Here is a 227,076-nt window from a genome sequence, read left to right on the forward strand (position 1 = left end):
CAGGCGATGGCCGCCTTCGTGCGCGTCGTGGAGACCGGCTCCTTCTCTGGAGCGGCCCGGCAGATCGGGGTCGGGCAACCGGCGATTTCGAAAACAATCGCGCAGCTTGAGGACCGGCTTCAGGTGCGGTTGCTGGTGCGTTCGACCCATGGCCTGACGCCGACGGATGCAGGGCTCCGCTTCTACGAGCGCGCCAAGACGGCGATCCGCGAAGCCGACGAGGCGGAGTTGGAGGCGCGGGGCGCGGGAGCTGGCCTGACCGGTCAGCTTCGCGTCTCGGCCGCGACGACCTTCGCCAGGCTTCTGGTCGTGCCGCGGCTGCCAGAATTCCTCGCCCGGCATCCCGATCTGGAGATCGACATCGTTCTCGACGACCGCGTCATCGACCTCGTTTCCGAAGGAGTCGATGTGTCATTGCGGATGGGCCAACTGTCGGATTCCTCGGCGGTGGCAAGGCGGCTTGCGCGTGGGCGCCGATCCGTCATCGCAACGCCCGCCTATCTCGAGCAGGCCGGGATTCCGGCTGTGCCAGCCGAGCTCGCGACGCATGAGGCGATCGTCTACAGCCAGCTCGAAAACAACTGGATGTTCCGAAAGGATGGCACCGAAGCATCGGTCGCAATCCGTGGCCGCGTCCGGGTCAGTGCCGCCGAAGGGATCCGCGCCGCGGTGCTCGCCGACATGGGGCTGACGGTCAACTCCGACTGGATGTTTGCACCCGAGCTGGAAAGCGGCGCCGTCGTTCGCGTGCTGAAGGACTGGGAGCTTCCGCCCGTCGATCTGTGGGCGGTCTTCCCGACTGGACGGCTGGCAAGTGCCAAGGCACGGGCCTTCGCCGATTTCGTAGAAGCCGCAATAGGCGACCAGATCCCCAACGCAGCGTCTGAAAGAACGCCAGTGCCACCATCGACTAGAACCAGATAGCGAAAGCCATCGCCGAAACTGCGATATCGCCGCCGGTATCCGTCACCCCCATTCGATGATCTTGCGCGCAATTAAGACATCGATCCTGAAGGCTTTTGCCGAGATACCGCCTCGGGACGCGGATTTCGAGCCCGACGGTTTTCTTTCGTCCTGATTCCACAGAGATACTTTGCGCGCTCGACGTCGCGACGATTCTGGAACGCGCCGCAAGGAGAGCCGATCAAGGCAGCTCGGCGACACGATGACAGGCGACGTAGTGGTGCGGTCCGATCGTATCCAACACCGGAAGACGCTGCGTGCATGTATCGATCACGGCCGGACAGCGCTGCGCGAAACGGCAGCCGGGCGGCGGGTCGACCGGACTCGGCGGATCGCCCTTGACGAGATGGCGGCGCTTCAGCTCGTCGCGCATGGGTCCGGGCGGCGCGGCGGCCGCAATCAGCGACCAGGTATAAGGATGGCGCGGCGCGGCGAAGATCTCGGCGGCCGGCGCCTGCTCGACGATCTTGCCGAGATACATCACCGCGACCTCGTCGCAGAATTTCTGGATCACGCCAAGATCGTGCGAGATGAAGATGTAGGTGAGATCACGCTCGCGCTGCAGCCGCTTCAACAGGTTCAGGATTTGCGCCTGGATCGCCACGTCGAGCGCGGACACCGCCTCGTCGCAGACGATCAGATCCGGCTCGGGCGCCATCGCCCGCGCGATGCACAGCCGCTGCCGCTGGCCGCCCGAGAACTGATGCGGAAACAGATCGGCGGCCTGCGGCGGCAGACCGACCTCCGAGAGCAGCCTGCGCACCCGCTCGTCCCGCTCGCTACGCGTTCCAATTCCGAGCAGATCGAGCGGCTCGCGGATCTGGTCGCCGGCGCGGCGGCGCGGGTTGAGCGCCGAGAACGGGTCCTGGAATACGATCTGCAGATGCCGCCGGACCTCGCGCAACGGCCGCCCGGTGAGGCCCGCGATGTCGCGGTTGCCGAACACGATCTGGCCGGACGTCGCCGGCACCAGCCGCATCACCGCCTGCGCCGTGGTCGACTTGCCGGAGCCGCTCTCGCCGACGATGCCGAAGGTGGTGCCGCGGCGAACGCGGAAGCTGACGCCGTCGACCGCATGCACGAAAGACGGCTTGCCATCGCGGCGGCCGGCCGGAAAATGCACGACGAGATCGTTGACGTCGAGCAGCACCTCGCGCGCCGCCATCGCGTCGATTGCCTCCGCCACGCTCATGCGGCGATCTCCGTCTTGCGCCAGCAGGACACGGCGTGGCCCGTTGCAATCGGCTCCAGCGCAGGCTGCGGCTTCGTACGGCAGACGTCGCGGGCCTGCGCACATCTTGCCAGAAAGGCGCAATCGGTGCCGCGCGCACCGAGCGGCGGCACCATGCCGGGAATCTCGCCGAGATCGACCCAGGGCTGCGGCGCCTGCCCGAGTTCCAGATGCGGCACGCAGCCGAGCAGACCGCGCGTATAGGGATGTCGTGGCGCCTTCACGATCTCACCGGATGCGCCGGCCTCGATGCAGCGTCCGGCGTAGAGCACGAGAATCTGGTGGGCGAGTTCGGCGACCGCGCCGAGATCATGGGTGATCAGCAGGATCGCCGTCCCGGTGCTGCGCTGCAGTTCGGCCAGCAGGTCGAAGATCTGTGCCTGCACCGTCACATCGAGCGCGGTGGTCGGCTCGTCGGCGATCAGCAGCTTGGGCCGTCCGGCCAGCGCCATCGCGATCATCACGCGCTGGCGCATGCCGCCCGAGAGCTGATGCGGATAGGCGTCGATCCTCTGCTCGGCGGCCGGGATCTGCACCGCACGGAGCAGTTCGACGGCATGCGACCGCGCGGCGGCCCGATCGAGCCCGCGGTGCCAGCGCAGCACCTCGCCGATCTGGTCGCCCACCGTGAACAGCGGATTGAGCGCGGTCATCGGCTCCTGGAAGATCATCGACATGGCGCTGCCACGCAACGACCGCATCTCCTGCGGCGGCAAGGTCAGCACGTCCCTGCCCTCCAGCACGATACGGCCCGATGTGATGACGAAATCCTCCGGCAGCAGTCGCATCAGGGCCAGCGCCGTCATGCTCTTGCCGCAGCCGGACTCGCCGACCAGCGCCAGGGTCTGCGCCGGCGCAACCGTGAACGACAGGTTCTCGATGACGGGCACGAGGCGGCCGGAGCCGTTGCGCATGCTCACATTGAGCTTGTCGACTTCGAGTAGCGCACCCATCACGACCTCCGTCGCAGACGCGGGTTGATCGCATCGTTGAGACCGTCGCCGACCAGGCTGGTAGCGAGCACCGCGAGGAAGATCGCAGCACCCGGAAACATCACCGCCCACCATGCATCGAGAATGTAGTTGCGATTCTGGCCCAGCATCAGCCCCCAGCTCATGACGTTGGGATCGCCGAGCCCGAGGAAGCTCAGTCCGCCCTCGAACAGGATGGCGACACCGATCGCCAGCGTCGCCGACACGATCACGGCGGGCAGCGCATTCGGCAGCAGCACCCACAGGATCAAGTTGGCGCTGGACGCGCCCGCCGCACGCGATGCCTTGACGAAATCGAGATCGCGCAGCCGCATGAACTCCGCCCGCGTCAGCCGCGCCACCGAGGTCCAGCTCACCCCGCCGATCGCGAGCGTGATGGTGGTCAGCTTCGGCCCGAACAGCGTGACCAGCACCATCGCGAACAGCAGCGGCGGCAGGACCTGGAAGAACTCGGTGATCTTGACCAGCCCCGCATCGATCGCCCCGCCGAAGAAGCCGCCGATGGCGCCGACGACGAGCCCGATCGCGATCGTGATCAGTGCCGCCACGGCGCCGACCGCGAGCGTCGCGCGCCCGCCATGGATCAATCCAGCCAGCACGTCGCGGCCGAGATAGTCGGTGCCGAACCAGGCGTCGGCATCGGGCGGCATGAGCGGTGCGCCGACGAGATCCAGCGGGTCGACCGGATAGAGCAACGGTCCGATCGCGGCGACCAGGATGATCAGGACCAGCATGCAGGCCCCGGCAACACCGGACGGGCTCTTCATGAATTGCCGCAATGCCACGCGCGCGGGCGACACGGCGGCCCGCGCGGGAAGGTCGATCTGCGGCGCAGGAATCGGCGAGGAAGCCTCCATCGTCGTCATCGCCGCCCCGTCCGGATGCGCGGGTCGACGAGGCGGTAGATCACATCGGTCAGGATGTTTGCAGTCATCACGATCAAGGCTGAGAAAAACAGGACGGCCATCAGGGTCGGATAGTCGCGGCGCAGGATGGAATCGAACACGAGCCGGCCCATGCCGGGCCAACTGAATACGGTCTCGACCAGCACGGCTCCGGCGAGCAAATTGCCGAACTGATGACCGGCGACGGTCACGATCGGGATCAGCGTGTTGCGCAGCGCGTGCTTGCCGACCACGAGCCATTCCGGCAGGCCCTTGGCGCGAGCGGTGCGGACGTAGTCCGCCGAGAGCGCGTCGATCATGTTGACGCGCGCCAGACGACTGTATTGCGCGATGAACACCAGTGCCAGCGTCAGCGACGGCAACACCAGATGGCGGGCGACGTCGAGCGCATAGGCAAGGCCATGCCTGGGATTCACCACGTCGGCCATGCCGACCACGGGAAGGATCGGCCAGACCGAGCCGAACAACAGCAGCAGCAGCAGGCCGGTCCAGAACACCGGCGCCGCATAGCCCGCCAGCGAAACCACCGTGACCGCATGGCTGAACAGGCCATTCGGCTTGCGCGCGCTGACGACCCCGAGCAAGGTGCCGATGGCGAGCGCGCCGACCAGCGCGCACAGCGCCAGATAGAGCGTCGCCGGCAGCCGCTGCAGGATCAGTCCAAGCACCGGCTGGTTGAAATAGTACGAATAGCCAAAATCGCCGACGGCGACGTTGCCGAGATAGATCGAGAGCTGCTGCATCAGGCTCTGGTCGAGGCCATATTTGGCGCGCAGCTCCGCAACGACGTCAGCGGATGCGCCGCCCATCTCGCCGGCGATCACCTGGACGGGATCGCCGGGAGCAAGGTGGATCAGGCAGAAGTTCAGCACCAGCACGGCGATCAGCAGGGCTGCCGCGTTGATGACCTGCCTGGCCAGATGGGTGGCGAATGCCATGGTGCAGCGGCTCTCCTTGCAGCTCTCGTGAGGCGAATGTCCGGTCGGGCCAGCGTCAGGTCTTCGGCGGCGTTTCCCAGTACAGCTCGTCGAGCGGCGACATCATGCCCCAGATCGAGGTCGGAAGGTTGCCGAGCCCCTTGGCGAAGGCATTGTAGTACGGGGTGACGTTGATGAAATAGATCGGAACGTCGGAGACGACGATCTTCTGGAACTCCGAGTACAGGGCCTTGCGCTTCTCGGGCGAGGTCTCGACCGCCGCCGCCTGCAGCAGCTCGTCGACCTTGAGGTTGGAGTATTGCTGCGTGTTCGACCAGATGATGCCCTTGCGGATGTTCGACGTCAGGTAGGTCCGGTTGACGCCGATCACCGGGTCGCCCCAGTTGTAGACGGTATCCATGGTCAGGTCGAAATCGAAATTGGAGACGCGCTGCGCCCAGGTCGGGAAATCCGGCGCGGCGCGTACCTCGAGATTGATGCCGACGCGCTTGAGCTGCGAGCGCATGTACTCCGCGACGTTGCGCTGCTGCTCATCCCCGCCCGGGATGTAGTCGATGGTCAGCGAGAAGCGCGAGCCGTCGGCGCCCTTGGCGTAGCCCGCCGCATCCAGCAGCGCCGCCGACTTCGCATAGTCGACCTTGTAGGGTTCGACGCCGGCCTCGGCGAGCGGCGAATCCGGTGCGATCGGACCGAGCGCGGGCGTCGCCTTGCCGCCCATCAGCTTGGAGACGATGAAATCGCGGTTCGCGGCGTAGGCGATCGCCTGGCGCACACGGACGTCGTCGAGCGGCTTCTTCTTGGTGTTGAAAGCGAGCCAGTTGATCGGGCCGACGCCGGCCATGCCCTTGTCGGTCACGACCAGGTTGGACGCCTTCTGCAGACGGTCGATGTCACGCGCTCCGGCGATGAAGGGAAGCGCGTTGAAATCACCGCGCTCCATCGAGACCACGGCCGCATTCTGGTCCGACACCAGCCGCACCACGATCTTGTCGAGCTTGGGCCGGCCGGGGATGAAGAACTTGTCGAACTTCTCCAGCGTATAATATTCGCCCTGCTTGTACTCGGTCAGCTTGAACGGGCCGGACCCGATCGGCTTCAGGTTTGCAGGGTGCGTCTTCAGGTCCTGGCCGTCGCCATAGATGTGCTTGGGCAGGATCGGCATCAGCGCCGGCGACATTGCCAGCAGCAAAGACGGGCTCGGATTCTTCAGTCGGATGATCGCGGTCGATGGATCCGGCGTCTCGACCTTGTCGACCGCCGCCAGCATCGTCTGGAATGGGTGATTGGCCTTGATCGCCATGATCGAGAAGGCGACGTCCTCCGATGTCACGGGGTGGCCGTCGTGAAACACCGCGTCCTTGACGAGGTGCAGCGTGACGGAAAGACCGTCAGCCGCGACCTCCCACGACTGAGCCAAATAGGGCTGCGGATTCCACTTGTCGTCATAGCGCAGCGGGCTCGCGAAGATCTGGGCCGTCGGCATCGCCGTGGCCATGCCCGATTGAACGGCGCCGTTGAAATGGCGCGGCACCTGCGTGGTGGCGACCACAAGCGTATTGCCGCCGGGCGATTCCGCCTGGGCGGACGGCGACGCGGCCGCGGCCGCAACGAGACCGAGAGCTCCCAGCACAAAATGTCGTCTGATCAACATGACTATCCCGCTTTCCTGGTTCACGACCGGGTGGATGATGAGAAAGTGGCTTGGTGGTCGAATGTCATCGATGTCGTCACGCGGCGGTCAATGCGCGGTCGAGGATCGCGTCGAGCTCGTGATCCGATATAAGATCGACGGTGCCGACCCCCGCAAGCGCGATTCTCTCCGCGGCCGCCGTCGTGTCCTGTTCCGCGGGCGTCAGCGACCAGTCGCGCGACACCAGCTGGAACACTTGCGCCCGCGCGTCCCCGTCGATCATGCAGGTGCCCTTCAGGCGCAGCAATTGTTGCGGCAAGGCGCGTACCGCGATGGCCAGCCTGTCACGATCGAAACGGCCGTCGCGCCGATAGGTCCAGCGGCGGAAGTCGCTCTCGTGATCTATCGTCTCCGCGACTGGCTCGGCGCGGAAGCGTGCGGTCCGCCCACGGCCGAACACGACCGTCTCCGCCGGGGTGGCGGCCGACAGCGGCTCGATCGACACGTCAGGCCGGATGGCACGGATCACCGCGCACGCCGCCTCGCGCTGGATCTCGGTCACCAGATCGCACTTGCTGAGCAATACGACGTCGCATTTGGCGAACTGATTGCGGATGGTGTCGCCGATATGCCGATCTTCGCTCTGCGCCGCGATGCGGGCCGCATCGGCCAGCACGACGACGCCGTCGAGCCGCAGCGACGGTTCGACCAGCGCGATCTCCGCGATGCGCCAGGGATCACCGACACCGCTGGCTTCGATCACGACGCGGTCGAAGCGACCGACATCGTCGAGCAGCCGCGCCAGCGTGTCGAGGAATCCCGCCCCGATGCTGCAGCAGACGCAGCCATTGGTCAGCGACATCGTCGTGCCGTCATGGCTCCGGATCAGAGCGGCGTCGACATTGATCTCGCCGAAATCGTTCACCAGCACCGCACAGCGCTCGGTGCTGCCGGACAACAGTCGATTGAGCAGCGTCGTCTTGCCGGCGCCGAGGAAGCCGCCGATCACGGTGAACGGAATGGGCGCGGACGCCGTCATGCGCGCGGCGCCTCCTTGACGACGCCGCCGACGACCGTTCCCCAGACCGGAACGTCCTTCAGCGCCTCGGGCGCCACTGAGAGCGGATCCTGCTCGAGCACCGCGAAGTCGGCATATTTGCCGGTCTGGATGCTGCCGACGAGATGATCGAGCTTGAGCGTATAGGCCGCACCGATCGTGATGGCGCCCAGCGCCTGCTCCACGCTCAGCGCCTCGGTCTCGGCGCCGAGCTTGCGCCCCGACGACGATACGCGGTTGACCGCGCACCAGGCGGTGAACAGCGGCGACAACGGGGTCACCGGCGCATCGGAGTGAATCGAGAATGGAACGCCGATCCGCTGCGCGGTGCCCGTGGCGTCGAGACGCCCGGCGCGCTCCGGCCCCATCGTCAGCTCGTAGTGGGAATCGCCCCAGTAGAAGACGTGATTGGCAAACAGGTTGACGCACATGCCGAGCGCCTTCATGCGGCGGAATTGCGTCGCATCGGCCATCTGGCAATGCTGCAGCGTATGGCGATGATCGGGGCGCGGATGCGCGGTCTGCGCCTTCTCCACCGCGTCGAGCGCAAGCTCGGTGGCCTCGTCGCCATTGGTGTGAATGTGAAGCTGGATGCCGGCCTTGTGGTAGAGATCGACCAGGCGCGGCAGCTCCTCCGGTGCGATGTACCAGAGACCGTTCGGCGCGCCATTGTGATAGCCGGGCCAGCGCAGTCGCGCGGTGAAGCCCTGGATCGAGCCGTCGACGACCAGCTTGACGATGCCGTAATGCAGCTTGTCGTTGCCGGCCTGGCGCAGCGCCGCGATCTTTTCGATCGCCTGCTCCGGTCCGTGCGTGGCCGAGGCCAGCGCGGGCACGAGGCGTACGCCGAAATCCGCGCTCTGCGTCGCCGAGCGGTAGAGGTCCAGCGTATTTTCGGTGAGATCATTGTGCAGGTCGGTGATCGTGGTCACGCCCTGCACGCAGGCCGACGACGCATAGCGCTGCACGTCGGCCAACGTCAGCAGCTCGGACAACGGATTGCCCACCAGGCGGAACGCCCGCAGCCGTGCCGCGATGCCTTGCAGTTCGCCGGAGGCCAGTCCGTCGGCTCCGGCGACGACGCCGGAGATGTCGGTGGCGCGCAGGAGCTGGGTGCGCTCCAGCACTAGGGTGTTGACCACGCTGATGTGGAAGCTGGCGTGGATCACCATGATCGGCCGCGTGGTCGACACCCGGTCCAGTGCTTCGCGCGTCAGCTTTTGGCCGCCGATGTGCAGCGGATCGAAGCCCCAGGCGAACAGCGTCGCGTTCGGATCGGCCATCCCGGCTTCGGCCTCGCGGAGCCGCGCGACGATGCCGTCGATGTCGGGAACGCCGGCGACGGCCCTGCCCTCCGGCGAGCGCCGTTCGAAGGCTCCGACATAGGGCAGCGACCACATGATGCCTTCCATGATGTGGCTATGGCCTTCGACGAAGCCGGGCAGCAGCACCTTGTCGCTAAAGCGCGCGTCGATCCGGCCGTCCGGCGCGAATTGCGCGATCTCCGCTTCGCTGCCGACCGCAACGATCCGCCCCTCCCGCACGGCAACATGCGTCGCGAAGGGCCGCGACGGATTCATCGTCACGATTCTGCGGGCCGAGTAGACGACCGTATCTGAGCTCACCGTGAACTCCCACAACTTCCCAAGAGCCGTTTTGGGAAGCCTGCGGTCTCGAATGGGTCCAGGCCAGCGCCAGATGCCATGCACAAATGGAGCCAGCCCATGCGAAACACGGCCGTAAGCATTCCGCTATGGCGCAGTTTTTGCTTTAGTTTCGTGCATCTACCAGCTCTCAGGACCAAGTATCTCGATGGCAAAATTCGCTCCCCTGCGGCGATCCGAAGCTGCTGGACCGACGGTTCCGCTCCACGACGTTCTGTTCTGGGGCTCGCTGTTCGACGGGCTGGATCGCGGCGGCACCTTCCTCCAGCTTCAGATTCGGCAGATGATCGTGACCGCGATCGAGGACGGTCGTCTGCCGCTCGGCGTCCGCATGCCATCCAGCCGCGACCTCGCCGCGCTGCTCAAGGTCTCGCGCAACACCATCGTCATTGCCTACGAGCAGCTCGTCGATCAGAACTTCCTGGTGTCGCGCGAACGCAGCGGCTACTTCGTGGCCGGCTTGCCCAAGCAGATCGGCGAAGCGAAGCAGCCGGCGACGGAAGTCTACAGCCGGCGCTGGACCGAGCGGTTCGCGCTGCAGCCGTCGGCGCTTCGCAACATCGTCAAGCCGCTCGATTGGCAGACCTATCCCTACCCCTTCATCTTCGGTCAGTTCGATCCGAGCCTGTTTCCCACCAATGACTGGCGTGAAAGCGCGCGCGCGGCGCTCAGCGTCCCCGAGATCAACAATTGGGCGCGCGACATGATCGACGGCGACGATCCGGCGCTGATCGAACAATTGCAGCGGCAGGTGCTGCCGCGCCGCGGCATCCGCGCCCGCGCCGACGAGATCATGCTCACGATCGGGGCGCAGCATGCCCTCTATCTGATTGCGAAGCTTTTCCTGCAGCCCGATACGCCGATCGGCATGGAGGATCCCGGCTATCCGGATGCACGAAACATCTTTGGCATGATGACGTCGCAGGTCGTGCCGCTGCGGCTCGACGGTCAGGGTCTTGTGCCAGACGAAGCTTTCGCGCGCTGCGCGCTGGCTTATGTGACCGCGAGCCACCAATGCCCGACGACGGCCGCGATGTCGCGGGCGCGCCGCGAGGAGATCCTCAAGGTCGCTCGCGAGCGCGACATCGTCCTGATCGAGGACGACTATGAAAGCGAGCTGATTCCGGAGGGCAGCAGCCTGCCGCCGCTGATGAGCCTGGACCGCGACCAGAGCGTGCTCTATGTCGGCAGCCTGTCGAAGGCCTTGGCGCCCGGCCTGCGGCTCGGCTATGTCGTGGCGCCGGCGCCCGTCATCCGCGAGCTGCGCGCGCTGCGCCGGCTGATGCTGCGCCATCCGCCGCTGAACAACCAGCGCGTCGCGGCATTGTTCATCGGCCTCGGACACTACCGGTCGCATCTGCAGCAGGTCGGCCGCGTGCTGCTCGAACGCGCCGCCCTGCTTGACGAGCTGCTGCCGCAGGCCCTGCCGGACTGCACCTGGTCGCGCGGCCCCGGCAGCACCAGCTACTGGATCGCCTGCCCTGAAGGCGCCGATGCGACGAGACTTTCGCATGCGGCGCGCGCCGAAGGCGTCGTCATCGAACCCGGCGATGTGTTCTCGGTGAACGCGGACGCCACGCGGCATTGCTTCCGTCTCGGCTTCTCGTCGATTCGCACCGATCGCATCGCCGCCGGAATCGCCAAGCTGGGCGACGTTTTCGCGCAGCACATGTCTTCAAGAAGCGCATCGGCGGCTACAGCAGGTCGCTCAGCCCCTTGAGGGCGCTGCCGAGTGCCACCACTGCGAGGCTAGCCATCGACACCCGGCGGTGCAGCGTGTCGCTGCCGCGATGAAAGCCGAGATCGCCGAGCCGGGTGCCGACCAGCATCACGGGAATGCCGAGCGCGGTGAGAACCGCGATATGCAGGTCCAATAGTCCAAACCATGCGAGGCTGGCGGTCGCAACGATCGACGAAACAAGGAAGAACACCATCATCGAGGCGCGCGCGGCAACCCGGCCGAATGCCCCCGCGTTGTAGTAGACGATCACCGGCGGTCCGGGCATGCCCGCAAGGCCGTTGAACAGACCGGCGGCGAGACCGACCAGCGCCGTGATCCAGCCCGCGGGCGCCGCGGCCAGCCGAAATCCCGTATTGAGCAGCACGACAGCGCCGACGGTGATCAGCGCGATGAGAATGCGCGCCGCCGATGCGGATACCAGGCTCAGCACCAGCGCGCCGATCGGCGAGCCGATCAGGCCGCCGAGGATCAGCCAGCGCAAGGAGGGCCAGTCGCAGACACGCGATGCGCGCGGAAAATCGCTGAGCCCGATGAGAAGCTGCAGGCAGACGGCGACCGGCACCGATTGCGTCGGCGGCATGAACAGGCCCAGCAGCGGCACCGCGGTCAGCGCGAAGCCGAAGCCGGTGAAGCCGCGCACCAGCGCCGCGGCAAAGATCGACAGCGCTGCGGCCAGCACCAGGGCCGGGCTCGGCAGCGATGTGGCGGCGATGTCGTGGACGGCAACGGCCAGTTCCTGCAGGGCCATCGTCAGCGTGGGGCGTAAGAACACAAGGGCGGGGTCATCGGGCCAGTCAGCAAGTCCGTGACAGCGACGAAAGGGCCAGCCTGTGCCCGATCACCGGACCAGTTCTGGCCGCAGAGGTCCCCCGCCCTGGTTCTAGGGCCTGCGCCCGATCGCGTGGCACATGCGAAGCCACACCCCGCAGACGTCGCGGCGTGATGCCCGAGGACACGACATGGCCGAAATCGAAACCGTCCGGCGAAAACTGCTCGACACGCTGTTTGCCGCCTTCAACCGCCACGACGGCGCAGGCGTGATGGCCTGCATGACCGACGACATTGTGTTCGACGCGGCCGCCGGCCCCGACATCTGCGGCCGTCGCATCAGCGGCGCCGCCGACGTGCGCGCCGCGTTCGAGGCGACCTGGGGCGGCATGCCTGACGTGAGCTGGGAGTGTACGCGCCACGCGGTGTTCGGCGATCGGGCATTGTCCGAATGGACGTTCCGCGGCACCGCGCCGGATGGCCGGCGCATCGAGGTCCAGGGCTGCGACCTGTTCAGCTTCCGCGGTGACCGGATCTGCGCGAAGAGCGCCTTCCGCAAGGACCGGCCGCCGCAGCCGGCCGCAACCGGGAGTGCCGCACGATGAACATGCACGCTCTGCCGGCGGCCGCCTATGATCCGCACTACGATCCGCTCGTCTCCGACGGACCCGGCCGCAATCGCGACTACGCGCCGACCTACTGGATCGCGACCGCCGGCAAGCCGCCGGAGAGCGACGGTCCGATCACTTCCGACACGACGGCCGACGTCGCCATCATCGGGTCGGGCTATACCGGCCTTGCCTGCGCGATCTTCCTGGCGCGCGAGCACGGCATCAAGGCGGTCGTGCTCGAAGCCAACCGCGTGGCCTGGGGTTGCAGCACGCGCAACGGCGGCCAGGCACAGAACGCCTCGGGCCGCCTGACACGCTCGCAATGGATCAAGCGCTGGGGCCTGGACGTCGCCAAGCGCATGCACGCCGAGGTCACCGAGGGCTTCGAGACGTTCGAGGAGCTGGTGCGATCGAGCCCGATCGATGTCGAGCCGCACCGCGGCGGTCACCTCTACATCGCTCACCGCCAGCGCAATCTCGACAAGATCGCAGCGGAATCCAAGGTGCTCAACGATGTCTTCGGCTACGCCTCGCGGGTGATGTCGCGTGAGGAGTTGGCGCGCGACTTCGTGGACGAGAACGAAGCCGTCGGCGCGGTGCACGAGCCGCTCGGAACGGGCGTGCATCCGGCCAAGCTCGCCTTCGGCTATCTGCAGATGGCGCGCGCACTCGGCGTGCGCGTTCATACCGCAAGCCCGGTGACGCGCATCGAACAGCGCGGCGGCAGGTTCATCCTGCGCACCCCCGGCGGCAATGTGACCGCGAACGGCGTCGGCATCGCCACCGGCGCCTATACCTCGCTGGGGCTGACGCCGGAATTGTCCGGCCGCTGCATGCCGATCCTGTCGAACTCGCTGGTGACGCGCCCGCTCACTGCGGCCGAGCTCGCGGCGACCGGCTTCAAGACCCGGCAGGTGATCACCGACACGCGCACCTTGCGCTTCTACTACCGGCTGCTGCCCGACGACCGCGTCCAGATCGGCAGCCGGAGCGCCATCACCGGCGCCGACGCTGCGCATGACCGGCACCTCCAGCTCCTGATCGACGGCTTGCATCGCAAGTTTCCCGCGCTCACAGGCATCAAGATCGATTATTCGTGGTGGGGCTGGGTCGATGTCAGCCACGACATGATGCCGCGCATCGTGCGTCCCGATGCCCAGGCGAAGCTGGTCTATGCGCTCGGCTATGGCGGCAACGGCGTCTCCTATTCGGCGCAGGCCGGCCGCCGCATGGCGCAGATGCTCGCGGGCCAAGCCTTCAAGGGGCAGGATCTGCCGATCTTCACCTCGGCGCTGCCGACGCATCCCTTCGCGCCGTTCCGCCGCATCGGCCAGCGCCTGCTCTATCGCTGGTATCACCTGCGCGACGAGGCGAGTTGAGGCGCCTCTCGCCGCCGCATGTCGGTCCGACGAGCGTGCGCCTGCAGCAGCAGGGGTTCATGCCGTCGCTTCCCTGATCTCCACACGGATCGGAGTCGGATCGAAACCGTTGCATGGATTGTTCACCTGCGGACAGTTCGAGATCACGAACAGCACGTCCATCTCCGCGGTCACGTCGACGTAGTTGCCCGGCGCGGACGGGCCGTCGAGCACGGTGAAATTGCCGGAGGGCTCGATCGGCACGTTCATGAAGAAGTTCAGGTTGGAGACGATGTCGCGCTTGGTCAGGCCGTAGCGCGACAACTCCAGGATGAAATTCTCCCGGCAGGCATGCAGGTAGCGCGTCGCCTCGCCGAAACGGACCGCATTGCTCTCGCAGGAGCAGCAGCCCGCAGAGGTGTCGTGGCGGCCGCAGGTGTCGGCGGTGATCCGCGCCATCACCCGGCCGCGATTGGAGATCAAGCACGTGCCGAGTTCGAGATAGGCGGAACCCTGGACACGCAACGTATCCTGCGCGCTGTAGCGCTCAGCGGTGTCCTCCGCGACGTACATCAGCGCGTCCACCGCCTGCTCGCCCTCGCTGTCGATGATGCGCAGCGTCTGGCCCCTCTTGAGCACTCGCGACCAGGGCTGCTCGGCGGGAATGTCGAAAGCATAGATCGGTTGGCCCGTATCGATCTCAGACATCGTCGCCCTCCTTCAAACGAACAGCTGATCGGTGAAGGCATAGGCGCGCGCTGCTTCCGGCGATGCCGTGCGGCAGACATCGTCGGTCGCCGGTGGCAGCAGGCGGTGCCGGATCAGCGTGACCGGCGCCGTCGCCGCGGGACGCGCGGGATCGAGAGGATGAGCGCAATTCGACACCGCGACAATCAGGTTCGTCTCGGCGCGCAGATCGACGAAATCGCCGGAGCGTTTGCGCTCCGCGTGCCAGACGAACCGCCCGGCCGCATCTGTCGTGACCGGCGCGAAGAACGTCACGCAGGGCGGGATGTCGCGCAGGCCCAGCCCGATCTTGGCCGCGGCCGAGATGAAGTTCGCCTGCGTGTTGCGCGTCACCTCGCCATAGGCCGCCAACGTCGAGTCCGCGGTCGAGCCGCCGACCAGCAGATCATGCGCGCCGGAGGTATCCTCGATCACCGACAGCAGAACCCGTCCCATGTCCGACAGGATCATCCGTCCCTTCGACAGCGCTGCGCTCCACTGCACCTTCACAGTGTCGGCGCAGTTGATGCGCTCGCTCGGATCCTCGCTGCGCCACGCCAGCAGCGACACGCTGGAGCGGCCAAGATCGTCGCGGAGCCGCAGCGCTTCTCCGCGCGACAGCCGAACCGTCGCGTGCCACCCCGGCGGCACCTGCTCGGACTGCACGATCGCGTCCTCCGCGACCGGCGCGCCATCGAGCGCCGTTGGCGGCGGCATCTGCTTCAGCTCCTGCCCCGCCGCGCGCAGTTCCTCATAGCGGCGGCGGTTGGCCGCAGCCTGCTCCGCCTTGCCTTCTCCGCTCATGCTGATGTCACCGTGAAATGTGCCTCGACGGGCTTCCCAGCCTTGCCGTTGATCGGCAGGATGTCCTGCGGACAGGCCGAGAACGCGATCACCAGATCCATCTCCGCGCGCAAGCGCACATGGCCGCCGGGAACGGGGCGCGGCGGCGCGGCAAAGCCCAGCGTGCCCTCGGCATCCCACGGAATGTTCATGAACAGGTTGAGCGGGCTTGGCACCTCCGGCGGCGTCAGGCCGAGTTCGGCCATGCCGGCGAACAGGTTATCAGTGCAATTGTCGTGATGGCCCTCGTGCCCGAGAAACGCGTAGCGATAGCGGTCGCAGGCCGCGATCAGGGTGTCGTGAATGCCGCCCGAGGTGTCCTCGATCAAGGTCAGGATCGGCCGGCGCCTGTTGGTGCGGAGCACGTCGCCCGGCCGCGGCACCAGATGCAGCGAATGCGCGCGCGTGTGCTCGTTCGACATGAACTCGGAGAGGTCGGCGCGATTGAACGCCCAGGTGTCGACCACCTGCTCGCCATGGGTATTGATCACGGTGACGACCTGGCCGGCCGCGACGAGCGCCGCCTTGCCGCGCCGCGCGGGAATCTCGATCGGATCCATCGCTCTCTCCCTCAGGGCTTGTAGGCGACCATGTCGATCTCGACGATGCCGCCGCGCGCCAGATCGCAGACGCCGATCGTGGTCCGGCCAGGCCGGTGCGCATCGTCGAAATGACTCGAGAAGATCGCATTCATCGGCGCGTAGTCGCGCTTGAAATCGGTCAGGTAGATGCGGGCGAACACGATGTTCGCAAAGGTCATGCCGCAACCCTTCAGCACCCGCGCGAGGTTGTCCATCACCTTGCGCGTCTGCGCCTCGATGCCGTCGGGAAGCGGCAGCGCGTCGTCATCGGGATCGGTCGCGAGCTGGCCGGTGACGAACAGGAACGGACCGGCCTGCACCGCATGGCTATAGGGAGTGACCGGCTTCGGCGCATCCGGGAGCAGATGATAGATCGGATCCATGGCGTGTCTCCTCGCGTTGTTTCTGGCTCATCCGGCGGCGTAGCGCTGGATGAACTGGCGCGCGCGTTCAGTGTCCGGGTTGACGAAGAAGCGCTCTGGAGGCCCGGTCTCGACCACGCGGCCGCGATCGAGAAACAGAATGCGGGTGGCGGCGTCGCGAGCAAAGCCCATCTCGTGGGTCACGATCACCATCGTGCGGCCCTCGCGCGCAAGCTCGCGCATCACCACCAGCACCTCGCCGACCAGCTCCGGATCAAGCGCGCTAGTCGGCTCGTCGAACAAGAGGACGTCCGGCTTCATCGCCAGCGCACGCGCAATGCCGACGCGCTGCTTCTGCCCACCGGACAGCCGCGCCGGGAACACATCGCATTTGTCGGAGAGCCCGACCTTGGCGAGCAGCGTCATCGCCTCCTCGCGCACCTCGGCCACGGGACGCTTCTGCACTTGCACCGGCGCCTCCATGAGATTCTGAAGGACCGTCAGATGTGGCCACAGCGCGAAATGCTGGAACACCATGCCGATCCGCGTGCGGACCCGCGACAGCTCGCGGTCGGACATCACGACGCCACCGTTGTTGATGCCGATGCGGTCGCCGTTGAGATAGATCTGGCCGGCATCCGGCCGCTCCAGCCAGTTGATGCAGCGAAGCAGGGTCGACTTGCCGGAGCCGGACGGGCCGAGCACGCAGACCGTCTCGCCGCGCGTCACCGTGAAGCTGATATCGGAGAGCACCTCGAGCTCGCCGAACCGCTTGGAAATGCCGGCGACGTCGAGCACGGCCATGTCATCGGTCATCCCAGGCTCCCTCTCAGCGCCGCGCCGCGGCCAGCCGGTCGATGCCGCTGACACCCGCCTCGATCACGAGGCAGAGCCCCCAATAGAGGATCACGGCGGTGATGAAGGCGGCGAACGGCACGTAGTGGCGCGACTGGATCGAGCTCGCGGCATGCGTCAGCTCGGGCAGTGCGATGATGGTTAGAAAAGCGCTGTCCTTGACGATCTGGATCATCTGGTTGCCGATGACAGGACCTGCGGCGAGCAGCAGCGGCGGCAGGATGATGCGGCGGAACAATCGCGCCCCGGAGAAGCCGAAGGCGACGCCGGCTTCGATCGGCTCGCGCGGCTGCGCCGCCCAGGCGCCGCGCAGAATCTCGGCGAGATAGGCGGCGTGATAGACGGTCAGCGCCACCAGCCCCGAGCTCCAATTGTCGAGCCTAATGCCAAACGAGGGCAAACCGTAGTAGACGATGTAGGCGAACAGCAGGAACGGCACGCAGCGCATGCCGTCGACGAACACGCGCACGGTGAGCGCCAGCCAGCGCCGCTTCGACATCAGGGCCGGCGTCAGCACGAAGGCGATCACGAGCCCGGCGATCGCCGACAGCACCGAGAGGATCGTGGTGTTGCCGAGACCGCTCAGCAGCAGACCCCGCTCGCTCCAGACGATGGCGAAATCCCGGATCATGCGGCCTCGGCTGCGAGCTGGCGCCGCTCGATGAAGCGCTGAAGCGACACCAGCGCGAACACGATCGGCGCATACATCGCGATCGCCACCAGGAACGGTGGCAGCGGCTCGTAGGTCTCGGCGCCGATACGCACCGCGGCGCGGGTGATGTCGACGACGCCAACCACCGCCAGCACCGGAGTCACCTTGATCAGCAGCGACATCTCGTTGACGAGGCCGGGCAGACTGACGCGTACGATCTGCGGCAGCACGATGCGGCGGAAGCGCAGGCTGGCATGCATGCCGACCGACTGCGCGGCCTCGTACTGCTCCTTCGGGAAGTTCATCAGCGCGGCGCGCCAGACCTCGCAATTGAACGCCGAGGTGTTCATCACCAGTGCCAGGATTGCCGCCGACACCGGACCGATCGCGATCCCGACATTGGGCAGCGCGAAGAACAGCAGCAGCAGCAACGTCACGAGCGGGGTCGCGCGCAGCACCGAGACATAGACGGCGACCACGCGGGCGACGATTGGAACGTTGGCCCAGCGCAGCAGCGCCAGGCCAAGGCCGATCGGCAGCCCGATCAGGATGCCGATCAGGGACAGCGTCACCGTGACCACCGCGCCCTGCAGGATGGCCAGCACGTCGGCCGCGCTCATCGCCGTCCATCCGTGGCGTCGCCGAGCAGCCGCGTCCAGTCGAGGGTCAACTCGCCGTCGAGCGGACCGGCGCGCAGCGATCGCCACCCGCACATCAGCTGCACCCCAACCGCGGCGTCAGAATTCCGGCTCGAACGTGACCGGCAGATCCGGGAAGGCCTCGCCGAACCATTTCTTTTGCAATTCGGCGAACCGGCCGTTTTCCTTCTCCTTGGCGATGAAGCCGTTCAGGAACTCCACCAACTCAGTGTTGCCCTTGGCGACCGCCCAGGCCGGATAGGATTTGCCGGAGACGGGCTGGCCGACCGCGAACACGTTCGGCTTCTCGGCGACCAGCGCCTTGATGTTGATGATCGTGTTGACCACGTAGTCGACGCGGCCGAGCGCGAGATCCTGATAGGCCTCGGGATAAGAGGTGTATTCGACCACCTTGCCGAGCTTGCCGCCCTCCTTCTCCAGCATGGCCTGGAGCTCGGGCAGACGGCCGAGCAGCGCGCTGCCGGCCTGCACGCCGACGATCTTGCCGCTGAGATCCTTGATCGCGGAGATGCTCTTGTCGTCCTTGCGCTTCACGTAATAGTGCGTCGCGTCGGCGATCGGGCTGGTGAAGTCGAGCGACTTCTTGCGCTCCTTGGTGATGATTGCCGCGGTGATGGCGACATCGTACTTGCCGGTGGAGACGCCGGCCAGGATGCCTGTCCACGGCAGGATCTGCTGCTTGATCTCGAACGGCGCGTATTTGCGCAGATCCTCGATCAGTTCGTTGTCGAAGCCGGTCGGCTTGCCGTCCTTGACGAACTCGAAGGGACGGAAATCGTCCTCGGTGGCCACGATCAGCCCGCGCTTCTTGATCTCGTCGAGGCTGCCGGCCTTGGCGCTGAACGCGGCCGGCAGCGTCAGCGCGGCGGCCAGCAGCGCAAGCGCGAAACGCCGCGACGGTGCCGACAGGCGGGGAAACGAAGGCTTGGTCATCTCGGATCTCCTTACATGAACTGATCAGTCGAAGCTGAAGCCGTGCGCGCGCAGATAAGGTGGGAAGGCAGCCCCTTCGGCCTTGGCGGCCTGACGCGCCTTGTCCTCCGACCAGCCGTAGAAATCGGCCTCGCCGAACTCGGCATTGCCGCGCTGCTGCTCCTTCGGAATCGCGTGCCGCGCATGGCGCCGCCGGTCGTAATCGTCGAGCGCCGCAGGCAGTGCATCGTCGCCGTAGCAGTCCACATGGGTGGTGATGCTGCGCGACAGCCGCAGGCTGACATGGCCTTCTGCGGCGGGATAGCCGAGACACAGCCCAGCGACGGGAAACACCATGTCGGGCAGCTCCAGCACATTGGCGACCGTGTCGATCTCGTTGCGGATGACGCTGATCGGACAGGTGCCGAGGCCAGCGGACTCCGCGCACAGGATCATGGTCTGCAGCGCCAGCGCCGCATCGACCGAGGCGTTGAAGAAGCCTTCCAGAGTGCCGTTCCTGACTGGCTTGCCGCGCAGCTCGCCGATCCGCTGCAGCCGCCGCGCATCACCCAGGAAAACGAAGAACACCGGCGACGCACCGATCCAGGGCATGCTCGGAAACAGCCGGCCGATCGCCGCCCGCTTGTCGGCGTCGCGCACGCGCATGACCGAGGCCTGCTGGAAATCCGACTTGGCCGAGGCGCTCAGCGCGCAGGCGACGAGCAGGTCGAGTAGCCCCTCCTCCGGCATCCGGTCGCTGTAGCGGCGCACCGTCTTGCGTGACAGCACGCCGCGCACAAACGCACTGGCTTCGACGTCGCCGCCATCGGGCCCGCCGTCTCCGAAGCGTGTCGCGATGAGATCGGCATGCTCCGACATCACGGCGCCTTTTTTCCGTCGCGCGCGGCGCAGCACGTCCAACGGACGCCGTTGGCCAGGGCAATGATCGGCGGATCCCGCCGCGGCAGACATCGCATCGCTCTCTCCACGCACTGCGACATCGATGTCGCCGCCCCGGATTCATGTCGCCGCAGTTTCTCGCGCAGCGCTTATGAGAGATGTCAGCAAGGGACATGCCAGAGCTCGTGGAGCCCGGCGCAGCGCAGCATCCGCGCACCCGCTGTCGCGGCAATCTCCGATGAAATTGAGCAGCCACGAGCGCCGTTTGCTAAAGAAAACGCAGTAGCAGGGAATGCGGAGCATGCTTCGTAGTTGCGGTAGCGCACACCTCGCCCCGATACCGCACTTCGGCGATGCGCTGCTTTTCGGGCAGCACGGTGCCCATTATCTAATCGGAGCGCGATGCGGTCAGTCCGGCGATCGTGTCGCGTCGAGCCTCTGCCCCTGCGCCGCGACGATCGCCTGCATCATGGCGATGAACCGTTTCTGGTCGGCCTTGCTGAGATCCGCGATCGTCGCCAGATGCGCCGCCCGCGCGGGGCGCTCGATCTTGCGCAGCAATGCCGCGCCAGACCGGGTCAAACGACAGGTCCGGGACCGCCGGTCGTGCGGCCCGATGCTGCGATCGACGAAGCCGCGCGCCTGCAGCCGTTTCAACGCACCGGTCGTGGTGGTCCGGTCGAGAGCGATGTCCTGGGCGAGTGCGGTCTGGTCCGCAGTTCCCCGTTTCGCCAGCGCCGTCAACAGGCTGTACTGCAAGGGCGTGACTTCATAGGCAGCACATTTTTCCTGGAACAGGGCGACGTGGATCTGGTGCAGGCGGCGGATCAGATAGCCCGGACGTTCCTCGAGCGGCCACGACACATCTGCTTTCGTCTTGTTCCTTCCGGCCATCGAACGGCTCCCCGCATAAGCACTCATCACGCTGCATCAATTTGAAGCTGTCTATGGCACGGATCTTGATGTAATGCGAAGTATGCTTCGTAAATCGGTCGGCGCATCATCCGCGCCGGCTCGTCGAGGACAGCTTTGACCGGGACAAACAAACAACCCGGATAAGGAGAGCTTGCATGTCCGTGAGCGCCTCGTTTGACCTGCTGCTGCGCGGCGGCCGCGTCATTGACCCCGCCTCCGGCATCGATGGACTGAAGGACGTTGCCATCCGCGATGGCCGCATTGCGGCCGTCCAGTCCGACATCCTGCCATCGAGTGCCAAGGACGTCGTCGACGTCACCGGCCAGCTCGTGCTGCCGGGACTGATCGACACCCACGCCCATGTCTATCAGTACGTCACCGGCCGCTTCGGCATGAATGCGGACATGGTCGGCGTGCAGTCGGGCGTCACCAGCCTGATCGACCAGGGCGGCCCCTCCTGCATGACCCTGCCCGGCTTCCGGCACTTCGTCGCGGAGCCGGCGCAATCGCGTGTCTACGCGTTCCTGTCGGCCTATCTGGTCGGCGGCCTCGAGGGCCACTACTACCCTGATCTCTACCGGCCCGACTGCGTCGACATCGACGCGACGGTGAAGTCAGCTATCGCCAACCGCGACCTCGTCCGCGGCATCAAGGCGCATGCCGAGATCGGCGGCTTCGCGCGCTGGGGCATCCGGGTCATCGAGATGGCAGCGGAGATCAGCCGCCGCGCCGAGCTCCCCGTCTATGTCCATTTCGGCCAGCTGTGGGGCCTGCCCGCCAGCGGCACCAACGGCGAGGATGTCGACACCATCCTGGAGCGCGTCATCCCGCTGCTGCGTCCGGGCGACGTGCTGGCCCACCCGTTCACGCGGCATCCCGGCGGCTTCGTCAACACCAGGGGCGAGGTGCATCCGGTGATCCAGGCCGCGCTGGCCCGCGGGCTCAAGGTCGACGTCGGCCACGGCAGCCATTTCTCCTATCGACTGGCGCGCAAGGCGATCGACGCCGGCATCGTGCCGCACACGCTCGGCGCAGACATCCACGGCTACAACACGCATGTGCCAGCGCCGGCCGGCACGCCGGACGAGCATGCCGACGACGAGAACCATCCGTTCGCGGGCCAGGCCAAATTCAGCCTCGTGCAGGCGATGAGCTCGCTGATCGCGCTCGGGCTGACGCTGGAGCAGGTCGTGCCGATGGTGACGTCGAACCCCGCAGCCATGCTCGGACTATCCGATCAGATCGGCGCGCTGCGTCCAGGCATAGAGGCCGACGTGAGCGTGCTCCGCGAGAAGCAGGGACGCTTCGTGCTGCGCGACAACGAGAAGACCGAGGTGATCGCCGAGAAGCTGCTGCAGCCGGTGTTCTGCCTGCGCGCCGGCATCCGCCACGACGCCAAGGCGCCGATCCTGCCCGCAGCGGTCGCGGCCTGACGTGACGGACGCGGCCCCGACCGCCTCGGATGCCCGCGCACAGCGCGGTGTCGGCGCGCGCTTGCCGCGCAAGGAGGACGACCGTTTTCTGCGCGGCCGCGGTCAATACGTCGCCGACATCAGGCTGCCGGGACTGAAGGACGTCGCCTTCGTGCGCAGCCCGGTGGCGCATGCCAGGATCATGGCAATCCATATCCCTGACGCGTACCGCGACGTCGTCTTCACGGCCAACGACCTCGCCGGCATCAAGCCGATTCGCGCCGTCTCCGGCCTGCCCGGCTTCAAGATCTCTGAGCAGCCGGTGCTGGCGACGGGCAAGGTGCGCCATGTCGGCGAACTCGTGGCGATGTGCGTCGCGCGCAGCCGCGCCGAGGCCGAGGACATTGCCGCGTCCGTCGAGCTCGATCTGGAGCCGCTGCCTGCGGTGCACGACATGCGGCTGGCGCGCGAGGCCGGCAGCGCGCTGGTGCATGAGCACTGGGGCGACAACGTCTTCCTGGAAACGAACTTCGAGGTCGACATATCAGCTGCGCTTGACGCGCCGATCAAGGTGACGCGCGAGATCTCGACCGCACGCCAGTGCATGGCGCCGCTGGACGGCCGTGGTGTCGTCGCGACCTTCGATCACCGGCTGGATCAGCTCACGCTGCATACCGGCTCGCAGATGCCGCACATCGTGCGCAACGGCCTGTCCGACTGCCTCGGCGTCGACCAGGGCCGCATCCGCATCATCGCGCCGGATATCGGCGGCGGCTTCGGCCACAAGGGCATCCTGCTGCCCGAGGAGGTCTGCCTGAGCTGGCTCGCCATGGAAAAGGGCTGGACGGTGCGCTGGCTCGAGGACCGGCGCGAGCATTTGAGCGCGAGCGCGAATTGCCGCGAGCACGCCTATCACATCACCGTCTATTCCGATCGCGACGGCCGCCTGCGCGGCATCGACTGCGTGGCCACCGTCGATTCCGGCGCCTATTCGTCCTATCCGTTCTCGGCCTGCCTCGAAGCGGCGCAGATCGCGAGCATCCTGCCGGGGCCGTATCGGATGCCGGCCTATCGCTGCCGCACCTACTCTGTCGCGACCAACAAATGCCCGATCCTGCCCTATCGCGGCGTAGCCCGTACCGGCGTCTGCTTCGCGCTCGAGCTGCTGCTCGATGCCGTCGCGGCCGAGGCCGGACTCGAGCCCGGCGAGGTCCGGCTGCGCAACTTGGTGCAGCCGCAGGACATGCCGTTCGACAACATCACCAACAAGCATTTCGACAGCGGCGACTATCCCGGTGCGCTGCAGCGGGCGCTGACGGCGATCGATGTCCCCGCGGTGCGCGCGCGCCAACAGCGCTGCGAGCCGGATGGCCGGCTGGTCGGCACCGGCGTCTCGATCTACTGCGAGCAGGCCGCGCATGGCACCTCGGTCTATGCCGGCTGGGGTATCCCCATGGTACCTGGCCATGAGCAGGCCACGGCGCGCTTGACGCCCGACGGCGGGCTCGAGCTGCGCGTCGGCGTTCATTCGCACGGCCAAGGGCTCGAGACGACGCTCGCCCAGATCGCGCACGAGATCCTCGGCGTCGATCCCGGCAACATTCGCGTCGTGCTCGGCGACACCGCAATGACGCCGTACTCCACCGGCACCTGGGGCTCGCGGTCGATGGTGATGGCCGGCGGAGCCGTGGGCACCGCCTGCGCGCAACTCGTCGCGCGCGCCACGCGCATTGGCGCCAAGCTGCTGCAGCTCGCGCCCGAGGCCGTTGTGTGGCGCGAGGGCCGCGCCTGCGGACCGAACGGCAGCGTCAGCCTCGCCGAGATCGCCCACACCTGGTACCGCAGGCCGCAGGACCTTCCCGCCGACGTTGACCCGGCCGGCCTCGAGGTTACCAGCGGCTACAAGCCGGTGCGCGACAGCGGCACCTTCTCCTACGCGGCGCATGCCGTCACGGTCGCGGTCGATCCGGATCTCGGCGAGGTCGAGCTGCTCGACTACGTCATCGTCGAGGATGGCGGTGTCCTCGTCAATCCGATGATCGTCGACGGCCAGATTCTCGGCGGCCTGGCGCAGGGCATCGGCACCGCGCTGTACGAGGAGATGCCCTTCGACGCCGCCGCGCAGCCGCTGGCGACGACGCTGGCCGACTACCTGCTGCCGGGTCCGACAGAAGTCCCCGAGCCGCGCCTGTTCCACATGGAGACGCCGTCGCCCTACACGATGTTCGGCGTCAAAGGCATCGGTGAGGGCGGTGCGATCGCGCCACCGGCGGCGATCGCCAACGCCGTCAACGACGCGCTGCGGCCCCTCGGGGCAGAACTCATGCAGTCGCCGCTGTCCCCCCGCCGAATTGTCGCCGCGGTGCTGGCCGCCAAGCGGGCGAGCTCGTCGTGAAGGCCGCATCGTTCGCCTATGAGCGTCCCCACAACTTCGGTGCGGCACTCGACCTGCTCGCCAGGGCTGACGGAGCAAGGATCGTGGCGGGCGGGCAGTCGCTCGGCCCGATGCTCAATCTGCGTCTGGTGCAGCCGCCGCTCATCGTCGACGTCGCCGGCCTCGCCGAGCTTCGCACTGTTGATCGCGATGGCGACGATCTCGTGATCGGCGCCGGCGTCACCCATGCCGACATCGAAGACGGTCGCATCCCCGACGTGACCCATGGCGTGCTGCAGCGGATCGCCCGCGGCATCGCCTATCGCGCCGTGCGCAACCGCGGCACCATCGGGGGCTCGCTCGGTCACGCCGACCCGGCTGCCGACTGGGTGACGACGCTTGCAGCCCTCGGCGCGGGCGTGCGGCTGACGAACTCCACCGGCCGACGTGACCTCGCCGTGACGGAGTTCATCCAGGGCGCGCTGCAGACGGCGCGGCGTCCCGGCGAGCTCCTCACCGCAATCCGCCTTCCCTCCCTGTCGTCCACGGCGCGCTTCGGCTACGTCAAGGCCTGTCGCAAGCCCGGCGAATTCGCTCATGCGATGGCCGCCGTCCTGATCGAGCCGGACAAGTCCCGCAGCCGGGTCGTGATCGGCGCCATCGACACGACGCCGATCGTCGTCGACGATTCATCCCTGTTCGGCGGAACGCTCACCCATCTCAGGCAGCAATTCGATCGCGACCTCGCCGACCGCCTGCTGATGCAGGCCGGCGTGACCGATCCGGCCGCCCGCCACATCCACGTGAGCGTGCTCGCGCGGGCGATCGCGGAGGCCGACGCATGACGACGATCCAGCTGACCGTCAACGGGCGCGCGACCGAGGCCGACGTCGAACCGCGCACCCATCTCGCCGACGTCCTGCGTGATCAGTTCGATCTGACCGGGACGCATCTCGGCTGCGAGCACGGCGTCTGCGGCGCCTGCACGCTGCTGCTCGACGGCGCTCCGGCCCGCTCCTGCATCACGCTCGCGGTAGCCTGCAATCGTGCCGCCGTCACGACCATCGAAGGCCTGGACGAGGATGAGATCGCAGCCGAGCTACGCACGGCCTTTGCGCGCGAACATGCACTACAATGCGGCTACTGCACGCCCGGCATGGTCATGTCGGCGCGAGACCTCGTGATACGTCTCGACAATGCTGACGAGCAGGCCATCCGTGTCGGGTTGAGCGGCAATCTCTGCCGTTGCACCGGCTATGCCGGGATCGTGCGCGCCGTCCGCGCCGTCATCGAGGCACGACGAAAACGAGGCATCGCCGCCGCGATCGGCGCAGGACGGACATCGCTCGGTCCTGTGGGATCACAGACGGGCGCGGTCGCGACCACCATCTCGTCGGCGCTGACAGCGGTGACGGACATCAAGATCTCCCGCGGCATCGCCCTGGGTTCGCTCGATCCTCCCGACACGCCCGCCAAGAGCTTCGATGCGTCGTTCACGGTGAACGCCGCGCCCGAGCAAGTCTTTGCGCTGTTCGGCAGGCCTAAGACCCTGGCCGCATGCTTTCCCGGAGCCACCATCAACGCCATGCCATCCCCGAATTGCATCGAGGGCGAGATCAGGGTTGCGCTTGGCCCGCTTGCTGCCGTGTTCCGCGGCGCCGCACGGATCGAGCGCGATGACGCAAGTCTGTCCGGCCGGCTGATCGGCACCGGACGTGACCAGCAGAGCCGCAGCTCGACCTCCGGGCAGATCAGCTGGCGCATGCTTCCGATCGACGAAGGACGGGCAACCCGCGTCGAGCTCGCCATACGCTATAGCCTCTCCGGTCCACTAGCGCAGATCGCGCGCGACGGTTTGGTGCGCGATCTGGCGGCGCGTCTCACGACGACGTTCGCGCAAAACTGCGACCGGCATCTCAACGGGACGTTGAATCCGGCGGCGACTGCCGAGCCGCAGCGCCTCAACGCACTTGCCCTACTGATGGACATCGCACGGACACGTCTTATGGCCTTCGCGCAGCGCCTGCGCGGGCAATGAAGCCGCCTCTCACCGGCGGACTGGTTCCCGTCCACGGTCAGCTTTGAATGAGCGCCGAACGCCAGCGCGGAACATCGTCCCGGCACCTGTCTCCACGTTTCAAACAGCGGACAAGCTGAGCTTTCTCGCGGCGAGTGCGCCGAGCTTTGCCATCAGTCGACCTCTTCCTCCGAAGAAGAGGCACAGGGAAGACCGGGTATCGGCTGATACAGTTCACACCACGGATCGACGTTAACAGCATCTATTCAGCCGTGGCCGGCCGCAGCATGGCGCGGATCTACCAATGCTAGTGATTTATCCGCAGAGACGGTCTTCGGTCTCCAAGGTCCGCGCCTCTATCGACCTCGCCGTCCCGCGGCCGAAGAAGCAATTCGCGCTGCTGGCGGATAGCACGGCAAGCCGTCGTAAGTCCGCGGCCACGGCTGTGTCGCCTCGCCCCCCCCCAGCGCGGCCTTCCCTCGAGAACCACATGAAATGTAGTATCCCGTTAACACGTCCGACCTGCGGGACGATTGATCCTATCCCGCATCGCACGCTGCTACGCTGGACGCATTGATGTTTCGGTATGTCGTGGGTTTCCACCGTTCGGATGGCGCGCATGTCAATGTCGCTGGACAGAAAACATGCGCGTTCAAATTGTCGCATGATTGATCGGCAACGCGATGAGTTCGGCTTTGCGCAGTTGACCAACGCGTATAAGGTCAGACGTTACCAGCGTCCACGAAGCGCTGGAACGTCGGGGATGTGAAACGCGAGCAAGGTGGTTGACGGGCCGAGCTCGTCGCCCTCGTCGTCGTACGCGCGGCTGTCTTCCGACATTTTGGAGGTATCAGGTTCGATACGCTCGAGCGATTCGACGATTGCGGCTGATGAGCGGCCGGTTGGCCACGACATTCGCAGCAGACGTTTGATCGCGAGGCGAGTGGGCAGCGGGCATCGACACGTTGGAGGAACCGGAATGGACCAACGAGACGTACGGGCCGCATGGCAAAAATTCGTCGAGCGCGGCACGCTGTCGGGCGAGCTGAGATCGACGGTGGCCGCGTCGTGGCAGCGGTCCAGGCAGCACCGCATCACGGTCGATCGCGCCAAGGCGCCGCTCGTTGCGGAAGCGGAATTGTTTCGCCAGCGCTCCAAGAATGCCTCGCTCCGCCAGGCCGCCCGCTGCGCGCTGCAGAACTCGAAGACGTTCCTGAGCGAGGCCGGCTCGATCATGATCCTCGCCGATCCCACCGGCCTGATCGTCGATACCCAGGGCGATGCCAGGGTCATCGATGCCGGCCGCACGGTGCATCTGGAGCATGGCGGGCGCTGGAGCGAGGCCGATATCGGAACCAATGCAATCGGCGCGGCGCTGGCTGAATCACGCCCGGTCCAAATTCACGGCGCGGAGCATTTCTGCACCGAGGTCCAGCGCTGGACCTGCGCCGCCGTTCCGGTTCACGACCCGAGCGACGGCGAGCTGCTCGGCGTTGTCGACATCTCGGGCCCGGCGAGCACGTTCAATCCGCAGAGCCTGGCGCTGGCGGTTGCGGTCGGCCATCACGTCGAGAGCGTGCTTGCGCAGCAGGCGCGGCAGGACAAGGAGCAGCTGCTGTGCGATTTCATCGCCAAGCGGGCGTCGTGGGCGACGGAGGAATGCATCCTGCTCGACCGGCGCGGCGCCATCCTCCATGCGACCGAGCGCGGGCTGCGCGCCATGAAGGACAACGGGCTCAACACCGACGGCGACGCGCCGACGCGCTTCCTGAAAGCGGTCCAGTTCGAAGACTGGCCGGCCAAGCTCAGGGAGATCCTGCCCCATGCGAGCTTCGAGCTCGTCAAGAACGGCAGCACCGGTGTCGGCGCGATCGTCGTCATGCATGCCCGGCGGCGCGCAGTGGCGGATCGCAGCAGCCTCAACGCGAGAGAGACGCGTCAGCGCGGCGACATCCCGCCGTTGGCTCCGTCGCGAAACGCGCAGACATCGCCTCCTCCAGCGAAGCCGACAAGCAACAAGAGTCCCGGCTTCGTCGCCCAGGACCCGAACGTGATTGCGATCGTGCGGCGCGTCGAAGGTGCGGCGGTGCGCAAGATGCCGATCCTGATCCGCGGTGAGACCGGCACCGGCAAGGAGCAGCTGGCGCGACATGCGCATGCCGCCAGCGGACGCACCGGCGCGTTCGTTGCGATCAATTGCGCCGCCCTGCCCGACAGCCTGATCGAGGCCGAGCTGTTCGGCTATGCCGACGGCGCGTTCACCGGCGCGCGCCAGGGCGGCGCCACCGGGCTCGTCAAGGAGGCGAATGGCGGCACGCTGTTTCTCGACGAAATCGGCGACATGCCGGTCGCACTCCAGGGCGTGCTGCTGCGTCTGCTCGATGACTGGACGGTGCGGCCGGTCGGCGGCACCGCCTACAAGGTCGATGTCTTCCTGGTGTCTGCGACCAATGCCGCGCTCGACCGGGCCATCGCCGATGGCCGCTTCCGCGCCGACCTGCTCTATCGCCTCAACACGCTCGAGGTCAGGCTGCCGCGCCTGCGCGATCGCTGCGATTTCGATGCCATAGCACGCCAATTGCTGCGCAAGATCGATCCCGGCTGCGACATCACGCCGGAGGCGCTGCAGAGACTTGCGCCAAACCATTGGCACGGCAACATCCGCGAGCTCGGCAACATGCTGGCCCGCCTCACGCTCGGCGTGTCCAATGGGCTGATCGACCAGGCCTGCGTCGACACGATGCTCGGTGCGGCCCCTGCACCGCCGGCAGCAGAATCGCTCCAGGACGTCCAGCGCGCCCGCATCCTGATGGTCTACGCGGAAACGTCGGGCAATGTCAGCGAGACCGCACGGCGTCTCGGCGTATCCAGAAATACGATCTACCGCGCGCTCGGACAGCCGCGGCCATAGTCCGGCGTGCGCGTCATCCCACGCATCCCGTGAAGCCGGACGTGGACGTCCGGCGTCACGGCTCACCTGCAGCGTAGGCCAAGCGGCTCAAAGTCGCTCGGCGCCCCCACCCAGGGCCGGACCAGCCGTGGGGTCATAGTCGTCCGGCTTCTTCGCGATCAACGTCTGCGTTGTCAGGATCAGCCCGGCGACGGAGGCTGCATTGCGAACCGCGCTGTAGCAGACCTTGACCGGATCGACGATGCCGGCCTTGACGAGATCGACCGACGCGCCGTTGCGCGCGTCGAGACCGTGGCCGTTGGCACCCTTGGCGACCTTCTTGACCTCCGCCTCGGCATCCAGGCCAGCGTTGGCAGCGATGTGAAACAGCGGGCGGCTCAGCGCGCGCTGGAGCAGTTCCGCGCCCTGCCTCAAGCTGCCATCAAGGCCGTTGATCAGGTCGTCGAGCTTTGGCGCCGCCTTCAACAGCGCAAAGCCGCCCCCTGGAACGATGCCCTCCTCGATAGCGGCCCGCGTCGCATTGATCGCATCCTCGATCAGCTGGGTGCGGCGCTTCTGTTCGACGGGCGTCGCTCCGCCCGCCAGGATCATCGCGGTGCCGCCGGACAGCTTGGCAATGCGCTCCTGGAATTTGTCGCGCTCGATATTTTCCGGCGCCGCATCATATTGCCGCATCACCTGCTCGCGGCGCGCGGCAATCTTCACCGGATCGCCTGCTCCTGCCGTGATTAAGGTTTTGGAGGCGGAGATCCGCACCTGACGCGCTGCGCCGAGATCCTGCAGCTCGGCCTTCTCCAGCCGGCCGCCCAGATCGACCGAGATCACGCGGCCACCGGTGGTGATGGCAATATCCTCGAGCATGGCCTTGCGCCAATGGCCGAACTCCGGCGGATGGATCGCGGCGACCTTGAAGTTGCTCTTCTCGCGGCGCGCCAGCAGCTGCATGATCACGACCGGCGCGACCTCCTCGGCGATGATCAGCAGCGGCCGGCCGCTCCTTTCCACCAGCGAGATCACGCCGGCGAGCTGCTCGCCGCTCTGGATCTTGTGGTCGGTCATCAGGATGAACGGATTGTCGAGAACGACCTGCATGCGCTCGACATCCGTCACCATGTGATGCGAGAGATAGCCGCGCTCGAAGGCCATGCCTTCGACGACTTCGAGCGTCGTCTGGACCGTGCTGCCGTATTCGACCGCGACGATGCCGTGCGTTCCCGCGCGCTCGAACGCTTCCGCGACCATGTCGCCGAGCGCGGCATCATTGGCCGCGATGCTCGCGACCGCCCGCAGGCCTGCCGATCCCTGCAGAGCCATCGCGGATCGTTTCAGGTTCTTGATCGTTTCAGCCACCGCCAGCTCGAGGCCTTCCACCAATTCCACCGGATTCGCGCCGGCGGCGAGGCTCTTGAGGCCATCCTGCACCAGCACGTCGGCCAGCACCGTCGCCGTCGTGGTGCCGTCGCCGGCGGTGTCGTTGGTCTGCTTCGAGACCTCGCGCAGCACCTGGGCGCCCATGTTCTCGAACGGGCATTCGAGCTCGATCTCGCTCGCGATGCTGACGCCATCGCGCGACACGATCGGTGTTCCGATCGGTCGATCCATGATCGCGTTCATGCCCCTCGGCCCCAGCGTTCCCCGCACCGCCTTGGCAAGCTTGGCAACGCCGCGTCCCAATGCCGCTCGCGCGGCTTCGTCATGCAGCATGATCTTCGGCATGTTCTCAACCTCCCATTGGCCTGGTCGTTCGCCCCCATCATGGCCGGCGCGACCGTTGTTGTTGTCCCCCGGCCGATCAGGCCGAGACTCGCGTTTTCGGAACGAAGGGCGTCTCGAGATCGAACCGCACCGACAGCAAACCGCGGCACAGCGCACTGTTGAATTCGGCGTTGACGCCGACACGCCTCAGCCCTGAGACGTAGGCGGAAAATCCACCGGCGCGCAGCGGCGATCCCGCAGCATCGACGAAGGCCGGCATCTGGTCGCGGGCGGCCGCCACCACATCGCGCCGCTCGAGATAACGCCGCCGCAGACGATCGCCTTCATCATCGACGGGAAGGCAACGAAGCTCCGCCAAGGTGAGCGCGGTGATCGTTTCAGGCACGTGTCCGAGCTCCGTGAGATGATTGAGCAAGGCGACCTGGCGGCGCTGGAAGGCCTTGAGGAGAAACGTCCGGCGCAGATCGTCCAGGTTGCCATCGGCCTCGACGCCGAACGTCTCCTGAAACGACAGGCCCTGCGCCAGCCCGGCGTTGATCTTGTCGGCAAACATGTGCTCGCCGAGGACCACGCTGACGCTTTCCACCCAGTCGAGCGCGCTGACGGCACGGCGCATGTCGTCCGCCATCAGGAACGAGAAGTTGGCGGCACACCAATAGGTCGGCAGCCGGAATTCGATGTCGACATGATTGCCCGCGTCGACATCCGCCCTGATGACGAAGTTGAGATCGACCACCGATTCATCGAGCTCCGGGTCCGTCACGCCGCGCAGGCAGGCCCACAGCTCGGCCTGCCTGGTCTCGACGTGCCTCGCATAAGCCTGCCGGTCCCGTTCCGGCAGACTCCTTGCAACGCGCCCGCTCATGACGCTCACGCCGGCACGGGTTCAGACAGATGCGCGTAGCCGCCGCCGGCCCGGATCTTCTGCTTCTGGGCTTCGACATCAATTCCGTAGAGCCGCGCCGCGTTGAGGCCGAGAATCTTGGTCTTGGTCTCCAACGTCAGCACCGAGCCGGTTTCCCTGGTGATATCATCCGGAATCTCGAACGCCATGAACTTGTCGATCAGCCATTTCGGCGTCCAGATGCCGTAGTCGCTGCCGTACAGGATCTTATCCGGCCCGAGCCAGAACAGCAGCTCCGACATCACGTGAGCGAAATAGCCGGGACGCGAATGAATGAACGGCAGCGCCACCGCGATCCCCGCATAGACATTGGTCTCCTGGGTCGCGATCCAGCAGAAATCGTCCAGCCGCGGAAGCCCGCAATGCTCGACGATGAAATTCAGATCCTGGAACGAGGTCGCGACGTCGTCGATATCGGCGACATCGAACGCATCACGATTCAACGGGATGATTGTCGGCCCCTTGTGGACGTGAACGTTCTTGATGCCGAGCTTCTGCGCCGCCTCGAGGTAGCGGTAGGACTCCTTGTCGGACAGCTTGTAGCCCTTGGACTCGCCGCGCCATTCCGCCGTGTACAGCTTCACGCCTTGGAGCCTGTGCTTCTCTGCCAAGGCATGAAGATCCTCCAGGCCCTTGCTGCCGTCCCGCGGATCGAACGCGCCGTTGAGGATGAAACGGTCCGGATGGCTCTTCTTCATCGCGGCGTTGCGTTCCGTCGTATTGAAACCGTTCTTGTAGAAATCCGTCAGATAGGTCGGCTGCAGGATCGCCATGTCGTCATAGCCCGACACGAACAGGTCGTCGAACATCGTCTTGGCGTCGTACTTCTCGAACTTCGCCTTTTCCCACTTCTCCGATGGCGGACTGAGATTGGAATGATAGGCATAGAAGCAGTCGATGAACTGCTTGCCGTGAATGTTCTTCTGGTTCGCGGGACTGCCGTCCCAGAAATGGGTATGGCCGTCGATCACGAAAATCTCTTCACCCTTCGCCGTCCTGTACATTGTGCGTCTCCCGCTCCCAAATTGATGTTATGAGGCTCGCCGTGACGGCGTCGCCGATTGGCCCGGCCGGCCTGAGGTCGGCCGGGCGTTCTGCGCGGTCGGATCAGACGATGTATTTCATCATCTCGTTCATGTCGCCGAACAGCATCACGGTGTTGTCGTCGATCATGACCATCCGTCCGTAGTGGGTCGAGGTCGAGATTTCGAACAAATGCGGCGTCATCTCGCGGCCGAGCTCCTCCGAGATCTCGTCCATCTTGAATTCCATCTTGCCGGTGCCGTCGATCCGGATCATCGCCGGCATGTGGGTCACGGTGATGTGGTCGTGGCGGCTCATCACCTCGGCGATGGCGCGCGCCTCGACACTGTCGTTCATCGTGACCCCGCATTGATGAGACACCGTGTCCTCGAACGTGATGTCCTTCATCGATTTGAAGATGTTGTCGGCTTCCTGCATCATTGTCGCTCTCCTGACGGTTTGACTGATGGTCGTGGGGTTCGGCTACGAGGCGAGACCGGCCGGAACCGTCAGGCCAAGCTCGGCGGCAATGCCTCTGATCCGGTTCTTGGCCTGCGCAAGGGCATCACTGAAGGTCACGACCTTGACGCGCGGCTGCGACCAGATCGGCTGGAGGCGGTTGGCCGCGTCGAGCGCGAGCTCGGCATGCTTGGCCAGCCATTTATTGAACAGCGCGATGTTGTGCGCCGAATGCGTGGCATCGGTACCCAGGATGTGGAACAGCTCGACCGTGTTGGCGAGATTGCGCTCGTAGTCGGCCTCCGCAGCCGAGACCACGGCCGGCGTGATGAAGTCGTTCTGTGCCGAGGCGGCCTGCATCAGGAAGCCGGACCGGAACAGCTCGCCGACCAGGGGCTCGAAGACGACGTTGGTGGCGAAATACTGCTCGAGATAGTCGTTCGAGCCCATCACCGACTCGATCGACTTGCGCACGCCCTGCCAGATCGGATCCTCCAGCCAATGCTGCTTGCCCGCGTTGACGTCGAAGCCGGGAAGGTCGAGCGCGATTTCACTCAGATAGAGCGTGATGTCCTGCGCGAAGCGCAGCTTGTAGGACGAGTTGGTCAGAATCGCATTGTTGACCATCTGGGTATAGCCATAGCGCTGCGCCTGCATGGTCGACGTTCCCAGCCCGAACTCGGCGTGCTTGTAGGCGCCGAGATGGTTCTGCAGGATCTTGACCCAGGCCGGGTCGAAGCGCGACGGCGCGCCGGACTTGCGGCCGTTCTCGATGGTGTTCTGCACCATGCCGCAGATCGTCGACTGCCGCTGATAGTGCGTCCGCTCCCATTCCTGATCGACAGCACGGAATTTGTGCCAGTTGGAGCTCTTCGCCGCCGTCCAGTCCTTGCTGTAGGTCGGCGTTCCGTCAGGAAAGGAGATGATCCAATCCTGCAGCAGATAGCGCTCCGGATCGGGCTGGACATCGACCGTCATGTCCTCGTAGTGCGTCGCCTTGCGGCCCTTCGGCTCGAAATAGTTGTATTTGCGGCTATCGGAGCCGGGAAAGACTGCGGATCCCGCCGCTCCCGATTTGACGGCTGACGGCTCCGCCGCGACTCTGCCTGCTTGCATGCTCATGATGGCCTCCCTCTTTTGCTCTTGTGTTGCGACGATTTTCGAACGCCGTCATCGCACTGCCGGCGTAAACTTGTCGAAATAGATGTGGTCCGGCTCGACACCATTGCCCTGCAGGATCGGCAGCACGGCCTCGATCATCGGCGTCGGGCCGCAGGCATAGGCGTCGATCGTTCCCGCCAGCCGTTCTTCGCGCAGATGCCGCGCGACCACCTCGTGGACGAAGCCCGTCTCGCCGTCCCAATGGTCGTCGGGACCGGCATGCGACAGCGCCGGCACGAACTTGAAATCCTCGAGTTGCTTGCCGATCGCCATGAGCTCGTCGAGGTAGAACAGATCGGCGCGCGTCCTGGCGCCGTAGAAGAAGCGGATCGGCCGCTGTTCGCCGCTCGCGATGTGGTCGGCCAGAATTGACCACAGCGGCGACATGCCCGACCCGCCGCCGATCAGCAGCATCGGACCGGTTCGCTCCTCGCGCCGGAAGCAAGTGCCATAAGGGCCCTTCGCGATAACCACGTCACCGACGCCGAGCCCCCCATCGAGCTGCGCGGAAAAGGCGCCATTGGGATATTTCTTGATGATGAAGCGGAGCCTCACGTCTTCGCCCGGCGCGTTCGCCATCGAGAATGCGCGGGTGATACGGCCGTCGTTGATCGTCAAATCGACATACTGGCCGGCCCAGAACTTCATCGGCTTGTCGATGTCGATCTCCAGCAGACGGATGTCCGACGTCAGCGCTGTGATGGCCGCGACGCGGCCGTGAACCGTCTTGACCGCGATCGATCGCCTGAGCAGGTCTTCGTCGTAGTTGAGCAGCTCGAAGCTGACATCGCTATAGGCGTGCGTCCGGCAGAGCAGCACGTGCCCGTTTTCGCTCTCATAGTCCGGCAAAGCGAAGGTCGAGTATTTCATGAGCTCGATGTCACCGTCGACGAGCTTCGACTTGCAGCTTCCGCACTGGCCTTCCTTGCAGCCATGCATCAGCGAGATGCCCTGGCGGAACGCCGCATCGAGCACGGTCTCGCCTTCCTCCACCTCCATCTCGATTCCGACGGGCTCGAAACGAACCTTGTGAACCTGCACGTCCGTCATGACAGCCCCTCTACCAACCGACATCGACAACCTCCCCGACACACGCAAGCTGATGAGAGCAGGGAGCCGGCGAACCGGCCCCCTGCTCTCGCATCCTCAGTGGCAAGGATTGATGGTGAAGCCCTTGCGATAGTCGGCGACGGCGACCTCGCGCTCGATCGGCGACAGCGCACGGAAGCCGCGTAGCGGGCTGCCGAGCTGGTGGCCGCGCACGTCGTCAAGCGTCCACATGTCCTCGGCGTCGAACCGCAGATGCGGCTGGGCCGTCAGGGTCTTGCCGTCCGGACGGACGAAGCCGAGATCCTTGATCGCGTCGGCAATGTCCCAGCCGTGATAGCAGTCCTCCCATTCCCGGCGACCGCTGAAGCGGCCCATCGCCGGCGTGGCGCGGCCTTCATACTCGGCGGCGAACGCCACCTTGTGGGTCCAGCGGCAGCCCTCCGAGCAATAGGTGTACATCTTGCCGTCGACCTCGTCGCAGACGAAGTCTTCGCGGATCAGGCACGGCACCATGCAGCTCCAGCAGCGATGCGGGTAGACGTAGCCGACGTCGCTGTTGAACAGGATGTTGGTCTCGCCCGGCACGCTCAGCTTCGCATACCACTTCCAGAAATCGCCGAACTCGGCGTACCAGCCCGGATATTTGTGCTCGAACCACTCGAAGTCCTTTTCGGTCTGGGCTTCGATCCGCCAGAAGTTCGCCGACCAGCCGACTGCGAAGAACTGCGCGGTCTTGTGGACATAGTTCTTCTTGACGATCCGGTCCCACGCGGCGGCGACGTCGTCGTGGTGGATCTTGATGCCGTATTTCTCCAGCGGCAGCATGTAGGTGCGGTAGTAATCTTCATAGATCCAGCGGTGCCAGAGCTCCGCATAGGACTCCTTGTTCTTGTCGCGGTTGGTGGTGCCGTATTCGATGAAGGTGCCGATCGCCGCATCGACGATCGCATGGTTCTGCCAGAACGCGTATTTTAGGTCGCGCTCGAGCAGCTGGTGGTTCGACGGATCGTTGATCATCGCCATCAGCATCGAGTGGCCGTTGCCGATGTGGCGCGATTCGTCCGACTGCACCGAGAGAAAGACGGTCGGCAGCGCGTAGTCGCCGTTGCGGGCCGCTTCCGACGGCATCGCCACGAACAGGGTGTTGGTGAACGCGGTCTCCGCGACCACTGTCAGGTAGACGTTGGCTGCGGTGATCGCATCGCCGGTCAGGAAGCCCTCGGCGAACTGGCGGCCGATCGTCGTCGCGTAGCACTTGCCGAACGCCGCCTCGGTGATGTCGAACCCAGCCGGGTCGATGTAGTTCTCCATGTACCACTTCTTGAGGTTCATCTGGATCGTCGAGTGCCGGAACTCGTCGACCATCTGCATCGTGAAGCCGGTGCGCAGCTCCTCGCCGGGCGCCAGCCGACCGACCATCGCCATCGACCGCGCGGCCGATATCTCCGGGAACGGGATGATGGCCAGGAACAGCTTCATCCACTCGACCCAGCGCGGCTCGACGTTGCGGAACATGTCGCCGCGCAACGCAGCGTCGAGCGCGCCGTAGACCCGGTTGTCCTTCTCCTCCTGCATCGGGAAATACGATCGCAGCACCTGCTTCATCGGATCGCGCGGAGTCTTCGAAATCTTGTAGTCGGTCGGGAAGGTCATCGCTTCCTGGACGTAGCTCGGCGTCCAGCCGAGATCCGCGACCCGGTTTGCGGCCTCGGCAATCGTGATGCCCTTCTGGGCCGTAATCTTATTCAGCGTTAGACTTGCAGACATTTCCTTCTCCTTTGAACGTTGCACCAGTTTTCTGCATTCAGGCCTTGATCATCCGATCACGGCAGCGGCGACCAACGGCTGCTTCCGCGACGTCTCCTGCAAATTCACGTCAGCCCATCAACTTTGAGTTTCGAAAATTGACTTTCACTCCCGCAACGAATCGGCATTTCAGACCGGCTTGGCAGCGCTGCCGGTGTCCGCGCCGCGACTGGCCAATGGCCGGCCTTCCGCGACGAACTTCGCCGCCAGCACCAGCGTGCCGGTGGCAAACTCACGACCGTGCCGCGCGATCATCGCCTCGGCGAGCTCGCCGACCTGCGCGAAGAACGCGTCCTTCGACCGGTCTTCTTCTGCTTGCTCAGCTTGCTGAGGCGGCGGCACGGCCGAGATCGGCGCGCCTGATGTCCTGAGGTTGAGCCTGCTCATGTCGACCTTGCTCATCATGCGTGTCCCGTCCGTTTTTGGTCGTCGTCCGTGGGCGTGCTGTCGAATTCCAACAGAGCGTGGTTGAGCCATTCGCGCTCGGCGACGAGCCGCGCATGCTCGTCGCGAAGCTTGCCGAGACGCTCGACGACCCTGTCAAACTCGTCCCGCGCGGCGCTGCCGCCTTGCGCCCCCGCAAGGTCGCCTTGTGCGCACGCCAGCTCGATCTCCGCACCGCCGCGAGCGCTCTCGTTGCGGAGCTGCAGCTCGTTGTTGCGGATGATGCCCTCGATCAGTCTGTGCCGGGCGATCATCCGCTCGTGCGCCAACTGCAGCCGGGCCGCTTCCTCGGCCGTCATCTGTGGCTTGCGCTCGTCGGAGTCCACACGCGTCACTCCCGTTCGATGATGGGGTCCGGGCCCGAGCATCTCGCCGCGCACGCATCAGGGAATCAGCACCGCGCGCCCGTGGATGCGCCCATGATGCAGGTCATGCAGCGCATCATTGGCCTCGCTGAGCCTGTATTCCCTGGTGTGCAGGTTCACGAGGCCGCGGTCGGCCAGCGCCATCAGCTCGACCAGCTCGGCATAGGTGCCGACGAGATTGCCGACGATGGTCTTTTCCGTCGTGATCATGTCGATGGTCGGGATGTCGATCTTGCCGCCGTAGCCGACGATGTAATAGGAGCCGGCATTCGCCGTCATCGCGAGGCCCTTGGCGATCGCGTCGCCCTCGCCGACGAAATCGATGACGGCCTCGGCGCCGCGGCCGCCGGTCAGGGCCAGCACGGCCTCGACCGCGCTCTCGCCGGCCTTCACCAGATGATGCGCGCCGCAGGTCCTGGCGAGCTCGAGCGAGTCGGCGGAGCGGTCGACGACGATGATCTCGGCCGCGCAAAGTGCTGCGAGCACCTGGATGCCGATATGGCCGAGGCCGCCGGCCCCGATCACCACCGCATACTCGCCCGGCAGCAGATGACGCGACGCCTTCTTGGCGGCGCGATAGGCGGTCAGGCCGGCATCCGTGTACGGAGCGACGTCCTTCGGCGCCAGCGACTTCGGCAGCTTGATCAGCGCGCGCTGGCCGGTGAGCAGATATTGCGCGTAGCCGCCATTGGCGTTGATGCCGGGAAAGGAGCTATCGAGCGCATGCATGTCGTTGCCGCGCCGGCACGCCAGGCAATGGCCGCTGGTCACCAGCGGATGGCAGATCACGCTGTCACCGACCTTGACGCCTTCGACGCCGGGACCGACGGCCTCGACCCAGCCGGCGTTCTCGTGACCCATGATGTAGGGAAGCTTGACATCGACCTTGCTGCGCCAGATTCCTTCGACGATGTGCAGGTCGGTGCGGCAGACACCGGCGCCGCCGATCCGCACGATCACGTCCATCGGACGCGCGATCTTCGGATCGGTGACCTCCTCATATCTGACGAATTCCTTGGCCGTCAGCGTTTCATCGAATGCACGGAGAACAGCGGCCTTCATCGAACTCCCCCGGATATTTTTGTTTTGCACGGCAACTTGATCAGCGTGCCATTGATCAGGGCTGAGCAAGAGCTATGCCAGCGAGCTAACAAGCTGATAATCCGGACGTTCTGCCGCGCGCTCGCGCCGTCCTTCGGTCCGCCGCGGAGCAAAGCTGATTGCACAACTGTTCCGAGACGGAGCAGTTTTCGCGATGCAAGGACGTTACGGTCGAAATTTGGATTCCGGCTCGATTGCTCTATGATGAGTCGAGCAGCACCACAGAACTAACAATCAAGCGGGCTGCAGCGGACGGGGAACTGCAAAGCCCTCGGAGCGGGAGGATGGACGATGCTGCCAGCCAGCCGGCGCGTCGACGGCGCGTGGATGAAGCTCGACGATCAGGGCCATCTGCCGGCCGATGTTCTGTCGGCCGACATCTACGACAGCTGGATGCGCTGTATCAGCCTCGGCCTCGATGCGCTGCGCCCGCCCTCGCCCGAATTTGTCGACGCGGCAGTGCTGCGGCAGGAGCAGCAGCGCTGCTCGCTGGTGCGCGGCCTTGCGCTGGCCGAAATGCACACGCTGCACCAGCAGATCGCCGGCTCCAACTTCATGATCGCGTTCGCGACGGCGGAAGGACTGCTGCTCGACATCATTTCCGACACCAGCTTCAGCTGCGCATCGGACGCGGCCTGCATCCGGGCCGGCGCGATCTGGACCGAGACGATCTGCGGCACCAACGGGCTCGGCACCGCGGCCCATCTCAAGCGGCCGATCGTCGTGCACGGGCGCGAGCACTTCTTCGCCCGCTACAACAATCTGACCTGCGTGGCGGCGCCGATCTTCGCACCGGATGGCGAAGTCGCCGGCATCCTCGACGCGTCCTCCGACTGCATGTCGCGCCAGGCCCACACCCAGGCTCTCGTCGCGATGGCCGCGACCCAGATCGAGAACGGGCTGTTCCGCGAACAGCATCGCGGCAACATCCTGATCGCCTTCCACAACCGCGGTGAATATCTGCACACGCTCAGCGCCGGGTTGCTGGCGGTGGACAATGACGGCCAGATCCTCGCCGCGAACCGCGCCGCCCGGGTTCTGCTACACGGGCTGCCGGCCTCCGCCGGCCGCCGCTTTGGCGATGTCTTCCGCGCGAGGTTCGCAGATTTTCTCGACGAGGGCCGGCGCAACGAGCGCCAGCGGCTCGAGGATGACGTCGGCAGCCAGTTCGTCGCGACGATCGAGAACACCCGCCAATTCCCGATGACGCATCGCCTGCCGGCCCCGCGGCCGGCGCCGCCGAAGCACGCTGCAGCGGCCTTCGTCTCCGCCGATCCGCGGATAGCGGCCATCGTACAGCGCGTCGCCGTCGCAGCTTCACGCAAGATGCCGATCCTCATTCGCGGCGAGACCGGCACGGGCAAGGAGCAGATGGCACGCCACGCCCACGCGGCGAGCCGCCGCACGGGATCCTTCGTCGCCGTCAACTGCGCGGCCCTTCCCGACAGCCTGATCGAGGCCGAGCTGTTCGGCTACACCGAGGGCGCCTTCACGGGCGCCAGGAAAGGCGGCTCGGCGGGCCTGTTCAAGGAAGCCGATGGCGGCACGCTGTTCCTCGACGAGATCGGCGACATGCCGGTGACCTTGCAGGCGGTGCTGTTGCGCTTCCTCGATGACTGGACGGTGCGGCCGGTCGGAGGCAGCAAACGCGAGGTCGACGTGCTCCTCGTCTCGGCCACCAACGCCAATCTCGACGACGCCATCGCCAAGGGCCGGTTCAGATCCGACCTGCTGTTTCGCCTCAACACGCTCGAAGTGACGCTGCTGCCGCTGCGCGAACGCACCGACTTCGCCGACATCGCGCGCCATCTGATGCACAAGATCGACCCGTCGATCGCGCTGTCCGAGGCTGCCATTCAGCGGCTGGCGCAACGGAGCTGGGACGGCAACATCCGCGAGCTCCGCAACGCGCTGGCGCGGCTCTCGCTCAGCGAGACCAGCCCCGTGATCGACGCCGCCACCGTCGAGGCCGTCATCGGCGCCGGTGGGCCTGAGCGCATGGCGCCGAACATTACGGTGGACGAATGCGCCCCTGCCGACCTGCACGAAATCCAGCGCGCCGTTGTGCTCGCCGCTTTCGCGGAAGCCGGCAACAACATCAGCAGGACTGCGCGGCGGCTCGGCATCTCGCGCAATACCGTCTACCGCGCGCTGCGCGGCAAGCCGGGCTGACGCGCGCGCCGCAATGAGTTGATCAATCCCAAGGGAGGCCACGATGTTCGAACCGGAGAACAGTCTCGAAGCGCTGATGCAGGCGGCCGGCCGCGATCCGGCGATCATCCCGCGGTTCTACCGCGCGCTGCTCGAGGCCGAGATCTATGTCCTGACACCGGAGGCCCCGATCGAGCCCGGGCAGCACCGCTCGCTCGCGCGCCAGGAGCGCATCAACGTCGCGAGCGTCGAATTCCAGGGCCTGACCTGGTTGCCGGCGTTCACCTCCAGGCAGCGCATCTCGGACTATGTGAAGGCGCCGGAAGCCTGCCTCGGCGCTTCGGCCCGCGATCTGTTCACCATGCTGCCGAACGCGAACTTCTGGTTCAACCCGCTGTCCGAATGCCAGAAGCCGATGCCGGCCAGCGAAATCGCGCTGCTGATGAACGGAACGATCTTCGACAAGCTCCCGATGGCGGCCGCAGCCCGGCACGCTGGCCGGTGATCCCACCCTCGCCACCGAGCCGAGGGGAACGAGTCGCGGAGTGGCGGACTCAGGATCGGTCTGGTCCTTCAACGAAGTCGAGGCGAGCGGGGCCTGGACGATGATCATCATTCGCGGTCGGTCGGCGACGCAGGCCCAGGGGCGAACGATCGTCGATCTCTTTCCAGCCAGCCATGATGGGATGCAGGATATCGTCACGGCACCTCTCTCCACGTTTCAAACCGCAGGCGTGACGACGCGATCTCGCGGCCGCCTGAGCCCGAGTTGTTGTCTCCATTCAACCGCCTCTCAACGAAGAGGCGCAGGGAAGACCGGGTATCGGCTGATACCCGCGGTCCGCGTGCAGCAAAAAGCACGCGGCAGAACCACAGGTTCAGCCCAATATCCGGCCTTCCCTGCGCGACGGTTTTGCGACTTATAGGCGCTCTCCCCGGGGACCGGCTGTCTTGCCCCCGTCGCCAGCGGATCATCATCCCCGCCGGCTTGGTCTCAGCGTCGGGAGACCAGGACCACGCCACTTCGCCGTCGCCTCGCTCCGTCCGTCGGCACGGGCTGTGACACCCGGCTGCGGAGCAATGCGCCCGTCGCCTCTCCGGCTCGACGCTTCATGACGACCGCGAAACGTCCCTCTTCAGCGAGCCGGGATGCGCTGATATGTGCAAGTGATTTGCCCGACGTAGCAAGGGATAAGTGCGCGACAAACTGGCACGACGGGTAGTTGGCGCATGCGGGGCATGCGAGGATTGCCCGTCGGGCAGATCCCCCTATTGAATGCGGCAGCGAGGAGTTTCGACAGCGCGCGAGGTGCAGGAGCTTTGTGCACTGTCACCGCAATGCCTTCTCGTAATGACGGATGGAGCGCACGCTCGCCCCCGTCCTTTTTGCAACGTCTCCGATCTTCATCCGCCCTCCTGCCGCATCTCGTAACCCCAGACATCAATGTCAGGGTCAAGGGCAAGTCGATCAAGGAGCAACCGCGTTCTTTTCCGTGCCGACCGGGTGCTGCATGCGGGAACTGACCGCGATGCGGTTCCAGATGTTGATGGTTCCGATAGCGATCGTCAGTTTGGCGATGTCGGCCTCCGAGACGATGGCGCGGACGGTTTCAAACGCAGCGTCGGGAATGCCCGTCTCGGCGGCGAGCGTCACGCTTTCGGTCCATTCGAGAATTGCCCGGTCGCGCGCGTCGAAAAACGGGGACTCGCGCCAAACGGCGACGAGGTGCAGCAATTGGGCGTCCATCCCGTCGGCCAGAGCGCCCTTGACATGCAGATCGACGCAATAGGCGCAGCCGTTGATCTGCGAGGCGCGCAGCTTGACGAGGTGAAGCGTGCGCTTGTCGAGGCCCGACTTGGTCACGGCACCGTCGAGGGTACGAACGGCCTGATAGAGCTCGGGCGCCAGGGCGGCGATGTTCAATCTGGGATGCATGGAGGCCTCCTGTCTCGAATGGAGTTGGCGTGAAATCGTGGATAATATATATCCATGATTAGCCGCGATCCAAGAGCGGAGTGGGAGACGGCGATGCGGCGCATGAGCGACGGGGTGGAGGCAGCGCTGCACTGCGCTCTGGTGCTGGCCGGATTGCCGGAGGGTAAAGTACTTCCTGGCAAGAGCCTCGCCGAATTGCACGGCGTCTCGGAAACCTATCTTCTGAAGCACCTGCGGGCGCTCGCTGCGGCTTCCGTCATCGATGCCGTGCCGGGGCCGCGCGGTGGCTATCGGCTGGCGCGCGACCCGGAGCGCATCACATTGCTCGACATCGTAGAAGCGATCGACGGGCGGGAGCCCGCCTTCGTCTGCCGCGAAATCCGCCGGCGCGGTCCCGGCAAGGCGAAGGACCCGTGCGTCTACAAGGCGGACTGCTTCATCAAGACCCGCATGATCGCCGCCGAAGAGGCTTGGCGGGCTGTCCTGAAACAGCAGACCCTCGCCGATCTTGTTGCCGATGGAGCCCAATTGATCGACGCACACAACAAGAAGGCGGTGGCGAATTACGTTGAGAAGACACAGCGCTGAGCGCTATCGACCGGCCTGATAGCGAATATCCAATCCCGCCGATCACAGCTCGGCGATGCGCGCGCATTCGCCCGGGCGAGCGCCGAACGCTTGTCGTCATACGTCGCCACGCGCTTGAGCTTACGCGGACCGGGCCTGGGACCGCGCTTGCGGTTCAATCCCTCTGGCCCGTGCGCCTTCCACACCTTGATCCAGTCGTGCAGAAGCTTGCGCGCTACGCCGAGGTCACGAGCGACGGGCAGAACGCCTTCGCCTCGCTCGACCCGCTTGATCGCCTTCAATTTGTAAGCCGTCGGGAACTGACGGGTCTTTCCTCGTACTGCCACAGGTCATCCTCGGAATGCCTGTCACTGAAATTATCGTGTCTCACTTGAGGGAGGCAGTCCAACACTGTCACCGCAATATCGAACCCTATCCGCCATCTCACAGTGAATGCCGGTCGCAAATCCGCCAGCCCCATGGTCGACAGAACAACTTCATTTTCATTCTTTCTACTTTTGATTGCATTTTTTTATAGTTCACCTCATACTGCGACGCGCATATCTCCGAAGAAGTCACTTATTAGCGGCCGGACGATCCGAGCCAGCCACACACCGACGTGCACGACACAAGGCCACTTAGTCCGCAGCATGGCCGACGCGCCTGTGACGATTAGATCCTGAAAATGATCGACCAATTCTCTTCAGTTCGCACACGACTTGGGGGAACCACATTTTTATGAAGGGATTCACTGCGATGACCGAAGAATTCTCGTCGGACTCCATCAGCAAATGGGCGACGCGGATTGCAGCAGAAATCGAACCCGAGAGCGAAGCTCTCGCGCCAATGATGATGGAGGCCTATCTGCGTGGCGGTCGAGACCGACGGCAGCTCTTTGAGAATAGAGCGGAACTCGGCGGTTTTCTGCCAGATGGCGGAGCCTTGCTTTTGCCTTTTGCTTATATGGCACTCAGCTACATCGCAAAGGGGCTGCTCAAGCTGTATCAATCAGGCGGGCTCAGCGGAATATCCAACCTGCTGAGCATCTGGAAAAACGCCTCCGATCTCATCAAGACCCGGAAAGCACGTGAAGAAGCACATGCAGCCACGGAAACGGAGGCACGACGCAGTCTGCGCCATACCCTGGACGAGGTGCAGCGCGCTCTTAGGGAACAGGGCTTGTCGACAGATCAGTGCGAGCTGATCAGTTACCGAGTGATGATGGTTCTGCTCGACGAGCCTATCGAGGGAGCACAACTGGTCAGGACATTCCAGAGTGAAAGCGCATAGGGATGACCGAGCCACAGCGACAGAACTCCGACGCGGGTCTGCCACCGTGGCTCTTGCTATTCCTGACGTTGTTAATCTTCGGACTTCCGCAGAGTTATCAGACGATACGCGAAGATCTTGGCGATTTTCAGAAGATCGACGAAATGAACCGGCTGGAGCTCGCTGTAGCAAATGTCGAGGATGTCAGCTCGATCGTCGCCCAAAGTGACGCTCAGCAAGTGATGCAGCATCGTGCGCATTTGCTGAATTGGCTAAGAAATGGCGCATGCATCCGGTTCCGAGCGGAACTAGACCGGGCCCTTGCCGCCATTGAACAAGCGAACTTTCTTGAAGACGACCTGCGGGGCCTTTACCGTCAGCAAGTTAAACTCAAGAGAGATGCGATGGCTCTCATCTTGGAGATGCTTGACGACGACGAACGCTCCGAACTTGTGCAGATCGAGGGCAAACGACCGCCGCCGACGGCAAGTAAAGCCGAGATAATCCATTATCTGCTGGAACCGAAAGAAGACCAGCGCCAAACTATGAGCACGAATTGGCGAACGCTCGCCCCGCAGGCGCGCCCGACCTTGGACACGGGAGATCAGGGCCATATATCCATGGATGACGTATGGCGGTCACGGATCTCCCTGATCTTGAGCAAACCCGCCTTCCTTGTAGATCTAGGAATCACCTTGATCCCGATTTTCTGCTTGTTGACGGTAGCGTTTCCCCGTTGGCGAGCTTGGCACGTGGAAAGGACATTCGGGCTCCGGGAGTATCTCGGAGGGTTTCCGGAGATCGACGAACTACAGGCATTTGTAGCGACGAGCGCTCCGCGCATCGAACTGCGGGTCAACCTGCTGCGTTCGGGCTATGCATTTGTCTATCCACGGAGCTATCGGCGCCCGCGCCTGGCAGTGCTCGGCGGAATGTATGTGCTTTGGAAACGTGATCCCGTGACCGCGAGGGGCATATTGCTGCATGAAATGGAGCATGTCCGCCAAGGGGACCATCTTGTCGTGGGGTATGGAAGCTTCTTCTCGGGGTATCTCAAGTGGCTGCCTGTCATCTTCATCCTAGTGATGGCGATGACCCTGATCTCCTCCATGGCGCTTTCCGTGAGATCGGTCGGTTTGCATATCGAGCACCAGGCGCAGCTCTTTGGGCGGACTGCACTGATGGCGTTATGCTCAACCGCATCGCTCTTCTTCCTGATCATAGCTTCGATTACAAAGCCGCTCGTGGCTATCTGGGCCCTGGAGCTGAACGCAGACTACGGCGGGAGCCGCGCGCAGGTCCTGCACGTCGAATGCGGCACCAAGGCGATGGGAGCCGGTGGACGGATATCCCGAATGCTGGGAACTCTGAGCCATCCGCCGGTCTGGCTGAGAGCATGGTTGATTAGGCGCGACGACTGGATGAGAAGACTACTGCGACAGATTCTCTTTCCAGCCTCGTACCTGATCGCGATCCTGATGCTCTTTCTCATGGGCTTCTTCGCGACGCTACCGGACCATGGACTACGTGCCGAGAGGGTGAAATGGCTCTTAGGCCTATCGTTGGACTCCCTTGAACGCAATTATTGGAAGTTCGGCAGCATGGCGGCGCTGTTGCTGGCATGGCCATGGCTGTCCGGCTACTGGGAGCTATTCTTCATCGGAGCAGCCCGGCAGTACAAATGGTGGGATGGAGGAAGATGGGCTGCGGCGCTACTGCTGACAATATTGGCAATTTTGGCGTGGTTTGGCGGCCGATCGTCTTGAGGCGGCCCAGGCCTGATTCGTGCGCTCGGAACGGAGGCCAACGTCCAAAGGACATTGAATTCACGCCAGATGCCACCGATGAAGAACGTCCCTATGGCGCGATCGGCAACAAGCCGCCTGGAGCGTCAGGCTATTCAAACTCGGCGATGCGAGCATTTGCGCGCGTCAGCGCAGACCGCTTGTCGTCATAGCTTGCTGTAGCTTTGAGCTTCCGGCACTACGGTAATAGTGCACAAAACAACAAAGGCCGCGCAGGGCCGTCAGATCAGCACCTTGAACGAGGCCATGAACTTCCGGTCGGCCGCGTCCCAGCCCTCCAGCGGCTTGCGCTTCATGACCTGCACGAGGAAGCTGTGCGGTCCGGAGACCGTCGTCAGGCCGCCTCCCCATACCTTGTCACTGCTGAAGGTGAAGCGCTTGGCGGGGAGCATCGCGCCGCTGGACGACTTGAACTCGGTCTTGTCGATCGAGAGAAATTCGCCCGACACGCGCTCCACCAGTCCATCGAGCATGGACTGCATCATCAGGGCCGGCTTACCTTGGATCGGCCAGGCCGCATGGAAAACGGCGAACGCCTTGTTTCCGTCCGTGGCCAGAAACGTCGTCGACGAAAGTCCAAGCAGGCCGCTCGACTTTTCCTCCGGCGGGGTCGGAAACTCGACCGAGAAGAAATGCTCGGCCGGAGCGAACGCGTGGCCAGCGAAGGCCGATGCCGGGATGACGGCGCCACTAAGGATGGCCAACAGATGGCGTCGCGATATCCCGCTCATGACGGCCTACCCTACTCCCACTCAATCGTCCCGGGCGGTTTGCTGGTCACGTCATACACCACCCGGTTCACGCCCTTGACCTCGTTGATGATGCGCGTTGCGGTGTTGCCCAAAAACTTCATGTCGAACGGATAGAAGTCCGCGGTCATGCCGTCGGTGGAGGTGACGGCGCGCAGGCCCACGACGTAGTCGTAGGTGCGGCCGTCGCCCATGACGCCGACGGTCTTGACCGGCAGCAGCACAGCGAACGCCTGCCAGATCGTGTCGTAGAGGCCGGCCTTCCTGATCTCGTCGATATAGACAGCATCCGCCTTGCGCAGGATCTCAAGCTTGTCCCGGGTGATCTCGCCGGGACAGCGGATGGCAAGGCCCGGGCCCGGGAACGGGTGGCGGCCGACGAAGATCTCGGGCAGGCCGAGTTCGCGCCCCAACGCGCGGACCTCGTCCTTGAACAATTCGCGCAGCGGCTCGACGAGCTTCATGTGCATACGCTCGGGCAGCCCGCCGACATTGTGGTGCGACTTGATGGTGACGGAGGGACCGCCGGTGAAGGAGACGCTCTCGATCACATCGGGATAGAGCGTGCCCTGCGCCAGGAAATCGGCGCCGCCGATCTTCTTGGCTTCGGCATCGAACACGTCGATGAAGAGCTTGCCGATGGTCTTGCGCTTCTGTTCGGGATCGGTGACGCCGGCGAGCTCGCCGAGGAAAAGTTTCGATGCATCAACATGCACGAGCGGGATGTTGTAGTGATGCCGGAACAGGTCGACGACGGTCTGCGCCTCGTTGAGCCGCAGCAGCCCGTGATCGACGAACACGCAGGTGAGCTGATCGCCGATCGCCTCGTGGATCAGCACGGCGGCCACGGCCGAGTCGACGCCACCGGAGAGGCCGCAGATCACCCTGCCCTTGCCGACCTGCGCGCGGATCTTCTCGATCGCCTCCTCGCGGAAGGCGCGCATGGTCCAGTCGCCGGAAAGGCCGGCGACCTTGCGCACGAAGTTGCGCAAGAGCTTGGCGCCATCGGGCGTGTGCACCACCTCGGGGTGGAACATCAGGCCGTAATATTTGCGCGCCTCGTCCTGGATCACCGCGAACGGCGCGTTGGCCGACACGCCGGCGACGGAGAAGCCCGGCGGCATCCTGGTGATGCGGTCGCCATGGCTCATCCACACTTCGTGCTGCTCGCCCGTTTTCCAGACGCCGTCGAACAGCCGGCTATCGGTCTTCACCTCGACGTCGGCGCGGCCGAACTCGCGGTGGTGGCCGCCTTCCACTTCGCCGCCGAGCTGGGCCGCCAGGGTCATCTGGCCGTAGCAGATGCCGAGCACCGGGACGCCGGATTCGAAGATCAGCTGCGGCGCGCGCGGCGAGCCTTCCTCATGGACCGACTCCGGCCCGCCGGAGAGGATCACGGCCTTCGGCTTCATCTCGCGGAAGGCGGCCTCCGCCTTCTGGAACGGCACGATCTCGCAATAGACGCCGTCTTCGCGCACCCGCCGGGCGATCAGCTGGGTGACCTGGCTGCCGAAATCGACGATCAGAACCTTGTCATGCGCCGAGGCGACATGGAGCGTCGGGTCGGCGGCATCGGGGGATTTTTGTGGGGCTGTCATGGCAAGGAATTACGCCGCCGGGGCGAGTCCTGCAAGGCTTGAGGGTATCGCCCTCCCCGTCATTCCGGGGCGCCCGCAGGGCGAGCTCGGAATCCATGACCACGACCGGGCGTATGGATTCCGGGCCCGCGCCAAGCGGCGCGTCCCGGAATGACGCCGAGGGTGGGGTCAGACCTTCCGCAACACCGAAACGAAGAACCCGTCCGTGCCGGTGCGGCGCGGGGTCATCAGCCAGCCTTCGGGCGAGGCCAAGGCGGCCTCGCTGAAGGCCTCGGCCTTGTCCCACAAGACGCTCGCCGTCTGCTCCGGGGGCTGGACCGAGAATTCCGGGTGGCGGGCGACGAAGCCGCGGACCTGCTCGCCATTCTCGGGATTCAGCACCGAGCAGGTGATATAGGCGATGCGGCCGCCCGGCTTGACCATTCCGGCCGCGCGCTCAAGCACTTCTGCCTGGTCCTTCAAGCGGATTTCGAGCGCGCCGGGACGCATGCGCCATTTGGCGTCGGGGTTGCGGCGCCAGGTGCCGGTGCCCGTGCAGGGCGCGTCGATCACGACCAGATCGGCCGAGGCCTTGATGTCGGCGAGCGGCTCCTCCTCGCCCTTCGGCGAGCGCACCTCGGCATTGTGGACCCCGGCCCGCGACAGCCGCTCATGGATCGGCGCGAGCTGGCGCTTGTCCTGGTCGGTGGCGATCAGCCGGCCCTTGCCCTGCATCAGCGCGGCGAGCGCCAGCGTCTTGCCGCCGGCGCCGGCGCAGAGATCGATCACCTGCTCGCCGGGCTTGGCCGCGGTGAACAGTGCCGCGAGCTGCGAGCCTTCGTCCTGCACCTCGATGTGGCCCTTGATGAAGTCCTCCTCGGCATGGATGCCGGGATTGCGGGCGTCGGCGCCGAGCTCGATGCGGAGGCCGATCGGCGACCACGGCGTCGGCGTGGGCCTCAGATGGCTCAGCGACTTCATCACCTTCTCGCGGCCGGCCTTCAGCGTGTTGACGCGCAGGTCCAGCGGCGCCCGGCTCGCCATCGCGGCGGCCTCGAGCGCACGGTCCGCGCCGAACACGGCGGCGAGATACGGATCGAGCCATTCCGGATAATCGCCCGCGACATGCGGCGGCGCGCCGTCGGCGGTGCGCGAGGCCAGCGCGCTGCGCTCGGCGTCGGTCAACGGCGCGGGCGCAAAGCGGCCACCGTCGCACAAGGCCTCGATGGTCGGCACGTCGAGCCCGCGCTCGACCTTGAGCATGCCGAGCACGCGGGCGCGCGGGCTGTCGTCGTCCATCACGTAGGCGCTCGAGGCGCGCCGGCGCAGCACATCCCACACCAGCCCCGCGATCGCGGCGCGGTCGCCGGACCCGGCGAAGCGATGGCTGGTGCCCCAATCCTTCAACGCCTTGGCGGCGGGCACACGCTGGGCCTCGATGGTGTCGATCAGTTCAATGGCGGCGGACAGCCGGGCGGCGGGGGTCATTTCAAACTTTCAGAACAAACTAAATCAGGATCAGGATCTTGAGCGCGAAATACAGCCACATCGCCAGCAGCACCAGCGCGCCGGCGAGCCACGCCATCGAACGCTGCCGCGCCTCGGCGGCGCCCACCAGCACCCCGGCATGGACGAAGCGCGTCACCACGAACACCCACGACAGCATCACGATGACGAGATCGGCGTGGCGGATCGGCAGCGTCAGTGCGATCAGCACGTAGAACAGCACGGGCAGGTCGAATTGATCGACCGGACCGTCACCGTTGGTGCGCGACCGCGATAGCCACAACAGCAGTGCGAAGGTCAACCCGACCTGCACGAACACCGGCAGCAAGACCATCTGTAGCGACATCGTGACGTCCTTTCGTTTGCTGCCGGAACTCGCGCAGGCCTGATCTCAGAGCTTGTCCGGCCCGACGCGGACCAGCTGCTTGCCGAAATTAGCACCCTTCAACAGGCCCATGAAGGCGTCCGGCGCATTCTCCAGGCCCTCGGTGACGAACTCCTTGTACTTGACCTTGCCCTCGCGCACCCAGCCTGACATGTCGCGCAGGAAATCGCCATGGCGCGCGGCGAAGTCGGAGACGATGAAGCCGCGGATCGTCAGCCGCTTCGTCAGCACATTGCGCATCAAGGCGCCGGCCCATTTCGGCGCCACCGACTGGGTGTCGTTGTAATGCGCGATCAGGCCGCACACCGGCATGCGCGCGAAATTGTTGAGCAGCGGGAACACCGCCTCGAATACGGGGCCGCCGACATTCTCGAAATAGACGTCAATGCCCTTCGGGCAGGCCTCTTTCAGTTTCGCCGCGAGGTCGGGGTCGCGATGGTCGATGCAGTCGTCGAAGCCGAACTCGTTTTTGACGTAGTCGCATTTGTCCTTGCCGCCGGCGATGCCGATGGCGCGGGCGCCCTTGATCTTGGCGATCTGGCCGACCGCCGAGCCGACCGCGCCCGACGCCGCCGCGACCACCACCGTCTCGCCCGGCTTGGGCTGGCCGATCTCGAGCAGGCCGGTATAGGCGGTCATGCCGGGCATGCCGAGCACGCCGACGGCGGTCGAGATCGGCGCGATGTTGGGATCGATCTTGCGCAGGCCGGCACCATCCGACAGCGCGTGCGTCTGCCAGCCGGCGCGCGCGAGCACGATGTCACCCTTGGCGAAATTCGGATTGTTGGAGGCGACGACCTCGCTCACGGTGCCTGCCTCCATCACGCCACCGACCGGCACCGGCTGGGCATAGGACGGACCGTCGCTCATGCGCCCGCGCATGTAGGGATCGAGCGACAGCCAGATCGTGCGCAGCAGCACCTCGCCCTGTCCGGGCGTGGGCACGGCGAAGGTCTCCAGCCTGAAATCGCTCGGCTTGGGCTCGCCGACCGGGCGCGATGCGAGAACGATGCGTTGGCCTTGGGACATCGGTGTTTCCTCTTTTGTTGTTAGCTTCGTCATTCCGGGACATCGCGCAGCGATGGACCCGGAATCCAGAGGTGAGGGGCAAGACAATTTCGAGATTCCGGGTTCACGCTTCGCGTGCCCCGGAATGACAGCAAGGTCACACCCCGCCCGGATAGTTCGGGCTCTCGCGGGTGATGGTCACATCGTGGACGTGGCTTTCGCGCAGGCCCGCGCCGGTGATGCGGACGAACTGGGCCTTGTCGTGGAACTCGGCGAGGTCCTTGGCGCCGACATAGCCCATCGCGGCGCGCAGGCCGCCAGCGAGCTGGTGCATGACGTTGCCGACCGGGCCCTTGTACGGCACCTGGCCCTCGATGCCCTCCGGCACCAGCTTGAGCGTATCCTTGATGTCCTGCTGGAAATAGCGGTCGGCCGAGCCGCGCGCCATCGCGCCGACCGAACCCATGCCGCGATAGGCCTTGTAGGAGCGGCCCTGCCACAGGAACACTTCGCCGGGGGTCTCGTCGGTGCCGGCGAGCAGCGAGCCGACCATGGCGACGTCGGCGCCGGCGGCGAGCGCCTTGGCGAGGTCGCCGGAATATTTGATGCCGCCGTCGGCGATCACGGAGACGCCGGCCTTCTTGGTCGCCTCCACCGCGTCCATGATCGCGGTGAGCTGCGGCACGCCGACGCCGGCCACGATGCGGGTGGTGCAGATCGAGCCCGGGCCGATGCCGACCTTGACCGCATCGGCGCCGGCGTCGATCAGCGCCTGCGCGCCGTCACGGGTCGCGATGTTGCCGGCAATCACCTGCACCCCGTTCGACAGCCGCTTGATGCGGTTGACCGCATCGAGCACGCGCGAGGAATGGCCGTGAGCGGTGTCGACCACGATCAGATCCACGCCGGCGTCGATCAGCCGCTCGGTGCGCTCGAAACCGCCCTCGCCCACCGTCGTCGCCGCGGCCACGCGGAGGCGGCCCTGCGCATCCTTGCAAGCGAGTGGATGTGCGACTGCCTTCTCCATGTCCTTCACGGTGATCAGGCCGACGCAGCGATACTGATCGTCGACCACGAGCAGCTTTTCAATGCGATGCTGGTGCAGGATCTTCTTGGCTTCGTCCTGGCCGACGCCCTCGCGCACCGTGACGAGGTTCTGATGCGTCATCAGTTCGGAGATCTTCTGCCGCGGATCGGTGGCGAAGCGCACGTCGCGGTTGGTGAGGATGCCGACCAGCTTGCCCGGAATGCCCTTGCCGCCGCCGACCACGACCGGAATGCCGGAGAAGCCGTGATCGTTCATCAGCGCCAGCGCATCGGCGAGCGTCGCGTCAGGACCGATGGTGAGCGGGTTCACCACCATGCCGGATTCGAACTTCTTCACCTGCCGCACCTGGGCGGCCTGGCCTTCGGGATCGAAATTGCGGTGGATGACGCCGATACCGCCGGCCTGCGCCATGGCGATCGCCATCTTGGCCTCGGTGACGGTGTCCATGGCGGAGGCCATGATCGGTATATTGAGTGGGATCGCCCGCGTCACCTGCGAGCGGATATCCACATCGGAGGGAAGGACGTCCGATAGACCCGGCTTCAGCAGCACGTCATCGAACGTAAAAGCTTCGCGAAGTCCCTGCACGGTCGCCATCGTCAACTCCTTGTCTGCGGCGGTGCGGCCGCGATGCGGTTACGGATGAGCGGCGCCGTCAGCAGACCTCGTGATCCGCAGTCGAATCGATGCCCATCGGTGGGGTTGACGCGGGTCGATAGCATGGCCCTGTGACGAATCAAAGGGCCAGCGGCGGGAAATCCCGCAAATGCGAACGACGTGGTCGACATCAGCGGGATATGCGACGGAATAAAAGATCGCGCAGCGCGGGATTCCGGAACGGAAAGTTCCCCGCCCGGCCCCGCCGGTCGCCATCCAGCCTGGCGCTCGCCTCACAGGCTCGTCATCGCGCCTGTCCGATCCCCGAAATCTGACCCGAGTCCCGCTGGGTCCAGGGGGCCATGCGGCCCGGACAATGGTTCCGGCGATGGCAGGATGATAAAGCCGCCCGGCCCGCCTCCCCTCCCGTCAAGCCCGACTTTCGATGAACAAACAACGCGTCATTCCGCTGATCGTCGCCGCCGCCCTGTTCATGGAGAACATGGACTCCACCGTGATCGCGACGTCGCTGCCGGCGATCGCGGCCGATATCGGCACCAGTCCGCTGACGCTGAAACTCGCCATCACCTCCTATCTGCTCTCGCTTGCCGTCTTCATTCCGGCGAGCGGCTGGACGGCCGATCGCTTCGGGGCGCGCAAGGTGTTCAGCCTGGCGGTCGTCGTATTCATCCTCGGCTCGATCGGCTGCGCGCTGTCGCAATCGGTGGCCCATTTCGTGTTCGCCCGCATCCTGCAGGGCATCGGCGGGGCGATGATGACGCCGGTCGGACGGCTGGTGCTGCTGCGCTCGGTCGACAAGAGTGCGCTGGTCGGCGCCATGGCCTGGGTCACGGTCCCGGCGCTGGTCGGCCCCGTGATTGGACCGCCGCTCGGCGGTTTCATCACCACCTATTTTTCCTGGCATTGGATCTTCCTGATCAACATCCCGATCGGCCTTGCCGGGATCGTGCTGGCGCTGCGCGTGATCGCTCCGATCAAGAGCGACAATCCCGAGCCGTTCGATCTCACCGGCATGGTGCTGGCGGGCATCGGGCTCGCCGGCATGGCGTTCGGGCTCTCCGTGGCGGGTCTCAACCTGTTGCCGTGGTCGATCGTGATCGCGCTGATCGGCATCGGCGCCGTGTCGATGACGCTCTATGTCATCCACTCCCGCCGCACCAACTCGCCGGTGCTCGACTTCTCGATGCTGCGGCTGAACACGCTGCGCGCCAGCCTGATCGGCGGCTTCCTGTTCCGGCTCGGCATCGGCGCGATGCCGTTCCTGCTGCCGCTCCTGATGCAGATCGGCTTCGGCCTGTCGCCGTTCCAGTCGGGCCTCGTCACCTTCGGCTCCTCGGCCGGCGCGATGGGGATGAAGACGCTGGCAGCGCGCATCATCCGGACCTTCGGCTTCCGCTACCTGATGACGATCAATGCGCTCGTCAGTTCGGTCTTCCTGGCGGCGTGCGCGCTGTTCACCCCGCATACGCCGCTGCTTCTGATCCTGATCATCCTGGCGGTCGGCGGCTTCTTCCGCTCGCTGCAGTTCACCGCCATCAACACTGTGGCCTATGCCGAGGTCGAGACCGCGCAGATGAGCCGCGCCACCACGCTGACCAGCGTCGGCCAGCAGCTTGCGATTTCGGCCGGCGTCGCCGTCGGCGCCTTCTCGGTGGAAACCACGATGTGGCTGCATCACGCCGCCGAGCTCAGCGCCGACTCCTTTGCGCCGGCCTTCATCGTGGTCGCCATCACCTCCGCGCTGTCATCCATCCTGTTCTGGCAGATGCCCGATGACGCCGGCAGCGAAATCTCCGGCCGCAAGGTCACTGCGATCGCGAGCCGCAAGGGCGCCGAAAAGGGCGCGGAGAAAGCCGCGACCAAATCAGCATCCGAGACCACACAGGACGCGCGGGACCAAAGGCTGGGATAAGCTCCGCTACCACAACTAAGGAAAGTATCGCCCGCTCTCGAAAAGATGCGATCTGAGACGATCAAGGCACGAGCCTACCCTGTGGCCCCGCGAAACAGCCTCGCTGTCGGGCCGGGCCACCGCTAGGAACGCGCCAGTTCAACGCCTCCTTTCAACCGGGCTCCTGGTCGATCGCGACCTCTCCGTGCCCGGCTTGAGCGAGCGCGGGGCGGCGCATGTAGTAGAGCACCGTCAGCATTCCCAGCCAGACAGGACCGACAACCAGCGCGACGCGGGTGTCGGGGAAATAGGCCATCACGCCGATCACCAACGCCAGAAAGGCCAGAGCGAACCACGACCCGTACGGCCAAAGCGGCATACGGAATGTCAGGTTCTGGCGCTCGATAGCAGACAGCGTCGAACGGAACTTCAACTGCGTCAGAAGAATTATTCCCCACGTCCAGATCGCCCCGAAGGTCGAGATTGCGGTTACCCAGATGAATATCTTCTCCGGGACAGAGTAGTTGAGCAGCACGCCAAGAAGCAGGGCTATCGCCGAGACCACGATGGCCGGGACAGGCACGCCTCTGGATGTCGTTGTTGCAAACGTGCGCGGCGCCTGCCCCTGTTGCGCCAGATCATAGAGCATGCGGCCTGTACTGAAGAGACCGGTGTTGCATGACGAAAGTGCGGCAGTGAGGACCACAAAGTTGATGATACCGGCCGCCGTCTTGATGCCCAGCCGTTCGAAGATCATGACGAATGGGCTGCCCTGCGTGCCGATTTCGTTCCATGGGTAGATCGACAGGATCACGAACAGCGCGCCGCCGTAGAAAACCACAATGCGCCAAAAGACAGAGTTGATGGCCTTCGGAATCGAGTTCGTTGGATCTACTGCCTCACCGGCAGTCAGACCGATCATTTCCACGCCGAGATAAGCAAACATCACCATTTGCAGTGACATGAGCAGGCCGAGTGCACCATTCGGAAGAAACCCACCCTGCGTCCATAAATTGGAAATGCCGGTGGCAACGCCGTTGTTTCCCAGCCCGAATACCATCATGGTCAACCCGGCGCAGATCATGAGTACAATGGTCACGACCTTGATCAAGGCAAACCAGAACTCGAATTCACCGTAGGCTTTGACTGTCACGAGGTTGACTGCCCCCATCGCGCTCAGTGCAGCTAGCGCCCAGATCCAGCGTGGCGCTTCCGGAAACCACATCTCCATATAGATGCCGACCGCGGTAATTTCCGCAATGCACGTCACGACCCACAGGAACCAGTAGTTCCAGCCGGTCAAGTAGCCTGCGAGCGGCCCCAGAAGGTCTCTTGCATAACGACTAAACGACCCTGCGACGGGATTATGCACCGCCATCTCGCCCAGTGCCCGCATGATGATGAAGATGACGGCGCCGCCGATGATGTAGGACAGAATGATGCCCGGACCTGCCATCTTGATCGCATTGGCCGAACCAAGAAATAGGCCGACGCCGATGGCTGCGCCAAGCGCCATGAGTCGCATCTGACGCTGACCCAAGTCGCGTTGCAATCCCTCTTTCCTCCCAGACATTTGTCGCCTCCCTTTATGTTTGGATGTTTGGTTGCGCGACGGCTGAGCACGTGAACCGCCCGAAAGTTCTGACCGCAGCAACATTGACGTAGATGTGATCCCGCGCGAGGTCGTCAGCCCAATCAGCCTTACTTCCCGCGCCCCTTTAACAGTGACGAAGCCGCTTGATTATTGCGCAGCCGCCGCCGTTCGCTTGGCTGGGCAGCTACCGCTTTCTCAATCATCTGTGCAGCTGCAAACACCCCTCCCGCAGGGTCGATGACGGTCGTGCCGATCTGACAACATGTTTCATCAGAGGCTCCAATGCCTTCCCCTCCCTGTTCCGACAATGACGCTTGGTCCTGCCTTGACGTATTCTCGAATGGCGGGCGTAAGGGCTCATTGGATAATCCTGGTTCTTGATTTCCTCAGGGATCTACCATCGACCTGCGGTTTATTTCTCAGCAAACCTCAATCGAGGATCGTCTGCTGGCGCAGGATTCCTGCGTCTGCCTGCTCTAAGACGAGAGAGTTCGGCAGAACGGCAATTTTCATCCGAGCTGCCGGCCCTTCCATCCTGATTGCCGCACGCCAGTCGCTGGACGATCTACGAATGCGCGAATGAAAGGAGTCGGGGTCAATCCCGGCTCATGTCGATGATTGCCAAACATTGCTGCGGTGCTCCCCGCAACCTCGCCCATCAGGACGGTCGAGGGACGGGTCACCGGCGACCTCAGGGATCAGATCCCGGCCTGTTCGATCGCTGAGAATGGCAGGCCGAGACTCTCGGCCACCGCCCTATGAGTGAGCCGGCCCCGATAGACATTGAGGCCGGCGCGCAGATGCGGATTTTCAAGCACAGCTGAAAATCCCTTTTTGGCGAGAGCCAAACCAAATGGCAGCGTGGCGTTATTGAGTGCATGGCTTGAAGTCAGTGGGACAGCTCCCGGCATATTGGCCACACAATAATGAATGACGCCGTCCACTTCATAAGTTGGATCAGCATGGGTGGTCGCGTGCGAGGTCTCAAAGCAGCCACCTTGATCAATGGCGACGTCAACAATTACCGAGCCTTTGCGCATCCCGCTCAACATGCCACGGCTGACGAGTTTCGGCGCGCCTGCTCCGGGAACAAGGACCGCCCCGACTACGACGTCTGCGGCAAATACCTCTTCCTCAACTGTGTCGATCGTCGAGAACCTGGTATGAACGCGCCCGCCAAACAGTTCATCCAGCTCGCGCAGCCTCGGTATCGAGCGATCAACGATTGTGACCGAAGCCCCCAGACCGACCGCCATGCGTGCCGCATGCGTACCGACAACGCCGCCTCCAATCACAACAATTTGGGCAGGCGGAACACCGGGCACCCCGCCAATCAATATTCCCCGCCCGCCAGCATCCCGCTTCAGGGCCGCACCTGCCGCCTCGATCGCAAGCCTGCCCGCGACCTCGCTCATCGGCGCAAGCAACGGAAGTCCGCCCTGCGCATCAGTTACGGTCTCGTAAGCGATTGCGGTGCACCCCGACCTTAAGAGCCCCTTAGCCTGCTCCGGGTCCGGCGCCAGATGCAGATAAGTGAAGAGGATCTGGCTCTCTCGCAACTGCTCCCATTCGGACGGCTGGGGTTCCTTGACCTTTACGATCATTTCGCTCGATGCAAATACCTCGCGACCCGACCCCAGAATCGTTGCACCGGCCTTCCGATAATTGTCGTCCGTTGCGCCAATGCCGGCGCCGGCATTGGTTTCGACTGCCACGTCGTGGCCGGCCGACACGTATTCGCGGACTGCTCCGGGCGTAAGGCCCACGCGATATTCGTGTGTCTTGATTTCCTTGGGAACACCGACCTTCATTTGCATCTCCCTAATTGGCAAACCGTTTGTAGTCGAAAGAGCGGTTCGTTTTCCTGCAAACTTGCGCACCGAAGGTCAATTGGTGCAGAATTTCAATGATTCCGACAGCGACGCGCAGGATTCCAAACAGATGGACACCGATAAGATTGATATGACAATCCTAGCCGAACTAAGCACCAATGCGCGGATCAGTCAGACTGAACTCTCGAACCGAATGGGATTGTCCAGCACTGCGATCGCGCGTCGACAGCGCGCGCTGGAGGAGGAAGGATACATCACTGGATATCAGGCGATACTTGACCTGACTCGATTTGGTCTCAGCACCACGGTGCTGGTCAGGGTCACGCTCGACGGTCAAAGTGACGAGGCGCTGAATCTATTTGAAACTGGGGTCGTCAAATGCCCATCAGTGATCCGCTGCTTTCTGATGTCGGGGACCGATGACTATCTTCTCGTCGTCCTGGCTCGCGATATTGAAGACTTTGAACGAATCCACCGGACTGAACTGTCACGCCTGCCAGGTGTTTCACGAATCCAGTCAAATTTCGCATTGCGGGAGATCGTCAATCGTGCAATCCCGCCGACCATCTTTCGCGTAGCGGGGCGTTCCGTGCGCAGACAATCTGCAGAGCACGCTGGTCGCATGAAAGCAGAGCGATAAGATATATTGAGGACGCGAAAGCGCCGGCCGCCTGCGAACTGGTTCGAAAAGGGCGCGGAGAAAGCCGCGACCAAATCGGCGTCCGAGACGACGCAGGACGCGCGGGACCAGCGGCTCGGCTGATCGCTTCTCCGCTCAAGGCCGGCTCGCAGCGGACGACTTCCGTTATAGTCGCGCCGTATGGAACAGGACCGAATCGAAGCCCCGCCGCCCGCCGCCTCGGCTTTGACCTCCAAGGCTTTGGCGTCCAAGGCTTTGACATCCATGGCATTGAACTGTTGGCCGACGGCGCTGCTGCTGGTGGCAACGGTGCTGGCGGCCGCGGCACTGGGCGGCCTGGTCAGACCGGTTTTCATACTTGGCTGCGCAGCTGCCGGCTGGTTCGCTTGGCGGCGCAGCGCCGAGGCTCACGTCCAGTCGGCGGTCCTGCTGTTCGCCTTCGCGCCCTTCGTGCGGCGTCTCGTCGATCTGGCTGCAGGCTTTGACACCTCGGGCATCCTGCTGAGCGGCCCGCTGCTGTTCATCCTGGCGCCCGCGCCGAGCCTCATCTCCTCGCTGTCGGACAAGGACCGGCCGAGCAACCCATGGCTCGTGCCGCCGGCGATCATCCTCGGCTGCATCGTCTATGGCGCGGCCCTTTCGATGTTCCAGAACGACTGGTTCAACGCGGCCTACGGCGCGATCAAATGGAGCGCCCCCGTGCTCTACGCGGTGGCGCTCCAGCAGCGCGCGCGCTCCGACGGCGCGCTGCTGGAGGCCACGACACAGATCTTCCTGCTGGTTCTGCCGCTCACAGGCCTCTACGGCGTCTGGCAATATGTCGATCCGCAAGCGTGGGATCGGTACTGGATGGAAAATGCCACCATCACCTCGGCCGGCTATCCCCTGCCCTATATGGTGCGCGTGTTCAGCACCATGAACGGGCCCGCGAGTTACGCCACCTTCACCGCAACAGGCCTCTTGCTGGTGGGCTTCCTGCGACCGGGCTGGCAGTCGATCGCCGTGATGGCGCCCGCAGCCCTTGGCCTGCTGCTGTCGCTCTATCGGACGAGCTGGGTCACGCTGGCCGTAAGCGTGCTGTTCTGCATGATTTTCCCGGCGACGCGAAGCCGCGCGCTGTCGATCACGGTGGTGCTGGTTGGCGCGGTCGTCGCGGCCGTCGTGCTGACGCCGTTCGGCGAGGTCATCACCACGCGCCTGGAAACGCTGGGGAGCGTGTCGCAGGATTCGAGCGGCAACGAACGGCTGGACGAGTTCATCACCTTGTGGAATGCGCCCTACAGCATGGTGCTGGGCGCGGGCTTCACGATCACCGACGTCGGGGTCGCCGGCGCGATGCCGATCGATGGACAGATCATCGCGAGTTGGATCACGATGGGCATCCCGGTCGGCCTGATCTGTCTCGCCGCCTATGTCTGGGTTGCGCTCTGGGGCACTGGCGCGGCCTGGCGAATGCCGACGCGCGAGGGCGTTGTTCTCGGCGCGCTCGCCCTCAGCGCGCTGCTGATCCAGATGCCGCTGAGCGGCGTGGCATCGGGCGAGATCTCGGCACTGTTCTGGATGCTGGTCGCCATGGCCTGCCCGATCGATCAGATCGCCGGCGCACCGCCGACCATCGTTGCGGAACAACAACCGACCGGCGCCTAATCCGCCGCTACGACGCGCCGCGCCTATGTGCGCGAAGCCAAATTCGGCAGCACAGCCTCGGACATGATCGTCCTGATGACGCGCGCCTGCTCCATACCGGAGCGGTTGTAGTTGCCGCAGTGGATCACGGTGACGACGTCACGCGCCGGAACCACATAGAGGCGCTGGCCACCCCAGCCAATCCCACCGAACCAATGATCCGGTTGCGGCGGTGTGCCGACGCTCATATCGCCCATGTACCACTGATAGCCGTAGGAACGCCCGGCATCGATTTTCACCACAGGCGTCGTCACGCGCTTGATCCAGTCTGCCGGCACGACCCGGCGCCCGTTCCATTCGCCGCTCGCGAGCATCAGTTGCCCGATCTTCAAAAGATCCGGTGGCAGCAAGCGCAATCCCGAGGCGGCGATGGGATCGCCATGCCGGTCGCGATGCCACTCGAACGCGCCGAATTGCAGCGGATCGAACAGGACGCGCCGGCAATAGGTTGGCAGATCATCGCCGGTGCCCTTGGCGATCAGTCGCCCCAGCAATGCAGTTGCGCCGCCGCAATAGGTCCATTTCGTCCCGGGCTCGGTGACGATCGGCTGCTCGAGGATGTAGCGGAAGCGATCGGGCGCCGCATCCATCGCATCCTCGCTGTTGCCCGGTGTGCCATAGGGAATTGAGAGCTCGTCCCATTGCAGCCCGAGCGTCATGCTGAGCACGTTGTGGATCGTCAGCCGGTCGCGGCCCGGCTGACCGGCGAGATCGGCATATTCCGGGAACTGCTCATAGAGCTTGGCCTCCGGCGGCGGCACCTTGCCGTCCGCGAGCGCGATCCCATAGGCGAGGCCGACGATGCTCTTGGACACCGAGCGAAGGTCGTGCAGCACGTCGGGCGCAAAGGCGACCTCACCAAGCGGCCGGCCGCGGGCTTCGTCATTGCCCTTTTCATAATGCGCGAAGACGAGCTTGCCGCCCTGGTTCACCAGCAACGCATGCAGGCCGAACACGCGGCCACCCTGCTCGGCCTCGGCGAGGCGTTGCGCGATATCCGCCGATACTGGTTGTGCGTGGACGGAACGCGCTGCGATGAGGCCGCCACCAAGCGCGATCAGAAGACGACGGCGATTGAGACTGACCATGACGATTTTCCTCCGGCGAGCCGGCTGCATCCGGCCCGAACCATATCGTCTTTTGGCGCAATGCGGCGACAAATTGATGATATTAGCCTGTTAGGAACCCGCCTCCGGGAGACCTGAGGGACGCCCTCGTTTCAGGACTCCTTGCGCGCAACTTGGAACCGCAACGTTCCAAATCGCTTACAGGACCGATCAATCAGCCCCCTGCGAGGAGAGCCCTGATGACTGAACGCCGCGTCGCATGTTGCATCGTCGGCGGAGGTCCGGCCGGCATGATGGCCGGGCTGCTGCTCGCGCGCGCCGGCGTCTCCACGCTGGTGTTGGAGAAGCATGCCGATTTCCTGCGCGATTTTCGCGGCGACACGGTGCACCCGTCGACCTTGGAGATCCTCGACCAGCTCGGCCTCTACGACGCATTCCGCCAGCGGCCGCATACCGAGGTGACGCGGCTGCGCGGCCGCTTCGGCGATATCGAGGCAACCTTCGCCGACTTCACCCATCTGCCGACGCGCGCCAAATTCGTCGCGCTGATGCCGCAATGGGATTTCCTCGATTTCCTCGCCGCGCATGCGCGCAAGTACCCAGGCTTCGAGCTGCTGATGCAGGCCGACGCGACCGCGCTGCGCAGCGCCGACGGCAAGGTGATCGGGGTCGAGGCAAAGACGGCAGCGGGACCGCTGCAGGTCACGAGCGATCTCGTGCTCGGCTGCGATGGGCGTCATTCCATGGTGCGGCGGGAAACCCGATTGCCGGTCAAGGATATCGGCGCGCCGATGGACGTGCTGTGGTTCCGGCTGTCGCGCAAGCCCGGCGATCCGGACGATCTGGTCGGCAGCTTCGGCGCCGGCCATATCCTGGTGGGCATCAACCGCACCGAATATTGGCAATGCGGCCTGGTCATCGCCAAGGGCACGCTCGAGCAGATCAAGACGCGCGGGCTCGACACCATCCGCCGCGCCATCACCAACCTCGTGCCGTTCCTGGCCGATCGCACCCATGAGATCACGAGCTTCGACGATTTCCGCCTGCTGACGGTCGGCGTCGACCGCTTGACGACATGGCATCGTCCCGGTGTGCTCTGCATCGGCGACTCCGCGCATACGATGTCGCCGGTCGGCGGCGTCGGCATCAATCTCGCGATCCAGGACGCGGTGGCGGCGGCCAACCTGCTGGCGCGACCGCTCCGGGAGAGGCAGGTGAGCGAGGCCGATCTTGCCGCCGTGCAGGCACGGCGGCTGCGCCCGACACAGCTCGTGCAGGCGCTGCAGGTGCAGATCCAAAAGCGCGTCATCTCCGGCGTGCTTGGCAGCGCCCGGCAACCCGAGCCGCCGTTGCTGCTGCGCCTGGTCGCGCATTTTCCGGTGCTCGCCCGAATTCCGGCGCGCCTGATCGGCCTCGGCTATCGCAGGGAGCGGGTCCAGGAGAGCTGACGCGCCTGGGGATCACAACCCCAGAAACTTGAAAGGCTTGCTCTCCTTGAACTGATCGTTCGCGACGCCGGAAAACGTATTGGTCTGATTGGGCCCGAGGTCGAGCATCTTCACCTTGCCGGAGGCTTCCGAGAAATCGATCCTGCTCAGATCGACCCAGAAGACATTCGGCGTCAGGGCGGATTCGAAGAAATAGAGCTTGCGCTTGTGATCGGCCACCGTGCGCCAGCGGGTCGACGAGATGTTGGGCTCGTTAGGGGTGGTGATGCCGTACGGCACCGATGCGTTTCGGATCACGCTGAAGACGCTGGCGATCGCCTCGACGGGATTCTCCGTCTTGGGAATGGCGTTCACATAGAACGAGGCCCGCGCGAAGCGATCGGCAGCCCGGTTCGTGCCCGGCAGCATCACGGTGCCGCCGATCTGCTTCCAATATTCATTGAGCGCGAGCTGCTCGTCGAAGGTCGGCGAGTTGGTCATCACCTGATATTGACGGCCGTGATGGATGACCTGACGGCCGCCGATATATTCGACGATGGCGCTGTCGCCGCGGGCGTCCGACATCGACAGATGCAGCGTCGCCAGCCGGTCCTCACCCGGGACCATGTCGGTCACGATGGTGAACGGCTCCTTTGCGAGCGCGTCCACCGCTTCTTCGACCGTCGCAAAATTGTCGAGGACATATTGTGTCCACGCGGCGATCGAGAGCCCCGGCTTCGCGCCATCGTATTTCGGATAGGACGACTCCACCAGCCAGAGTACGTTGGCGACCAGGCCGGCCTCGTTCATCCCGTCAGTGGTCGAAATGTCGTAGGCCGAGGCGATGACGCTTCCATAGCGCGAGGTCCATTGCAGCGAATTGGGTCCCGCTTCGCCCGAGCGCTTCATGCCGCGCGGAAAGATCCACAGATTAGTCCCGATATCGCGCTTCCAGTCCATGGAGCGCGCGGTAATCACCTGATCGTCAGCTCCGAGATAGACCAGCCGCGTGCACGCATCTGCGGCAACGGCAAGGAGGTTGGCGGCGAGGACGATGGCCGCAGCTGCTGCGACGACATGGTGCCTGGAAGCGATCATGGCTTGCCCTCTTGCGCGCGCCGCTTCAATCACGGCACTTCAAGCTGTCCGGAACAATTCTACCCAGACCGCCTCGTACAAGCAAAGGTGGTAAGCGCTTCGCAGAAGCGATTGCGGAGCAGTCAAGATCCCGTAAAAACGTGCGCCGGGCCAGGACGGCCGGCCCCCTTGAAGGGATGGTCTCGGCTGAGTCAGATCGAAGGGCGTGACGGTGCGGCAACTCACCGCCCGACAAGCCCGCGTCGCGCCAGGCCGGCCAGGGCGCCGCGAAGGCTCGCCTCGCTCGTGATGGCACCGCAGGAGGAGCTGAACAGCTGCACCACCAGTCGGCGGCGCTGTTCGAAATCCGGCTCCAGGCGCACGAGCAGCAGCGCGTCCGCACGCGAGACGATCGTGACGCTGGTCCACCCCAGCCACTCCAGATGGAGGTGGACTCGCGACCCCGGCCGGTCGGTCGGATAGCCGCGCGAACAGACGAGTTGCGCCGAGGACAGCGACAGCGCCGCAACGCGGCATGGGCGCAGTTCGTCATCGGCCGCGAGCCAGCCGTCATCGCCGGCCGGAAACATCTCCTCGCCACGCGGCAGCTCGAAGCAGACCAGAAACGCGACGAAGGCGACGAGCATGGCGATGGCGGCCCACGGCAGGTTGAAGAAATCGATCGCCGAAATCTCGCTCGCCGCATAGGGCGAGACGAAGGCCCAGACGATGCTGGCCGCAGAGCTCGCCGCGATCAGCCCGAAGGTCGCGGCGAGCCTGCCGTGCACGCGCGGCCTGGAGCGGTCGCCGCCTTTGTCAGTGATCTTGAACGGCCGGCCGAACTGCTTGACGATCGAGCTGAGCAAGGTCGCGGTGATCGCAAAGCAGGTGACGGCATGGGTCGCCTCCATGAACAGCGGCAGTGTCCGCGACCGGGATACCCAGCCCATATAGATGATCTGCGCCAGCAGCGCCGGCACGCCGTAGCGCAGGAACGACAGATAGTCCGCCTCGAACGCCGGCAGGCCGGCGAACCAATAGATCGGCGGCGCGATCAGCAGCAGCACCATGAACGGCTTGCAGAACCAGTTGAGCACGCCGTGGAGGAATTGCCAGCGCTGGGTGAAGTTGTAACCGTGCCCGAGCAGTGGACCCGAGCGCAGAAGCGCGACCTGGAACCGCGGCGCCTACCTGGTCGAAGGATTGGCCCATTGTGGCGCCTGCCATACCCCGCGCAATGCGCTCGGCGCCGAGCGCACCGCCGCCACGTTTGCCGGGGGCGAAGCCGAGAACTGGGTCGCCTATGCCCTCAATGCGCAGTCGCCTGCGCCGGTGCCCTGGACCGCGGACGCGCTGTTCGACTACCTGCGCAACGGCTGGCAGAAAGACCACGGCGTTGCGCGCGGGCCGATGGCGGAGGTCGTCAACAATCTGTCCTCGGTCGACGCCGACGATGTCCGGGCCATTGCGATCTACATGGCCGGGGTCTTCGGACCGCCTTCGCCCTCGCGCATCCAAAATGCCGAGGTCGCGCGCACGGAAGCCGCGCAGCCGCGATCCGGCAACGCGCAAGCATCAAGCTCGACCTCCGCGCCGAATGCGACCACCCCGGACGATAAGGATGGCGCTGCCATCTACGCCGCGGCCTGTGCGAGTTGCCACGAGACCGCCCGCGCCCTGCCCTACGCCGGCGTCGACCTGCACCTGTCGACCGGGATCAGCGCCCCCGATCCGCGCAACGTCGCCAACACCATCCTCTATGGCTTGCCGGCGCGGGACGGCGAACGCAGTCCGATCATGCCCGCGTTCGCAGCGAGCATGACCGATACACAGATAGGCTCACTGCTCGCCTATCTGCGCGCACGCTTCAGCAAGCAGCCCGCCTGGAGCAATGTCGGTCAAACCATTGCCATGGCGCGGGAAGCGCAGGCCGCATTTCTGCAGACCGCGGCAGAGCCGCCGAACATCACAATCCACGTGCCGCCGCGAGGCCAGCCATGATGACATTGAAGATCAACGGCCGGGATCACCAGATCGACGCCGAGCCGGACACGCCGCTGCTCTACGTGCTGCGCGACGACCTCGAGCTCAACGCCGCCAAATATGGCTGCGGGCTCGGCCAATGCGGCGCCTGCACCGTGATGGTCAACGGCAACGCGGTGTTCTCCTGCGTCACCCCGATCCTGCTCCTGAAAGACAAAGAGGTGACCACGCTGGAAGGATTGGGCACCGTCGAGAAGCCGTCGCCGATCCAGCGCGCCTTCATGGAGGAGCAGGCGGCACAATGCGGCTACTGCATCGCCGGCATGATGATGCGGGCGCAGGCGCTGCTGCAGCGTCATCCAAATCCGAGCGATCAGGAGATCCGCGCCGAGCTGGCCCCGCCTCTGTGCCGCTGCGGCACCCACATGCGGATCCTGCGCGCAGTGCTTCGCGCCGCGGAGATGATGACCCGGGCCGAAACCACGGATCATGGAGGCACGCTATGACCGCCGCCTTCACCGTCGATCGCCGGCAAGTGCTGCTGGGCGGCGGCGCGCTGCTCGTCAGCTTCTCGCTGCGCGGCGCCGCAGCGCAGGAAGGAGCCGCGACGCCGAAGCGCCCGGGCAGCCTCGCGACCGCCCCCTATCTCGATTCCTGGATCAGGATCGATGCTGACGGCCACATCACCGTATTCACCGGCAAGGCCGAGCTCGGCCAGGGCATCAAGACCGCGCTGCAACAGATCGCGGCCGAAGAGCTGGATGTGCCGTTCGAAAGCATCAATCTCGTCACCGCCGATACCAAGCTGACTGCCAACGAGGGTTACACCGCGGGCAGCCATTCGATGCAGGATAGCGGCACCGCCATTCGCAATGCGGCAGCACAAGTCCGCGAACTCCTGATCGCGCAGGCGGCAGAACGTCTGAACCGGCCGGCCGACGGTCTGCGCGCCGAGAACGGCGCCGTGGTCGCCACCGACGGCACGCGGCTCGGCTATGGCGAACTGGTCGCGCCCGAGATGCTGCACGTCGAGGCGCAGACGACTTCGAAACTCAAGGACCCCGCAAGCTTCAAAGTGATGGGTCAGCCGGTCCCGCGCGTGGACATCCCCGCCAAGGTGACCGGTGGCGCGGCCTATGTGCAGGACATGCGACTGCCCGGGATGCTGCATGCGCGCATCGTGCGGCCGCCGAGCTACGGCGCAGAGCTGAGGGACGTGGACACGGCGTCGGTCGAGAAACTGGCCGGCGTCGTCACGGTGATCCGCAACGGCAATTTCCTGGCCGTGATCGCAGAGAAGGAATTCCAGGCGATCAAGGCGATGCTGGCGCTCGCCGCCGCGGCCAAATGGCAGGAGCACGCGCAACTGCCGACCGACCGCGGCGTGCGGGAGTTGCTGACCAGCCTGCCGTCGCAGGATTCGACCATCCTCGATGTCAGCGATCCCCAGGCCATCGGCCGGCGCTCGATCGAAGCGAGCTACACACGGCCGTACCAATCCCATGGATCGATCGGCCCGTCATGCGCGGTGGCGCAATTCAGCGACGGCGCGATGACGATATGGACCCATACGCAAGGGGTCTATCCCGACCGCCGGGCCATCGCGGAGATGCTGAACCTCGGACCCGACAGCCTTCGCGTGATCCATGTCGAGGGCTCCGGCTGTTACGGCCATAATGGCGCGGATGATGCTGCGGCTGACGCCGCTCTGATCGCGAGCCTGCTGCCGGGACGCCCGATCCGGGTACAATGGATGCGCGAACAGGAGCATGCGTGGGAGCCGTTCGGACCAGCCATGCTCACACAGGTGAAGGCATCGCTCGATGCCGACGGACGTGTTGCGGACTGGCATTTCGAGGTGTGGAGCAACACGCATTCGACGCGTCCGGGCACCGCCGGCACGCTCCTCGCCGCGCGCCACAAGGAGCACCCGTTCGCAGAGCCCGCGCCAAAGCCCCTGCCCTTGCCGGAGGGCGGCGGCGATCGCAACGCGATCCCGATCTATGCGTTTCCGAATGCCAAGGTGGTGCACCACTTCATCAGCCAGATGCCGCTGCGGATCTCGGCGATGCGCTCGCTCGGGGCCTATCACAACGTCTTCTCGATCGAGAGCTTCATGGACGAGCTGGCTGTCATTACGGACAAGGATCCGATCGAATTTCGGCTGGCGCATTTGCAGGATCAGCGGGCACGCGACGTGGTGCAGAAGGCCGCGGAGGGATTCGGCTGGGCCAAAGATCAAAAACCACCGTCCGGCCGCGGCTATGGCTTTGCCTTCGCCCGCTACAAGAACCTCGCCGCCTATTGCGCGATCGCCTCCGAGGTCGAGGTCAATCGGGACACGGGCCGCGCGCGCCTGGTGCGCGCGGTTGCCGCCGTCGATGCCGGCCAGATCGTCAATCCCAACGGGCTGATCAACCAGGTCGAAGGCGCGATCGTGCAATCCTCGAGCTGGACCCTGTATGAGAGTGTCACCTTCGACGAGACCAGGATCACCAGCATCGATTGGCAGACCTATCCCATTCTGCGCTTCAACGCGGTGCCTGAGAGCATCGAGGTTCATCTCATCGACAGGCCGGGTCTGCCGTTCCTCGGCGCCGGCGAAACCGCACAAGGCCCCGCGGCCGCCTCGATCGCGAATGGCATTGCCAACGCCATCGGCAAGCGTTTGCGCGATCTGCCGCTGACCCGGCAGCGCATCCGGGCGGCCATCGAGGCCTGAGCTTGCAAAGCGCCGCGCCGGAACAGTTATCGGCAGACGCCGTTGCCGCTTGCGGCAGCGGTCCGGCCGTCAGCCGCAGGTCCAGACGGCGCCGATCGGCGTACGTGTCCAGCAAGGGCCGAAACTGCCGCCGTTGTAGTGCCCGCGGTAGAAGCCAGGGCGACCGAAATAGTGCCACTCGCCATTATAGAGGTAATAGCGCGGCGTCGGGTCGATGTACCAATGGCGGCGTTTGGAATTAGGCGGCTGGCGCATCGCCTCCTTTTGCGCATAGAGCGGAAGGCTGTTGTTCACCGGCTGATGGTAGCCGGGCAGGAAGCCATAGCCGTGCCAGCGTTGCGCGCGCTTATGCGCAGGCGCGGCGAAGGCAAGCGCCGGCAGCAAGAGAACGAGGAGTCCAGTGGAGACCGACAGGATGCGCGACATGCGCGCATCATAGACAGGCAGCGGCTCGAAAGCGATTCAAATCGAAAAGCGCTTCGACCGGAGAAACAAATCGAAATGAAATTGGCAGCGACGACGGAAGTTGTTGCCAAGTTGTCGCTATGTGTCCGCCCAGACAAGCAAGAGCTACGCAAGCAGGAGAATTGTTCAGTAGGCGTGCCGGTGGCGCCGGTGAGCCCGCAGCGGCCTGACCGGAGGCGGGGTGAAATAGGGATTGAGCACGCACATCGCCGCCCGTCCGGACGCCGAAGCCTGGCACTGCGGCAGCGAGGCGTAGCTGCAATCGATCCATTCGCCGCCGCCGAACGGCCCGTCATAGACCTTCATGCACACGGGCACGCGAGGATCGTAGGTCTGGGCTTTGGCCGGAATGGACAGGGCGGCGGCACACACGAGAAGGCTCCAAACCAGAACACGCATTGGATTCTCCGAATTAGCGGTCGTCGCCGGATAAGCCGGCAAGATCGGCTCGGCACTTTGCTTTGAATCAAGAAATATCATGAAACGCTCGGTGTTCTTGCCTGAGAACCGCCGAAGCGATTGTTGAGCTGTATCAATACACGGCGAGAGCAGGAAGGCAGAATCTAATTAATCGTGATCAAATCAGGATTGTCGCCATGATCGAACCGAAGATTGTATTGATGATGGTGCTGATGGGACTTCTCCTGCTGTCGCTGCATGCTCCGGAGCATCCCTTGCGGACTTTGCCGGTCCGATTGCATGGCCGACGTGGTCGCAATCGCACTGCTATTCGGCGTCCGCGGTCCGATCGCCCCTGAAGCCCATCGCCAGCACGTAGCGCTCGGAGGAATCCTGGCGGCTCGCCGCCGGCTTGATGTGGCGCACATTTGAAAAATCGCGCTTGAGCTGCGCGAGAAGGTCGGCATCGGCGCCACTCTGGAAAGTCTTGGCGAGGAAGGTACCGCCGGGCTTCAGCACCTCGCCGGCGAAATGCGCCGCGAGTTCGACGAGACCAACGATGCGGAGCTGATCGGTCTTGCGATGGCCGGTGGTATTGGCGGCCATGTCCGACATCACGACATCGGCGCGGCCCCCGAGCATCGCGACGAGCTTCTCCGGCGCATCATTGGCGTGGAAGTCGAGCTGGGTGAAGGTGACGCCGGGGATTTCGCCCATCTCCAACAGATCGATGGCGATCACCCTGCCCTTGCCTGCGTCGGCGCCGACACGCTTTGCTGCGATCTGGCTCCAGCCACCGGGCGCCGCGCCGAGGTCGACCACGGTCATGCCGGACTTGAGCAGATGATATTTGTCGTCAATCTCGATCAGCTTATAGGCCGCGCGTGAGCGATACCCCTCGCGCTTGGCCTGTGCGACATAGGGATCGTTGAGCTGGCGTTCCAGCCAGAGCTTTGAGGACAGCTTGCGCTTGCCCCCGGTCTTGACCTGCACATGCATGCGGCCGGTGGTGTCTTTTGCCATGGTCCAAAAGTCCGATGTATGGGCCTCATGGTTCGAGACGCGCGGCCTTGCCGCGCCCTCACCATGAGGGTCAAAAAATCCTGCCGCGCGTTCAGCCCTTATCCTGAGAAGCACCGTGAAACGATACATCTAGATAGGTCGGCAGCGGAGAGCTCGCACAACGAACAGAGCTTCCGCTGGCTCACGCGCAAATCGGTTCGCAATTTGCCGAGGCGCATGCGCCCCGGAATGACGCCTACGCCGTCCGCAACGCGCCGTCCTCGCGCATCATTTCGACTAGCATGCCCTCGCGCAGACCGCGATCGGCGACCCGCAGCCGCGGCAGCGGGAACGCCTGCCGGATCGCGTCCAGGATCGCACAGCCCGCGAGCACGAGATCGGCGCGGTCGACGCTGATGCAGTTGTTGTCGGCGCGCTGCTGGTAGGTCATGGATAGCAGCCGCGCGATCGTCGTCGTGATCTCGGCGTCGTTGATCCAGATGCCATCGACACGTCGGCGGTCGTAGCGCGGCAGATTGAGGTGGATGCCGGCAAGCGTGGTCACGGTGCCGGAGGTGCCGAGCAGATGCATGCCGGCGAGATCTGAACCGTGCTCGGCGGCAAAGGGCGCGATGTGCTGCTCGACCGCCTCCACCATCGCCGCGTAGATCTCGGGTGTCACGTCCTTGCCGCCGAACCGCTCGGCCAGGGTCACAACGCCGAGCGGGATCGACATCCAGGCCTTGATCTCGGGTTCCGCATCCCGGTCCGCCGGATCACGCTGGATCCGCACCAGCTCGCTGGAACCGCCGCCGATGTCGAACAGGATGGCGCCACGCCCGGTCGGGTCCAGCAGCGGTGCGCAGCCTTTCACGGCCAGGGCCGCCTCGGTCTGCCGGTCGATCACCTCGAGCTGGATACCCGTCTCGGCCGCAACCCGGTCGCGGAACCGGTCGGCGTTGGCGGCCGCGCGGCAGGCTTCGGTCGCGATCAGCCGCAGGCGCCTCGCCTTGCGCGACTGGATCTTGTCCCGACAGATGCTGAGCGCAGCGATGGCGCGCTCCATCGCCGGTTCGCTGATACAGCCGGTGGTCGAGATTCCCTCGCCCAACCGGACAATGCGTGAAAACGAGTCGACCACGCGAAAACTATCGCCCGACGGGCAGGCGATCAGGAGCCTGCAATTGTTGGTTCCGAGATCCAGGGCCGCGTAGACGCTTCCCGCACCATGGGTGGAGGCGCAACCTACCGCGGCCGGGTCCAGTCCCGGAGCAAACTCAGGCTCGATGTTCCCGCGCGGCGCGAGGCTTTCCTGCAGCCGCGTGTCATTGATCATTCATTGTCTTTCCGCCGGCCAGACGGCCGACATGGAATTTCGCTTTCCTGAAACATTAGCAGTGCATAGCCCCTGTGCAACAGTCCCGAACGAGCCCATCGCCTGGACGTTACGAACCATTCCTAATCGGGCGTTGTCGGGGGAAAGGGGGCGGACTATCTGGGACAGCACGCAGTCTTCGCGATCGTCCAGCCTTTTGGGTTCAATTCCATGCAAGATTTCACCTCCCCGGCCGCCCTCGAAAACGCCATGGCGCTGCAGAAATTCGGCGTCGGGCAGCCGGTGCGCCGCAAAGAGGACGACACACTGGTTCGCGGCCAGGGCAAATATACCGACGATGTCAACCTGCCCGGCCAAGTCTACGCCTGGATCGTCCGTTCGAGCCACGCCCATGGCCTGATCAAGGGGATCGACAGCACGACGGCCAGGGCCATGCCGGGCGTGCTCGGGATCTGGACCGGCGCTGACCTTGCGGCCGCCAATTACGGGCCCTTCACCTGCGGCCTGCCGCTCAAAAACCGGGACGGCACCCCGCTCAAGCAGACCAACCGCACGGCGCTGCCGACCGACAAGGTGCGCTTCGTCGGCGATCCCGTGGCTTTCGTGGTCGCCGAGACCATGAACCAGGCCCGCGATGCCGCCGAGGCGGTCGAGGTCGACATCGAGCCCCTGCCCGCGGTCACCAATGCCGAGGAGGCAACCCGACCCGGCGCGCCCCAACTCTACGACCACATCCCGAACAATGTGGCGTTGGATTATCATTATGGCGACACCGCCAAGATCGAGGAGGCCTTCGCCAAGGCCGCCCATGTCACCAAGCTCGACATCGTCAACACCCGCGTCGCGGTGGTGCCGATGGAGCCGCGGGTTGCACTCGCCTCGTTCGACAAGGAAAACGAGCGTTACACGCTCCAGGTCCCGACGCAGGGCGTCTCCGGCAACAAACTGATGCTGGCCAAGATCCTGAATGTCGCCCCGGAGAAGGTGCGCATTCTCACCGGCAATGTCGGCGGCTCCTTCGGGATGAAGAACGTCGGCTATCCCGAATATGTCTGCATCCTGCATGCGGCCAAGGAACTCGGCCGTCCCGTGAAATGGCGCGACGAGCGCTCCGGCAGCTTCCTGTCCGACAGCCACGGCCGCGACCAGATCATCCATGGCGAGCTCGCGCTCGACGCCGAGGGCCATTTCCTGGCGGTGCGGCTGTCCGGCTACGGCAATCTCGGCGCCTATATCACGGGGGTCGCCCCGAGCCCGCTGTCGCTGAACACCGGCAAGAACCTCGCCAGCGTCTATCGCACGCCGCTGTTGTCGGTCGACATCAAGACCGTGCTCACCAATATGACGCTGATGGGCGCCTATCGCGGCGCCGGCCGGCCCGAGGCGAACTATTTCATGGAGCGGCTGATCGATACTGCCGCGGACGAGATGGGCATCGACCGGCTGGCCCTGCGCAAGCGCAACTTCATCAAGCCGAACCAGATGCCGTTTCCGGCCGCTTCCGGCGTGACCTACGACTCGGGCGATTTCGCCGCGGTGTTCCAGAAGGCGATCCAGCTGTCCGATTTCGACAACTTCAACAAGCGCAAGCGCGAGAGCCGCAAGAACGGCAAGCTGCGCGGCATCGCCGTCGGCTCCTATCTCGAGGTCACCGCGCCGCCATCCGGCGAGCTCGGCAAGATCACCTTCGACGCCGATGGCGGCGTGACGCTCACCACCGGCACGCTGGATTACGGCCAGGGCCACGCCACGCCGTTCGCGCAGGTGCTCTCGGGCCAGCTCGGCGTCCCCTTCGAGAAGATCCGGCTGGAGCAGAGCGACTCCGATCTGGTCCGCTTCGGCAACGGCACTGGCGGCTCACGGTCGATCACCGCGACCGGACAGGCGATCGTCGAGGCTTCGCAGCTCGTGATCGCCAAGGGCAAGCAGGCGGCCGCGCATCTGCTCGAGGCGTCCGAGGCCGACATCGAATTCGCCGACGGCCGCTTCACCATCGCCGGCACCGACCGCACCATCGATATCATGGAGCTGGCGCAGCGGATGCGCGAGGGCAAGACGCCGGACGGCGTGCCAGCCTCGCTCGACGTCGATCACGCCACCACCAGCACGGAATCGGCGTTCCCGAACGGCTGCCATGTCGCCGAGGTCGAGGTCGATCCTGACACCGGCGTGGTGCAGGTGGTCGCCTATACCGGCGTCAACGACTTCGGCACGGTCGTAAATCCGATGATCGTCGCCGGCCAGCTCCATGGCGGGGTCGCGCAAGGCATCGGCCAGGCGCTGATGGAGCATGTGCGCTATGACGAGAGCGGCCAGCCGATCACGGGCTCGCTGATGGACTACGCCCTGCCGCGCGCCTCCGACATTCCGATGATGGCGGTCGGCGATCATCCGGTGCCGGCCAAGACCAATCCGCTGGGCACCAAGGGCTGCGGCGAAGCCGGCTGCGCCGGCTCACTCTCGACCGTGGTCAATGCCGTGATCGATGCGCTGTCCGAGTATGGGGTCAAGCATCTCGACATGCCCTTGACGGCCGAGAAGGTCTGGCGCGCGATCCAGGACGGAAAGGCAAGCAAGGCGGCTTGACTGTTCGGCGCGAGATGAAAGGCGCGCCGCGGCCGCCCATCATCAAGTGTCATCGCCCGCGAAGGCGGGCGATCCAGTATTCCAGAGACGATCGTGATTCACCGAGAAGCCACGGCGTACTGGATGCCCGCCTACGCGGGCATGACGAATTTTTGTGTAGAGCTGGCGTGCGTAGCCGCTTCAATTACGCCGCGGCCTGCTCGCGCGGCCGGTAGATCGCGACATGGTGGCAATGCGCGAGCGGTGTCGTGCCGTTCGCGATCACCAGCGCATCGAGCTCGACGAAGCGGTGGCCCTTCTTCTCATAATTCGCGGTCACTTTCGCGCGCGCCGTGATCTCATCGTCTTCGAAGAAGGCCGACAGCAGCTGCATGCGGCTGCCGACGTGAATCCAGGGCCCGAGGATCACATTGTCGACCAATAGGCGATTCATCACCCGCTGCAGCATGCCGGGATGGCCGAGACGGCTTTCGGCATAGATCGGCTCACGCTCACGGATCTCCCGAAGATAAGCCGCGGCCGCCGGCCCGGGCCACGCCCGCGCCGCCGTGCCGAGCCAGCTTCCTTCCGCGAAAGTATCAGCGCCGACCGGCTTGCGCCTGGCCACCGCACCGACATCTTTGTAGTCGGCCAGGGCCACCAGGGGCGCCGTGGACGGCAGCGAGGCCGCGCCGGTGGCGCAAACCTCGCCACGGCTGCGAACCTCGAGCGCGAGCGCACCATCGCTCTCGCTCGCCCGGACCTCGGCGATTTCGCCGTCATAGACCGGCTTGACGAAGCGCGCCTCGATCAGCCCCCGCTCCAGAAACTCGCGTCCCCATCGCGCAACCGGCATGTGCACCATATAGGCCATCACCTCGACGCCCGGGACCAGTCCGCCGGTGAAGCCGAAGCGCCGCGCCACGGTATCGTCATGCATCTTGTTCTCGGACTGCTTGGCCGTGTTGTAGGCCTCGATACGATAGGTCTCGAGCCGGCTCCCCATCCGCGTTTCCCCTGTTTTGTCGTTGTCTGCGCGCGATCGTAGCGGCTCGAAATGCGCCGGCCAAGCCGCTCCTTTGGCTCGCAATTCCCCATGCGATGGGGTACCACCCGTGGCGCCCCACGCCACCGGAAGACGGCCAAATTGAACCCGACCCGCATCTATGTCGACGCTGACGCCTGCCCTGTGAAGGACGAAATCTATCGCGTCGCGATCAGGCACGGCGTACCCGTCAGCGTGGTGGCCGGTGGCTTCATCCGGGTGCCGCAAGACTCCCTGATCGAGCGCGTCGCCGCGGGTTCCGGGATGGATGCGGCCGACGATTGGATTGCGGAACGGTCGGGCCGAGGCGACATCGTCGTCACCTGGGACATTCCGTTGGCAAGCCGCTGCGTCAAGACCGGAGCCGAGGTGATTGCGCCGAACGGCAAGCCGTTCAGCGAGGACTCGATCGGCATGGCACTCGCCATGCGCAACCTGATGACCGATCTGCGCTCGTCAGGCGAGGTGACCGACGGCCCGAAATCGTTCACGCCGCGCGATCGCTCCGCGTTCCTGTCGGCGCTCGATCAGACCATCCGCCGTCTCCAGCGCCAGCGCGCAGAGCAGTCCACACTGCAGCAGAAGTAGAATTTTAGAGCGACGTTCATGGCGCCCCCACTAATTCAACTCAAGGACATCAAGCTGACCTTCGGCGGCACGCCGCTGCTCTCGGGTGTCGAGCTCTCGGTCTCGCCTGGCGAGCGCGTCTGCCTGATCGGCCGCAACGGCTCCGGCAAGTCGACCTTGCTGAAGATTGCGGCCGGCCTGGTCGAGGCGGACAGCGGCACGCGTTTTGTTCAACCGGGAGCCACGGTGCGCTACCTGCCCCAGGAGCCGGATTTTTCCGGCCATGCCACCACGCTCGCCTATGTCGAAGCCGGCCTCGGGCCCGGCGACGATTCCTACCAGGCGCGCTATCTGGTCGAACAGCTCGGGCTGACCGGGCAGGAAGATCCGGCGCATCTGTCGGGCGGCGAGGCGCGGCGCGCGGCGATCGCACGGGTGCTGGCGCCCTCGCCCGACATCCTGCTGCTGGACGAGCCGACCAACCATCTCGATCTGCCGGTCATCGAATGGCTGGAGAACGAGCTCGACGGCCGGCGCTGCGCGCTGGTCCTGATCAGCCATGACCGCCGGTTCCTGACCAACCTGTCGCGCGCGACCGCCTGGCTCGACCGCGGCCAGATCAAGCAGATCGACCGTGGCTTCGCCGCGTTCGAAGCCTGGCGCGACGAGGTGCTGGCCGAAGAAGAGCGCGAACAGCACAAGCTCGACCGCAAGATCGTCAACGAGGAGCACTGGCTGCGCCATGGCGTCTCCGGCCGGCGCAAGCGCAACGTCAAGCGGCTCGCCAATCTGCATGCGCTGCGCCAGCAGCGCCGCGACTATCGCGGCACCGCTGGTGCCGCCAACCTCGCGGCAGCGGAAGCCGACAAGTCCGGCAAGCTGGTGATCGAAGCCAAAGGCGTCAGCAAGGCCTTTGGCGAGCGCAAGATCGTCGACAATTTCTCCATCCGCATCCAGCGCGGCGATCGCGTCGGCATCATCGGCCCGAACGGCGCCGGCAAGACCACGCTGGTCAATCTGCTGACCGGCGGCGACACGCCGGACAGCGGCAGCGTGCGGCTCGGCGTCAATCTCGAAACGGCGACGCTCGATCAGCATCGAGAAAGCCTCGATCCGAAAACCACCCTTGCGGAGGCGTTGACCGGCGGGCGCGGCGACCATGTCATGGTGGGCGGCAAGCCCAAGCATGTCGTCGGCTACATGGAAGACTTCCTGTTCGCGCGCGAGCAGATGCGCACCCCGCTGGAGGTGCTCTCGGGCGGCGAGCGCGGCCGGCTGATGCTGGCGCGCGCGCTGGCCAAACCCTCGAACCTGCTGGTGCTGGACGAGCCGACCAACGATCTCGATCTCGAAACCCTCGACGTGCTCGAGGACATGCTCGGCGATTACGAAGGCACGGTGATCCTGATCAGCCATGACCGCGATTTCCTCGATCGCGTCGTCACCTCGGTGATCGTGCCGGAGGGCGACGGCAAATGGATCGAATATGCCGGCGGCTACAGCGACATGCTGGCGCAGCGCGGCGCCGATCTGAAGCGGGAGACGCCGAAGGCCGCAGTGCAGGACGACAAGAAGGAAGCCAAAGCTTCCACGGCGCCGTCCAGCGCACCGAAACGCAAGCTCTCCTTCAACGAGAAGCACGCGCTGGAGACACTGCCGAAGACGATCGCCAAGCTGCAAGCCGAGATCGCGAAGCAGCAGACGATCCTTGCCGACCCCGAACTCTACACCAAGGACCGCAAGAAATTCGAAGCAGCGTCTGTCGCCGCCGCCGCCGCCCAGGCCGAGCTCACCGCCGCCGAAGACCGCTGGCTTGAGCTGGAAATGCTGCGCGAGGAGATCGAGGGCGCGTGAGGGCGACAGTGCCACTCTTAGCCGTCATTTGCGAGCGAAGCTCCTTGTCCGCCATAGCCCAAAGGGCGACGGCGGAAGCAATCCAGAGCTACCCCCAACACTCTGGACTGCTTCGTCGCTATCGCTCCTCGCAATGACGAACAAATAACAACGGAGTAAACACATGACTACGCCGCTCGCCGCCAAGATCGCACGTGAATACGGCACCCCCTGCGCCGTCATCGACATGGACAGGGTCGAGCGCAACATCGCCCGCGTGCAGGCGCAATGCGAGGCGGCCGGAGTTGCCAATCGCCCGCACATCAAGACGCACAAGAGTCCTGTGCTGGCGAAGCTGCAGATCGCGGCCGGCGCGCAAGGCATTACCTGCCAGAAGATCGGCGAGGCCGAGATCATGGCAGGCGCCGGTATCGACAACATCCTGATCAGCTACAACCTGATCGGCGAGGAGAAAATGGCGCGGCTGGCGGCGTTGCAGGCCAAGGCCGACATGACCGTCGCCGCCGACAATGCGACCGTGATCGAAGGCCTGCCGCAGGCCGCGAAGCAATCGGGACGCACGCTCTCGGTCGTGGTCGAATGCGACACCGGCCGCAAGCGCGCCGGCGTCGAGACGCCCGCAGAAGCGATTGCACTTGCCAGGCAGATCGCCGCCTCGGAAGGCCTGCGCTTCGCCGGCTTCATGCTGTATCCGACCGAGAGCGGCTGGGACGAGGCGCAAAAATTCTACAACGAGGCGCTCGCCGGCGTGCGCGCCGAAGGCCTGGATGCTGCGATCGTCTCGACTGGCGGCTCGCCCAACCTGAAGAACCTCGGCAAGCTCAATGGCGCGACCGAGCACCGGCCCGGCACCTACATCTACAACGATCGCATGCAGGTCGCAGCCGGCGTCGCGAGCTGGGATGACTGCGCGCTGCACATCTATTCCACCGTGGTCAGCCGCGCCGCTCCCGAGCGCGGCATCCTCGATGCCGGCTCCAAGACGCTGACCACGGATACCGGCGGGCTCGACGGCCACGGCCTGATCCTGGAGCATCCGGAAGCGAAGATCGCCCGCTTCGCCGAGGAGCACGGCTTCCTCGATCTGTCCCGCAGCAACACCAGGCCGAATGTCGGCGACGTCGTCCGCATCGTGCCCAACCATGTTTGCGTGGTCGTCAACATGATGGACGAGGTGGTGATGGTGCGGGGCGAGGAGATCCTGGGCACGCTGCCGGTCGCGGCGCGCGGGAAGTTGCGGTAGGGCGAAACTCTCGCCATCGTCATTGAAGGGTGCGCACGCTGCGCTTTGCGCGCCCCTACGATCTCAATTATCATTCCGGGGCAGCCCGTAGGGCTGAACCAGGAATCCATAACCAAGGTCCGGGGTTATAGATTCCGGGCTCGACGCTTGCGCGTCGCCCCGGAATGACACTGAGTTTGTGGCTACAGGCCCAGCCACCTCATCACGCCCTTCCCCGCGGCCACGCCGGTCGCAAACGAGGCCTGCAACAAATAGCCGCCGGTCGGCGCCTCCCAATCCAGCATCTCGCCGCAAGCGAACACGCCGGGCAATCGCTTGATCATGTAGTCGGCGTCGAACTCGTCGCGCGCGATGCCGCCAGCCGTCGAGATTGCGCGGGCTAGCCCGGCCGTGCCGGTGAGCTTGAGCGGCAGGCCATTGATCAAGGTCGCGAGTTGCTCCGGCGACGCGGACGACAGAGCGAGGCCAGAGGTCTTCGCCACCTCCTGCACCAAACTGATCGCGAGCGGCGAGAGTTGCAGCGCCTTGCGCAGGAAGTTGGAGAAGGATTGCTTGCCGCGTGGTGCCTTCAGCCGTTCCATCAAGTTCCCGGCCGCAAGATCTGGCCGCAGCGCGATCAGCAATCTTGCTTCGCCTTCAGAGGCGATGGCTTCGCGCAGTTCGGCCGAGAGCGCATAGACCGCGCCGCCCTCGATTCCGTCGCGGGTGACGACCGCCTCGCCGCGCACCGTGCGCGAGCCGAGGCTCAAGGCGATGCCCTTCAGCGGCTGGCCCTCGAAGCGGTCGCGGAAGATATCCGACCAGCCGACGGTGAAGCCGCAATTGGCCGGGCGCAACGGCGTGATGGCGACGCCCTTTGCCGCGAGGATCGACACCCAGCCGCCATCCGAGCCGAGCCGTGGCCAGCTCGCACCGCCGAGCGCGAGCACCGTGGCCTCGGCCGCAATCGCGCGCGTCCCGGCCGGCGTTTGGAACGTGAGCCGTCCCTCGCCGTCCCAGCCGGTCCAACGGTTCCGCAATTCAAAGCGCACGCCCTGCGCGGCGAGCCGGCGCAGCCAGGCGCGCAGCAGCGGCGAGGCTTTGAAACTCTGCGGAAACACCCGACCCGAGGAGCCGACGAAGGTCGGCTCGCCGAGCGCCTCGCACCAGTGACGCAGCCGCTCCGGCGGAAAGGCGCGGATCGCCGCTTCGAGAAACGGCGCCGCCTCGCGGTAACGCGACAAGAATGTCGTCAGCTCTTCGCTATGCGTGAGATTGAGCCCACCGCGGCCGGCCATCAGGAATTTGCGCGCGACTGACGGCATGGCGTCGTAGACGGTGACGGCGGCACCGCTCTCGGCCAGCACCTCGGCGGCCATCAGCCCGGCCGGGCCGGCCCCGATGATGGCGATGTGTTTTGTCAGCGAGGACATCGCGCGAGCAGCGATCCGACGAAGCCGTATCCGCAAAAGAGGTCGTCATTCCGGGGCAGCCCGCAGGGCTGAGCCCGGAATCCATACGCCCGATCGTCGTTATGGATTCCAGGCTCGCGTCTTCGACGCGCCCCGAAATGACAGCTCAACTTAGAGCTTGATCCCAGCCCTTGCCGCGGCCTGCGCCACATATTTCTGCGTCTGCTCGAATGCGCCCTGCAGCGCCCTCGCCTTCGACATGTCGCTGATTTCGGCAAAATGCGCCGCGATCGCGTCCGGCGTCCATTCCGACTGCGGCAAGTTGATGCCCTCAGTTTCGAGGATCTTGATCACTGCGAAGGAGCCGGCGCCCGCCCCCATGATGGTCCTGGTCGGTGCGTCCTCGCTGAGGAGATATTCTACCGCCGGCGTGATCGACTCTGGCTTCATCAGCGCCAGCGCCTGCGGCGGCAGCAGCTCTTCGGTCATGCGCGTCGCCGCGGTCGGCGAGATCGTGTTGACGCGAATGTTGTTCTTGCGGCCCTCTTCCGCCAGCACGTTCATCAGCCCGACCATGCCGGCCTTGGCGGCCCCGTAATTGGCCTGGCCGAAATTGCCGAACAGACCGGACGACGATGTCGTCAGCACGATGCGGCCGTAGTTGCGGTCGCGCATGCCGGCCCAGACCGCCTTGCAGCAGTAGAATGAGCCGACCAGATGCACATCGAGCACCTTGGCAAAATCGGCAACCTCCATCTTGCCGAACGACTTGTCGCGCAGGATACCGGCATTGGCGCAGAGCAGGTCGACGCTGCCCCACTCCTTGGTGGCACGCTCGACCATCGCGGTGACCTGCTCGAAATTGGAGACGTCGGCGCCGTCGGCCATCGCCGTGCCGCCGGCTTTGCGGATCTCCTCGACCACGGTCTCCGCCGGGCTCAGCGAGCCCCCGGTCCCGTCGCGCGCGCCGCCGAAATCGTTGACCACGACCTTGGCGCCGCGGCTGGCGAGCCCCAGCGCATGGGCGCGGCCGAGACCATTGCCGGCGCCGGTGACGATGGCGACGCGTCCGTCGAATCTGATTGCCATGTTCGCTTCCTACATCTTGTTGTCAGGTCACGCCTGGGCAAATGCGCGAAGCGCGTCTTCGTGCGAAATGCCCTGGGCGTCCATCAGAAAACTGATCAGTCTTTCATCAGTGATGAATTGCCAGGTCAAGCGTTTAGCAGACGCGCTTCGCGCTTTAGCCCGGCAATGGCAGAGGGGTTTAGGTCAGATAGATCAGGCCGATCCAGTCGGCGACCAACGCCGGCTTATCCTCGCCCTCGATCTCGACCGACACATTGGTCAGCGACTGCAACTCCTTCGGCCGACGCAGCTCGGCCTTCGCCAGCGTGAAGCGCCCCCGCACGCGCTTGCCCGATTTGACCGGCGAGATGAAGCGCAGCTTGTCGAAACCGTAATTGACGCCCATCGCCGTGCCCTCGACCGCCGGCATCACCTCGTAGGACATCACGCTGAGCAGCGACATGGTGAGAAAGCCGTGTGCGATGGTGGTGCCGAACGGCGTCGCCTTGGCCTTCTCGGGATCGACATGGATGAACTGATGGTCCTCGCACACGTCGGCATAAGCGTCGATGCGCTTCTGATCGATCAGGTGCCAGGACGACACGCCGATCTCCCGCCCGACCAGGGCTTGATACGATTCGAGAGAAATCGGCGGCTTCTTCCAGATTTGATTCATTCTTCTTCCTACCCCTCATGCCCGGCCGGCCGCGCACGCTGCAGTTCCGGGAAATCCTCTTCGCGAAATTCGACGCCGCGCAGATGGTCGGTGCGGTCGTCATCATGCTCAAGCCGGCGCAGTTGCACGCGGCGAATCTTGCCGGAGATCGTCTTCGGCAACTCGGTGACGAGCTCGAGCCGGCGAATGCGCTTGAACGGCGCCAGCCGCGCCTGCAGATGCTCGAAGATCGACAGTGCCGTGGCACGCGAGCGCTCGGCGCCGGCGACCAGGAGTACATAGGCTTTCGGAATCGCCAGCCGGATCGGATCCGGGCTCGGCACGACGGCCGCTTCGGCCACGGCGTCATGCTCCAGCAGCACGCTCTCGAGTTCAAAGGGAGAGATGCGATAGTCCGACGATTTGAACACGTCGTCGGAGCGGCCGACGAAGGTCAGATAACCGTCGTCGTCCTGAAACACGACGTCGCCGGTCCGGTAGCGGATGCCATCGGTGCCGGAGAGCTTGCCGTCCTCGGTTTGATAGCCCTGCATCAATCCCGCGGGCCGATCGGCACCAAGGGCCAGCGTGATCTCGCCCTCCTTCGCAAGATTGCCGTCGATGTCGGTGACCTCGACACGATAGCCCGGCAGCGGCCGGCCCATCGAGCCGATCTTCACCTGCTGTCCCGGCGAATTGCCGACGATCGCCGCGGTCTCGGTCTGGCCGTAGCCATCGCGGATGGTGAGGCCCCAGGCCGCGCGCACCTGGTCGATGACTTCCGGATTGAGCGGCTCGCCGGCGCCGCAGGCCTCGCGCAACGAGACCTTGAAGTCGGACAGATGCTCCTGGATGAACAGACGCCACACCGTCGGCGGCGCGCACAAGGTGGTCACGCCACAGCGGCCGACGGTGGCGAGCAAGGCCTTTGCGTCGAAGCGCGGCTGGTTGACCACGAAGATGGTGGCGCCGGCATTCCAGGGCGCGAAGAAGCAGCTCCAGGCATGCTTGGCCCAGCCGGGCGAGGAGATGTTCAAGTGGATGTCGCCCGGCTGCAGGCCGAGCCAATACATCGTCGAGAGATGCCCGACCGGATAGCTGCGATGGCTGTGGCGCACCAGCTTCGGCTTCGCGGTCGTGCCGGAGGTGAAATAGAGCAGCATCGGGTCATCGGGCTGCGTCGGAGCATCGGGCGCGAAATCCTCTGCAGCATCGGCCGCCTGCGTGAATGGCAGCCAGCCCTCGGGCGCGACGCCGTCGCCGACCACGATGCGGACGAGATCGTCGGCGCCAAGCGCCGCAAATTTCCCAACCTGGTCCTGTGCCGCGACCACCGCCTTGGCGCGGCCGCGCTCGAGCCGGTCACGCAGTTCATCGGTGGTCAACAGCGTGGTGGCGGGGATCACGACGACGCCAAGTTTCATCGCAGCCAGCATGGTCTCCCACAGCGGCACGACATTGCCTAGCAGGAGCAGCAGGTGATCGTCGCGCTTCAAGCCTTGCGCGCGTAGGAAGTTGGCGACCTGATTGGAGCGGCGCGACAGAGCGGCAAAGGAGAGCTTGGTCTGGCGGTCGTGCGCGGCGTCCACGATCCACAGCGCCGTGCGATCGCGGCTTTCGGGATCATGCGCAAGCTCCGCATCGAACCAATCCAGCGCCCAGTTGAACGGCACCGGATCCGGCCAGCGGAATCCCTTCACCGCCCCCTCGTAGTCGGTGCGATGCTGCAGCAGAAATGCGCGCGCTTCCTTGAAGGTCGTCATGGTTCGGCCAATTTGCGAACGTGCTGGATGACGCCCGAAAAGTCGACGCCACCATTCCCGGCGGCATCGAAGGCCTTGTAGATCTCCTGGGCGTGCTGCCCGAGCGGCGTCGCCGCGCCGGCCGCCTTCGCCGCATCCTGCGACAGCGTCAGATCCTTCAGCATCAACGCGGTGGCGAAACCCGGCTTGTAGTCGTTATTCGCGGGCGAGGCCGGCACCGGCCCCGGCACCGGGCAATAGCTGGTCAGCGACCAGCACTGCCCCGAAGAGGTCGAGGCGACGTCGAACAGTGCCTGATGCGACAGCCCGAGCTTTTCGCCGAGCGCAAAGGCCTCGCTCACGGCGATCATGGAAATGCCGAGGATCATGTTGTTGCAGATCTTGGCCGCCTGCCCCGCGCCAGCGCCGCCGCAATGGACGATCTTCTTGCCCATCTTTTCGAGGATCGGCTTGGCCTTGGCGAAGGCACCCTCCTCGCCGCCGCACATGAAAGTCAGCGTCCCGGCCTTGGCGCCACCGGTGCCCCCGGACACGGGCGCATCGACCGAGGCGATGCCGTGCTTGGCCGCGAGCGCATGCGCAGCGCGCGCGCTTTCGACGTCGATGGTGGAGGAATCGATGATCAGCGCGCCGTTCGACATCGCCGGCACCACATCGTTCCACACGGCCAGAACGTGCTTGCCCGCCGGCAGCATCGTCACCACGACCTCGGCGCCCTTCACCGCAGCTGTCGCGCTCTCGGCAATCTCGGCGCCGTCGCGCTTTGCCTGCGCCCGCGAGGCTTCAGCCAGATCAAACGCGAGCACCTTGTGGCCGGCCTTGACCAGATTGGCTGCCATCGGACCGCCCATATTGCCGAGGCCGATGAATGCGATCGTCGTCATTGTTGTTTCCTCCCCTCGGATATCAGTCTTATTTGCCTTGCGGGAATATCAGCTCGTCGGCGCCGATCTCGGCCAGATACGGCGCCAGCATCTCCGGCGTCACCTGACTGATGTCGGGCGGCGACCAGCGCGGATTACGGTCCTTGTCGATGATCGCCGCGCGGACGCCCTCGCGGAAGTCATCGCTGCGGAAGACTTCGAGCGCGGCGCGATATTCCCGCACCAGACAGTCCTGCAGCGAGCCTGCTTTGCGCGCCAGCCGCAGGAGCTTCAAGGTCACCACCATGCCACGCGGGGACTTCTCGCGCAGCGTCTTCAATGTCGCCAGCGCGAGCTCCGACCCGTCCTGCTCCAGCGCGACGACGATGTCATGCATGCTGTCGTACGCAAACCAGCGGTCGATCCGGTCCTGCAGCGCCGCGACCGGCCCCGATGCCTCGCCTGTGGCGACCCCGTCGATCAGCCGTTCGATGTCGCTGGACTGGGTACCGGGCTTTATCTTGGTCAGCACCTCGCGCAGCGCCGGCCATTTTTCCGACGGCACCACCGCGTCGGCAAAGCGGGCATGAATGGCATCCGGTCCGTTCATGGTCTGACCGGTCAGGGCGAAATAGGTGCCGAGCTCGCCGGGCGCGCGCGACAACAGCCAGGTGCCGCCGACGTCGGGGAAGAAGCCCAGGCCCACCTCCGGCATCGCGAGCTTGGTCTTCTCGGTCACGATGCGGTGCCGGCCATGGGCCGACAGTCCAACGCCGCCGCCCATCACCAGCCCATCCATGTAGGCGACATAGGGCTTCGGAAACGCGGCAATGCGCGCGTTCATGACGTATTCCTGGCGCCAGAACCGCTTGCCGAGATCGCCGCCGGCCCTGGAGCTTTCATAGAGCCCGCGGATGTCGCCACCGGCGCAGAGCCCGCGCTCACCGGCGCCTTCGAGGATCACCACCGCGACGTCCGGATCTGCCTCGAAGCGGTCGAGCGCGGCATCGATGCCGAGCGACATCTCCAATGTCATCGCGTTGATCGCCTTGGGCCGGTTGAGCCGGATGATACCGGCCGAGCCCTCGCGGCGCACGATCAGATCGCCTTCCGCCGCCTCGCTCACCGCGCACCCTCGATCAGCTTGCGCGACACGATCAGGCGCATGATCTCGTTGGTCCCTTCCAATATCTGATGCACCCGCAGGTCGCGAACGATCTTCTCGATGCCGTATTCGCTCAAATAGCCGTAGCCGCCATGTAGTTGCAGCGCCTGGTTGGCGACCTCGAAGCCGACGTCGGTGCCGAAGCGCTTGGCCATTGCGCACAGCATGGTGGCGTCATGATCCTTTCGGTCGAGCGCTGCCGCCGCGCGCCAGACGAAGGTCCGCGCGGCCTCGAGCTCGATGACCATGTCGGCGATGCGGAACTGCAAGGCCTGGAATTCGTCGAGCCGCTTGCCGAACGCCTTGCGTTCTCTCGTATAAGCCAGCGTCTTGTCGAGCGCGCTCTGCGCCCCGCCGAGCGAACAGGCCGCAATATTCAGGCGGCCGCCGTCGAGGCCGGCCATCGCGATCTTGAAGCCGATGCCCTCTTCACCCAGCCGGTTCGCCACCGGCACGCGCGCATTCTCGAACATCACCGCGCGGGTCGGCTGCGCATTCCAGCCCATCTTGCGCTCGTTGGCGCCGAACGAAACGCCTGGCGTCTTCGCATCGATGACCAGCGTCGAAATGCCGCCCGGCCCATCGCCGCCGGTCCGCACCATCGCGACCAGGATGTCGGTTGCCCCTGCCCCGGAGATGAACTGCTTCTGGCCGTTGAGCACATAGTCCTCGCCGTCGCGGACCGCGCGCGTGCGCAAAGCCGCAGCGTCCGAGCCGGCGCCCGGCTCGGTCAGGCAGTAGCTGGCGATCAGCTCCATGGTGCAGAGCTTCGGCAGATAACGCTGCCGCTGCGCCTCGGTGCCGAACGTGTCGATCATCCACGAGGCCATGTTGTGGATCGAGATGAATGCCGACACGGTCGGGCAGCCCGTGGCGAGCGCCTCGAAGATCAGTGCCGCGTCCAGCCGGCCGAGGCCCGAGCCGCCCACATCGTCGCGGATGTAGATGCCGCCCATGCCGAGGCTGGCGGCCTCCCGCATCACATCGACCGGGAAATGCTTCTCTTCATCCCAGCGCAAGGCATGCGGCGCGATCTTCTCTGCGGCAAAGGAGCGCGCCATATCGCGCAGTGCGATTTGATCCTCGTCGAGAGCGAAATGCATTCGTTCTCCGCGTTTCCCTGCTTTGTTGCTTGCCTCAGTCTATGACGCGCACACCGTCATCGCGAGGAGCGAAGCGACGAAACAATCCAGGCTGTCTCTGCGGAAACCTCTGGATTGCTTCGCTTCGCTCGCAATGACGGACAGAGCATCTTGACGAAAATGGGAGCCCTCACGGGCTCCCATCGTCGTCAACGCATCGTCGGGATCGAGAACTCCGCGCCCTCCTTGACGCCGGACGGCCAGCGCGAGGTCACGGTCTTGGTCTTGGTGTAGAAGCGGATCGAATCCGGCCCATGCTGGTTGAGGTCACCGAAGCCGGAGCGCTTCCAGCCACCGAAGGTGTAGTAGGCGATCGGCACCGGGATCGGCACGTTGATGCCGACCATACCGACATTCACCTTGGCGGCGAAATCGCGCGCGGCGTCGCCGTCGCGCGTGAAGATCGCAACGCCGTTGCCGTAATCGTGCTCGGAGGGCAGCGCCAGCGCCTCGGCATAATCCTTGGCACGCACCACCGACAGCACGGGGCCGAAGATCTCTTCCTTGTAGATGCGCATGTCCTTGGTGACGTTGTCGAACAGACAGCCACCCATGTAGAAGCCGTTCTCATAGCCCTGCATCTTGAAGCCGCGGCCGTCGACCGCCAAGGTCGCGCCTTCCTTGATGCCGATCTCGACATAGTTCTTGACGCGCTCGACGGCCTCCCGCGTCACCAGCGGTCCGAAATCCGCGGACGGATCAACCGAGGTACCGATCTTCAATGCTTCGACCCGCGGGATCAGCTTTTCCATCAGCCGGTCGGCGGTGGTCTTGCCGACGGGCACCGCCACCGAAACGGCCATGCAGCGCTCGCCGGCCGAGCCGTAGCCTGCGCCGATCAGCGCATCCACCGCCTGGTCCATGTCGGCGTCGGGCATCACGATGGCGTGGTTCTTGGCGCCGCCGAAGCACTGGCAGCGCTTGCCGTGCGCCGCGGCGCGCTCATAGATGTATTGCGCGATCGGCGAGGAGCCAACGAAGCCGATCGCCATGATATCCGGGTCTTCCAGGATGGCGTCAACCGCCTCCTTGTCGCCGTTGACGACGTTGAGGATTCCCGGCGGCAGGCCGGCCTCGATCATCAATTCCGCGAGCTTCATCGGCACGCCCGGATCGCGCTCCGACGGCTTCAGGATGAAGGCATTGCCGCAGGCGATCGCGGGCGCGAACTTCCACAGCGGAATCATCGCCGGGAAATTGAACGGCGTGATCCCGGCAACGACGCCGAGCGGCTGGCGCATCGAATAGATGTCGATGCCAGGACCGGCACCCTCGGTATATTCACCCTTCATCAGGTGCGGAATGCCGCAAGCGAATTCCACCACCTCGAGGCCGCGCTGGATGTCGCCCTTGGCGTCCGGAATCGTCTTGCCGTGCTCGCGCGCCAAGAGTTCGGCGAGCTTGTCGTAGTCGCGCTGGGCAAGCTCCAGGAACTTCATCATCACGCGGGCGCGGCGCTGCGGGTTGGTGGCGGCCCAGGCCGGCTGCGCGGCCTTGGCGTTTTCCACTGCCGCACGCAACTCGGCGCGAGAGGCCAGCGCCACCTTGGCCTGCACGTCGCCGGTCATGGGCTCGAAGACATCGGCCGTCCGACCAGACGTGCCCTTGACCTCGCGGCCGCCAATGAAATGACCGATCGAACGCATGCGTTTCCTCCGAAAATGAGCAGTGCCAGTTGGCCGGCATCTTGCAGTCTTTGAGGCGTTTGGGAAGGGCCTAAGCGCTGGACGGAGCTGCGAAAATGCCGCCCCTTGGCTGGGGGCCGAGAAAGTTCGCCCGCTGAGCTGCCATGTCGGCCGACTTCAGCGCTTCCGCGCGGTCGTCGCCTTTCCAGTCGTGCGCTTCTTGGCAGGCGCCGCCTTGGCGGTATCGCCGCCAGCTGTCGCGTTGGCCAGCGCCGCCTCGCGCCCGGCAGCCAGGACTTCGTCGGAGAATTCGCTATTGCCGGCGATGCGCGCCATCACCAAGGCCCCGATCAACGTCGCCAGCATCGCAGAGGCCCGCTTGCGCGCGGCCTTGCGCGAGACGCCCGGCACCTGGTCGGCAAACAGCTCGACCATCTGCTCGAGCTTGGCCGCAAATGCCTTGCGTGCCTTGGGGCCCTCACGGGCGATCTCCGCACCGAGTGCCGGCACTGCACAACCATGGCTCGCGTCATCGCGGTGCTGCGCATTCAGATAGCCATCCACGATCGCCGCGACCCGCTTCTCCGGCGCGAGATCAGCCAGCATCTTGTGCCATCCCTCCATCGAGCGGTCCATGGCATAGGTAAAGGCTTCGACGACCAGCGCCTCACGCGAGGTGAAATGCGCATAGAACCCGCCATGGGTCAGCCCGGCCTCCTTCATCAGGTCGGCGACGCCGACGCCGTGTGCTCCCTTCTCGCGCAGCCGCATCGACGCCTTGCGTACGATACGGGCGTGAGTCTCAGCCTTGTGTTCCGGAGAATACCGCATGGTCGTCCTAAGGAATGTTCCAGATCATATAATAACAGCCGCGAGGCTGAAGCGCTGCAGCTATTTCTTTGGCCGACGTTGATCTGGATCAAGATCATTGACATTTGTGCGATCAGGTGCGGAATTTCTGTCGCGTTGATGACCATAGGATTACGGGAACGACGATGGACATGTTCAATTCCCACTGTGGCGTGAACCGCGATGACCGCGGCGTCGTTCGGCTCACGATCTGCAACGCCGGCGCCCTGAACATCCTGAACTCTGCCGTGATCGAAGGCGTACGCGCGGGAATCGAGACGCTCGCGGCCGATTCAGGCATCCGCGTGCTCGTTCTTTGCGGCGCAAGCGAAAGAAGCCTGATCGGCGGTGCCGACATCCGGGAAATGGCTGGCCTCGATCAGACATCCGCGGAAACATTCATCGCGCGCCTTGCCGGTCTGTGCGAGGCCGTCCGCGCATTTCCTGCTCCCGTCATCGCGCGGATACCCGGCTGGTGCCTCGGCGGTGGGCTGGAGGTCGCGGCCGCCTGCGATCTTCGCATCGCCGCGGATACAGCGAAGTTCGGCATGCCAGAGGTGCGCGTCGGCATTCCCTCGGTGATTCATGCGGCGCTGCTGCCGCGGCTGATCGGCTGGGGCCGCGCGCGCCGGCTGTTGTTGACCGCCGAACTGATCGATGCGCCGACCGCACTCGCCTGGGGCCTGGTCGACGCCGTCGCGCCGGAAGAAGGTCTCGACGCCGAGGTCGAGCGTACGGTGCAGTCCCTGCTCGCCTGCGGAACAGAGGCGCTGCGCGCACAGAAGGCCTTGCTGCGACAATGGGAGGAACTGCCCCTGAAAGAGTCGATCGAGGTTTCGATCGGCGCTTTCGGGCGATCGTTCCTGACCGACGAGCCAAAGCGGCTGATGCGCGCGTTCATCGAGAGGAAGCGATAGGCCGGCCCCGCTGGCCCGGATCTGCTCGAAATCACCTTCCCCTTATGGACGCGCTGGGCAGACCGGCCGCGCCTCACGTCAAGTTGAGCCTCTCCGTCGCATTGCCTTTTTGGCGGCGCATTATATTATGATCATAATTTAATCGATCCAGGAGCTTCGCCATGGCCGCCTCGTCCGATCCCATCGTCATCGTCTCAGCCGCACGCACGCCGCTCGGCCGCTTCATGGGCGAATTGTCGCCGTTCAGCGCCAACAAACTCGGCGCGCATGTGATCAAGGCGGCCTTGGAGCGCGCGACGCTCGCACCGGAAAAGGTCGACGAGGTTTTCATGGGCAATGTGCTGCCGGCCGGCCAAGGCCAGGCGCCGGCCCGGCAGGCCGCGCGCGGCGCAGGTCTCCCGGATGCCACCGGAGCGACGACCGTCAACAAGGTCTGCGGCTCCGGCATGAAGGCGACCATGCTCGCGCACGACATCATCCATGCGGGATCGGCCGAAATCGTCGTCTCCGGCGGCATGGAGAGCATGACCAACGCGCCCTATTTGCTGGCGAAGGCCCGCGGCGGCTACCGCGCGGGCCATGATCGCATCCTCGACCATATGATGCTGGACGGGCTGGAAGACGCCTACGAGACCGGCCGTTCGATGGGCGATTTCGGCGAGGCCACCGCGGAGGCCTATCAGTTCACTCGCGCCGACCAGGACGCTTACGCGATCGAGACGCTGACTCGCGCCCGCCGCGCGGTGGAGGGCGGCGCGTTCAAAGCTGAGATCGCGCCGATCAGGGTGGTCGAGAAGTCAGGCCCGCGCGACATCGCCGACGACGAACACCCGCTCAAGGTCGATCCGGCCAAGATTCCGGCGCTCAAGCCGGCATTCCGCGCCAGCGGCACCATCACGCCAGCCGCCTCCTCTGCCAATGCCGACGGCGCGGCCGCGCTGGTGCTGGCGAAGCGCTCGCGGGCCGACCGCGACGGCCTGCCGGTACTTGCCGAGATCAAAGGGCACGCGACCCACAGCCAGGAGCCGCAATGGTTCACCACCGCGCCGATCCCGGCCATCCGCAAGCTGCTCGACAAGATCGGCTGGAGTGTCGGTGATGTCGACCTATTCGAGATCAACGAGGCCTTTGCCGTGGTCGCGATGGCGGCGCAGCGTGATCTCGGCATTCCGCGCGAACGGCTGAACGTCAATGGCGGCGCCTGCGCGCTCGGCCACCCCATCGGGGCCACGGGCGCGCGGCTGATCGTCACCCTGCTGCATGCGCTGGAGGCCCGCAACCTGAAGCGCGGGGTTGCTGCGCTCTGCATCGGCGGCGGCGAAGCCACCGCGATCGCAGTCGAGCGCATCGCGCGTTAGCGGCGATGTCCAAAAACGAGGGAAGTTCGCCATTTATGTCGGACAGACATCCCGCCAAGATAGCGCGCAACCTGTCACACCGACCTTCCGAGGCGATATGATTTCGAACTGGCTCGCGGCCGCGCTGTCCCGCCGCAACATCCATTACGGCTGGGTGATGGTCGCCGTCACCTTCTTCACCTCATTGGTCTCGGCCGGCACAGTGGGCGCGCCGGGCGTCTTCATCGTGCCGCTGCAGCACGAGTTCGGCTGGAGCACGGCGGAGATCTCCTCGGCACTGTCGATCCGCTTCATCCTGTTCGGGTTGATGGCGCCGTTCGCGGCCGCGCTGCTCAATCGTTATGGGCTGCGCAGAATCACCGTGCTGGCGCAATTGATCGTGGTCTCGGCCCTGCTCGCTTCGCTCGCGATGACGAAAGTCTGGCACCTCGTGGTATTGTGGGGCGTCGTGATCGGGATCGGCACCGGCATGACGGCGCTGGTGCTCGGGGCCACCATCGCCGCTCGCTGGTTCGTCGCACGCCGTGGTCTTGTTGTCGGCATCCTCACCGCAAGTGTCGCGACCGGCCAGCTTGCGTTTCTGCCGCTGCTCGCAAGCCTCACCGATCATCTCGGCTGGCGGATCGCGCTGGGGCTCGTCTGCATGATGCTCGCGGTGTCGGCGACAGCCGTAACGCTCCTGATGCGAGACCGGCCGAGCGATGTCGGCCTGCGGCCGTTCGGAGACAAGGGCACCGACCCCGTCGTCGCCCCAGCGCCGGTCACGGCGCCGATCCTCGGGGCCGCGCTCGGCACGCTGCGCGACGTCTCGCGCTCGACGGTATTCTGGATCCTGTTTGCGACGTTTTTCGTCTGCGGTGCCTCGACCAATGGGCTGGTGCAGGTGCATCTGATCCCGATGTGTCTCGACTTCGGCATTCCGCAGGTCCAGGCCGCCAGCCTCCTGGCCGCCATGGGCATCTTCGACTTCTTCGGCACGATCATGTCGGGCTGGCTGTCGGACCGCTACGACAATCGCTGGCTGCTGTTCTGGTATTACGGGCTGCGCGGGCTGTCGCTGGTGTTCCTGCCCTTCAGCGACTTCTCGTTCTACGGGCTGTCGCTGTTCGCCATGTTCTACGGGCTCGACTGGATCGCGACCGTGCCGCCGACGGTCCGCCTGACGGCACAACGGTTCGGAGCCGAACGGGCGAACCTGGTGTTCGGCTGGGTCTTTGCCGGCCATCAGCTCGGCGCCGGCGCGGCCGCGTTTGGTGCGGGCCTGTCGCGCACACTACTGGCGAGCTACCTGCCCGCCTTCTTCATCGCCGGCGCTCTCTGTATCGTCGCTGCGCTGCTGGTGCTTGCGATCGCGCGACAGGTCAAGCCGGCAGTCGCCTGAGCGAAGCCAATCGCGAGTGGCGGATCCGGTCCGCCATTCGCTATGTCCTCCTATTCGCCGCTACGGCCGCGTCGACATCGCGGCCGGTGGACCTGGCGTTCGCAGCGGCTCGGCCAGGCGCGCGAACTCGCAGAGCAGCGCGCGGGTCTTGCGCGGATCGATGATCTCCTCGACCCAGAACTTCTCGGCCGAACGGAACGGCGAGCGCAGCTTGTTCAGCCGTTCCTCGATCTCCTTCAGCTTCGCGGCAGGATCGGGCGCAGCGTCGATCTCGGCGCGATAGGCCGCCTCGATACCGCCCTCCAGCGGCAGCGAGCCCCAATAGGCCGACGGCCACGCATAACGGATCGAGAAGCGATCGGCCGGCTGGTGCACGACGCCCGCCACACCGAAGGCGTTGCGCATGATCACGGTGCACCAGGGGACCGTCGACTGGTTCACCGCCGCCATCGCGCGCACGCCGTGGCGGATGGTCGCCGCTTTCTCCGCCTCCAGCCCGATCATGAAGCCCGGGCAGTCCATCAGATAAACGATCGGCAGATGGAAGGTCTCGGCGAAGTCGACCCAGCGGATCACCTTCTGGCAGGCATCCGCCGTCCACGAGCCGCCATAGTGGAACGGGTCGCTCGCGAGCACCATCACCGCGCGCCCCTCAAGGCGCGCGAGGCCGATGATGATCGGCTTGCCGAAATTCTGCGCCACCTCGAAAAACGAGCCGTTATCGACCACCGCCTCGATGATCGGCCGCATCTTGTAGACTTGACGACGGTTGCGCGGCACCGCGTTGAGCAGCGCCTCATCGGCGCGCTGCGGATCGTCATGGCACGGTATGGCCGGCGGCAGCTCATAGACAGACTGCGGCAGATAGGACAGGAAGCGCCGCGCGCAGGCGAACACCTCCTGCTCGGTGTCGACGGCGTGATCGACGGCGCCGGCCCGGGTCTGGATGTCGGCGCCGCCGAGCTCCTGCTTGCCGAGATCCTGCCCCAGGCGCTTCACTACCGGCGGTCCGGCGACGAACATGGCCGACGACCTGGTCATGATCGAATAGTGGCTCGCAGCCAATCGCGCCGCGCCCAATCCCGCCACAGAGCCGAGCCCGAGCGCCACCACCGGCACACGCGACAGGTTCTCAGTCGTGAGCCGATACCAGCGATTGCCGCCAATGCCGCCCGGCAGATTCGCCGCGCCCTTGGTTTCGATCGTCCTCACCGAACCGCCGCCGCCCGAGCCCTCGATGATGCGGATGATCGGCAGGCGGAAATCATGCGCCATCTCTTCCGCCATCAGGGGCTTGGCGGCAATCGACGCATCCGCGGAGCCGCCGCGGACGGTAAAATCGTCGCCGACCACGACCACAGTGCGGCCGTCGATACGGGCGCGACCGAACACGCAGTTCGCGGGCGTCACATGTTTCAGCTCGCCCTGCTCATCATATTCGCCGAGACCGGCGATCGCGCCGATCTCGTGAAAACTTCCGGAGTCGATCAGCCCGTCGATCCGCTCGCGAACCGTGAGCCGGCCCTGGTCGCGCTGCCGCTTGACCTTGTCAGCCCCGCCCATCTCCCGCGCGAAGGCTTCGCGCCGGGCCAGTTCCTCGAGTTCGGGCCGCCAATTCATCCGCATCCTCCGTCCTGGTGATCTTATTGTTCTTGTGGCTGCGCTTTGCGGTCACCGGAAGCGGCTTTCTCTCCATGTGATTGTTGAACACGTCCCTTTCCGCGCCCTGCAGCAAAGCGCCGATGGTCCGGCCGAGTTCGAGCATCGGCGGCGCGACCTCATCGTGGAGCCGCTTCTCGTCGTACATCGCGGCCAACAGCCCGATCGTCAGCACGACGTAGGTCTGGTATTGCGGCGACCACAGCGGCAGCGCCAGCCCGTTGATATGCGGGCTCCACAGGCCGCAGGCCACGACATAGCCGTGCTCCTTCAGAAACTGCCGGTTATGCTCCAGCCGCGGCCGCAACAGCCTCGCCGCCTCCGGCATCTCCCGCTCCATTTCGGCCAGCAGCGCATTGCCCATTTCGGGCTCGAGAACCGCCATATAGGCGTGGCCGGCGGCCGTGCTCGCCATCGAGATCCGGCTGCCGGTCGTCTCCTGCAGGCCGACCGAATTCTCGGCGCGGCCGAACTCCAGATAGACCAGATGGAAGCGGTCGGGGATCACGAAGCCGATCGTGCCGGGCAATTGCTCGGCGACATCCTGGAGCCGTTGCCGGATCAAATGCCGCAGCTGCAAGCCACGTGTCAGAGACGTGCTCATCGCGACCGCACTCGGACCGATGCGGTATTTCTGATCGCGCGGCAGATAGACCAGCTGCCCCATTCGCGTCAGCGTGTGGGTCAGGCGCGAGACGGTCGAACGCGGCAGGCCACAGCGGTTGGAAATTTCCAGGTTCCCGAGCCGCGACTCGTGCCCTTCGAAACAGCGGAGCACATCGAAGGCCCGCGATACCACCTGAATGACCTCTCCCTCGCCGGCGATATCACCGGGGAGCATCCCCACCCTGCTCAGTCGCTCCGACCGTCGTCCCATGCGCTTCCCGTTCAATTCCGTATTGCGAAATAATATTCCGCTTGCAGAACAAGCTACCTCAGGCACTTTGCAGCTACAACAAGAAGCCGCACGCAAAACACGCGCGTTCCAGCGTGTTGGCACAAGACGTTCATGGGGAGGAGAGCGGGATGCCCGAGATCAAGATCATCACTGATGTCGCGGGGCGCGTGTGCGCGCTGGCCGCAGAAATTGGTAGTAGAATTAGTAGCGGCGACGAGATCGTCTTGGTCGAAGCGATGAAGATGGAGATCCCGGTGCCCTCGCCGACCGCGGGCACGGTGCATTCGCTGCTGGTCAAGGTCGATGATGTGGTGGCCGAGGGGCAAGTCATCGCGATCATCACGACATGACATCCGCCTGATCGGGGCCGAGGCGCAAGATTTGACCTCGCCTGCGGAAAGAGTGGGCTGGCTCGTGGTGCGGAGCTGCGACATAAACCGCCAAGATGATTCCCGGCGAGCTCGACGATGATGCCCCCACGCCCCAGACCGCCTCGCAATCCCCAGCACTGGGCCACCGCTTCGATCCCGCCGTTGCAGCGGTTTCTCTCGGCGTGCCATGCGGATTTCTGGCCCGATCATGACGGTGCGGTCGCCGACTATATCCCCGAGCTCGGCAAGGCCGATCCCTCGCATTTCGGCATCAGCCTCGCCACGCTCGACGGCCATGTCTATGAGGTCGGCGACAGCCGCGTCCCCTTCACGATCCAGTCGATGTCGAAGCCGTTCGTGTTTGCGCTCGCACTCGATACGCTCGGTGCCGACAAGATCGAACGCGTGATCGGCGTCGAGCCGTCCGGCGATCCCTTCAATTCGATTCGCCTCAACGCCGACAATCATCCCTTCAACCCGATGGTCAATGCCGGCGCGATCGCCTGCAGCGGGCTGATCCGCGAAGCCAGGGGTGACGGGGCATTCGAGGCGATCCGCGAGGCGCTCGGCCGCTTCGCCGGCCGGTCGCTCGATGTCGACGACGCCGTATTTGCCTCCGAAAGTGCGACGGGCGACCGCAACCGCGCCATCGCCTACCTGCTGCGCACCTCCAATGTCCTCCGTGAAGACGTCGCCGACGTGCTCGCGGTCTACTTCCGGCAATGCGCGGTGCTGGTCACCGCGCGCGACTGCGCGATCATGGCGGCGACGCTCGCCAATCGCGGCGTCAACCCGGTCACCGGCGAACAGGTGGTGAGCGCATATGCGGTATCGCGCACACTCTCGGTGATGACCTCGTCCGGCATGTATGACTTTGCCGGCGAATGGATCTATCGCGTCGGCATTCCCGCCAAGAGCGGCGTCGGTGGCGGCATTCTTGCGAGCCTGCCGGCACGGCTCGGGCTCGGCAGCTACTCGCCGCGGCTGGATCGGCACGGCAACAGCGTGCGCGGCATCAAGGTCTGCGAGGCGCTGTCGTCGCATTACGGACTGCACATGCTGAGCCGCAGCGACGATGCGCGAACCTCGATCATCGCCGACTACGACATCGCCGCCAACCCGTCGCGGCGCAGCCGCCGCGTGCAGGAGCGCAATATCCTCGCGCAGCATCCCGATGCCGTGCGCGTGCTCGAACTGGTGGGGACGCTGTCGTTCTCCAATGTCGATTATGTCTCGCGCCGGCTCGCCACCAATCGCCGGCCGCAATTCGTCATCTTCGACCTGCGCCGCGTGACCGCGATGACGCCCGCAGGCCTGCGCCTGCTCGCCGAGCTGTTCCATGAGCTCGCCGATTTCCATGTCACCGTCGTTCTCTCCGGCATCCGCCGCAGCTCGGCGGAATGGCAGGACATCGTCGAGCGCACTGGCGACATCAACAATGTGCGCGATTTCTTCCTTTTGGATACCGCGATCGAATGGGCCGAGGACCAGATCGTGTATCGCTATGGCGGCGCCATCGATTTCCTGGAAATTACCGAACTGTCCGAGCAGCCGCTGCTCGCCGGGCTCACGGAGGCAGAGCTTCACGAGCTTGCCGGGCTCGCGATCGTCAGGCCCTATAAGCAGGGCGAGCGCATCATCACGGCCGGCGAGCCCGCAACGAGTCTGTTCTTCCTGCGCTCCGGCGCCGTTCACGTCACCCTGCCCGACGGCATCAGGCTCGCAACCTTGACCGCAGGCCAGGCCTTCGGTGAGCTCGCGGTGTTGGAGCCGCAGCGCTCGGCCGACGTCTTCGCCGACCTGTCCGCCACGGCGTTCGAGATCGGACTTGCCGATTTCAATCGTTTTCGCGAGGCGCATCCCAAAGCCGGACTTGCAATCATGCGCAACCTTGCACAGCTGCTCGCCAGCCGCCTGGTCGCGGCCAACACGCGGCTGAACCTGCTGACGCCGAGCTAAGCCAGCGGCTTCCGCCATTCCATCACGACGAACCACGGCACGCGCCGAAAGCGCTCCTGGTGGATGGGCTCGCCCGACACGGGCGCAGGCTCGTCAAAGAAGGCCAGATCGAGCCCGCTGTCGATGAAGGCGCTCATGTAAGCGGCGAGCGGCCGGTGCCAATTCTGGATCCGGAGGCCGGACCATTCGAGCCAGAATGGAAATTCCTCGAGATAGCGGTCCACGGGGAAATGCAAATGGCGGCCGGCCTCGTCCTTGATCCAGCCTTGCGCCGCTCCGGCCGAGGTGAAGCCGGTCAGGTTGGCGATCAGCACCGCGCCGCCGGGCCGCACGACCCGCGCCATTTCGCGGATCGCCGCACGGAAGTCGGGGATATCGATCAGCGTGATGTAGCTGATGACGAGATCGAAGCTCGCCGAAGCGAATTCCATCTCTTCCGCCCGGCCCGCCCGATAATCCCCGGAGGGATCGCGCTCCCGCGCGACCTTCAGCAGATGCGCGGTCGGATCGATCCCGGTCGGCGCTATGCCCATCGATTTCAACAGGCGGCAGAAGCGTCCCTCGCCGCAGCCGACGTCGAGCGCGTTACGGAATTGCCCAGCCTCGATTCGTGCCCGCATCATGGGATCAAGCACGTGCTCCCTCGCCCAATCGCCCCGTTCTCCAACGGAATCGATCCACGCCTGAGCGGATTCGTCCCAACCATTGCTCATAACAACTCTCAATATGCGTCTCGGCCGAACGATCCATTAAGTGGTCATTATTGCATGTCCCCTGGAGCTTTGCGCCCATGAGACGACGCACGAAACAACGCACCAGGATTCGAGCGTCCCTCGATGTCCGTTACTTATAGTTGCAATTCACAGATCAATGCGCATTCAAGTAGTTCGCTGGTATCACAGACATTTGCGCTCGCTCGCCTAAACGTTACCGACAGTCCGACGCAGGACCAACATAAGCGAGCCAAATTGGCGCCGCATTAGCAACCGATCTTCCGTACCGTCGATCGACGCCGAGTGGGGACTCGCGAAGCGGTCATCGACGCGGGGTGTTCCGAGTAAAAATTCCAGCCAGCGTTTCGCGTGTGTTTTTGCGCAACGGTGAGTCGTGTCCAGATCCAGGGAGGAAACGGCATGAAGGAAGCCACTGAGAGGGCGACGTCGGAAGCATTCGCGCACATGCTGGCGGTGACAGCCCTGCTCGTCATCGCCAGCGTCCTCTTCTACGGGCGGTAACGTGCTGTTTCTTGGTTCTGCGTAGCAGTTCTCCATCGCTGGTCGGACGGGGCGTGAGCCAGACGAGGCTCATTCGGGGAGTAGGTTCGGGTCCTGCGTAAAGAGTGCGTATTAGTAAGTAACGAGTAAGCGTACTGCGTAACGAGTAAAAGTACCGAGTAACGAGTAGAAGTACCGAGTGTAAAGGGGTATCGCGCGCGCACGCTGCGATACGGGGCGGGACGAAGAATAGCGTATGGGGTATCGTCCCGCCCCGGCTACCCCGGGCCTATTGGCATATGGCCCGAATTGGACCGGGCCTCATGGTTCGAGACGCGCCGCACGAGGCGCTCCTCACCATGAGGGTCCGTCATTTCGCCGCAAAACAAGCTCTCGTCGGTGAGAGATTTTGACCGCGACCTTGCCTCAATGATCGGCCCCGCGAGCACCATCAATACGACTTCGGTAGACCGAGCACCTTCTCCGCGACGAAGCTCAGGATCAGTTGCGGACTGATCGGCGCGATGCGTGGAATCAGCGATTCACGAAGATAGCGCTCGACGTGATATTCCTTGGCGTAGCCGAAGCCGCCATGGGTCATCACCGCCTGCTCGCAGGCGTGAAAGCCGGCCTCTGCCGCCAGATATTTTGCAGCATTGGCCGCCGGTCCGCAGGCCATGCCCTGGTCGTACTGCCACCCCGCCTGCAAGGTCATCAGCCACGCCGCTTCCAGCTCCATCCAGTTCTTGGCAAGCGGATGCTGGATTCCCTGATTCATGCCGATCGGGCGATTGAAGACATTGCGCGCCTTGGCATAGGCGGAGGCGCGCGACAGCGCGAGATGACCAAGGCCCACGGCCTCGGCCGCGATCAGGATGCGCTCCGGATTCATCCCGTGCAGGATGTAGTCGAAGCCGCGCCCCTCTTCGCCCAAGCGATCCTCGACCGGAATCTCGAAATCCTCAAAGAACAGCTCGTTGGAATCGACGGCCTTGCGCCCCATCTTCTCGATCTCGTGCACGGCGATGCGGCTGCGATCGAAATCCGTGTAGAACAGGCTGAGGCCGTGGGTCGGGCGTTTCACCTGATCCAGCGGCGTGGTGCGCGCGAGCAGCAGGATCTTTTCCGCGACCTGTGCCGTGGAGATCCACACCTTCTGCCCATTGACGACATAGCGGTCGCCCTTGCGCACGGCGCGCGTCTTGAGCTGCGTGGTGTTGAGGCCCGTGTTCGGCTCGGTCACCGCAAAGCAGGCGCGCTGCCGGCCATCGACGATGCCCGGCAGCATGCGTGCGCACTGCTCCCTGGTGCCGAACACCACGACCGGATTGAGCCCGAACACGTTCATGTGGATAGCGGACGCGCCGGACATGCCGGCGCCGGACTCCGAGATGGTGCGCATCATGATCGCCGCATCGAGGATACCAAGGCCGGCGCCACCATACTCTTCAGGGATGCAGAGACCGAGCCAGCCGGCGTCTGCCAACGCCTTATGGAAGTCGGCTGGAAAGCCGCCTTCCTTGTCCCGCTTCAGCCAATAGGCATCGTCGAAGCGCGCACAGATCTTGGCAACGGCCTCGCGGATCGCGTCCTGGTTGGCGGAGAGTGCGAAATCCATGACGTCAGTCCTTCTTTGCGGGTGACGGCGTCGTCACGCCGTCGCGGACCATGGCGGCAATCGCGTCGGACGAAAATCCAGCCTCGCGCAGGATCGCCTCGCCATGTTCGTTGAGCCGGGGCGCTAACCGCGCTGGCTCCGCCCTGGTCTCCGACCAGTTCGCCGACACTCGCATGCTGCGGATCGGACCTTCGGTCGGATGATCGACGACGTGAAAGAAGTCGGTCGCAACGAGATGCGGGTCGTCAAGAATGCTGGTCAGATCGTGCATCGGCATGACCGGCACGTCCGCCTTCGTGAGCAGCTCGGTCCATTCGGCCGTCGTGCGGGTCAGGAAGATGCGCGCGAGTTCGGCATAGACGACATCGATGTTGGCGGCGCGCCCGGCGAAGGTCGCAAAGCGAGGATCGTGGCGCAGATCCTCGCGGCCCGCGCCGTCGAAGAAGGCATTCCACTGCTTGTCATTGTAGACGATCACGCAGATATAGCCGTCGGCAGTTTTGTAAGGCCGGCGGTCGCGCGACAGATGCCGCGCATAGCCGCCCTTGTCGAGCGGCGGCTCGTAGGTCAGCCCGCCCATATGGTCGCCCATGACGAAGCTCGCCATGGTCTCGAACATCGGGATATCGAGCCGCTGGCCGCGGCCGGTGCGATCGCGATGCACGAGGCTCGCGCAGATCGCCCCGACCGCAGTGAGGCCGACGATGCGATCGACCAGCGCGTTCGGCACATAGCGCGGCGTGCCGTCGCCTGCGACCGCCATCAGATGCGCCAGCCCCGCGCCGCCCTGGATCAGATCGTCATAAGCAGGCTTGGCCGCATAGGGCCCGTCCTGACCGAAGCCGAACACGCCGGCATAGATCAGCCGCGGATTGATCTTCGAGACGACATCATAACCGAGTTCCAGGCGCGCCATCGCCTGCGGCCGGACGTTGTAGACCAGCACGTCGGCATTCTCGATGAGGCGCAGCACCGCCTCATGCCCCGCGGGCTTCTTCAGGTCGAGGCAGATCGAACGCTTGCTGCGGTTGGTGTTGAGATAGACCGGACCCATGCCGGGATGCCTGGTCGGTCCGATCAATCGGGTGACGTCGCCCTCGGGCGATTCCACCTTGATGACATCGGCACCGTAATCGCCGAGCATCTGGGTGGCATAAGGCCCCATCAACACGGTGGTCATGTCGATGACCTTGATGCCCGCAAGCGGTCCCATGGCGGCGTCGGCTCCCTCTGTTCGTTGCTGCGAGCTAACGGCAGCGCGGCGACGAGATCAAGCTCGGCCGGCGTATGGGGCTATGCGCCGAGACTGGTCGTCACCTGGCCTGAACCTGAGAAAGGCATGGGCGGCGTCGCCGTCCGCGGCCGTGATCAACCGCTGTCATTTGAATGCCGAGGCGCCAATGCTAAAGCATCGGCAGAACCGGCCAGTCATCCAATGCAGATTACGATCGTCGTCAAACTGCTCACGCTGCTCACTGTCGCGAACGGCGTACCGGTCATCGCCAAGCTCATCATGGGCGAGCGCTGGTCCTGGCCGCTCGATGGCGGCTGCCGCTTCCTCGACGGGCGGCCGCTGCTCGGTGAATCGAAGACGGTGCGCGGACTGGTGCTGTCCATCGTGACGACTGGCGTCGCTGCGCTGCTGCTCGGCCTCGACGTGAGCACGGGATTTCTGGTGGGCGCCGCCGCCATGGCCGGCGATCTGTTCTCGAGCTTCGTCAAGCGCCGGCTTGGACTGAGGTCGAGCAGCCGGGCCACCGGCCTCGACCAGATCCCAGAATCGCTGTTGCCGACGCTACTGTGCTGGTACGAGCTCGATCTGACGGCTGCCGACGTCGCCGCTGTGGCCGGCATCTTCCTCGTTGGCGAGATCGTGCTCTCGCGCCTGCTGTTCTGGCTGAAGATACGCGACCGGCCCTATTGATCGCGCGGGACGCTGCGATGCAGCCGATGCAAGGTGATCTCGGGCGGACAGTTGAGCCGGATCGGAACCACCGACGATCCGACGCCGACCGAAGTGTAACCGGTCATGTCATGATATCTCCACACACCCGATCCGAGCCGGCGCGGCAGCGCGGAATCCAGCGTGATCGGAACGGAGCCCGGCAAGCAGATCTGCCCGCCATGGGTATGCCCGCCGAGCAGCAGGTCGAAACCGGCGTGCGCCGCCTGACGATAGATTTCCGGCGTATGCGACAGCAGGATCGTGAAGCTCGCCGGCGGGATGTCGGAGGCGGCCTTCTCGATATTGTCGACGCGATAGAAATGGGCATCGTCGATGCCGCAGAGGTAGATGCGCTCATCGCCGCGCGCGATCGTCTCGCACTCGTTCAGCAGCATCCGAACCCCGAGGTCCTCCAGACCGGGGACCAGCCGGATCGTGTCGTGATTGCCGAGCACACCGTAAACCGGCGGCTTCAGCGCCGCGCAGATCCGTTGCATGCCCTCGAGCACGCGATCGAACCGGCCGAAGGTGGCGCCGCGAAAATCGCCGGTCAGAACGCAGACGTCATAGGTGAGCGTCGGCAACAACTCGATCATCCGCTGCATGGCGCGCTCGTTCATGTCGACATGCAGATCGCTGATGTGGAGCAGTGTGAAGCCCTCGAACGCCGACGGCAGCGCGGCGAAGCCGAGATCCGTGATCCTGACCCGCACGTCGGCCGCATTGCGCAATCCGCGCCAATAAAGCCCGCTGAGCTTGAAGACGCCGCGGATCACCGCATGGACCGAATACCAGTTTTCCAAGTGGAAGAAGTTCAGTCCCTGGCCGAAGATCTGGGCCTCGTGGTCCGCCTCGATGCCGAGCCGCTGGCGCGCATGCAAGCGGCCAAGGCGCTGCTCGAGACGGTTCACCAGACTGGCTTCATCAGCGCCCAACTTGCCCCCCGAGAGTCGTACCGCCGACGACGGGTCACTGCATTCCTCTATACGACCTTTGCGTCGGTTTGGCATGGCCAATAAATGCGGCGCTCCATCTTGACGGCTCCACGGGAAACACCGTCAATGACAGCAATGGCCACGGCCGAACCTCGCGAGCCGCCGTGAACACGATCACGTCACGTCTTGCTCCTCGGCTAGGTCGCCTAAACCGGTCGCCCGCAAAGATCGACCTGCAGATTCGGCCAGCGCCGTCCCATCAGTTCGGCAACCATGCTGCCCGGATAGACGCCGGATTGCCAGGTACCGTCCTTGCCGAGAAACCGAGTCTCGTTCTCAATCAACCTGTAGCCGCTGGAGGCATAGACGCGCGGCTCCAAAGGCGAACAGGATCGAGAACGGGATCTGCCGCTGGCGCAAATAGCCGTGAGCGTTGTCGACGAGTGCGCGAGCGTGCCCTCGTCCGCGGTGTGAGGCTGCGACTGCAACCTCGCCTATGAGCCCGACCGTCACCTCTTCGGCGCCACACCTGATCTGGCGTTCGTAGATCGCGAGATGACCAACGATCCGCTCATCGGATCGGACGAGCAGCGTCGCATGAGGGTGGCCATGCCGCGCGTAATACTGGCCGAGCTCGTCGGGAGCCCCCTCCGGAAACGCCTCGTTCACAAGCTCCCGCACATCGGTTTCATACGGATCGCCGGCGCGGACATGCGAGATTGGGATCAGCTCGACCACACGAGGCTCCTGACCTGATCAATGCCGGCCCGCTGCGGCGGCGCGCGCCCGGTGACGCCGCGCTTTCGCGACGTTGACGGGACAGAACAAGTCGCGCAACCCGCGCGGTCATGCGTACGCCGCGCGGACCACTTGGCCGCTGGCCGCTGACCTAAAACCGCCCTCTCCGGCCGACATGCGAGCGGCACAACGGAGTATGGTCCCGGCTTTCACCGGGACCTCTATCGGATGCGATGACCGCTTACGCCTTCGCCGGCTCCAGGATCGAGACGTAGTTGGCCACTGCGGCGCCGCCCATGTTGAAGATGCCGCCGAGCTGCGCATTCGGCAGCTGCATGCCTTCCGGCGCCTGACCCAAGAGCTGCATCGCGGTCATCACGTGCATGGAGACGCCGGTGGCGCCGATCGGATGGCCCTTGGCCTTCAGGCCGCCCGACGGATTGACCGGCAGCTTGCCGTCCTTCTGCGTCCAGCCCTCCTTGATCGCGCGCGCGCCCTGCCCCTTCGGCGTCAGGCCCATCGCTTCGTATTCGATCAGCTCGGCCACGGTGAAGCAGTCATGGGTCTCGACGAAGGAGAGATCTTCCAGCTTCACGCCCGCCTTCTCCAGCGCGCGCTGCCAGGCCACGGTGCAGCCCTCGAATGCGAGGATGTCGCGCTTCGACATCGGCAGGAAATCCTGCGCATGCGCGGTGGCACGGAAGTTCACGGCCTTGCGCATGCTCTTGGCCGTCTCCGCGTCCGCGAGCACCAAAGCAGCCGCGCCGTCCGACACCAGCGAGCAGTCGGTGCGCTTCAGGGGGCCGGCGACATAAGGATTCTTCTCACTCTCGGAGCGACAGAACTCGAAGCCGAAGTCCTTGCGCATCTGCGCGTAAGGATTGGCGACGCCGTTCTTGTGGTTCTTGGCGGCGATCATCGCCAGCGCATCGGACTGATCGCCATACTTCTGGAAATAGCCTTGCGCGATCTTGCCGAACACGCCGGCGAAGCCGCCGACCGTGTCGCCATCCTCAGGCAGATACGAGGCCTTCAACAGGTTCTTGCCGATCTCGGGTCCGGGCGTGCGGGTCATCTGCTCGACGCCCACCACCAGCACGATCTTCGCGGCCCCCGCCTGAATGGCGCGCAGGCCCTGCTGCACGGCGGCCGAGCCCGTCGCACAGGCGTTTTCCACCCGCGTCGCAGGCTTGAAGCGCAGCGCCGGATCGGCCTGCAGCACCAGCGAGGCGGTAAAGTCCTGCGGCGAGAAGCCGGCGTTGAAATGGCCGAGCACGATCTCGTCGACGTCGCCGGCGGCGATGCCGGCATCTGCCATCGCCTCATTGGCGACCTTCACCACCAGGCTCTCCACCGTCTCGGCGTCGAATTTGCCGAACGGCGTATGCGCCCATCCCACGATGTTGGCTGTCATCATCTTGCTCCTAAATTCTCTTCGAGGCGATCAGGCCACGAACTTACCACCGAGTTCGTCCTCGATGTGAATACGGATGATGTCATCGAAGCTATGTTCTTCCGTGGTGAATCCAAGCTCGCGGGCGCGCCTGGCCTCGAAATTGCGCGGCCAGCCGTCGACGATGCCGATGATGAAGGGATCCGGCACGCGCTTGATCCGCGCCGCCACCTTTTCTCCGGCGACACGCTTGAGCGCGGCAATCTGCTCGCCGACTGTGGCGGAGAGCCCGGGCATGGTGAGGTTGCGGCGCGGGCCGATCCTGGCGGTGTCCATGGTCGCGGCATGCAGCAGGAAGCCGACCGCCGAACGTGGCGTCGCATGCCAGTGGCGGACATCCTCGGACACCGGCAGCACCGCTTCCTTGCCCGCCAGCGGCTCGCGCAGGATGTTGGAGAAGAAACCGGACGCCGCCTTGTTGGGGAGCCCCGGCCGGATGCAGATGGTCGGCAGACGGATGCCGACGCCATCGAAGAAGCCGCGGCGGGTGTAATCGGCCAGCAGCAGCTCGCCGATCGCCTTCTGGGTGCCATAGCTCAACAGCGGCGTATGGAAGAATTCGTCGCCGATCGCCTCCGGGAACGGCGCCCCGAACACCGCGATCGAGGAGGTGAAGACCAGGCGCGGCTTGTAGCCGTCGCCGATCAATCTGATAGCGTCGAACAGCATCCGGGTGCCGTCGAGATTGATGCGATAGCCCTTATCGAAATCGAGCTCGGCTTCGCCGGAGACGATCGCGGCGAGATGGAAGATCACGTCGGGACGCGCAGCGACGAGCTTCTCGGCAAAGCCGGGCACGGCGAAGTCGCCGGCCATGACGTCAACGGGACAGCCGGCCTTTTCGGGCTTGGTCGGTGCCACGACGTCCTGCAGCGTCATGCGGGTGATGGGGGTGTTGCCGAGCCGGCCGTCGCGCACGAGCCGCTCGACCAGTTTGCGCCCGACCATGCCGGCGGCACCGAGAACCAGGATATGCAAGGGAAAACTCCTTATCTATTCTTCTCTTCTTGTCTTCTCGTATGGATCCAGCACCGGCGGTACCGATGAATGCGCCCTCTCCCCTTGTGGGAGAGGGCTGCACCGCCCCTGCGCCTGCCGTAGCGTGGGCAAAGCGAAGCGTGCCCACCATCGTCGAGCGCGTCAATATAGCGGTGGGCACGGCGCATGCGCGCCTTTGCCCACCCTACGACTACGCGGCTTCGATTACTCCTTCACCGCGCCGGTCATCGCCGACACATAATGCTCGACGAAGAAGGCGTAAAGGATCACGAGCGGCAGCGAGCCGACCAGGGCACCGGCCATCAGCGAGCCCCATTTGTAGACGTCGCCGTCGACGAACTCGTTGACGATCGCGACCGGCACCGTCTTGTTCGGCGTCGATTGCAAGAAGGTCAGCGCATAGATGAACTCGTTCCAGCACAGCGTGAACGAGAAGATGAAGGCCGAGATCAGCCCGGGCACTGCGAGCGGCACCACGATCTTGACCAGGATCTGCCAGCGGCTAGCGCCGTCGATCAGCGCGCATTCCTCGAGCTCGAAGGGGATGGTCTTGAAGTAGCCCATCAACAGCCAGGTAGAGAACGGGATCAGCAGCGTCGGATAGACCAGGATCAGCGATAGCGGCGAGTCGAACAGGCCATAGGCCTGGATCACGGAGGCCAGCGGGATGAACAGGATCGACGGCGGCACCAGGTAGGCGAAGAAGATCAGGATGCCGACCGTATCGGCGCCTTTGAAACGGAGACGCACGATCGCATAGGCTGCAAGCACGGAGGCGATGATCGACAGCGTGGTGGCGCCGACAGCGACATACATCGTGTTCCAAAGCCAGCGCGGATACTCCGTCTCGAACAGGAGCTTGTAGATGTGCTTGAAGGTTGGATGCACAACCCAGAACGGGTTGTAGGTGTTCATGTCGATCAGCTGCTCGTCCGGCTTGATCGAGGTCAGTCCCATCCAATAGAACGGGAACAGCAGCACGACCAGGATGATGAACAGCGGCAGATAGAGCGTCACCAGCCGTCGCGGCAACGACTCCAGATAGCTCATGCCCTCGCTGTCGTCGGAGGCTGCAAGAGCGGCAGCCGCAGCAGCGGTCTTCGTTTGCAGCGTGGTATCGGTCATTGGTCGGCTCCTTGCTGCCATTTGCGCCGTTGCATGCCGAACCAGGAGATCGCTATGGCGGCGACCAAGAACGGGATCATCGCGGTTGCGATCGCGGCGCCCTCCCCTAACCGCCCGGAGATGATGCCACGTTGATAGCTGAGCGTCGCCATCAGATGCGTCGCGTTGACCGGACCGCCGCGAGTGAGCGCCCAGATCAGCTGGAAGTCGGTGAAGGTGAACAGAACCGAGAACGTCATCACCACCGCGATGATCGGGGTAAGAAGCGGATAGGTGATGTAGCGGAAGCGCTGCCAATTGGTGGCGCCATCGAGGGTGGCCGCCTCGTAGAGCGAGGGCGACACGGTCTGCAGGCCCGCGAGCAGCGTGATCGCCACGAACGGCACGCCGCGCCAGATGTTGGCGATGATGACCGAGGCGCGCGCCCAGTTGGCGTCGCCGAGGAAGTTGATGTTGTGGCTGATGACGCCGAGCTTGATCAGCGACCAGGAGATGATCGAGAACTGCGCATCATAGATCCACCAGAACGCGATCGCCGACAGCACCGTCGGCACGATGAAGGGGATCAGCACGATGGCGCGGATCATCGCCTTGAACGGCATGCGCCGGTTCAGAAGCAGCGCGAGATACAGCCCGATCGCGAATTTGATCGCGCTCGCGACGATGGTGTAAAGCAGCGTGTTGAACACCGCGAGCCAGAAGATCGCGTCATCCCACAGCCATTCATAGTTCTCCAGCCCGACGAAGATGCCGCTACGGCCGATCTTCTCGTCGGTGAAGCTCATCCAGACGCCGAGCCCCAGCGGATAGGCCAGGAACAGGATCAGGAAGGCCGCGGCCGGCAGCATGAACCACAGTGCGATGAAGTTGCGGTTGGTCTGCAGCCGCGACCATCTGGACGGCTCGCCGATGCCGGCGGCGCGTGGCAGTGAAGTCTGAATGGTACTCATTCGCAGTGCAGCTCCAATCTGAACTGTAGGGTGGGCAACGCGAAGCGTGCCCACCGATATGTCCCGTCGAGTAGATGGTGGGCATGGCGCTCCGCGCCTTTGCCCACCCTACGCCGTCTCGCTCACCTCGGGATCCCGGGTCCGATGCCTCGCATCGCCCTCGGAATGACAGCACGTACGCAGGGCAGGCAAAGCGAGTCACGCCCACCCAGCGTCCAGGTCACGTTCTCAGCGGAAGATACGTTTGGCCGAACGCTCCGCCGTGGTCATCGCCGTCTTCACATCCTCGCGTCCCGTACAGTAGTTCGCGAACATGTCGACCACGACGAAGTCGGCGATGGCCGCTGCCGGCCCCTCGCCCATCTTGCCAACGCCGGCCGGTGTCACCGCCGTCGCCGCGACGTCGCGGTATGGCGTATTCTTCGGATCCGCAGTCCAGATCGGGTTGGCGTCGTAGGCCTTGAGGAAGTGCGACAGATAGCCCTGCGCCGCCTCGATCCAGGGGTTGAACTGCGCCGGCTCCAGCAGGAACGCGGTGAACGCCTTGCAGGTCTGCGGATATTTGGTGAAGTTGTAGACCAGGATCGGGAAGCCAAGATGCAGCTCGCGCGTCTTGCCGTCGAGACCGGCCGGCAGATGCGCGTGGTTCATGTCCTCGGCGACCTGCGGATTGTCCTTCTTCGCCGCGACATAGATCGAGATGCCGTTGACCGTCAGATAGAGCTGGCCGGCGACAAAGGCCTTGTTGTTGGACGAGTCGTTCCAGGACGCGGTGCCGGGGACGAAATTGTCGTACAGGCCCTTGACGTATTCCAGCGCCTTGGCCGTCTCCGGCGAGTTGATGACGACCTTGTTGTTCTTGTCGATCAGATTGCCGCCATGGGCCCACAGCGCCCAGTGCAGCCAGCCATTGGCGTCGCCCGAGGCATGCCCCAGAGCCATGCCGGCCGGCGTGCCGTTCTTGTTCATGCCCTTGATGAGATCCGCAAAGCCCGCGAGGTCCTTCGGGAATTCCTTGTGACCGGCCTTTTCCATCGCCGAGATGCGATAGTTGACGAGCCCGCCGGTGGCGGCCACCGGAATGCCGATCCATTTGCCGTCGAGCATGCCATAGGCCTTGCCGGAGTCGGTCCAGCCGCCGGCGACCTTGCCGAGATGGTCGGCGACGTCGCTCATGTCGGTGCATTTGCTCGGGAACAGGAACGGCAACGAGTAGAGGCCCCAGACCATGTCGAGCCCCTGCCCCGTATTGGCCGCGACCGAGGCCTTGGGCTGGATGTCGTCATAGGATTCGTTGGAGACGTTGATCGTGACGTTGTTGGCCTTCTGGAAGGCGTCGACGATCTTCATGAAGGCCACGTCCTCGGCCTCGACGAAGCGCTTCCAGCGCAGCAGGTTGATCTTGGCGCCCGCTTCCGGCTTCCACGGCGAGCTCTGCGCCCAGGCCTTGGCATAGCCGAGCAGCTGTTCGCTGGACATGGTCGCAGCGGCGGCCAGCATGGTCGCTCCGCCCTTGAGCAGCGAGCGCCGGTCGGTCAGGAAATCTGCCATCTGAAGTTTTCTCCCATTTCAATATTTTGATTGTTTGTTGTTGTCGTTCGCGTCGAACGGCCGGCGGCTAAATCCTCCGGCCGTTATCCTTGTCGAACAGATGCGCCGCCGACGCGCGCGGACGCAGATGGATCTTCTCGCCGGGATTGACCTCGTGGCGATCGCGAAATACCGCGATGATGTCCTGGGTGCCGATACGGGCGACGATCTGGGTCTCCGACCCCGTCGGCTCGACAACGACCACCTCGGCTTCGATCCCGTCGCTGGCGAGTTCGAGATGCTCCGGCCGAACGCCATAGACCACCGGACGCCCATCCGAGGCCGTGGGCGCGGTCATCAGCGGCAGCTTGGCGCCATTGTCGGTCTCGACATAGGCCGATCCGTTGGACTTCAGATGTCCGTTGAGGAAGTTCATCGCCGGCGAGCCGATGAAGCCGGCGACGAACTGGTTGTCCGGCTTGTCGTAGAGATCCAGCGGCGATCCCATCTGCTCGACGATGCCGTCATGCATCACCACGATCTTGTCGGCCATGGTCATGGCCTCGATCTGGTCGTGGGTGACGTAGACGGTGGTAGTCTTCAGCCGCTGGTGCAGTTCCTTGATCTCGGTGCGCATGGCGACGCGCAGCTTGGCATCGAGGTTGGACAGCGGCTCGTCGAACAGGAACACCTGGGGATCGCGCACGATGGCGCGCCCCATGGCGACGCGCTGGCGCTGGCCGCCGGAGAGCTGGCGCGGATAGCGGTCGAGCAGCGGGGTGAGAGCCAAAATCTCGGCCGCGCGCGCGACGCCACGCTTGATGTCGTCGGGCTTGGCGCCACGCAGCTTCAGCGAGAAGCCCATATTGTCCGCGACCGTCATGTGCGGATAGAGCGCGTAGTTCTGGAACACCATCGCGATGTCCCGCTCTTTGGGCTGCACGTTGTTGACGACGCGCTCGCCGATCGAAATGGTGCCGGAGGTGATGTTCTCGAGGCCGGCGAGCATGCGCAGCAGCGTCGACTTGCCGCAGCCGGAAGGACCGACCAGCACGACGAACTCGCCGTCCTCGATCGGGATGGTCACGCCGTGCAGGACCTCGAACCCGCCGAACGACTTCCGCACGTCGCGAATATTCACAGACGACATCAATTTCCTCCTCGATGACCGGCAGCTTTTTGCTGCGTGCCGCCGGCGTTCCTGCCGTTCTTGTTCTCGGTCGCTTTTGTTGTTCTTGTTGTTTTTGTTCTTATTTTTGTTCTTCGTGTTTTGTCGTTGTCGCCGCCGTCAGACACGCCCCCCGAACTCGGCGGGTATTGTCGGCAGTTTATCCGGCTTTAGCAATGGTTCGATTAGCAACCGCGTGATTGCGCTGTCAATATCGCTTGTCAGCCGGACCGCCCATGCTTATGAGCGATCCATGGGACGGAAACGGATCAAGCACGGCAAAGTGCGGCTGACCGAAGTCGCGGAGCTTGCGGGCGTCAGCCCGATCACCGTGTCACGTTTCTTCCGCAATCCGCAGACGGTATCGCCGCGCCGGCGCGTCCGCATCGAAAGCGCCGCCAAGGAACTCGGCTACGTGCCGAACCTTGCCGCGCGGGCCCTGGCCTCGCAGCGCACCGAGGTGATCGGCGCGCTGATCCCCTCCCTCACCAACAACGTGTTCTCGGACGTCCTGCGCGGCATCTATGACGCGTTCGAGGGCAGCCGTTACAGCATCCAGCTCGCCAACACCCGCTACAGCGTGCTGCAGGAAGAGCGCCTGCTGCGGCTGTTCCTGATGCAGAAGCCGGCCGGGCTGATCGTGACCGGCATCGACCAGACTGCGGACAGCCGGTCGATCATCGAGGCGGCCGACTGTCCCGTGGTCCAGATCATGGAGCTCGGCTCCGAGCCGATCGACATGATGATCGGTTTTTCCCACGTCGACGCCTGCTATGGGGCAATTTCGCACCTTCTCGACCAGGGCTGTCGCCGCATCGGCTTCGTCGGCGCACGCATGGACCCCAGGGTGCAGCGGCGGCTGCAGGGGTATCAGAAGGCGATGAAAGATGCCGCCCTGCTCGATCCGCGCCTGATCGTCACCACGACCGCGCCGACATCGGTGACGCTCGGCGGCAGCCTGTTCTCAGACCTGATCGCCAGGGCGCCGGAGATCGATGCCGTGTTCTGCGCCAATGACGACCTCGCCATGGGCGTGATGTTCGAATGCCAGCGCCGGCACATCGCGATCCCCGATCAGATGGCGATCGTCGGCTTCAACGACATGGAGTTCATGGCGGCCGCCGTCCCGACGCTGAGCAGCGTCCGCACCAATCGCTATGAGATGGGCAACCGCGCTGCCACCATGATCGTTGATGCCATCGAAGGACACGCGCCGGACCCGCGCGTCGTCGATCTCGGCTTCGAGGTCATGCAGCGACAGAGTTCGACCTTGCACGTGCGGCCAACGATCTGCAGTCCTGCGCAGGCCGGCGCGACGGAACAAAATGGTAGCGCAATCAAATACCCGGGCTTAGAACAGACTTGAACGAAACACGTCGTCCATGTTCAAGGACGAACCAATGCTGCATCCTTGCGGCGCAAGGTCGCGCCTCGGGAAGCCAAATCGAGACGCCGGTGGTTACCAACCGGCCTTGCCACTTCGCAGTGCGGGAGGAATGAATGACAAAAACCAACGGCCACGCCGGCAATGGCGCGGACAAGAGCCGCAAGCTGCGCTCGCAGGCATGGTTCAACGATCCCACGAACCCCGGCATGACTGCGCTCTATCTCGAGCGCTATCTGAATTACGGCCTGACCCGCGCCGAACTGCAGTCGGGCAAGCCGATCATCGGCATTGCACAAACCGGCAACGACCTGTCACCGTGCAATCGCCACCACCTCGAATTGGCACACCGCGTCCGCGAAGGTATCCGCGCCGCCGGCGGCATCGCGATGGAGTTTCCTACCCATCCGATTCAGGAGACCGGCAAGCGGCCGACTGCGGCACTTGACCGCAACCTGGCCTATCTCGGCCTTGTGGAAATCCTGTTCGGCTATCCGCTCGATGGCGTGGTGCTGACGACCGGCTGCGACAAGACCACGCCGGCCTGCCTGATGGCGGCCGCGACCGTCAACATTCCCGCGATCGTGCTGTCGGGCGGGCCGATGCTGAACGGCTGGCACGAGGGCGAGCGCACCGGCTCGGGCACCGTGGTCTGGAGATCGCGCGAGCGGCTTGCCGCCGGCGAGATCGACTATGAGCAGTTCATGGAGATCGTGGCGTCGTCCGCGCCCTCGATCGGCCATTGCAACACCATGGGCACGGCGTCGACCATGAACGCGCTGGCCGAAGCCCTCGGCATGTCGCTGCCGGGCTGCGCCGCAATCCCCGCCCCCTATCGCGAGCGCGGCCAGATCGCCTACGAGACCGGCACCCGCATCGTCGACATGGTGTGGGAGGATCTGAAACCGTCCGACATCCTCACGCGGAAGGCGTTCGAGAACTGCATCGTGGTGAATTCCGCGATCGGCGGCTCGACCAATGCGCCGATCCACATCAACGCGCTGGCCCGCCATATCGGCGTCGAACTCAACATCGACGATTGGCAGAAAGTCGGCCACGACGTGCCGTTGCTGGTCAACATGCAGCCGGCCGGCTTCTATCTCGGCGAGGAATTCCATCGCGCCGGCGGCGTGCCGGCCGTGATCGGCGAGTTGATGCGGCAGAAGCGCATCCACGAGGACGCGATCACGGTGAACGGCCGCCCGATGGGCGACAATTGCCGTCAGGCGCCCAAGCCCGACGGCGACGTGATCTGGAGCTACGACAAGCCTCTGGTGAAGGATGCCGGCTTCCTGGTGCTACGCGGCAATTTGTTCGATTCCGCGATCATGAAGACCAGCGTGATCTCCAAGGAATTCCGCGACCGCTACTTGAGCAATCCGAAGGACCCAAACGCCTTCGAGGGCCGCGCCATCGTGTTCGACGGCCCGGAGGATTATCACCACCGGATCGAGGATCCCGCGCTCGAGATCGACGAGCACTGCGTGCTGTTCATCCGGGGCGCCGGTCCGATCGGCTATCCCGGCGGCGCCGAGGTGGTGAACATGCAACCGCCCGCGGCGCTGATCAAACGCGGCATCCACTCGCTGCCCTGCATCGGCGACGGACGGCAGTCCGGCACCTCCGGCTCGCCGTCGATCCTCAACGCCTCGCCGGAAGCCGCCGCCGACGGCGGTCTCGCCATCCTCAGGACCGGCGACCGGGTGCGGATCGATCTCAACAAGGGCAGCGCCAACATCCTCATTTCCGACGAAGAGGTCGCCAAACGCCACGCCGAGCTGAAGGCGAAGGGTGGCTTCCCGTATCCGGCCAACCAGACACCCTGGCAGGAGCTCTATCGCAAGACAGTTGGCCAGCACGCCACCGGCGCCTGCATGGAATTCGCCACGCGATATCACGACATCGCCGGCAAGGTCGGCGTCGCGCGCCACAACCACTGACGCTGTCATTCCGGGGCGCGCATAGCGCGAGCCCGGAATCCATACTCCCGATCGTGGTTATGGATTCCGGGCCCATCGCTTCGCGATGTCCCGGAATGACCAACAAACAGACGAGACACCCAGGGAGATACCATGTCCGACCGCCTCAAGGGCAAGCGCGCCTTTGTCACCGCAGCCGCCGCCGGGATCGGCCGGGCCTGCGCCATCGCCTTTGCCCGCGAAGGCGCCACCGTGTTCGCCACCGACATCGACGAGAAGGGTCTCGCCACGCTGAAGAGCGAAGGCATCAGTGAGACCGCCGTTCTCAACGTCCGCGACACCGCGGCCGTCAACGCGCTGGCCGACCGCGTCGGCAAGGTCGAGATCCTGCTCAATGCTGCCGGCTTCGTGCATCACGGCACCATCCTCGACTGCTCGGACGAGGATTTCGATTTCTCCTTCGACCTGAACGTCAAGTCGATGCATCGCACGATCCGCGCCTTCCTGCCGAAGATGCTGGAGGGTGGCGGTGGCGCCATCGTCAACATCGCCTCCGCCGCGGGCGTGTTCAAGGCCGCGCCCAATCGCTACGTCTATGCGGCGACGAAGGCCGCAGTCGGCGCGCTGACCCGCTCGGTCGCCGCCGATTTCGTCGGCAAACGGATCCGCTGCAACTGCATCTGCCCCGGCACGGTGGAAACGCCGTCGATGCTCGGCCGCGCCGCCGCGGCAGGTCCGAACGGGCTGGAGACGTTCATCTCGCGCCAGCCGATGGGCCGGCTCGGTACCGCCGAGGAGATCGCGCATCTTGCGGTCTATCTCGGCAGCGACGAGAGCGCGTTCACGACCGGCGTGGCACACTGCATCGACGGCGGCTGGACACTGTAAAACAATCTCCGTCATTCCGGGGCAGCCCGCGCGACAAAATGGCAAGGCCATTTTGCGCGGAGGGCTGAACCTGGAATCTCGATCTGAGGAGCACGCAAGCCAATCTCGGGATTCCGGGTTCGCGCTTCGCGCGCCCCGGAATGACGGTCACGAATAGTTTGGGGGAAGGACACCATGAACCAGATCGACCTCAATAACCGCTGCGCCGTCGTCACCGGCGGCGCGCAAGGGTTCGGCCGCGCCATCGCCGAGCGCTTCGTGGCCTCCGGCGCCAGGGTCGCGATCTGGGATCACGATCTGGCGCTCGCCGAGAAGACCGCCAGGGAGATCGGTCCCGCGGTGATCGCGCTCAAGGTCGATGTCACCAACACCGCAGCGGTAGAGACGGCACGCGACGAAACGATCAAGGCGTTCGGCCGCATCGACATCCTCGTCAACAACGCCGGCATTGCCGGCGTCAACAGGACGGTGTGGGAGACCGACCTCGAAGAATGGCGCAAGGTACTGCGCATCAATCTCGACGGCCCCTTCATCTGCTGCAAAGCGATCGTGCCCGTGATGCTCGAGCAGAAATATGGCCGCATCGTCAACATCGCCTCGATTGCCGGCAAGGAAGGCAACCCGAACGCCGCGCATTACTCCGCCTCGAAGGCCGGCCTGATCGCGCTGACGAAATCGCTCGGCAAGGAGCTGGCGCAGCACGACATCACGGTCAATGCCGTCACACCGGCAGCGGCGAAAACCGCGATCTTCGACCAGATGACGCAGACTCACATCGACTTCATGCTCTCGAAGATACCCAAGGGCCGCTTCGTGCTCGTCGAGGAGTTGGCGGCGATGGTCGCCTGGCTCGCCTCGGAGGACTGCGCCTTCTCCACCGGCGCCGTGTTCGACATTTCCGGCGGCCGCGCGACGTACTGACGCCGCCAGCCTCACGCAGCAGGCTTCGATTTGGCCGCCGGACTCTCGGTCGTCGCGATCCAAATGCCGGCGAACACGGCCACAATGCCGGCGACGAGGTTCCAGCGCAGCGGCTCGTCGAGAAGAAACGCTCCGACCAGCGACGCGGTCACCGGATTGACGGTTACGGAGATCGCGACCCGGGTTGGCGTCGTCCGCACCAGCGCGAACGCCCAGAGATAGAACGTCAGCGCTGCGCCGAGCGCGCCGAGATAGACCGCGGCAATCCATTGTGGCGCTCCGAAGGTGGCGACCGGCGCGAAGCTGCCGCGCCAGCGGGAAAGAAGGATGAGGGCGACCGCGCCGATCCCCATCGAGAGCGCGGTGAAGCCGATCGGGCTGGCGCGGCGGATGAACGGCTTCGACCAGATGCTGTAAAGCGCCATGCACAACGCGGCGCCGACCATCAGCAGATCGCCGCGCCAAGCGCCGGCGGGGGCGGACGACAACCCCGTCAGCAACGCCAGCGCGACGCCGACCGTCGCCAGCACCACGCCGGCGGACTTGCGCCAAGTGAGGCGCTCGCTGCCGAGCAGCGCGCCGATCACCATAGTCAGGAGCGGCAAGGTCGAGAGCGCGAGTGCGCCGCGCGCCGCGGTCGTGAAGATAAGGGACGCATTGAATAGGACTGGAAACAGCCCGAAGTACAACAGTCCCAAGAGCACAACGCCCAGCCAATCGCCCGCCGAAGGCCAGCGGTCGCCTCTCAGATAACCCAGCGGCAGCAGCAGCAGAACGCCGATACCGAAGCGAAAAGACCCGATGGCGAGCGGATCGATGACCGGTGCCAGGTAGCGGGTGGCGCCGATCGAGGTGCCGCCGAGCCCACTCGATAGCACTGCTGCCAGAACACCCCAGCCTTCTCCACCCAAGTCGAGTCCTCCTGTTGCGCAGATTCCGAAATTCGTATCGTTTTTCGCAGCACCTTGCCGACCAGAGTAAGAACGAGCTACCAATCAACAAATGGAATTTTATTGATACGCCTGATCACGGTGCGTGATGAACCAGCCGCCTCTCGACCCGGACCTGCTCAAAGCCTTCGTCGCCGTGGTTGACCATCGCTCGTTCACCCGCGCCGCCAATATGCTCAACCGCACCCAATCCGCCGTGAGCATGCAGATCAGGCGGCTGGAGGATCGGCTCGGCGTGGCGCTCTTCCGTCGCAGCAAGGCCCGCGTCGATCTCAGCCCGGCGGGCGAGCATCTGCTCGGCTACGCCCGCCAGATTCTCGCGCTCAACGACGAGGCGGTCGCGCAACTCGGCGAGAGCAAGATCACGAGCGTCATCCGGCTCGGCGTCATGGACGATTACGGCACCAGCGTCATGCCTCCGCTGCTCGCGCGCTTCATGGCCAGCCATCCGGGAATCCATGTCGAGATGGAGACCGGCCTCACGGCGACAATGCCGGCCCGGCTCGGCGAGGCTTACGACCTCGTCGTCGCGATGCATCCGGAGGGCTGCGGCGACGGCGAATTCCTGCGGCGCGAGCAGGCGGTCTGGGCCGTGGGCCCTGCCCCCATCGAGACCCGTGACCCGCTGCCCGTCGCGCTCTATCCACGAGGCTGCCTGTTCCGCGACTGGGCAATGACCGCGCTCGATGACGCCAGACGCCGCTGGCGTCTCGCCTTCGTCAGCCGCAGCGCCGCGGTCGAGTCGATCGCCGCGCAAGGTTTCGCCGTCACCGTGGTGAAGGCCGGCACCTTCCCGTCGCGGCTTCGTCCGCTGTCGGGACGAGACGGCATGCCGCCGCTTCCCGCTGCCGAAATCCGGCTGCATCGCGCCCCACGGCTGTCGAAAGCCGCCGAGCGCCTCGCGGACCATCTGCAAGATGCACTGACCCAGCGCACCCCGCCACGACATCTGCGGTCATTGCAGGGCCGGAGCGAAATGCCGTAGCGGCTGAGAGCGACGGAGGCTATCTAATGGCGTGAGCCGTCTGGAACCAAGCTGTTGAACATCTCCCTTTACGCCATCTCCACCTGGGTGCTGCCGTTGGTCGTCGCGATCACCTTCCATGAGGCCGCGCATGGCTTCGTGGCCTGGCGGTTCGGCGACGACACCGCGTTGCGACTGGGGCGCGTGAGCGCCAATCCGCTCAGGCATATCGACCCGTTCGGCACGCTGCTGCTGCCCGCCCTGCTGTTGTTCTCGGGCTCGCCGTTCCTGTTCGGCTATGCCAAGCCGGTGCCAGTCAATTTTCGCAATCTGAAGCCGCTGCGCACCGGCATGGTGATGGTGGCGCTGGCCGGTCCCGCCACCAACATCCTGTTGGCGCTGGTGGCGGCGCTCGCATTCCACCTGATGCCCCTGGTCCCGCCGGAGGCTGCACGCTGGGTGGCCCGTAATCTCTACAATGCGCTGACGATCAACATCATGCTCGCGGTGTTCAACATGCTGCCCATCCCGCCTCTCGATGGTGGCCGGGTCGCCGTCGGCTTGCTGCCGCGACCCTTGGCCGCGGCGCTGGCGCGTTTGGAACCCTTCGGGATGCTGATTCTGCTGGCGATTTTGATCCTGCTGCCCTTGGCGGGCGCGCAGTTCGGTCTAAATCTTGATTTTGTGTCAAGGCTGCTCCGCGTCACAACCGATTCAATCTTCCAGCTCCTTCTGCTATTGACCGGCAACACCTAGTGCGGCGAATTTGAAGCACTAACCACAGGCGGGATGGGGAAACGAGACCCGAGGCACCATTGGCCAAAGCTGCTGACATGATGATCGCTCGCCGGGCCGACACGCGGGCGCGTGCGGATTTTGCGACTTGGAAGATGATCGCCAAGTTGAACGGCGCATCGGACCTGCCCCCGCAGGCACAGGAGTTCCTGGCGAGCTACAAGACCCGGCTCACCGACATGTCGGAGCACGACGCCACCGAGGCCACCATCCGTGAAATGTACAAGGCCTATTATGCCGAAATGGGGGGAGGCGGCGCACCGCCCGAGGTGAAGGCGGCAGCGCCAGCCCAGCAACCGGTGACCGATAACGTGACCGCGTTCCGGCGGCTGCCGCCGAAAGCCAAGACGGCGCAGAACGGCGCCACCACTAGGCCGAAACTGCCGGTGGCGCTGATCTTTGCCTGCCTTGTGGTGGTCTACGTCGGGATCAGGTATTATTTTCGCTGAGGCTCGGCTGACGCCAGCCGGCTCGCCTCATTTGGGCGGATTGAAGTTCACCGGCAACGTGAACGGAAACTCATCGTCGGTGAGACCGGCCGGCGGCTTCGGCACCGGATCCGAGCGGCGAACCATGGCCACTGCCGCATCATCATAAGCCTGGTCGCCGGAGGATTCCTTCACGTCCACCGATACGACATGGCCGAGCCGGTTCAGCACCAAGGCCAGCTTGACCTGGACCTTGGCCTTTTTCCCGGGTGGAAATTTCTTGTGCAGTTCGAAATAGGCGCTGATCTTGCGGCCCCAATTCGCCGTGAGCTTTTCCTTGTCCTTGCCGATGCCGACATTGGGCGCCTTGGTCTTCTCAGCCTCGGGCGCCTTGTCATCGAGCGATTTCCTGGCACTGTCCTCCGAGGCCTCCAGAGCATCTGAAGCGTTGGTCTGGACCGCCGCGACCTTCTGTTCTTCCGTCGGCTTCTTCACATCGGAGGTCGTCACCTGCTGGTCCGCCTCGTCCGTGGTGGTCGGCATATCCTTCGGCAGGTCGGTCTGCTCGACCTCGGCCTTCTGCTCCTGCAGCTGGGGCGAAGCGGTCTGGGCCACCGAATCCTGACCGACTGGAACCTCGTCGTTCTCGACCTTGGGCGAAGCCATGTCGATGTCGATGATCTCGGCCCCGTCAGCACCGAGGCCGCCGATATCCTCATCGTCCTTCAGATGCGTCAGCGCCAGCGCCGCGCCGCCGACATGGAGCATCAGCGCGCCGACCGCGGCCAAGAACCACAATCTCCGCGACGTCCTGTTGCCGGTGTCGAGATGGCTCATCGCTGGCCTCGCCTCGCTCAGGGCTGCGCCGGCTGAGCCGCCGGCACCTGGCCGGGCGCGGCGGGCGCGCGCTCCAGCGCGACCAGCTTGACCTTGGTGTAGCCGCCGGCGCGCAGCAGCTCCAGGACCTGCATCAGCTCACCATAAGGCACGACCTTGTCGGCGCGCAGGAAGATCGGACGGTCCCTGCTCGCTTCGGGCGTCGTATCGAGCGAGCGCACCAGATCGATTCGCTTCACCCCGTTCTCGCCGATGGCAAGCGAAAGGTCCGGCTTGATCGAGACGTAGATCGGCTTGTCCGGCTTCTTCTGCGGCGCGGCGGTCGAGGTCGGCAGGTCGATCGGCAGATCGACGGTCGAGAGCGGCGCAGCCACCATGAAGATGATCAGCAGCACCAGCATGACGTCGATGAACGGCGTCACATTGATGTCGTGGGTCTCGTCGAATTCGTCGTCGAGATCGCCATCCGAGAGCGAAACGGCCATCGCCTACTCCGCCGCCCGCGAATGGATCGCAACATGACTGCGGTCGAGATCGCGCGACAACAACCGCCCGACCGCGCCGGACGCGCGGCCGACCTGCTCCAGATAGGCTTTGGTCACGCGCGAGAAGTGATTGTAGATGATGACGGCAGGAATCGCCGCGGCAAGGCCGATCGCCGTTGCCAACAGCGCCTCGGCGATACCGGGCGCCACCACGGCGAGATTGGTGGTCTGCGACTTCGAAATGCCGATGAAGCTGTTCATGATGCCCCAGACGGTGCCGAACAGGCCGACGAAGGGCGAGATGGCGCCGACCGTGGCGAGCAGACCCATACCGACGCGAACCCGGCGTCCTTCCGCGCGGGCGATTTCGGCAAAGCTCGAAGCGGCCCGCTCCTTGATGCCGGCATCGCTCGGCAGATCGCTCGATACCCGCAACTCCGCAATTGCCGCATGCAAGAGCGACGACAGCACGCTCGTCGAGCTGCCCATCGCGATTTGCGCTTCAGCCAGCGACTTCGCACTGGCGACCTTGCGCAACGCGCCGCCGAGCTTGCGCTTCAGCACCGCGAACTCGATGCTCTTGGCGATCAGGATGGTCCAGCTCGCGACCGAGGCGAGTGCGAGCGCGATCATCACCGCCTTGACCACGATGTCGGCCTTCAGGAACATGCTCCAGGGCGACAATTCATCGAGACCAACGGCGATCGATTTGGCCGGCCGGGCAGCACCATCCACATTCGGCTGAGCTGCTGGCGCGGCATCGTTCGGCGTGATCGCCAAAGGATTTGTCCCGGTCACGGCCTGACTGACTTGCGACTTGTTCTCAGCAGGCGCCGGACTAACGGGCGCTGGAGCCGCGGGCGTCTGCCCCGACAAAGCCGCTGAGAACGCCTGGGCCGCCGGAGCTTGCCCTGCCGGCGTCTGCTGAGCCTGCGTCGTCACCTGCTGCGCGTAGGCCAAAGGCGCCACAAGCATGACTGTCAGAACGAGCGCGGCGCAAAAGCGGAACGATGTCTTCATACTTCGGCCCAGTAGCGGATCAGGTTGTGATAGATGCCGGTCAATCTGACGGTTTCGGGATCGTCGCGCCCCAGCCGCCCCGCGAGACCCTGGATCACATTATCGAGATCAAAGATCATACTGCGGACGTGGGCATCCCGTATCATGCTCTGCATCCAGAAAAAAGAGGCGACCCGGGCGCCGCGGGTCACCGGCGTCACCATATGAAGGCTCGATGACGGATACAATACGGCCTCGCCTGCGGGCAATTTGACCTCGTGCGATCCGTAGGTGTCCTCGATCACAAGTTCGCCACCGTCGTATTCCTCGGGCTCCGCCAGGAACAAGGTTATCGACAGGTCGGTGCGGATGCGCAGCCCCGTCAGCGGATCGCCGCGCACGGCGTTGTCGACATGAATGCCGAAATGGTGGCCGCCGGAGGCTGCATAGCGGTTGAACAACGGTGGAAAGATCTGCAGTGGAATTGCTGCCGAGAGAAAGCGCGGATTTTTCGTCAGCGCGGAGACGATCCGCTGCCCCAGCGCCCGCGCCACCTCGCCGTCGGCAGGCAATTGCTCGTTGCGCTTGACCATCGCGGACTGCGCTCCGGCCGTTGAGCGACCGTCCTCCCATTCCGCCGCATCCATGATGCGGCGGAATTCGGCGACATCAGACTTGCTGAGGACTTCCGGAATGCAGACCAGCATGATGTTTCCTTCAGCAGCGCCTTAGTACCGCGCCGAGAGCACCAGATAGGCCGCGCGGCCCGGCGCCTCCAGCACGAACGGTGCTGCACTCTGATAGAGCGCGTCGTAGTAGCGCTTGTCGAAGATGTTGTTGACGAACAGCTTGGCAGTCCAATGCTTGTCGATCTTGGCTTCTGCGAACGCATCGAACCGCCAGTAGCTCGGAATTGACGTGCCCTGGTTGGCCGCAAGCAGCGTACCGCCATAGATCTTGGAACGGTACACAGCCTGGCCGCCGATCTCCCACGTGTCGTTCAGCTGATACTTCGTCAACATGCTGAAGGACTGATGTGCGACGTTGGCAAGCTGCAAGCCGACATTCGACTTGTACAGCGTCGTATTTGCCGGCGGCGCAAGCGACTTCGTCACCTCCGACTGCATCAGCACGAGCCCGCCGAACACGCTCCATTTGTCCGTGATCTTGCCGCCGATACCGAGATCGATGCCGCGGATGCGGTAAGCAGCGCCGGCCGTGATGCAGGATACCGTGCCCGTCGTACCGGCTGGATAAGGACAGGTTGCGGTTGCCGTCGCCGCCGTGATGTTCTGCGATTCTCGCGCGTTCTCCTTTTCCGTCTGGAACAGCGCGGCCGTTACCAGCAGATGACGATCGAACAACTCCCACTTCGTCCCGACCTCGATGGCCTTGTTCTTCTCAGGCCCGAAGATCTGGTTCGAGCCGCCGTTGAGCACCGGCGACAATCCGCCATAGGCAGTACTGGTGCCATCGAATTCGGCACCGACCGGATTCGACGAGGTCGCATAGGCGACATACACGCTGCCGTTCGGCGCCGGCTTCAGCGTCAGACCGAGATTGAAGTTCGGCAGGCCGAAATCGGCGGCCTGGGCGCCCCATACATTGGAAACGCCGTTCACGGTGCCGAAGCCGCTGCTCTTGATGTTGTAGTCGTCGTAGCGGACGCCGCCGTTGAGGATCACAAGATCACGGTAGTTGGCGCTATCCATGACATAACCGCTGGTCGTATCGACCGCGATCTTCGTCGGCCGGCCGGACAGGGATGGCGATGTCGTGAACGGCGTCTCCATATATTGGGGCGCAAACACGTTCACGCCCGAGATCGAGCCGCTACCGCTGAAGGGCACGCCGACGGTTTCCGAACTCAATCCCGTATAGCGATCGATGCTGGAGATTTCCCGCGAGATCTCCACGCCGCCGAGCGCCGTGTGCCTGAAACCAAGCCCGTCGTCGAACTTGTAGGTGAACTCGCTCTGGTTGGCGACCACATCGGTTTGCTGGAAACGGCTCTGCGGATTGGCGCTCAAGGTCCAAAGCAGCGGATTCGGATTGGTGACCACCGGCTGTTCCGGCAGCGTGCCGATGTAGTTCTGGGTCGATCGCGACAGCCTTAGCTTGTCGCTGAATGTGAGGTCGGGCGTGATCTTGACCTCGGTGTTGATGGTCGCGAAGTCCTGCCCCGTTCGATAAAAGTCCCGATTGAGCAGGCCATAGAAGTTGTTCCGGTTGACTCCGAAATCAGGGAACGGGCCGCCGGCGGTGCTCGCCGTGCTCGGTCGGTAGTACGGCACGCCAAAATCGGGAATCCCGGTCAGTTCGGTATGGACGTAATTGGCGGTGATTTTCACCGGATCGATCGGCGTCCACGTCGTGGCGACGAAAGCGCCGTTGCGATTGTCCTTGATGGCGTCGCGGCCGGCAACGTTGGCGTCCTGGAACAAGCCGCCTGCCCGCACGGCAAGCGTCGGATTGATGACCTGGTTGACGTCGAGCACCACACGCTTGGTGTGGTCGGTGCCGAACGTCGTATCCATGTTGTAGAAATTGCCGGCGGTCGTCGCCTGCTTGGTCACGATATTGATCGCGCCGCCGGTGGTGCCGCGGCCCGCGAACGACGAGCCCGGGCCGCGCAGGATCTCGACCTGCTCGGTGAAGAAATTCTCGCGCACGCTGACGCCGGCGTCGCGCACGCCATCGATGAAGATGTCGTTGCGCGCATCGAAGCCGCGGATGAAGAAGCGATCGCCGAAGGCATTGCCCCCCTCGCCCGAACCGAGCGTAACGCCCGCCGTGCTGAGCACGGCCTGCTTCAGGTTGGTGGCGTTCTTGTCCTCGAGCACTTCCTTGCTGAGCACCGTGATCGTCTTCGGCGTATTGAGGATCGGCTCTGGGAATTTGCCTGAGGACTGCACGCGATCGACCTTGTAGGGCGCCGCCGCGTCCGCATAGGGATTGGCATCCGGGGGGGCGAGCCCGCCCGCATTGGGGAACGGAACGGCCTGCGATTGCGCCGCCTGCTGCCGCTCCGCCGCGCGCCGCAGGGCATTGCGGGCGCGCACCTGGTCAGGTGTCGGCTTGGAGGCAGCAGGCCTCGGACGCGCAACCGGAGCATCGACGTTGACGGTCGGAAGGTCGGAGGACGGCTGCGCCTCGGCCCCCGACACCGTGGCCACGGCAATCAGTCCCGCAACCGCCGACACCTTGGTGCCGGTAGCGCCATCGAGCTTTGCATTGAAATTGATCGCTGCGATCGCACGCAGCGATCGCGGTGTAATGACCTGTCCCATATCCTCTTACACGCCCCCGTATTCCTACGTCGCTTGTGCGGATCATTCGCAAGCGAACATCACGATGGTGGTATCGAGCGTGTTTCAGCGGGTCAATTTGAGGAGGTCCAAGTTCAGCTTGAATAGTTCCAGATCAAAACGATTCTAAATCCAGCAAACAAACTTAAAACGACTCTAAGCTGCGATTGTGAGAGTTCGTAGGGTCGACCTCACAACGGCGCGTCCGCGGGCTATCGCTTCGCTGCGAGTTTCGGATGCTAGTCGCTGCTCGGTGGCTTCATCAGCGAGAACAACTCATCGACCGTCTGCTGCGCGATCTGGCGCACGCGATCCGAATTGTCGATGCCGGCGATACGCACGCCCTTCACGACGGCTCTGATCTCGTCGCGGAAATCGGTGAGGAAGCGCAAGGGGTCGCGCTGCTCATTGGCGACCCTGGCGATCAGGCCCGTCACCAGGATCTGGCAGGCGATCATCTTCCCGTTCAGTTCGTCCATTCCGCGCTCCCGCTGCTCGGCCTGATATGGACCGGGCCGCTGCGTGATGACAACCGGAGCGCGGCAGGTTTGAAGTCGTTCTAAACTGGTGCGACCGATCCGAAGCGCCCGACTCACGCGCGGCAAATCTATTGAGAGCTCAGATCAACGGCGGCACTGGAGTCATAAGTTCGCGAGCATCGACACGCTCAAGTAGTAACGACAAGATCGCCCTACTTCGCAGCGGCATGATCGCCGGAATCCGACAGCGCCTTGATGCGGTCCTTGATCTCGCGCAGCGTGGTCAGGCTGGTCGCGACCACGTCGTCAGGGATGCCGTGCAGAACGTCGGCGGCGATCGCATCCCTGAGATCGTCGAGATCATCGACGAGCTTGTGTCCGGCAGCCGTCAGATACAGCCGGTTGGCGCGGCGATCTTTGGGATCGTGCCGGCGCTCGAGCAACCCCTGCTCGACCAGCCGGTCCAACAGCCGCACCAGCGAGATCGGCTGCAGCTCCAGCACTTCGGCGAGATCGACTTGCGATAGTCCTTCCTGCGCGCGCAACCGAAACAGCACGATCCATTGCGCACGCGTGGTGCCGCGCGCTTTGGCACGATGATCAATATAGTTGCGCAGAATGCGCGAGCTTTCGACAAGCTGGGCGACCAACTGCCGCCTCAGGTCCAACGACATGTCCTCGGGTCCTCGAAGCTGTCAAATTGTTTAGTTTTCTTCAAGCAGCGGTGTGTTTACACATAAAGTGCACGCACACTATATCTGTGCGCGCTGGGAACGGTTTTAAAGACCGGTTATTCTCTTCGCTTCAGCTTCGAAAAGCCGAAATCGAAGAGCCGACGAAAGAGCCGACATGAAGACGTCACAGGCTATCGGTTGGGTCCTGCTGCTGGCAGTCCTTGGCGGGGGCGGCTATTACGGCTGGCAGCGTTATCAGGGCGCGGAAGCCGCCAAACGCGCCGAGGCGCAGAAGGCAGCGGGGCCGCCTGCCGTTCGTGTCTCGACAGCTCCGGTCGATAAGACCGACTTCCCGGTCTACCTGACTGGCCTCGGCAACGTTCAGGGCTTCAACACCGTACAAGTCCGGACCCGGATCGACGGCCAGATCGACAAGATCGCCTTCACCGAGGGCCAGCTCGTCAAACAGGGCGATCTCCTGGTCGAGATCGATCCGCGGCCGTTCCAGGCGAGCCTGGATCAGGCCAAGGCGAAAAAGGCGCAGGATGAGGCCAACCTCGCCAACGCCAATCTCGATCTGCAGCGCTTCACCAAGCTCGGCGAGTTCGCCACCCGCCAGCAGACCGACACCCAGCGTTCCACGGTGGCGCAACTGACCGCGCAGATTGCAGCCGATGATGCCGCGATCGCCAACGCGCAGACCCAGCTCGACTACACCCAGGTCAAGGCACCGATTACCGGCATCGCCGGCCTGCGCCAGGTCGACATCGGCAACATCGTCAATGCGGCGACGCAGACCGGCATCGTCACGATCGCTCAAATCGAGCCGATCGCGGTGATCTTCACTGCTCCCGAGGAACAGCTGCCCTATATCAACGAAGGCCAGAAGGTGGCTCCGCTGACGGTGCTGGCGATGACCACCGACGGCAAGAAGACGCTGGCCCAGGGCAAGCTCGCGGTCATCAACAATCAGGTCGACGCCACCAGCGGGACGGTTCGGCTGAAGGCGGTGTTCGACAACAAGGATCACGCGCTGTGGCCCGGCCAGTCGGTCTCGACGCGGCTCCTGGTGAAGACGTTGAAGGACGCGACCGTGGTTCCCGATGACGCCGTCCAGCACTCCACCAACGGGCTCTATGCCTACACGGTGAGCCAGGACAACAAGGCCGAGTTGCACAAGGTGAAGGCCGGCGTCTCGATCGACGGCCGCACCGTGATCGAAGATGGGCTGGCCCCGGGCCAGCAGGTGATCACGGGCGGTCAATTCAAGGTTCAGCCAGGCTCGCTGGTCACCACCGCGGTGGCGAGTTCGGACCCGGCGCAAGCGAAGGTCCGGCAGGAATGAACGGCGGCGGCATTTCGGCACCTTTCATCCGCTACCCCATCGGCACCTCGCTGCTGATGGCGGGGATCCTGTTCGTGGGCCTCGTGGCCTACCCGCTGCTGCCGGTGGCGCCGCTGCCCCAGGTCGACTTCCCGACCATCCAGATCACCGCGACATTGCCCGGCGCGAGCCCGGAGACGATGGCGACCTCGGTGGCCCAGCCGCTGGAACGCCAGTTCGCCCAGATCCCCGGCATCGCCCAGATGACCTCGACGAGTTATCTGGGCACCGCCTCCGTCACCATCCAGTTCGATCTCAGCCGCAACATCGACGGCGCCGCCAACGACGTGCAGGGTGCGATCAACGCGGCCAGCGGCCAATTGCCGAAGACGCTGCCCTCGCCGCCGACCTACCGCAAGGTCAACCCGGCGGATTCGCCGATCCTGCTGTTGTCGGCCACTTCGGACACCTTGCCGCTCACCACCGTCTCGGACTCCGTCGACGCCCAGCTCGCGCAGCAGATCAGCCAGATCACCGGCGTCGCCCAGGTCATCATCGGCGGCCAGCAGAAGCCGTCGATCCGCGTCCAGGTCGATCCGGCCAAGCTCGTCACCAAGGGCCTGTCGCTGGAGGACGTGCGCAGCCAGATCGCGATCACCACCGTCGACAGCCCGAAGGGCAATGTCGACGGCGAACGGCGCGCCTATACGATCTACGCCAACGACCAGCTCACCGAGTCCAAGGATTGGAACGACGTCATCGTCGCCTATCGCAATGGCGCTCCGTTGCGGATCCGGGACATCGGCCGGGCGGTGACCGGACCCGAGGACGCCAAGCAGGCGGCCTGGGCGAACGGCAAGCGCGGCGTGTTCCTGGTGATCTTCAAGCAGCCCGGCGCCAACGTCATCGAGACCGTCGACAAGATCAAGGCGATGCTGCCGCGGCTGGTCGCGGCGATCCCGCCGGCGATCAAGATCGAGGTCATCTCCGATCGCACCACCACCATTCGCGCCGCGGTCGAGGACGTCCAGTTCACCCTTCTCCTGACCATCTTCCTGGTGGTGATGGTCATCTTCATCTTCCTGCGCAGCTTCTGGGCGACCGTCATCCCGACCGTCACGGTGCCGTTGGCCCTGCTCGGCGCCTGCGCGCTGATGTGGGTGTTCGGCTATACGCTGGACAATCTCTCCTTGATGGCGCTCACCATCGCCGTGGGTTTCGTGGTCGACGACGCCATCGTGATGCTCGAGAACATCTCGCGCTATGTCGAGGAAGGCGAATCGCCGATGGCCGCCGCCTTCAAGGGCGCGCGCGAGATCGGCTTCACCATCGTCTCGATCTCAATCTCGCTGGTCGCCGTGCTGATCCCGCTGCTGCTCATGGGCGGCATCATCGGCCGCCTGTTCCGCGAGTTCGCGGTGACGCTGACCATGACCATCTTCGTGTCCATGGTGGTGTCGCTGACGCTGACCCCGATGATGGCCTCGCGCTTCCTGCGCGGCGGACATCAGACCCATGGCCGCTTCTATCAATGGAGCGAACGCGGCTTCGAGGCTCTGCTTAACGCCTATGAGAAAGGCCTCGACGTCGCCTTGCGCTGGCGCTTCGTGACGCTGCTGGTGTTCTTCGCCACGCTCGGCCTGTCGGTCTATCTGTTCATCCTGATCCCGAAGGGCTTCTTCCCGCAGCAGGATGTCGGCCTGATCACCGCGACGTCGGAAGCCTCGCAGGACATCTCCTTCCGGGCGATGCAGTCGCGCCAGGAGGCGCTGGCGAAGATCGTGATGCAAGATCCGGGGGTCGCCAGCGTCGCGATGGCGATCGGCGGCTCGGGCCGCGCCGGCAACAACGGCAACATGTTCATCACACTGAAGCCGCTCGAGGAGCGTGACGCCTCGGCGCAGCAGATCATCGGCCGCCTGCGGCCGAAGCTGGAGAAGGTCGAAGGCGCCCGCCTCTATATGCAGGCGGCGCAGGACATCCGCCTCGGCGGCCGCCCGACCCGCACCCAGTTCGAGTTCACCTTGCAGGATGCCAATCTCGGCGAGCTCAACGAGTGGGCGCCGAAGATCCTGGACAAGATGAAGACGCTGCAGGAGCTGCGCGACGTCGCCACCGACCAGCAGACCGACGGCACCACCGTCCAGCTCACCATCAACCGCGACACCGCCTCGCGCTACGGCATCACCCCGCAGCTGATCGACGACACGCTGTATGACGCCTTCGGCCAGCGCCAGGTGGCGCAGTATTTCACCCAGCTCAACTCCTATCACGTGATCCTGGAGATCCTGCCGGAGCTGCAGGCCAACGTCGACACGCTGGACAAGATCTACCTGAAGTCGCCGACGACAGGCGACCAGGTGCCGCTGTCGACCTTCGCCAAATGGACCACCGTGCCGGTGCGGCCGCTATCGATCAGCCACCAGGGCCAGTTCCCGGCGATCACGATCAGCTTCAACCTCGCGCAAGGCGTGGCGCTCGGCCAGGCCACCCAGGCCGTGCAGCGGGCGATGGTCGAGCTCGGTGCACCCGCGACCTTGAACTCGAGCTTCCAGGGCACGGCGCAAGCGTTCCAGCAGTCGCTCTCCACCGTGCCGCTGCTGATCCTCGCGGCGCTGGTCGTGGTCTATCTGATCCTCGGCATCCTCTACGAGAGCTACATCCACCCGATCACGATTCTCTCGACCCTGCCCTCGGCCGGCGTCGGCGCGCTCGCGATCCTGATGGCGTTCGGCTACGATTTCAGCCTGATTGCCTTGATCGGTGTCATTCTGCTGATCGGCATCGTGAAGAAGAACGGCATCATGATGGTTGACTTCGCCATCGCCGCCGAGCGCGACCGTCACCTGACGCCCGAGCAGTCGATCCGCCAGGCCGCCCTGCTCCGCTTCCGTCCGATCATGATGACGACCATGGCCGCGTTGCTCGGCGGCGTGCCCTTGATGCTCGGCACCGGCACCGGCGCCGAGATCCGCCAGCCGCTTGGCTATTCCATGGTCGGCGGCCTGATCGTCAGCCAGCTATTGACGCTGTTTACGACGCCCGTGGTCTATCTCTATCTCGACAAGCTCAACAACGCCTTCTCGCGCTGGGGCCGCTCCAAGCTGGACACCGAGGCCGATGGCGACGAGCACGGCGCGGTCAAGGAAGCCGCGGAGTAGCGCCGGCGCGCGACGCGGGAGCGCGCGGCTGGGCCTTGCCGGCCGCGACCTCTGCCCACACGATACAAGCCTTTTGCGGATCGCTTGGTGCTCACCTCTCGCCCACTGCGGGGCGACGACGCGCTTCGCTCGCGCAGAGGGATCGGACGGCGTCGCAAGATCCCAGCCGGGAGACGGGAGCGCTGGACCAATTCAGAGTGTCCGATGAAAATCCCACTCCCTGTCCGGGTCAGACGAGATGGTTGGCAAGGCAGACAAAAGACCCCCGCCGCGCGAATTTCCCCCCAATTCCATCCCCTTACGCGCTTGCCAAGCCCGGTCACATGCGGGTAGAAGATCGCCGTGCCCGCCGCTGATTTGGTTCATGCGGCGCTTTGCGCACCACTGCCGGACAGCTCCACAAGCTCTTGAGACTGCTCGGCAATTCCGTTGGGGAATGGTGTAACGGTAGCACAACAGACTCTGACTCTGTTTGTCTTGGTTCGAATCCAGGTTCCCCAGCCAGCTTGACATAAGCGCCACCGTAATATGTGCTAGGCCTCGACTTGGCGATCGCCCGCGGCTGGCTGTGGCTGCACGAGGGCGGCACCTATGTGAAGCTGACCGAGGCCGGCAAGGGACATCCACGCCTGAATCCAGGCTTCCCGATGAGGTGCCTTTGAGACTGTCGTCTCGCCTCATCGCCGGAGCAGCGGCGCGCTCACGCTTATGGTTCGTCGACGCGCCCTCCCCCAAAGACCTAGCGGCTTCCCTTACGTGCGCGGGACTGGAACCCTTAGGGCATGCCTGCTCTCACGCGCCGACGGGGCCCCAAGGCCGATAGGCGTGCCGTCTCCGCCTGACAGATGCGCGCACGACCGGCAATAAAGGGAACGCCGCGCCAAGGACGCAGCCTTCGGCACTCGCCGACGGCCTGCTCTTTACGCGGCTCGCACGGTGTCGAGGAACTTGTGGACCTCGGCCTTCAGTCGGCTGCTGTCCTGCGACAGTGACTGCACCGCGCTGAGCACCTGCGACGATGCCGCCCCCGTCTGGGTCGCTTCGTGCTGCACGTCGGCAACATTGGCTGAAACCTGCTTCGTGCCGTTGGCAGCCTGCTGGATGTTGCGCGAGATCTCCTGGGTGGCGGTCCCCTGTTCCTCTACTGCGGCTGCGATGGTCGCGGCGATTTCCGACATCCGGCCGATCGTGTCGCCGATCTCCTTGATGGCAGTGACCGAATGCTGGGTCGCGGTCTGGATGGCGCCGATCTGCTGGCTGATCTCGCCAGTCGCCTTGGCAGTCTGCTCGGCGAGCGCCTTGACCTCGGAGGCGACCACGGCGAAGCCGCGGCCGGCTTCACCGGCCCGCGCCGCCTCGATGGTGGCGTTCAAGGCCAGCAGGTTGGTTTGGCCCGCGATGGTGTTGATGAGCTCGACCACATCGCCGATACGAGCCGCCGCTTGCGACAATTCGCCGACGCGTTCATTGGTCTTGCGGGCCTGCTCCACCGCTTCGCTGGCGATCGCTGAGGATTGCTGCACTTGTCGGCTGATCTCGTTCACGGAGGAGAACATTTCCTCGGTGGCGGCGGCGACCGACTGGACGTTGTTGGAGGCGTCGCCGGAGGCGCCGGCCACGGCGGTGGCAAGACCCTTCGAGCGCTCGGCAGTTGCGCTGAGCGACTGGGCGGATGACTCAAGGTCGGTCGCTGCCGACGAGACGGCCTCGATGATCTGGCCGACCGCCGTTTCGAAGTCATTCGCAAGCCGCCTCGTGTCGACCTTGCGCTGCTGGGCCTGACGCGCCTCTTGCTCCTGATGCTCAGCTTCGAGCCGCTGACGGGCGGCCGCATTGACCTTGAAGACCTCGACGGCACGGGCCATTTCGCCGACCTCGTCGCGCCGCTCCGAGTTCGGGATCTGCACGGCAAGATTCCCGTTCGCAAGCTCGGTCATCGTGCTGGTGATCGCCTGCAGTGGTCGGACCAGGCCGCGGGCGATGATCAGAGTCGCGACACAGAGCAGACCGATCAGCCCTACGGCCCACATCAACGAAACCTTCGCCGAGGCGTAGAACGCCTCGTCGAGATCGTCGACATAGACGCCGGTGCCGACCACCCAGTTCCACGGATCGGCCTTCATGGTGTAGCCGAGCTTCGCCACTGGGACGGTGCTGCCGGCGCGCGCGAACATATAGCTGACGAAGCCGCCACCAGGCTGGGCCGCAGCCGCGATCAGCTCGCGTATCAGAGGCAGGCCGTTGGCGTCCTTCTCGTTGATGACGCTCTTGCCCTCCCAATCCGGTTTCGGGCCGAGCACGAGGTTCACACCGTCCGGCTGGTAGACGAAGATATAGTCGTTCTTACCGAAGCGGATGCCGCGTAGCACCGTCTTGGCGCGACTCTGCGCCTCGTCCTCGGTCAGGGCACCCTTGGCCACCGCATCGGCAAAGCCCTTCATGATCGACACAGCGGATTGCACCTGTCCGACGACTGCGGCCTTGCGCTCTTCGACCAGGGCCGTTCGGGTAGCGAGAAGTTGGCTGACCACGGCAGCGATGCAGACGCCAATGGATAGCGCGACCAGGACCGCAAAGCGGCGTGGTATGGTGAGGACCATGTCAGTTTCCTGCAAGAGGGCATCCAGCCAGCGGGTGCCGTTGGTTTCCTTGGTAGATTCCAACGAAGTGTGCCGTGCGGGAGGTTTAAAATAGTTTAGCAGGTGGCCCCCCGTAGAAATACGCGAGACTCCTCCGCGGCTGCCCAACGGGAATATCTGTTATGCCGCTGTCCAACTCGTCGGGTTTGTGACCGCCGTCGGCGCGGTCAGCCGGATCAGGCTATTGGTTGCAGTGCCGGCCTTGGAGGATGAAGGCTCTTGCAGATTTGAGCATGTGCAATCTCTACTCCATGACAAGGAACGTGGACGCGATCCGCCGATTGTTCGGCGTCGCGCCGGAGCATGACCGCACAGGCAACCTACCCGTTCTGCCGGGCATCTTTCCCGACTACCTGGCGCCGATCGTACGCAATGGCGAAGGCGGGAGCGAGCTGGTCATGGCGCGCAGGGGCGTAGTTCGGCATCTGGTTCAGGAAACCGATGTGCGCGAGGTATCTGATCCAGCGCCATTGCTCCAGCGGCAGGTCGATGCGGCGCTCGCCGTCGGACGGGTCCGACCACCGGCGTCCAGCATCGAAGCCTTTCTGGTACGCCGCCTCGCCCATGGCACTTCCGAGCATCGCCGCGCCCATCAGGTGGAGATCGATCTTGCCGGTGGTGCCGTTCCACGCTTCAGCGTATCGGCCATGTAGTCGAGCGCCTCGTCGACATTCTTCGGCAGCGGCTGATCCTTCTCCTCATAGTGGTAGCTGCACGCCCGCGAAAGGTCGTGAACGGCTTGGCTGGCGCCGGCGAGGCGCTCGTACTGGTAGGCCTTCGCCCGTAGCCATTCGACGATGATCACGCCGATCACCACGGCAATCCCAACCAAAACCTTGTAGTCCATGCCACTTGCCCGAAAATAGATTCCGTAGCGCGCCCTCGATCTTCAGTATAGCGGCTTAATCGCAGGCGATTTTCCATCTCCGGACGGTTGCGGAGAAAGAGACAGGCTTCCTGTGGGCAGCGCGGTGATTGCGGCGCTGGACTGCACCCGTCGAATGCGACACGGTAATTTGTGCGACAGCGCGATTGTCTCGATCTATTGCCATGATTTGTCTGCGCGATCAGCTCCGACCGCCACGCCGCTTTTGGGTCCCCCCTATCGCTCGCGCGGAAACAGAAAATTCGCGAACGATCTCAAGCTGATTTGGGCTGTCCAGATGATCAGCCGAAAATAATCCGCTGGGCAAAGACCCCAAATCAGCTTCATCTTGCGGATATCCCGCCTCGATGCGAGGGGCGTACGCGCGGTCGTCACGAGACGCGAGGCGGGGAGCGGTGGACGCGATGAGCCGCAGCGTGCGTATTGCGCGCGGACGAACGGCAAGTCGCGGACGTGAAGTTGCAGGGTCCTGACACCCCGACGCTGGTGTCCTCGAGCTGACGCGTCAGCGTCATGCGCGACATGGTGGCCAAAAGCCCGGTGCACCAGGGAGACTGCTTATAAGCGTTAAAACCATCGCGCAGGGAAGGCCGGGATGCCTCGGCCAAACCTGTGGTTCCTGCCCCGTGCATTCTTGTTCGCACGGGGGCCATGGGTGCGGCCCGCACCCCGCCTTCCCTGCGCCCTCGTCTTTCACGAGGGTAACGCTACCGGCGAAACTCGGACACGACGCGTGTCGCGAGACCGTGGCCGTGCGTCGCATCAGCTGTTTGAAATGTGAATCAGGACGCGCCCATGCGGATCATGTCCGGCTTCGACGCATCCGGCTCGCCGTCGTCTCAATGTGTCACTGGCCGGCGGTCGCGCTACATGGATGGATCCGGGCAGCCGAAAAAGTGCCGCCCATCCGATCCATCCGCAACGAATCCCGCGGGCAATCGCCTACGGCTTCTTGCCGAATCGGTCCGAATACTGGGCCAGCACGAGAACGCCGCCGAGGCCCGCGGCCGACAGCAGCGCGTCGATCCGCACGGCTTGCCCCGACAGGCCGAGATCATCATGGGCAACGCCCGAGAGCCACCATGCGGCGGCGCCGGCGGCCAGGACGAACAGAAGCAGGGGAAGACTCTTGCGCATGCGCTTAACTATGCAGAGTTGCCGCATTTTCGCAACCCTTGACGCCGGGACGTCTTCATGCCTGCCGGGTGGCCCGTCCCGGCGGAATCGGTGCTCGAACCCAGTCGCCGCTCACAACCTCCCGCCGGCCAGTGCCGCTGCGCGCGGCCGGCCGATGTCGTCGAGCGCATGCGGCATCGGCGAGACCGGAAACAGCGCGTTGATCTGCCCGGTGCCGGAAGACGGAAAGAACGGCGTCACCACCTCGACGCCGCGGTCGTAGTGGTTCCAACCAAGCGCGCCGAGCAGCATCGCGGTATCGTGCATGAAGCCTTCGCCATGACCCTTGCTGGCATATTCCGGCAGCATGTCGCAGAAGTCGGGCCACTCGCCCTGCTCCCACATCTGGATCACCTCGTGGTCGAGCCGCTCCAGGAACGGGCTGAACATCTTGTCGCGATAGTCGTCCGCCGTGCCGTTCTGCGCGAAGCGATGGCTGAGCGAGCCGCTGGCGAAGAATGCCACCGTACCCTCGTAATGATCTTCGACAGCGCGGCGGAAGGCCCAGCCGAGCTTGGCGCTTTCCCAGAGATAATGCGAGGTGCACAACGCCGACACCGAGACCACCTTGAAGCGGCGGTCCGGGTTCATGTAGCGCATCGGCACCAGCGTGCCGTATTCGAGCGCGAGCGAGGTCGCGTCATGCGCCATGGTGACGACGCCATGCGCATTGGCCTCTTCGGAGAGAATCCGGCCCAGCTCCGGATTGCCGTCATACGCGTAGGTCATGTTGGCGATGAAGTGCGGCAATTCGTTCGAGGTGTAGAGGCCCTCGAAATGCGGCGCGCAGTTGATGTGATAGCCGGCATTCACCAGCCAATGCGTATCGAACACGACGATGGTGTCGACGCCGGCCTCGCGGCAGCGCCGCCCGATCTCGATATGGCCGTCGATCGCCGCCTGCCGCTTGCCCTTGCCGGGGCCGTCCAGCTCGCTGAGATACATCGAGGGCACGTGGGTGATCTTCGCAGCCAGTGCGAGCTTGCCCATCGGTCACATCCTCCCATTCCGTTCATTCGCCGCAGGAGGCGGCCTCCCCGGCCGCCCGCAGCGCGTTTGGAACAGGATAGCGCCCTTGCCCGGCTGTGCAAGACGGATCGGCGGCGGGACGAAGCGTCAGTGCGGCGTCCGCGGATGCCGGTGATGTCGGCGGCGCGGCGGCAGCTGGTCCTGGTAGATCCCGGGCCCGGGCTGTTGCCACTGGCGCGCATACGCCGCGCGCGGATTGACATCGCAATAATCCTCGGTGCCGGACGCGGTCATCTGGCATTGCTCATAGGTCTGGAACGCGCAATTGCCCGGATATCCCCATCTGCGCCCCTGCAGGCAATAGGGGTAGTCCTGCGCAGAAGCGGTCTGCGGCGCGAGCGCCAACAGCGCCAATCCGCCCGCCAGCATCCCGCGCACACACCACGTCGTCATGTTGGAATCTCCTCGGCCGAACGGCGATCTTGCCCGGAACACTTTAACGATCCGGAGCAACGAAACCAGGGTGCGATTCGCGCCATCGCGCTACGGATGTAACGGCCGCATCCGGATCGAACCAGATGCGGCAGGTTGAATAACATTGCTCAACATTGCTCACGCGGCCTTGATGGCGATCTTCTTGGCGGCCTGCTGCGCCTCGGCCTTCTTCGGCAAGATCACCTTCAGGACGCCCTGCTTGAAGCTGGCCTCGATCTTGTCGGTGTCGACGCTGTCGGGGACTTGGAACGAGCGCTCGAACGATCCGAAGTTGCGCTCGCGCAGGTAATAATCCTTCTTCTTCTCTTCCTTCTCCTCCTGCTTCTCGCCCTTGATCGACAGCACGCCGTTGACCACCTTCACCTCGACATTCTTTTCGTCGAGGCCGGGCAGTTCGGCGCTCACCTCATAGGCCTTCTCGTGCTCGGCGACGTCTACGGCCGGCGCGACCGCAAACGATCTTGCGCGCGCCAGGCTCGGCAGGGACTCGAACAGCGACGGACTGCGCCAGAAACCGGTGTTGAAATCCTCGAACACGCGGTCGATCTCGCGGCGCAGATTCTCGAACGGCCGCCAGCCCTGCACGGACGGAGCGGACGCTTTCTCGGTGTTGACAGGCAGCTTGGCAGGTTCAGCCATGATCCATTCTCCTGGTTTCAACGCGAGACTGAGCTTCTCGGCAGGGCACAGCGCAACCGGCCGGCAAACCGCTGTTCGCGTTTGACGGGAAAAATGTATCGATGACGCGGTCGTTCAAGATTGATCGCGATCAAACTCGACGTTGGTTCCCTACCCGACCATATGACGGACTGCGGCGCGGGTCAGAAACCGGAGCTTTTCATTGAGGGGGAAGCGGCCGAAATTGGTCTTCACGGTTCCGAGCGTAAAGGCGGTCTTCTTGGAATAATCGATCTTGACCGCCACGATCACCGGCTGGCCGGTGCTCGCGATCTCGTTGGCCTGCGCGATGGCACCTGCAATGGAGGCATTGTCGTTCATCGGTACGAAGGCGGCGCCGGTTGCGAGCGCCACGCCTTCGATGTTCAGCTTGCCGAGCTGCGTGCAGGGCTTGCGGCCATAGGGGATCTGCTGCGCCTGCGCGATCTGCGCGAGCTCACCGTCGTCGAAGACGTAGTAGACGATGCCGAGTCCGTTGCTCGCCGCGGTCAGGATCTCCATGCAGGTCATGGTGAAGGCGCCGTCGCCGACGATCGCCTGCACGCTGCGATCCGGAAACGCCAGCTTGGCGCCGATGGCCGCCGGCACCGCGTAACCCATGCAGTTGAAATCGGTCGGCAGGATCACGCTCTTCGGCGCGTGGATCGGCATCAGCTCGGCGGTGAGGAAGGTGTGATTGCCGTCGTCGATTGCGAGGATGCCGTTGTCCGGCATCTGCCGGCGCAGCTCGTCGAAGAACCGCACCGGATTGACGAGGCCGGCATTGTCGTGGCGATACCAGGTGGCGCGATAGGCGGCCTTGTCCTTGGCGATCTGCTCGCGCAAGGCGCCATCGCTCGCGCGCCGCCCGCCCTTCGTCTCCAGCACCGCGAGCAGCTCCCGCAGCACGGTTGCGGCATCGCCGACCAGGCCGACCTTGGCTGGGAAATTGGCGCCGATCGCGGCCGGATTGATGTCGATATGGATCAGATTGTCCGGAACCGTGACGCCGTAGCTGCCGGTCGCGATCTCGGCAAAGCGCGTGCCGATGCCGACGAGACAATCGCAATCCTTGAACGCGTTCTGCGCCGCGGGCACCGCCGAGCTGCCGAAGCCGAAGCCGACATGCAGCGGATGATTGCCGGGAAAGACAGACAGCCCTTGCAACGTGGTCGCGACCGGCGCCTGCAGCCATTCGGCAAGCTTAATCAGTTCGGCGGTCGCGTCGCGCGTTCCCCAGCCGGCAAAGATGCAGGGACGTTTGGCGGCCGCGAGGAGTTCGGCCGCCCGCGCGATATCATTGGCCGCTTGCGGTGCGGGCCGCGGAGCCGGCTTGAACTGGGGGAGCTCGGACACATCGTCGGTCAGCAACAGGATATTGACCGGCAGCTCCACGAACACCGGGCCCGGCTCGCCTGAGGTCGCGACGCGGTAGGCCTCGAACAGGGTCGGCACCACATCCTCGTGGCGAGTCACATGGAACGTCGCCTTGGTCAGGCCGGCCATGAATTTATGCGTATCCATCTGGTGCAGCTGGTAGCGATGACCGCTGTCGGTGCGCGGCCCCCCGGTGATCACCAGCATCGGCACGCCGTCGAGGAACGCCTCGCCGATGCCGCTCGCCGCATGCGTCAGGCCGGCAGCCGGCACGACCGTCAGGACGCCGATGGAATCGGACAGCCGGCTCACCGCATCCGCCATGAAGGAGGCGCCGCCCTCGTGGGTTACCAGGACCTGCGTGATGCGGTTGGAGTTGTTGAGCGCGTCATACAGCTCGGTCGTATGCACGCCAGGGATGCCGAAGGTGAAACGCGCCCCGACCTGCTCCAACGCATAGGCCGTGAGCCAGGCTCCGGTTCTCTTCATGTCGTTTCCTCACCCGTTCAAGAATTCTGTTTTGCCATTGATCGAGGCCGCTGCCAGCCGCCCCGACAGGATACAGCCCCCGAGAAAGGTGCCCTCCAGCGCGCGCAAGCCGTGAACGCCGCCGCCGCCGAAGCCCGCGGCCTCGCCGACGGCGTAAAGACCTGGCACCGGCTGACCGGCTGGGTCGAGCACCCGGCTTTGCAGATCGGTCTGGATGCCGCCGAGGCTCTTGCGGCTGATGATGAATTCGCGCACCGCGATCAGCGGCAACGCCTTCCTGTCCGCGATCGGCTGGAATTTGCAGAGCCGGATGCGGTCGCCGCGGTAGCACCGCAGGCTCGCGATGCGGCGGAGCTGTTCGTCGTTCATCAGGCTGGCCCCACGCGCGATCGTCGCGTCATAGGCCTGAACGGCGTCGATGACCGCATCGCGCGACACCGCCTGGTCGCCCTGCAGCGCGTTCATCTTGTCCACCAGTTCAGGCAGGCTCGATGCGGTGACGAAGTCCTGGCACGTCCCGATCAGTTCATCGACGAGCCAGCGATTGCCGAACAGGATGTCGCGCAGGAAGCCGAGCCGGTTCTTCTCCCGGATCGAGGGATTGAATTCGGCGCCGGAGACGGCAAGCTCCTTCAGCGCGATGGTGCGGTTCATCAGCTGCCACGAATAAGGCCGCTCCTGGCGGCAGATGTCGGTGACCAGCCGCCGCGTGTCGAAACCCGAGACCAGCGGCTGCGGACCGATCCGCTGCCCCCGCCAGTTCAGCCAGAGTGCGGAGCGCGGCGGCACCAGCGAGAGCCCATGGCTCGGCTTGCGCGGGTGCGGATGATGCACGCCGGCGGCGTAGTTCCACATGCGGTCGAGGTGGGTGACGGTGCCGCCGGCCGCCACCGTGGCATCATGCAGCCTGCCATCGGCAAAGCGATGCGAACCGTTGAGCAAGACCTCAGGCGGCCTGCCCCAGTCACGATGCCAGTTCTGCCGGACGCGACCGAGATCGCCATTGATGCCGCCGGTGGCGACCACGACCTGTTCGGCACGGAGCTCGAAGGCAGAGCCGTCCTTTTCGTCGTGGCCTTCGGCACCGACGACAAGGCCGGCCTGAACGATCAGCCGTTCGACACGCCGGCTAAACCGCAAAGTCAGTCGGCCTGCATTGGCGTGATTGCGGAGCGCTCCGATCAGCGCGTCCGCAATGCCCTTCCCGGTGCCCCAGGCGATGTGAAAGCGCGGCACGGAATTGCCGGGTTGGAATTCGCCGCGCTCGACCCAGTTGACCACCGGTAGAAAACTGACGCCGAAGCGGCGCACCCAGCGATAGACGTCGGGCGTCGCCCGGTTCACATAGGCCTGCGCCCAGGCCAGCGGCCAGCGGTCGCCCGGATCGAATTCCGCAAAGCTCCGCCAGTCGCGCCACGCAAGCTCTGCACTGTCGCGGATGCCCTGCCGGCGTTGCTCGGGGGAATCGACGAAGAACATGCCGCCAAAGCTTTCGCGGGCGAGCCCTCCGAACGCGGGCTCCTCGTCACGATCGACGAGCAGAACCGAGCGGCCGTCGTCGAGTAGATCGAGGGCGGTGGCGATCCCTGCGATGCCGCCGCCGATGATCAGGATGTCGCTTCGCTCAGCGAGCATGGGCGCCGGTCGCTTTCCTGGCTAAAGATGAGTCGAACTCAACCCTGCCGGTTGGCGCAAATCAACCGGCTCGCGTCGGCCCGCCCGCAACGCGGAATTTACGGGCGCTGCGGGAATGGTAAACCGGACGTAAATAGCCCGTAGCAACGCAGGGAGAGAAAGACAGTGCAAAACCCCTGACTTTGGAACAGCTTACAGTGGTTTGGTGGAACACCGGCCCAGCGCAACCGCAGCTCTTGGCTGCGCGTCCGCGCCACAACGAAATTCGAAGTGAAAGCCGTTTAACACATTTTCCAGGCACAGCCGCCAAGGTAGCGGTCCGACCCCACTCACCACAGGTTCAATGACCGTGACATCCTTCGGACACGTGATCTCGGTGCGAGGCTCCCAGGCTCGTGTCGGCATCCTAGCGGCCGAGCAGCTGAGCGTTTCCGAGATCCGCGCCACAGTCGGACGTTTCATCAGCATCCGCGCTCCGAACGCCACCATCGTTGCCCTCATCACCGAGGTGTCCAGCGAAGCCGTGGCGAACGCGCGGACCTACATGGCGACCGCTTCGGTCGACCTCCTCGGCGAGATCTCAGGTCCTGCCGAACGCCCCAAATTCCAGCGCGGCGTGACCCACTATCCCACCATCGGCGATACCGTGGAGATGATCACGAGCCAGGAGCTGCGCACGATCTACGCCCCGACCGCCGGGGACCAGATCGATATCGGCGCCCTGCAGCAGGACCCGTCGGTGCGCGCTTACGTCAATGTCGAGGAGATGCTGTCCAAGCACTTCGCGGTGCTCGGCTCGACCGGCGTCGGTAAGTCGACCGGCGTTTCCCTGCTTCTGAACGAAATCCTGAAAGCGCGCCCCAACCTGCGCATCTTCCTGCTCGACGTGCATAACGAATATGGCCGCTGCTTCGGCGATCGTGCACTCGTGCTCAATCCGCGCAATCTGAAGCTGCCGTTCTGGCTGTTCAACTTCGAGGAAATCGTCGACGTCCTGTTCGGCGGTCGTCCCGGCGTGCCCGAAGAGCTGGACATTCTTGCCGAGGTCATCCCGCTCGCAAAGGGAGTCTACACCCAGTACCAGAACTCGGACCGGATCGGACTCAAGCGCATGGATCCCAAGACGGTGGGCTACACCGTCGACACGCCCGTTCCCTACCGACTGGTCGACCTCATCAACCTGATCGATGAGCGCATGGGCAAGCTCGAGAACCGCTCCTCGCGCATCATCTATCACAAACTGATCTCGCGCATCGAGACCGTGCGCAACGACCCGCGCTATGCCTTCATGTTCGACAATGCCAATGTCGGCGGCGACACCATGGCCGAAGTCATCAGCCACCTGTTCCGGCTGCCGGCGAACGGCCGGCCGATGACCGTGATGCAGCTCGCCGGCTTCCCGGCCGAGGTCGTGGACTCCGTCGTGTCGGTGCTATGCCGCATGGCATTCGACTTCGGCCTGTGGAGCGACGGCGTCTCGCCGCTGCTGTTCATCTGCGAAGAAGCGCACCGCTATGCCGCGGCCGATCGCTCGATCGGCTTCGGGCCCACCCGCAAGGCGGTGTCGCGCATCGCCAAGGAAGGCCGCAAATACGGCGTCTATCTCGGCCTCGTCACGCAGCGTCCCGCCGAGCTCGATGCCACCATCATCTCCCAGTGCAACACGCTGTTCACGATGCGGCTTGCCAACGAGCGCGACCAGTCGCTGTTGCGCTCGGCGGTCTCGGACGCAGCCGCGAACCTGCTGTCGTTCGTGCCCTCGCTCGGTACCCGCGAGGTGTTGGCCTTCGGCGAAGGCGTCGCACTGCCGACCCGGCTGCGCTTCAAGGAAGTGCCGCCGCACCAGATGCCGCGCAGTGAAGCGACCATCGCGACCGTTCCGTCGATCACCTCCGGCCACGACATGCACTTTGTCAGCGCCGTCCTCGAACGCTGGCGCGGCGCCACGTCGAGCCGCGACATGCAGGGCGATTCCGTCAGTTCCGACCGAAGCGCCGCACTTTCGATGCCGCTGGACGCGCCGATGCTGCAGCCATCGATGGGGCTCGACCCGGATCGCTTCTCGCTGTTGAAGAAGCCGCTGCGCTGAACCAGCGCGCCATCAGCCAGCAGCATGGCGATGTTGGCCGTCGACATCGGCGACCGGTTGAAGCGCTCGATCATGTTCCGGAAGGCGCCGAGCTCGTCGCGAGCCGCTCGGCAACGGTCGAAGTCTTGAACTAGCCCGGCTTGCTGTGTGCTGCCGACGCACTATGGTTGACCGGTCAGAAGCCAAGCCGGACCCATTCGATGACACAGCCCGCCATCAGCCGCTTTCCCGTTCCTGCAATCGATGCCCTCCCGGAGGACATCCGCACGCGCCTGCTCGCCGTCCAGGAGAAATCGGGCTTTGTGCCGAACGTATTTCTCACCCTGGCTCACCGGCCGGACGAATTCCGTGCCTTCTTCGCCTATCACGACGCGCTGATGGACAAGGATGGCGGGCTCACCAAAGCCGAGCGCGAGATGATCGTGGTCGCGACCTCGGCCGCCAACCAGTGCCAATATTGCGTGATCGCCCATGGCGCGATCCTGCGCATCCGCGCCAAGAACCCGTTGATCGCCGATCAGGTCGCGATCAACTATCGCAAGGCCGACATCACGCCACGCCAGAAGGCGATGCTGGATTTCTCGATGAAGGTCGCGCTTCAGGCACAGACAGTCACGGATGAGGACTTCACGATGCTGGCCGGCCACGGCTTCAGCGAAGGCGACATCTGGGACATCGCGGCGATTGCCGCCTTCTTCGCGCTGTCGAACCGCATGGCCAATGTCACGGCCATGCGTCCGAACGACGAGTTCTATCTGATGGGGCGCCTGCCGAAACCGGCGTGAAGCGCCTCAATCGTCCGTTGCCGGACCGCACCAGCCCGGCAGGTAGATCGCTTCCTTGCTCTTGGCGTGCGACAGGGCCTGCTCCATCGCGGACGAAAAGTAGGTCTCCACCGTCTTGCGCGAGATCTTCCGGCGCAGGAAATCCGCCCACAGGAATTCGCTGAACGGCGTCGTGTCCTTGGCGAACCCGCCTGCCCGGCGAAGCTCGCCGGCGAGGCTGCGGAACGGATCGTCCTTCATATCGGAGACCGACTTCGGCAGGTCCTTGAAATGACGGCGCTCGCCCTTTGCGTCATAGGGATAGGCCCAGCGCTTGTTGTCCATCACGCCCCAAAACGCGTCGCGATCGACCATGGTGAGATCGCCGATGATTGTCACCAGCACGTCCTTGACACCCTCGTCATGAAGCGCGCGCGCCAGATGATGATGGTCCACCACGTAATGGCGCTGATCGGGCCCCAGGACGACGGGGATCATGTGCCTACCGAGCAATTCGGCCTGCTTCTTCTTTTTGTGCTGTCGCCAGCGCTCACGCTTCTCCTTCACCTCGCGCATCCCGACCGTCATCTGGGTCGGTCGCAGTGACAGGATAGGCACCGGGTGCAATGCCGGCTCGCGGGTGTTCGCCATGCTCAAATCTCCGGTATCCAAATATCGCGGCGGTTCTGCGATTCATGTAATTATGCCATGGTCATACGGGTGCTCAAGCGCCACACGCGCCGAGTCCCGGATCGAGTGGGCTTGCAAAGTGGGCTTGCAATTTGAAACAGCTTGCTGGCGAACATAACGACTGGATCACAAAGGGGCGCGTCGTGCGTATCGGTGGGCGCGAGGTCGTCACCGAGGGATTGAATCTCAATTTCTGGGACGACATCAGTCATCGCTGCATGACCGCATCGTGGTCGGCTTTCATCGCCGGGGCCGCGTTCGTGTTTCTCGCCTTTAACGCCATCTTCGCTGCGTTCTATTGGCTCGGCGATCAGCCGATCTCGAACGTCCCGGGGGCCGCCTATATCGATTATTTCTATTTCAGCATCGAGACGCTCTCGACCGCCGGCTACGGCGACATGCACCCGCAGACGCATTACGGCCACTTCATCGCGACGATCGAACTGTTCACCGGCATCTTCTCGATGTCGGTCATGACCGGGCTGATCTTCGCCCGCTTCTCGCGGCCGCAGGCGCGACTGCTGTTTGCCAACCGGCTCGTGATCTCCAATCATGAAGGCATGCCGACGCTGATGGTTCGCCTCGCCAATGAGCGACAGAACCTGATCGGCAATGCCAGTGCCCGGCTGTGGCTGTTCAAGAACGTCGTGACCGCCGAAGGCATGCCGTTTCGACGCTTTTACGAACTGCCGCTGTTGCGCAATGAAAGTCCCGTACTGGCGCTGAGCTGGACGCTCTATCACGTCATCGATGACACGAGCCCATTGCACGGCATGGCCACGGCCGATCTCGAAGCCGGCAACGTGTCCCTGTCGGTCGTGGTGACGGGTTATGATGTTGTTGCGGCGCAAACCGTGCATGCGCGCAAGACCTACGACCATCCCGACATTTGCTTTGGCCGTCGTTATGCCGACATTCTGGACGCCACGAGCACAGACGGACGCATCCGGATCGATTACGGCCGGTTCCACGAAACCGTCGAAATCTGATGCTGGCGATTGCAGCCCAAGGTCGAATTGGCGCAAGCGCGCACGTCTGTCCTGCTAAACTTTCTTTGTGAGACGCGGCAGCTGCGTGTTAGAAGATCGGATCGGAGTCAAAGGCCATGAAGACCCAGCGCCCCGTTGCAGCCGAGGATGAGCACCGCGTAGTGCCCTTCCGGCCGCGTAGCGCGCCGACCCGGCGAGTGATGGACGGGGGCGGCCCACCGGTGCCGCTGCCCCGACGGGAGCCCATTCAACCAGATCCCCTTGATTTGTCGCGCTACGAGCGGTCCCGCGAGGACGCCGATGATTATCGCCACAGAATTCTCGCCAACATCGCTGCCTTTGCCTTCACCGTCGCGCTGACAGCCATCGGCATATGGCTCGCGATGAGCATCGCGGACCTGCGCAAAACCCAGGATTGCGTTTTGACCGGACGGCGCGACTGCGCCCGCATTATCACGGAGCCCTACACGCCCTGATCGTGCCGTGATCGCGGGCGAAATCGCACCCCGCACTCGGTCCAAGCCGGCTGCAGCCGGCTTGCCTGCCTCCATTGAACTCGCGGCGGCGCTCCGATATACGGGCACTCGACTCCCGGGCGACGGGGACTCCAGGGCTCGTACCAGGACGCAGCCCTCCGCCGAATCACCCGTCGCGCCGCATCGGAATTGTCACCAATATATCAAAGGCTTAGTGATGTCCTCAACATTCGATCAGGTCGCCACGATCATCGCTGAAACCTGCGACATCCCGCGCGACACGATCACGCCGGATAGCCATGCCATCGACGATTTGGGGATCGACAGCCTCGATTTCTTGGACATCGCCTTTGCGATCGACAAGGCGTTCGGCATCAAACTGCCATTGGAAAAGTGGACTCAGGAAGTCAACGACGGCAAGGCCAGCACCGAACAGTATTTTGTGCTGAAAAACCTTTGCGCGCGTATCGACGAACTGGTCGCAGCTAAGGGCGCCTGATCGCCCGCCATGAGAATCGAATATTTCCAGCTCATTGACCGCATTCTCGACCTCAATCTGGACGAGAAAACCATCACGGTTGAAGCGCAGGTTCCGCTCACGAGCACGATCTTCGAGGGGCATTTCCCGGGCTATCCGATCATGCCGGGCGTGCTCCTGATCGAGTCGATGGCGCAGACCTCGGGCTGGCTGCTGCTGGCGCTGATGAAGTTCGAGCGCATGCCGTTCCTGGCCGCCGTCAAGGAGGCCAAGATGCGTGGCTTCGTCACGCCCGGCGAGGTGCTGACCGTGGAGGCGAACGTGCTGCACGAGGGCTCCGGCTACGCCATCACCGAAGCGCGGGTGAAGGTGGCCGGCAAGCTGCGGTCCAACGCGACCATCACCTTCAGCCACGTCCCCTTCCCCAACCCTGAGCTGCGCGGATACATGGACGATGTCGCCAAGCGCGTCGGGTTTCCGCAACAGGCCGAGTTATCATGACCGAGACGACATCTGTGACGCCGGAACCAGTCGAAGTCTGGATCACCGGCATTGGGCTTGCGACCTCGCTCGGCGAGGGCCTTGATGCGAACTGGGAGGCGCTCAACGCCGGCCGCATCAATGTCAACGAGACGGGTCTTGCACCCTATGTGGTGCACCCCTGGGCGCCGGTGAATCTGGAGACGCAGATCCCCAAGAAGGAACAGCGTCAGATGGAAGCCTGGCAGCGCATCGGCACCTATGCCGCCGGCCTTGCGCTCGACTCGGCTGGCCTCAAGGGCAACAAGGATATCCTGTCGCGCATGGACATGATCGTCGCTGCCGGTGGCGGCGAGCGCGACATTTCCGTCGACACCAATATCCTCAACGCGGAAGCCCAGGGCAATTGCACGCCAGGCTTCCTCAACGACCGGCTGATGAACGATCTGCGCCCGACCTTGTTCCTGGCGCAGCTCTCCAACCTGCTCGCAGGCAATATCGCCATCGTCCACGGCGTCTGCGGCACCTCGCGCACCTTCATGGGTGAAGAGGTGTCGGGCGTCGATGCCGCGCGTATCGCGCTGGCGCGAATCGCGGGCGGCCAGAGCGAGATCGCGCTGGTCGGCGGCTCGCATAATGGCGAGCGGAAGGATCTCCTGGTCCTCTACGAATTCGGCGATTACAATCTGAAGAACAAGTTCGTCCCGGTCTGGGCGCGTCAGGAACATCCGGGATTTGCGCTCGGCTCGGCCGGCGCCTTCCTGGTGATCGAATCGAAGGCGCATGCCCTGGCGCGCGGCGCCAAGCCCCTGGCCCGGCTCACCAGCGTCGTTGCCGATCACGCCAAGCGCAAGCAGCCGGGCGCGGTGACCGCGACGCTCGATAAGTTGTGGTCCTCCATCGGAGTTCATGACGGCAGTGGGGCCATCATCACCGGCGCGACCGGCGCCGAACCCGTGACGTCCGAGGAACGCGCCTTTCTCGATCGGCACAAGAATTTCGCGGTGCGATCGAGCGGCACGCGGTTCGGCCACACGATGGAGACGCAGTTCGCACTCGGACTTGCGCTCGCGGCGCTGTCGATCTCGCGCGGCGCGCTGTTTCCGCCCGGAGATTCCACCGGCGTGGAGATTGAAACCAAGGAAGCCCCGACCCAGATTGTGGTGGTTGGAGCTGGCCATTACCGCGGCGAAGGCATGGCCTTGGTCGAAGCGGTCAAGTGAACGCGGCGTTGCCGACCCACACACGCGACGGGGGACATCATGACTGCTGCACGTGACAAGTTTGGACGCCCCATCGTCGTGGTCACCGGCATGGGCGTCGTGACCTCGCTCGGCGCCGGCAAGACCGACAATTGGGCCAAGCTCGTCGCCGGCGAATCCGGCATCCGCACTATCACGCGGTTTCCGATCGACGGCCTGAAGACGACCATGGCCGGCACGGTGGACTTCGTACCCGTCACGCCGTTCACGTCCACCGGACTTGCCGAACGGCTTGCGCATCTTGCCGTCGAGGAAGCCATCGAGCAGTCCGGGGTCGGCCGCAAAGGCGATTTCCCCGGCCCCCTGTTCCTGGCGGTGGCGCCGGTCGAGATCGAGTGGCCGCAGCGCCTCGAACTTGCCCACGCCGTCGGCGGTACCGAGTTCAACTATGACGACCTGCTCAGGGTCTGCGGCGGCGGCAAGTTCCTGCCCTATCACCATCGCTTCCTATTCGGCTCCGTGGCCGACTCTCTCAGCGAGACCTTCGGCACCAAGGGCTCGCCGATCTCGCTGTCGACCGCCTGTGCCTCCGGCGCCACCGCGATCCAGCTCGGCGTCGAGGCGATCCGTCGCGGCGAGACCGATATCGCCCTGTGCGCGGCGACCGAGGGCTCGGTCAACCCCGAGGGTCTCGTGCGCTTCTCGCTGCTGTCGGCGCTGTCGACCCAGAATGAACCGCCGCAGGCCTCGTCAAAGCCGTTCTCGAAGAATCGCGACGGCTTCGTGATGGCCGAAGGCGCCGGCGCGCTGATCCTGGAAAGCTATGACGCTGCGGTCGCTCGCGGCGCCACCATTCTGGGCGTGATCGCCGGCTGCGGCGAGCTCACCGACTCCTTCCATCGCACCCGCTCCTCGCCCGACGGCAAGCCGATCATCGGCTGCATCCGCAAGGCGCTGGCCGATGCCGGCATGGCGCCGGAGCAGATCGACCACATCAACGCTCACGGCACCGCGACGCCCGAAAACGACAAGATGGAATATGTCGGCGTCTCCGCCGTGTTCGGCGAGCACACCAGCAAGATTCCGGTGTCCTCGAACAAGTCGATGGTCGGTCACACGATCTCGGCTGCAGGTGCGGTCGAAGCGATCTACTCGCTGCTCACGCTCGAACATCAGCGGATCCCGCCGACGATCAATTACGATATCCCGGACCCCGCGATCCTGTTCGATGTGGTCGGCAACAAGGCCCGTGACGCACGCGTCACCACCGTGATGTCGAACTCGTTCGGCTTCGGTGGCCAGAATGCTTCACTGATCCTGACGCGCGAACCGGCGTGATCGGCATTCATCTGTCGCGATGAACGCCCTGCTCGTTCGGACCAAGGCCCGATTCCGCGAGGCCTCGAAGTCGCTGGGCGCATCGGCCGTTGGTGCGCTCACCGTCGGCCTGTTGCGCGCGACGCGCTATTTCGATCCGATCAAGACAGCCGACCTGTTCGCCCGCGTTGCGCAACTGATCGGCCCGCGGCTGCGCGAGCACAGGATCGGTCGCGCCAATCTCGTTGCGGCCTTCCCTGAGAAATCGCCGCAGGAGATCGATGCAATTCTCGCCGGCGTCTGGGACAATCTCGGCCGGGTCGGCGCCGAGTTCGCTCATCTCGACAAGATCTGGGACTACGAGGAAGCGCATCCGGAGAAGAGCCGGATCTGGCTGTCGCCGCGGACCTACGAGTTGTTTCATCAGCTCAGGCTCGACGGCAAACCGGCGCTGATCTTCGCAAGCCACCTCGCCAATTGGGAGATGCCGGCGCTGGCCGCGGTCGCCCATGGGCTGGATGCGGCGATCCTTTATCGCAAGCCCAATATCGCCTCGGCCGACCGCATCATCCAGGAGATGCGGCAGGTGAAGATGGGCACCCTGATCCCGGCCGGCCGCGACGCACCGCTGCGGCTGGCGGAGGCTCTGCAGCGCGGCCAGCACGTCGCCATGCTGGTCGATCAGTATCTGGCGAGCGGCGTTGAGGTGACGTTTTTCGGCCGCAAGACGCGCGCCAATCCGACGCTGGCACGGCTGCTCCGCCAGGTCGAATGCCCGGTACATGGCGTGCGCATCATCCGCCAGCCGAACCACCGCTTCGTCGCGGAGCTGACCGAAGAGATACAGCCCGTCCGTGACGCCAAGGGTCAGATTGACATCCAGGGCACCATGCAGGCCGTCACCTCGGTCATCGAGGGTTGGATCCGCGAATATCCCGAACAATGGCTCTGGCTGCACCGCCGCTGGCGGTAGGCCCGACGGAAAATTCCTCCACAAGGAAGATATTCCGCAGCAGGCCATGCTCCGTAAGCGCCATCTTGCGGAAGAAATCAGTTACACCTTCCGTCAACCCTCGCTACCGTAGAGCCGCCCCGCTCGACCCCGCGCTCGCGGGCGAAGTGGCAGATCAGGCGAATCGCACCCCGCACGCGTTCGGGAAACACAGGGAGGACAAGCAGGAATGTTTTCGCACGTCATGATCGGGACCAACGACCTCGACAAGGCCAAGGCGTTCTACGACACGCTGCTCGGCACGCTCGGCGTGAGGCCCGCAAAGGTCGATGGCCACCGCATCTTCTATTTCACGCCGACCGGCGTCTTCTCGATATCGAAGCCGATCAATGGCGAGCCTGCGACCGCCGCCAATGGCGGCACGATCGGCTTTGCGTGCAATTCTGCAGACCAGGTTGAGGCTTGGCATGCCTCCGGCGTCGCCGCTGGCGGCACCTCATGCGAGGAGCCGCCCGGCGTCCGCGAAGGCGCCGCGGGCAAGCTCTATCTGGCCTATTTGCGCGATCTCGACGGCAACAAGCTCTGCGCGCTGCATCGGATGGGGTGATCGGGCTTAGTTAGTCTCGCCTACCGTCACGATCAACTAGGCGACCATTTCTCGTCATTCCGGGGCGATGCGCAGCATCGAACCCGGAATCTCGAGATTCCGGGTCTGGTGCTTGCGCGCCATCCCGGAATGACGGCGGTAATCACCGCCCGGTCTTCACCCGGGTCCAAAGCCGGTTGATGGTACGCTGGGTGGACGGATCGCGGGCCGTGATGACGAACAGTTTCGCCAGCGTGGCCTCGTCCGGATAGATGTTCTTGTCGGAGAAAATCTTCGGATCGATCAGCTTCTGGCTTGCCAGGTTGCCGTTGGCGTAGGACAGGAAGTCGGAATTCCTGGCCGCGACGTCCGGACGATAGAGATAGTTGATCAGTTCGTAGGCTTCCGCGACGTGCTGCGCATCGGCCGGGATCGCGAGATTGTCGAAGAACATCTGCGCCCCTTCCTTCGGGATCGTGTAACCGATCTCGACGCCGTTCTTGGCCTCGTCGGCGCGGCTCTTCGCCTGCATGATATCGCCGGACCAGCCGACCACGAGGCAGATCTCGCCGGTCGCCAGCGCGCTCAGATATTCCGACGAATGAAACTTGCGCACATAGGGCGCGACCTTGCCGACCGCCTCGGCCGCCTTCTCCAGGTCCGCCTGTTTGGTCGAGTTCGGATCAAGGCCCAGATAGTTCAGCGCGGCCGGAAAAATATCGTCGGCGGAATCCAGCATCTGGACCCCGCATTCCTTGAATTTCGCGAGGTTCTCGGGCTTGAAGACGATGTCCCAGCTGTCGATCCTGGCGCCCGGTCCGAGGATCTTCTCGACCGCCTTGACGTTGTAGCCGATTCCTGTCGTGCCCCACATGTAGTTGGCGGCGAATTGATTGCCGGGATCGTAGGTGGCCAGATGCGCCGTCACGAACGGCCAGGCATTGGCCAGATTGGGCAGCTTCGATTTGTCGAGCGGCTGAAAGATCCTCGCCTTGATCTGACGCTGCAGGAAATACGCGGTCGGAACCACCACGTCATAACCGGATTTGCCGGCCAGCAGCCGCGTCTCCAGCGTCTCATTGGCATCGAACGTGTCGTACACCACCTTGATGCCGGTCTCCTTGGTGAAGTCGTCAAGGACTCCCGGCGCCATGTAGTTCGACCAGTTGTAGAAATTCACGACGCGGTCCGCGCCGAACACCGGCGGCAGGGACAGCAGCAACGCGGCGGCAACGAGGAAATGGAAAGCGCTCTGCTTGCGCCCGCGCGCCATCTTGGTCACCCCCTAGCGTCGGTGGATCGCGTCGGACAGACGCTCGAGCGCGGTGTCGAGGGTTGCATCCTTCTTGGCGAAGCAGAAGCGCACCACCGAGGTCACCGGATCGCGCTCGTAGAAGGCCGAGACCGGGATCGCTGCGACTTTGTAATCCCTCACGATCCGCCAGCAGAACGCCTCGTCGGTCTCGTTGAGACCGAGCGGTGACAGATCGACGGTGAGGAAATAGGTGCCCTGCGCCTTCAGGACCGGAAAGCCGAGGCTCTCCAATCCGGCAGTCAGCCGGTCACGGCTCCGCGCCAGTTCGGCACGCATGTCCAGAAAATAGTCGTCGGACTTGCCGAGCCCATAAGCCACCGCGACCTGCAGATTGGGCGCGGTGGTGAAGGTCAGGAACTGATGCACCTTGGCGGCAACGCGCAACAGCGGCGGCGCGGCGCAGACGAAGCCCACCTTCCATCCGGTCAGCGAGAAGATCTTGCCGGCGGAGCCGACCTTGATGGTGCGCTCGCGCATGCCAGGAATCGTGATCAGCGGGATGTGCTCGCGACCGTCGAAGATCACGTGCTCCCAGACCTCGTCGCAGATCGCCACCGCATCGAACTCCTGGCAGTACCGCGCCAGCAGCTCCAGATCCTCGCGCGGATAGACGACCGCGGCGGGGTTGAGCGGATTGTTGAACAGCACCGCCTTGGTCTTCGGCGTGAAGGCGGCGCGCAGCATCTCCTCGGACAGTCGCCAATGCGGCGGCTCCAGCCGCACGAGCCGCGGAATGCCGCCGGCCTGGCGGATGATCGGCAGGTAGGAGTCGTAGACCGGCTGGAAGCAGATCACCTCGTCGCCCGGCTCGACCACGGCCAGGATGGCCGATGTCAGCGCCTCGGTACCGCCCGAGGTGACCATAACTTCGCTCATCGGGTCGAGATCGAGCTTGTGCCAGCGCGCATAGTGCGCCGCGATCGCCTGGCGCAACTCCGGCAGCCCCATCATCGAGGGATACTGGTTATAGCCGTTCAAGACCGCATCGGCCGCCGCGCGGCGGATATCCTCCGGTCCCGGATCGTCCGGAAAGCCCTGCCCGAGATTGATCGCGTTGTTGTCGCGTGCAGCCTGCGACATCGCCTCGAAAATGGTGACGGGAAGGTCCGCGAAGACCTTGTTCATCGAAGTCATGAGGCCGCTTAGCCGCCGGTCTTGGTCGGCAGGCCGGCGGCCTTCCAGCCGAGCATCCCGCCTGCCAGATGCTTGTCGTAAGGCAAGCCGGCCGACTGCGCCGCGAGCGAGGCCGTCACCGAGCGCTTACCGGAGCGGCAGGCGAAGACGACGTCTTTTCCGGCCGGATCGGGAATGGCTTTCGGATCGAACGCCGAAAGCGAGACGACGATTCCATCCGGATAGGCTTCCGCAGCAACTTCGTTCGGCTCGCGGACGTCGACCAGAAGATAACGGCCTTCCGCGATCCCCTTCGCCACCTCCTGCGGCGTCAAATCATGCACCACTGCCACGCCTATCCTCCAACCCTGCCCGGGGCCCTGCTGGCCCCTGTTTGCAAACTCACTCCAGACGATTTGAAAATCAAGCGTCACGGCCGCAGAGCTGCCACAGGGCCACCAAGGCCCGGCGCGGCCGATCCGCCGCCTAGATGGTCACCTGGGTGCCGACCTCGACCACACGCCCGCTCGGGATCTGGAAATAATCGGTGGCGTCGTTGGCCGTGCGGCTCAACGCGATGAAGAGGTGATCCTGCCAGCGCGGCATTCCGGAATGCGCGGCCGGCTTGAGTGCCCGGCGCGACAGGAAGAACGACGTCGACATGATGTCGAATTGCCAGCCCAGCTTGCGGGCGATCGCGAGCGCCCGCGGCACGTTCGGCGATTCCATGAAGCCGAAGCGTAGCGTCACTTTCGAAAAGGTCGGGCTGATCTGCTCGAGCCGTACACGCTCGGAAGGATCGAGGCGCGGCGTCTGTGCGGTCTCGATCGTCAGGATCACGTTCTTCTCGTGCAGCACCTTGTAGTGCTTGAGGCTGTGCATCAGCGCGGTGGGCGCGCTTAAGGGATCGCTGGTCAGGAAGACGGCCGTGCCCGCCACGCGCTGCGGCGGCCGCTTCTCGAGCATAGCGACGAGATCGGCGAGCGGGAATTCCAGCTTGCGCGATTTCTCGAACAGCAGCCGACTGCCGCGCCGCCACGTATACATCAAGGTCATGACGAAGCCGCCCAGCGCGAGCGGCACCCAGCCGCCCTCGAGCACCTTGAGCAGATTGGCCGCGAGGAAAGTCAGGTCGAGGAACAGGAACGGGGCGATCAGCGCCGCGGCCGCGATCGGCGACCACTTCCAAACCTTCCACACCACGACGAAGCCCATCATCGCGGTCACCACCATCGTGCCGGTGACAGAGATGCCGTACGCGGACGCGAGCGCGCTGGACGATTTGAACATCAGGACCAGCAGCACGACCGAAGCCAGCAGCAGCCGGGTAATCCGCGGAATATAGATCTGGCCGGAATGGGCTTCCGACGTGTGGCGGATTTCGAAGCGAGGCAGCAAGCCGAGCTGGATCGCCTGGCGCGTCAGCGAATAGGCCCCCGTGATCACGGCCTGGCTCGCAATCACGGTCGCAACCGTGGCCAGCGCGACCATCGGGATCAGGGCCCAATCCGGAAACATCAGGAAAAACGGGTTCTCGATCGCCTTGGCGTCAGCGATGACGAGCGCGCCCTGCCCCAGATAGTTCAGCGCCAGCGACGGCAGCACGACGAAGAGCCAGGCCGTCTGGATCGGCTTTTTGCCGAAATGGCCAAGATCGGCATAAAGGGCTTCCGCGCCGGTCACCGCCAGGAAGACCGCACCGAGCGTGATAAATCCGATGATTCCGTGATGGAGCATGAACGTCACGGCGAAATACGGATTGATGGCCCATAACACCTCCGGCTGGCGCAAGATCGGCGGGATGGCGGCAATTCCGATCACCAGAAACCAGACCAGCATGATCGGCCCGAAGAAGGCCGCGACCTTTGCCGTGCCGCGCGCCTGCACCGCGAACAGAAGCACCAGAATCAGCAGCGTAACCGGCACGACGTAAGGGTCGAACGCCGCCGTGACCAGTTTGATGCCTTCGACCGCCGACAACACCGACAGGGCCGGCGTGATCACCGCGTCGCCATAGAACAAGGCGCCACTGATGATACCGAGCAGAACGATGACGCCGGCGCCCTTGCTGACGCCCCGTTGCGCAAGCGCCATCAAGGCGAGCGTGCCGCCCTCGCCGTTGTTATCCGCGCGCAACAGGATGACCACGTATTTCAGGGTCACCACGACAATGAGCGCCCACAGGATCAGCGACATCACGCCAAGCACCGCGTGGGGCGCCGCCTCTCCGCCACTGCTGGCGGCCATCACCGCCTCGCGCAGCGCGTAGAGAGGGCTGGTGCCGATATCGCCATAGACCACGCCAATGCTGCCGAGCGTAAGCGCGGCATAGCTGGCGGTGGAATGGGCATTGCCATGCCCACTGGACGCCGGCGTTTCAGCGGGCGTGACTGCGACATTACTGGTCATGGGAACTGGGGCCTCAAAAATGCTTCACGGCACCATGTGCAATGCGACGCGGCTTATAGCCCTGCGCCTGTTGCATAGCCTAGCCCTATTTTGGGCCCGCACCATGCAAAAACGCATAAAACCGCGATCTACGGTACCGATTTCCCGGCGTCGCACGCGAGTTGGGCATCATACCAGCTTACGGGCCTGAGCGCGAAGGGACCCCACCAGGGGACCTTTGCCATTAGCTAGGTGCCCTCATTACGGCTTCAAGTCCGGAGGCAGCGGCGGATCCTCACGCATCAAGGTGATGGTGACGCGACGATTGGCGGCCAGCGACGGATCGTCCGGAAACAAAGGCTGGGTGTCAGCCTTGCCGGACACCGCAAAGATATGGCTGGCTGGAAGCCCTTCCCGCTCCAGGATCTGGCGGACTGCGTTGGCGCGATCGGCGGACAAGTCGAACGCGCCGTAATCGCCGCGCGACGCCACGAATCCTGCCGAGGTGTGGCCGGTGATCTGCACGCGCAGCGGCGTGGCCTTCAGCGGAGCTGCGAGCTTCTCGACGAGGCGGCGGGTGCGCTCGTAGGGAACTTTCGAGCCGTCGGCGAACATCGACCGGCCGTCCTGGTCGACGATTTCCAGGTTGAGCCCCTGCTTGGTCTCCTCGAACATGATGTGCTTGGAGATCTCCGTCATCTCCGGCATGTCCTGCAGCGCCTGGCGCAAGGATGCCGCGGCCAGCGCGAACTGGCGATCGGTCTTGAGCTTCGCACCATTGGTGAAGCTGCGCTCTTCCTGTTCGGGGCTCGGTTCGCGCGAGGTTTCCTCCGGCGAGATATGCGCGGCATTCTTCAGGCGCGGCCGTGTGGGCAGGCCATCCGATTCCACGATCCCGGAGTACCGCGACTCGGTCTGCACGCCGAAGGCATCGCGCATGGAGCCAGCGACGACCTTCAGCTTGGCATTATCCATCGTGGAGAACGCAACCAGCATCACGAAGAAGCTGACCAGCAGTCCCATCAAGTCGGCGAAGGTCACGAACCAACCGTGACCGCCGCCATGCGCATCGCCGCGCTTTTTCTTGGCCATCCCTCAAGCCCCCGGATTGCCGCTGCGCGCCGTCAGGCGGGCACCGGCTCGCCTTCCGCATGGCGATGCTTCTCCGGCAGGTAAGCCAGCAGCATTTCGCGGACCAGGGCTGGGCTCTTGGAATCCCGGATCATCAGGATGCCGTCGATGATCAGGGTGCGGTTGGTCTCCTCGTCGAGCAGCTTGCCGTGCAGCTTGTCGGCGATCGGCAGGCAGAACAGGTTCGCCACCAGCGCGCCGTAGAGGGTGGCGAGCAGCGCGGTGGCCATGAACGGACCGAGCTTGGACGGGTCGGTCATGTTGGCAAACATCTGCACCATCCCGATCAGGGTGCCGACCATGCCGAAGGCCGGGGCACAGTCGCCGATGGCGCGATAGATCTTGCTGCCCTCGTCCAGGTGCATCAGGAAGTTGTCGCGGTCGCGCTCGAGATTGTCGCGGATGAATTCGAGGTCGTAACCGTCGGCGACGTAGCGGATGCCCTTGGCCAGGAACGGCTCGTCGGTCTCCACTTTTTCCAAACCGACCGGCCCCTGCTTGCGGGCGATCTCGGCGATACGGGCCAGTTCGTCGACCAGGTCGCGCGCCGACAGCCGGCTCATGGTGAAGGCGAACCTGATGCCGAGCGGCACGCCATGCAGGATCGCATTGAGCGGAAAGCGGATCATGGTGGCCGAGAACGAACCGCCGAAGATAATGATGGCGGCGTGTTCGGAGACGAACATCTCAAGATTCCCGCCGAGGAGCATCATTGTCGCGATGACAACGATGCCCGCCACGAGCCCTGCGCCCGTCATAATATCCATGAGCTTACTCCACCCGCGTACGCGAACCACCGGCCATGCTGGACGGACGCGGTCGTGCGGAACCGCGTGGGGGAAACCCTACGGATGCGCCATTAAGGACGAGTTACCGATTTTAGTAGGCATAACAGCCGGTAAATGAAGAGCGGCCCGCCAGCGCGGGCTGCTCCGTTCAGGCGGAAGCTAAGCGATCAGTGAATCTCCGCCGAGCGCTTCAGCGCCTGCTTGAGCTTCTCGAGCGAGAAGTCTGCAGCGCGCGCGATCTCCAGGATTGGCGTTTCGCGGCGCGCGCACAGCTCCGCCGCTTCCGGCAGTTTCTCTGCGATTTCGGATGGAATGACGATCGCACCGTGGCGATCAGCGTGGATCAGATCGTCCGACCGCACGGTCATGCCGGCGACGCGGACCTCGCCGCCGAAGCTCTCGGCGTGGACCCAGGCATGCGACGGACCGATCGAGCCGGCCAAGGCCTGAAAACCCGGCGCCCATTGCGGGATGTCGCGGATCGAGCCGTCGGTGACGACGCCGAGGCAGCCGAGTGCCTTGTGGACGGCGCTCTGCACCTCGCCCCAGAAGGCGCCGTAGCCGACATCCGGACCATCGATATCCTGAATCACGCAGATCCGCGGACCGAATCCGGTGCCGACATATTCGTAATAGGCGGTGCGGCGTCGGGCCTGCTCTTCCACGGAGATTCCAGGCTTCACCACCGAGCGAATGGTCACGGTGCGCGCATAGCCGACCATCGGCGGTAAATCCGGAAACGGGCAGACCAAAGGCTTGGTGGTGTAGCCGATCAGCCGCCGCTCGGGCGCTACGATCTCCATCGCGTTGCAGATCGTGGGGGTGTCGTAGCGCGTCAGCGCCTCGAGCACGGAAGGATCGAGCGGGGCGGCAGAACTGGTCACGGGCGTTTTCTCCGGGCTGGCGGGCGGCATTCGAGGCCGCCCTTCGAGCCGGTATAGACGACGCCAGCACATGGGCAAAGCGGCGGGCGCGCATACGCGCCCGAGTTCATTTGCAGGAGTTTAGTGCAGGAGTTCAGTGCAGCCGTTCCGGCGGCTGCTCCTCGTCGCCGCCATGGCTCAGCGGAGCCTGGAACGAGGTTGCAGGCGCGGCCGGCGCATTCGCCGCGGCCGCCGCGCCGACCGCCGCGGAATGCCGTATGGCCTGCTCGCGATACGATCGCCAGCCGAGGGGCAGGCTCAGCAGGTACAGGATCGAGCCGGCCGACAGGATCTGCCAGGGATAGACCACCAGCAACGCCACGAAGAAGACCACCCCTACAAAGACCACCAGCACCAATTCCGGCGGCACCCGCATCCGTATGGTCTTTCCAGAGAACACCGGCAGCCGCGACACCATCAAAAATGCGATCAACAGCGTATAGAACGCCGTCAGCAGCGCCGGCGGCTTCGGTGTGCCGAGGAAGGCCAGATAGATCGGCAGCAGCACGGTGATCGCGCCAGCCGGCGCCGGCACGCCGGTGAAGAAGTTCGCCGCAAAGGGCGGCTTGTTGGGATCGTCCAAGGTGGCATTGAAGCGCGCCAACCGCAGGCTCATGCTGATGGCAAAGACCATCGCGGCGATCCAGCCACTATCGTGCAATTCGTTCAACTGCCAGAAATAAAGCATCAGACCGGGCGCGACGCCGAAATTCACGAAATCGGCCAGGCTGTCGAGTTCGGCACCGAATTTGGACTGCCCTTTGATCAGCCGCGCGATCCGTCCGTCGATACCGTCGAGCGCGGCCGCAAAGACGATCGCGGCGACCGCGAGCTCCATCCGCCCTTCGGTCGACAGCCGGATGGCCGTGAGCCCGGCACAGATCGCCAGCAACGTGATCATGTTGGGGACGAGCATCCGCACCGGGATCGGCCGAAACCGGCGGCGGCGGATGTCGGAAGCGTTCGGATCGTAGGTCATGACAGGGCCATATAGCTCACCGGTCGCTGCGGCGCCATTGCCGCGATCCCGGAGCCTCCCAAGCCAATACGTCGTTCTCGCGGCTCAGGGGTTCAAGCGGTCCGGAAACTGAGCCCGGAGTTCACCTCATTGAAATCGGCCAGAATGGTCTCGCCCGCGATCGCGGTCTGCCCTTCCGCAACCAGCGCCGTGGTCCCCTCCGGCAGATAGACGTCGAGCCGCGAGCCGAAGCGGATCAGGCCGAAGCGCTCGCCTGCCCCGACGGTCTGGCCCTCGCGCACGAAAGAGACGATCCGGCGGGCGACGAGGCCCGCGATCTGCACCACGCCGACGCGGCCATGGGGCGTCGTGATCAGAAGCGAGTTGCGCTCATTGTCCTCGCTCGCCTTGTCGAGCTCGGCATTGATGAAGGCGCCCGGGCGGTAGGCGATCCGGTCGATCCGGCCCGCGATCGGGCTCCGGTTCACATGGACGTTGAACACGCTCATGAAGATCGAGATGCGCGGCAGCGGCTGGTCGCCGAGCCCGAGTTCGGCGGGCGGCAGCGCACGTGTGATCATCGAGATGCGACCGTCCGCGGGCGCCACGACCAGGCCGTCGCGCTGCGGAGTGACCCGGATCGGGTCGCGAAAGAACAGTGCGCACCAGACCGTGAGCACGGTGGCGATCCAGCCCAGCGGCGTCCAGATCCAGAACAGGATCAGACTGACCAGCGCGAAGCCTCCGATGAACGGATAGCCCTCGGGATGGATCGGCGGGATCTGGGCACGAATGGAATTGCTGATCGACATGGCCTGTTTCGTTGGCTGTTGTCCCTGTCTGCCTATTGATGCAGGCAGGGAAGGTCAAAATGAATCATTTGGAAGGCGGCGATTATTCGGCCGCCGTTGCGAGCGGGTCATTCGGCAGCGGCGGCCGGCTTTCGGAGGCATCGCGATCGTCATCGACTTGTGCGAGCCGTTCGCGCGCAGCCTCGGCCTCGCGCTGCCGATTCCACATGCTGGCATAGAGGCCGCCCAGGGCCAGCAGCTCGCCATGGGTGCCGCGCTCGGCGATGCGCCCCTGGTCGATCACGATGATCTCGTCCGCAGCGACAATGGTCGAAAGCCGATGCGCGATCACCAATGAGGTACGGTTGCGCGACACGCGCTCGAGCGCCTCCTGGATCTCGTGCTCGGTATGACTGTCGAGCGCCGAGGTGGCCTCGTCCAGCACCAGGATCGGCGGTCCCTTCAGCACCGTGCGTGCAATCGCCACGCGCTGCTTCTCGCCGCCGGAGAGTTTCAAGCCGCGCTCGCCGACCTGGGCGTCGTAGCCCTTCGGCGCCATCCGGATGAAGCTGTCGATCTGCGCCAGCCGTGCCGCCTCTTCGACCTCGGCGTCGCTGGCATCCCATCGGCCATAGCGGATGTTGTAGCGGATGGTATCGTTGAACAGCACGGTATCCTGCGGCACCATGCCGATCTTGTCCCGCAGCGAGGCCTGGGTCACCCGGCGGATATCCTGGCCGTCGATCAGGATACGGCCGCCCGAAACATCGTAGAGCCGGAATAGAAGCCGGGAGATGGTCGATTTGCCGGCACCGGAGGGACCGACGATCGCGACCGTCTTGCCGGCCGGTACATCAAAGCTCAGGCCTTTGAGGATCGGCCGCTCCGGCTCGTAGGCGAAGCGCACATCCTCGAACCGGACGTGACCCGACGTCACGACCAGCGGCTTGGCGCCGGGCGCATCCTTGACCTCCGCATCGCGCGACAGCACGCCGAACATCATTTCGATATCGATGATCGCCTGCTTGATCTCGCGATAGACCATGCCCATGAAGTTCAGCGGCTGATAGAGCTGGATCAGCATGCTGTTGATCAGGACGAAATCGCCGACCGTGTTGCGGCCCTCGCGAACGCCATAGGCACACATCAACATCGCCGCCGTGAGGCCGATCGTGAAAATAACGGCCTGCCCCGCATTGAGCACGGCCAGCGAGGTATAGGTCTTCACGCTGGCCCGCTCGTAGCGCTCCATCGAGCGGTCGTAGCGCTGGGCCTCCCGCGCCTCGGCGCCGAAATATTTCACCGTCTCGTAGTTCAACAGCGAGTCGATCGCCTTGGTGTTCGCTTCGGTGTCCGAATCGTTCATCCGGCGCCGGATCTCGATGCGCCACTCGGTGGCAATGTAGGTGTAGTACAGATAGGCCCCGACCATCGCCAGCGTCACGAGCACATAACGCCAGTCGAATTGCCAGAGCAGGACGGCGCTCAGCAGCGAGACCTCGACAATGGTCGGGATCAGCTGCAGGATCACCATGCGGACGATGGTCTCGATCGCGTTGCGGCCGCGCTCCAGCACCCGCGTCAGCCCGCCGGTCTTGCGCTCCAGATGGAAGCGCAGCGACAATTCGTGCATGTGGACGAAGGTGATGGTGGCGAGCTTGCGTACCGCATGCATCGCCACCCGTGCGAAGATACCGTCGCGCCACTGCGTCAGCACCGCCATCAGGATGCGCATGGCGCCGTAGCTTGCGGCCATGATCAGCGGCGAGGCAACCAGCCAGGCCGTCCAGTTCGACGGTGCAATCGGCGCAGTGTCGGCGCCGGTCAGCGCGTCGATCGCCCATTTGAAGGTGAAGGGCACCGCCAAGGTCGCGAGCTTCGCTGCGAGCAGCAGCACCACCGACCATGCCACCCGCCGCTTCAGGTCGACGCGATCGCCCGGCCAGATATACGGCCACAAATGCCTCAGGGTTCCGGCAAGCGTCCCCTGCTCCAGAGGAGCGCGCGCGGGCTGCGGCGCGTCACCGGTATGCGGAGGCAAGTCAGACGGAGCCATCAAGAAACCTGGAACAGCGTGGATCGTGGGATGTTGTGATGCGACGTAGTGCTGCCGTCATATAGAGCGTCTGATCGGCGCCTGCACCCTCGCGCGGAGTAAATCTGTCGCGGCGGCGCAGTATTTGCGCGGCGTTCGCGGATCGCATTTGCTGCTAGACTTTGCTCGAGCTGGCGCAAATGCGAATCAACTGCCACTCCCGTCTTGACGCCTCTATGCTGCAATGCCAAACATTTAAGATGACCGAAATCCGCACCGTCTGTGTCTATTGCGGCTCCGGCCCGGGCACCCATCCCAGTTTCATCGAGTCCGCAAAGGCCCTCGGCAAGATCTTCGCCGAGAACGGGGTTCGGCTCGTTTATGGCGGCGGATCGGTCGGCATGATGGGCGCGGTCGCCAGATCCGTGCTCGACCATGGCGGCAACGTCACCGGCATTATCCCGGACTTCCTGGTCAAGAAGGAAGTGATGATGCCGCTCAAGGATCTCATCATCACGCCCGACATGCATGAGCGCAAGCGGCTGATGTTCGAGCACTCGGACGCCTTCGTGGCGCTGCCTGGCGGCGTCGGGACGCTGGAAGAGCTGGTGGAGCAGCTGACCTGGAAACAGCTCGGTCGCCATCAGAAGCCGATCCTGCTCGCCAATATCGAGGGGTTCTGGGAACCGCTGTTTGCGCTGCTCGCGCATATGGGCGAGACCGAGTTCATCCGCCCAGGCTTCTCCATCGACCTTCTGAAGGCCGAGCGCGTCGAGGACATCCTGCCGCGCCTGCAGGCGGCGGCCGCGCGCGTCGCCAAGGAAGCCACCCAGATGGAGCCGGAGATCGCCAAGCGGCTCTGAGGCTTGGGGGCTTACTCCGAGGGAAATGTGACGGCTTCGATGCGGTTGCCATCGGGGTCGAGAATGAACGCCGCGTAGTAGCGCACGCGATCGTGCGGCCGCAGACCCGGCGCGCCATCGGATGCGCCGCCGGCCTCGAGCGCGGCGGCATGGAATGCATCGACCTCGGCGGTGGTCTTGGCGCGCAGGCAGATGTGCGTGCCGCTCTCGGCGCCGACGCGCGGCATGCCGGCACGGAGATTGATCCAGAATTCCGGGTAAGCCTTGCCGAAACCGACCGTCGCGGGACGGCTGACCAGGCGCGCCAGCCCGAGGGCGGCCAGTGTCGCTTCATAGAAGCGCGCAGCGCGGTCGAGATCGCTGACACCGACAGAGACGTGGTCGATCATGGTGGTCCCCTCTTCCCTCCGTCATTGCGAGCGAAGCAAAGCAATCCAGACTGCCTCCATTGTACCAGCCTGGATTGCTTCGGCGCTTCGCGCCTCGCAATGACGAATACCCTCACCCCGGCGCGCCCGATTTCACCAGCTTGTAGAATACCGAGTCCATCAGCGCCTGGAACGAGGCGTCGATGATATTGGGCGACACGCCGACCGTGGTCCAGCGCTCGCCCTGCTCGTCCTCGCTCTCGATCAGGACCCGGGTGACCGCCTCGGTGCCGCCATTGAGGATACGCACGCGATAGTCGATCAGCTTCAATCCTTCGATGTAGCGCTGATACTTGCCGAGGTCCTTGCGCAGCGCGACGTCGAGCGCATTCACCGGGCCATTTCCCTCCGCGGCCGAGATCAGCCGCTCGCCGGCGACATCCACCTTCACCACCGCCAGCGCCACCGTCACGCGCTCGCCCCGCGCGTTGTAGCGCTGCTCGACATTGACGTCGAACTGCTCGACCCGGAAATATTCGGGCACGCTGCCGAGCGTGCGGCGCGCCAGCAGCTCGAACGAGGCGTTGGCGGACTCATAGGCATAGCCGGCCGCCTCGCGCTCCTTTAACTCCTCGACCAGCCGCGTCAGCTTGGGATCGCTTTTCGAAAACGGAATTCCGGCACGATCCAGCGTCGCGATCACGTTGGAGCGCCCGGCCTGGTCCGAGACCAGCACCTTGCGGTGATTGCCGACGCTTTCGGGCAGCACATGTTCGTAGGTCTGCGGATCCTTCAGCACGGCTGAGGCGTGGATGCCGGTCTTGGTGACGAAGGCGCTCTCGCCGACGTAAGGCGCGTGCCGGTTCGGCGCACGGTTGAGCATGTCATCCAGTGTGCGTGATGCCTTCATCAGACCCGCGAGCTGCTGGTCGGACACGCCGATCTCGAAACGGTCGGCAAAATCGCGCTTCAGCTTCAAGGTCGGGATCAGCGAACAGAGATTGGCATTGCCGCAGCGTTCGCCGAGGCCGTTCAGCGTGCCCTGGATCTGCCGCGCCCCGGCGCGCACCGCGGCGAGCGAATTGGCCACGGCCTGCTCGGTGTCGTTATGGGCGTGGATGCCGACGTGATCGCCGGGGACGTGTCTGACCACCTCGCCGACGATCGCCTCGATCTCATGCGGCATGGTGCCGCCATTGGTGTCGCACAGCACCACCCAGCGCGCGCCGGCGTCGTAGGCGGCCTTGGCGCAGCTCAGCGCGAACTCCGCATCCTCCTTGTAGCCGTCGAAGAAATGCTCGCAATCGAGCATCACCTCGCGCCCGGCGGCCTTGGCCGCGCTCACGCTGTCGCGGATCGAGGCGAGGTTCTCCTCATTGGTGGTCTCGAGCGCGACCCTGACCTGGTAGGCGGAGGATTTGGCGACGAAGCAGATCGCATCCGCCTTGGCCTCCAGCAGCGCGACGACGCCGGGATCGTTCGAGACCGAGCGGCCGGCGCGCCGGGTCATGCCGAAGGCGGTGAAGCGGGCGTGACCGAGCTTCGGCTTCTCGGCAAAGAATTCGGTGTCGAGCGGGTTGGCGCCGGGATAGCCGCCCTCGACATAGTCGATGCCGAGATCGTCCAGCAGGCGCGCGATCACCTGCTTGTCGGCGAGCGTGAAATCCACACCGTTGGTCTGCGCGCCGTCGCGCAAGGTGGTGTCGAATAGATAGAGCCGTTCCCTGTTCATGGCTGCGCTCCCGAGCCGCCGAGCTCTTTCTTCATGGTGGTGTTGGCAAGCCATTCGCCATTGATCGTCACGCTGTTGCGTTGTTGCGCCGCGTAGCCGCGCTTCTTGAAGAAATCGACCGCGGTATCGCTGGCATCGACCGAGAGGGTCTTGGTGCCGCGAGCGCCGGCGAGCTTCTCCAGGGCGTCACAGAGCAGCGCACCGACACCCTGCCCGGCCACGCTCGGATGCACATAGAGCATGTCGATATGGTCGTTGCCCTTGAGCGCGGCGAAGCCGACCGGCGAGCCCTGCATCGTCGCGATCAAGGTCAGCTCGGAAGCAAGCTTCTTGCCGAAGGCCGCTTCATTGTCAGCCACGGAAGCCCAGGCCTCCTGCTGGTCCTCGCTGTAATCGTCGCCTGTCAGCTCCTGGATCGCGGCGACAAAGATCGTGGCGAGCATGGGCGTATCGGCGGCGAGGAAGGGCCGCAGCGCGGCCTTCGGTAGAGCTTGTCCCATATCCTCACCACAAGCCGTAAAGTTTCGTCACCAGCGCCACCGCGCCCGCGATCAGCACCAGCTTCAGCAGGATGTAGTACAGCCAGTGCCGCGGAAAAGGCGTGTCGGGCCGGCTCATCGCGCGATCTCCTCTTTCAGCGCGGGAGCTCCGTAGGGTGGGCAAAGCGGAGCGTACCCACCACCGATCCGCGAACGCGCAAGATGGTGGGCACGGCGCTCCGCGCCTTTGCCCACCCTACGCGTGAGAACCCGTGGCGCTGTCATCGCGCGATCTCCCAGGTTGTGACGGGCTTTCCGTCCGGCCCCTTGCCGTCCTTCAGCACCACGCCCATCGCCGCGAGTTCGTCGCGGATGCGGTCGGATTCGGTGAAGTCCTTGCGGGCACGCGCGGCGGTGCGTGCCGCGATTAGCTTTTCAACCTTTTCTGTAAGCTGTGCCTCAAGGTCCACCATTTCAGCGCTTGTTCTGTTACCAACGAACAAGACACCGGCATCGTTCAATTGAACAATGAAGCCTGCTGCCCACAGAGTGTCCTCGAGTCTACCCCTCTGCTCATCGAGCCCATTTGCAACAGCCGATCTATAGTGAACGATGTCCGCTTGAATCTTCTGATCTATCTGAGGACCGCTCAGGTACACACTCGCATCGAAGCCTGGATGAAAGAAGCCAGGCTTGTTGATATTACGGAAACCAAGAGCGCTTAGACTTGCAACAAATGAATCCACCGGGAGTCTGCCAGATTTGACAAGATGGTACATCTCGCGAAGGCGAGTTATAGCCTTAGGCGTGTTCAGATCATCCGCCAAAGCTTCGACAAGCCGATCATCCGGAGCGTCATTGCTCTTAACCAATTCTCTCGTCGGGCCGACCAAATCGACTACTAAGTCTGTCCAATCTAGTAGCTCTCTTCTGGAATTCTCAAGTCCAACTCGCGTCCAATCGATTGGCTGACGATAGTGTGTGCTCAGCATTAGCAGTCGCAGGACATCACCTGGATATTCCTGCAAGAGGTCCCGGATCGTGACGAAGTTGCCGAGGCTCTTCGACATCTTCTCGCCCTCGACCTGCAGGAAGCCGTTGTGCATCCAGACGTTCGCCATGCGCGCTGTATGGAAGGCGCAGCAGCTCTGCGCGACCTCGTTCTCGTGATGCGGAAAGACGAGATCGATGCCGCCGCCGTGGATGTCGAAGGTCTCGCCGAGATGCTTCCACGACATCGCCGAGCATTCGATGTGCCAGCCGGGCCGCCCCTCGACCTTGATGCCGGCCGGCGACGGCCAGGACGGCTCGCCGGGCTTGGACGGCTTCCACAGCACGAAATCCGTGGCGTCGCGCTTGTAGGGCGCGACATCGACGCGGGCGCCGGCGATCATTTCGTCGAGCGAACGGTTCGCCAGCGCGCCATAGCGCGGCAGCATCGAATTCGCCGCGTTCATCGCTCCCGGCGAGAACAGGACATGGTCCTGTTCGACATAGGCAAAGCCGCCGGCGACCAGCTTCTCGATGATGGCGCGCATCTCGGCGATATGTTCGGTCGCGCGCGGCTCGATCGTCGGGCGCAAGCAGCCGAGCGCATCGACGTCGTCGTGGAACTGCTGCTCGGTCAGTTCCGTGACCTTGCGGATCGCCTCGTTCAGCGGCAGGCCGGGATAGTCACGCGCGGCGCGGTCGTTGATCTTGTCGTCGACGTCCGTGATATTACGGACATAGGTGACGTGATCGGCCCCATAGCGATGCCGCAGCAGCCGGAACAGCACGTCGAAGACGATGACCGGCCGCGCATTGCCGATGTGGGCGAAGTCATAGACCGTCGGCCCGCAGACATACATGCGGACGTTGTTCGGATCGAGCGGCACGAAGCTGCGCTTCTCCCGCGACGAAGTATCGTACAAACGCAATTCCATCGATCCGTCCCCAGAAGCCTCGGTCTGCGACGCAATCGCGACAGCGATGGTCGGACCGCAGGCGTTAGCTGACCCCTGACCTGCCCCTTGCCCTCGCCACGGGCTCGGCCGGATGCGACCGCGCATGGCGCAAAACAACAAAAGCCCGACCTACCGGCCGGGCGTCCTGATCATCTCTGTTGAGAATAGACAGCCTCAGCCAGCGAATCGCTAGCGCGTAATCTCGCGGCAAATGCAGCAAATGGCGAGGAGGCCGTTCATGGAAATCACCATGGGCTACGCGGGTGTTGCCGTCAAGGGCCGCAAATCGGCCACCTTCGCCGCCCAAATGCTCGCGCCCCGCCGCCTGGTTAATCATTGTTAACCCCTTCGATCTACAGTTGCGGGCATTCTCCCAACGCTTGGTGCACCATGCGATTCCTCTCGACTGCGCTCGCCTGTGTCCTCGTCGTTGCCGCAACCATAGCCCACGCGGAAAGCCGCATCTTCATCATCGCCAACGAAGCCGACGGCTACGGCGTCGACCAGTGCCTGGCGAAGGGCGACAAATGCGGCGCGCCTGCGGCCCGTTCCTATTGCCAATCACGTGATTTTGCACAGGCCTCCTCCTATCGCCGGGTCGACCCGGACGAGATCACCGGATCGGTGCCAAAACCGGCTGCAAACTGCCCCCGTGGGGCCTGCGGCGAGTATGTCGCGATCACCTGCCAGCGCTGAGCTGCAGGGAACAAGCGGTTCCCGCCACGGCAGCGCCTCGGAAACGGCGTGACGCTGCCGAACAAAGCGGCTATGGGAAGCCGGTCTCGCCGCGATTTTTCCGCGTTCTGTGCTTACTCCCGCGGCACCCATAGACCGGAATACCGCATCTTGATCGCTTCCTCTTCTTCGCGCCTGCTCGCCTGCGCCACGCTGCTTGGATTGGTTCTGATCGGCTCCGACGCCCTCGCCCAGTCCGCGCCCGAACCCTACCCGCAGAGTCCGGGACAGCCCCCCGCGCAGCCGGCGGTGAATCCGATCTGCCCGCGGCTCGAAGCGCAGCTGGCCTCGATCGATCGCGGCGGAGGCGATCCCGGCAAGGAGGAGCAGATCCGCCGCTACCAGGAGGCGGCCGCCAAGCAGCAGGCCGAGCTCGACCGCGTCACCATGCAGGCCAAGCGGATGGGCTGCGAGAGCACGGGCTTCTTCTCGCTGTTCAACGGCCGTTCCGCCGAATGCAGCCCGGTCAACACCCAGATCCAGCAGATGCGGTCCAATCTCGACCAGATCACCGGCAGCCTCGAGCGCCTGCGCGGCGGCGGTTTCGGCGGCGGTTCGGATCGCGACAATCAGCGCCGCTCCGTGCTGGTCGCGCTCGGCCAGAACAATTGCGGCCCGCAGTATCAGCAATACGCCAATGCCGCCCGCGGCAGCAGCGGACCCGGCAACTTCCTGACCAACCTGTTCGGCGGCGGTGGCGACATCAACGCCAATCCCGCCGCCTCCCTGCCGCCGCCGAGCGCGGATCTCGCCGCGCCCACCGGCACCTACCGCACCGTCTGCGTGCGCAGCTGCGACGGCGCCTATTTCCCAATCTCGTTCGCCACCGTGCCGGGGCGCTTTGGCGATGACGAGCGGGCCTGCAAGGCGCAATGCCCGGCCGCTGACGCCACGCTGTTCACCTATCGCAATCCGGGCGAGGACATGAACCAGGCGGTGTCGATCAACGGCCAGCCCTATACGTCGCTGCAAAACGCGTTCAAATATCGCACCGAGTTCAATCCCACCTGCTCCTGCAAGGCCCCGGGCCAGACCTGGGCGGACGCGCTGAAGTCCATCGATGACAAGGCTGCGGCCGAGCAGCAGGGTGACATCATCGTCACCGAAGAGAGCGCCAAACGGATGCAGCAGCAGCGCCAGACCACCAAACCCAACCCGGCAGGGGCCAGGAAGGGCGCCGTGCCTGCTCCGGCCGACACCGTGACCTCGCCCGCTGCAACGCCCGACACCACCGCAACAGGTGCGGACAACAAGCAGATCCGTACCGTCGGCCCGACCTTCATCCCGGCGCGCTGAGCGGCGGCTTCGCCGGAGCGAAATATTCGGGGGCCTCATGGTTCGAGACGCGCGGCTTCGCCGCGCCCTCACCATGAGGGTCTCCGATTTTACGGCGAAATGCCCCCTCGTCCTGAGGAGCTCGCCGGAGGCGAGCGTCTCGAAGGACGGCCGCGCGGGCGAGATTATCAGCCAAATTGTGTGCGATGGCCCTGCCGCAGAGAGTAGATGCGACTGAATTGTCGCCAGGGATTCGAATGAGCCAAACCGCAACGGTTATCGCTCAACCTTCGAACGCGTCGATCGAGGCGCGGCCGCCGCGCGAGACCAACGCCTCATCCGCGGACGGCGCCGCTTCCGCCGTGTCGCGAAAGCGGTTGGTGATGGGGTAGCGGCGGTCGCGACCGAAATTGCGGCTCGAGACCTTCACACCCGGCGCGGCCTGCCGGCGCTTGTATTCGGCCCTCGCGAGCAACTGGTCGATCCGCACCACGGTGTCGCGATCGAAGCCGGCGGCGACGATCTCGGCCAGCGGCTGCTCCTTCTCCACCAGCCGTTCAAGGATGGCATCCAGCACATCGTAAGGCGGCAGCGCGTCCTGATCGGTCTGGTTCTCACGCAGCTCCGCGCTCGGCGGCCGCGTGATGATACGTTCGGGAATCACCGCGCCTGCCGGCCCCAGCGCCCCCTCCGGCTTCCAGCCGTTGCGCAAGGCGGCGAGGCGAAACACCGCGGTCTTGGTGATGTCCTTGATCGGATTGAAGCCGCCATTCATGTCGCCATAGAGCGTGGCGTAGCCGACCGACATCTCGGACTTGTTGCCGGTCGTCACCAGCATCGCCCCTCGCTTGTTCGAGAGCGCCATCAGGATGGTGCCGCGGGTGCGCGCCTGCAGGTTCTCCTCGGTGACATCGGGCGAAAGACCGGCGAACGCACCCGACAGGATCTTTTCAAAGCCTTCGACGGCCTCCGCGATCGGCAGCACCTCGTAGCCGATGCCGAGATTGGCCGCGAGCACCGCGGCGTCGTCTTGCGAGATTTGCGCCGTGTAGCGATAGGGCAGCATCACGCCGCGCACGCGATCTGCACCGAGCGCATCGACGGCCATCACGGCGCAGAGCGCGGAATCGATCCCGCCGGAGATGCCGAGCAGCACCTCGGCAAAGCCGTTCTTGCTGACATAGTCGCGCAGGCCAAGCACGCAGGCAGCGTAATCGGCCTCGTCGCCTTCGGGCAGACTGGCAACCGGTCCTGCGCAATGCCAGGTGTCCCCGTCCCTGGTCCAGGTCAGGGTCGTGATGCTTTCAGCGAAGGCAGGCAGTTGCGCCGCGACCGATAGGTCCGCGTTCAGCACGAACGAGGCGCCGTCGAACACCAACTCGTCCTGCCCGCCGACCTGGTTGAGATAGACCAGCGGCAGGCTGCTCTCGGTGACGCGGGCCACCGCGACCGAGAGCCGCAGATCGTTCTTGTCGCGGCTATAAGGCGAGCCGTTCGGGACCACGACGATCTCGGCACCGGTCTCGGCCAGGGTCTCGACGACGTTTTCGTAGTCCTCCGACTCCTCGAGCCAGATGTCTTCGCAGATCGGCACACCGATGCGCACGCCACGCACGCTGACTGGACCGGCCGCAGGTCCTCGCGCGAACAGCCTCGCCTCGTCGAACACCCCGTAATTCGGCAAGTTCGCCTTGAAGCGCAGGGCGGCAATCCGCCCGTCAGCGAGCAGTGCGCAGGCATTGTAGAGCCTGCCCTCCTCCACCCAGGGCGTGCCGATCAGCATCGCCGGACCGCCATCGGCGGTCTCCCGTGCCAGGTTCTCGATTGCTGCACGACAGGCCGCTGGGAATGCCGGCTTTGCCACCAGATCCTCCGGCGGATAGCCCGCGATGAACAGCTCCGGCAGCACCATGAGGTCGCTGCTATCAGCCGCAGCTTTCACACGCGCCGCGCGCGCCTTGGCAGCATTGCCCGCGATGTCTCCGACAGTCGGATTGAGCTGCGCCAGCGTGATCCTGAAACTGTCCGCCGGTGCGCTCATGGGATCGTCACCTCAGAGAATGCCGAACCGCTCGGCGAGCGCGAACAGCCAAAAGCTGCCGGCCATCAACAGCGCGACGCCCACCGCAGCCGAGCCGAGATCCTTGACCCGACCGATCTGCAGGTCATGGTCGGTGGTCAGGCGGTCGGCAAGCTTTTCGATCGCGGTGTTCAAGAGCTCGACCACCAGCACCAGCATGACCGTGCAGAACAGCTCGACCGAGCGCATCGGCGTCGCGCCGATCACGTAAGCGAGCGGCAGCGCCAGCAGGAGCGCGACAACCTCCTCGCGCACCGCCTGCTCGGAGCGGACCGCGAACATCAGCCCATTGCGCGAGTTGAGCGTCGCGCGCCAAAGTCGCAGCACGCTACAATCCCGCAACCGCCGGCATCGGCGCGGCCTTGCCGCCGCGCTGCTGCTTCAACAATTCGGCGATCAGGAACGCCATGTCGATCGACTGTTCGGCATTGAGGCGCGGATCGCACACCGTGTGATAGCGGTCGTTGAGATCCTCGTCGGTGATGGCCCGGGCACCGCCGATGCATTCAGTGACGTCCTTGCCGGTCATCTCCAGATGGATGCCGCCGGCATGGGTCCCCTCCGCCGCATGGATCGCGAAGAACGCCCTCACCTCGGACACGATGCGGTCGAACGGCCGCGTCTTGTAGCCTGAGGTCGAGGTGATGGTGTTGCCATGCATCGGGTCGCACGACCACACCACCTTGCGCCCCTCGCGCTTGATGGCGCGGATCAGCCCCGGCAAGTGGTCGCCGACCTTGTCGGCGCCGAAACGGTTGATCAGGGTCAGCCGCCCCGGCTCGTTGTCCGGGTTGAGCACGTCGAACAGCTTCAACAGCTCATCCGGCTTCAGCGACGGGCCGCATTTCAGCCCGATCGGGTTCTTGATGCCACGGAAATACTCGATGTGGGCGTGGTCGAGCTGGCGGGTGCGGTCGCCGATCCAGATGAAATGGCCCGAGGTCGCGTACCAGTCGCCGGTGGTGGAATCGACCCGGGTGAAGGCCTGCTCGTAGCCGAGCAGCAGCGCCTCGTGGCTGGTGTAGAAATCGGTGGCGCGCAGCTCCGGATGGCTCTCCAGATCGAGGCCGCAGGCGCGCATGAAGTTCAGCGCCTCCGAGATGCGATCCGCGAGCTCCTTGTAGCGGCGGGACTGCGGGCTATCCTCGACGAATCCCAGCATCCATTGATGCACGCTGCCGAGATTGGCGAAGCCGCCGGTGGCGAACGCGCGCAACAGATTCAAAGTCGCGGCCGACTGCCGGTAGGCGTCGAGCTGGCGCTGCGGATCGGGGGTACGCGCCTGCCGCGTGAAGGCGATGTCGTTGACGATGTCGCCGCGATAGCTCGGCAACTCGACGCCGCCCATCTTTTCGGTCGGCGAGGAGCGCGGCTTTGCGAACTGGCCGGCGATGCGCCCGACCTTCACGACCGGCACCGCGCCGGCATAGGTCAACACGACCGCCATCTGCAGCAGCACGCGGAAGAAGTCGCGGATGTTGTTGGCGCCGTGCTCGGCAAAGCTCTCGGCGCAATCGCCGCCTTGCAGCAGGAAGGCCTCGCCGGCAGCCACCCGCGCCAGCGCCTTCTTCAAATTACGGGCCTCGCCGGCGAACACCAGCGGCGGGAACGTGGCGAGCTGCGCCTCGACCTCGGCCAGGGCCTTTTTGTCAGGATAGACCGGCATTTGCTGGACCGGCTTGGAACGCCAGCTCTCCGGGGTCCACCGCTCGGACATCGCCTTCCACTCCTTCAAGCAAAAACCGCAGGTTTTCCGTCACTTGCGGAGGCCGCCTTATACACAGCCCGCCCCTGAACTGCCACTTGGATTTAGGTGATCAGGGCAAAGCATTGCAACAGAAGGCGTATTCCATTCTGCTCCCTAGCGAGAGGAGCTGGAGTTGAGCTTGCAGCCGATCTTCGTCCTCACGAGCGCACGCGATACTGCGCCTCGTGCTGCGCAAGGCCCCCGACGAACCGCTCGCTGTGCCGCCGCTGCCGGCTCATTTGAGCAGCCAAGCGAACGCGTTGCGGAGAACCGCGGCACCGTTGGTCTCGTGCCACTTGCCGTGCGCGATGACGATCCGCTCTGGATGCCACGCGATCATGGTCTCGACCGCGGCGCGCAGTTGCGCGCGGTGCCGCCACGTGAAGGTCAGACCCAGGTCGCGCGGCAACCCACCATAAGGCGGCTTCACGCCGCCGATCCAGGTCAGATAGGTCATCCATCCGCGGCCGACCTTGGCCGGCTCGAAATTCTCGATCAGGTCGGTCAGGATCAGCGTGCGCGATGCGAGATGAAAGAACTCGACCTCGGTCATGTAGCTGCCGACGACCGGCAGCGTGGCGATCTCCTCGTCCCACGGGTACCCATCGGCATGATAGAGCGGCAGGCTAGCAAAGCTGATCCGGCGCTCCGTCTGCTTGTCCGCCTGCTCGCGAATGCGCGGCGCCAGATAGACCAGCGCGTCGGGAAAGGCGGCGTGCCATTCCGGAAGCCACCAATAGTGGATGCGGTTGGGGCCGATGAGAAAGCGCACCCGGCCTTCGCGTTCGATCTGTGCGCGCAAGTCCGGCGTGAGCGGCGTCGGCGAATGCACGAACAATCCGCCTGACACCAGGCGGATCACCGTCATTCGGGTCGGAAATGGAAGTTTCAGCCCGGGAGGTCCGAACCGGATGGTCGGACCGTCCACGATCCAGATGCCGTCGGCGATCGGCTTCAAGGTGTTCAGCGGCGGATAGGTCTCCGTCGACGCGCTGTGCGCCATCCCAAGCTCTCCTGCCCCCCCTGCTGCACCGGCTCAAGCGCCGGCGCAGACGGCGGTTCCGAGGCATGGTGCCAGGCGGATGCCGTCAGGTCTCCCCGCTTGACGTTCTCATAACTCTCTGGTTATACATCAATCCATAATCAATGAGTTATTGATCAGATGTCGAACAGCCCCGACCTCCTGTTCAGGACGCTCGCCGATCCAACCCGGCGCGCCATCTTCGAGCGCCTGTGCCGCCAGGGCGAGCAGACCGTCGGGGCGTTGACCGCTTCGGCCGGTGTCTCGCAGCCCGCGGTTTCCAAGCATCTCGCGATCCTGAAGCAGGCTGGACTGGTGAACGATCGCCACGAAGGCCGCCAGACGCATTACAGCGCGCAGCTCCGCGCGTTGAGGCCGCTGATCGACTGGACCCAGCGGATGACCGGCTTCTGGGAGAGCCGGTTCGACGACCTCGAAAATCTACTCAGGAGGATGGACCAATGACCGATACCGCGACCGATACACGCACCGTTATCGTCGAACGGGATTTTCAGCATCCGCCCGAAAAGATCTGGCGCGCGCTCACCCAGCCGCATCTGATCGCGGAGTGGCTGATGAAGAACGACTTCCAGCCGGTCGCGAACCATCGCTTCACGCTGAGTGCGGACTGGGGCGCCGTCGCTTGCCAGGTGACGACCATCGAGCCGAACAGGACGCTGTCCTACACCTGGGCGGCGCTTGGCCTCGATAGCGTCGTCACCTGGACGCTCACGCCGACGCCTGCGGGCACTCGTCTGCGCATAGAGCAAACGGGCTTCCGGTCCGATCAGCGGCAGGCCTATCACGGCGCCCGCCATGGCTGGCCGAAGTTCTTCGACAATCTGGAGCAAGTGCTGGCGCGGGAGGACTGAGTGGCCACAAACGATCGCCCACTGACTGCAATCGGTTACGAGGAGAAGCTCGAGTTCAGCTGGAGCCGTTGGATGAGGCAGGGCCACCGCTGGATCTCGATCGCCTTCGTCGTTGCCGTCATCATCAACATCATTGCTCAGATGCAGGGGCAGGCAGCAGTGTGGATCGGCCTCCTGGCATTGATCCCGCTGGTCCTGCTGCTGCTGACCGGCCTTTACCTCTTTGCCTCGCCATACACGACAGCGCGGCGCGCGGGACGCATCGGCTGATGGGAGCACGAGCGATGACGGGCACACCATCCAAGGCCGCCAAGAAAGCCGCAAAGGCAACCACCGACGACTCCCCTGCCCGGATGATCGACGCGCGCATCGCAGAGCTCGACGACTGGCGCGGCGAGAGGCTGGCGCGGATCCGAGCCCTGATCAAAGAAGCCGATCCAGATGTCGTCGAGGAATGGAAGTGGCGCGGCGTTCCCGTATGGTCGCATGGCGGGATCATCTGCACCGGCGAGACCTACAAGTCGGTGGTGAAGCTGACCTTCGCCAAGGGCGCCGCGCTGGACGATCCGTCAGGCCTGTTCAATGCAAGCCTCGACGGCAACGTCAGGCGTGCGATCGATGTTCGTGAAGGCGACAAGATCGATGAAAAAGCGTTCAAAGCCCTCATCCGCGCCGCGGTGAAGCTGAACACGTCGAAGACCAAGCGCTGAGCCTACGCGACAGTCCGGCAGACTGCAGCCTCAACACGATGCATCCAATGTCCCTCGACCTCATTGAAGTGAGAGCTAAAATTCGGTTGCTGCCAAGTGCGGAGAGCGGCCGGACCCAACCTGTACGCGGCAGCTACCGCCCGAACCACAATTTCTCCGGCGCGGACAATCGCGATATGACCGTCGGAGTCATCGACCTGCCCGAAGGTATGGACCTGCATCCAGGCGAAAGCATCGACCTGCTCGTCAAGTTTCTGAACTGGCCGGGTCTCGACAGTCAGATCTATCCCGGGCGTGAGTGGCGCATCCAGGAAGGCTCAAAGCTGGTAGGTATCGGGACGATCATTGAGATAATGGGTACCGACCCGCGAAGTCGGTAGTTCTCGCTTGGCCCGATGCAGAGGCGAGCCCTACTCCGCCGCCTGCCTCACATGCCGCTCGGTCACTGTGCGCATCGTCACCAGCTCTTCGGCGGCGGTCGGATGCAGCGCGATGGTGGCGTCGAAATCGGCCTTGGTCGCCTTCATCTTCACCGCGATCGCGATCGCCTGGGTGAGCTCGGCGGCCATGTCGCCGACGATGTGGCAGCCGAGCACGCGATCGGTCGCCCCGTCGACGACGAGCTTCATCAGCACGCGGGTGTCGCGGCCGGAGAGTGTCGCCTTGATCGGCCGGAAATTGGTCTTGTAGATGTCGACGCGGTCGTAGAGCTCGCGCGCCTGGGTTTCGGTCAGGCCGACGGTGCCGACCTCGGGCTGGCAGAACACCGCGGTCGGAATGTTGTCGTGGTCGACCCGCACCGTCTTGTTGCCGAAGACGGTGTCGGCAAAAGCGTGGCCTTCGCGGATCGCGACCGGCGTCAGGTTGAAGCGATGGGTGACGTCGCCGATCGCATAGATGCTCGGCACCGAGCTCTTCGAGAAATGATCCACCGCGATGCCGCCGTTCACCGGATTGATGGCGACCCCGGCCTTCTCCAGGCCGAGATTGGCGACGTTCGGATGGCGGCCGATCGCGAACATCACCTTGTCGGAGGCGATGCTCGATCCGCTCGACAGATGGGTGGTGTAATCAGCGCCGTGCTTCTCGACCTTGGTGACCGTGCAGCCGGTCAGGATGGTGATGCCTTCCTTCTCCATCTCGGCGCGGACATGCTTGCGGACGTCCTCATCGAAACCGCGCAGGATGTTGTCGCCGCGATAGACGACGGTCACGTCGGAGCCGAAATTGGCGAAGATGCAGGCGAATTCCAGCGCGATATAGCCGCCGCCCTGAATGACGATCCGGCGCGGCAGCTCGTCGAAATGGAACGCCTCGTTGGAGGAGACGACGTGCTCGATGCCGGGGATCTCCGCGCCGTGATTGGGCGCGCCGCCGGTCGCGATCAGGATATATTTGGCGCGGACCTTCTCACCGGTCGTCAGGCGGACCGTGTGAGCGTCTTCCAGCACCGCGCGGGTCTTGACGATGCGGGCGCCCGACTTCTCGACATTGGCGGTGTAGGCCGCCTCGAGCCGCGCGATCTCCTTGTCCTTGTTGGCGATCAGCGTCTTCCAGTCGAAGGTCGCTTCCGGAATGGTCCAGCCGAAGCCGGCCGCATCCGCAATCTCCTGGCGGACATGGGAGCCGATCACGAACAGCTTCTTCGGCACGCAGCCGCGGATCACGCAGGTGCCGCCCATTCGGTATTCTTCGGCGACCATCACCCGCGCGCCATAGCCGGCGGCGATGCGGGCGGCGCGTACGCCACCCGACCCGCCGCCGATCACGAACAGGTCGACGTCAAATTCAGCCATCTCGCCCTCGACCTGTTCGCGCAGCGATCAGATCTGCTTGCCGCGCTTCTTCATCTCGGCGCGGAATTGCGCGGTGACCGTATCCTCGAAAGTGGCCGCCCACTGGTTCATCGCCATCATGCTCAATTGGATAGCCTTGGGCTCGTTCGCAAGCAGCTTCTGGCCGAGCGGCGATTTGTAGAAGGTGACGAGATCCTTCATCTCCTGGTCGGAGAACTCGTTGCAGTAGATCTGCGCCATCTGCTCGCCGATCTCCTTCTCCTTGCCGGCGAAGGCCTGCGCCACCACCACGGCAACTTCGTCCAGGTCCTTCTGATAGTTCAGGTTGGACTGGATCAGGGTCTGCTTGGCGCGCTGCACGATGCCGGGAACCGCGTTGGCGTACATGGCGGACGCATTCTTCATCGCCAGAATCTCGCGCGCCGACGCCATGCAGGCGGGCGAAGCCGGCTTGAGCGCCGGCGGTTGCCCCTGCTGCTGCGCGGCGGCTGGGCCCGTCAAGGCCATGGCCAGAACAAAGCCGGCCGCCGGCAAGATTCCGAAAACGCTCTTCATTCCTCGTCTCCTGTGAGATTGCGGCCCCAGTGCAGGTTCAACTTGCACTAGGGCCGCTCGATAACGCGAATTCCTTGCGCGCCAGCCAGGATCGCCGTGCTGGCCAGACCGATGAACAGCCCGTGCTCGACCACACCCGGTATTGCGCTCAAAAAGCCCGCCAGACGCGGCGCATCCTGGATTTCGCCCAGGCGGACATCGACAATCCAGTGGCCGCCATCGGTGACGAAAACGTGGCCATCGCTGGCCTTGCGCAGCACCATCTGGCCCGACACGCCACTCCTTACGAAGGCATCGGCCATCGCGCGCTGCGTGGCCGCCAGCCCGAAGGGAATCACCTCGACGGGAAGCGGGTATAGGCCGAGACAATCGACCCACTTGCTCTCGTCGGCGATCACGATCATGCGATCCGACGCAGATGCGACGATCTTCTCGCGCAATAGCGCCCCGCCCCCGCCCTTGATCAGGTCGAGCGACGGATTGATCTCATCGGCGCCATCGACGGTGAGGTCGAGCCGGTCGATCTCGTCCAGCGTGGTCAGCGGCACGCCCGCAGCCGCGGCCTGCGCGCGCGTGGTCTCGGAGGTCGGTACGCCGACGACCTTCAGCCCGGCGCGCACCTTCTCGCCCAACAATTCGACGAAATGCTTGGCAGTCGAGCCGGTGCCGAGCCCGAGCTTCATGCCGTCGCGCACATGATCCAGCGCGCGCGCCGCCGCCTGTCGTTTCAAGCCGTCGATATCCACCCGCGAGATCCCACCCTTCGCCAAAATCGGGCGCATATCTAGCGATCTTTTGCCGCGGGCGATAGCGCTTGACCGACCCGAAGCCGGACAAAAATCCGCCGCCCGCCCCTTGCGCACGGACGGTCCGACCGGTAGCGGATCGGCCATGGCACATGCTCGCACCATCGTCTTCGATCTCGACGGCACGCTCGTCGATACCGCACCGGACCTGATCAGCGCGCTCAATTACGTGCTGGAGCGCGAAGGCCTGCCGGCGCTGCCCTTGGCCTCGGCGCGCAACATGATCGGCGCCGGCGCACGCAAGCTGCTCGAGCGCGGGTTGGAGGCCGAGGGCCGGATCGTCGGGCCTGAGGAGATGAACCGCCTCACCGCCGACTTCATCGACTATTATGGCGAGAATATCGCGGTGGCCTCCCGCCCTTTCGAGGGGCTGGAAATGGCGCTCGACGCGCTCGCCGAACGCGGTTGCCAATTCGCGGTGTGCACCAACAAGCTGGAATGGCTCTCCAAGCGGCTGCTTGACCAGCTCGGACTGTCGTCCCGGTTCGCGGCGATCTGCGGTGCCGACACCTTTGGCGTCGCCAAGCCCGATCCGGCGATCCTGCGCCAGACCATTGCGCGTGCCGGCGGCGACATCGGCGCGGCGGTCATGGTGGGGGATGCGGGAACCGATGTCGGCGCCGCGCGGCGCGCTGGCGTGCCCGTCATCGGCTGCACCTTCGGCTATACCGACGTACCGATCGCCGAGCTCAATCCGGACCAGCTGATCGATCACATGAGGGACCTGCCGGCCGCGGTGGAGGCGCTACGACCGGTTCAGAATGGCACCTAATCAGCTGAATATACTCTATAAACCGCCAAAGATTCCACCTTTAACCATCTGTTCATAATGGGATTGAGGCTGTTGCGCCACAGTGCGGACACTCCTATGGTCGCGCCGGGGATTGCGGCGGTTGGCCGCAGGTAGACCGGGCGGACAGATGATGCGGCGGGCGATCGCGATTGCATGTGCGGGATTCAGCCTTGCCGGCTGCTCCTCGTTTTCCATGGATATGTTGAAATCGGCGCCGCCCGAAGTCCCGGTGCAGCTCGAATCGACCCCGCCCGGCGCCGAGGCCAAGACGTCGCTCGGACCGAGCTGCAAGACGCCCTGCTCGGTGCAGGTCGCGGCGCCGGATTCCGGCTTCTCCGTCACCTTCAACCTCGACAAATTCCAGCCCGAGACCGTGCAGGTCCAGGTGATCCGCAACAGCGGCGCCTTCAACACCTCGCCTCCGGTGGTCCTGGATCCCAACCCGGTCACTGCGGAGCTGCAGCCGGCAGCGCCTGCCCCGAAGGCGAAGCGGATGCGGCCGAAGCGGATAAAGAAGCCGGCAGCGGCTGCCCCGGCCAATGCCGCTGCGCCTGCTGCAGCGCAACGCTGATCCGGCCGCGGCCGGTCCTCCGAACAACGGCTTGCGTCACCGATTGTGACACGGCGCGATCGTGACTAGATTGGGTGACGATCTCGTTTTGCCGTCGCTCGCACGGCTGCCCCGTGGCAATGTTGCCACCGCAAGGCCCCCCATGACCGTTGCTTCGCTGACCGATACCAACGCGCTGACGCGCCCCATGACCGACCCGTTCGGGCGGACCATCAGCTATTTGCGCGTGTCCGTCACCGATCGCTGCGACCTGCGCTGCTTCTATTGCATGTCGGAAGACATGACATTCCTGCCCAAGGCCGATCTTCTGACATTGGAGGAGCTCGACCGGCTGTGCTCGGCCTTCATCCACAAGGGTGTGCGCAAGCTGCGGCTCACCGGCGGCGAGCCCTTGGTGCGGCGCAACGTGATGGGGCTGGTGCGTTCGCTGTCGCGGCATCTGAAGAGCGGCGCGCTCGATGAGCTGACGATGACCACCAATGCGACCCAGCTCGCCAAATATGCCGCCGAGCTCGCCGATTGCGGCGTGCGTCGCATCAACGTCTCGCTCGATACGCTGGACCCGCAGAAATTCCGCACCATCACCCGCTGGGGCGATCTCGACCGCGTGCTCGCCGGCATCGAGGCCGCGCGTGCCGCAGGGCTTCGGGTGAAGATCAACGCGGTCGCGCTGAAGAACATGAACGAGGACGAGATCCCGGCGCTGATCGAATGGGCCCATGGCAAGGGCATGGCGCTGACGCTGATCGAGGTGATGCCGATGGGCGAGATCGGTGCCGGCCGCATCGATCAATATCTGCCGCTCTCGCTGGTGCGCTCACGGCTTGCCCAGCAGTTCACCCTGACCGATCTCGACACCACCACCGGCGGACCCGCGCGCTATGCAGAGGTCGCCGAGACCGGCGGAGTGCTCGGCTTCATCACCCCGATGACGCATAATTTCTGCGAGGCCTGCAACCGCGTCCGCATCACCTGCACCGGCACGCTGCACACCTGCCTCGGCCATGAGGACGCCTCCGACCTGCGCAAGCCATTGCGGGCCTCCGCAAGCGACGAACTCCTGAGCGAAGCGATCGACGTTGCGATCGGGCTGAAGCCCAAGGGTCACGACTTCATCATCGACCGCCGCCACAACCGCCCCAGCGTCAGCCGCCACATGAGCGTGACGGGCGGCTAGCCCGTATGATCAAAAGCGGCCCCGCTCTCTCCGTCGTCATTCCGCGGCGCCGCATAAGCGGCGAGCCCGGCGACTGTCTTAGCTGTCAAGCGATTGCTGGGTATATCGGGTGTTGTTTTTGACCATGGTGTTTGCGGTGACCAACAGCTTTCGGGCGATGGCAATGAGGGCGAGCTTGGCGGGCTTGCCCTGTTCTCGCAGGGCTTGGTAGGCGGCTTTCATTCGGGGATTGTGACGGCTGGCGACGAGGGCGGCCATGTAGAGCGCCGTGCGCACGCAAGGGCGGCCGCCCGAGATGGCGGCACGGGGCGGCGCATTGCCGGACTGGCTGACATGCGGCGCGAGGCCGGCCAGGCTGGCGACAGCCTTGCGATCGACGCGGCCAATCTCAGGCAGTTCGGTGATCAGCACAGTGGCCACGCGCTCGCCGATCCCGGGGATCGAGGTGAGGATCTCGAAGCTGCAGGCAAGCTGCGGATCGGCGGCGATCCGGCGGTCGAGTTCGGTCTCGATCTGGCGGCACTGGGTCGTCAGAACAGAGATGGTGGCACGGTGATTGTCCAATAGGAGTGGCTCGGCGGTTTGTTTCAGCCGTGTCTTCTCCATGGCGATCATTTCCGTGAGCTGGCGACGACGTGTGGTGAGGGCCTTGAGCGTCAGCTGCTCGGCGGATGGCAATGGGCGAATGGCGTCGGTCATGGCGAGAGCGAAGCGCGCAATCAGCCGCGCGTCCAGCCTGTCGGTCTTGGCACGGCGCCCTTCAAACTCACGGAATGCCTTGATGCGGCGCGGATTGACGAGACCGACCTCGAACCCGGCCGCGCCGAGAGCGCTGACGAGTTGCCGGGCATAGGGGCCGATCGCCTCCAGCACGACACGGCCGACGCCGGCCTGGGTCAACCGCTCGACCACGGCGGCAACGCCTTCGGCAGCGTTGGCAACCCGGAAAGTCTTGCCCGAGGGAGCAAGGCCGACATCAAGAAAGCGCTGACCGACATCGATGCCGGCCGCGAGCGCAAGAGACTGAGCTGTCATGGGGATCAGACCTGTATGCGAGCTACCGGAAATCGGCGCTCATGCGACTGTTCGATCAGACAAGGCAAGCGGAGACGCCCAAGCCGGGTTACGGTCGCCGAGGCAACCGGGAATCCAACGAGCTGTCTCTACCCGCCGCCACTATGACAGTGACACCCGGTCAGATACAGGAATCCATTCTTCGTGATCATCGGAATTCAGTAGTCGGATGGGGTGAGCGCGGAGATACCCATCAGCTCGACCATCGATGTGTGATTGGCTTCGCGACGCTCAACCCGTCCAACGAATTCCAACTAATTTATGCGCTCGCACAGCCACGCCTCGGTGCGATAGGGAAAGCTGATCTCTTCCTCGCGCAGCGCCGGGAAGAGATCGCGCAGCCCCCGCAGCCGCGCCTCGACCGCGCGCTTCTCGTCGTCCGGCAGCGCCGCGATGAAGCTCACCGACATGGTGCGATCGATCACGACCTGATCGAACGTGCCGACATGGCTGTTGGCGAACACGCTGCACCGAAGCGGGCTGAAGAGATCCTGCTGGTCGAACGGCTCGCGCCAGCGGCCGGTGTAGTGGCGCGGGGCATCGCCCTCATACGGCGTGATGATGGCGGTGATGGCTGCGACCCAATCGACGGACTCCTCGCGCACGTTCCAGACCAGGCCAAGCCTCCCGCCCGGACGCAGCACGCGGTGGATCTCCTGCAAGGCGCGGCCGTTCGCGAACCAATGAAAGGCCTGGGCGCAGGCCACGGCATCGAGCGACTGGTCGTCGAGCGGCATGCTCTCCGCTGTGCCGGCCAGGGCTCGGACGTCAGGACTGGAGAGCGCCAGCCGCTCGCGCATGGCATCGACCGGCTCGACCGCGACCACGTCGGCACCGGTGCGCGCCAGCAGGCGGGTGAACTTGCCGGTGCCGGCGCCGAGATCGACCACCTGCGCGCGGGGCTTGGCCCCCAGGCTGTCGCTCAGCCAGCCGAGCAGCCCGCCCGGATACTCCGGCCGGCCGCGCTCGTAGTTCGCCGATTCCTTGGAAAATCCCTGTCGTGCCGCTTCATGAACAGCCATCGGACCTCCTGCACTGCCGCAACGTGCGCCGCGATGCGCACACGGCCGGCACACTACCGTCCGGACCAAGAACCGCAACGACGACCGGTGCGAGAGCAGGCATGCAGGCCATGGGCCGCTCGGGCGTCCGAAGATGGCTCTCACCCTACTGCGTCACACGTGCCGTCATTCCGGGGCAGCCCGTCAGGGCTGAACCCGGGATCTCGAGATTCCGGGTTCGATGCTGGCGCATCGCCCCGGAATGACCGTGAAGCGGACCATGTCTCGCGCTTGTGAACGCAGTCGTACTAATCCTGAACGGCGTACTGCTTGGACAGGTGGTCGCCGATCTGGACCAGCATGGCGACGCATTCGGGATAGCCGGGCTTGTCGATCGTCGCCTGGTCGGCACTGGCGCGGAATTCCCAGGAGCTGCCGTCACGCACGATGGAAATGCGCATGCCTTCCGGACAATCGGCGTGAACCTTCAGCTCGGCAACCGCCATGGCGATCAGTTCAGCTTCGGTTTTGCTCGGCCTGCTCATCCGCTAATCCCCCGCGTAAGACCTGAATGGATGGCGCTTCCGCCCCGCTACTTCTTCGGCTCGTCGAAGTTCAGCGGCGGTGGCAAGTCGATCTGCGGGATTTCGATCTTGACCTTGTCGAGATCCACCTTGCTCGGCGCGTCCAGCAGCCCCGTGACCGTGATCGGGAATGCGATCACCAGCGCGACCATGATCAACTGCAGGCCGATCCAGGGCATCGCGCCCCAATAGATATCCGAGCTCTTGACCTCCTTGGGCGCAACCCCGCGCAGATAGAACAGCGCGAACCCAAACGGCGGATGCAGGAACGAGGTCTGCATGTTCACGCACAGCATGACGCCGAACCAGATCAGCGCGGCCTCGGCGCCGACCACCGGCGCCAGGATCTTCTGCGCGATCGGGGCGATCATCGGCAGGATGATGAAGGCGATCTCGAAGAAGTCGAGGAAGAACGCCAGGAAGAAGATGAAGAGATTGATGAAGATCAGGAAGCCCCACACCCCGCCCGGCAGCGAAGTCAGGAGATGCTCGAGCCAAACCCCGCCATTACAGCCGAGGAACACGACCGAGAAACAGGTCGAACCGATCAGGATGAATGTCACCATGCAGGTGATGCGCATGGTGGTCTCATAGCCCTGCCGGATCAGGCTGCGCAGGTCGGGGATCTTGATCGCTTCGATGCAGACCCACGCCAAGGCCAGATAGGCCACCGCGAAGCTGATCTTGAAGACGAGATTTTCGGCGACGAAGATGCCGACCATGGTGCCGATGCCGCCGGCGATCACGCCCAGGATCAGGAGCTTGCGTCCGGTCGAGCTGAAATCCTTGTGGTGAATGACCGCGAGCACGATGGCGCCGACCGCGCCCATGGCGCCGGCTTCGGTCGGCGTTGCAAGGCCCAGCATCATGGTGCCGAGCACCACGAAGATCAGCACCGCAGACGGAATGATGCCCAGCAGGCATTTGCGCCACAGCGGCCAGCCGGTCAGCGTGCGCGCTTCCTTCGGCACCGGCGGCACGTGGTCGGGCTTGATGAGGCCGAGCACGAAGGTGTAGCCGGCGAACAGCACGATCTGGAACACCGAGGGGCCCCAGGCGCCGAGATACATGTCGCCGACCGACTTGCCGAGCTGGTCGGCCAGCACGATCAACACCAGCGAGGGCGGCACCAGCTGCGTGATGGTGCCGGAGGCCGCCAGCACGCCGGTGATGTAGCGCATGTTGTAGCCGTAGCGGATCATCACCGGCATCGAGATCAGCGCCATGGCGATGACCTGCGCCGCCACGGTGCCCGTGATCGCCCCCAGGATGAACCCGACGATGATGACGGAGTAGCCGAGCCCGCCCCGGATCGGGCCAAACAGCTGCCCCATCGAGTCCAGCATGTCCTCCGCAAGCCCGCAGCGTTCCAGGACGGAGCCCATGAAGGTGAAGAACGGGATCGCCAGCAGCAGGTCGTTCGCCAGCACGTTGCCGTAGACGCGCTCGGGAATGGCCTCGAGGAAGCTGAGGCCAAAGAAACCTTCGTGGATCGCCAGGAAGCCGAACGACAAGCCCACCGCCGCCAGGGTGAATGCGACGGGGTAGCCGATCAGCATCGCCAGCACCAAGCCGCCGAACATCAGCGGCGGCATCATCTCGACTGTGATCATTGGGTCGGCCGCTCGTATTTGGCATCGATGGTCAGCTCGCCGCGCAGTGCGGCGATACGCTTGATGACCTCGGAGACGCCCTGCAGCGCCACCATGAAGAAGCCGGCCGGCAGCACCGCCTTGATCGGCCAGCGCAGCAATCCGCCCGCATTGCCGGAATATTCACCGATTTCGTAAGCGTTGTAGAACAACGGCCAGGACAGGTAGGCGAGCAGCAGGCAGACCGGGATCAGGAAAAACAACGTACCGATAAGATCGAGCCAGAGCTGGCCGCGTTCGGAGAGCATGAGGTAGAAGATTTCGACCCGGACATGCTCATTGCGCTTGAACGTATAGGACGCGCCGAGCATCACGATGATCGCAAACATGTACCATTGCGCCTCCAGCCAGCCGTTGGAGCTGTAGCTGAAGGCGTAGCGGATCATCGCGTTCACGGCGCTGACGAGGCAAGCCCCGAGCACCAGCACGTTGCAGATGTTGCCGACCTTCTCGTTCAGCTGGTCAATCGCGGCGCTCAACGCCAGCAATGCGCGCATAGCCCCTCCCCCTCGCCACAACTCGGACGACGGGCAAGCGCGTCAACATCAAGCGCACGCCTGGTCTCGGCAATACAGTACCGTACTGCTACGGTGCCTGCCCCCGTCCGGCTCCCGCCCATCTTGACGACGCCCGAAGCGCCGTAGGCCTATTCGAGCCGCGGACAAGGAGTGGCGCTCCATCGCAAAGCGACGCGGTCAGGTCAATCGAAAAGTAGACAAACTGTCGCAACCGGGGGCGCCGTGGTGCCGGGATGTTCAATGCCACCCCTGCCACCTTCACGCATGGCGGCAGCGGAAAGACGGTGGCGCGGGCGAACGCATGCATCGCCGAGCTCCAGGCCTCTATCGCCGATCGGCAACGGCTGGCGGATCGCGACGTTCGCCATCAGCATGGGCAGGCGCAGCCGCCCCATGCCGAACCCTCCACATCCATACGGACGCCTTGCACATCGATGCACTTAAAGATTGCCTTAGATCAAACAGACGTGCAGGAGCGACTGCTATCGAAAAAGCGTGCGATCGAACGGCGACGAGATGAGATGCCCCCTGTAAAGGAAGCACAACATGCCAATCTATGCGAAATGTTATGCTTGTCTCTGCACGCAGTGCGGCTACAGCTGGGAGCAACTGGGACAGCCAGGCGGGTGTGCTAATCCAAAGTGTGCAGGGCGACAGGTTACCTATCGCGAAATCCCCTGCCCGAAAAGCGTAGAGCAGACAGCGCGTGGCGATGGGGACAAGGATGCGCCGTGGTATTCTTGTCTGTGTACGCAATGCAACCACAGTTGGGAGCAACAAGGCACGCCCGATAGATGTCTCAATCTCCGGTGCGCCGGGAGCCAGGTCATCTACCGAGAAATTCAAAAGCCCGGTCTCGCCTCCTCCACGTCTCAGCCATGAAGGCGCGCTGAAATTCCTTCGCCGAAGCCTCCATTTCTGCAGACGTTCGCGACCTGGGGCGGCGGCGTATTCTGCGCCGGCAGCTCACAAAGCTGGGCGCGTCTCATATCGGTGACATGAATGCAGTCCAACATTGTCGCCGTAAATCCGATGCCGATGCGCTAGACGTTCCCGCAATCCCTGCCCTCTCAGGCCGACGGGCTTCAGCGCCTCCGCGCCGCTGCCGCCACATGAGATCACCTTGCGGTTCCACGCCGCGCGGCGACCGACAAGATTCCGCACCACCTAACCTTCAGCCGACGATCAAGCCGTAGAAGGCGCCGGTCCAGGCAGCGAGAGCAACCAAGATCAATCCCGGGACGACGCGAAGAGCAAACGAAAGTCCGCCGCTCGTGGCGGCAAGCACGATCTTGCTGATCGTATTCGTCGAAAGCCCGGCCAGAATGGGCAGGATCGCGTCAGATCCTGTGATCTTCCCTGACGCAACAAGCGAAGCGACCGAGACCGCAGCGGAGTGTGTATCAGCGAAACCAGCAATGGCTGCGGCGATGATGATGCCATTCTCGCCGAACCGATCCTGCAGCGCGGCGCACGCGACGAGAATGATGGAAAGGGTCAATGCAAACACGAATGCCGTCCAAAGACTGAACGCGCGGCCCCCCTGCAATTCCGCGTCAGTCCTCTGTCGCAGCGCCAGCACGGTGAATGCCGCGCCGTAGACGGTGGCAGCCATACCGGCGCATATCAGAGACACTGCCAGGGATAGAAGGGTCGCCATGCTTGTGACGGCCAAAACGAGTGCCATCTGGATGATCGTTGCTATTGTTGACAATACGGCGCCCGAAGCTGCAGCGGCGATCACTTCCTTTGCCTTGGCAGCACGAGCGCCCATTGCGGCGATGGTTGCTGTGCTCGAAATGAAGCCTGAGGCGAGGCCGGCGATCGGAAGTCCAAATCTGGCGCCCATCATACGTACTACGACATAGCCCACGGCGCTGATCGCCATAATCAGTATGACGACAATCCAAATCGAGTGCGGATTTAGTGCACCGTATGGTCCCGAAGGACGGTCGGGTACGAGCGGCAGGACGACAAGCGTCGCTGCCGCGAAAATCAGGGCGTCTTGCAGTTCGGCTTCCGTGAGAATGTTGCCGACGAACTGATGAAGCCGAGATTTGGCGGCGAGGAGAACAGCGATGACGACCCCGATGCCTCCAGCCAGCGCGGGGCGTTGCATCGCAAGGCCACCTAGCAGGACGGTTGCCGTCAGTGCGATCTCGGTGGTAAGCCCAGGATCATCTCCATGCCCGCGCCAATAGGCGACTGCGATCAGGGCGATTGCGCCCGCAGTCGCAATCGCGAATAGCATCTGACCGCCGACAAGGAAGCTGATAGCACCAGCAAGCGATGTGACGGCGAACGTTCGTAATCCGGCTGGGGAACGCGACGGGCCAGCACCTTTACGGCGTTCTCGCTCGGCACCGATCAACAGGCCGATCCCGAGTGCGACGGCTAGGTTGAGGATCACGGGATCGACGAAGCTCATTCTTCCCTCCGCTTTTCCGACATATGCCGACGCCGAAAGGCAGAAGACGCGTGCGTATCACAAGAACGCCCTCTGAGGAATTGCCATCCTCTCGATCCGGATCAGACGCCGCCGGATGCCTAGCTCACTGGCTAAACGTCATACGCGATAGCCTTTCCTCGCAAGGGGTGGGACCGCGCCGCCGGCTTCGCAAAGCCCAACGCAACGTCCAAGGATGTGTGCAGGCCTCCAGGCACGGCGGGATTTCGGGGATTTCGGTGACAGTGCATTTAACTCAAGCGCCATCGCGCTCAACGATCCTCCGGCTCGGCCGGTTTCGGGCCGCGCTTGCCGGCTTTGAGCACGCGTCCGGTCAGCTTCTCGATGCGGGCGAGGAAGCGGTCGCTACCGACCGGCCGGCCGATGCTCTCGGCGGCACGCAGACGGCCGAACAGATCATCCTCGTCCTCCGGAGCGCTGCCCAGCAGCCCGGCGACATCCGGAAAAATCTCCCTCACCGCCGCGCGAGCGGTCACGCCGTCGTCCCTGCCGCGCAGATGCGCGCGCGTGCTCGACCATCGCCAATCCTGCGCGCGCTCGACCAGCCGCGCCCGCACCGGATTGAGACTGACATAGCGCAGCGCCGCCGCGAGATGCGCTTGATCCATCGCCACGGCGCCGAACCGTCCCTGCCAGAAATGCCCGCTGCGCTTGCGGCGAGCCTGGACGATCCCGGCATAGGCGCGATGCACGCGCGACAGCGCCCGGCGCAAGCCGTCGGCGTCCGACGGCACCAGGATCAGGTGCACATGGTTCGGCATCAGACACCACGCCCACACTTCCACGTCGGCCGCGAGGCAATGGGTCGCAAGCAGGTCGCGATAAAGCGCGTAGTCGTCATCGCCGAAGAAGGTCCTCGCCCGCCCATTGCCACGCTGGGTGACATGGTGCGGCAGACCGGGAACGACGACACGGGCAAGGCGGGCCATGACGCATTCTGCGCTCTCGGATCACCGATGTCAATTAAATGCACTGTCACCGTAATTACGTAATTAGATTATCTCTTGGTCAAACTGGACGATTTGACCTTCAACGCGCCGATCTACGCCAACTTCTTCGAAAGCGCAGAGACCTACGCCCTGATCGGGTCCCACAGCCGCAAGCCCAACGGCGGCGGAGCGAGGGAATTACCGTATTTCATTCGAGTGGTGCAGAGCGGCACGTGCCCGAGTAGGACCCAATCAAAGTATCCCCACACCGGAATCGGCTTGCGGTTCCCTCCTACGCGGCGTAGCTTTCCACCATAGGTCGTCCGTTCGAAAGCAATCCGTCGGGTTCAGCCAAGCGGGAGAGAGCGATGGCGGACCAGGTCCCGTGGCACCTTTCCGGTGACTATTTCGAGAATTGTAGTTGCAGCCTCGTCTGTCCGTGTCTCGTGTCGGCGGCGCCGCCGCTGACGGCGCGGCCGACCGAGGGCTATTGCGGCGTGCCATTGGTCTTCCACATCGAAAGCGGCCGCTATGGCGAAGTCGCGCTAGATGGGCTCAACGTCTTTGTCGTCCTCCATGCGCCCGGTGTCATGGCCGAGGGGAATTGGTCGCAGGCCACCTATATCGATGAGCGCGCCGACGATGCGCAGACCCAGGCGCTCACCGCGATCTTCAGCGGTGAGGCCGGCGGTCCCATGGCGGCGTTCACGCCCCTGATCAGCAAGAACCTGGGTGTGAGCAAGGCTCCGATCACATTCCAGATCAACGGCAAGACGCGGTCCGCCGAAATTCCCGGCATTCTGCACATGTCGGTCGATCCGTTGCCGACCATGCATCCGAGCGGGGAAATGTGGGTGAACATCGGCCACCCCGTCGCCCCCGACCGAATGGTGATGGCGGTCGGCGCCGCCGGCAACACGTTCAGCGATCATGGCATGCGCTGGGACAATTCCGGCAAGAACGGCCTCTACGCGCCGATCAGTTGGTCCAACCAGGCCTGACACGGCCGGCAACATCCAATCGCACATGAGTGACACCGCCCTGGAAACCGTGCTGCGGCGCGATCGCTGGATCGTCGGCGGCGCGATCGCCCTCATTGCCGCGCTGGCGTGGGCCTATGTGCTGTGGCTCGCCAATGACATGGACATGGGCGGCATGGACATGACCGGGTTCCGCATGATCCCGGCCGGGATCGGAATCATGCTGCCGGCCGATGCGCCGTGGCGCGCCATCGAATTCGCCTATGTGTTCCTGATGTGGGCGGTGATGATGGTGGGAATGATGGCGCCCTCCGCAGCGCCGATGATCCTGATGTACGCCCGTGAGGGTCGGCACGGGAAGGCGCAGGGCAAGCCGTTCGCTGCGACCGGCTGGTTTGCGGCCGGCTACCTGCTGGCCTGGAGCGGCTTTTCGCTGGCAGCAACCGTTCTCCAATGGGCCATCGAGCGGGCCGCCCTGCTGGATTCCCGCATGGTGCTCGCCAGCAGCCTGCTCGGCGGGGTTCTGCTGATTGCGGCGGGCGTCTATCAATGGACTCCGCTTAAGGACATCTGTCTGGCCCAATGCCAGTCGCCATTTCTGTTCCTGATGCGGCATGGTGGCTTTCGCAGTGATCCCAGCGGCTGCCTGCTGCTGGGACTTCGGCACGGTGGCTATTGTGTCGGCTGCTGCTGGGTCCTGATGGTGCTGTTGTTCGTCGGCGGGGTGATGAACGTGCTGTGGATCGCGCTTTTGGCCCTGCTTGTGCTGTTGGAGAAACTCACACCGGTCGGACGCTGGATCGCGCGTGCCGCCGGGATCGTATCTGTCGCTGCCGGCGCCTGGCTGCTGCTGTCCTTGGCGTGACGTTCAGCGGTCATCTGCCCCTCAGAAGAACTCTGCTGGCATCGGCGGTCACACCGCAGTTCGTCAACCGACCTGCCTGGCGCCAGCAGGCCGGGAACTACGGCCGTTTGGGCGAGTTGCAGCAGCGTGGAGAGGATCGTTGGATGAGCGACAGTTCCGCTGATCGCTTGTCCTCCATTCGGCATCGTTTGAACAGAGAGGCGACAATGAAAGCACCCCTTCTTCTTGCTGGCGCAGTGATCATCGGATGCGCCGCCCCCGCAATGGCAGATGAGTACTACGTCGTGCAAGGACCCAGCCATCACTGCACGATCACCACCACGCGCCCGGCGGACAAGGAAATCGTGACGCAGATCGGACCCATGGCCTTCACCAGCCGCGTGGAAGCCGAGGACCGCATCAAGCAGACCAAGGTCTGCGAAGACGAAGGCACCGTGGGCAGCAGCAGCACGACGGTCATCAAGGAGAAGTAGTCGACGGCGTCATTTCAATCGAGCTCCGGCGACATGAGGTCGCGCCGATTACTATCGGCGCGACCTTGTTGTTCGCAACCGACGCCACGGTTCGGCTTCGTCGGGAATGGCCGATCGGACTCAAGGGCTGCACATTGCAAGGGATACCGCACTCATTCCTGCCCGTCGGGCGACTCGCCCCGGCTGAGCAGACGCGCGAATGCGCGATCCGGCTCATTTCCTGCCAATCGAGGAGCGATTGAGGCCTAAATCGACCCGCGCCGAAAAACTCGTTTCGCGAGCCGGTTCAAAACGATCACCCTTGTCCAGTCCCCTCACGAAAAATATCCCTCTTTCGCTTTATCAGAAATTGTGATTTCATTCGCTCGTCCCGCCTCGCTGAGGGGTGTATCGCGATCGTCACGGACGCTGAGCGCGGGATGCGGTGGGTGTGTCGGGTTGCAGCGCGAGCATTCGCGCGGACGAACGACTCCGGCACGCACGGTCAAGTCGCGCGGTCCTGATACCCCGACGCTGGTATCACCTGCGCAACGCGCCTAGCGCGTTGTCGCAGCATGGTGGCCAACAAGCCCGGCGCACCAAGGAGAACGCGAAGCAGCCGTTAAAGCCATCGTGCAGGGAATGCCGGGATGTCTCGGCTGGACCTGTGGTGACTGCCGCCTGCTTTCTTTCTGCAGGCGGGCCATGGGTGCGGCCAGCTCCCGGCATTCCCTGCTCCTCTTCCTAAAGAGGAGGTCCATCATTCAGAGCTCGGACGCAATACGCGCCGCGAGAGCGCGACGTCATGTCGGAAAAGCCACGTGGAGCATGGCATGGTGCAATGCGGAGAACATCGAACGCGGCAGCGAACGCGCTGTCCCGCCGCGATCGATGGCGGTACGACTGCCTCGCTCCGGCTGTCCTCCGCGCAACGCGCGGGGCGCTCCGGGGCCCGCTTGCGGGGCCGCTCTCTCGAGAAAGGGTGCTTTCCGCCCCCTAGCCTCTCACTTTACCACTCCCAAGCAAGGCTTTGACGGGGCGTCAATTTCTCTTTTTTCCGATTGACGGGACCAGTGGCCGCTGAAATGGTGCGCCCGATTTTCACGCCTGCCGGGCCGGATAGGGCCGCTGCGCGACATCCGCAGCCAGAAGTGCAGCGCGAGAGGAAAGCGGCATGGAGGAGGACCGGCGTTGCAGTCGCTGCTGAAATTGAGCCGTGGGATCGATGCGTTCACAACCTGGGTCGGGAAGCGGCTTGCCTGGTTGATCCTGCTCGCCGTCATCGTATCCGCCGTCAACGCCATCGTCCGCAAGGTGTTCGACACCTCCTCGAATGCCTGGCTCGAGCTGCAATGGGTGCTGTTCAGCGTCGTGTTCCTGCTGTGCGCGCCCTGGACCCTGCTCGATAACGAACACATCCGCATTGACATCGTGAACAACATGATGCCGAAACGCGTCCGCGACGTCATCGACATCGTCGGCCACGTGTTCTTCCTTTTGCCGCTCACGATCGTCATGATCGTCACCAGCGTGCCGTTCTTCCTGAACTCGTACGGGATCAACGAGCAGTCCAGCAACGCCGGCGGACTGCCGCAATGGCCGGCGAAATCGCTGATCATGATCGGCTTCGCTTTCCTGCTGGTGCAGGGCATCTCCGAGCTGATCAAGCGCATCGCCGTCATGCGCGGACTGATTCCTGATCCGCATGCGTCGAAGGCGCACGGGATCGAGGCCGAGGTCGAGCACCTCGTCGAGGCGATCGAGAAGAAATGAGCGCCGGGCGGCGGGGGGATTAGATGGAAGCGTTTCTGATTGCCAACCTGGCGCCCATCATGTTCGGGTCGCTGGTCGTGGTATTGCTGCTCGGCTATCCGGCGGCATTCTCGCTCGGCGCGGTCGGCCTGTTCTACGCGCTGGTCGGCATCGGGCTCGGCGAGTTCCGGCCTGACTTCCTGCAGGCCCTGCCCGAGCGCGTCTACGGCGTGATGAACAACGACACGCTGCTGGCGATCCCGTTCTTCACCTTCATGGGCCTGGTGCTGGAGCGCTCCGGCATGGCCGAGGACCTGCTCGATACTATCGGGCAGCTGTTCGGCACGGTGCGCGGCGGCCTCGCCTATGCCGTGGTGTTCGTCGGAGCGCTGCTTGCGGCGACCACCGGCGTGGTCGCAGCCTCCGTGATCTCGATGGGCCTGATCTCGCTGCCGATCATGCTGCGCTACGGCTACGACCGGCGGCTCGCCGCCGGCATCATCGCCGCCTCCGGCACGCTGGCCCAGATTATCCCGCCCTCGCTGGTCCTGATCGTGATGGCCGACCAACTCGGCCGCTCGGTCGGCGACATGTACGAAGGCGCCTTCATCCCCGGCCTCGTGCTGTCCGGCCTCTATGCCGGCTGGGCCTTCATCTCCAGTATGATCTTCCCGAAATCGGCCCCCGGGCTGCCGAAGGAAGCGATCGGCTATCGCGAGGACAATGGCAGCCGCGGCCTGACCTCGCTCGGCCTGCTGTTCCTGGCGAGCTGCGTGTTCGGCTGGTACATGTTGCGCGGCTCGGACTATCACGGCGCCGACTTCGTCGTGCTGTCGATGTTCTCCGGCATCGTGTTCGCCTTCGTGGTCGCGGTCGTCAACTGGGTCATCGACCGTCTGACCGGCTTCCGCTTCCTGTCGAAGATGGCGCAGCAGACCACCTTCGTGATGGTGCCGCCGCTGTTCCTGATCTTCCTGGTGCTCGGCACCATCTTCATCGGCCTCGCCACTCCGACCGAAGGCGGCGCCATGGGCGCGGCCGGCGCCATCATCCTCGGGGCGATGAAGCGGCGCCTGAGCTTCGACCTGATCCGCCAGGCGGTGGAATCCACCGCCAAGCTGTCGGCCTTCGTGGTCTTCATCCTGGTCGGCGCGCGCGTGTTCTCGCTGACCTTCTACGGCGTCAACGGCCATGTCTGGGTCGAGAGCCTGCTCACCTCGCTGCCGGGCGGCCAGATCGGCTTCCTGATCTTCGTCAACCTGTTCACGTTCGTGCTGGCCTTCTTCCTCGATTTCTTCGAGCTCGCCTTCATCGTGATCCCGCTGCTCGGGCCGGCCGCCGAGCATCTCGGCATCGACCTGATCTGGTTCGGCGTGATCCTGGGCGTGAACGTGCAGACCTCGTTCATGCATCCGCCGTTCGGCTTCTCACTGTTCTACTTGCGCTCGGTGGCGCCGAAGGAGCCATACATCGATCGCGTCACCGGCAAGAGGATGGAGCCGGTGACCACCGGCCAGATCTATTGGGGCGCGGTGCCGTTCGTGGTGATCCAGCTGATCATGGTGCTGCTGGTGATCCTGTTCCCGTCGATGGTCATGCACTACAAAGGCGCGGCTTCGACCGTCGATCCGAACTCGATCAAAATCGAGATCCCCCAGATCGACGCGCCGCCCTTGGACTTCGGCCCGCCGAAGTTCTGACGGGCTGGATTCAAACATGCGATACCCCCGGCGTACCGCGCCGGGGTTCTGTTTTGACTTCGATCCGAGCGTCAGCTCTGCGAATTGCGAGCCATGAAGGCGTCGTAGTTGAGCTCGGCGACCTGGAACCAGGCATAGCCGTTACTCGCGAAGTTTGTCAGGGACTCATAGGTCTTCTTGAAATCGGCATTGCTGGCGGCCACCTCGTTGTGCAGCTCGCGCGCCGCCTTGAGGCACGCCTGCATGATCTCGGGCGAGAAGCCGTGCAGCTTGGCCCCGTTGGCCAACAGTCGCCGCAGCGCCGGCGGATTGGCCTGGTCGTACTTCGCCATCATCCAGTTGTTGGCGTAGTGACCGGCCTGCTCGAGGACATTTTGGTAGTGCTTTGGCAGCGCATTCCAACGATCGAGATTGACGAAGGCCAGCAGCATCGGCCCGCCTTCCCACCAGCCCGGATAGTAGTAATGCGGCGCGACCTTGTAGAAGCCGAGCTTCTCGTCATCATAGGGACCGACCCATTCGGCCGCGTCGATCGTCCCCTTCTCCAATGCCGGATAGATGTCGCCGCCGGCGATCTGCTGCGGCACGGCACCGAGCTTCTGCATGACGCGCCCGGCAAAGCCGCCGATGCGGAATTTCAGGCCCTTGAGGTCATTGACGCTGGTCAGCTCCTTACGAAACCAGCCGCCCATCTGGCATCCGGTATTGCCGGCAAGCAGCGATACGACATTATACTTCTTATAGAACTCGTTGAGGATCTCCCTGCCCCCGCCCAGCATATACCAGGCCTGGTTGATTCGCATGTTCGGACCGAACGGGACCGACGAGCCGAAAGTGAAGGTCGGGTCCTTGCCGAAGTAGTAGTAGGAGGCAGTGTGGCCGATCTCGACCGTACCGTTCTGTACCGCATCGAGCACCTGCAGCCCCGGCACGATTTCGCCGGCGGCAAACGGCTGGATCTGGAATTTGTTGTCGGTGGCTTCGCCGACCATTTTGACCATCATATCGGCGCCGCCATAGAGCGTGTCGAGCGATTTCGGCCAGCTCGTCGGCATGCGCCACCTGATCTCGGGCATCGATTGCGCGATCGCCGGCGCAGCGAGCGCGGCAGCACCGGCCGCGCCAAGTCCGCTGACCTTGATGAAATCCCTTCGCTTCATGCTGTCCTCCCTCTTGGACGATGATGTGTCTTCGTTTTTTCTAGCCTTCGTGCGAGGCCTTTTGCGCGTCGACCATTCCGATGACGACACGTAGAGATCAGTCTGGAACATTCACCGACAGGGTGCCATGCGAAAACTATCCCGCAACGCAAAAACCAGCCTCTGAGCACTGGTCTGTCGAGGCGGGAGGAGCAGCAAGAGGAGTTGGTCGTACCGACGGAGAGGGATTAGTTCGCCAGATGACCTGCGCTCGCCGGCGCATCGCCAGCCAGCCGAAAGCGCAGCGTGAACTGCGCTCCGCCTTGCGGCAGGTTCTCGACCGCGATCGTCGCAGCATGGTCGTCGACGACCCCGCGCACGATGGACAGTCCGAGTCCTGCCCCGTCCGTGTGACGATGGTCGCCGCGCCAGAAGCGCTGGAAGATCAGCGCCTGCTCGGACGGCCTGATGCCCGGGCCGCAATCGCGCACGCGCACCGAGCCGTCCCCGGACACCTCGATGTCCACCGTCGTTTTCGGCGCGGTGTATTTGATGGCGTTTTCCGCCAGATTGAAGATCGCCCGTTGCAGCAGATCGGCATTGCCGCGGATCATGACCGGCTCTTCGGTCCCTTTGAGCGCAATCTCCTTGCCTTGCGCAAGCGCATACGGCGCGATCGCCGCGACCACGTCGGCGCAGACCGTCCGCAATTCGGCAGTCTCGGCGGGATCGACGACCAGCGTGTCGAGCTCAGCAATCTCCAGGAGCTGGCTGACAATGCGACTCATGCCCTCGATGTCTGCGAGCAGCTCCTTGGTGCCGGTGCGATCCCCGAGCGTTTCTATTCGGGTGCGCAGCACCGCAAGTGGCGTGCGCAGTTGGTGCGCAGCATCTGCAGTAAACTGGCGTTGCACCCGAAACCCGTCCTGCAGGCGATCGAGCGCACGGTTCACGGCCGTGACCAGCGGCACGATCTCACTGGGCATCTGTTCGGTCGGCAACCTGATGTCCGTGCGCGACGGTCCGATATGGCTGGCCTTCTCGGAGGCGCGCAGCAGCGGCGCAATGGCCCGGCGGAAGATCAGGATGTCGATCGCGAGCACCGCGAGCAACGTCGGAATCGTGATCCATCCTACCCGCCGAAAGAAGTTGGCGGCGATATCGTCGGTGATGACATCGCGATGGGCGAGGTCCTCAGCGACCTGGATCGTCAGGCTTCGACCGCCGATGCTCTTGCTGACGCTCGCTCCCGAGATCGAACCGGAGGAATGCGCGCGCGGCGGCAGGATGGCGGCCCCGCTTTTTCGAGAGGAGAACAGCACCTGCCCGGTTTCGTCGAGAACATCGTAGCCGTAGCGGCCATAGGCTTCGGAATAGAGATCCTTCTGGCTTTCGGAGAGATTGAGACTGACGCTGCCGTCCGCCGCTGCGGCGAGACGATCGGCCAGCGCCTCGGCCTGGCTGTGCATCACGCTTCGCTGCAACTGGTCGATCTCGGAAGTCAGCAGCCAGAACAGGATCAAGGGCAGCACGATGGCGGCCACCGTGATCACCAGGATGTGCAGCAGCACGATACGCGAGATCAGCGATTTGAAGCGCACCCTATTTCTCCTCGGACATCAGATAGCCGACGCCCCTGATGGTATGGATCACGATCTTCGCGCCATACTCCCCCAGTTGCTTGCGCAAACGCGAGACATAGACCTCGACGGCGTTCGATCCGACCTCCCCGGACAGTCCGAACAGATGGTCCTCGACGTTCTTCTTCGGCACCACCCGCCCCTGCCGCCGCAGCAGGATTTCCAGCACCGATGTCTCCCGCGCCGACAGGGTGCGAGGCACACCGTCGACGAAGATCTGCCGGCTCTCGGTGTCGTAGACGAGATTGCCGAGAGCGAGCGAACGGCCGAGCAACTGGCCCGGACGACGGAGAATTGCTTCCAACCGCGCGACCAATTCCTCCAACGCGAATGGCTTCGCCAAATAATCGTCGGCGCCGCGGCGCAGTCCTGCGACTCGATCCTGCACACCGCCGCGTGCCGTCAGCACGATCACCGGCAACGGATCGGCCCGTCGCCTCAGTTCGGCCAGGACCGCCAGGCCGTCATCATCGGGCAGACCGAGATCGAGAATCATCGCAGCGTAGTTCACGTCTCGGAGCGCGTCTCGCGCCTCGGCAGCCGAGTTGACCCTGTCGACGTCATAGCCCGCGGCAACGAGCCCTTTCGCTACAAGCTCAGAGAGCTCGACATTATCTTCGACGATCAGAAGACGCATCACGATACTCCCGCGCATCAATCAGCGCCACCACACGCCCATCCAGGCGCAGCACGAGTCCTGCCGCAGCACAAGCCCGACGCCAAGCGCAAATTCTTCGAAAGGCCGTTATTTGAGCACCGCGCCAGGCAAGCGTTCGCTCGTCACGGCTCTTGTAAGGTTGGCGTCAGCTTGCCTTGATAACAGGAACCGTAGTTGTCGGCAGGACAGCGTTGCCGCCCGAGCGCGCGCAGACCTTGCATCCAACAGTTCGTCCAACGGCCGGGGGGCCGCCAACAGCATGACTCCAGTCCGTATCAGATATACGGGTTACGCAGCAGCAGCGGTCCTTGCGCTCGCGCTGACCGGATGGTTCGTGCTGCACTCCGAAGGCCGGTCGGCCGACGCGCCGGCCGTCATGACGGCCCAGCCGGATGTCAACGTCGTAGATCAGTCGGTCGAGATCACCGAGCATCAAGCCGGATCGTTCAAGGTCCTACCAGCCGAGACCAGATCATTTCGCATCACCAAGAACGCCGTCGGTTCGATCGATTTCAACCAGAACATGCTAGTGCAGGTTTTCACGCCCAACCCTGGCAAGATCGTCGATACGTTCTTCAACATCGGCGACGAGGTGAAAAAGGGAGAGACCCTGTTCACCATCGACAGCCCGGATCTGCTGCAGACCGAATCCACCCTGCTGGCCAGCGCCGGCGTGCTGGCGCTGCAGACGCGGACGCTCGCGCGCGTGAAGCAGCTGCTGCAGACCGGCGGCGGAGCGCAGAAGGACGTTGATCAGGCGACGTCCGACCAGCAGACGGCGGAAGGCAACTATAAGGCCGCGCGCAACGCGGTGCGCATCTTCGGGAAAACGGACACCGAGATCGACCGTATCCTAGCGGATCGCAAGGTCGATTCCATCCTGATCGTACCGAGCCCAATCAACGGACGGATCGTGGCCCGTACCGCCGCCCCCGGCTTCTATGCACAGCCCGGCACCGCACCCGCGCCTTACACGCTCGCCGATCTCTCCACCATGTGGATGATCGCCAACGTGATCGAGATCGACGCACCCGCATACCGGCTCGGTCAGCCCGTCGAAGTAACGGTGCCGGCCTACCCGACCGAGATCTTTCGCGGCCACGTGACGACGCTTGGCCTCAACATCGATCCGACCACGCACCGCCAGCTTGTCCGCTCAATAATCGAGGACCCCGAGCACAAGCTGCGCGCAGGCATGCTCGCGAGCTTCACGATCGAGACCGAACAGCCAAGCCAGTCCGTCGCAGTCCCATCCGAGGCAGTGGTGCGCGAAGGCGACGGCACCATGACGGTTTGGGTCTCCGCCGATCATCGGCGTTTCGTGCGCCGAACCGTCAAGACCGGGCTCGAGCAAGACGGATGGCGCCAGATTGTGGAAGGCCTGGCTGCGGGCGAAGAGGTCGCGTCGACCGGCGCGATCTTTCTCAGCAACAAACTGGCCATGGCCGCGGCCGGGGCGTCCTGACGCGACGCCCCTCACATCCAACGAACAGTAGCCGGTCGTGGTCAAAAGCATCATCCAGTTCGGTCTGACGCGCAGCGCCATCGTCGTGCTGGGCCTGCTGGTATTTTGTGCCGCCGGCGTCGCCGCCTTCGTCAAGCTGAATATCGAAGCCTATCCCAATCCGGCTCCGGTAATCCTGGAGATCACGGCGCAGGCGCCCGGCCTTTCGGCCGAAGAAATGGAGAAGTATTACACCATCCCCATGGAAGTCGGGCTTTATCCGACGCCCGGCGTCGCCAATATCCGCTCGACCTCGTTCTATGGGCTGTCCTTCGTCCGCGTCACCTTCAAATATGGTGTCGATTACTATTTCGCGCTGACGCAGACCGCCAACAGCATCCAGCAGAATATTCAGCTGCCGGGCAATCTGGTTCCGACCATCCAGCAGTCGAGCCTGGTCGGCGAAATCTACCGCTATCAGCTGATCGGACCGCCCAATTTCGGGCTGACCAACCTGCGGACCCTGCAGGATTACGTTGTCGCCAGGCGCCTGATGACCATTCCAGGCGTGGTCCAGATCAACTCCTGGGGCGGCACCACCAAGCAGTTCAATGTCGATGCGGATCTCCAGAAGCTCGAAGCCTATAACATCACCGTGCCGCAGCTCATCTCGGCGCTCGGCAATGCCAACGTCAATGTCGGCGGGCGCGAAATCGCGATCGGCCAGCAGTCGGTGAACATCCGCGGGATCGGCCTGATCGATTCCGGCGGCGCCGACGACGTCACCAAGGGCTATCACGTCCAGGACATCGAGAACATCGTGCTGACCCAATCGGGCGGGCTGCCGATCCAGATCAAGGACGTCGCCACGGTCTCGGTCGGCTATGTGCCGCGGCTCGGCATCGCCGGCAAGGACAAGGACGACGACATCGCCGCAGCGATCGTGGTGATGGGCCGCACGCAGCACACCAACGACATCATCCCGAAAGTACAAGCCGAAGTCGAGAAACTCAACAGTGACGGCACGCTACCGCCGGGCGTCAGGGTCGTGCCCTATTACGATCGCAGCTCGCTCGTAGGCGTCACCACGCACACGGTACTGCACAACCTGGTGTTCGGCTGCATCCTGGTGTTCGCCATCCAATGGATCTTCCTGGGCGATCTCAGGAGCGCTTTGATCGTCTCCGCGAACATTCCCTTTGCACTGTTCTTCGCCATCATCATCCTGGTGTTGCGCAACGAGGACGCCAATCTGCTGTCGCTCGGTGCGGTCGATTTCGGCATCATCGTCGATTCCGCCGTCATCATGATGGAAAACATCTTTCGGAATCTGCAGTCGAGCCCGCAAGCACGCCAGATCACACTCCAGCGGCTCTCGGAAGGCTATTGGGGCCCCGATCCGACGCTGGCGACCCACGGCCATCCGGCTGCGAGCCACTGGAGCGAACGGCTGCGCATGATCTTCGTCAGCGCGCTGCAGGTCGACAAGGCGGTCTTCTTCACGGCCGCCATCACCGTCACGGCTTTCGTGCCGCTGTTCACGATGCAAGGCGTCGAGGGTCAGATCTTCGGGCCGATGGCGCGTACTTACGGCTATGCGCTGGCAGGCGCACTGCTCGCAACCTTCACGGTCACACCCGTGCTTGCCTCACTGCTGCTGCCCGGGCGCATCGAGGAAGTCGAGACGATGATCGTGCGGGGGCTGCGCGGGCTCTACAGCCCGGTACTCAACTGGTCGCTCGCCCATGTCAGGTTCGCGGTAGCGGGCGGACTGATCTTCCTCGGCCTGAGCGGGCTCGCGGCGAGTCGCCTCGGCAGCGAGTTCCTACCGGCGTTAGAGGAAGGTAATTTCTGGATTCGCGCCTCGATGCCGCCGACGATCTCGCTCGATGCCGGCACTAAGGCGACCCGCAAGATGCGGGAGATCCTTCTCCGGCACCCGGAGATCATCACCGTGGTGTCGCAGCATGGCCGCCCCGACAACGGCAGCGACGCCTCGCCTTTCTCCAACGTCGAGCTGTTCGCGCCGATCAAGCCGTTCGACCAATGGCCACCTGGACTGACGAAAGAGAAGCTCACCGAGGAGCTGCAGCGGGAATTCGAGGCCGAGCTGCCCGGCATCAGCTTCAACTTCTCCCAATATATTCAGGACAATGTCGAGGAGGCGCTCTCGGGCGTCAAGGGGGCCAACTCGGTCAAGATCGTCGGCCCCAATCTGCAGGTGCTGGAAGAGACTGCGGCAAAGGTGATGGAAGAGATGGCCAAGGTCCGCGGCGTCGCCGATCTCGGCATCTTCCACCTCGTCGGCCAACCGAACCTCAACATCAAGGTCAATCGCGAAAAGGCTGCGCGTTACGGGCTGAACACCGGTGATGTCACCACCGTGGTACAGGCGGCACTCGGCGGTACCAATGCGACGACGGTGCTGGAGGGGGACCGCAGCTTCGCCGTCGCAGTCCGACTCGATGCGAAATTCCGCAAGAGCATCGATGCGGTCAAGGACATCAAGGTCGCTTATGCGACGCCATCCGGCACCAACGCCTACATCCCGCTTTCCGAACTCGCCGATATCTCGCTCGATACCGGCGCGCTCTTCATCTATCGCGAGCTCAGCCAACGCTACATCCCGATCAAGTTCAGCGTCAGAGGGCGCGATCTCGGCAGTACCGTCAAGGAAGCTCAAGAACGGGTGACGCAGGCCGTGCAGCTTCCGAGCGGCTACCGCATCGTCTGGTCAGGCGAGTTCGACAATCTGGAGGCGGCAAAAGCTCGCCTCATCATCGTAGTGCCGATTACCCTGCTGCTGATCTTCGTGCTGCTCTACGGCCTGTTCAATTCGCTGCGTGACAGCCTGCTGGCGCTCGCCGGCATTCCGTTCGCGATCGGCGGCGGCCTGATCGCGCTCTATTTCGCCGACCTTGATTTCTCCATTTCGGCGGCGATCGGCTTCATCTCGTTGTTCGGCGTCGCCGTCATGGACGGTATCCTCAACATCACCTATTTCCGAGAACTGCGGGCCACCGGCCTCAGCGTGGCGGAGGCCGTATTTCGCGGCTCTGAGCAACGGATGCGGCCGATGCTGATGACAGCACTGTCGGCCGGTGTCGGCCTGTTTCCGGCGGCGCTCTCACACGGGATCGGCAGTCAGGTGCAGAGACCGCTCGCCACCGTCGTTGTCGGCGGCATGTTCATCGGCCCCGCCCTGTTGTTGATCGTTGCGCCGGCGTTGCGGCGCATCTTCCTGGCGCATGACCATACGGTCGCAAATGTCGATGACGTGACCACCACGCCCCCGGCACCCGCGGAATAGGGAGTCCGGACCAATGCGCGCCATTGTCGTTCCGCTTCGGTTTGGCCTCGCACGCAGGACCCGCAAGGCGCGGCTGCATCTGGCAGCCACCGCGGCGGCTGGACTGATGCTCGCAAGTTGTGCTGTCGGCCCTGATTTCACTCCGCCTCCCGCTCCCGATGTAACCGGATATACGCCGGAGCCGCTGACCTCGCCGCGTACGGATCGCGAAGGACCGCGCGTCCCAGGGCAACGATTCATTCCCCGTGCCCAGATTCCGGTGCGGTGGTGGGCGGCGTTTCGCTCCCAACCGCTCAATGCGCTCATCCGGCAATCGATCGAGCACAATCCGACGCTTGCATCGGCCGATGCCGCGATCCGTATCGCGAACGAGAATGCGCTGGCCCAGCGCGGCCTGTTCTATCCACAGGTCGGCGCAAACTATAATGTGGCGGACCAGCAGTCGTCCAACATGGCCACCCAGCAGGGCCCGGGCGATCCGCCGCAGTCGCGCTATACCCTGCATACCGCACAGCTGACGATCAGCTTCGTGCCCGACATATGGGGACAGAATCTGCGCTCGGTCGAAAGTCTCGATGCGCTCACCGATCAGGCGCAATTCCAGCTCGAGGCGGCCTATCTGACGCTCACCGCCAATGTGGTGACTGCGGCGATCCAGGAAGCCTCGTTACGCGGACAGATTGCGGCCACAGAGCACATCATCAAGATCGAACGCGACATCCTCGGTATCCTGCAGAGCCAGTTCAAGGCAGGTCAGGCCGCGCAGGTGGACGTCCTGACCCAGGAGACGGCACTGGCGCAGGTCGAACAGACCTTGCCGCCGCTGCAGAAGCAGCTCGCAATCCAGCGCGATCTCTTGACCGCTCTGGCCGGACAATTCTCCGCGAATGAGATTCTCGAGAAGTTCGATCTCGAACACTTGTCGTTGCCGCGAAATCTGCCGGTGAGCCTGCCCGCAGCGCTCGTCGCGCAACGGCCGGACATCAAGGCCGCCGAGGCCAACCTGCATTCCACGAGCGCGCTGGTCGGGGTCGCCATCGCGGCCAGGCTTCCCAACATCACGTTATCGGGCAATCCCGGCAGCAGCGCATTCAAGGCGGCCGAGTTGCTCACGCCAGGCACGCTGTTCTACACGGTCGCGGGTAGCGCCACCTCCACCGTGTTCGACGGCTTCACGCTCTACCACCGCCAGAAATCGAGCGAAGCAGCGCTCGATCAGGCCGGCGCACTGTACCGCCAGGCCGTGATCACCGCACTGCAGAACGTCGCTGACGGCCTGCGCAGCCTTCAGGCAGACGCTCGCGCGGTTCAGGCCGCGATCAAGGCCGAGAATAGCGCCAAGGCGACGCTCGACATCATCCAGAAGCAGCTCGCGCTGGGACAGATCACTCAGGTGACCGTGCTGAATGCGCAGCAGGCCTATCTGAACACTGCGATCGCCCGCGTCCAGGCTGAGGCGACGCGACTATCCGATACTGCGGCGCTGTTCATGGCGCTCGGCGGCAGCTGGCCAGCCGCGTGCACCACACCGGTCTGGCGTGACTGCGTATTGACCGAAGCGATGGCGGGGTCGGTGCGGGCCGTGGACGCCAGTATCAGATGATGACGGCACACTGCCGGGCCAAGGGCACCGCCCCGGTGCCGATAGGCGCGCATCTGCGCATGTCGGCGGGTCTCAAGGGAAGCGGCCCCCAAAGGTCGCCTACAGATATTTCGCGATCAGCTTGAAATCCTTTAACATGGCCTGCGCCTGAGACTTTCTCCCAGACGCGCTCAACCTCCGCTCAAGGCTGTGGCTGATATGATCGTGGATGAGCGCCTTCTTCGCGTTCTCGATCGCCCCCTCGACGGCCTGCAGTTGCTGAGCGATCTTGCCACATGGACTGCCCTGCTCGACCATAGCGATGATGCTTTCAAGATGGCCGCGCGCCCGCCGCAGACGGCGGGCGATCGCGGCGTGTGGCTGATCTGGCATGCGGTCTCTTCTCCTCGTTGGAGGATAGCAGGTGATCCTCCCCCCAGGATAGCGGATGTCGTCGACTCGATGCTTGACTTAGGCCGGGACCGAGCCTATGTGCGCCAACGCAGTTGCGCGCACGTTCGGGCTCGTCGCTGTATTTCAAACCCAACGAAGAGATCATGGGCAGTACCTGCTTTGGCAGCGCCAGACCGGTTGTTTCGATCGGAGCCTCGCTGCCGCCACATCATGAGATCGATCGCGACGGCGGCAGCCGCGCGCGGGCTGGCGGTCGCACCTAGGTGACCGCTTTCCGCTCCCTTCCTGCCGCGTCAGCCGCGGTCAAGGAGGTGAGCGATGTTTACGAAAGTCCCCAAATTTCAGATGCTTCCATCCCGCCGCCGGCTGCGGGATGCGATCATGCCGGCAAACGACAACTGTCGGCCCGCATGTCAACGCGCGGCGCGTCCGCGCCCCCGGCTCATCTGTCGCTGGTCGGTGCCCGAGGGGAGCAATCGCCCTATTTGTGCTTGGGCGGTGGACGCCTCCGATGAGCCCAGCCCATCGTTGGCCGCCGACCGCTACAGGACCGAAGTGTTCGCAAGAACCGCCTTGCAACAGCCACTGACGAGACGTTCCCTGGCGCTGAGGCACTGATCCGAGGCCTGTCATCCGCGCCGGGTCCAACCTGGCACACAATACAAAAAAAGCCCGGCCTCACGGCCGGGCTTCGGATCAGCTAAAGCGATCGTGAGCGCGATCAGCCGCGGGTGCGCGAGCGGATCATGAAACTGTCGAAGGTGTATTCCGCAACCTGCCACCACAGATATTCGTCGGAACGATACGCCTGCATCGCATCGATGACCTTCTTGAAATCGGCGTTCTTGGCGGAGATTTCACCCCACAGCTCGTTGGTTGCCTTGAGGCAAGCCTCCAGCACCTCGTTGGTGAAGGGACGGAGCTGGGTGCCGCCGGCGACCAGGCGCTTCAGCGCCGCCGGGTTCTGCAGGTCATAGCGTGCCGCCATCCAGGTGTTGGCGTTGTTGGCGGCATTGCTGAGAATGGCCTGATAGCTCTTCGGCAGCTCGTTGTACTTGTCGAGATTGACGAAGGCATGCACGGTCGGTCCGCCTTCCCAGAAACCCGGATAGTAGTAGTACTTCGCAACCTTCTGGAAGCCGAGCTTCTCGTCGTCGTATGGACCGACCCACTCGGCCGCGTCGATCGTGCCCTTCTCGAGCGACGGATAGATGTCGCCGCCGGCGAGCTGCTGCGGAACGACGCCGAGCTTCTGAAGCACCTGGCCGGCGATACCGCCGATGCGGAATTTCAGGCCCGAGAGATCAGCGACGGTCTTGATCTCCTTGCGGAACCAGCCGCCCATCTGGGTGCCGGTATTGCCGCACGGAAAAGCAATGACGTTGGCCGACTTCTTGTAGAATTCGTTGGCAAGCTCCATGCCGCCGCCCTGGTACCACCAGGAATTCTGCTGACGCGCATTCAGCCCGAACGGGACCGAGGCGAAGATCGCGTAGGTCGGGTCCTTACCGACGTAATAATAGGAGACCGTGTGGGACATCTCGACGGTGTTCTTGGAGGTCGCGTCGAGCGCCTGCAGGCCGGGAACCAGCTCGCCGGCCTGGAAGACCTGGATCTGGAACTTGTTATCGGTCATCTCGGCGACCTGCTTCGCCATATACTCAGCGCCGCCATAGATCGTGTCCAGCGACTTCGGAAAACTCGAGGTCAACCGCCATTTGATCTCCGGCATCGACTGCGCGATCGCCGGCGAGGCCACCGCGGCCGTTGCCGCCGCACCGGCAGCCGATACCTTCAGAAAATCACGACGCTTCATTAAGCCATCTCCTTGTTGGGCGTTCTTCCCGTTTGAAAAAGTCGCGCTCATTCGCCGATGCGCGTGTCCCGCATCTGGCCGAAGGCGCTCCGGCCGCGCCGCCTTAGCACGGAACCGTCGATGCGAAAACGCGACCATCGCAGTAGGCCACATTTCGGAGCCAGCTATGGATGCTGCAACGCATCAAGCCGCGGCGATGGCGCCCTCGAGCTGCTCGCGTACCTGTTTCGCAATGGCACGATAGACTGCCGCATGCGGGCCGTCGGGTTCGCTGACGACGACAGGATTGCCGGCATCCGAGGAGGCGCGGATATCCATGTGCAGGGGGATCTCGCCCAGGAACGGGACGCCGAGCCGCTCCGCCTCGTGTCGCGCCCCGCCATGGCCGAAAATGTCCGAGCGGGTGCCGCAATGCGGGCACTGGAAGTAGCTCATATTCTCGATGATGCCGAGCACCGGCACATCCACCTTCCGGAACATCGCCAGCCCCCGCCGTGCATCGATCAGCGACAGGTCCTGCGGCGTCGAAACGATCACCGCGCCCTTGAGCGGCACGTTCTGCGCCAGCGTCAGCTGCGCATCGCCAGTGCCGGGGGGCATATCCACCACCAGCACGTCGAGCGTGCCCCAGGCGACGTCGCGCAACATCTGGTTGATGGCCGACATCACCATCGGCCCGCGCCAGATCATGGCGGTCTCCTCCTCCACGAGGAAGCCGATCGACATGATCGCAAGCCCAAAGCGCTGCAGCGGGATCATCTTCTTGGCGTCGTCGAGTTCGGGCCTGTCGCGCAGACCGGTCAAGCGCGGAATCGACGGACCATAGATGTCGGCATCGAGCAGCCCGACCTTGAGCCCAAGATCGCGCAACGCCAACGCAAGGTTGATCGCGGTGGTCGACTTGCCGACCCCACCTTTGCCCGATGCCACCGCGATGACGGCACCGATGCCGGGAATCTCGGTTTGGCGCGCCATCGGCGAGCCCGCGGGATGCTGCGGCGGCGGTCGATGGGCTGCGACAGGCTGCACACCGGAGCTCCGTGGTGGTGGTGGCGACGAGGCGCCCGGCTTGCGCTCGGCGGTCAACGCGATCATCGCCATCGTCACGCCGGGGATGGCGCGGACGGCGGCCTCGGCCTGGGCCCGGGTGTCCTCCCAGGCGCGCGCCTCCGCCGCATCGACATTGATCGAGAAGAACACCTTGCCATCATTGGCGGTGATCGGAGACAGGACATTGGCGTCCGGCAACGCCACTCCGCGCGGCGAGCGAACCCGCTTCAGTGCTTCGAGAACCTGCTGCTGGTTGACGCTCACGACGCCTCTCCTGAAAAACTTAAGAGCGCGCCACATCACCGCGCTCCATCCCGCTGATTGGACATGATCTTCCGGTCCGACCGGTTCGGTCCGGCCCCCGCTTGGACGCTTCCAATAAAGCGCGTCGGCTCAAAATGCCACCTTGGTTCCAATATCGGAATCCGTCTCGACCGGTGCAGAATCGCCCTGCTCCTTGGCAGCCTCGTAATTGAGCTCGATGGTCACCCCGTTGGGATCGCGCACGAAGATCTGCCAGAGCTCGCCGCCCGGGACCTGCCTTGCATCGAACGGCATGCCCTTGGCGGCAAGCCGCGCTTTCATCCCGGCAAAGCCGCGGCTGACGAAAGCGACGTGATGGACCACGCCGGAATCCGGCTTCTGCGGCTCCGAGGTCGGGGCGATGTCGACCAGATGCACCACCGGCCGGCCCTCGCTGTACATCCAGGCACCGGGGAAGCCGAAATTCGGCCGCGGGCCATTCTCCAGCCCCAGCACGTCCTCGTAAAAGCGAACCGTGTCGGCAAGATTGCGGGTTCGGATGTTGAAATGGTCGAGCACGCCTACGCTGATGCTCATGCGAAACACTCCCTGTTGTCTGCCCGTCTGGCGGATTTCGTTGTCGGATGACGGCTTTGCAAGCCTCGCTGACGGCAAAACCTTAGCACAAGGTTGCGAGCCGTTCGTAGCTGGGCATTGCCCTTATGGGCTCAGCGTTTATGGTGCCCCTCCCAAGCGGCCGCCGCGGTTCCCAGCCGGGCTGGTCCTTGCAGCGTATTTGGATGAGAACAGGCCGGCCAGCGCAAGGCCGCCGGCAAACCCAAGGTAGCTCACATGGCTAAAGTCGCTTTTATCGGTCTCGGCGTCATGGGTTTTCCCATGGCAGGACATCTCGTGAAGAAAGGCGGTCACGAGGTCACGGTCTATAACCGCACCGCGGCCAAGGCGAAGGAATGGGCCGACAAGTTCGGCGGCAAGACCGCGCCGACGCCGAAGCAGGCCGCCGAGGGGCAGGATTTCGTCATGTGCTGCGTCGGCAATGACAATGATCTGCGCTCGGTGACGATCGGCCCCGATGGCGCCTTTGCCGGCATGGCCAAGGGCGCAACCTTCGTCGACCACACCACCGCCTCTGCCGAAGTGGCGCGTGAACTCGATGCCGCAGCGACCAAGGCTGGCTTTAAATTCGTCGATGCTCCCGTGTCCGGTGGCCAGGCCGGCGCCGAGAACGGCGTGCTCACCGTGATGTGCGGCGGCACCCAGGACGCCTATTCCGGCGCCGAGCCGGTCATCGCCGCCTACGCCCGCATGTGCAAGCTGCTCGGCCCCGCGGGCAGCGGCCAGCTCACCAAGATGGTCAACCAGATCTGCATCGCCGGGCTCGTTCAGGGTCTGTCGGAAGGCATCCATTTCGCGAAGAAGTCCGGCCTCGACGTTGCGGCCGTGATCGAAACCATCTCCAAGGGCGCGGCGCAGTCCTGGCAGATGGAAAACCGCTACAAGACCATGAATGAAGGCAAGTATGACTTTGGTTTTGCGGTGGAATGGATGCGCAAGGATTTGTCGATCTGCCTCAGCGAGGCCCGCCGCAACGGCGCGCATCTGCCGGTGACCGCGCTGGTCGACCAATTCTACTCCGAGGTCGAGAAGCTCGGCGGCAAGCGCTGGGATACATCGAGCCTGCTCGCGCGCCTGGAAAAATAAGCCGGCGCGATCAAGCAGCGCCGTCGCGCCTGGGCTCACAGACAACGACCCAAACGCCCGCCTCGCGCGGGCGTTTTCTTATGATGCAGGTGCGGCGGCACGGCCGAAGTTCGGTTTTAACGCGCTGTTAACGAAAATATTCAGTTCTCTATAATCCCTCTTAAGGATTTCAGGCCAGTTATAGACAATGCGAAGAGCCCGTGCGGCCGCGGGCAGAACTTGTGTGTCTGATGAGTAACTCCGCTGAAACGCCTGAGGTCGTCGAGATTCCGGCCGACCCGCCGGCGCTCGCGTCTGCGAGCCAGCGGCGGGCGGCGCAACAGCGGGTTCGTGAGGCGCGCGACCGGCTGACGTCGACTTCGGGGACACGGCCGGCCTTCGATCGCGAGTTGCTGCGCCAATATGCGCAGACCCGGATCTCCGCTTCCTACGTGGTGATGCTGCTGGTGGTTGCGACCGGCATGCTGCTCAGCGTCTGGCTAAAGCCGCTCGCGGCCGGCGCCTGGACCTGCGGCATCCTCTGCATCCACGCCGCAATCGTGCGCACCTGCCAGCGCTTTCTCGCCGACAAGCCGTCATTGGCCGCGACGCGGCGCTGGCGCACGCGGTTCCTGCTGCTCGACCTGCTCTACGGCGTCTGCTGGATGGCGATCTTGATCGACCCGGCGCTGGCGGCCGTCTCCGGCACGTTGATGATGTTCCTGATGCTGCTGGTGATCGCCGTCTCCAGCATGCTCGCGGCCAACCTGCCGCTCGCAGCCCTTGCCGCCACCACGCCGGTCACGATCGCTATCGCGCTCAATCTCGCATTGACAGGCAAGCTCGACAATTATGTCCTGGCCGCGTTTGCGATCGCAGCCGAAGGCTATTTCGCACTGCTCGCGCATCAACTGCATTCGACCACCCTCGCCACACTCGAGGCGCGCGCCGAGAAAGATGCGCTGATCGGCGAGCTCGAACAGGCCAAGGCGATTTCCGACGAGGCACGCTACCGCGCAGAGGCCGCCAATGTCGCCAAATCGCGCTTTCTCGCGCAAATGAGCCATGAGCTGCGCACGCCGCTGAACGCCATTCTCGGCTTCTCCGAGGTGATGAAGAGCGAGATCTTCGGCGTGCATGCGGTGCCGGTCTACAAGGAATATTCCGCCGACATCCATAATTCCGGCGTGCACCTGCTCAACCTGATCAACGAGATCCTCGACCTCTCGCGGATCGAGGCGGGACGCTATGAGCTCAACGAGGAAGCCGTCTCGCTGGTGCATGTCGTGGCGGATTGTCATCACTTGCTCAAACTGCGCGCCTCCAGCCGCGGGCTGACGATTCACGAGGTGTTCGAGCGCAACATGCCGAAGCTGTGGGCGGATGAGCGCGCGATCCGCCAGGTCGTGCTCAACCTGTTGTCCAACGCGATCAAGTTCACCCCGCAAGGCGGTGATATCTGGCTGAAGGCCGGCTGGACCGCTTCCGGGGGACAATATCTCAGCGTCAAGGACACCGGCTCCGGCATCGCCGAAGACGAAATTCCGATCGTTCTGGCCTCGTTTGGTCAGGGCTCGAACTCGATCAAATCGGCCGAACAGGGCGCAGGCCTTGGGCTGCCCATCGCCAAGAACCTGATCGAGATGCATGGCGGCACCTTCACATTGAAATCGAAGCTCAGAATCGGCACTGAGGTCATCGTCACGTTCCCGCCGGAGCGGGTGATGTCGGCGCTCGGGCCGATGTCGGACGAAGCGCCGCCGCTGCAGCCGGAGCCGGTGGTGATGGCAACCGAAGGCAAGCGCCGACCGCGAGCCAAGCCGATCATGAATGCGGGAACGGGGTTGTGACATGACGGCCCTTGCACCGGCGGGAAGACCTCCTCCATTCTCGAACGATGAGCCAAGAGACCAGCAAAGATACGCCATGCATCAAAATCTGCATGATGGATCCGAAGATCAACCTCTGCTTCGGCTGCGGCCGCACGCTGCCGGAAATCGCGCGCTGGAGCCAAATGGACGACGCGGAGCGGCGTTCGCTGATGGCCGAACTGCCTGCGCGGATGCACGAGGCTGGATTGCCGGATCAGGCTCCGTCACGCGAACGCCGTTGAACGCCTCGGTCGCAATTGGAGTTGCCCCGTGAGCCGTCTCCTGCTCGTTCTGATGACGATGGCGATCACCGCCGGCGCCGTGATCGCCTACAAGGACCCCGAACAGGCCGCGCTCGCCAGCGACACGGTGTCGGAGTTGCTGCGCAAGAGCGCAAGCAGGATGAAGGCAAGCGCGGTCGAGATCCAGCGCGGCCAAGGCGGAGAGTTCACGCTGCGCGCCAAGATCAACGGGATCACAGCTCCGATGGTGGTCGATACCGGCGCAACCTCCGTCGTGCTGACCTATGAGACCGCAAAAGCTGCAGGGCTTCCGCTCGAACTGCTCGATTACGACGTCGATGTCGAGACCGCCGGCGGCCACACCAAGGCCGCCCGCCTGACGCTTGATCGGCTGGCGGTCGGCAAGCTGGTCGAGCGCTCAGTGCCGGCGCTGGTGGTGCCGCACGGCCAGATGAAGACCAACCTGCTCGGCATGAGTTTCCTGGACCGGCTCGAACGCTGGGAGGTGCGCTCCGACCGCCTGATGCTGCACGGCTATCCGGAACGGGGCTGACCGGCGACATTGCGACTGTAACCACAAACATCGCACCCCTCACTTCACGGTGACCGGCATCGGGTTGCGCGATCGTCATGCGGACGGCAGACTTCGGCGTCAGTTCGGTCCCGCCGTGGGAGCAAAACGTGGCTCATCTCGATCGTCGCGAATGGCTGTTGCTCACGACGACGGTGGCGGCCCTCAATTTGGTACATCCTGCCATGGCCAGCACATCGTCACACAATCCCATCCGGCTTGCCCTCAACGAAAATCCCTTTGGGCCGTCACCTCAGGCCGTGGAAGCCATCCGGACGCATCTTGCCGGCCTCAGCCGCTATACCGGTGACGAACTGACAGGGCTGACCGACGCGATCGCCGCGCGCGAAGACATCCGGCCGGAGCAGATCGTGCTCGGCGAGAACCTCGACGTGCTCGGGCTTTATCTGTCCGCGCATGGTGGGCCGGACGGCGAATTCGTCTATTCCGAGCCGGGCTATACCGCACTGGTCGATGCCGTCGCACCCGCCGGCGGCGTCGTGGTCGGTGTCCCCTTGAACCATCGGCTCGAAAACGACCTGCCTGCCCTTGCGGGTCGGATCAATTCCCATACCCGCGCCGTCTATCTGGTGAACCCGCACAATCCTTCAGGCACGGTCAGCGACATCAAAGAGTTCGCCGACGCCGTCCGCGAGATGGCCAAGCGAACGCTCGTCATCGTCGATGAAGCCTATCTCGAATTCACCCCGGATTTCGAACAACGGACCGTCGCAGGTCTGGTCCGCGATGGTGCCAATGTCGCCGTGTTCAGAACCTTCTCGAAGATTTACGGACTGGCCAGCCTTGCCATTGGCTACACACTTGCCCCGAAGGAGCTTGCCGCCTCCTTGAAGCAGATGGGCATAGGCGCCTTCTTCGGATTGAACCGGCTCAGCCTGGTCGCGGCAACCGCGAGCCTCGCTGATGCAGGCTATGTCGCCTCGATACGCGACAAGGTAACGGCCGAGCGCGAGGCCTGGCATCAGTTGTTTCGCGAGCGGAAGGTCCGCTTCACCAATTCATACGGCAACTTCGTCTTCTTCGATGCCGGACAGCCGCAGCAGAAGGTCGCAGCCGCGCTCGCCGCACAGGGCATTCTCATCGGCCGCGCCCAGCCGCCGCTCGACAATTGGGTGCGCATCTCGATCGGCCTGCCGGAGGAGAATGCGATCGCACGAAAGGCCGTAGCAGACCTCCTAGCTCCAGCGTAGTCGCCTCGACTACAGGCCCGTGCCCTTGGCAATGGCCTCAGTGAACGAGCGGTCGACGATGTCGGAGGCCTTGAGCTGCTGCTTGATGAGACCGGTACGGACGTAGAGATCAATCGTGCTCTGCTCGTCCGCGACGACTGTGTCATCAATCGGCGCGATCCGTATCCTGGCGCGCTTCAGCCAGTTCAAGGCCACCGCCGGCGGGATGTTCATCAGCTTGCCCCATGTCTCGGCATAGCCTTCGACATGGTCCTGCGACCAGGCGCGCGCGATCGTCAGCCGCCGTACGAAGTCTGCAAGCGCCTCCCGCTTCTCCTTGATCGCGCCCGGCGTCGCAACCTGGAAGCTGAGTCCCGGGGTCAGCCCCTCAGCGGTAATGATCCGGCGCGACTTGAACAGTACTTCCTCCTGACTCACATAGGGCTCCCAGGTCGACCAGGCATCCACTGAACCTTGCGTGTACGCCACTTTCGCGTCGGACGGCGCCAGGAAGACGAGCTGGACGTCGTTCACTGTCCAGCCCCTGGACTCGAGTGCAGCAAGGACCAGCTGGTGCCCGATCGAACCGCGGCCGGTCGCGACCTTCTTGCCTTTCAGCTCGTCGAAACTTCTGATCGAGGAACTCTCAGGCACGAGGATCGCAAGCCCCTCCTGGGTCTGCCGAATGGCGGCGATCGCCTTCACCGGCACGCCCGAGGCCGCGGCGAAGGTGAAGGGCGCATCGCCAACCAGTCCGGTTTCGATGGCTCCCGCCCCCAATGCTTCAAGCAAAGGAGCTGCCGCGGCAAACTCCTTCCACTCGATCTTGTAGGGCACGTCGTCGAGCACGCCGGCCGCCTCCATCACGGCGCGCGCATTGCCCTTCTGATCGCCGACCCGCAGGCTCACCTGCGCATCGGCCGAGGTGACGAGCCCGAGCAGAAGCCCGGCGATAACGAACAGGCGCATCATTCCGCCGCCACTCCCCGGGTGCGCTGCCGTTCTGCAATGAGCTGACGGGTCAGCGGAATCAGCTCGCGGCCATATTCGATCGCGTCGATCAGGGGATCGAAGCCGCGGATCAGGAAATGGCTGATGCCGAGGTCGTAATAGTCGCCGAACACGTCGGCCACCTGCTCCGGCGTTCCGACCAGCGCGGTGGTGTTGCTGTTGGCGCCGGTGAGCTTGGCGATCTCGGTCCACAGCCGCTTGTCGACGCGCTTGCCCTGCTCGGCGATCGCAAGCAGCCGCTTGGCGCCCGCCGTGGCATGACCGTCCGCCGGCTTGCGATAGCCTGTCTGGTCCTGCAGCGCGGTGGCGCGCTCCAGGATATCCTGCGCCTTGGCCCAGGCCTTCTCCTCAGTATCGGCGAGGATCGGCCGTACCGACAACGAAAAGCGCGGCGCCGGCCGGCCGTGCTGCGCGGCTGCCGCACGCACACGCGCGGTCTGCTCCCGGACCTGTGCGTAGGATTCACCCCACAGCGCAAAGGTGTCGGCATGCTTGCCGGCGACCTCGATCGCCGCATCGGACGCTCCGCCGAAATAGATCCGGATGCCTTCCGGCCGATACGGCTTCACCTGGGAGAAGCCATTTTCGACCTGATAATATTTGCCCGCATAGCTAAATGGCTTGTCACTGCTCCATTCGGAGCGCACCACATCGAGAAACTCGCTGGTGCGGGCATAGCGTTCGTCCTTGTCGTCGAGCGTATTGCCGTCCTGGTGCAGCTCGGCGGCATTGCCGCCGGTGATGACGTGCAGAGCGACGCGTCCCCGCGAGAACTGATCGAGCACCGCGAACTGACGGGCCAGCAAGGTCGGCGCGGTGAAGCCCGGCCGCTGCGCGATCAGCACGTTCAGCCTCTCGGTCACACCCAACACGTGCTGGGCAACTTGCAGGCTGTCCGGCGTCGTCGAGTGGAATGCCAGCAGCGCGCGGTCGAAACCGGCATTCTCATGCGCCTTCGCGACCGTCTCAATATGGATGGGATCGAGCACCGGGCCGTTGCGGACGATGGTCTCGGAGGAGTTGTTGTTGGAGATGAAACCGATGAATTCGATGGACATCGGGTAAGCCTTTCCTTTTTGAAAAATTCAGAGACCGAGCGCCAGGCGGCCGGCGGCAATGCGCGTCGCATCGTCCTGCGGCGTATGCACCCGGCCGCACAGCACGTCGCGATAATGCCGCTCCAGCGGATTGGTCCGGCTGAGACCGTGATTGCTCGATAGCGACAGCGCATCCTCCACCGCCGTCACGGCGTTGTTGGTGACGGTGAGCTTGATGATGTTGGACTCGGCAGCGCTCGGAACGATGCCTTCGTCGAACTCCCGCGCGGCGCCGTCGATCAGCCGCGCATTGACCTGCAGCTTCGCCTCGATGCCGCCAAGAATTTCTTGCGCACGGGGCAAGGTCGAGAGCGGCGCACCAAGACTCGACGGGCTCCGCGCCTTCAGGAACCCGACGATCCAATCCCGCGCGGCACGCGCGATACCGTCATAGATCGCACCGACAAAGATGCCGTGCACCAGTGCCTGAGTCGGATCCTGTACGCGCCAAGCTTCCGGCTTGCGTAGCGCGATCTCGTAGTCGAGCGGGATCACCACATCATCGAAGATCACGTCGTGGCTGCCGCTCGCCCTGAGGCCAAGATGGTCCCAGGTCTCGACGATGCGCGTGCCCGGCAGCCCCGCCGGCACCAGGAACAGGCCGAGCCGCGGCTCGGCCTCGTCGGTCCTGGCCCAGACCGAGTACCATTTCAGGATCGGCGCGCCGGTCGAATAGATTTTGTGCCCGGTCAATCGCCAGCCGGTCTCGGTGCGTCGGGCGACGGTCTCAGGAAGCCCGCCGCGCGAAGGCGATCCGAGCGCCGGCTCGACCCGCAACGTATTGATCAGCCCGCCGGCCTCCACCGACTCCTGCGCAAGCTTGCGCGCCAGCCGTGGCGGGTATTCGTTGCTCCGGGCCATCACGAAATGCTGAATGTAATGCATGGCCAGGATCAGCGCGGTGGATGGATCGGCCTGAGCCACGACGCCGAGCACACGGGACGTCATTCGCGCACCGGCGCCGTGACCGCCGAACGCCGCGGGCACGGTCAGGGACAACAGTCCGGCGTCGAACAAATCCTGGAAGCTCTCGGATGCAACGTTGCCATCGCGGTCGTGCACCACCGCACGCTGGGCAAAGAGCGACGCGAGCTTCTGCGCGCGCGCAATCAGTTCGTCCTCGCCCGCCTTGGGCTGCACCGCCGTCCGTTCGATCGCCGCTACCATGTCGCCTCCAAATCGAGCAGACCGAGAATCCGGCGGCGCAGATCGGCAAGGTAAGGATCGCCGCGATGGCGCGGATAGGGCCGCGCCACCGCGATATCGGCCTTGACCCGCGCGGGACGGTCGCTCAGCACCACGACGCGGTTGGCGAGCACCAACGCCTCCTCGACATCATGGGTGACGAGCAAGGTCGTAAATCCCTTGCGCTGCCACAGCGCCACGAGCTCCGCCTGCATCGCGATCCGCGTCAGCGAATCGAGCTTGCCGAGCGGCTCGTCGAGCACCAGCACCTTGGGATCGTTGACCAGCGCCCGCGCCAGCGCGACGCGCTGCGCCATGCCGCCGGACAGCTGATGCGGATAGGCGTTGCGGAAGCCAGAGAGGCTAACGAGATCGAGCGCGGCATCGACACGATGCCGCTGCGTCTTCAGGATGCCCTGCGCTTCCAGCCCGAGCGCCACATTGTCCCAGACCGAGCGCCAGGGAAACAGCGTCGGATCCTGGAACACGACGACGCGAGACGGATGCGGCCCTTTGATCCGAATCTCGTCCTCGCGCAACACGCCACTGCGCGGCGCCTCCAGGCCTGCGATCAGCCGCAGCAACGTCGACTTGCCGCAGCCAGATGGGCCGAGCAGCGCGACGAATTCTCCGGGCTCTACGATCAGACTTACGTCGTCAAGCACCTGGAGCTCGGTGCCATCGATGTCGAAGGCATGATCGACATGCTCGATGTCGATCGAGGCGCCGACCGCCGGATAGGCGATCGGCTCGACAATCGTTTGCGCTACCATTTGACGACGCCCTTCTGCCAGATAAGAACGCGATCGCGCACCCTGAACAGCAGCGTGATCGCGCCCGAGCACAAGAGGGACATCACCAGCAGCGCGGCGTACATGTTAGCATAAGCGGCCCAGCCCTGTGCCCATTGCAGGTACCAGCCGAGGCCTGCTTTGACGCCGATCATCTCGGCAACCACGAGCACGGCAAAGGACGCGCCGAGCCCCATGAACAGTCCGACGAAGACATGCGGCAGCGCGGCGGGAATGGCGACCTTCAGCACCAGGAATGAGGGCTTGGCGCCGAGGGTGCGGGCTACGTCGTAATAGGCCGAGCTGACGCTCGCCACGCCTGACCAGGTGAGCACAGTCACCGGGAAACCGGTCGCCAGTGCGATCAGGAAGGTCGAGGCGCTCCAGCTCGAGGGGAAGGTGAAAAAGGCGATCGGCAGCCAGGCGGTCGCTGGCAACGGGCCGATGAAGCGCAGCACCGGATGAACCCAGTAACCGATGCTGGTCGACCAGCCGATCGCCACACCGGTGATGAACCCGAGCGCAGCACCGATGATGTAGCCCCCGAGTTGCAGCTTGATAGAGGCGAAAACGCTGTCGGCGAGCTTGGGCAGATCGTCGGTATAGACCTCGACGATCGCCTGCGGCGGCGGGAAGAACGGCAACGGCAGGAGGGCGAATTTGGCGGTCGCAAGCTCCCAGACCGACAGGACCAAGCCGAGCACAATCAGCCACGGCGCGCGCCGGCGCAATCCATCCCCTGCGCGGCCGAGATGATGGCCACCTAACGTCCCCGTCAGAACCAGCATTGCGACGACGAAGGCCGCGATCGCGACCTCCTGCGTCCGCGACCAGTCGCCGAGATCCTCCCGGATCAGGCAGGAGATACCGAATGCAGCCCAGGCGAGCGCGGCGGCGAGCCCGGGCAGCGCCCCGCGAAGCCGTTCGACGAGCGCACTGCCCCGCGACAGCTCACTGGCTGCCGCGACGTCAGACAGAGAAAATGTCGACATAAATGCGCTCCGCGAACCTATTCGTGTCGGTGCTCGGCTTGAAGACCGACACCACCTTCAGATCGTCGGCGTAGGCCTTGAGCTCCTGCTTCAGCGCAGCCCCGGTCGGATGATGATGGTGGGTGTGGTAGCGGACCATCCCCTCGATATCCTCGAGGCTGGCGTTCTTCGGCGCATAAGGCTGGAACGACTTCGCTGCCACGCTCGGATTTTGCGATGTGAACATCGCTGCATCGAGCAGCGCCTGGGTGAGCGCTCGCCCGACCTGCGGCTCCTCGCGCACCAGGCTGCCGCGCAAGCCGACGATGCAGCAGACGCGCTCGCGATATTCACCATCGAGGTTAGAGGCGACCTCCTTGTAAGCGGGGTCCTTCAGCCAGAGATAAGCCAGCGGATCGGAGGCCAGGAACGCCTGCGCCTCGCCCTTGTCGGCGGCGAGGTTGACGACGGCGCCGGGATAGACTCGCCAGTCGACATCCTTCACCGGATCGACGCCGAGCCGCGACAGCTGGATCGAGAAGAAGTTCTTGTCGGGGCCGGCGAGATCGCCGACCGCAACGGCCTTGCCCTTCAGGTCTGCGAGCTTGGTGATGCCGGAATCAGCGCGCGCCAGCACGCGCATGCAGCCGCCATGGGTTCCTGCGGCAATCTTCACGTCGAACCCCTGCTCCAACGGCTTCAGCCAGCGCAGCGCCATGCCGAGCCCGGCGTCGCTCTTGCCGGTCGCAATGGCTTCAAGGAGCTGGTCCGTCGAGCCGCTGTAATTGACCAGCTCGACATCGAGGTTCTGCTTGCGGAAGAAGCCCTGGTCGATCGCGACCGGCAGCGGCGTCAGGCAGACCGCGCCCGCATTCCAGGACAGCCGCAGCTTGCGTGGCGCGCCTGTCAGCGGCGGCGCGTCGGAGCCGGTCTTGCAGATCGGGAACTCCGAGAAGTCGATCTGCGGCGGCGCGCGCAATGACAGAGCCTGCGCGCCCAAGCCCCCGAGCGGCGCCAGCAACGCAGCAGCACCGCCGGCCCGGAGCAACCGGCGCCGGTCCCATCTTGTCTGATCAAGCTTTGCTTCGTCGCTCATCCCACCCCCTGCATTGCAAAACTCCGCCGTCTGCGCGGACGCACAACGCCCGCACACTCAGCCATCAACGGAGCGCGTCAAATGGTTCGCCGAACAAATGCGGCTCTTGCACCGCGAAAAGATGAACTGATGATGCGGAGATGGCTGATCGTCGTCAATGAAATGGATTTTCGAATGTCGCGCGCGGGCAAACGAATATCTCCACGCGCACCAATATCGACAGTGAAAGGATTTTGTAGACATCGTCGTGTCAGACACCCGCAAGACCACGACGTTTGTCGTCGATCTCGTCCACGAACAAGCACGAGACCATCATGTTTCATGCACGTCACGATCAACGACACGAACGTTATCTGCCATCCGCTCAATTCAGTCAGGCATTTCATTGACGGCACAGCGCACGATCTTAGACTCGATGTTGCGCACTCGCGATCTGCACTGACATAGAAAATCCGGGGACCAGGAATGAAGAGGTCGAACTCCCATCGGCATGGCCAATGGCATCGCCGGCTACTTGTTGCAGCGTTGCTCGGCTCAGCCTTGCTCCTGTCGGAAACGCTAATCGCCAAAGCCGCCGAGCAGGTCGTCCTTCGTGTCGGCGATCAGAAAGGCGGCAATCGCTCGCTGCTCGAGATCTCCGGCCTCGCCGACAACCTGCCTTATCGAATCGAATGGTCGGAATTTCCGGCGGCGGCCCCCATTCTCGAAGCCTTGAACGCTGGCGCGCTCGATGTCGGCTACACCGGCGACCTCTCATTCCTCACGGTCTATGCCGGCGGCGCGCCGATCAAGGCGATCGGTGGCACACGATCGGATGCAAAGACGCAAGCGATCCTGGTGCGGCAGGATTCGCCGATCAAGTCGGCCGGCGATTTGAAGGGCAAGCGGCTGGCCGGCACCCGCGGCGGCTGGGGCCAATTCCTGATCGATGCCACCCTGGAGAAAGCAGGATACAAGCTCGACGATGCCACCTTCGCTCCGCTCGGCCCGGTCGACGCCAAGGTCGCGCTGCTCGCCGGCTCGGTCGACGCTTGGGCCGTATGGGAGCCCTATGTCTCCTATGCGGTGCTCAAGGACAAGGCGCGGGTGATCGCCGATGGCGACGGGCTGACGCCCACGATCACTTTCATCGTCGCGTCGGAGGCGGCAATCGTGGCCAAGCGCGCCGCCGTCCAGGATTTCGTCAACCGCCTCAACAAGGCGCGATTGTGGTCGCTCGACCATATCGCGGAGTATGCCAGAAACACGGCCGAGCTGACCAAGCTGCCCGAGGATGTGGTGCAGTCAGCCTATCAAGCTCAGCACACCTCACCCATTGCGATCGACGACGGTGTGGTCAACGAGGTACAGGCTGCCTCGGACCGCGCCACCCGCTACGGCATCCTCACAAAGCATCTCGAGGTCAGCAAGGCGGTCGACCGGAGCTTCACCGCCGCGATCGGGTCGAATTAAGCGTACGCCGCAACCGGCGCGGCGCGCTCCTCGACCATGGCGACCGCCTCGCGCAGCACGGCGATGCCGGCATCCGGCCTGACGCCGTGCTCGGCGAGATGGCGGCGAAAGGCACGCGCGCCCGGCACGGCGTGGTAAGCACCGACAAGGTGGCGGGTGATCGCGTGCAGGCGCGTGCCGCCGGCGAGTTCACGTGCGATATAGGGCTCGAGCGCAGCCAAGACATCCTTCATGCTCGCATGCGGCGGCGCTTCGCCGAAGAGTTCGGGATCGACGGCCAATAGCCGCCACGGCTCCTGATAGGCCGCCCGCCCCAGCATCACGCCGTCGACGTGAGCGAGATGCTGCTTCGCGGCCTCGATGCTCGGAATACCGCCATTGATGATGATCGGTACCTGCGGCAGCGCAGCCTTCAGCCGATACACGCGATCATAATCGAGCGGCGGAACGTCGCGGTTCTCCTTCGGCGACAGGCCATTGAGCCAGGCCTTGCGCGCATGCACGATCAACGCATCGGCCCCGGCCGCGACGACGGCCCGAGCCAACACATCCAGCGCCACTTCGGGATCCTGGTCGTCGATACCGATCCGGCATTTTACCGTGACCGGAATCCTCACCGCGCCCTTCATCGCCGCTACACAGGCGGCGACGAGCCCAGGCTCGGCCATCAGACAGGCACCGAAACGACCATCCTTCACCCGATCAGACGGACAGCCCACATTCAGATTGACCTCGTCATAACCGAAATCCTCCCCGATCCTCGCCGACGTCGCGAGGTCGCCAGGCTCCGAGCCGCCGAGCTGCAGCGCAACCGGATGCTCGCTTTTATCGAAACCAAGCAGCCGCTTCCGGTCGCCGTGGATGACTGCGCCCGTCGTGACCATCTCGGTGTAGAGCAGCGCCCGGCGCGACAAGAGCCGATGGAAAACGCGGCAGTGCCGGTCCGTCCAATCCATCATCGGCGCTACGGAAAATTTATAATGCTGTAACTTCAATAGCTTACTCTGTTTTTCCAATGGACTGGATCAGGCCTCCGCGCGCTCGGTTTGGGTCCCAAACCAGCCAGAATTTCACGCGCTTGTACCGCATTTGATCCCTCGCTGCACACGTTGCGCATGCGAAAATCGGAACGGAGTGCCGTGCAAATACTGATCTGCGAAGCAGGCCACGATGGATCATCCGACGTGCCGGCTGCTGCCGCGCGAGATCGCCATAGCCTTCAGCAATTGCCCCAATCGTGTTTGATCGGTTGACGGGAGAGCAATGCCCCTACCGCGCAGGCGGATTGGTGTTGCTCCAGGTGGGCACCGCGTTGGTCACGCCAACAGACGGCCAATAGTAGGAGCCGACTGAAGGAGCCGTGACAGTTCCGACGGAAGTTCCGGATGTTCCATAGGTCCTGGGTGGGACCGTCGGCGATCCGGACGTCCCATAGGATTGGGTCGACGACGGCACGTATTGCGTACGTAAAACCGGACTCGGACTGACCACATGGTGTGCGTGCGCGTGTCGCCGCGTCATTGGCCGGACTCGATCGCGCCCTGCCGCAAACGTGGGAATACACAAGACGAGCAAGATACCACATACCAAAGGACCACGCATGCGACCGCTCCAAATGAGTTGCGCCAGTTTACGAGGGAGGCTTCTCTGCTGATCGCTGGTATCTGGCGACGAAAGCCGATCACGCGATTGATTCGGCGGCTGCGGAAGACACTCTAGCGGCATTATGCAATCGGAAGCCCGCGTGGCGATTGCTGCCCGGCAAGGCGAGCCGCGGTGCCGATCATGCCCGGCACCGGCGCAGGCTCGAAACTCCGTCCTTCCACGAGAGGGATCGTTGGCGTCCTTGCCGCGCCGCAAGCACTCACGCTGTACACCGAGCCCGCCGTCTAGCTCTACCTCGAGCACCTGCAGAACCGACCGCTCGGAGGCGGAACGACAAGCGGGCGATCACGCACGATCTCCATAGCCGGCAGAATGGACGGGCCCGGCTCCGATCCAGCCATTAGCGATACCAACAATGACCGCGACGGCAGACA

Annotated in this window: 205 protein-coding genes, 1 tRNA gene and 2 pseudogenes (1 of these 208 cut by a window edge); 78 read left to right on the forward strand and 130 right to left on the reverse strand. The window is 64.2% G+C overall.

The genetic code is table 11. From position 1 onward, the window contains the following. Window positions 1-924, forward strand: partial view of a LysR family transcriptional regulator gene (locus tag QX071_RS25950; RefSeq protein WP_315705385.1) — the 3' portion only. 12 nt of this gene lie to the left of the window's left edge; only the last 924 of its 936 coding nucleotides appear in the window; its start codon lies off the left edge, out of view; the stop codon is at window positions 922-924. Between the two features lie 220 nt (window positions 925-1,144). Here QX071_RS25950 and QX071_RS25955 read toward each other — a convergent pair whose 3' ends face one another. From QX071_RS25955 to QX071_RS25985, 7 genes are all read right to left on the reverse strand, one after another. Next, entirely contained in the window at window positions 1,145-2,155 is a 1,011-nt protein-coding gene (locus QX071_RS25955; protein WP_315705384.1) for an ABC transporter ATP-binding protein, read from the reverse strand. Then, the gene (locus tag QX071_RS25960; protein WP_315705383.1) at window positions 2,152-3,147 is read right to left on the reverse strand and encodes an ABC transporter ATP-binding protein; all 996 of its coding nucleotides are present in this window, start codon (window positions 3,145-3,147) and stop codon (window positions 2,152-2,154) included. The genes QX071_RS25955 and QX071_RS25960 overlap by 4 nt, the downstream gene beginning before the upstream one ends. After that, a complete protein-coding gene (locus tag QX071_RS25965; RefSeq protein WP_315705382.1) occupies window positions 3,147-4,052 on the reverse strand; it encodes an ABC transporter permease in 906 nt (301 codons plus the stop codon). The genes QX071_RS25960 and QX071_RS25965 overlap by 1 nt, the downstream gene beginning before the upstream one ends. Then, window positions 4,049-5,029, reverse strand: a complete 981-nt coding sequence (locus QX071_RS25970; protein WP_315705381.1) for an ABC transporter permease — start codon at window positions 5,027-5,029, stop codon at window positions 4,049-4,051. Before QX071_RS25970 ends, QX071_RS25965 begins: the two co-directional genes overlap by 4 nt. A 55-nt stretch (window positions 5,030-5,084) precedes the next feature. Then, window positions 5,085-6,680 carry an ABC transporter substrate-binding protein gene (locus QX071_RS25975; protein WP_315705380.1) on the reverse strand — a complete coding sequence of 532 codons (1,596 nt, stop codon included), beginning with the start codon at window positions 6,678-6,680 and terminating at the stop codon, window positions 5,085-5,087. Window positions 6,681-6,756: 76 nt separating this feature from the next. Next, window positions 6,757-7,698 (reverse strand): GTP-binding protein, encoded by a 942-nt coding sequence (locus QX071_RS25980; RefSeq protein WP_315728660.1) that lies wholly within the window; start codon window positions 7,696-7,698, stop codon window positions 6,757-6,759. Next, window positions 7,695-9,341 (reverse strand): amidohydrolase, encoded by a 1,647-nt coding sequence (locus QX071_RS25985; RefSeq protein WP_315705378.1) that lies wholly within the window; start codon window positions 9,339-9,341, stop codon window positions 7,695-7,697. The genes QX071_RS25980 and QX071_RS25985 overlap by 4 nt, the downstream gene beginning before the upstream one ends. Before the next feature lie 187 nt (window positions 9,342-9,528). On the opposite strand from QX071_RS25985, the gene QX071_RS25990 reads away from it, so the two are divergent. Next, complete coding sequence (locus QX071_RS25990; RefSeq protein WP_315705377.1) at window positions 9,529-11,100, forward strand: PLP-dependent aminotransferase family protein; 1,572 nt, start codon at window positions 9,529-9,531, stop codon at window positions 11,098-11,100. Here QX071_RS25990 and QX071_RS25995 read toward each other — a convergent pair. After that, entirely contained in the window at window positions 11,075-11,893 is an 819-nt protein-coding gene (locus QX071_RS25995) for a sulfite exporter TauE/SafE family protein (protein WP_315705376.1), read from the reverse strand. The two genes, QX071_RS25990 and QX071_RS25995, sit on opposite strands and share 26 nt — an antisense overlap. Window positions 11,894-12,080: 187 nt before the next feature. Here QX071_RS25995 and QX071_RS26000 point away from each other — a divergent pair, with 187 nt between their 5' ends. Both QX071_RS26000 and QX071_RS26005 read left to right on the forward strand, forming a co-directional pair. Then, window positions 12,081-12,494: a nuclear transport factor 2 family protein gene (locus QX071_RS26000; protein ID WP_315705375.1), complete on the forward strand. Its 414-nt coding sequence runs from the start codon at window positions 12,081-12,083 to the stop codon at window positions 12,492-12,494. Continuing rightward, entirely contained in the window at window positions 12,491-13,879 is a 1,389-nt protein-coding gene (locus QX071_RS26005; protein WP_315705374.1) for an FAD-binding oxidoreductase, read from the forward strand. The genes QX071_RS26000 and QX071_RS26005 overlap by 4 nt, the downstream gene beginning before the upstream one ends. Before the next feature lie 57 nt (window positions 13,880-13,936). On the opposite strand, the gene QX071_RS26010 is transcribed toward QX071_RS26005, so the two are convergent. The 10 genes from QX071_RS26010 to QX071_RS26055 all read right to left on the reverse strand — a co-directional run bounded on the left by QX071_RS26010 (window position 13,937) and on the right by QX071_RS26055 (window position 21,242). Continuing rightward, window positions 13,937-14,566, reverse strand: coding sequence for an urea amidolyase associated protein UAAP2 (locus tag QX071_RS26010; protein WP_315705373.1), 630 nt, complete (start codon window positions 14,564-14,566; stop codon window positions 13,937-13,939). A gap of 12 nt (window positions 14,567-14,578) precedes the next feature. Further along, on the reverse strand, window positions 14,579-15,388 hold the full coding sequence (locus QX071_RS26015; RefSeq protein ID WP_315705372.1) for an urea amidolyase associated protein UAAP1: 810 nt from the start codon (window positions 15,386-15,388) through the stop codon (window positions 14,579-14,581). Further along, window positions 15,385-15,987 carry an urea carboxylase-associated family protein gene (locus QX071_RS26020; protein WP_315705371.1) on the reverse strand — a complete coding sequence of 201 codons (603 nt, stop codon included), beginning with the start codon at window positions 15,985-15,987 and terminating at the stop codon, window positions 15,385-15,387. Before QX071_RS26020 ends, QX071_RS26015 begins: the two co-directional genes overlap by 4 nt. Before the next feature lie 11 nt (window positions 15,988-15,998). Further along, window positions 15,999-16,391, reverse strand: coding sequence for a RidA family protein (locus QX071_RS26025; RefSeq protein ID WP_315705370.1), 393 nt, complete (start codon window positions 16,389-16,391; stop codon window positions 15,999-16,001). A 27-nt stretch (window positions 16,392-16,418) separates the two neighbouring features. Beyond that, window positions 16,419-17,186, reverse strand: coding sequence for an amino acid ABC transporter ATP-binding protein (locus QX071_RS26030; protein WP_315705369.1), 768 nt, complete (start codon window positions 17,184-17,186; stop codon window positions 16,419-16,421). A 13-nt stretch (window positions 17,187-17,199) separates the two neighbouring features. Then, on the reverse strand, window positions 17,200-17,856 hold the full coding sequence (locus QX071_RS26035; protein WP_315705368.1) for an amino acid ABC transporter permease: 657 nt from the start codon (window positions 17,854-17,856) through the stop codon (window positions 17,200-17,202). Continuing rightward, window positions 17,853-18,497, reverse strand: a complete 645-nt coding sequence (locus QX071_RS26040) for an amino acid ABC transporter permease (protein WP_315705367.1) — start codon at window positions 18,495-18,497, stop codon at window positions 17,853-17,855. The genes QX071_RS26035 and QX071_RS26040 overlap by 4 nt, the downstream gene beginning before the upstream one ends. 117 nt (window positions 18,498-18,614) lie before the next feature. After that, complete coding sequence (locus QX071_RS26045) at window positions 18,615-19,469, reverse strand: transporter substrate-binding domain-containing protein (protein ID WP_315705366.1); 855 nt, start codon at window positions 19,467-19,469, stop codon at window positions 18,615-18,617. A gap of 24 nt (window positions 19,470-19,493) precedes the next feature. Further along, window positions 19,494-20,327 carry a nitroreductase family protein gene (locus QX071_RS26050; protein WP_315705365.1) on the reverse strand — a complete coding sequence of 278 codons (834 nt, stop codon included), beginning with the start codon at window positions 20,325-20,327 and terminating at the stop codon, window positions 19,494-19,496. A 429-nt stretch (window positions 20,328-20,756) separates the two neighbouring features. Then, window positions 20,757-21,242 carry a MarR family winged helix-turn-helix transcriptional regulator gene (locus QX071_RS26055; protein WP_315705364.1) on the reverse strand — a complete coding sequence of 162 codons (486 nt, stop codon included), beginning with the start codon at window positions 21,240-21,242 and terminating at the stop codon, window positions 20,757-20,759. A 176-nt stretch (window positions 21,243-21,418) separates the two neighbouring features. On the opposite strand from QX071_RS26055, the gene QX071_RS26060 reads away from it, so the two are divergent. From QX071_RS26060 to QX071_RS26080, 5 genes are all read left to right on the forward strand, one after another. Continuing rightward, window positions 21,419-22,696, forward strand: coding sequence for an amidohydrolase/deacetylase family metallohydrolase (locus tag QX071_RS26060; RefSeq protein WP_315705363.1), 1,278 nt, complete (start codon window positions 21,419-21,421; stop codon window positions 22,694-22,696). 1 nt (window position 22,697) lies between these two features. Then, on the forward strand, window positions 22,698-25,070 hold the full coding sequence (locus QX071_RS26065) for a xanthine dehydrogenase family protein molybdopterin-binding subunit (protein WP_315705361.1): 2,373 nt from the start codon (window positions 22,698-22,700) through the stop codon (window positions 25,068-25,070). Beyond that, window positions 25,067-25,894 carry an FAD binding domain-containing protein gene (locus QX071_RS26070; protein WP_315705360.1) on the forward strand — a complete coding sequence of 276 codons (828 nt, stop codon included), beginning with the start codon at window positions 25,067-25,069 and terminating at the stop codon, window positions 25,892-25,894. The genes QX071_RS26065 and QX071_RS26070 overlap by 4 nt, the downstream gene beginning before the upstream one ends. Continuing rightward, complete coding sequence (locus QX071_RS26075) at window positions 25,891-27,087, forward strand: 2Fe-2S iron-sulfur cluster-binding protein (RefSeq protein WP_315705359.1); 1,197 nt, start codon at window positions 25,891-25,893, stop codon at window positions 27,085-27,087. Before QX071_RS26070 ends, QX071_RS26075 begins: the two co-directional genes overlap by 4 nt. 958 nt (window positions 27,088-28,045) lie before the next feature. Beyond that, a complete protein-coding gene (locus QX071_RS26080) occupies window positions 28,046-29,977 on the forward strand; it encodes a sigma-54-dependent Fis family transcriptional regulator (RefSeq protein WP_315705358.1) in 1,932 nt (643 codons plus the stop codon). 87 nt (window positions 29,978-30,064) lie between these two features. Here QX071_RS26080 and QX071_RS26085 read toward each other — a convergent pair whose 3' ends face one another. The 10 genes from QX071_RS26085 to QX071_RS26130 all read right to left on the reverse strand — a co-directional run bounded on the left by QX071_RS26085 (window position 30,065) and on the right by QX071_RS26130 (window position 39,967). Next, window positions 30,065-31,693, reverse strand: coding sequence for a molecular chaperone GroEL (locus QX071_RS26085; RefSeq protein WP_315705357.1), 1,629 nt, complete (start codon window positions 31,691-31,693; stop codon window positions 30,065-30,067). A gap of 76 nt (window positions 31,694-31,769) precedes the next feature. After that, complete coding sequence (locus QX071_RS26090; protein ID WP_315705356.1) at window positions 31,770-32,558, reverse strand: metal-sulfur cluster assembly factor; 789 nt, start codon at window positions 32,556-32,558, stop codon at window positions 31,770-31,772. 5 nt (window positions 32,559-32,563) lie between these two features. Then, the gene (locus QX071_RS26095; RefSeq protein WP_315705355.1) at window positions 32,564-33,601 is read right to left on the reverse strand and encodes an amidohydrolase family protein; all 1,038 of its coding nucleotides are present in this window, start codon (window positions 33,599-33,601) and stop codon (window positions 32,564-32,566) included. A gap of 103 nt (window positions 33,602-33,704) precedes the next feature. Continuing rightward, window positions 33,705-34,061: an MmoB/DmpM family protein gene (locus QX071_RS26100; RefSeq protein WP_315705354.1), complete on the reverse strand. Its 357-nt coding sequence runs from the start codon at window positions 34,059-34,061 to the stop codon at window positions 33,705-33,707. 42 nt (window positions 34,062-34,103) lie between these two features. Continuing rightward, window positions 34,104-35,201: an aromatic/alkene monooxygenase hydroxylase subunit beta gene (locus QX071_RS26105; RefSeq protein WP_315705353.1), complete on the reverse strand. Its 1,098-nt coding sequence runs from the start codon at window positions 35,199-35,201 to the stop codon at window positions 34,104-34,106. 48 nt (window positions 35,202-35,249) lie between these two features. Beyond that, window positions 35,250-36,290 (reverse strand): 2Fe-2S iron-sulfur cluster-binding protein, encoded by a 1,041-nt coding sequence (locus tag QX071_RS26110; RefSeq protein WP_315729698.1) that lies wholly within the window; start codon window positions 36,288-36,290, stop codon window positions 35,250-35,252. A 96-nt stretch (window positions 36,291-36,386) separates the two neighbouring features. After that, window positions 36,387-38,057, reverse strand: a complete 1,671-nt coding sequence (locus QX071_RS26115; RefSeq protein ID WP_315705351.1) for an aromatic/alkene/methane monooxygenase hydroxylase/oxygenase subunit alpha — start codon at window positions 38,055-38,057, stop codon at window positions 36,387-36,389. 168 nt (window positions 38,058-38,225) lie between these two features. Beyond that, window positions 38,226-38,498: a hypothetical protein gene (locus tag QX071_RS26120; protein ID WP_315705350.1), complete on the reverse strand. Its 273-nt coding sequence runs from the start codon at window positions 38,496-38,498 to the stop codon at window positions 38,226-38,228. Beyond that, complete coding sequence (locus QX071_RS26125; RefSeq protein WP_315705349.1) at window positions 38,498-38,866, reverse strand: hypothetical protein; 369 nt, start codon at window positions 38,864-38,866, stop codon at window positions 38,498-38,500. The genes QX071_RS26120 and QX071_RS26125 overlap by 1 nt, the downstream gene beginning before the upstream one ends. Window positions 38,867-38,923: 57 nt before the next feature. Then, window positions 38,924-39,967: an NAD(P)-dependent alcohol dehydrogenase gene (locus QX071_RS26130; protein ID WP_315705348.1), complete on the reverse strand. Its 1,044-nt coding sequence runs from the start codon at window positions 39,965-39,967 to the stop codon at window positions 38,924-38,926. Between the two features lie 330 nt (window positions 39,968-40,297). Between QX071_RS26130 and QX071_RS26135 the strand changes: the two genes are divergently transcribed. Then, window positions 40,298-42,178 carry a sigma-54-dependent Fis family transcriptional regulator gene (locus tag QX071_RS26135; RefSeq protein WP_315705347.1) on the forward strand — a complete coding sequence of 627 codons (1,881 nt, stop codon included), beginning with the start codon at window positions 40,298-40,300 and terminating at the stop codon, window positions 42,176-42,178. Between the two features lie 43 nt (window positions 42,179-42,221). Beyond that, on the forward strand, window positions 42,222-42,662 hold the full coding sequence (locus QX071_RS26140; RefSeq protein WP_315705346.1) for an SseB family protein: 441 nt from the start codon (window positions 42,222-42,224) through the stop codon (window positions 42,660-42,662). A gap of 825 nt (window positions 42,663-43,487) precedes the next feature. Here QX071_RS26140 and QX071_RS34125 read toward each other — a convergent pair. Both QX071_RS34125 and QX071_RS26145 read right to left on the reverse strand, forming a co-directional pair. Beyond that, complete coding sequence (locus QX071_RS34125) at window positions 43,488-43,565, reverse strand: MerR family DNA-binding transcriptional regulator (protein WP_409977522.1); 78 nt, start codon at window positions 43,563-43,565, stop codon at window positions 43,488-43,490. A 60-nt stretch (window positions 43,566-43,625) separates the two neighbouring features. Then, complete coding sequence (locus QX071_RS26145; RefSeq protein WP_315705345.1) at window positions 43,626-44,093, reverse strand: carboxymuconolactone decarboxylase family protein; 468 nt, start codon at window positions 44,091-44,093, stop codon at window positions 43,626-43,628. A gap of 102 nt (window positions 44,094-44,195) precedes the next feature. On the opposite strand from QX071_RS26145, the gene QX071_RS26150 reads away from it, so the two are divergent. Further along, window positions 44,196-44,681 carry an Rrf2 family transcriptional regulator gene (locus tag QX071_RS26150; protein ID WP_315728657.1) on the forward strand — a complete coding sequence of 162 codons (486 nt, stop codon included), beginning with the start codon at window positions 44,196-44,198 and terminating at the stop codon, window positions 44,679-44,681. Here the strand turns inward: QX071_RS26150 and QX071_RS26155 are convergent. Next, window positions 44,657-45,007, reverse strand: a complete 351-nt coding sequence (locus QX071_RS26155; protein ID WP_315705343.1) for a helix-turn-helix domain-containing protein — start codon at window positions 45,005-45,007, stop codon at window positions 44,657-44,659. The two genes, QX071_RS26150 and QX071_RS26155, sit on opposite strands and share 25 nt — an antisense overlap. 409 nt (window positions 45,008-45,416) lie before the next feature. Between QX071_RS26155 and QX071_RS26160 the strand changes: the two genes are divergently transcribed. Both QX071_RS26160 and QX071_RS26165 read left to right on the forward strand, forming a co-directional pair. After that, on the forward strand, window positions 45,417-45,950 hold the full coding sequence (locus tag QX071_RS26160) for a hypothetical protein (RefSeq protein WP_315705342.1): 534 nt from the start codon (window positions 45,417-45,419) through the stop codon (window positions 45,948-45,950). 2 nt (window positions 45,951-45,952) lie between these two features. Continuing rightward, window positions 45,953-47,695, forward strand: a complete 1,743-nt coding sequence (locus tag QX071_RS26165; protein WP_315705341.1) for a hypothetical protein — start codon at window positions 45,953-45,955, stop codon at window positions 47,693-47,695. A 260-nt stretch (window positions 47,696-47,955) separates the two neighbouring features. Here QX071_RS26165 and QX071_RS26170 read toward each other — a convergent pair whose 3' ends face one another. From QX071_RS26170 to guaB, 6 genes are all read right to left on the reverse strand, one after another. After that, window positions 47,956-48,465: a hypothetical protein gene (locus QX071_RS26170; protein WP_315705340.1), complete on the reverse strand. Its 510-nt coding sequence runs from the start codon at window positions 48,463-48,465 to the stop codon at window positions 47,956-47,958. A gap of 11 nt (window positions 48,466-48,476) precedes the next feature. After that, entirely contained in the window at window positions 48,477-50,081 is a 1,605-nt protein-coding gene (guaA, locus tag QX071_RS26175) for a glutamine-hydrolyzing GMP synthase (RefSeq protein WP_315705325.1), read from the reverse strand. 168 nt (window positions 50,082-50,249) lie between these two features. After that, window positions 50,250-51,548 carry an RsmB/NOP family class I SAM-dependent RNA methyltransferase gene (locus QX071_RS26180; RefSeq protein WP_315705324.1) on the reverse strand — a complete coding sequence of 433 codons (1,299 nt, stop codon included), beginning with the start codon at window positions 51,546-51,548 and terminating at the stop codon, window positions 50,250-50,252. 19 nt (window positions 51,549-51,567) lie between these two features. Further along, window positions 51,568-51,912, reverse strand: a complete 345-nt coding sequence (locus QX071_RS26185) for an MAPEG family protein (protein ID WP_315705323.1) — start codon at window positions 51,910-51,912, stop codon at window positions 51,568-51,570. 45 nt (window positions 51,913-51,957) lie between these two features. Beyond that, window positions 51,958-52,980 carry an NADP-dependent oxidoreductase gene (locus QX071_RS26190; protein WP_315705322.1) on the reverse strand — a complete coding sequence of 341 codons (1,023 nt, stop codon included), beginning with the start codon at window positions 52,978-52,980 and terminating at the stop codon, window positions 51,958-51,960. A gap of 136 nt (window positions 52,981-53,116) precedes the next feature. Beyond that, window positions 53,117-54,604 carry an IMP dehydrogenase gene (gene guaB, locus QX071_RS26195; RefSeq protein WP_315705321.1) on the reverse strand — a complete coding sequence of 496 codons (1,488 nt, stop codon included), beginning with the start codon at window positions 54,602-54,604 and terminating at the stop codon, window positions 53,117-53,119. A gap of 445 nt (window positions 54,605-55,049) precedes the next feature. Between guaB and QX071_RS26200 the strand changes: the two genes are divergently transcribed. Then, a complete protein-coding gene (locus QX071_RS26200; protein ID WP_315705320.1) occupies window positions 55,050-56,537 on the forward strand; it encodes a DHA2 family efflux MFS transporter permease subunit in 1,488 nt (495 codons plus the stop codon). Between the two features lie 151 nt (window positions 56,538-56,688). Here QX071_RS26200 and QX071_RS26205 read toward each other — a convergent pair whose 3' ends face one another. Next, window positions 56,689-58,089 carry an amino acid permease gene (locus QX071_RS26205; protein WP_315728653.1) on the reverse strand — a complete coding sequence of 467 codons (1,401 nt, stop codon included), beginning with the start codon at window positions 58,087-58,089 and terminating at the stop codon, window positions 56,689-56,691. Window positions 58,090-58,808: 719 nt separating this feature from the next. Further along, on the reverse strand, window positions 58,809-59,921 hold the full coding sequence (ald, locus tag QX071_RS26210) for an alanine dehydrogenase (protein ID WP_315705318.1): 1,113 nt from the start codon (window positions 59,919-59,921) through the stop codon (window positions 58,809-58,811). A 130-nt stretch (window positions 59,922-60,051) separates the two neighbouring features. Here ald and QX071_RS26215 point away from each other — a divergent pair, with 130 nt between their 5' ends. Next, on the forward strand, window positions 60,052-60,582 hold the full coding sequence (locus QX071_RS26215; RefSeq protein ID WP_315705478.1) for an Lrp/AsnC family transcriptional regulator: 531 nt from the start codon (window positions 60,052-60,054) through the stop codon (window positions 60,580-60,582). 264 nt (window positions 60,583-60,846) lie between these two features. After that, window positions 60,847-62,229: an O-antigen ligase domain-containing protein gene (locus QX071_RS26220; RefSeq protein WP_315705317.1), complete on the forward strand. Its 1,383-nt coding sequence runs from the start codon at window positions 60,847-60,849 to the stop codon at window positions 62,227-62,229. A 23-nt stretch (window positions 62,230-62,252) separates the two neighbouring features. Here the strand turns inward: QX071_RS26220 and QX071_RS26225 are convergent, their stop codons facing one another. Beyond that, window positions 62,253-63,356, reverse strand: a complete 1,104-nt coding sequence (locus tag QX071_RS26225) for a serine hydrolase (protein WP_315705316.1) — start codon at window positions 63,354-63,356, stop codon at window positions 62,253-62,255. Window positions 63,357-63,574: 218 nt separating this feature from the next. Between QX071_RS26225 and QX071_RS26230 the strand changes: the two genes are divergently transcribed. Continuing rightward, entirely contained in the window at window positions 63,575-64,783 is a 1,209-nt protein-coding gene (locus tag QX071_RS26230) for an FAD-dependent oxidoreductase (protein ID WP_315705315.1), read from the forward strand. Window positions 64,784-64,795: 12 nt separating this feature from the next. Here QX071_RS26230 and QX071_RS26235 read toward each other — a convergent pair whose 3' ends face one another. Next, complete coding sequence (locus QX071_RS26235; protein WP_315705314.1) at window positions 64,796-65,860, reverse strand: linear amide C-N hydrolase; 1,065 nt, start codon at window positions 65,858-65,860, stop codon at window positions 64,796-64,798. A gap of 221 nt (window positions 65,861-66,081) precedes the next feature. Further along, window positions 66,082-66,936 (reverse strand): hypothetical protein, encoded by an 855-nt coding sequence (locus QX071_RS26240; RefSeq protein ID WP_315705313.1) that lies wholly within the window; start codon window positions 66,934-66,936, stop codon window positions 66,082-66,084. Between the two features lie 106 nt (window positions 66,937-67,042). Between QX071_RS26240 and QX071_RS26245 the strand changes: the two genes are divergently transcribed. From QX071_RS26245 to QX071_RS26255, 3 genes are read left to right on the forward strand one after another with little or no spacing between them, the layout of a single operon-like run. Then, the gene (locus tag QX071_RS26245; RefSeq protein ID WP_315705312.1) at window positions 67,043-67,840 is read left to right on the forward strand and encodes a cytochrome c; all 798 of its coding nucleotides are present in this window, start codon (window positions 67,043-67,045) and stop codon (window positions 67,838-67,840) included. After that, on the forward strand, window positions 67,837-68,328 hold the full coding sequence (locus QX071_RS26250) for a (2Fe-2S)-binding protein (protein WP_315705311.1): 492 nt from the start codon (window positions 67,837-67,839) through the stop codon (window positions 68,326-68,328). Before QX071_RS26245 ends, QX071_RS26250 begins: the two co-directional genes overlap by 4 nt. Beyond that, window positions 68,325-70,544, forward strand: coding sequence for a xanthine dehydrogenase family protein molybdopterin-binding subunit (locus QX071_RS26255; RefSeq protein ID WP_315728651.1), 2,220 nt, complete (start codon window positions 68,325-68,327; stop codon window positions 70,542-70,544). Before QX071_RS26250 ends, QX071_RS26255 begins: the two co-directional genes overlap by 4 nt. Before the next feature lie 69 nt (window positions 70,545-70,613). Here QX071_RS26255 and QX071_RS26260 read toward each other — a convergent pair whose 3' ends face one another. The 4 genes from QX071_RS26260 to QX071_RS26275 form a co-directional block, all read right to left on the reverse strand. Beyond that, the gene (locus QX071_RS26260) at window positions 70,614-70,970 is read right to left on the reverse strand and encodes a hypothetical protein (protein WP_315705309.1); all 357 of its coding nucleotides are present in this window, start codon (window positions 70,968-70,970) and stop codon (window positions 70,614-70,616) included. 165 nt (window positions 70,971-71,135) lie between these two features. Further along, window positions 71,136-71,408 (reverse strand): DUF3551 domain-containing protein, encoded by a 273-nt coding sequence (locus tag QX071_RS26265; protein WP_315705308.1) that lies wholly within the window; start codon window positions 71,406-71,408, stop codon window positions 71,136-71,138. Between the two features lie 327 nt (window positions 71,409-71,735). Then, the gene (locus QX071_RS26270) at window positions 71,736-72,431 is read right to left on the reverse strand and encodes an RlmE family RNA methyltransferase (protein ID WP_315705307.1); all 696 of its coding nucleotides are present in this window, start codon (window positions 72,429-72,431) and stop codon (window positions 71,736-71,738) included. 235 nt (window positions 72,432-72,666) lie between these two features. Next, window positions 72,667-73,746 (reverse strand): Ppx/GppA phosphatase family protein, encoded by a 1,080-nt coding sequence (locus QX071_RS26275; RefSeq protein WP_315705306.1) that lies wholly within the window; start codon window positions 73,744-73,746, stop codon window positions 72,667-72,669. A 210-nt stretch (window positions 73,747-73,956) separates the two neighbouring features. On the opposite strand from QX071_RS26275, the gene QX071_RS26280 reads away from it, so the two are divergent. After that, window positions 73,957-76,332: a xanthine dehydrogenase family protein molybdopterin-binding subunit gene (locus QX071_RS26280; RefSeq protein WP_315705305.1), complete on the forward strand. Its 2,376-nt coding sequence runs from the start codon at window positions 73,957-73,959 to the stop codon at window positions 76,330-76,332. Between the two features lie 184 nt (window positions 76,333-76,516). Here QX071_RS26280 and QX071_RS26285 read toward each other — a convergent pair whose 3' ends face one another. Further along, a complete protein-coding gene (locus tag QX071_RS26285; protein ID WP_315705304.1) occupies window positions 76,517-77,317 on the reverse strand; it encodes a hypothetical protein in 801 nt (266 codons plus the stop codon). Between the two features lie 90 nt (window positions 77,318-77,407). On the opposite strand from QX071_RS26285, the gene QX071_RS26290 reads away from it, so the two are divergent. The 3 genes from QX071_RS26290 to QX071_RS26300 all read left to right on the forward strand — a co-directional run bounded on the left by QX071_RS26290 (window position 77,408) and on the right by QX071_RS26300 (window position 81,020). Next, window positions 77,408-77,944, forward strand: a complete 537-nt coding sequence (locus QX071_RS26290; protein ID WP_315705303.1) for a YaiI/YqxD family protein — start codon at window positions 77,408-77,410, stop codon at window positions 77,942-77,944. An 18-nt stretch (window positions 77,945-77,962) separates the two neighbouring features. Continuing rightward, window positions 77,963-79,777: an ABC-F family ATP-binding cassette domain-containing protein gene (locus tag QX071_RS26295; protein WP_315705302.1), complete on the forward strand. Its 1,815-nt coding sequence runs from the start codon at window positions 77,963-77,965 to the stop codon at window positions 79,775-79,777. 163 nt (window positions 79,778-79,940) lie between these two features. Further along, complete coding sequence (locus QX071_RS26300; RefSeq protein WP_315705301.1) at window positions 79,941-81,020, forward strand: D-TA family PLP-dependent enzyme; 1,080 nt, start codon at window positions 79,941-79,943, stop codon at window positions 81,018-81,020. Window positions 81,021-81,202: 182 nt separating this feature from the next. Here QX071_RS26300 and QX071_RS26305 read toward each other — a convergent pair whose 3' ends face one another. The 9 genes from QX071_RS26305 to QX071_RS26345 form a co-directional block, all read right to left on the reverse strand. Then, on the reverse strand, window positions 81,203-82,432 hold the full coding sequence (locus QX071_RS26305; protein ID WP_315705300.1) for a TIGR03862 family flavoprotein: 1,230 nt from the start codon (window positions 82,430-82,432) through the stop codon (window positions 81,203-81,205). 150 nt (window positions 82,433-82,582) lie between these two features. After that, on the reverse strand, window positions 82,583-83,500 hold the full coding sequence (locus tag QX071_RS26310; protein ID WP_315705299.1) for an SDR family NAD(P)-dependent oxidoreductase: 918 nt from the start codon (window positions 83,498-83,500) through the stop codon (window positions 82,583-82,585). Between the two features lie 178 nt (window positions 83,501-83,678). Continuing rightward, window positions 83,679-84,155 (reverse strand): MaoC family dehydratase, encoded by a 477-nt coding sequence (locus QX071_RS26315; protein ID WP_315705298.1) that lies wholly within the window; start codon window positions 84,153-84,155, stop codon window positions 83,679-83,681. Window positions 84,156-84,163: 8 nt separating this feature from the next. Further along, on the reverse strand, window positions 84,164-85,897 hold the full coding sequence (locus QX071_RS26320) for an AMP-binding protein (protein WP_315705297.1): 1,734 nt from the start codon (window positions 85,895-85,897) through the stop codon (window positions 84,164-84,166). Beyond that, on the reverse strand, window positions 85,894-86,781 hold the full coding sequence (gene mmsB / locus QX071_RS26325) for a 3-hydroxyisobutyrate dehydrogenase (protein ID WP_315705296.1): 888 nt from the start codon (window positions 86,779-86,781) through the stop codon (window positions 85,894-85,896). The genes QX071_RS26320 and mmsB overlap by 4 nt, the downstream gene beginning before the upstream one ends. Window positions 86,782-86,809: 28 nt before the next feature. Beyond that, the gene (locus QX071_RS26330; protein WP_315705295.1) at window positions 86,810-87,886 is read right to left on the reverse strand and encodes an enoyl-CoA hydratase/isomerase family protein; all 1,077 of its coding nucleotides are present in this window, start codon (window positions 87,884-87,886) and stop codon (window positions 86,810-86,812) included. Further along, on the reverse strand, window positions 87,883-89,028 hold the full coding sequence (locus tag QX071_RS26335) for an isobutyryl-CoA dehydrogenase (protein WP_315705294.1): 1,146 nt from the start codon (window positions 89,026-89,028) through the stop codon (window positions 87,883-87,885). Before QX071_RS26335 ends, QX071_RS26330 begins: the two co-directional genes overlap by 4 nt. Window positions 89,029-89,216: 188 nt before the next feature. After that, complete coding sequence (locus QX071_RS26340; protein WP_315705293.1) at window positions 89,217-90,713, reverse strand: CoA-acylating methylmalonate-semialdehyde dehydrogenase; 1,497 nt, start codon at window positions 90,711-90,713, stop codon at window positions 89,217-89,219. Window positions 90,714-90,869: 156 nt separating this feature from the next. Continuing rightward, the gene (locus QX071_RS26345) at window positions 90,870-91,523 is read right to left on the reverse strand and encodes a TetR/AcrR family transcriptional regulator (protein ID WP_315705292.1); all 654 of its coding nucleotides are present in this window, start codon (window positions 91,521-91,523) and stop codon (window positions 90,870-90,872) included. 164 nt (window positions 91,524-91,687) lie between these two features. Between QX071_RS26345 and QX071_RS26350 the strand changes: the two genes are divergently transcribed. The 3 genes from QX071_RS26350 (at window position 91,688) to QX071_RS26360 (ending at window position 95,197) form a co-directional block, all read left to right on the forward strand. After that, on the forward strand, window positions 91,688-92,458 hold the full coding sequence (locus QX071_RS26350; RefSeq protein ID WP_315705291.1) for an enoyl-CoA hydratase: 771 nt from the start codon (window positions 91,688-91,690) through the stop codon (window positions 92,456-92,458). A gap of 161 nt (window positions 92,459-92,619) precedes the next feature. Continuing rightward, window positions 92,620-93,816: an acetyl-CoA C-acyltransferase gene (locus tag QX071_RS26355; RefSeq protein ID WP_315705290.1), complete on the forward strand. Its 1,197-nt coding sequence runs from the start codon at window positions 92,620-92,622 to the stop codon at window positions 93,814-93,816. 97 nt (window positions 93,817-93,913) lie between these two features. Continuing rightward, the gene (locus tag QX071_RS26360) at window positions 93,914-95,197 is read left to right on the forward strand and encodes an MFS transporter (RefSeq protein WP_315705289.1); all 1,284 of its coding nucleotides are present in this window, start codon (window positions 93,914-93,916) and stop codon (window positions 95,195-95,197) included. Between the two features lie 60 nt (window positions 95,198-95,257). On the opposite strand, the gene QX071_RS26365 is transcribed toward QX071_RS26360, so the two are convergent. Together QX071_RS26365 and QX071_RS26370 are read right to left on the reverse strand one after the other, a co-directional pair. Continuing rightward, window positions 95,258-96,817: an acyl-CoA carboxylase subunit beta gene (locus QX071_RS26365; RefSeq protein ID WP_315705288.1), complete on the reverse strand. Its 1,560-nt coding sequence runs from the start codon at window positions 96,815-96,817 to the stop codon at window positions 95,258-95,260. Further along, window positions 96,747-97,733, reverse strand: coding sequence for an IclR family transcriptional regulator (locus tag QX071_RS26370; RefSeq protein WP_315705287.1), 987 nt, complete (start codon window positions 97,731-97,733; stop codon window positions 96,747-96,749). Before QX071_RS26370 ends, QX071_RS26365 begins: the two co-directional genes overlap by 71 nt. Before the next feature lie 149 nt (window positions 97,734-97,882). Between QX071_RS26370 and QX071_RS26375 the strand changes: the two genes are divergently transcribed. Both QX071_RS26375 and glsA read left to right on the forward strand, forming a co-directional pair. Then, window positions 97,883-98,104, forward strand: a complete 222-nt coding sequence (locus QX071_RS26375) for an acetyl-CoA carboxylase biotin carboxyl carrier protein subunit (protein ID WP_315705286.1) — start codon at window positions 97,883-97,885, stop codon at window positions 98,102-98,104. Window positions 98,105-98,221: 117 nt separating this feature from the next. Then, complete coding sequence (gene glsA, locus QX071_RS26380; RefSeq protein WP_315705285.1) at window positions 98,222-100,084, forward strand: glutaminase A; 1,863 nt, start codon at window positions 98,222-98,224, stop codon at window positions 100,082-100,084. Here the strand turns inward: glsA and QX071_RS26385 are convergent. The 3 genes from QX071_RS26385 to QX071_RS26395 form a co-directional block, all read right to left on the reverse strand. Next, window positions 100,081-100,707 (reverse strand): class I SAM-dependent methyltransferase, encoded by a 627-nt coding sequence (locus QX071_RS26385; protein WP_315705284.1) that lies wholly within the window; start codon window positions 100,705-100,707, stop codon window positions 100,081-100,083. The two genes, glsA and QX071_RS26385, sit on opposite strands and share 4 nt — an antisense overlap. A gap of 1,042 nt (window positions 100,708-101,749) precedes the next feature. Then, window positions 101,750-102,916 carry an acyl-CoA dehydrogenase family protein gene (locus tag QX071_RS26390; RefSeq protein ID WP_315705283.1) on the reverse strand — a complete coding sequence of 389 codons (1,167 nt, stop codon included), beginning with the start codon at window positions 102,914-102,916 and terminating at the stop codon, window positions 101,750-101,752. Between the two features lie 4 nt (window positions 102,917-102,920). Further along, complete coding sequence (locus tag QX071_RS26395; RefSeq protein ID WP_315705282.1) at window positions 102,921-104,129, reverse strand: CoA transferase; 1,209 nt, start codon at window positions 104,127-104,129, stop codon at window positions 102,921-102,923. A gap of 126 nt (window positions 104,130-104,255) precedes the next feature. Here QX071_RS26395 and QX071_RS26400 point away from each other — a divergent pair, with 126 nt between their 5' ends. Further along, window positions 104,256-104,840, forward strand: a complete 585-nt coding sequence (locus tag QX071_RS26400) for a CDP-archaeol synthase (RefSeq protein ID WP_315705281.1) — start codon at window positions 104,256-104,258, stop codon at window positions 104,838-104,840. On the opposite strand, the gene QX071_RS26405 is transcribed toward QX071_RS26400, so the two are convergent. The 8 genes from QX071_RS26405 to QX071_RS26440 form a co-directional block, all read right to left on the reverse strand. Then, window positions 104,834-105,772: a metallophosphoesterase gene (locus tag QX071_RS26405; protein WP_315705280.1), complete on the reverse strand. Its 939-nt coding sequence runs from the start codon at window positions 105,770-105,772 to the stop codon at window positions 104,834-104,836. The genes QX071_RS26400 and QX071_RS26405 overlap by 7 nt on opposite strands. 360 nt (window positions 105,773-106,132) lie before the next feature. Then, a complete protein-coding gene (locus tag QX071_RS26410; protein WP_315705279.1) occupies window positions 106,133-106,534 on the reverse strand; it encodes a GNAT family N-acetyltransferase in 402 nt (133 codons plus the stop codon). Between the two features lie 241 nt (window positions 106,535-106,775). Beyond that, window positions 106,776-107,948 (reverse strand): acetyl-CoA acetyltransferase, encoded by a 1,173-nt coding sequence (locus tag QX071_RS26415; protein ID WP_315705278.1) that lies wholly within the window; start codon window positions 107,946-107,948, stop codon window positions 106,776-106,778. A 30-nt stretch (window positions 107,949-107,978) separates the two neighbouring features. Further along, a complete protein-coding gene (denD, locus tag QX071_RS26420; RefSeq protein WP_315705277.1) occupies window positions 107,979-108,965 on the reverse strand; it encodes a D-erythronate dehydrogenase in 987 nt (328 codons plus the stop codon). Between the two features lie 225 nt (window positions 108,966-109,190). Next, complete coding sequence (locus QX071_RS26425) at window positions 109,191-110,111, reverse strand: carbohydrate ABC transporter permease (RefSeq protein WP_315705276.1); 921 nt, start codon at window positions 110,109-110,111, stop codon at window positions 109,191-109,193. After that, the gene (locus QX071_RS26430) at window positions 110,108-111,061 is read right to left on the reverse strand and encodes a sugar ABC transporter permease (protein WP_315705275.1); all 954 of its coding nucleotides are present in this window, start codon (window positions 111,059-111,061) and stop codon (window positions 110,108-110,110) included. Before QX071_RS26430 ends, QX071_RS26425 begins: the two co-directional genes overlap by 4 nt. A gap of 228 nt (window positions 111,062-111,289) precedes the next feature. After that, window positions 111,290-112,612, reverse strand: coding sequence for an ABC transporter substrate-binding protein (locus QX071_RS26435; RefSeq protein WP_315705274.1), 1,323 nt, complete (start codon window positions 112,610-112,612; stop codon window positions 111,290-111,292). A 67-nt stretch (window positions 112,613-112,679) separates the two neighbouring features. After that, window positions 112,680-113,741: a sn-glycerol-3-phosphate ABC transporter ATP-binding protein UgpC gene (locus tag QX071_RS26440; protein ID WP_315705273.1), complete on the reverse strand. Its 1,062-nt coding sequence runs from the start codon at window positions 113,739-113,741 to the stop codon at window positions 112,680-112,682. A 271-nt stretch (window positions 113,742-114,012) separates the two neighbouring features. On the opposite strand from QX071_RS26440, the gene QX071_RS26445 reads away from it, so the two are divergent. The 4 genes from QX071_RS26445 (at window position 114,013) to QX071_RS26460 (ending at window position 118,871) form a co-directional block, all read left to right on the forward strand. Next, window positions 114,013-115,125, forward strand: a complete 1,113-nt coding sequence (locus QX071_RS26445) for a LacI family DNA-binding transcriptional regulator (protein WP_315705272.1) — start codon at window positions 114,013-114,015, stop codon at window positions 115,123-115,125. Between the two features lie 134 nt (window positions 115,126-115,259). After that, a complete protein-coding gene (locus QX071_RS26450; RefSeq protein ID WP_315705271.1) occupies window positions 115,260-117,083 on the forward strand; it encodes an IlvD/Edd family dehydratase in 1,824 nt (607 codons plus the stop codon). A gap of 132 nt (window positions 117,084-117,215) precedes the next feature. Continuing rightward, window positions 117,216-117,950: an SDR family oxidoreductase gene (locus QX071_RS26455; RefSeq protein WP_315705270.1), complete on the forward strand. Its 735-nt coding sequence runs from the start codon at window positions 117,216-117,218 to the stop codon at window positions 117,948-117,950. A 174-nt stretch (window positions 117,951-118,124) separates the two neighbouring features. Further along, window positions 118,125-118,871, forward strand: coding sequence for an SDR family NAD(P)-dependent oxidoreductase (locus QX071_RS26460; RefSeq protein ID WP_315705269.1), 747 nt, complete (start codon window positions 118,125-118,127; stop codon window positions 118,869-118,871). A gap of 11 nt (window positions 118,872-118,882) precedes the next feature. On the opposite strand, the gene QX071_RS26465 is transcribed toward QX071_RS26460, so the two are convergent. Further along, window positions 118,883-119,782, reverse strand: coding sequence for a DMT family transporter (locus QX071_RS26465; RefSeq protein WP_315705268.1), 900 nt, complete (start codon window positions 119,780-119,782; stop codon window positions 118,883-118,885). Between the two features lie 127 nt (window positions 119,783-119,909). On the opposite strand from QX071_RS26465, the gene QX071_RS26470 reads away from it, so the two are divergent. The 3 genes from QX071_RS26470 to QX071_RS26480 all read left to right on the forward strand — a co-directional run bounded on the left by QX071_RS26470 (window position 119,910) and on the right by QX071_RS26480 (window position 122,029). Continuing rightward, on the forward strand, window positions 119,910-120,806 hold the full coding sequence (locus QX071_RS26470) for a LysR family transcriptional regulator (RefSeq protein WP_315705267.1): 897 nt from the start codon (window positions 119,910-119,912) through the stop codon (window positions 120,804-120,806). A gap of 54 nt (window positions 120,807-120,860) precedes the next feature. Further along, a complete protein-coding gene (locus tag QX071_RS26475; RefSeq protein ID WP_315705266.1) occupies window positions 120,861-121,541 on the forward strand; it encodes a site-2 protease family protein in 681 nt (226 codons plus the stop codon). Window positions 121,542-121,618: 77 nt separating this feature from the next. After that, complete coding sequence (locus QX071_RS26480; protein ID WP_315705477.1) at window positions 121,619-122,029, forward strand: hypothetical protein; 411 nt, start codon at window positions 121,619-121,621, stop codon at window positions 122,027-122,029. Between the two features lie 27 nt (window positions 122,030-122,056). On the opposite strand, the gene QX071_RS26485 is transcribed toward QX071_RS26480, so the two are convergent. From QX071_RS26485 to QX071_RS26515, 7 genes are all read right to left on the reverse strand, one after another. Further along, the gene (locus QX071_RS26485; protein ID WP_315705265.1) at window positions 122,057-122,845 is read right to left on the reverse strand and encodes a TonB family protein; all 789 of its coding nucleotides are present in this window, start codon (window positions 122,843-122,845) and stop codon (window positions 122,057-122,059) included. A 17-nt stretch (window positions 122,846-122,862) separates the two neighbouring features. Further along, complete coding sequence (exbD, locus tag QX071_RS26490; RefSeq protein ID WP_315705264.1) at window positions 122,863-123,330, reverse strand: TonB system transport protein ExbD; 468 nt, start codon at window positions 123,328-123,330, stop codon at window positions 122,863-122,865. 3 nt (window positions 123,331-123,333) lie between these two features. Continuing rightward, entirely contained in the window at window positions 123,334-124,350 is a 1,017-nt protein-coding gene (gene exbB, locus QX071_RS26495; protein ID WP_315705263.1) for a tonB-system energizer ExbB, read from the reverse strand. After that, on the reverse strand, window positions 124,347-125,036 hold the full coding sequence (locus QX071_RS26500) for a Fe2+-dependent dioxygenase (RefSeq protein WP_315705262.1): 690 nt from the start codon (window positions 125,034-125,036) through the stop codon (window positions 124,347-124,349). The genes exbB and QX071_RS26500 overlap by 4 nt, the downstream gene beginning before the upstream one ends. A 21-nt stretch (window positions 125,037-125,057) precedes the next feature. Further along, a complete protein-coding gene (locus QX071_RS26505; RefSeq protein ID WP_315705261.1) occupies window positions 125,058-127,619 on the reverse strand; it encodes a TonB-dependent receptor in 2,562 nt (853 codons plus the stop codon). Between the two features lie 257 nt (window positions 127,620-127,876). Then, on the reverse strand, window positions 127,877-128,116 hold the full coding sequence (locus QX071_RS26510; protein WP_315705260.1) for a hypothetical protein: 240 nt from the start codon (window positions 128,114-128,116) through the stop codon (window positions 127,877-127,879). A gap of 212 nt (window positions 128,117-128,328) precedes the next feature. Further along, window positions 128,329-128,790 (reverse strand): MarR family winged helix-turn-helix transcriptional regulator, encoded by a 462-nt coding sequence (locus tag QX071_RS26515; protein WP_315705259.1) that lies wholly within the window; start codon window positions 128,788-128,790, stop codon window positions 128,329-128,331. Between the two features lie 175 nt (window positions 128,791-128,965). Here QX071_RS26515 and QX071_RS26520 point away from each other — a divergent pair, with 175 nt between their 5' ends. From QX071_RS26520 to QX071_RS26530, 3 genes are all read left to right on the forward strand, one after another. Further along, window positions 128,966-130,135 carry an efflux RND transporter periplasmic adaptor subunit gene (locus QX071_RS26520; protein WP_315705258.1) on the forward strand — a complete coding sequence of 390 codons (1,170 nt, stop codon included), beginning with the start codon at window positions 128,966-128,968 and terminating at the stop codon, window positions 130,133-130,135. Continuing rightward, a complete protein-coding gene (locus QX071_RS26525; RefSeq protein ID WP_315705257.1) occupies window positions 130,132-133,275 on the forward strand; it encodes a multidrug efflux RND transporter permease subunit in 3,144 nt (1,047 codons plus the stop codon). Before QX071_RS26520 ends, QX071_RS26525 begins: the two co-directional genes overlap by 4 nt. Window positions 133,276-133,705: 430 nt before the next feature. Then, window positions 133,706-133,779: transfer RNA gene (locus QX071_RS26530), tRNA-Gln, on the forward strand. 416 nt (window positions 133,780-134,195) lie between these two features. On the opposite strand, the gene QX071_RS26535 is transcribed toward QX071_RS26530, so the two are convergent. Then, window positions 134,196-135,875, reverse strand: a complete 1,680-nt coding sequence (locus tag QX071_RS26535; protein ID WP_315705256.1) for a methyl-accepting chemotaxis protein — start codon at window positions 135,873-135,875, stop codon at window positions 134,196-134,198. Window positions 135,876-136,147: 272 nt separating this feature from the next. Between QX071_RS26535 and QX071_RS26540 the strand changes: the two are divergent. Continuing rightward, a pseudogene (locus tag QX071_RS26540) lies at window positions 136,148-136,330 on the forward strand (SOS response-associated peptidase); the annotation flags it as partial. A 176-nt stretch (window positions 136,331-136,506) separates the two neighbouring features. Here the strand turns inward: QX071_RS26540 and QX071_RS26545 are convergent. The 7 genes from QX071_RS26545 to QX071_RS26575 all read right to left on the reverse strand — a co-directional run bounded on the left by QX071_RS26545 (window position 136,507) and on the right by QX071_RS26575 (window position 143,598). After that, window positions 136,507-136,761, reverse strand: a complete 255-nt coding sequence (locus QX071_RS26545) for a hypothetical protein (RefSeq protein ID WP_315705255.1) — start codon at window positions 136,759-136,761, stop codon at window positions 136,507-136,509. Window positions 136,762-137,742: 981 nt separating this feature from the next. Beyond that, complete coding sequence (locus tag QX071_RS26550; protein WP_315705254.1) at window positions 137,743-137,937, reverse strand: hypothetical protein; 195 nt, start codon at window positions 137,935-137,937, stop codon at window positions 137,743-137,745. Window positions 137,938-138,048: 111 nt separating this feature from the next. Continuing rightward, window positions 138,049-138,966, reverse strand: a complete 918-nt coding sequence (hpaD, locus tag QX071_RS26555; protein WP_315705253.1) for a 3,4-dihydroxyphenylacetate 2,3-dioxygenase — start codon at window positions 138,964-138,966, stop codon at window positions 138,049-138,051. 126 nt (window positions 138,967-139,092) lie between these two features. Next, entirely contained in the window at window positions 139,093-139,398 is a 306-nt protein-coding gene (locus QX071_RS26560) for a DUF3551 domain-containing protein (RefSeq protein ID WP_315705252.1), read from the reverse strand. Between the two features lie 159 nt (window positions 139,399-139,557). Then, window positions 139,558-140,079: an Hsp20/alpha crystallin family protein gene (locus QX071_RS26565; protein ID WP_315705251.1), complete on the reverse strand. Its 522-nt coding sequence runs from the start codon at window positions 140,077-140,079 to the stop codon at window positions 139,558-139,560. A gap of 150 nt (window positions 140,080-140,229) precedes the next feature. Then, a complete protein-coding gene (locus tag QX071_RS26570) occupies window positions 140,230-141,963 on the reverse strand; it encodes a thiamine pyrophosphate-binding protein (protein WP_315705250.1) in 1,734 nt (577 codons plus the stop codon). A 9-nt stretch (window positions 141,964-141,972) separates the two neighbouring features. Next, the gene (locus tag QX071_RS26575) at window positions 141,973-143,598 is read right to left on the reverse strand and encodes an FAD-binding dehydrogenase (RefSeq protein WP_315705249.1); all 1,626 of its coding nucleotides are present in this window, start codon (window positions 143,596-143,598) and stop codon (window positions 141,973-141,975) included. Between the two features lie 343 nt (window positions 143,599-143,941). Here QX071_RS26575 and QX071_RS26580 point away from each other — a divergent pair, with 343 nt between their 5' ends. Then, window positions 143,942-145,687: an ATP-binding protein gene (locus QX071_RS26580; RefSeq protein WP_315705248.1), complete on the forward strand. Its 1,746-nt coding sequence runs from the start codon at window positions 143,942-143,944 to the stop codon at window positions 145,685-145,687. A gap of 200 nt (window positions 145,688-145,887) precedes the next feature. Continuing rightward, window positions 145,888-146,472, forward strand: a complete 585-nt coding sequence (locus QX071_RS26585; RefSeq protein WP_315705247.1) for a peroxidase-related enzyme — start codon at window positions 145,888-145,890, stop codon at window positions 146,470-146,472. 6 nt (window positions 146,473-146,478) lie between these two features. On the opposite strand, the gene QX071_RS26590 is transcribed toward QX071_RS26585, so the two are convergent. Further along, window positions 146,479-147,102 carry a ParB-like protein gene (locus tag QX071_RS26590; protein ID WP_315705246.1) on the reverse strand — a complete coding sequence of 208 codons (624 nt, stop codon included), beginning with the start codon at window positions 147,100-147,102 and terminating at the stop codon, window positions 146,479-146,481. Window positions 147,103-147,233: 131 nt separating this feature from the next. Between QX071_RS26590 and QX071_RS26595 the strand changes: the two genes are divergently transcribed. The 8 genes from QX071_RS26595 (at window position 147,234) to QX071_RS26630 (ending at window position 153,642) form a co-directional block, all read left to right on the forward strand. Continuing rightward, complete coding sequence (locus tag QX071_RS26595) at window positions 147,234-148,130, forward strand: ion channel (protein ID WP_315729486.1); 897 nt, start codon at window positions 147,234-147,236, stop codon at window positions 148,128-148,130. A gap of 116 nt (window positions 148,131-148,246) precedes the next feature. Beyond that, window positions 148,247-148,606, forward strand: coding sequence for a hypothetical protein (locus QX071_RS26600; RefSeq protein WP_315705244.1), 360 nt, complete (start codon window positions 148,247-148,249; stop codon window positions 148,604-148,606). A gap of 217 nt (window positions 148,607-148,823) precedes the next feature. Next, window positions 148,824-149,105, forward strand: coding sequence for an acyl carrier protein (locus QX071_RS26605; RefSeq protein WP_006609130.1), 282 nt, complete (start codon window positions 148,824-148,826; stop codon window positions 149,103-149,105). 9 nt (window positions 149,106-149,114) lie between these two features. Beyond that, the gene (locus QX071_RS26610; protein WP_315705243.1) at window positions 149,115-149,585 is read left to right on the forward strand and encodes a 3-hydroxyacyl-ACP dehydratase FabZ family protein; all 471 of its coding nucleotides are present in this window, start codon (window positions 149,115-149,117) and stop codon (window positions 149,583-149,585) included. Then, window positions 149,582-150,787 (forward strand): beta-ketoacyl-ACP synthase, encoded by a 1,206-nt coding sequence (locus QX071_RS26615; RefSeq protein WP_315705242.1) that lies wholly within the window; start codon window positions 149,582-149,584, stop codon window positions 150,785-150,787. The genes QX071_RS26610 and QX071_RS26615 overlap by 4 nt, the downstream gene beginning before the upstream one ends. A 39-nt stretch (window positions 150,788-150,826) precedes the next feature. Then, entirely contained in the window at window positions 150,827-152,104 is a 1,278-nt protein-coding gene (locus QX071_RS26620; protein ID WP_315705241.1) for a beta-ketoacyl-ACP synthase, read from the forward strand. 19 nt (window positions 152,105-152,123) lie between these two features. Continuing rightward, window positions 152,124-153,056 carry a lipid A biosynthesis lauroyl acyltransferase gene (locus QX071_RS26625; protein ID WP_315705240.1) on the forward strand — a complete coding sequence of 311 codons (933 nt, stop codon included), beginning with the start codon at window positions 152,124-152,126 and terminating at the stop codon, window positions 153,054-153,056. 208 nt (window positions 153,057-153,264) lie between these two features. Next, a complete protein-coding gene (locus tag QX071_RS26630) occupies window positions 153,265-153,642 on the forward strand; it encodes a VOC family protein (protein WP_315705239.1) in 378 nt (125 codons plus the stop codon). A 142-nt stretch (window positions 153,643-153,784) separates the two neighbouring features. Here the strand turns inward: QX071_RS26630 and QX071_RS26635 are convergent, their stop codons facing one another. From QX071_RS26635 to QX071_RS26680, 10 genes are all read right to left on the reverse strand, one after another. Continuing rightward, window positions 153,785-154,894: a polyamine ABC transporter substrate-binding protein gene (locus QX071_RS26635; protein ID WP_315705476.1), complete on the reverse strand. Its 1,110-nt coding sequence runs from the start codon at window positions 154,892-154,894 to the stop codon at window positions 153,785-153,787. A 12-nt stretch (window positions 154,895-154,906) separates the two neighbouring features. After that, window positions 154,907-156,070, reverse strand: a complete 1,164-nt coding sequence (locus tag QX071_RS26640) for an aminotransferase (RefSeq protein WP_315705238.1) — start codon at window positions 156,068-156,070, stop codon at window positions 154,907-154,909. Between the two features lie 8 nt (window positions 156,071-156,078). Continuing rightward, window positions 156,079-156,402: a rhodanese-like domain-containing protein gene (locus QX071_RS26645; protein ID WP_315705237.1), complete on the reverse strand. Its 324-nt coding sequence runs from the start codon at window positions 156,400-156,402 to the stop codon at window positions 156,079-156,081. Between the two features lie 133 nt (window positions 156,403-156,535). Further along, entirely contained in the window at window positions 156,536-158,458 is a 1,923-nt protein-coding gene (locus QX071_RS26650; protein WP_315705236.1) for a potassium transporter Kup, read from the reverse strand. Window positions 158,459-158,698: 240 nt separating this feature from the next. Continuing rightward, a complete protein-coding gene (locus QX071_RS26655) occupies window positions 158,699-159,529 on the reverse strand; it encodes a flagellar motor protein MotB (RefSeq protein ID WP_315705235.1) in 831 nt (276 codons plus the stop codon). A 32-nt stretch (window positions 159,530-159,561) separates the two neighbouring features. After that, entirely contained in the window at window positions 159,562-160,335 is a 774-nt protein-coding gene (locus tag QX071_RS26660) for a motility protein A (RefSeq protein ID WP_315705234.1), read from the reverse strand. A 188-nt stretch (window positions 160,336-160,523) separates the two neighbouring features. Beyond that, entirely contained in the window at window positions 160,524-161,270 is a 747-nt protein-coding gene (locus tag QX071_RS26665; RefSeq protein ID WP_409977518.1) for an RraA family protein, read from the reverse strand. Between the two features lie 103 nt (window positions 161,271-161,373). Further along, on the reverse strand, window positions 161,374-162,258 hold the full coding sequence (locus QX071_RS26670; RefSeq protein ID WP_315705232.1) for a phosphatidylcholine/phosphatidylserine synthase: 885 nt from the start codon (window positions 162,256-162,258) through the stop codon (window positions 161,374-161,376). Window positions 162,259-162,350: 92 nt separating this feature from the next. After that, on the reverse strand, window positions 162,351-163,049 hold the full coding sequence (locus QX071_RS26675; RefSeq protein WP_315705231.1) for a phosphatidylserine decarboxylase: 699 nt from the start codon (window positions 163,047-163,049) through the stop codon (window positions 162,351-162,353). 82 nt (window positions 163,050-163,131) lie between these two features. Beyond that, entirely contained in the window at window positions 163,132-165,084 is a 1,953-nt protein-coding gene (locus QX071_RS26680; protein WP_315705230.1) for an ABC transporter ATP-binding protein/permease, read from the reverse strand. A 239-nt stretch (window positions 165,085-165,323) separates the two neighbouring features. Between QX071_RS26680 and QX071_RS26685 the strand changes: the two genes are divergently transcribed. Then, window positions 165,324-165,926, forward strand: coding sequence for a TIGR00730 family Rossman fold protein (locus tag QX071_RS26685; protein ID WP_315705229.1), 603 nt, complete (start codon window positions 165,324-165,326; stop codon window positions 165,924-165,926). An 11-nt stretch (window positions 165,927-165,937) separates the two neighbouring features. Here QX071_RS26685 and QX071_RS26690 read toward each other — a convergent pair whose 3' ends face one another. The 4 genes from QX071_RS26690 to cysS form a co-directional block, all read right to left on the reverse strand. After that, window positions 165,938-166,315 (reverse strand): VOC family protein, encoded by a 378-nt coding sequence (locus QX071_RS26690; protein WP_315705228.1) that lies wholly within the window; start codon window positions 166,313-166,315, stop codon window positions 165,938-165,940. Window positions 166,316-166,427: 112 nt separating this feature from the next. Then, complete coding sequence (cimA, locus tag QX071_RS26695) at window positions 166,428-168,026, reverse strand: citramalate synthase (RefSeq protein WP_315705227.1); 1,599 nt, start codon at window positions 168,024-168,026, stop codon at window positions 166,428-166,430. Further along, a complete protein-coding gene (locus QX071_RS26700) occupies window positions 168,023-168,526 on the reverse strand; it encodes a GNAT family N-acetyltransferase (protein ID WP_315705226.1) in 504 nt (167 codons plus the stop codon). The genes cimA and QX071_RS26700 overlap by 4 nt, the downstream gene beginning before the upstream one ends. 260 nt (window positions 168,527-168,786) lie before the next feature. Further along, window positions 168,787-170,430 (reverse strand): cysteine--tRNA ligase, encoded by a 1,644-nt coding sequence (cysS, locus tag QX071_RS26710; protein ID WP_409997630.1) that lies wholly within the window; start codon window positions 170,428-170,430, stop codon window positions 168,787-168,789. Window positions 170,431-170,841: 411 nt separating this feature from the next. Here cysS and QX071_RS26715 point away from each other — a divergent pair, with 411 nt between their 5' ends. Next, window positions 170,842-171,147: a hypothetical protein gene (locus QX071_RS26715; protein WP_315705225.1), complete on the forward strand. Its 306-nt coding sequence runs from the start codon at window positions 170,842-170,844 to the stop codon at window positions 171,145-171,147. Window positions 171,148-171,297: 150 nt separating this feature from the next. Then, on the forward strand, window positions 171,298-172,482 hold the full coding sequence (locus QX071_RS26720; RefSeq protein WP_315705224.1) for a DUF2865 domain-containing protein: 1,185 nt from the start codon (window positions 171,298-171,300) through the stop codon (window positions 172,480-172,482). A gap of 262 nt (window positions 172,483-172,744) precedes the next feature. On the opposite strand, the gene QX071_RS26725 is transcribed toward QX071_RS26720, so the two are convergent. The 4 genes from QX071_RS26725 to QX071_RS26740 form a co-directional block, all read right to left on the reverse strand. Continuing rightward, window positions 172,745-174,502, reverse strand: coding sequence for an NAD+ synthase (locus tag QX071_RS26725; RefSeq protein ID WP_315705223.1), 1,758 nt, complete (start codon window positions 174,500-174,502; stop codon window positions 172,745-172,747). Between the two features lie 12 nt (window positions 174,503-174,514). Then, the gene (locus QX071_RS26730) at window positions 174,515-174,868 is read right to left on the reverse strand and encodes a diacylglycerol kinase (protein WP_315705222.1); all 354 of its coding nucleotides are present in this window, start codon (window positions 174,866-174,868) and stop codon (window positions 174,515-174,517) included. A gap of 1 nt (window position 174,869) precedes the next feature. Next, window positions 174,870-176,258 (reverse strand): class II 3-deoxy-7-phosphoheptulonate synthase, encoded by a 1,389-nt coding sequence (locus QX071_RS26735; protein WP_315705221.1) that lies wholly within the window; start codon window positions 176,256-176,258, stop codon window positions 174,870-174,872. Between the two features lie 265 nt (window positions 176,259-176,523). Continuing rightward, entirely contained in the window at window positions 176,524-177,291 is a 768-nt protein-coding gene (locus QX071_RS26740) for a DUF4336 domain-containing protein (RefSeq protein WP_315705220.1), read from the reverse strand. 159 nt (window positions 177,292-177,450) lie between these two features. Here QX071_RS26740 and QX071_RS26745 point away from each other — a divergent pair, with 159 nt between their 5' ends. The 5 genes from QX071_RS26745 to QX071_RS26765 all read left to right on the forward strand — a co-directional run bounded on the left by QX071_RS26745 (window position 177,451) and on the right by QX071_RS26765 (window position 179,271). Next, window positions 177,451-177,774 (forward strand): metalloregulator ArsR/SmtB family transcription factor, encoded by a 324-nt coding sequence (locus tag QX071_RS26745; RefSeq protein WP_315705219.1) that lies wholly within the window; start codon window positions 177,451-177,453, stop codon window positions 177,772-177,774. Then, the gene (locus tag QX071_RS26750) at window positions 177,771-178,181 is read left to right on the forward strand and encodes an SRPBCC domain-containing protein (protein ID WP_315705218.1); all 411 of its coding nucleotides are present in this window, start codon (window positions 177,771-177,773) and stop codon (window positions 178,179-178,181) included. Before QX071_RS26745 ends, QX071_RS26750 begins: the two co-directional genes overlap by 4 nt. Before the next feature lie 72 nt (window positions 178,182-178,253). After that, entirely contained in the window at window positions 178,254-178,451 is a 198-nt protein-coding gene (locus QX071_RS26755; RefSeq protein ID WP_315705475.1) for a hypothetical protein, read from the forward strand. A gap of 14 nt (window positions 178,452-178,465) precedes the next feature. Next, entirely contained in the window at window positions 178,466-178,891 is a 426-nt protein-coding gene (locus QX071_RS26760; protein WP_315705217.1) for a DUF1801 domain-containing protein, read from the forward strand. 47 nt (window positions 178,892-178,938) lie between these two features. Beyond that, window positions 178,939-179,271 carry a hypothetical protein gene (locus QX071_RS26765; RefSeq protein WP_315705216.1) on the forward strand — a complete coding sequence of 111 codons (333 nt, stop codon included), beginning with the start codon at window positions 178,939-178,941 and terminating at the stop codon, window positions 179,269-179,271. Window positions 179,272-179,301: 30 nt separating this feature from the next. On the opposite strand, the gene gor is transcribed toward QX071_RS26765, so the two are convergent. The 3 genes from gor to rpiA are packed head-to-tail and all read right to left on the reverse strand — an operon-like array spanning window position 179,302 to window position 181,988. Then, window positions 179,302-180,687, reverse strand: coding sequence for a glutathione-disulfide reductase (gor, locus tag QX071_RS26770; protein ID WP_315705215.1), 1,386 nt, complete (start codon window positions 180,685-180,687; stop codon window positions 179,302-179,304). Between the two features lie 27 nt (window positions 180,688-180,714). Next, entirely contained in the window at window positions 180,715-181,242 is a 528-nt protein-coding gene (locus QX071_RS26775) for a DUF2059 domain-containing protein (protein WP_315705214.1), read from the reverse strand. 47 nt (window positions 181,243-181,289) lie between these two features. Continuing rightward, window positions 181,290-181,988 (reverse strand): ribose-5-phosphate isomerase RpiA, encoded by a 699-nt coding sequence (gene rpiA, locus QX071_RS26780; RefSeq protein WP_315705474.1) that lies wholly within the window; start codon window positions 181,986-181,988, stop codon window positions 181,290-181,292. A gap of 145 nt (window positions 181,989-182,133) precedes the next feature. On the opposite strand from rpiA, the gene gph reads away from it, so the two are divergent. The 3 genes from gph to moaA all read left to right on the forward strand — a co-directional run bounded on the left by gph (window position 182,134) and on the right by moaA (window position 184,589). Continuing rightward, window positions 182,134-182,820 carry a phosphoglycolate phosphatase gene (gene gph, locus QX071_RS26785; protein ID WP_315705213.1) on the forward strand — a complete coding sequence of 229 codons (687 nt, stop codon included), beginning with the start codon at window positions 182,134-182,136 and terminating at the stop codon, window positions 182,818-182,820. A gap of 151 nt (window positions 182,821-182,971) precedes the next feature. Then, window positions 182,972-183,412: a hypothetical protein gene (locus tag QX071_RS26790; protein WP_315705473.1), complete on the forward strand. Its 441-nt coding sequence runs from the start codon at window positions 182,972-182,974 to the stop codon at window positions 183,410-183,412. Window positions 183,413-183,554: 142 nt separating this feature from the next. Further along, window positions 183,555-184,589, forward strand: a complete 1,035-nt coding sequence (moaA, locus tag QX071_RS26795) for a GTP 3',8-cyclase MoaA (RefSeq protein WP_315705212.1) — start codon at window positions 183,555-183,557, stop codon at window positions 184,587-184,589. A 78-nt stretch (window positions 184,590-184,667) separates the two neighbouring features. Here the strand turns inward: moaA and QX071_RS26800 are convergent, their stop codons facing one another. From QX071_RS26800 to QX071_RS26835, 8 genes are all read right to left on the reverse strand, one after another. Then, complete coding sequence (locus tag QX071_RS26800) at window positions 184,668-185,624, reverse strand: IS110 family transposase (RefSeq protein WP_315701447.1); 957 nt, start codon at window positions 185,622-185,624, stop codon at window positions 184,668-184,670. Window positions 185,625-185,917: 293 nt separating this feature from the next. Then, on the reverse strand, window positions 185,918-186,685 hold the full coding sequence (locus tag QX071_RS26805; protein WP_315705211.1) for a class I SAM-dependent methyltransferase: 768 nt from the start codon (window positions 186,683-186,685) through the stop codon (window positions 185,918-185,920). A 287-nt stretch (window positions 186,686-186,972) separates the two neighbouring features. After that, window positions 186,973-187,209, reverse strand: a complete 237-nt coding sequence (locus QX071_RS26810; protein WP_315705210.1) for a hypothetical protein — start codon at window positions 187,207-187,209, stop codon at window positions 186,973-186,975. 47 nt (window positions 187,210-187,256) lie between these two features. After that, window positions 187,257-188,861 carry a TRAP transporter large permease subunit gene (locus QX071_RS26815; RefSeq protein ID WP_315705209.1) on the reverse strand — a complete coding sequence of 535 codons (1,605 nt, stop codon included), beginning with the start codon at window positions 188,859-188,861 and terminating at the stop codon, window positions 187,257-187,259. After that, window positions 188,858-189,397 (reverse strand): TRAP transporter small permease subunit, encoded by a 540-nt coding sequence (locus QX071_RS26820; RefSeq protein ID WP_315705208.1) that lies wholly within the window; start codon window positions 189,395-189,397, stop codon window positions 188,858-188,860. The genes QX071_RS26815 and QX071_RS26820 overlap by 4 nt, the downstream gene beginning before the upstream one ends. Before the next feature lie 203 nt (window positions 189,398-189,600). Next, entirely contained in the window at window positions 189,601-189,813 is a 213-nt protein-coding gene (locus QX071_RS26825; protein ID WP_315705207.1) for a hypothetical protein, read from the reverse strand. 779 nt (window positions 189,814-190,592) lie between these two features. After that, window positions 190,593-191,846, reverse strand: coding sequence for an MgtC/SapB family protein (locus QX071_RS26830; RefSeq protein ID WP_315705206.1), 1,254 nt, complete (start codon window positions 191,844-191,846; stop codon window positions 190,593-190,595). Between the two features lie 290 nt (window positions 191,847-192,136). After that, window positions 192,137-192,814 (reverse strand): transposase, encoded by a 678-nt coding sequence (locus tag QX071_RS26835; RefSeq protein WP_315705205.1) that lies wholly within the window; start codon window positions 192,812-192,814, stop codon window positions 192,137-192,139. Between the two features lie 66 nt (window positions 192,815-192,880). On the opposite strand from QX071_RS26835, the pseudogene QX071_RS26840 reads away from it, so the two are divergent. From QX071_RS26840 to QX071_RS26865, 6 genes and pseudogenes are all read left to right on the forward strand, one after another. Then, a pseudogene (locus tag QX071_RS26840) lies at window positions 192,881-192,997 on the forward strand (DUF736 family protein); the annotation flags it as partial. 185 nt (window positions 192,998-193,182) lie between these two features. Beyond that, the gene (locus QX071_RS26845) at window positions 193,183-193,815 is read left to right on the forward strand and encodes a DUF1326 domain-containing protein (RefSeq protein WP_315705204.1); all 633 of its coding nucleotides are present in this window, start codon (window positions 193,183-193,185) and stop codon (window positions 193,813-193,815) included. Between the two features lie 25 nt (window positions 193,816-193,840). Further along, the gene (locus QX071_RS26850) at window positions 193,841-194,659 is read left to right on the forward strand and encodes a DUF2182 domain-containing protein (protein WP_315705203.1); all 819 of its coding nucleotides are present in this window, start codon (window positions 193,841-193,843) and stop codon (window positions 194,657-194,659) included. A 206-nt stretch (window positions 194,660-194,865) separates the two neighbouring features. Next, on the forward strand, window positions 194,866-195,132 hold the full coding sequence (locus tag QX071_RS26855) for a hypothetical protein (protein WP_315705472.1): 267 nt from the start codon (window positions 194,866-194,868) through the stop codon (window positions 195,130-195,132). Window positions 195,133-196,302: 1,170 nt separating this feature from the next. Further along, window positions 196,303-196,884 (forward strand): TRAP transporter small permease subunit, encoded by a 582-nt coding sequence (locus QX071_RS26860; RefSeq protein ID WP_315705202.1) that lies wholly within the window; start codon window positions 196,303-196,305, stop codon window positions 196,882-196,884. Between the two features lie 23 nt (window positions 196,885-196,907). Further along, the gene (locus QX071_RS26865; protein WP_315705201.1) at window positions 196,908-198,563 is read left to right on the forward strand and encodes a TRAP transporter large permease subunit; all 1,656 of its coding nucleotides are present in this window, start codon (window positions 196,908-196,910) and stop codon (window positions 198,561-198,563) included. A 71-nt stretch (window positions 198,564-198,634) separates the two neighbouring features. Here the strand turns inward: QX071_RS26865 and QX071_RS26870 are convergent, their stop codons facing one another. The 3 genes from QX071_RS26870 to QX071_RS26880 form a co-directional block, all read right to left on the reverse strand. Further along, window positions 198,635-199,723 (reverse strand): TRAP transporter substrate-binding protein, encoded by a 1,089-nt coding sequence (locus QX071_RS26870; protein ID WP_315705200.1) that lies wholly within the window; start codon window positions 199,721-199,723, stop codon window positions 198,635-198,637. Window positions 199,724-199,950: 227 nt separating this feature from the next. Beyond that, window positions 199,951-201,303 (reverse strand): HAMP domain-containing sensor histidine kinase, encoded by a 1,353-nt coding sequence (locus QX071_RS26875; RefSeq protein ID WP_315705199.1) that lies wholly within the window; start codon window positions 201,301-201,303, stop codon window positions 199,951-199,953. 1 nt (window position 201,304) lies between these two features. Next, on the reverse strand, window positions 201,305-201,979 hold the full coding sequence (locus tag QX071_RS26880; RefSeq protein WP_315705197.1) for a response regulator transcription factor: 675 nt from the start codon (window positions 201,977-201,979) through the stop codon (window positions 201,305-201,307). A 280-nt stretch (window positions 201,980-202,259) separates the two neighbouring features. Here QX071_RS26880 and QX071_RS26885 point away from each other — a divergent pair, with 280 nt between their 5' ends. Genes QX071_RS26885 through QX071_RS26895 form a run of 3 tightly spaced genes read left to right on the forward strand, consistent with a single transcriptional unit; the run spans window position 202,260 to window position 208,357 of the window. Next, window positions 202,260-203,465: an efflux RND transporter periplasmic adaptor subunit gene (locus QX071_RS26885; RefSeq protein ID WP_315705196.1), complete on the forward strand. Its 1,206-nt coding sequence runs from the start codon at window positions 202,260-202,262 to the stop codon at window positions 203,463-203,465. A gap of 37 nt (window positions 203,466-203,502) precedes the next feature. Beyond that, window positions 203,503-206,754: an efflux RND transporter permease subunit gene (locus tag QX071_RS26890; protein ID WP_315705195.1), complete on the forward strand. Its 3,252-nt coding sequence runs from the start codon at window positions 203,503-203,505 to the stop codon at window positions 206,752-206,754. 13 nt (window positions 206,755-206,767) lie between these two features. Beyond that, window positions 206,768-208,357 (forward strand): efflux transporter outer membrane subunit, encoded by a 1,590-nt coding sequence (locus tag QX071_RS26895; protein ID WP_315705194.1) that lies wholly within the window; start codon window positions 206,768-206,770, stop codon window positions 208,355-208,357. Window positions 208,358-208,456: 99 nt separating this feature from the next. On the opposite strand, the gene QX071_RS26900 is transcribed toward QX071_RS26895, so the two are convergent. The 4 genes from QX071_RS26900 to QX071_RS26915 form a co-directional block, all read right to left on the reverse strand. Further along, complete coding sequence (locus tag QX071_RS26900; RefSeq protein ID WP_315705193.1) at window positions 208,457-208,729, reverse strand: metal-sensing transcriptional repressor; 273 nt, start codon at window positions 208,727-208,729, stop codon at window positions 208,457-208,459. 742 nt (window positions 208,730-209,471) lie between these two features. Further along, window positions 209,472-210,566 (reverse strand): TRAP transporter substrate-binding protein, encoded by a 1,095-nt coding sequence (locus QX071_RS26905; RefSeq protein WP_315705192.1) that lies wholly within the window; start codon window positions 210,564-210,566, stop codon window positions 209,472-209,474. 183 nt (window positions 210,567-210,749) lie between these two features. Beyond that, window positions 210,750-211,880, reverse strand: a complete 1,131-nt coding sequence (apbC, locus tag QX071_RS26910; RefSeq protein ID WP_315705191.1) for an iron-sulfur cluster carrier protein ApbC — start codon at window positions 211,878-211,880, stop codon at window positions 210,750-210,752. Between the two features lie 129 nt (window positions 211,881-212,009). After that, the gene (locus QX071_RS26915) at window positions 212,010-212,456 is read right to left on the reverse strand and encodes a VOC family protein (protein WP_315705190.1); all 447 of its coding nucleotides are present in this window, start codon (window positions 212,454-212,456) and stop codon (window positions 212,010-212,012) included. A gap of 255 nt (window positions 212,457-212,711) precedes the next feature. Between QX071_RS26915 and QX071_RS26920 the strand changes: the two genes are divergently transcribed. From QX071_RS26920 to QX071_RS26940, 5 genes are all read left to right on the forward strand, one after another. Next, complete coding sequence (locus tag QX071_RS26920; RefSeq protein WP_315705189.1) at window positions 212,712-213,581, forward strand: NAD(P)-dependent oxidoreductase; 870 nt, start codon at window positions 212,712-212,714, stop codon at window positions 213,579-213,581. A gap of 230 nt (window positions 213,582-213,811) precedes the next feature. Next, a complete protein-coding gene (locus QX071_RS26925) occupies window positions 213,812-215,410 on the forward strand; it encodes a HAMP domain-containing sensor histidine kinase (protein ID WP_315705188.1) in 1,599 nt (532 codons plus the stop codon). A 47-nt stretch (window positions 215,411-215,457) separates the two neighbouring features. Next, window positions 215,458-215,673: a DUF1289 domain-containing protein gene (locus QX071_RS26930; RefSeq protein WP_315705471.1), complete on the forward strand. Its 216-nt coding sequence runs from the start codon at window positions 215,458-215,460 to the stop codon at window positions 215,671-215,673. Window positions 215,674-215,701: 28 nt separating this feature from the next. Beyond that, window positions 215,702-216,226, forward strand: a complete 525-nt coding sequence (locus QX071_RS26935) for a TIGR02281 family clan AA aspartic protease (protein WP_315705187.1) — start codon at window positions 215,702-215,704, stop codon at window positions 216,224-216,226. A 203-nt stretch (window positions 216,227-216,429) separates the two neighbouring features. After that, the gene (locus QX071_RS26940) at window positions 216,430-217,455 is read left to right on the forward strand and encodes a histidinol-phosphate transaminase (protein ID WP_315705470.1); all 1,026 of its coding nucleotides are present in this window, start codon (window positions 216,430-216,432) and stop codon (window positions 217,453-217,455) included. A gap of 9 nt (window positions 217,456-217,464) precedes the next feature. Here the strand turns inward: QX071_RS26940 and QX071_RS26945 are convergent, their stop codons facing one another. From QX071_RS26945 to QX071_RS26970, 6 genes are read right to left on the reverse strand one after another with little or no spacing between them, the layout of a single operon-like run. Next, entirely contained in the window at window positions 217,465-218,406 is a 942-nt protein-coding gene (locus QX071_RS26945) for an ABC transporter substrate-binding protein (RefSeq protein WP_315705186.1), read from the reverse strand. Then, window positions 218,403-219,503 (reverse strand): LLM class flavin-dependent oxidoreductase, encoded by a 1,101-nt coding sequence (locus tag QX071_RS26950; protein ID WP_315705185.1) that lies wholly within the window; start codon window positions 219,501-219,503, stop codon window positions 218,403-218,405. Before QX071_RS26950 ends, QX071_RS26945 begins: the two co-directional genes overlap by 4 nt. Window positions 219,504-219,530: 27 nt before the next feature. After that, window positions 219,531-220,709, reverse strand: coding sequence for an acyl-CoA dehydrogenase family protein (locus tag QX071_RS26955; RefSeq protein WP_315705184.1), 1,179 nt, complete (start codon window positions 220,707-220,709; stop codon window positions 219,531-219,533). Further along, on the reverse strand, window positions 220,703-221,500 hold the full coding sequence (locus QX071_RS26960; protein ID WP_315705183.1) for an ABC transporter ATP-binding protein: 798 nt from the start codon (window positions 221,498-221,500) through the stop codon (window positions 220,703-220,705). Before QX071_RS26960 ends, QX071_RS26955 begins: the two co-directional genes overlap by 7 nt. Beyond that, window positions 221,494-222,510: an ABC transporter permease gene (locus QX071_RS26965; protein WP_315705182.1), complete on the reverse strand. Its 1,017-nt coding sequence runs from the start codon at window positions 222,508-222,510 to the stop codon at window positions 221,494-221,496. Before QX071_RS26965 ends, QX071_RS26960 begins: the two co-directional genes overlap by 7 nt. Continuing rightward, window positions 222,488-223,585, reverse strand: a complete 1,098-nt coding sequence (locus QX071_RS26970; protein WP_315705181.1) for an ABC transporter substrate-binding protein — start codon at window positions 223,583-223,585, stop codon at window positions 222,488-222,490. The genes QX071_RS26965 and QX071_RS26970 overlap by 23 nt, the downstream gene beginning before the upstream one ends. Window positions 223,586-224,050: 465 nt before the next feature. On the opposite strand from QX071_RS26970, the gene QX071_RS26975 reads away from it, so the two are divergent. Further along, window positions 224,051-225,037: an ABC transporter substrate-binding protein gene (locus QX071_RS26975; protein ID WP_315705180.1), complete on the forward strand. Its 987-nt coding sequence runs from the start codon at window positions 224,051-224,053 to the stop codon at window positions 225,035-225,037. Here QX071_RS26975 and dusA read toward each other — a convergent pair. Together dusA and QX071_RS34130 are read right to left on the reverse strand one after the other, a co-directional pair. Then, entirely contained in the window at window positions 225,034-226,032 is a 999-nt protein-coding gene (dusA, locus tag QX071_RS26980) for a tRNA dihydrouridine(20/20a) synthase DusA (RefSeq protein ID WP_409977519.1), read from the reverse strand. The genes QX071_RS26975 and dusA overlap by 4 nt on opposite strands. Before the next feature lie 274 nt (window positions 226,033-226,306). Beyond that, the gene (locus QX071_RS34130; RefSeq protein WP_409977520.1) at window positions 226,307-226,639 is read right to left on the reverse strand and encodes a hypothetical protein; all 333 of its coding nucleotides are present in this window, start codon (window positions 226,637-226,639) and stop codon (window positions 226,307-226,309) included. Window positions 226,640-227,076 lie beyond the last annotated feature (437 nt).

This window comes from Bradyrhizobium sp. SZCCHNS1022 (assembly GCF_032484835.1).
GTDB lineage: Bacteria > Pseudomonadota > Alphaproteobacteria > Rhizobiales > Xanthobacteraceae > Bradyrhizobium.

What these genes read in the sequence shown, in the direction of transcription:
- QX071_RS25955 (WP_315705384.1), bottom strand. Translation starts at nt 2,155, where the DNA reads ATGAGCGTGGCGGAGGCAATCGACGCGATGGCGGCGCGCGAGGTGCTG.
- QX071_RS25960 (WP_315705383.1), bottom strand. Translation starts at nt 3,147, where the DNA reads ATGGGTGCGCTACTCGAAGTCGACAAGCTCAATGTGAGCATGCGCAAC.
- QX071_RS25965 (WP_315705382.1), bottom strand. Translation starts at nt 4,052, where the DNA reads ATGACGACGATGGAGGCTTCCTCGCCGATTCCTGCGCCGCAGATCGAC.
- QX071_RS25970 (WP_315705381.1), bottom strand. Translation starts at nt 5,029, where the DNA reads ATGGCATTCGCCACCCATCTGGCCAGGCAGGTCATCAACGCGGCAGCC.
- QX071_RS25975 (WP_315705380.1), bottom strand. Translation starts at nt 6,680, where the DNA reads ATGTTGATCAGACGACATTTTGTGCTGGGAGCTCTCGGTCTCGTTGCG.
- QX071_RS25980 (WP_315728660.1), bottom strand. Translation starts at nt 7,698, where the DNA reads ATGACGGCGTCCGCGCCCATTCCGTTCACCGTGATCGGCGGCTTCCTC.
- QX071_RS25990 (WP_315705377.1), top strand. Translation starts at nt 9,529, where the DNA reads ATGGCAAAATTCGCTCCCCTGCGGCGATCCGAAGCTGCTGGACCGACG.
- QX071_RS26000 (WP_315705375.1), top strand. Translation starts at nt 12,081, where the DNA reads ATGGCCGAAATCGAAACCGTCCGGCGAAAACTGCTCGACACGCTGTTT.
- QX071_RS26005 (WP_315705374.1), top strand. Translation starts at nt 12,491, where the DNA reads ATGAACATGCACGCTCTGCCGGCGGCCGCCTATGATCCGCACTACGAT.
- QX071_RS26010 (WP_315705373.1), bottom strand. Translation starts at nt 14,566, where the DNA reads ATGTCTGAGATCGATACGGGCCAACCGATCTATGCTTTCGACATTCCC.
- QX071_RS26015 (WP_315705372.1), bottom strand. Translation starts at nt 15,388, where the DNA reads ATGAGCGGAGAAGGCAAGGCGGAGCAGGCTGCGGCCAACCGCCGCCGC.
- QX071_RS26020 (WP_315705371.1), bottom strand. Translation starts at nt 15,987, where the DNA reads ATGGATCCGATCGAGATTCCCGCGCGGCGCGGCAAGGCGGCGCTCGTC.
- QX071_RS26025 (WP_315705370.1), bottom strand. Translation starts at nt 16,391, where the DNA reads ATGGATCCGATCTATCATCTGCTCCCGGATGCGCCGAAGCCGGTCACT.
- QX071_RS26030 (WP_315705369.1), bottom strand. Translation starts at nt 17,186, where the DNA reads ATGACCGATGACATGGCCGTGCTCGACGTCGCCGGCATTTCCAAGCGG.
- QX071_RS26035 (WP_315705368.1), bottom strand. Translation starts at nt 17,856, where the DNA reads ATGATCCGGGATTTCGCCATCGTCTGGAGCGAGCGGGGTCTGCTGCTG.
- QX071_RS26040 (WP_315705367.1), bottom strand. Translation starts at nt 18,497, where the DNA reads ATGAGCGCGGCCGACGTGCTGGCCATCCTGCAGGGCGCGGTGGTCACG.
- QX071_RS26045 (WP_315705366.1), bottom strand. Translation starts at nt 19,469, where the DNA reads ATGACCAAGCCTTCGTTTCCCCGCCTGTCGGCACCGTCGCGGCGTTTC.
- QX071_RS26050 (WP_315705365.1), bottom strand. Translation starts at nt 20,327, where the DNA reads ATGTCGGAGCATGCCGATCTCATCGCGACACGCTTCGGAGACGGCGGG.
- QX071_RS26055 (WP_315705364.1), bottom strand. Translation starts at nt 21,242, where the DNA reads ATGGCCGGAAGGAACAAGACGAAAGCAGATGTGTCGTGGCCGCTCGAG.
- QX071_RS26060 (WP_315705363.1), top strand. Translation starts at nt 21,419, where the DNA reads ATGTCCGTGAGCGCCTCGTTTGACCTGCTGCTGCGCGGCGGCCGCGTC.
- QX071_RS26075 (WP_315705359.1), top strand. Translation starts at nt 25,891, where the DNA reads ATGACGACGATCCAGCTGACCGTCAACGGGCGCGCGACCGAGGCCGAC.
- QX071_RS26080 (WP_315705358.1), top strand. Translation starts at nt 28,046, where the DNA reads ATGGACCAACGAGACGTACGGGCCGCATGGCAAAAATTCGTCGAGCGC.
- QX071_RS26085 (WP_315705357.1), bottom strand. Translation starts at nt 31,693, where the DNA reads ATGCCGAAGATCATGCTGCATGACGAAGCCGCGCGAGCGGCATTGGGA.
- QX071_RS26090 (WP_315705356.1), bottom strand. Translation starts at nt 32,558, where the DNA reads ATGAGCGGGCGCGTTGCAAGGAGTCTGCCGGAACGGGACCGGCAGGCT.
- QX071_RS26095 (WP_315705355.1), bottom strand. Translation starts at nt 33,601, where the DNA reads ATGTACAGGACGGCGAAGGGTGAAGAGATTTTCGTGATCGACGGCCAT.
- QX071_RS26100 (WP_315705354.1), bottom strand. Translation starts at nt 34,061, where the DNA reads ATGATGCAGGAAGCCGACAACATCTTCAAATCGATGAAGGACATCACG.
- QX071_RS26105 (WP_315705353.1), bottom strand. Translation starts at nt 35,201, where the DNA reads ATGAGCATGCAAGCAGGCAGAGTCGCGGCGGAGCCGTCAGCCGTCAAA.
- QX071_RS26110 (WP_315729698.1), bottom strand. Translation starts at nt 36,290, where the DNA reads ATGACGGACGTGCAGGTTCACAAGGTTCGTTTCGAGCCCGTCGGAATC.
- QX071_RS26115 (WP_315705351.1), bottom strand. Translation starts at nt 38,057, where the DNA reads ATGTCTGCAAGTCTAACGCTGAATAAGATTACGGCCCAGAAGGGCATC.
- QX071_RS26120 (WP_315705350.1), bottom strand. Translation starts at nt 38,498, where the DNA reads ATGAGCAAGGTCGACATGAGCAGGCTCAACCTCAGGACATCAGGCGCG.
- QX071_RS26130 (WP_315705348.1), bottom strand. Translation starts at nt 39,967, where the DNA reads ATGAAGGCCGCTGTTCTCCGTGCATTCGATGAAACGCTGACGGCCAAG.
- QX071_RS26135 (WP_315705347.1), top strand. Translation starts at nt 40,298, where the DNA reads ATGCTGCCAGCCAGCCGGCGCGTCGACGGCGCGTGGATGAAGCTCGAC.
- QX071_RS26140 (WP_315705346.1), top strand. Translation starts at nt 42,222, where the DNA reads ATGTTCGAACCGGAGAACAGTCTCGAAGCGCTGATGCAGGCGGCCGGC.
- QX071_RS34125 (WP_409977522.1), bottom strand. Translation starts at nt 43,565, where the DNA reads ATGAAGATCGGAGACGTTGCAAAAAGGACGGGGGCGAGCGTGCGCTCC.
- QX071_RS26145 (WP_315705345.1), bottom strand. Translation starts at nt 44,093, where the DNA reads ATGCATCCCAGATTGAACATCGCCGCCCTGGCGCCCGAGCTCTATCAG.
- QX071_RS26150 (WP_315728657.1), top strand. Translation starts at nt 44,196, where the DNA reads ATGAGCGACGGGGTGGAGGCAGCGCTGCACTGCGCTCTGGTGCTGGCC.
- QX071_RS26160 (WP_315705342.1), top strand. Translation starts at nt 45,417, where the DNA reads ATGACCGAAGAATTCTCGTCGGACTCCATCAGCAAATGGGCGACGCGG.
- QX071_RS26165 (WP_315705341.1), top strand. Translation starts at nt 45,953, where the DNA reads ATGACCGAGCCACAGCGACAGAACTCCGACGCGGGTCTGCCACCGTGG.
- QX071_RS26170 (WP_315705340.1), bottom strand. Translation starts at nt 48,465, where the DNA reads ATGAGCGGGATATCGCGACGCCATCTGTTGGCCATCCTTAGTGGCGCC.
- guaA (WP_315705325.1), bottom strand. Translation starts at nt 50,081, where the DNA reads ATGACAGCCCCACAAAAATCCCCCGATGCCGCCGACCCGACGCTCCAT.
- QX071_RS26180 (WP_315705324.1), bottom strand. Translation starts at nt 51,548, where the DNA reads ATGACCCCCGCCGCCCGGCTGTCCGCCGCCATTGAACTGATCGACACC.
- QX071_RS26185 (WP_315705323.1), bottom strand. Translation starts at nt 51,912, where the DNA reads ATGTCGCTACAGATGGTCTTGCTGCCGGTGTTCGTGCAGGTCGGGTTG.
- QX071_RS26190 (WP_315705322.1), bottom strand. Translation starts at nt 52,980, where the DNA reads ATGTCCCAAGGCCAACGCATCGTTCTCGCATCGCGCCCGGTCGGCGAG.
- guaB (WP_315705321.1), bottom strand. Translation starts at nt 54,604, where the DNA reads ATGGCGACCGTGCAGGGACTTCGCGAAGCTTTTACGTTCGATGACGTG.
- QX071_RS26200 (WP_315705320.1), top strand. Translation starts at nt 55,050, where the DNA reads ATGAACAAACAACGCGTCATTCCGCTGATCGTCGCCGCCGCCCTGTTC.
- QX071_RS26205 (WP_315728653.1), bottom strand. Translation starts at nt 58,089, where the DNA reads ATGTCTGGGAGGAAAGAGGGATTGCAACGCGACTTGGGTCAGCGTCAG.
- ald (WP_315705318.1), bottom strand. Translation starts at nt 59,921, where the DNA reads ATGAAGGTCGGTGTTCCCAAGGAAATCAAGACACACGAATATCGCGTG.
- QX071_RS26215 (WP_315705478.1), top strand. Translation starts at nt 60,052, where the DNA reads ATGGACACCGATAAGATTGATATGACAATCCTAGCCGAACTAAGCACC.
- QX071_RS26220 (WP_315705317.1), top strand. Translation starts at nt 60,847, where the DNA reads ATGGCATTGAACTGTTGGCCGACGGCGCTGCTGCTGGTGGCAACGGTG.
- QX071_RS26225 (WP_315705316.1), bottom strand. Translation starts at nt 63,356, where the DNA reads ATGGTCAGTCTCAATCGCCGTCGTCTTCTGATCGCGCTTGGTGGCGGC.
- QX071_RS26230 (WP_315705315.1), top strand. Translation starts at nt 63,575, where the DNA reads ATGACTGAACGCCGCGTCGCATGTTGCATCGTCGGCGGAGGTCCGGCC.
- QX071_RS26235 (WP_315705314.1), bottom strand. Translation starts at nt 65,860, where the DNA reads ATGATCGCTTCCAGGCACCATGTCGTCGCAGCAGCTGCGGCCATCGTC.
- QX071_RS26250 (WP_315705311.1), top strand. Translation starts at nt 67,837, where the DNA reads ATGATGACATTGAAGATCAACGGCCGGGATCACCAGATCGACGCCGAG.
- QX071_RS26255 (WP_315728651.1), top strand. Translation starts at nt 68,325, where the DNA reads ATGACCGCCGCCTTCACCGTCGATCGCCGGCAAGTGCTGCTGGGCGGC.
- QX071_RS26260 (WP_315705309.1), bottom strand. Translation starts at nt 70,970, where the DNA reads ATGTCGCGCATCCTGTCGGTCTCCACTGGACTCCTCGTTCTCTTGCTG.
- QX071_RS26265 (WP_315705308.1), bottom strand. Translation starts at nt 71,408, where the DNA reads ATGCGTGTTCTGGTTTGGAGCCTTCTCGTGTGTGCCGCCGCCCTGTCC.
- QX071_RS26270 (WP_315705307.1), bottom strand. Translation starts at nt 72,431, where the DNA reads ATGGCAAAAGACACCACCGGCCGCATGCATGTGCAGGTCAAGACCGGG.
- QX071_RS26275 (WP_315705306.1), bottom strand. Translation starts at nt 73,746, where the DNA reads ATGATCAATGACACGCGGCTGCAGGAAAGCCTCGCGCCGCGCGGGAAC.
- QX071_RS26280 (WP_315705305.1), top strand. Translation starts at nt 73,957, where the DNA reads ATGCAAGATTTCACCTCCCCGGCCGCCCTCGAAAACGCCATGGCGCTG.
- QX071_RS26285 (WP_315705304.1), bottom strand. Translation starts at nt 77,317, where the DNA reads ATGGGGAGCCGGCTCGAGACCTATCGTATCGAGGCCTACAACACGGCC.
- QX071_RS26290 (WP_315705303.1), top strand. Translation starts at nt 77,408, where the DNA reads ATGCGATGGGGTACCACCCGTGGCGCCCCACGCCACCGGAAGACGGCC.
- QX071_RS26295 (WP_315705302.1), top strand. Translation starts at nt 77,963, where the DNA reads ATGGCGCCCCCACTAATTCAACTCAAGGACATCAAGCTGACCTTCGGC.
- QX071_RS26300 (WP_315705301.1), top strand. Translation starts at nt 79,941, where the DNA reads ATGACTACGCCGCTCGCCGCCAAGATCGCACGTGAATACGGCACCCCC.
- QX071_RS26305 (WP_315705300.1), bottom strand. Translation starts at nt 82,432, where the DNA reads ATGTCCTCGCTGACAAAACACATCGCCATCATCGGGGCCGGCCCGGCC.
- QX071_RS26310 (WP_315705299.1), bottom strand. Translation starts at nt 83,500, where the DNA reads ATGGCAATCAGATTCGACGGACGCGTCGCCATCGTCACCGGCGCCGGC.
- QX071_RS26315 (WP_315705298.1), bottom strand. Translation starts at nt 84,155, where the DNA reads ATGAATCAAATCTGGAAGAAGCCGCCGATTTCTCTCGAATCGTATCAA.
- QX071_RS26320 (WP_315705297.1), bottom strand. Translation starts at nt 85,897, where the DNA reads ATGACGACCTTCAAGGAAGCGCGCGCATTTCTGCTGCAGCATCGCACC.
- mmsB (WP_315705296.1), bottom strand. Translation starts at nt 86,781, where the DNA reads ATGACGACGATCGCATTCATCGGCCTCGGCAATATGGGCGGTCCGATG.
- QX071_RS26335 (WP_315705294.1), bottom strand. Translation starts at nt 89,028, where the DNA reads ATGCATTTCGCTCTCGACGAGGATCAAATCGCACTGCGCGATATGGCG.
- QX071_RS26340 (WP_315705293.1), bottom strand. Translation starts at nt 90,713, where the DNA reads ATGCGTTCGATCGGTCATTTCATTGGCGGCCGCGAGGTCAAGGGCACG.
- QX071_RS26345 (WP_315705292.1), bottom strand. Translation starts at nt 91,523, where the DNA reads ATGCGGTATTCTCCGGAACACAAGGCTGAGACTCACGCCCGTATCGTA.
- QX071_RS26350 (WP_315705291.1), top strand. Translation starts at nt 91,688, where the DNA reads ATGGACATGTTCAATTCCCACTGTGGCGTGAACCGCGATGACCGCGGC.
- QX071_RS26355 (WP_315705290.1), top strand. Translation starts at nt 92,620, where the DNA reads ATGGCCGCCTCGTCCGATCCCATCGTCATCGTCTCAGCCGCACGCACG.
- QX071_RS26360 (WP_315705289.1), top strand. Translation starts at nt 93,914, where the DNA reads ATGATTTCGAACTGGCTCGCGGCCGCGCTGTCCCGCCGCAACATCCAT.
- QX071_RS26365 (WP_315705288.1), bottom strand. Translation starts at nt 96,817, where the DNA reads ATGAATTGGCGGCCCGAACTCGAGGAACTGGCCCGGCGCGAAGCCTTC.
- QX071_RS26370 (WP_315705287.1), bottom strand. Translation starts at nt 97,733, where the DNA reads ATGGGACGACGGTCGGAGCGACTGAGCAGGGTGGGGATGCTCCCCGGT.
- QX071_RS26375 (WP_315705286.1), top strand. Translation starts at nt 97,883, where the DNA reads ATGCCCGAGATCAAGATCATCACTGATGTCGCGGGGCGCGTGTGCGCG.
- glsA (WP_315705285.1), top strand. Translation starts at nt 98,222, where the DNA reads ATGATGCCCCCACGCCCCAGACCGCCTCGCAATCCCCAGCACTGGGCC.
- QX071_RS26385 (WP_315705284.1), bottom strand. Translation starts at nt 100,707, where the DNA reads ATGATGCGGGCACGAATCGAGGCTGGGCAATTCCGTAACGCGCTCGAC.
- QX071_RS26390 (WP_315705283.1), bottom strand. Translation starts at nt 102,916, where the DNA reads ATGGATTTCGCACTCTCCGCCAACCAGGACGCGATCCGCGAGGCCGTT.
- QX071_RS26395 (WP_315705282.1), bottom strand. Translation starts at nt 104,129, where the DNA reads ATGGGACCGCTTGCGGGCATCAAGGTCATCGACATGACCACCGTGTTG.
- QX071_RS26400 (WP_315705281.1), top strand. Translation starts at nt 104,256, where the DNA reads ATGGGCGGCGTCGCCGTCCGCGGCCGTGATCAACCGCTGTCATTTGAA.
- QX071_RS26415 (WP_315705278.1), bottom strand. Translation starts at nt 107,948, where the DNA reads ATGACAGCCAACATCGTGGGATGGGCGCATACGCCGTTCGGCAAATTC.
- QX071_RS26425 (WP_315705276.1), bottom strand. Translation starts at nt 110,111, where the DNA reads ATGACCGATACCACGCTGCAAACGAAGACCGCTGCTGCGGCTGCCGCT.
- QX071_RS26430 (WP_315705275.1), bottom strand. Translation starts at nt 111,061, where the DNA reads ATGAGTACCATTCAGACTTCACTGCCACGCGCCGCCGGCATCGGCGAG.
- QX071_RS26435 (WP_315705274.1), bottom strand. Translation starts at nt 112,612, where the DNA reads ATGGCAGATTTCCTGACCGACCGGCGCTCGCTGCTCAAGGGCGGAGCG.
- QX071_RS26440 (WP_315705273.1), bottom strand. Translation starts at nt 113,741, where the DNA reads ATGTCGTCTGTGAATATTCGCGACGTGCGGAAGTCGTTCGGCGGGTTC.
- QX071_RS26445 (WP_315705272.1), top strand. Translation starts at nt 114,013, where the DNA reads ATGGGACGGAAACGGATCAAGCACGGCAAAGTGCGGCTGACCGAAGTC.
- QX071_RS26450 (WP_315705271.1), top strand. Translation starts at nt 115,260, where the DNA reads ATGACAAAAACCAACGGCCACGCCGGCAATGGCGCGGACAAGAGCCGC.
- QX071_RS26455 (WP_315705270.1), top strand. Translation starts at nt 117,216, where the DNA reads ATGTCCGACCGCCTCAAGGGCAAGCGCGCCTTTGTCACCGCAGCCGCC.
- QX071_RS26460 (WP_315705269.1), top strand. Translation starts at nt 118,125, where the DNA reads ATGAACCAGATCGACCTCAATAACCGCTGCGCCGTCGTCACCGGCGGC.
- QX071_RS26470 (WP_315705267.1), top strand. Translation starts at nt 119,910, where the DNA reads ATGAACCAGCCGCCTCTCGACCCGGACCTGCTCAAAGCCTTCGTCGCC.
- QX071_RS26480 (WP_315705477.1), top strand. Translation starts at nt 121,619, where the DNA reads ATGATGATCGCTCGCCGGGCCGACACGCGGGCGCGTGCGGATTTTGCG.
- QX071_RS26485 (WP_315705265.1), bottom strand. Translation starts at nt 122,845, where the DNA reads ATGAGCCATCTCGACACCGGCAACAGGACGTCGCGGAGATTGTGGTTC.
- exbD (WP_315705264.1), bottom strand. Translation starts at nt 123,330, where the DNA reads ATGGCCGTTTCGCTCTCGGATGGCGATCTCGACGACGAATTCGACGAG.
- exbB (WP_315705263.1), bottom strand. Translation starts at nt 124,350, where the DNA reads ATGAAGACATCGTTCCGCTTTTGCGCCGCGCTCGTTCTGACAGTCATG.
- QX071_RS26500 (WP_315705262.1), bottom strand. Translation starts at nt 125,036, where the DNA reads ATGCTGGTCTGCATTCCGGAAGTCCTCAGCAAGTCTGATGTCGCCGAA.
- QX071_RS26505 (WP_315705261.1), bottom strand. Translation starts at nt 127,619, where the DNA reads ATGGGACAGGTCATTACACCGCGATCGCTGCGTGCGATCGCAGCGATC.
- QX071_RS26510 (WP_315705260.1), bottom strand. Translation starts at nt 128,116, where the DNA reads ATGGACGAACTGAACGGGAAGATGATCGCCTGCCAGATCCTGGTGACG.
- QX071_RS26515 (WP_315705259.1), bottom strand. Translation starts at nt 128,790, where the DNA reads ATGTCGTTGGACCTGAGGCGGCAGTTGGTCGCCCAGCTTGTCGAAAGC.
- QX071_RS26520 (WP_315705258.1), top strand. Translation starts at nt 128,966, where the DNA reads ATGAAGACGTCACAGGCTATCGGTTGGGTCCTGCTGCTGGCAGTCCTT.
- QX071_RS26525 (WP_315705257.1), top strand. Translation starts at nt 130,132, where the DNA reads ATGAACGGCGGCGGCATTTCGGCACCTTTCATCCGCTACCCCATCGGC.
- QX071_RS26535 (WP_315705256.1), bottom strand. Translation starts at nt 135,875, where the DNA reads ATGGTCCTCACCATACCACGCCGCTTTGCGGTCCTGGTCGCGCTATCC.
- QX071_RS26545 (WP_315705255.1), bottom strand. Translation starts at nt 136,761, where the DNA reads ATGGACTACAAGGTTTTGGTTGGGATTGCCGTGGTGATCGGCGTGATC.
- QX071_RS26550 (WP_315705254.1), bottom strand. Translation starts at nt 137,937, where the DNA reads ATGCGCAAGAGTCTTCCCCTGCTTCTGTTCGTCCTGGCCGCCGGCGCC.
- hpaD (WP_315705253.1), bottom strand. Translation starts at nt 138,966, where the DNA reads ATGGGCAAGCTCGCACTGGCTGCGAAGATCACCCACGTGCCCTCGATG.
- QX071_RS26560 (WP_315705252.1), bottom strand. Translation starts at nt 139,398, where the DNA reads ATGACGACGTGGTGTGTGCGCGGGATGCTGGCGGGCGGATTGGCGCTG.
- QX071_RS26565 (WP_315705251.1), bottom strand. Translation starts at nt 140,079, where the DNA reads ATGGCTGAACCTGCCAAGCTGCCTGTCAACACCGAGAAAGCGTCCGCT.
- QX071_RS26570 (WP_315705250.1), bottom strand. Translation starts at nt 141,963, where the DNA reads ATGAAGAGAACCGGAGCCTGGCTCACGGCCTATGCGTTGGAGCAGGTC.
- QX071_RS26575 (WP_315705249.1), bottom strand. Translation starts at nt 143,598, where the DNA reads ATGCTCGCTGAGCGAAGCGACATCCTGATCATCGGCGGCGGCATCGCA.
- QX071_RS26580 (WP_315705248.1), top strand. Translation starts at nt 143,942, where the DNA reads ATGACCGTGACATCCTTCGGACACGTGATCTCGGTGCGAGGCTCCCAG.
- QX071_RS26585 (WP_315705247.1), top strand. Translation starts at nt 145,888, where the DNA reads ATGACACAGCCCGCCATCAGCCGCTTTCCCGTTCCTGCAATCGATGCC.
- QX071_RS26590 (WP_315705246.1), bottom strand. Translation starts at nt 147,102, where the DNA reads ATGGCGAACACCCGCGAGCCGGCATTGCACCCGGTGCCTATCCTGTCA.
- QX071_RS26600 (WP_315705244.1), top strand. Translation starts at nt 148,247, where the DNA reads ATGAAGACCCAGCGCCCCGTTGCAGCCGAGGATGAGCACCGCGTAGTG.
- QX071_RS26605 (WP_006609130.1), top strand. Translation starts at nt 148,824, where the DNA reads ATGTCCTCAACATTCGATCAGGTCGCCACGATCATCGCTGAAACCTGC.
- QX071_RS26610 (WP_315705243.1), top strand. Translation starts at nt 149,115, where the DNA reads ATGAGAATCGAATATTTCCAGCTCATTGACCGCATTCTCGACCTCAAT.
- QX071_RS26615 (WP_315705242.1), top strand. Translation starts at nt 149,582, where the DNA reads ATGACCGAGACGACATCTGTGACGCCGGAACCAGTCGAAGTCTGGATC.
- QX071_RS26620 (WP_315705241.1), top strand. Translation starts at nt 150,827, where the DNA reads ATGACTGCTGCACGTGACAAGTTTGGACGCCCCATCGTCGTGGTCACC.
- QX071_RS26625 (WP_315705240.1), top strand. Translation starts at nt 152,124, where the DNA reads ATGAACGCCCTGCTCGTTCGGACCAAGGCCCGATTCCGCGAGGCCTCG.
- QX071_RS26630 (WP_315705239.1), top strand. Translation starts at nt 153,265, where the DNA reads ATGTTTTCGCACGTCATGATCGGGACCAACGACCTCGACAAGGCCAAG.
- QX071_RS26635 (WP_315705476.1), bottom strand. Translation starts at nt 154,894, where the DNA reads ATGGCGCGCGGGCGCAAGCAGAGCGCTTTCCATTTCCTCGTTGCCGCC.
- QX071_RS26640 (WP_315705238.1), bottom strand. Translation starts at nt 156,070, where the DNA reads ATGACTTCGATGAACAAGGTCTTCGCGGACCTTCCCGTCACCATTTTC.
- QX071_RS26650 (WP_315705236.1), bottom strand. Translation starts at nt 158,458, where the DNA reads ATGACCAGTAATGTCGCAGTCACGCCCGCTGAAACGCCGGCGTCCAGT.
- QX071_RS26655 (WP_315705235.1), bottom strand. Translation starts at nt 159,529, where the DNA reads ATGGCCAAGAAAAAGCGCGGCGATGCGCATGGCGGCGGTCACGGTTGG.
- QX071_RS26660 (WP_315705234.1), bottom strand. Translation starts at nt 160,335, where the DNA reads ATGGATATTATGACGGGCGCAGGGCTCGTGGCGGGCATCGTTGTCATC.
- QX071_RS26665 (WP_409977518.1), bottom strand. Translation starts at nt 161,270, where the DNA reads ATGCCGCCCGCCAGCCCGGAGAAAACGCCCGTGACCAGTTCTGCCGCC.
- QX071_RS26670 (WP_315705232.1), bottom strand. Translation starts at nt 162,258, where the DNA reads ATGACCTACGATCCGAACGCTTCCGACATCCGCCGCCGCCGGTTTCGG.
- QX071_RS26675 (WP_315705231.1), bottom strand. Translation starts at nt 163,049, where the DNA reads ATGTCGATCAGCAATTCCATTCGTGCCCAGATCCCGCCGATCCATCCC.
- QX071_RS26680 (WP_315705230.1), bottom strand. Translation starts at nt 165,084, where the DNA reads ATGGCTCCGTCTGACTTGCCTCCGCATACCGGTGACGCGCCGCAGCCC.
- QX071_RS26685 (WP_315705229.1), top strand. Translation starts at nt 165,324, where the DNA reads ATGACCGAAATCCGCACCGTCTGTGTCTATTGCGGCTCCGGCCCGGGC.
- QX071_RS26690 (WP_315705228.1), bottom strand. Translation starts at nt 166,315, where the DNA reads ATGATCGACCACGTCTCTGTCGGTGTCAGCGATCTCGACCGCGCTGCG.
- cimA (WP_315705227.1), bottom strand. Translation starts at nt 168,026, where the DNA reads ATGAACAGGGAACGGCTCTATCTATTCGACACCACCTTGCGCGACGGC.
- QX071_RS26700 (WP_315705226.1), bottom strand. Translation starts at nt 168,526, where the DNA reads ATGGGACAAGCTCTACCGAAGGCCGCGCTGCGGCCCTTCCTCGCCGCC.
- cysS (WP_409997630.1), bottom strand. Translation starts at nt 170,430, where the DNA reads ATGGAATTGCGTTTGTACGATACTTCGTCGCGGGAGAAGCGCAGCTTC.
- QX071_RS26715 (WP_315705225.1), top strand. Translation starts at nt 170,842, where the DNA reads ATGCGATTCCTCTCGACTGCGCTCGCCTGTGTCCTCGTCGTTGCCGCA.
- QX071_RS26725 (WP_315705223.1), bottom strand. Translation starts at nt 174,502, where the DNA reads ATGAGCGCACCGGCGGACAGTTTCAGGATCACGCTGGCGCAGCTCAAT.
- QX071_RS26735 (WP_315705221.1), bottom strand. Translation starts at nt 176,258, where the DNA reads ATGTCCGAGCGGTGGACCCCGGAGAGCTGGCGTTCCAAGCCGGTCCAG.
- QX071_RS26740 (WP_315705220.1), bottom strand. Translation starts at nt 177,291, where the DNA reads ATGGCGCACAGCGCGTCGACGGAGACCTATCCGCCGCTGAACACCTTG.
- QX071_RS26745 (WP_315705219.1), top strand. Translation starts at nt 177,451, where the DNA reads ATGTCGAACAGCCCCGACCTCCTGTTCAGGACGCTCGCCGATCCAACC.
- QX071_RS26750 (WP_315705218.1), top strand. Translation starts at nt 177,771, where the DNA reads ATGACCGATACCGCGACCGATACACGCACCGTTATCGTCGAACGGGAT.
- QX071_RS26755 (WP_315705475.1), top strand. Translation starts at nt 178,254, where the DNA reads ATGAGGCAGGGCCACCGCTGGATCTCGATCGCCTTCGTCGTTGCCGTC.
- QX071_RS26760 (WP_315705217.1), top strand. Translation starts at nt 178,466, where the DNA reads ATGACGGGCACACCATCCAAGGCCGCCAAGAAAGCCGCAAAGGCAACC.
- QX071_RS26765 (WP_315705216.1), top strand. Translation starts at nt 178,939, where the DNA reads ATGTCCCTCGACCTCATTGAAGTGAGAGCTAAAATTCGGTTGCTGCCA.
- gor (WP_315705215.1), bottom strand. Translation starts at nt 180,687, where the DNA reads ATGGCTGAATTTGACGTCGACCTGTTCGTGATCGGCGGCGGGTCGGGT.
- QX071_RS26775 (WP_315705214.1), bottom strand. Translation starts at nt 181,242, where the DNA reads ATGAAGAGCGTTTTCGGAATCTTGCCGGCGGCCGGCTTTGTTCTGGCC.
- gph (WP_315705213.1), top strand. Translation starts at nt 182,134, where the DNA reads ATGGCACATGCTCGCACCATCGTCTTCGATCTCGACGGCACGCTCGTC.
- QX071_RS26790 (WP_315705473.1), top strand. Translation starts at nt 182,972, where the DNA reads ATGCGGCGGGCGATCGCGATTGCATGTGCGGGATTCAGCCTTGCCGGC.
- moaA (WP_315705212.1), top strand. Translation starts at nt 183,555, where the DNA reads ATGACCGTTGCTTCGCTGACCGATACCAACGCGCTGACGCGCCCCATG.
- QX071_RS26800 (WP_315701447.1), bottom strand. Translation starts at nt 185,624, where the DNA reads ATGACAGCTCAGTCTCTTGCGCTCGCGGCCGGCATCGATGTCGGTCAG.
- QX071_RS26805 (WP_315705211.1), bottom strand. Translation starts at nt 186,685, where the DNA reads ATGGCTGTTCATGAAGCGGCACGACAGGGATTTTCCAAGGAATCGGCG.
- QX071_RS26810 (WP_315705210.1), bottom strand. Translation starts at nt 187,209, where the DNA reads ATGAGCAGGCCGAGCAAAACCGAAGCTGAACTGATCGCCATGGCGGTT.
- QX071_RS26815 (WP_315705209.1), bottom strand. Translation starts at nt 188,861, where the DNA reads ATGATCACAGTCGAGATGATGCCGCCGCTGATGTTCGGCGGCTTGGTG.
- QX071_RS26820 (WP_315705208.1), bottom strand. Translation starts at nt 189,397, where the DNA reads ATGCGCGCATTGCTGGCGTTGAGCGCCGCGATTGACCAGCTGAACGAG.
- QX071_RS26825 (WP_315705207.1), bottom strand. Translation starts at nt 189,813, where the DNA reads ATGGGGCGGCTGCGCCTGCCCATGCTGATGGCGAACGTCGCGATCCGC.
- QX071_RS26830 (WP_315705206.1), bottom strand. Translation starts at nt 191,846, where the DNA reads ATGAGCTTCGTCGATCCCGTGATCCTCAACCTAGCCGTCGCACTCGGG.
- QX071_RS26835 (WP_315705205.1), bottom strand. Translation starts at nt 192,814, where the DNA reads ATGGCCCGCCTTGCCCGTGTCGTCGTTCCCGGTCTGCCGCACCATGTC.
- QX071_RS26845 (WP_315705204.1), top strand. Translation starts at nt 193,183, where the DNA reads ATGGCGGACCAGGTCCCGTGGCACCTTTCCGGTGACTATTTCGAGAAT.
- QX071_RS26850 (WP_315705203.1), top strand. Translation starts at nt 193,841, where the DNA reads ATGAGTGACACCGCCCTGGAAACCGTGCTGCGGCGCGATCGCTGGATC.
- QX071_RS26855 (WP_315705472.1), top strand. Translation starts at nt 194,866, where the DNA reads ATGAAAGCACCCCTTCTTCTTGCTGGCGCAGTGATCATCGGATGCGCC.
- QX071_RS26865 (WP_315705201.1), top strand. Translation starts at nt 196,908, where the DNA reads ATGGAAGCGTTTCTGATTGCCAACCTGGCGCCCATCATGTTCGGGTCG.
- QX071_RS26870 (WP_315705200.1), bottom strand. Translation starts at nt 199,723, where the DNA reads ATGAAGCGAAGGGATTTCATCAAGGTCAGCGGACTTGGCGCGGCCGGT.
- QX071_RS26880 (WP_315705197.1), bottom strand. Translation starts at nt 201,979, where the DNA reads ATGCGTCTTCTGATCGTCGAAGATAATGTCGAGCTCTCTGAGCTTGTA.
- QX071_RS26885 (WP_315705196.1), top strand. Translation starts at nt 202,260, where the DNA reads ATGACTCCAGTCCGTATCAGATATACGGGTTACGCAGCAGCAGCGGTC.
- QX071_RS26895 (WP_315705194.1), top strand. Translation starts at nt 206,768, where the DNA reads ATGCGCGCCATTGTCGTTCCGCTTCGGTTTGGCCTCGCACGCAGGACC.
- QX071_RS26900 (WP_315705193.1), bottom strand. Translation starts at nt 208,729, where the DNA reads ATGCCAGATCAGCCACACGCCGCGATCGCCCGCCGTCTGCGGCGGGCG.
- QX071_RS26905 (WP_315705192.1), bottom strand. Translation starts at nt 210,566, where the DNA reads ATGAAGCGTCGTGATTTTCTGAAGGTATCGGCTGCCGGTGCGGCGGCA.
- QX071_RS26915 (WP_315705190.1), bottom strand. Translation starts at nt 212,456, where the DNA reads ATGAGCATCAGCGTAGGCGTGCTCGACCATTTCAACATCCGAACCCGC.
- QX071_RS26920 (WP_315705189.1), top strand. Translation starts at nt 212,712, where the DNA reads ATGGCTAAAGTCGCTTTTATCGGTCTCGGCGTCATGGGTTTTCCCATG.
- QX071_RS26925 (WP_315705188.1), top strand. Translation starts at nt 213,812, where the DNA reads ATGAGTAACTCCGCTGAAACGCCTGAGGTCGTCGAGATTCCGGCCGAC.
- QX071_RS26930 (WP_315705471.1), top strand. Translation starts at nt 215,458, where the DNA reads ATGAGCCAAGAGACCAGCAAAGATACGCCATGCATCAAAATCTGCATG.
- QX071_RS26940 (WP_315705470.1), top strand. Translation starts at nt 216,430, where the DNA reads ATGGCCAGCACATCGTCACACAATCCCATCCGGCTTGCCCTCAACGAA.
- QX071_RS26945 (WP_315705186.1), bottom strand. Translation starts at nt 218,406, where the DNA reads ATGATGCGCCTGTTCGTTATCGCCGGGCTTCTGCTCGGGCTCGTCACC.
- QX071_RS26950 (WP_315705185.1), bottom strand. Translation starts at nt 219,503, where the DNA reads ATGTCCATCGAATTCATCGGTTTCATCTCCAACAACAACTCCTCCGAG.
- QX071_RS26955 (WP_315705184.1), bottom strand. Translation starts at nt 220,709, where the DNA reads ATGGTAGCGGCGATCGAACGGACGGCGGTGCAGCCCAAGGCGGGCGAG.
- QX071_RS26960 (WP_315705183.1), bottom strand. Translation starts at nt 221,500, where the DNA reads ATGGTAGCGCAAACGATTGTCGAGCCGATCGCCTATCCGGCGGTCGGC.
- QX071_RS26965 (WP_315705182.1), bottom strand. Translation starts at nt 222,510, where the DNA reads ATGTCGACATTTTCTCTGTCTGACGTCGCGGCAGCCAGTGAGCTGTCG.
- QX071_RS26970 (WP_315705181.1), bottom strand. Translation starts at nt 223,585, where the DNA reads ATGAGCGACGAAGCAAAGCTTGATCAGACAAGATGGGACCGGCGCCGG.
- QX071_RS26975 (WP_315705180.1), top strand. Translation starts at nt 224,051, where the DNA reads ATGAAGAGGTCGAACTCCCATCGGCATGGCCAATGGCATCGCCGGCTA.
- QX071_RS34130 (WP_409977520.1), bottom strand. Translation starts at nt 226,639, where the DNA reads ATGCGTGGTCCTTTGGTATGTGGTATCTTGCTCGTCTTGTGTATTCCC.